The sequence below is a fragment of the Nocardioides humi genome (genome assembly GCF_006494775.1).
Lineage (GTDB): Bacteria > Actinomycetota > Actinomycetes > Propionibacteriales > Nocardioidaceae > Nocardioides > Nocardioides humi.
This window is the reverse complement of sequence record NZ_CP041146.1, coordinates 4,330,759-4,559,574: the sequence shown is the minus strand read 5'-3', so window position 1 is coordinate 4,559,574 and position 228,816 is coordinate 4,330,759. Positions and strand designations below refer to the sequence as shown.

The 228,816-nt window shown below is 71.8% G+C and carries 212 protein-coding genes, 13 pseudogenes and 1 riboswitch (2 of these 226 cut by a window edge); of the genes and pseudogenes, 102 read left to right on the top strand and 123 right to left on the bottom strand.

Going from position 1 to position 228,816, the window contains the following annotated elements; genetic code table 11:
- Positions 1–1,309, top strand: partial view of a fumarate reductase/succinate dehydrogenase flavoprotein subunit gene (locus FIV44_RS22090; RefSeq protein ID WP_141006318.1) — the 3' portion only. The gene continues 725 nt to the left of window position 1, outside the view; the window shows 1,309 of its 2,034 coding nt (coding positions 726–2,034); its start codon lies off the left edge, out of view; the stop codon is at positions 1,307–1,309.
- Between the two features lie 11 nt (positions 1,310–1,320).
- Positions 1,321–2,064 (top strand): succinate dehydrogenase/fumarate reductase iron-sulfur subunit, encoded by a 744-nt coding sequence (locus FIV44_RS22085; RefSeq protein WP_141008011.1) that lies wholly within the window; start codon positions 1,321–1,323, stop codon positions 2,062–2,064.
- Between the two features lie 106 nt (positions 2,065–2,170).
- Here FIV44_RS22085 and FIV44_RS22080 read toward each other — a convergent pair whose 3' ends face one another.
- The 8 genes from FIV44_RS22080 to FIV44_RS22045 all read right to left on the bottom strand — a co-directional run bounded on the left by FIV44_RS22080 (position 2,171) and on the right by FIV44_RS22045 (position 10,684).
- Positions 2,171–2,398: an SCO4848 family membrane protein gene (locus tag FIV44_RS22080; RefSeq protein WP_141006317.1), complete on the bottom strand. Its 228-nt coding sequence runs from the start codon at positions 2,396–2,398 to the stop codon at positions 2,171–2,173.
- A 14-nt stretch (positions 2,399–2,412) separates the two neighbouring features.
- Positions 2,413–2,748 carry a hypothetical protein gene (locus FIV44_RS33335; protein WP_141006316.1) on the bottom strand — a complete coding sequence of 112 codons (336 nt, stop codon included), beginning with the start codon at positions 2,746–2,748 and terminating at the stop codon, positions 2,413–2,415.
- Entirely contained in the window at positions 2,670–3,461 is a 792-nt protein-coding gene (locus FIV44_RS22070) for a YihY/virulence factor BrkB family protein (protein ID WP_141006315.1), read from the bottom strand. The genes FIV44_RS33335 and FIV44_RS22070 overlap by 79 nt, the downstream gene beginning before the upstream one ends.
- Before the next feature lie 22 nt (positions 3,462–3,483).
- Positions 3,484–3,990 (bottom strand): 2'-5' RNA ligase family protein, encoded by a 507-nt coding sequence (locus FIV44_RS22065; protein WP_141006314.1) that lies wholly within the window; start codon positions 3,988–3,990, stop codon positions 3,484–3,486.
- Positions 3,990–5,078, bottom strand: coding sequence for a tryptophan--tRNA ligase (gene trpS / locus FIV44_RS22060; protein WP_141006313.1), 1,089 nt, complete (start codon positions 5,076–5,078; stop codon positions 3,990–3,992). The genes FIV44_RS22065 and trpS overlap by 1 nt, the downstream gene beginning before the upstream one ends.
- Positions 5,079–5,146: 68 nt before the next feature.
- Positions 5,147–6,376 carry an MFS transporter gene (locus FIV44_RS22055; protein ID WP_246086552.1) on the bottom strand — a complete coding sequence of 410 codons (1,230 nt, stop codon included), beginning with the start codon at positions 6,374–6,376 and terminating at the stop codon, positions 5,147–5,149.
- Between the two features lie 55 nt (positions 6,377–6,431).
- Entirely contained in the window at positions 6,432–9,944 is a 3,513-nt protein-coding gene (locus FIV44_RS22050; RefSeq protein ID WP_141006312.1) for an ATP-binding cassette domain-containing protein, read from the bottom strand.
- A gap of 65 nt (positions 9,945–10,009) precedes the next feature.
- Positions 10,010–10,684 (bottom strand): DNA alkylation repair protein, encoded by a 675-nt coding sequence (locus tag FIV44_RS22045; RefSeq protein WP_181410758.1) that lies wholly within the window; start codon positions 10,682–10,684, stop codon positions 10,010–10,012.
- 341 nt (positions 10,685–11,025) lie between these two features.
- Between FIV44_RS22045 and tuf the strand changes: the two genes are divergently transcribed.
- The gene (gene tuf / locus FIV44_RS22040) at positions 11,026–12,213 is read left to right on the top strand and encodes an elongation factor Tu (protein ID WP_141006311.1); all 1,188 of its coding nucleotides are present in this window, start codon (positions 11,026–11,028) and stop codon (positions 12,211–12,213) included.
- A gap of 42 nt (positions 12,214–12,255) precedes the next feature.
- Here tuf and FIV44_RS22035 read toward each other — a convergent pair whose 3' ends face one another.
- On the bottom strand, positions 12,256–14,445 hold the full coding sequence (locus tag FIV44_RS22035; RefSeq protein WP_141006310.1) for an NADP-dependent isocitrate dehydrogenase: 2,190 nt from the start codon (positions 14,443–14,445) through the stop codon (positions 12,256–12,258).
- Between the two features lie 154 nt (positions 14,446–14,599).
- On the opposite strand from FIV44_RS22035, the gene FIV44_RS22030 reads away from it, so the two are divergent.
- From FIV44_RS22030 to FIV44_RS22020, 3 genes are read left to right on the top strand one after another with little or no spacing between them, the layout of a single operon-like run.
- Complete coding sequence (locus FIV44_RS22030; protein WP_141006309.1) at positions 14,600–15,664, top strand: MIP/aquaporin family protein; 1,065 nt, start codon at positions 14,600–14,602, stop codon at positions 15,662–15,664.
- Positions 15,665–15,709: 45 nt separating this feature from the next.
- Entirely contained in the window at positions 15,710–16,534 is an 825-nt protein-coding gene (locus tag FIV44_RS22025) for a patatin-like phospholipase family protein (protein ID WP_141006308.1), read from the top strand.
- Positions 16,531–17,562 carry a 1-acyl-sn-glycerol-3-phosphate acyltransferase gene (locus FIV44_RS22020; protein ID WP_141006307.1) on the top strand — a complete coding sequence of 344 codons (1,032 nt, stop codon included), beginning with the start codon at positions 16,531–16,533 and terminating at the stop codon, positions 17,560–17,562. Before FIV44_RS22025 ends, FIV44_RS22020 begins: the two co-directional genes overlap by 4 nt.
- On the opposite strand, the gene FIV44_RS22015 is transcribed toward FIV44_RS22020, so the two are convergent.
- On the bottom strand, positions 17,559–18,218 hold the full coding sequence (locus FIV44_RS22015) for a hypothetical protein (protein WP_141006306.1): 660 nt from the start codon (positions 18,216–18,218) through the stop codon (positions 17,559–17,561). The two genes, FIV44_RS22020 and FIV44_RS22015, sit on opposite strands and share 4 nt — an antisense overlap.
- A gap of 94 nt (positions 18,219–18,312) precedes the next feature.
- Here FIV44_RS22015 and FIV44_RS22010 point away from each other — a divergent pair, with 94 nt between their 5' ends.
- On the top strand, positions 18,313–19,299 hold the full coding sequence (locus FIV44_RS22010) for a malate dehydrogenase (RefSeq protein WP_141006305.1): 987 nt from the start codon (positions 18,313–18,315) through the stop codon (positions 19,297–19,299).
- Positions 19,300–19,666: 367 nt separating this feature from the next.
- Here the strand turns inward: FIV44_RS22010 and FIV44_RS22005 are convergent, their stop codons facing one another.
- From FIV44_RS22005 to FIV44_RS21985, 5 genes are all read right to left on the bottom strand, one after another.
- Positions 19,667–19,897 carry a DUF3017 domain-containing protein gene (locus tag FIV44_RS22005; protein ID WP_246086551.1) on the bottom strand — a complete coding sequence of 77 codons (231 nt, stop codon included), beginning with the start codon at positions 19,895–19,897 and terminating at the stop codon, positions 19,667–19,669.
- Positions 19,898–19,980: 83 nt separating this feature from the next.
- On the bottom strand, positions 19,981–20,853 hold the full coding sequence (locus tag FIV44_RS22000; RefSeq protein ID WP_141006304.1) for a bifunctional methylenetetrahydrofolate dehydrogenase/methenyltetrahydrofolate cyclohydrolase: 873 nt from the start codon (positions 20,851–20,853) through the stop codon (positions 19,981–19,983).
- Between the two features lie 29 nt (positions 20,854–20,882).
- A complete protein-coding gene (gene purH / locus FIV44_RS21995; RefSeq protein WP_141006303.1) occupies positions 20,883–22,463 on the bottom strand; it encodes a bifunctional phosphoribosylaminoimidazolecarboxamide formyltransferase/IMP cyclohydrolase in 1,581 nt (526 codons plus the stop codon).
- A 37-nt stretch (positions 22,464–22,500) separates the two neighbouring features.
- Positions 22,501–22,577, bottom strand: a riboswitch (ZMP/ZTP riboswitch).
- Between the two features lie 12 nt (positions 22,578–22,589).
- The gene (gene purN, locus FIV44_RS21990; protein ID WP_425465137.1) at positions 22,590–23,204 is read right to left on the bottom strand and encodes a phosphoribosylglycinamide formyltransferase; all 615 of its coding nucleotides are present in this window, start codon (positions 23,202–23,204) and stop codon (positions 22,590–22,592) included.
- 126 nt (positions 23,205–23,330) lie between these two features.
- A complete protein-coding gene (locus FIV44_RS21985; RefSeq protein WP_141006302.1) occupies positions 23,331–24,632 on the bottom strand; it encodes a cell division protein PerM in 1,302 nt (433 codons plus the stop codon).
- A gap of 127 nt (positions 24,633–24,759) precedes the next feature.
- Here FIV44_RS21985 and FIV44_RS21980 point away from each other — a divergent pair, with 127 nt between their 5' ends.
- From FIV44_RS21980 to FIV44_RS21970, 3 genes are all read left to right on the top strand, one after another.
- The gene (locus tag FIV44_RS21980; protein WP_141006301.1) at positions 24,760–26,664 is read left to right on the top strand and encodes a SigE family RNA polymerase sigma factor; all 1,905 of its coding nucleotides are present in this window, start codon (positions 24,760–24,762) and stop codon (positions 26,662–26,664) included.
- Between the two features lie 111 nt (positions 26,665–26,775).
- Complete coding sequence (locus tag FIV44_RS21975) at positions 26,776–27,285, top strand: RNA polymerase sigma factor (protein ID WP_141006300.1); 510 nt, start codon at positions 26,776–26,778, stop codon at positions 27,283–27,285.
- Positions 27,278–28,711 carry a hypothetical protein gene (locus FIV44_RS21970; RefSeq protein WP_141006299.1) on the top strand — a complete coding sequence of 478 codons (1,434 nt, stop codon included), beginning with the start codon at positions 27,278–27,280 and terminating at the stop codon, positions 28,709–28,711. The genes FIV44_RS21975 and FIV44_RS21970 overlap by 8 nt, the downstream gene beginning before the upstream one ends.
- Before the next feature lie 79 nt (positions 28,712–28,790).
- Here the strand turns inward: FIV44_RS21970 and sucD are convergent, their stop codons facing one another.
- Entirely contained in the window at positions 28,791–29,687 is an 897-nt protein-coding gene (sucD, locus tag FIV44_RS21965; RefSeq protein WP_141006298.1) for a succinate--CoA ligase subunit alpha, read from the bottom strand.
- Between the two features lie 19 nt (positions 29,688–29,706).
- Positions 29,707–30,873 (bottom strand): ADP-forming succinate--CoA ligase subunit beta, encoded by a 1,167-nt coding sequence (sucC, locus tag FIV44_RS21960; protein WP_141006297.1) that lies wholly within the window; start codon positions 30,871–30,873, stop codon positions 29,707–29,709.
- Between the two features lie 352 nt (positions 30,874–31,225).
- Between sucC and FIV44_RS21955 the strand changes: the two genes are divergently transcribed.
- Positions 31,226–32,344 (top strand): M23 family metallopeptidase, encoded by a 1,119-nt coding sequence (locus FIV44_RS21955; RefSeq protein WP_141006296.1) that lies wholly within the window; start codon positions 31,226–31,228, stop codon positions 32,342–32,344.
- A 223-nt stretch (positions 32,345–32,567) separates the two neighbouring features.
- Here the strand turns inward: FIV44_RS21955 and pcrA are convergent, their stop codons facing one another.
- Positions 32,568–35,027 (bottom strand): DNA helicase PcrA, encoded by a 2,460-nt coding sequence (gene pcrA / locus FIV44_RS21950; protein WP_141006295.1) that lies wholly within the window; start codon positions 35,025–35,027, stop codon positions 32,568–32,570.
- Positions 35,028–35,168: 141 nt separating this feature from the next.
- Here pcrA and FIV44_RS21945 point away from each other — a divergent pair, with 141 nt between their 5' ends.
- Positions 35,169–36,455 (top strand): type IV toxin-antitoxin system AbiEi family antitoxin domain-containing protein, encoded by a 1,287-nt coding sequence (locus FIV44_RS21945; protein WP_141006294.1) that lies wholly within the window; start codon positions 35,169–35,171, stop codon positions 36,453–36,455.
- A gap of 276 nt (positions 36,456–36,731) precedes the next feature.
- Here the strand turns inward: FIV44_RS21945 and FIV44_RS21940 are convergent, their stop codons facing one another.
- The 4 genes from FIV44_RS21940 to FIV44_RS21925 are packed head-to-tail and all read right to left on the bottom strand — an operon-like array spanning position 36,732 to position 39,962.
- Positions 36,732–37,088: a hypothetical protein gene (locus tag FIV44_RS21940; RefSeq protein WP_141006293.1), complete on the bottom strand. Its 357-nt coding sequence runs from the start codon at positions 37,086–37,088 to the stop codon at positions 36,732–36,734.
- A gap of 31 nt (positions 37,089–37,119) precedes the next feature.
- Positions 37,120–38,001, bottom strand: coding sequence for a M15 family metallopeptidase (locus FIV44_RS21935; protein WP_219996133.1), 882 nt, complete (start codon positions 37,999–38,001; stop codon positions 37,120–37,122).
- A complete protein-coding gene (locus FIV44_RS21930; protein WP_141006292.1) occupies positions 37,974–38,645 on the bottom strand; it encodes a LuxR C-terminal-related transcriptional regulator in 672 nt (223 codons plus the stop codon). The genes FIV44_RS21935 and FIV44_RS21930 overlap by 28 nt, the downstream gene beginning before the upstream one ends.
- Positions 38,646–38,651: 6 nt before the next feature.
- Positions 38,652–39,962 carry an ATP-binding protein gene (locus tag FIV44_RS21925; protein ID WP_141006291.1) on the bottom strand — a complete coding sequence of 437 codons (1,311 nt, stop codon included), beginning with the start codon at positions 39,960–39,962 and terminating at the stop codon, positions 38,652–38,654.
- Positions 39,963–40,173: 211 nt separating this feature from the next.
- Between FIV44_RS21925 and FIV44_RS21920 the strand changes: the two genes are divergently transcribed.
- Genes FIV44_RS21920 through FIV44_RS21900 form a run of 5 tightly spaced genes read left to right on the top strand, consistent with a single transcriptional unit; the run spans position 40,174 to position 43,763 of the window.
- On the top strand, positions 40,174–41,331 hold the full coding sequence (locus tag FIV44_RS21920) for a PspC domain-containing protein (RefSeq protein WP_141006290.1): 1,158 nt from the start codon (positions 40,174–40,176) through the stop codon (positions 41,329–41,331).
- Positions 41,328–41,639 carry a hypothetical protein gene (locus FIV44_RS21915; protein ID WP_141006289.1) on the top strand — a complete coding sequence of 104 codons (312 nt, stop codon included), beginning with the start codon at positions 41,328–41,330 and terminating at the stop codon, positions 41,637–41,639. The genes FIV44_RS21920 and FIV44_RS21915 overlap by 4 nt, the downstream gene beginning before the upstream one ends.
- Before the next feature lie 11 nt (positions 41,640–41,650).
- Entirely contained in the window at positions 41,651–42,178 is a 528-nt protein-coding gene (locus tag FIV44_RS21910; RefSeq protein WP_246086549.1) for a YbaK/EbsC family protein, read from the top strand.
- A gap of 48 nt (positions 42,179–42,226) precedes the next feature.
- Positions 42,227–42,769, top strand: coding sequence for a SigE family RNA polymerase sigma factor (locus FIV44_RS21905; protein ID WP_246086548.1), 543 nt, complete (start codon positions 42,227–42,229; stop codon positions 42,767–42,769).
- On the top strand, positions 42,762–43,763 hold the full coding sequence (locus FIV44_RS21900; protein WP_141006287.1) for a hypothetical protein: 1,002 nt from the start codon (positions 42,762–42,764) through the stop codon (positions 43,761–43,763). The genes FIV44_RS21905 and FIV44_RS21900 overlap by 8 nt, the downstream gene beginning before the upstream one ends.
- A 27-nt stretch (positions 43,764–43,790) precedes the next feature.
- Here FIV44_RS21900 and npdG read toward each other — a convergent pair whose 3' ends face one another.
- Positions 43,791–44,498: an NADPH-dependent F420 reductase gene (gene npdG, locus FIV44_RS21895; RefSeq protein ID WP_141006286.1), complete on the bottom strand. Its 708-nt coding sequence runs from the start codon at positions 44,496–44,498 to the stop codon at positions 43,791–43,793.
- Between the two features lie 96 nt (positions 44,499–44,594).
- Here npdG and FIV44_RS21890 point away from each other — a divergent pair, with 96 nt between their 5' ends.
- The 6 genes and pseudogenes from FIV44_RS21890 to FIV44_RS21870 all read left to right on the top strand — a co-directional run bounded on the left by FIV44_RS21890 (position 44,595) and on the right by FIV44_RS21870 (position 53,171).
- Positions 44,595–45,632, top strand: a complete 1,038-nt coding sequence (locus FIV44_RS21890) for an LLM class F420-dependent oxidoreductase (RefSeq protein WP_141006285.1) — start codon at positions 44,595–44,597, stop codon at positions 45,630–45,632.
- Positions 45,632–46,780 (top strand): acyl-CoA dehydrogenase family protein, encoded by a 1,149-nt coding sequence (locus tag FIV44_RS21885; protein WP_141006284.1) that lies wholly within the window; start codon positions 45,632–45,634, stop codon positions 46,778–46,780. The genes FIV44_RS21890 and FIV44_RS21885 overlap by 1 nt, the downstream gene beginning before the upstream one ends.
- Before the next feature lie 188 nt (positions 46,781–46,968).
- Complete coding sequence (locus FIV44_RS21880) at positions 46,969–48,993, top strand: MMPL family transporter (protein WP_246086547.1); 2,025 nt, start codon at positions 46,969–46,971, stop codon at positions 48,991–48,993.
- Positions 48,990–49,130, top strand: a complete 141-nt coding sequence (locus FIV44_RS32545; RefSeq protein ID WP_246086546.1) for a hypothetical protein — start codon at positions 48,990–48,992, stop codon at positions 49,128–49,130. The genes FIV44_RS21880 and FIV44_RS32545 overlap by 4 nt, the downstream gene beginning before the upstream one ends.
- 85 nt (positions 49,131–49,215) lie before the next feature.
- Positions 49,216–50,532, top strand: a complete 1,317-nt coding sequence (locus FIV44_RS21875; protein ID WP_141006283.1) for a hypothetical protein — start codon at positions 49,216–49,218, stop codon at positions 50,530–50,532.
- Between the two features lie 48 nt (positions 50,533–50,580).
- Positions 50,581–53,171: pseudogene (locus tag FIV44_RS21870) on the top strand (bifunctional FO biosynthesis protein CofGH).
- 21 nt (positions 53,172–53,192) lie between these two features.
- Here the strand turns inward: FIV44_RS21870 and FIV44_RS21865 are convergent.
- The 3 genes and pseudogenes from FIV44_RS21865 to FIV44_RS21855 all read right to left on the bottom strand — a co-directional run bounded on the left by FIV44_RS21865 (position 53,193) and on the right by FIV44_RS21855 (position 56,357).
- A complete protein-coding gene (locus FIV44_RS21865) occupies positions 53,193–54,452 on the bottom strand; it encodes a sugar ABC transporter permease (RefSeq protein WP_141006282.1) in 1,260 nt (419 codons plus the stop codon).
- Between the two features lie 328 nt (positions 54,453–54,780).
- Positions 54,781–55,269, bottom strand: a pseudogene (locus tag FIV44_RS33685) (ATP-binding cassette domain-containing protein); the annotation flags it as partial.
- Positions 55,269–56,357 carry a substrate-binding domain-containing protein gene (locus FIV44_RS21855; RefSeq protein ID WP_141006281.1) on the bottom strand — a complete coding sequence of 363 codons (1,089 nt, stop codon included), beginning with the start codon at positions 56,355–56,357 and terminating at the stop codon, positions 55,269–55,271. The pseudogene FIV44_RS33685 and the gene FIV44_RS21855, both read right to left, overlap by 1 nt.
- 154 nt (positions 56,358–56,511) lie before the next feature.
- Between FIV44_RS21855 and FIV44_RS21850 the strand changes: the two genes are divergently transcribed.
- The 4 genes from FIV44_RS21850 to FIV44_RS30770 all read left to right on the top strand — a co-directional run bounded on the left by FIV44_RS21850 (position 56,512) and on the right by FIV44_RS30770 (position 58,402).
- A complete protein-coding gene (locus FIV44_RS21850; RefSeq protein WP_141006280.1) occupies positions 56,512–56,919 on the top strand; it encodes a helix-turn-helix transcriptional regulator in 408 nt (135 codons plus the stop codon).
- Positions 56,844–57,677, top strand: coding sequence for an ROK family protein (locus FIV44_RS21845; protein ID WP_246086545.1), 834 nt, complete (start codon positions 56,844–56,846; stop codon positions 57,675–57,677). The genes FIV44_RS21850 and FIV44_RS21845 overlap by 76 nt, the downstream gene beginning before the upstream one ends.
- Positions 57,678–57,730: 53 nt before the next feature.
- Positions 57,731–58,183, top strand: a complete 453-nt coding sequence (locus tag FIV44_RS21840; RefSeq protein ID WP_141006278.1) for a DUF5709 domain-containing protein — start codon at positions 57,731–57,733, stop codon at positions 58,181–58,183.
- A 75-nt stretch (positions 58,184–58,258) separates the two neighbouring features.
- The gene (locus tag FIV44_RS30770) at positions 58,259–58,402 is read left to right on the top strand and encodes a GPGG-motif small membrane protein (RefSeq protein WP_181410756.1); all 144 of its coding nucleotides are present in this window, start codon (positions 58,259–58,261) and stop codon (positions 58,400–58,402) included.
- On the opposite strand, the gene FIV44_RS21835 is transcribed toward FIV44_RS30770, so the two are convergent.
- From FIV44_RS21835 to nuoH, 4 genes are read right to left on the bottom strand one after another with little or no spacing between them, the layout of a single operon-like run.
- Positions 58,395–59,501, bottom strand: a complete 1,107-nt coding sequence (locus FIV44_RS21835) for an FAD-dependent oxidoreductase (RefSeq protein WP_141006277.1) — start codon at positions 59,499–59,501, stop codon at positions 58,395–58,397. The two genes, FIV44_RS30770 and FIV44_RS21835, sit on opposite strands and share 8 nt — an antisense overlap.
- Positions 59,498–60,391, bottom strand: coding sequence for a DUF1295 domain-containing protein (locus FIV44_RS21830; RefSeq protein WP_141006276.1), 894 nt, complete (start codon positions 60,389–60,391; stop codon positions 59,498–59,500). Before FIV44_RS21830 ends, FIV44_RS21835 begins: the two co-directional genes overlap by 4 nt.
- Before the next feature lie 56 nt (positions 60,392–60,447).
- Positions 60,448–61,437, bottom strand: coding sequence for an NAD(P)-dependent alcohol dehydrogenase (locus FIV44_RS21825; RefSeq protein WP_141006275.1), 990 nt, complete (start codon positions 61,435–61,437; stop codon positions 60,448–60,450).
- Positions 61,438–61,485: 48 nt separating this feature from the next.
- Positions 61,486–62,793, bottom strand: coding sequence for an NADH-quinone oxidoreductase subunit NuoH (gene nuoH / locus FIV44_RS21820; protein ID WP_246086544.1), 1,308 nt, complete (start codon positions 62,791–62,793; stop codon positions 61,486–61,488).
- 103 nt (positions 62,794–62,896) lie between these two features.
- Here nuoH and FIV44_RS21815 point away from each other — a divergent pair, with 103 nt between their 5' ends.
- Entirely contained in the window at positions 62,897–63,550 is a 654-nt protein-coding gene (locus FIV44_RS21815; RefSeq protein ID WP_246086543.1) for a TetR/AcrR family transcriptional regulator, read from the top strand.
- A gap of 15 nt (positions 63,551–63,565) precedes the next feature.
- On the opposite strand, the pseudogene guaA reads toward FIV44_RS21815, so the two are convergent.
- The 3 genes and pseudogenes from guaA to FIV44_RS21800 all read right to left on the bottom strand — a co-directional run bounded on the left by guaA (position 63,566) and on the right by FIV44_RS21800 (position 69,051).
- Positions 63,566–65,151: pseudogene (gene guaA, locus FIV44_RS21810) on the bottom strand (glutamine-hydrolyzing GMP synthase).
- Positions 65,152–65,641: 490 nt separating this feature from the next.
- On the bottom strand, positions 65,642–67,357 hold the full coding sequence (locus tag FIV44_RS21805; protein WP_141006272.1) for a GMC oxidoreductase: 1,716 nt from the start codon (positions 67,355–67,357) through the stop codon (positions 65,642–65,644).
- Between the two features lie 53 nt (positions 67,358–67,410).
- Positions 67,411–69,051 (bottom strand): succinic semialdehyde dehydrogenase, encoded by a 1,641-nt coding sequence (locus FIV44_RS21800; protein WP_141006271.1) that lies wholly within the window; start codon positions 69,049–69,051, stop codon positions 67,411–67,413.
- A gap of 179 nt (positions 69,052–69,230) precedes the next feature.
- Here FIV44_RS21800 and FIV44_RS21795 point away from each other — a divergent pair, with 179 nt between their 5' ends.
- Together FIV44_RS21795 and FIV44_RS21790 are read left to right on the top strand one after the other, a co-directional pair.
- Positions 69,231–69,596: a cupin domain-containing protein gene (locus FIV44_RS21795; RefSeq protein ID WP_141006270.1), complete on the top strand. Its 366-nt coding sequence runs from the start codon at positions 69,231–69,233 to the stop codon at positions 69,594–69,596.
- A 27-nt stretch (positions 69,597–69,623) separates the two neighbouring features.
- Positions 69,624–72,716 carry an ATP-binding protein gene (locus FIV44_RS21790; RefSeq protein WP_141006269.1) on the top strand — a complete coding sequence of 1,031 codons (3,093 nt, stop codon included), beginning with the start codon at positions 69,624–69,626 and terminating at the stop codon, positions 72,714–72,716.
- Here the strand turns inward: FIV44_RS21790 and FIV44_RS21785 are convergent.
- The 5 genes from FIV44_RS21785 to FIV44_RS21765 all read right to left on the bottom strand — a co-directional run bounded on the left by FIV44_RS21785 (position 72,703) and on the right by FIV44_RS21765 (position 78,353).
- Complete coding sequence (locus FIV44_RS21785) at positions 72,703–73,464, bottom strand: class I SAM-dependent methyltransferase (RefSeq protein WP_281285756.1); 762 nt, start codon at positions 73,462–73,464, stop codon at positions 72,703–72,705. The genes FIV44_RS21790 and FIV44_RS21785 overlap by 14 nt on opposite strands.
- The gene (locus tag FIV44_RS21780) at positions 73,464–74,477 is read right to left on the bottom strand and encodes a phosphotransferase family protein (RefSeq protein WP_141006267.1); all 1,014 of its coding nucleotides are present in this window, start codon (positions 74,475–74,477) and stop codon (positions 73,464–73,466) included. Before FIV44_RS21780 ends, FIV44_RS21785 begins: the two co-directional genes overlap by 1 nt.
- A gap of 89 nt (positions 74,478–74,566) precedes the next feature.
- Complete coding sequence (locus tag FIV44_RS21775) at positions 74,567–76,021, bottom strand: aldehyde dehydrogenase (RefSeq protein ID WP_141006266.1); 1,455 nt, start codon at positions 76,019–76,021, stop codon at positions 74,567–74,569.
- On the bottom strand, positions 76,018–77,196 hold the full coding sequence (locus FIV44_RS21770; RefSeq protein ID WP_141006265.1) for an Rv3169 family protein: 1,179 nt from the start codon (positions 77,194–77,196) through the stop codon (positions 76,018–76,020). Before FIV44_RS21770 ends, FIV44_RS21775 begins: the two co-directional genes overlap by 4 nt.
- Entirely contained in the window at positions 77,193–78,353 is a 1,161-nt protein-coding gene (locus tag FIV44_RS21765) for a phosphotransferase family protein (RefSeq protein ID WP_246086542.1), read from the bottom strand. Before FIV44_RS21765 ends, FIV44_RS21770 begins: the two co-directional genes overlap by 4 nt.
- Before the next feature lie 96 nt (positions 78,354–78,449).
- Between FIV44_RS21765 and FIV44_RS21760 the strand changes: the two genes are divergently transcribed.
- Entirely contained in the window at positions 78,450–79,025 is a 576-nt protein-coding gene (locus FIV44_RS21760; protein WP_141006264.1) for a TetR-like C-terminal domain-containing protein, read from the top strand.
- Here FIV44_RS21760 and FIV44_RS21755 read toward each other — a convergent pair.
- From FIV44_RS21755 to FIV44_RS21735, 5 genes are all read right to left on the bottom strand, one after another.
- Positions 79,022–79,732, bottom strand: a complete 711-nt coding sequence (locus FIV44_RS21755) for a carbon-nitrogen hydrolase family protein (protein WP_246087058.1) — start codon at positions 79,730–79,732, stop codon at positions 79,022–79,024. The two genes, FIV44_RS21760 and FIV44_RS21755, sit on opposite strands and share 4 nt — an antisense overlap.
- A gap of 5 nt (positions 79,733–79,737) precedes the next feature.
- On the bottom strand, positions 79,738–80,844 hold the full coding sequence (locus tag FIV44_RS21750) for a GuaB3 family IMP dehydrogenase-related protein (protein WP_141006263.1): 1,107 nt from the start codon (positions 80,842–80,844) through the stop codon (positions 79,738–79,740).
- Positions 80,845–80,882: 38 nt separating this feature from the next.
- Entirely contained in the window at positions 80,883–81,452 is a 570-nt protein-coding gene (locus FIV44_RS21745; protein ID WP_181410755.1) for a Uma2 family endonuclease, read from the bottom strand.
- Positions 81,453–81,544: 92 nt separating this feature from the next.
- Positions 81,545–83,044 carry an IMP dehydrogenase gene (gene guaB, locus FIV44_RS21740; RefSeq protein WP_141006261.1) on the bottom strand — a complete coding sequence of 500 codons (1,500 nt, stop codon included), beginning with the start codon at positions 83,042–83,044 and terminating at the stop codon, positions 81,545–81,547.
- Between the two features lie 70 nt (positions 83,045–83,114).
- The gene (locus FIV44_RS21735; protein ID WP_141006260.1) at positions 83,115–86,258 is read right to left on the bottom strand and encodes an HtaA domain-containing protein; all 3,144 of its coding nucleotides are present in this window, start codon (positions 86,256–86,258) and stop codon (positions 83,115–83,117) included.
- Between the two features lie 150 nt (positions 86,259–86,408).
- Between FIV44_RS21735 and zwf the strand changes: the two genes are divergently transcribed.
- Positions 86,409–87,914 (top strand): glucose-6-phosphate dehydrogenase, encoded by a 1,506-nt coding sequence (gene zwf, locus FIV44_RS21730; protein WP_141006259.1) that lies wholly within the window; start codon positions 86,409–86,411, stop codon positions 87,912–87,914.
- Here zwf and FIV44_RS21725 read toward each other — a convergent pair.
- From FIV44_RS21725 to groES, 5 genes are all read right to left on the bottom strand, one after another.
- Positions 87,877–88,884, bottom strand: coding sequence for a cytochrome d ubiquinol oxidase subunit II (locus tag FIV44_RS21725; RefSeq protein WP_141006258.1), 1,008 nt, complete (start codon positions 88,882–88,884; stop codon positions 87,877–87,879). The genes zwf and FIV44_RS21725 overlap by 38 nt on opposite strands.
- Positions 88,881–90,287: a cytochrome ubiquinol oxidase subunit I gene (locus FIV44_RS21720; protein ID WP_246086541.1), complete on the bottom strand. Its 1,407-nt coding sequence runs from the start codon at positions 90,285–90,287 to the stop codon at positions 88,881–88,883. The genes FIV44_RS21725 and FIV44_RS21720 overlap by 4 nt, the downstream gene beginning before the upstream one ends.
- An 84-nt stretch (positions 90,288–90,371) precedes the next feature.
- Positions 90,372–91,232 carry a GNAT family N-acetyltransferase gene (locus FIV44_RS21715; RefSeq protein WP_246086540.1) on the bottom strand — a complete coding sequence of 287 codons (861 nt, stop codon included), beginning with the start codon at positions 91,230–91,232 and terminating at the stop codon, positions 90,372–90,374.
- Between the two features lie 169 nt (positions 91,233–91,401).
- Positions 91,402–93,027: a chaperonin GroEL gene (gene groL, locus FIV44_RS21710; RefSeq protein ID WP_141006256.1), complete on the bottom strand. Its 1,626-nt coding sequence runs from the start codon at positions 93,025–93,027 to the stop codon at positions 91,402–91,404.
- 83 nt (positions 93,028–93,110) lie between these two features.
- A complete protein-coding gene (groES, locus tag FIV44_RS21705; protein WP_141008001.1) occupies positions 93,111–93,404 on the bottom strand; it encodes a co-chaperone GroES in 294 nt (97 codons plus the stop codon).
- Between the two features lie 192 nt (positions 93,405–93,596).
- Between groES and FIV44_RS21700 the strand changes: the two genes are divergently transcribed.
- Genes FIV44_RS21700 through FIV44_RS21695 form a run of 3 tightly spaced genes read left to right on the top strand, consistent with a single transcriptional unit; the run spans position 93,597 to position 96,968 of the window.
- Positions 93,597–95,033 (top strand): MMPL family transporter, encoded by a 1,437-nt coding sequence (locus FIV44_RS21700; protein WP_246086539.1) that lies wholly within the window; start codon positions 93,597–93,599, stop codon positions 95,031–95,033.
- A complete protein-coding gene (locus FIV44_RS32540; RefSeq protein WP_246086538.1) occupies positions 94,994–95,752 on the top strand; it encodes an MMPL family transporter in 759 nt (252 codons plus the stop codon). Before FIV44_RS21700 ends, FIV44_RS32540 begins: the two co-directional genes overlap by 40 nt.
- Positions 95,753–95,792: 40 nt before the next feature.
- Complete coding sequence (locus FIV44_RS21695; protein WP_141006255.1) at positions 95,793–96,968, top strand: class I SAM-dependent methyltransferase; 1,176 nt, start codon at positions 95,793–95,795, stop codon at positions 96,966–96,968.
- 9 nt (positions 96,969–96,977) lie between these two features.
- On the opposite strand, the gene tsaD is transcribed toward FIV44_RS21695, so the two are convergent.
- A complete protein-coding gene (gene tsaD, locus FIV44_RS21690) occupies positions 96,978–98,039 on the bottom strand; it encodes a tRNA (adenosine(37)-N6)-threonylcarbamoyltransferase complex transferase subunit TsaD (protein ID WP_141006254.1) in 1,062 nt (353 codons plus the stop codon).
- Positions 98,040–98,208: 169 nt separating this feature from the next.
- Here tsaD and FIV44_RS21685 point away from each other — a divergent pair, with 169 nt between their 5' ends.
- Positions 98,209–98,754, top strand: coding sequence for a Uma2 family endonuclease (locus FIV44_RS21685; protein ID WP_219996132.1), 546 nt, complete (start codon positions 98,209–98,211; stop codon positions 98,752–98,754).
- A 10-nt stretch (positions 98,755–98,764) separates the two neighbouring features.
- On the opposite strand, the gene rimI is transcribed toward FIV44_RS21685, so the two are convergent.
- The 12 genes and pseudogenes from rimI to glmS form a co-directional block, all read right to left on the bottom strand.
- On the bottom strand, positions 98,765–99,211 hold the full coding sequence (gene rimI / locus FIV44_RS21680; RefSeq protein ID WP_141006252.1) for a ribosomal protein S18-alanine N-acetyltransferase: 447 nt from the start codon (positions 99,209–99,211) through the stop codon (positions 98,765–98,767).
- Positions 99,212–99,350: 139 nt separating this feature from the next.
- Positions 99,351–99,839, bottom strand: a pseudogene (gene tsaB / locus FIV44_RS21675) (tRNA (adenosine(37)-N6)-threonylcarbamoyltransferase complex dimerization subunit type 1 TsaB); the annotation flags it as partial.
- Positions 99,840–99,869: 30 nt separating this feature from the next.
- Complete coding sequence (locus FIV44_RS21670) at positions 99,870–101,033, bottom strand: glycoside hydrolase family 16 protein (RefSeq protein WP_181410754.1); 1,164 nt, start codon at positions 101,031–101,033, stop codon at positions 99,870–99,872.
- A 150-nt stretch (positions 101,034–101,183) separates the two neighbouring features.
- On the bottom strand, positions 101,184–102,119 hold the full coding sequence (tsaE, locus tag FIV44_RS21665) for a tRNA (adenosine(37)-N6)-threonylcarbamoyltransferase complex ATPase subunit type 1 TsaE (protein ID WP_141006250.1): 936 nt from the start codon (positions 102,117–102,119) through the stop codon (positions 101,184–101,186).
- The gene (locus tag FIV44_RS21660; protein WP_141006249.1) at positions 102,116–103,189 is read right to left on the bottom strand and encodes an alpha/beta fold hydrolase; all 1,074 of its coding nucleotides are present in this window, start codon (positions 103,187–103,189) and stop codon (positions 102,116–102,118) included. Before FIV44_RS21660 ends, tsaE begins: the two co-directional genes overlap by 4 nt.
- Complete coding sequence (locus FIV44_RS33680; RefSeq protein WP_342778916.1) at positions 103,186–103,581, bottom strand: alanine racemase; 396 nt, start codon at positions 103,579–103,581, stop codon at positions 103,186–103,188. The genes FIV44_RS21660 and FIV44_RS33680 overlap by 4 nt, the downstream gene beginning before the upstream one ends.
- Before the next feature lie 122 nt (positions 103,582–103,703).
- Positions 103,704–104,366: pseudogene (locus FIV44_RS33675) on the bottom strand (alanine racemase); the annotation flags it as partial.
- A gap of 177 nt (positions 104,367–104,543) precedes the next feature.
- On the bottom strand, positions 104,544–105,923 hold the full coding sequence (locus tag FIV44_RS21650) for an NAD(P)H-hydrate dehydratase (RefSeq protein ID WP_181410753.1): 1,380 nt from the start codon (positions 105,921–105,923) through the stop codon (positions 104,544–104,546).
- Positions 105,920–106,294 carry a type II toxin-antitoxin system PemK/MazF family toxin gene (locus FIV44_RS21645; protein ID WP_281285755.1) on the bottom strand — a complete coding sequence of 125 codons (375 nt, stop codon included), beginning with the start codon at positions 106,292–106,294 and terminating at the stop codon, positions 105,920–105,922. Before FIV44_RS21645 ends, FIV44_RS21650 begins: the two co-directional genes overlap by 4 nt.
- Positions 106,254–106,496 carry a ribbon-helix-helix domain-containing protein gene (locus tag FIV44_RS21640; RefSeq protein WP_141006248.1) on the bottom strand — a complete coding sequence of 81 codons (243 nt, stop codon included), beginning with the start codon at positions 106,494–106,496 and terminating at the stop codon, positions 106,254–106,256. The genes FIV44_RS21645 and FIV44_RS21640 overlap by 41 nt, the downstream gene beginning before the upstream one ends.
- 24 nt (positions 106,497–106,520) lie before the next feature.
- A complete protein-coding gene (locus FIV44_RS21635; RefSeq protein ID WP_141006247.1) occupies positions 106,521–106,874 on the bottom strand; it encodes a holo-ACP synthase in 354 nt (117 codons plus the stop codon).
- Positions 106,875–106,881: 7 nt separating this feature from the next.
- A pseudogene (gene glmS / locus FIV44_RS21630) lies at positions 106,882–108,725 on the bottom strand (glutamine--fructose-6-phosphate transaminase (isomerizing)).
- A gap of 82 nt (positions 108,726–108,807) precedes the next feature.
- Here glmS and coaA point away from each other — a divergent pair.
- Positions 108,808–109,803 (top strand): type I pantothenate kinase, encoded by a 996-nt coding sequence (gene coaA / locus FIV44_RS21625; RefSeq protein ID WP_141006246.1) that lies wholly within the window; start codon positions 108,808–108,810, stop codon positions 109,801–109,803.
- 137 nt (positions 109,804–109,940) lie between these two features.
- Positions 109,941–110,570: a hypothetical protein gene (locus FIV44_RS21620; protein ID WP_141006245.1), complete on the top strand. Its 630-nt coding sequence runs from the start codon at positions 109,941–109,943 to the stop codon at positions 110,568–110,570.
- 21 nt (positions 110,571–110,591) lie between these two features.
- Here FIV44_RS21620 and FIV44_RS21615 read toward each other — a convergent pair whose 3' ends face one another.
- From FIV44_RS21615 to FIV44_RS32535, 9 genes are all read right to left on the bottom strand, one after another.
- Entirely contained in the window at positions 110,592–112,091 is a 1,500-nt protein-coding gene (locus FIV44_RS21615) for a serine/threonine-protein kinase (protein WP_141006244.1), read from the bottom strand.
- A 13-nt stretch (positions 112,092–112,104) separates the two neighbouring features.
- A complete protein-coding gene (locus FIV44_RS21610; RefSeq protein ID WP_141006243.1) occupies positions 112,105–114,312 on the bottom strand; it encodes a hypothetical protein in 2,208 nt (735 codons plus the stop codon).
- An 82-nt stretch (positions 114,313–114,394) separates the two neighbouring features.
- Positions 114,395–114,613, bottom strand: a complete 219-nt coding sequence (locus tag FIV44_RS21605) for a KTSC domain-containing protein (RefSeq protein ID WP_141006242.1) — start codon at positions 114,611–114,613, stop codon at positions 114,395–114,397.
- 26 nt (positions 114,614–114,639) lie between these two features.
- Positions 114,640–115,434 carry an ABC transporter permease gene (locus tag FIV44_RS21600; protein ID WP_141006241.1) on the bottom strand — a complete coding sequence of 265 codons (795 nt, stop codon included), beginning with the start codon at positions 115,432–115,434 and terminating at the stop codon, positions 114,640–114,642.
- Entirely contained in the window at positions 115,431–116,339 is a 909-nt protein-coding gene (locus tag FIV44_RS21595; RefSeq protein WP_141006240.1) for an ABC transporter ATP-binding protein, read from the bottom strand. Before FIV44_RS21595 ends, FIV44_RS21600 begins: the two co-directional genes overlap by 4 nt.
- Before the next feature lie 52 nt (positions 116,340–116,391).
- Positions 116,392–117,582, bottom strand: a complete 1,191-nt coding sequence (locus FIV44_RS21590) for an ABC transporter permease (protein WP_141006239.1) — start codon at positions 117,580–117,582, stop codon at positions 116,392–116,394.
- Entirely contained in the window at positions 117,579–118,478 is a 900-nt protein-coding gene (locus tag FIV44_RS21585; RefSeq protein ID WP_141006238.1) for an ABC transporter ATP-binding protein, read from the bottom strand. The genes FIV44_RS21590 and FIV44_RS21585 overlap by 4 nt, the downstream gene beginning before the upstream one ends.
- Positions 118,479–118,562: 84 nt before the next feature.
- Positions 118,563–119,216 (bottom strand): response regulator, encoded by a 654-nt coding sequence (locus FIV44_RS21580; RefSeq protein ID WP_281285883.1) that lies wholly within the window; start codon positions 119,214–119,216, stop codon positions 118,563–118,565.
- Between the two features lie 4 nt (positions 119,217–119,220).
- Entirely contained in the window at positions 119,221–120,576 is a 1,356-nt protein-coding gene (locus FIV44_RS32535) for a sensor histidine kinase (protein WP_141006236.1), read from the bottom strand.
- Positions 120,577–121,169: 593 nt separating this feature from the next.
- On the opposite strand from FIV44_RS32535, the gene FIV44_RS21570 reads away from it, so the two are divergent.
- The 28 genes and pseudogenes from FIV44_RS21570 (at position 121,170) to FIV44_RS30760 (ending at position 142,228) form a co-directional block, all read left to right on the top strand.
- The gene (locus FIV44_RS21570; RefSeq protein WP_181410752.1) at positions 121,170–121,988 is read left to right on the top strand and encodes an HNH endonuclease signature motif containing protein; all 819 of its coding nucleotides are present in this window, start codon (positions 121,170–121,172) and stop codon (positions 121,986–121,988) included.
- Between the two features lie 474 nt (positions 121,989–122,462).
- Positions 122,463–122,825 (top strand): flagellar basal body rod protein FlgB, encoded by a 363-nt coding sequence (gene flgB, locus FIV44_RS21565; RefSeq protein WP_141006234.1) that lies wholly within the window; start codon positions 122,463–122,465, stop codon positions 122,823–122,825.
- Positions 122,825–123,217, top strand: coding sequence for a flagellar basal body rod protein FlgC (locus FIV44_RS21560; protein ID WP_141006233.1), 393 nt, complete (start codon positions 122,825–122,827; stop codon positions 123,215–123,217). The genes flgB and FIV44_RS21560 overlap by 1 nt, the downstream gene beginning before the upstream one ends.
- Entirely contained in the window at positions 123,217–123,543 is a 327-nt protein-coding gene (fliE, locus tag FIV44_RS21555) for a flagellar hook-basal body complex protein FliE (RefSeq protein ID WP_141006232.1), read from the top strand. The genes FIV44_RS21560 and fliE overlap by 1 nt, the downstream gene beginning before the upstream one ends.
- A gap of 6 nt (positions 123,544–123,549) precedes the next feature.
- On the top strand, positions 123,550–125,139 hold the full coding sequence (gene fliF, locus FIV44_RS21550) for a flagellar basal-body MS-ring/collar protein FliF (protein WP_141006231.1): 1,590 nt from the start codon (positions 123,550–123,552) through the stop codon (positions 125,137–125,139).
- A pseudogene (locus FIV44_RS32530) lies at positions 125,136–125,606 on the top strand (flagellar motor switch protein FliG); the annotation flags it as partial. The gene fliF and the pseudogene FIV44_RS32530, both read left to right, overlap by 4 nt.
- Before the next feature lie 65 nt (positions 125,607–125,671).
- Positions 125,672–126,166 carry a FliG C-terminal domain-containing protein gene (locus FIV44_RS32525; RefSeq protein WP_246087056.1) on the top strand — a complete coding sequence of 165 codons (495 nt, stop codon included), beginning with the start codon at positions 125,672–125,674 and terminating at the stop codon, positions 126,164–126,166.
- Complete coding sequence (locus FIV44_RS21540) at positions 126,150–126,803, top strand: FliH/SctL family protein (protein WP_141006230.1); 654 nt, start codon at positions 126,150–126,152, stop codon at positions 126,801–126,803. The genes FIV44_RS32525 and FIV44_RS21540 overlap by 17 nt, the downstream gene beginning before the upstream one ends.
- Positions 126,800–128,116, top strand: a complete 1,317-nt coding sequence (locus FIV44_RS21535; protein ID WP_246086537.1) for a FliI/YscN family ATPase — start codon at positions 126,800–126,802, stop codon at positions 128,114–128,116. Before FIV44_RS21540 ends, FIV44_RS21535 begins: the two co-directional genes overlap by 4 nt.
- Positions 128,113–128,550, top strand: coding sequence for a hypothetical protein (locus FIV44_RS30765; RefSeq protein ID WP_181410751.1), 438 nt, complete (start codon positions 128,113–128,115; stop codon positions 128,548–128,550). Before FIV44_RS21535 ends, FIV44_RS30765 begins: the two co-directional genes overlap by 4 nt.
- Complete coding sequence (locus tag FIV44_RS21530) at positions 128,547–129,491, top strand: transglycosylase SLT domain-containing protein (RefSeq protein WP_141006229.1); 945 nt, start codon at positions 128,547–128,549, stop codon at positions 129,489–129,491. The genes FIV44_RS30765 and FIV44_RS21530 overlap by 4 nt, the downstream gene beginning before the upstream one ends.
- A complete protein-coding gene (locus FIV44_RS33330; protein ID WP_141006228.1) occupies positions 129,491–130,531 on the top strand; it encodes a flagellar hook-length control protein FliK in 1,041 nt (346 codons plus the stop codon). The genes FIV44_RS21530 and FIV44_RS33330 overlap by 1 nt, the downstream gene beginning before the upstream one ends.
- Positions 130,532–130,556: 25 nt before the next feature.
- A complete protein-coding gene (locus tag FIV44_RS21520) occupies positions 130,557–131,051 on the top strand; it encodes a flagellar hook assembly protein FlgD (protein WP_181410750.1) in 495 nt (164 codons plus the stop codon).
- Positions 131,052–131,065: 14 nt separating this feature from the next.
- On the top strand, positions 131,066–131,914 hold the full coding sequence (locus FIV44_RS21515; protein ID WP_141006226.1) for a flagellar hook-basal body complex protein: 849 nt from the start codon (positions 131,066–131,068) through the stop codon (positions 131,912–131,914).
- A gap of 97 nt (positions 131,915–132,011) precedes the next feature.
- A complete protein-coding gene (locus FIV44_RS21510; protein ID WP_141006225.1) occupies positions 132,012–132,314 on the top strand; it encodes a flagellar FlbD family protein in 303 nt (100 codons plus the stop codon).
- Positions 132,311–133,081: a motility protein A gene (locus tag FIV44_RS21505; protein ID WP_141006224.1), complete on the top strand. Its 771-nt coding sequence runs from the start codon at positions 132,311–132,313 to the stop codon at positions 133,079–133,081. The genes FIV44_RS21510 and FIV44_RS21505 overlap by 4 nt, the downstream gene beginning before the upstream one ends.
- Before the next feature lies 1 nt (position 133,082).
- Complete coding sequence (locus FIV44_RS21500) at positions 133,083–134,075, top strand: flagellar motor protein MotB (RefSeq protein ID WP_141006223.1); 993 nt, start codon at positions 133,083–133,085, stop codon at positions 134,073–134,075.
- Positions 134,072–134,509, top strand: a complete 438-nt coding sequence (locus tag FIV44_RS21495) for a flagellar basal body-associated FliL family protein (RefSeq protein ID WP_246086535.1) — start codon at positions 134,072–134,074, stop codon at positions 134,507–134,509. The genes FIV44_RS21500 and FIV44_RS21495 overlap by 4 nt, the downstream gene beginning before the upstream one ends.
- 117 nt (positions 134,510–134,626) lie before the next feature.
- A complete protein-coding gene (locus FIV44_RS21490) occupies positions 134,627–135,550 on the top strand; it encodes a flagellar motor switch protein FliM (RefSeq protein ID WP_246086534.1) in 924 nt (307 codons plus the stop codon).
- Positions 135,547–136,341: a flagellar motor switch protein FliN gene (fliN, locus tag FIV44_RS21485; protein ID WP_141006221.1), complete on the top strand. Its 795-nt coding sequence runs from the start codon at positions 135,547–135,549 to the stop codon at positions 136,339–136,341. Before FIV44_RS21490 ends, fliN begins: the two co-directional genes overlap by 4 nt.
- A gap of 4 nt (positions 136,342–136,345) precedes the next feature.
- A complete protein-coding gene (locus FIV44_RS21480) occupies positions 136,346–136,756 on the top strand; it encodes a flagellar biosynthetic protein FliO (RefSeq protein ID WP_141006220.1) in 411 nt (136 codons plus the stop codon).
- The gene (gene fliP, locus FIV44_RS21475; protein ID WP_246086533.1) at positions 136,753–137,502 is read left to right on the top strand and encodes a flagellar type III secretion system pore protein FliP; all 750 of its coding nucleotides are present in this window, start codon (positions 136,753–136,755) and stop codon (positions 137,500–137,502) included. The genes FIV44_RS21480 and fliP overlap by 4 nt, the downstream gene beginning before the upstream one ends.
- An 8-nt stretch (positions 137,503–137,510) precedes the next feature.
- Entirely contained in the window at positions 137,511–137,780 is a 270-nt protein-coding gene (locus FIV44_RS21470; protein WP_141006219.1) for a flagellar biosynthetic protein FliQ, read from the top strand.
- Positions 137,781–137,788: 8 nt separating this feature from the next.
- A complete protein-coding gene (locus FIV44_RS21465) occupies positions 137,789–138,556 on the top strand; it encodes a flagellar biosynthetic protein FliR (protein ID WP_141006218.1) in 768 nt (255 codons plus the stop codon).
- A 3-nt stretch (positions 138,557–138,559) separates the two neighbouring features.
- The gene (locus FIV44_RS21460; protein ID WP_246086532.1) at positions 138,560–139,585 is read left to right on the top strand and encodes an EscU/YscU/HrcU family type III secretion system export apparatus switch protein; all 1,026 of its coding nucleotides are present in this window, start codon (positions 138,560–138,562) and stop codon (positions 139,583–139,585) included.
- Positions 139,567–139,698 (top strand): hypothetical protein, encoded by a 132-nt coding sequence (locus FIV44_RS33325; RefSeq protein WP_281285753.1) that lies wholly within the window; start codon positions 139,567–139,569, stop codon positions 139,696–139,698. Before FIV44_RS21460 ends, FIV44_RS33325 begins: the two co-directional genes overlap by 19 nt.
- Before the next feature lie 204 nt (positions 139,699–139,902).
- Positions 139,903–141,972, top strand: coding sequence for a flagellar biosynthesis protein FlhA (gene flhA / locus FIV44_RS21455; RefSeq protein ID WP_141006217.1), 2,070 nt, complete (start codon positions 139,903–139,905; stop codon positions 141,970–141,972).
- A gap of 109 nt (positions 141,973–142,081) precedes the next feature.
- Positions 142,082–142,228 carry a hypothetical protein gene (locus FIV44_RS30760; protein ID WP_181410749.1) on the top strand — a complete coding sequence of 49 codons (147 nt, stop codon included), beginning with the start codon at positions 142,082–142,084 and terminating at the stop codon, positions 142,226–142,228.
- On the opposite strand, the gene FIV44_RS21450 is transcribed toward FIV44_RS30760, so the two are convergent.
- Complete coding sequence (locus tag FIV44_RS21450; RefSeq protein ID WP_141006216.1) at positions 142,209–143,351, bottom strand: sensor histidine kinase; 1,143 nt, start codon at positions 143,349–143,351, stop codon at positions 142,209–142,211. The genes FIV44_RS30760 and FIV44_RS21450 overlap by 20 nt on opposite strands.
- Before the next feature lie 127 nt (positions 143,352–143,478).
- Positions 143,479–143,919 (bottom strand): YiiD C-terminal domain-containing protein, encoded by a 441-nt coding sequence (locus FIV44_RS21445; RefSeq protein WP_181410748.1) that lies wholly within the window; start codon positions 143,917–143,919, stop codon positions 143,479–143,481.
- Positions 143,920–143,987: 68 nt separating this feature from the next.
- On the opposite strand from FIV44_RS21445, the gene FIV44_RS21440 reads away from it, so the two are divergent.
- Positions 143,988–144,440: a hypothetical protein gene (locus tag FIV44_RS21440; protein ID WP_141006214.1), complete on the top strand. Its 453-nt coding sequence runs from the start codon at positions 143,988–143,990 to the stop codon at positions 144,438–144,440.
- Between the two features lie 3 nt (positions 144,441–144,443).
- Here FIV44_RS21440 and FIV44_RS21435 read toward each other — a convergent pair whose 3' ends face one another.
- Together FIV44_RS21435 and FIV44_RS21430 are read right to left on the bottom strand one after the other, a co-directional pair.
- Positions 144,444–145,256 carry an alpha/beta fold hydrolase gene (locus tag FIV44_RS21435; RefSeq protein ID WP_141006213.1) on the bottom strand — a complete coding sequence of 271 codons (813 nt, stop codon included), beginning with the start codon at positions 145,254–145,256 and terminating at the stop codon, positions 144,444–144,446.
- 132 nt (positions 145,257–145,388) lie between these two features.
- Complete coding sequence (locus FIV44_RS21430; protein WP_141006212.1) at positions 145,389–145,532, bottom strand: DUF2200 family protein; 144 nt, start codon at positions 145,530–145,532, stop codon at positions 145,389–145,391.
- A 36-nt stretch (positions 145,533–145,568) separates the two neighbouring features.
- On the opposite strand from FIV44_RS21430, the gene FIV44_RS21425 reads away from it, so the two are divergent.
- From FIV44_RS21425 to FIV44_RS21400, 6 genes and pseudogenes are all read left to right on the top strand, one after another.
- On the top strand, positions 145,569–147,569 hold the full coding sequence (locus tag FIV44_RS21425; protein WP_219996130.1) for an MFS transporter: 2,001 nt from the start codon (positions 145,569–145,571) through the stop codon (positions 147,567–147,569).
- 144 nt (positions 147,570–147,713) lie between these two features.
- Positions 147,714–148,001, top strand: a pseudogene (locus FIV44_RS34165) (hypothetical protein); the annotation flags it as partial.
- Positions 147,889–149,508, top strand: a complete 1,620-nt coding sequence (locus FIV44_RS21415; RefSeq protein WP_219996129.1) for a flavin-containing monooxygenase — start codon at positions 147,889–147,891, stop codon at positions 149,506–149,508. The pseudogene FIV44_RS34165 and the gene FIV44_RS21415, both read left to right, overlap by 113 nt.
- The gene (locus tag FIV44_RS21410; RefSeq protein ID WP_141006210.1) at positions 149,505–150,707 is read left to right on the top strand and encodes a CaiB/BaiF CoA transferase family protein; all 1,203 of its coding nucleotides are present in this window, start codon (positions 149,505–149,507) and stop codon (positions 150,705–150,707) included. Before FIV44_RS21415 ends, FIV44_RS21410 begins: the two co-directional genes overlap by 4 nt.
- Positions 150,700–151,680 carry an alpha/beta hydrolase gene (locus FIV44_RS21405; RefSeq protein WP_219996128.1) on the top strand — a complete coding sequence of 327 codons (981 nt, stop codon included), beginning with the start codon at positions 150,700–150,702 and terminating at the stop codon, positions 151,678–151,680. The genes FIV44_RS21410 and FIV44_RS21405 overlap by 8 nt, the downstream gene beginning before the upstream one ends.
- Positions 151,677–152,417 carry a FadR/GntR family transcriptional regulator gene (locus FIV44_RS21400; protein WP_219996127.1) on the top strand — a complete coding sequence of 247 codons (741 nt, stop codon included), beginning with the start codon at positions 151,677–151,679 and terminating at the stop codon, positions 152,415–152,417. The genes FIV44_RS21405 and FIV44_RS21400 overlap by 4 nt, the downstream gene beginning before the upstream one ends.
- Before the next feature lie 12 nt (positions 152,418–152,429).
- On the opposite strand, the gene FIV44_RS21395 is transcribed toward FIV44_RS21400, so the two are convergent.
- The 4 genes from FIV44_RS21395 to FIV44_RS21380 all read right to left on the bottom strand — a co-directional run bounded on the left by FIV44_RS21395 (position 152,430) and on the right by FIV44_RS21380 (position 156,359).
- The gene (locus FIV44_RS21395; protein ID WP_141006209.1) at positions 152,430–153,230 is read right to left on the bottom strand and encodes an amidohydrolase family protein; all 801 of its coding nucleotides are present in this window, start codon (positions 153,228–153,230) and stop codon (positions 152,430–152,432) included.
- 20 nt (positions 153,231–153,250) lie between these two features.
- Positions 153,251–154,000: an SDR family NAD(P)-dependent oxidoreductase gene (locus FIV44_RS21390; protein ID WP_141006208.1), complete on the bottom strand. Its 750-nt coding sequence runs from the start codon at positions 153,998–154,000 to the stop codon at positions 153,251–153,253.
- A complete protein-coding gene (locus FIV44_RS21385) occupies positions 154,000–155,127 on the bottom strand; it encodes an acyl-CoA dehydrogenase family protein (protein ID WP_141006207.1) in 1,128 nt (375 codons plus the stop codon). The genes FIV44_RS21390 and FIV44_RS21385 overlap by 1 nt, the downstream gene beginning before the upstream one ends.
- Positions 155,128–155,207: 80 nt before the next feature.
- Entirely contained in the window at positions 155,208–156,359 is a 1,152-nt protein-coding gene (locus FIV44_RS21380; protein ID WP_219996126.1) for an acyl-CoA dehydrogenase family protein, read from the bottom strand.
- A 103-nt stretch (positions 156,360–156,462) separates the two neighbouring features.
- Between FIV44_RS21380 and FIV44_RS21375 the strand changes: the two genes are divergently transcribed.
- From FIV44_RS21375 to FIV44_RS21365, 3 genes are read left to right on the top strand one after another with little or no spacing between them, the layout of a single operon-like run.
- A complete protein-coding gene (locus FIV44_RS21375; RefSeq protein ID WP_141006205.1) occupies positions 156,463–157,659 on the top strand; it encodes a thiolase family protein in 1,197 nt (398 codons plus the stop codon).
- Positions 157,660–157,682: 23 nt separating this feature from the next.
- Positions 157,683–158,441, top strand: a complete 759-nt coding sequence (locus tag FIV44_RS21370; protein WP_141006204.1) for an SDR family NAD(P)-dependent oxidoreductase — start codon at positions 157,683–157,685, stop codon at positions 158,439–158,441.
- Positions 158,438–159,205: a crotonase/enoyl-CoA hydratase family protein gene (locus tag FIV44_RS21365; RefSeq protein WP_141006203.1), complete on the top strand. Its 768-nt coding sequence runs from the start codon at positions 158,438–158,440 to the stop codon at positions 159,203–159,205. The genes FIV44_RS21370 and FIV44_RS21365 overlap by 4 nt, the downstream gene beginning before the upstream one ends.
- 43 nt (positions 159,206–159,248) lie before the next feature.
- Here FIV44_RS21365 and FIV44_RS21360 read toward each other — a convergent pair whose 3' ends face one another.
- The 5 genes from FIV44_RS21360 to FIV44_RS21340 all read right to left on the bottom strand — a co-directional run bounded on the left by FIV44_RS21360 (position 159,249) and on the right by FIV44_RS21340 (position 164,338).
- On the bottom strand, positions 159,249–159,929 hold the full coding sequence (locus tag FIV44_RS21360) for an SDR family NAD(P)-dependent oxidoreductase (RefSeq protein ID WP_219996125.1): 681 nt from the start codon (positions 159,927–159,929) through the stop codon (positions 159,249–159,251).
- A gap of 155 nt (positions 159,930–160,084) precedes the next feature.
- The gene (locus tag FIV44_RS21355) at positions 160,085–161,203 is read right to left on the bottom strand and encodes a sugar ABC transporter substrate-binding protein (RefSeq protein ID WP_181410747.1); all 1,119 of its coding nucleotides are present in this window, start codon (positions 161,201–161,203) and stop codon (positions 160,085–160,087) included.
- 65 nt (positions 161,204–161,268) lie between these two features.
- Positions 161,269–162,105, bottom strand: coding sequence for an SDR family oxidoreductase (locus FIV44_RS21350; protein WP_141006201.1), 837 nt, complete (start codon positions 162,103–162,105; stop codon positions 161,269–161,271).
- Positions 162,106–162,254: 149 nt separating this feature from the next.
- Positions 162,255–163,457 carry a cytochrome P450 gene (locus FIV44_RS21345; protein ID WP_141006200.1) on the bottom strand — a complete coding sequence of 401 codons (1,203 nt, stop codon included), beginning with the start codon at positions 163,455–163,457 and terminating at the stop codon, positions 162,255–162,257.
- Entirely contained in the window at positions 163,454–164,338 is an 885-nt protein-coding gene (locus FIV44_RS21340) for an acetoacetate decarboxylase family protein (RefSeq protein ID WP_181410746.1), read from the bottom strand. Before FIV44_RS21340 ends, FIV44_RS21345 begins: the two co-directional genes overlap by 4 nt.
- 46 nt (positions 164,339–164,384) lie before the next feature.
- On the opposite strand from FIV44_RS21340, the gene FIV44_RS21335 reads away from it, so the two are divergent.
- From FIV44_RS21335 to FIV44_RS21320, 4 genes are read left to right on the top strand one after another with little or no spacing between them, the layout of a single operon-like run.
- Complete coding sequence (locus FIV44_RS21335) at positions 164,385–164,660, top strand: muconolactone Delta-isomerase (protein ID WP_181410745.1); 276 nt, start codon at positions 164,385–164,387, stop codon at positions 164,658–164,660.
- Positions 164,661–164,663: 3 nt separating this feature from the next.
- Positions 164,664–165,236: a nuclear transport factor 2 family protein gene (locus FIV44_RS21330; protein WP_141006197.1), complete on the top strand. Its 573-nt coding sequence runs from the start codon at positions 164,664–164,666 to the stop codon at positions 165,234–165,236.
- 37 nt (positions 165,237–165,273) lie between these two features.
- Positions 165,274–166,062 carry an SDR family NAD(P)-dependent oxidoreductase gene (locus tag FIV44_RS21325; RefSeq protein ID WP_219996124.1) on the top strand — a complete coding sequence of 263 codons (789 nt, stop codon included), beginning with the start codon at positions 165,274–165,276 and terminating at the stop codon, positions 166,060–166,062.
- Positions 166,062–166,982, top strand: coding sequence for a TIGR03619 family F420-dependent LLM class oxidoreductase (locus FIV44_RS21320; protein ID WP_141006195.1), 921 nt, complete (start codon positions 166,062–166,064; stop codon positions 166,980–166,982). The genes FIV44_RS21325 and FIV44_RS21320 overlap by 1 nt, the downstream gene beginning before the upstream one ends.
- Positions 166,983–166,989: 7 nt before the next feature.
- Here FIV44_RS21320 and FIV44_RS33670 read toward each other — a convergent pair whose 3' ends face one another.
- The 5 genes and pseudogenes from FIV44_RS33670 to FIV44_RS21300 all read right to left on the bottom strand — a co-directional run bounded on the left by FIV44_RS33670 (position 166,990) and on the right by FIV44_RS21300 (position 172,151).
- On the bottom strand, positions 166,990–168,312 hold the full coding sequence (locus tag FIV44_RS33670) for an acyl-CoA dehydrogenase family protein (protein WP_342778915.1): 1,323 nt from the start codon (positions 168,310–168,312) through the stop codon (positions 166,990–166,992).
- Positions 168,313–168,360: 48 nt separating this feature from the next.
- Positions 168,361–168,653, bottom strand: a pseudogene (locus FIV44_RS33665) (acyl-CoA dehydrogenase family protein); the annotation flags it as partial.
- Entirely contained in the window at positions 168,653–169,453 is an 801-nt protein-coding gene (locus tag FIV44_RS21310; protein WP_246086531.1) for an HpcH/HpaI aldolase/citrate lyase family protein, read from the bottom strand. The gene FIV44_RS21310 and the pseudogene FIV44_RS33665, both read right to left, overlap by 1 nt.
- Complete coding sequence (locus tag FIV44_RS21305; RefSeq protein WP_219996122.1) at positions 169,414–171,186, bottom strand: AMP-binding protein; 1,773 nt, start codon at positions 171,184–171,186, stop codon at positions 169,414–169,416. The genes FIV44_RS21310 and FIV44_RS21305 overlap by 40 nt, the downstream gene beginning before the upstream one ends.
- Entirely contained in the window at positions 171,183–172,151 is a 969-nt protein-coding gene (locus tag FIV44_RS21300; RefSeq protein WP_219996121.1) for an enoyl-CoA hydratase/isomerase family protein, read from the bottom strand. The genes FIV44_RS21305 and FIV44_RS21300 overlap by 4 nt, the downstream gene beginning before the upstream one ends.
- Here FIV44_RS21300 and FIV44_RS21295 point away from each other — a divergent pair.
- The gene (locus FIV44_RS21295) at positions 172,131–173,213 is read left to right on the top strand and encodes a Zn-dependent alcohol dehydrogenase (protein ID WP_141006194.1); all 1,083 of its coding nucleotides are present in this window, start codon (positions 172,131–172,133) and stop codon (positions 173,211–173,213) included. The two genes, FIV44_RS21300 and FIV44_RS21295, sit on opposite strands and share 21 nt — an antisense overlap.
- A 118-nt stretch (positions 173,214–173,331) precedes the next feature.
- Here FIV44_RS21295 and FIV44_RS21290 read toward each other — a convergent pair whose 3' ends face one another.
- The 5 genes from FIV44_RS21290 to FIV44_RS21270 form a co-directional block, all read right to left on the bottom strand.
- Positions 173,332–174,159: an acetoacetate decarboxylase family protein gene (locus FIV44_RS21290; protein ID WP_181410744.1), complete on the bottom strand. Its 828-nt coding sequence runs from the start codon at positions 174,157–174,159 to the stop codon at positions 173,332–173,334.
- Positions 174,160–174,290: 131 nt separating this feature from the next.
- The gene (locus tag FIV44_RS21285) at positions 174,291–176,339 is read right to left on the bottom strand and encodes a TRAP transporter large permease (protein WP_141006192.1); all 2,049 of its coding nucleotides are present in this window, start codon (positions 176,337–176,339) and stop codon (positions 174,291–174,293) included.
- On the bottom strand, positions 176,336–177,562 hold the full coding sequence (locus tag FIV44_RS21280; RefSeq protein WP_219996120.1) for a type 2 periplasmic-binding domain-containing protein: 1,227 nt from the start codon (positions 177,560–177,562) through the stop codon (positions 176,336–176,338). The genes FIV44_RS21285 and FIV44_RS21280 overlap by 4 nt, the downstream gene beginning before the upstream one ends.
- Before the next feature lie 187 nt (positions 177,563–177,749).
- Positions 177,750–178,166: a cyclase family protein gene (locus FIV44_RS21275; RefSeq protein WP_141006190.1), complete on the bottom strand. Its 417-nt coding sequence runs from the start codon at positions 178,164–178,166 to the stop codon at positions 177,750–177,752.
- Between the two features lie 501 nt (positions 178,167–178,667).
- Positions 178,668–179,396, bottom strand: coding sequence for an SDR family NAD(P)-dependent oxidoreductase (locus FIV44_RS21270; RefSeq protein WP_219996119.1), 729 nt, complete (start codon positions 179,394–179,396; stop codon positions 178,668–178,670).
- 120 nt (positions 179,397–179,516) lie between these two features.
- Here FIV44_RS21270 and FIV44_RS21265 point away from each other — a divergent pair, with 120 nt between their 5' ends.
- A complete protein-coding gene (locus FIV44_RS21265) occupies positions 179,517–180,086 on the top strand; it encodes a carboxymuconolactone decarboxylase family protein (RefSeq protein ID WP_141006188.1) in 570 nt (189 codons plus the stop codon).
- A 2-nt stretch (positions 180,087–180,088) separates the two neighbouring features.
- Here the strand turns inward: FIV44_RS21265 and FIV44_RS21260 are convergent, their stop codons facing one another.
- The 7 genes from FIV44_RS21260 to FIV44_RS21230 form a co-directional block, all read right to left on the bottom strand.
- Positions 180,089–181,270 (bottom strand): cytochrome P450, encoded by a 1,182-nt coding sequence (locus FIV44_RS21260; RefSeq protein WP_219996118.1) that lies wholly within the window; start codon positions 181,268–181,270, stop codon positions 180,089–180,091.
- A 172-nt stretch (positions 181,271–181,442) separates the two neighbouring features.
- Entirely contained in the window at positions 181,443–182,432 is a 990-nt protein-coding gene (locus tag FIV44_RS21255; RefSeq protein ID WP_181410743.1) for an ABC transporter permease, read from the bottom strand.
- 20 nt (positions 182,433–182,452) lie between these two features.
- Complete coding sequence (locus tag FIV44_RS21250) at positions 182,453–184,063, bottom strand: sugar ABC transporter ATP-binding protein (RefSeq protein ID WP_181410742.1); 1,611 nt, start codon at positions 184,061–184,063, stop codon at positions 182,453–182,455.
- 106 nt (positions 184,064–184,169) lie between these two features.
- On the bottom strand, positions 184,170–184,961 hold the full coding sequence (locus FIV44_RS21245; RefSeq protein ID WP_219996117.1) for an SDR family NAD(P)-dependent oxidoreductase: 792 nt from the start codon (positions 184,959–184,961) through the stop codon (positions 184,170–184,172).
- 50 nt (positions 184,962–185,011) lie between these two features.
- Positions 185,012–186,454 (bottom strand): aldehyde dehydrogenase, encoded by a 1,443-nt coding sequence (locus tag FIV44_RS21240; RefSeq protein WP_219996116.1) that lies wholly within the window; start codon positions 186,452–186,454, stop codon positions 185,012–185,014.
- A complete protein-coding gene (locus FIV44_RS21235; protein WP_141006182.1) occupies positions 186,451–186,906 on the bottom strand; it encodes a nuclear transport factor 2 family protein in 456 nt (151 codons plus the stop codon). Before FIV44_RS21235 ends, FIV44_RS21240 begins: the two co-directional genes overlap by 4 nt.
- A gap of 4 nt (positions 186,907–186,910) precedes the next feature.
- Positions 186,911–187,123, bottom strand: coding sequence for a ferredoxin (locus FIV44_RS21230; protein ID WP_141006181.1), 213 nt, complete (start codon positions 187,121–187,123; stop codon positions 186,911–186,913).
- Positions 187,124–187,246: 123 nt separating this feature from the next.
- Between FIV44_RS21230 and FIV44_RS32505 the strand changes: the two genes are divergently transcribed.
- Positions 187,247–188,017, top strand: coding sequence for an NAD(P)/FAD-dependent oxidoreductase (locus tag FIV44_RS32505; RefSeq protein WP_281285752.1), 771 nt, complete (start codon positions 187,247–187,249; stop codon positions 188,015–188,017).
- Positions 187,909–188,460 (top strand): oxidoreductase C-terminal domain-containing protein, encoded by a 552-nt coding sequence (locus tag FIV44_RS21220; RefSeq protein WP_281285881.1) that lies wholly within the window; start codon positions 187,909–187,911, stop codon positions 188,458–188,460. Before FIV44_RS32505 ends, FIV44_RS21220 begins: the two co-directional genes overlap by 109 nt.
- Here FIV44_RS21220 and FIV44_RS21215 read toward each other — a convergent pair.
- The gene (locus tag FIV44_RS21215) at positions 188,429–189,391 is read right to left on the bottom strand and encodes an LLM class flavin-dependent oxidoreductase (protein WP_425465136.1); all 963 of its coding nucleotides are present in this window, start codon (positions 189,389–189,391) and stop codon (positions 188,429–188,431) included. The genes FIV44_RS21220 and FIV44_RS21215 overlap by 32 nt on opposite strands.
- A gap of 196 nt (positions 189,392–189,587) precedes the next feature.
- Between FIV44_RS21215 and FIV44_RS21210 the strand changes: the two are divergent.
- From FIV44_RS21210 to FIV44_RS21190, 5 genes and pseudogenes are all read left to right on the top strand, one after another.
- Positions 189,588–190,127: pseudogene (locus FIV44_RS21210) on the top strand (2-oxoacid:acceptor oxidoreductase family protein); the annotation flags it as partial.
- A 32-nt stretch (positions 190,128–190,159) separates the two neighbouring features.
- Positions 190,160–191,439 (top strand): IS3 family transposase gene (locus tag FIV44_RS21205; protein WP_141003217.1). Its coding sequence is split into 2 segments (ribosomal slippage): positions 190,160–190,463 and positions 190,463–191,439, totalling 1,281 coding nucleotides; the frame shifts between segments, so codons are not numbered across the junction.
- A 32-nt stretch (positions 191,440–191,471) separates the two neighbouring features.
- Positions 191,472–192,966 (top strand): annotated as a pseudogene (locus tag FIV44_RS21200) (2-oxoacid:acceptor oxidoreductase subunit alpha); the annotation flags it as partial.
- Complete coding sequence (gene fdxA, locus FIV44_RS21195; protein WP_141006178.1) at positions 192,966–193,301, top strand: ferredoxin; 336 nt, start codon at positions 192,966–192,968, stop codon at positions 193,299–193,301. The pseudogene FIV44_RS21200 and the gene fdxA, both read left to right, overlap by 1 nt.
- Positions 193,298–194,353: a 2-oxoacid:ferredoxin oxidoreductase subunit beta gene (locus FIV44_RS21190; protein ID WP_141006177.1), complete on the top strand. Its 1,056-nt coding sequence runs from the start codon at positions 193,298–193,300 to the stop codon at positions 194,351–194,353. Before fdxA ends, FIV44_RS21190 begins: the two co-directional genes overlap by 4 nt.
- 36 nt (positions 194,354–194,389) lie before the next feature.
- Here FIV44_RS21190 and FIV44_RS21185 read toward each other — a convergent pair.
- A pseudogene (locus FIV44_RS21185) lies at positions 194,390–195,501 on the bottom strand (ABC transporter ATP-binding protein).
- Positions 195,502–195,737: 236 nt separating this feature from the next.
- Between FIV44_RS21185 and FIV44_RS21180 the strand changes: the two are divergent.
- From FIV44_RS21180 to FIV44_RS21155, 6 genes are all read left to right on the top strand, one after another.
- Positions 195,738–197,075: an ABC transporter substrate-binding protein gene (locus tag FIV44_RS21180; RefSeq protein WP_141006176.1), complete on the top strand. Its 1,338-nt coding sequence runs from the start codon at positions 195,738–195,740 to the stop codon at positions 197,073–197,075.
- A gap of 3 nt (positions 197,076–197,078) precedes the next feature.
- The gene (locus FIV44_RS21175; RefSeq protein WP_141006175.1) at positions 197,079–198,086 is read left to right on the top strand and encodes a carbohydrate ABC transporter permease; all 1,008 of its coding nucleotides are present in this window, start codon (positions 197,079–197,081) and stop codon (positions 198,084–198,086) included.
- Entirely contained in the window at positions 198,083–198,907 is an 825-nt protein-coding gene (locus FIV44_RS21170; protein ID WP_141006174.1) for a carbohydrate ABC transporter permease, read from the top strand. Before FIV44_RS21175 ends, FIV44_RS21170 begins: the two co-directional genes overlap by 4 nt.
- Positions 198,904–200,409 (top strand): GH1 family beta-glucosidase, encoded by a 1,506-nt coding sequence (locus FIV44_RS21165; protein ID WP_141006173.1) that lies wholly within the window; start codon positions 198,904–198,906, stop codon positions 200,407–200,409. The genes FIV44_RS21170 and FIV44_RS21165 overlap by 4 nt, the downstream gene beginning before the upstream one ends.
- Before the next feature lie 10 nt (positions 200,410–200,419).
- Entirely contained in the window at positions 200,420–201,454 is a 1,035-nt protein-coding gene (locus tag FIV44_RS21160; protein WP_246086530.1) for a LacI family DNA-binding transcriptional regulator, read from the top strand.
- 123 nt (positions 201,455–201,577) lie between these two features.
- A complete protein-coding gene (locus FIV44_RS21155; protein WP_141006172.1) occupies positions 201,578–202,606 on the top strand; it encodes a hypothetical protein in 1,029 nt (342 codons plus the stop codon).
- 73 nt (positions 202,607–202,679) lie between these two features.
- Here the strand turns inward: FIV44_RS21155 and FIV44_RS21150 are convergent, their stop codons facing one another.
- The 8 genes from FIV44_RS21150 to FIV44_RS21115 all read right to left on the bottom strand — a co-directional run bounded on the left by FIV44_RS21150 (position 202,680) and on the right by FIV44_RS21115 (position 208,916).
- Complete coding sequence (locus tag FIV44_RS21150; protein ID WP_246086529.1) at positions 202,680–203,462, bottom strand: enoyl-CoA hydratase-related protein; 783 nt, start codon at positions 203,460–203,462, stop codon at positions 202,680–202,682.
- 20 nt (positions 203,463–203,482) lie between these two features.
- Positions 203,483–204,217, bottom strand: a complete 735-nt coding sequence (locus tag FIV44_RS21145) for a hypothetical protein (protein WP_141006170.1) — start codon at positions 204,215–204,217, stop codon at positions 203,483–203,485.
- Positions 204,214–204,615, bottom strand: a complete 402-nt coding sequence (locus tag FIV44_RS21140; RefSeq protein ID WP_141006169.1) for a VanZ family protein — start codon at positions 204,613–204,615, stop codon at positions 204,214–204,216. The genes FIV44_RS21145 and FIV44_RS21140 overlap by 4 nt, the downstream gene beginning before the upstream one ends.
- A complete protein-coding gene (locus FIV44_RS21135) occupies positions 204,612–205,199 on the bottom strand; it encodes a rhomboid family intramembrane serine protease (RefSeq protein WP_141006168.1) in 588 nt (195 codons plus the stop codon). The genes FIV44_RS21140 and FIV44_RS21135 overlap by 4 nt, the downstream gene beginning before the upstream one ends.
- Before the next feature lie 125 nt (positions 205,200–205,324).
- The gene (locus FIV44_RS21130) at positions 205,325–205,792 is read right to left on the bottom strand and encodes a class III extradiol ring-cleavage dioxygenase family protein (RefSeq protein ID WP_246086528.1); all 468 of its coding nucleotides are present in this window, start codon (positions 205,790–205,792) and stop codon (positions 205,325–205,327) included.
- Positions 205,789–206,646: a dihydropteroate synthase gene (folP, locus tag FIV44_RS21125; RefSeq protein ID WP_219996114.1), complete on the bottom strand. Its 858-nt coding sequence runs from the start codon at positions 206,644–206,646 to the stop codon at positions 205,789–205,791. The genes FIV44_RS21130 and folP overlap by 4 nt, the downstream gene beginning before the upstream one ends.
- Positions 206,646–207,542: a glucosyl-3-phosphoglycerate synthase gene (locus FIV44_RS21120; RefSeq protein ID WP_141006166.1), complete on the bottom strand. Its 897-nt coding sequence runs from the start codon at positions 207,540–207,542 to the stop codon at positions 206,646–206,648. The genes folP and FIV44_RS21120 overlap by 1 nt, the downstream gene beginning before the upstream one ends.
- Positions 207,543–208,025: 483 nt before the next feature.
- Positions 208,026–208,916, bottom strand: a complete 891-nt coding sequence (locus tag FIV44_RS21115; RefSeq protein ID WP_219996113.1) for an N-acetylmuramoyl-L-alanine amidase family protein — start codon at positions 208,914–208,916, stop codon at positions 208,026–208,028.
- A gap of 67 nt (positions 208,917–208,983) precedes the next feature.
- Between FIV44_RS21115 and FIV44_RS21110 the strand changes: the two genes are divergently transcribed.
- A complete protein-coding gene (locus FIV44_RS21110) occupies positions 208,984–209,568 on the top strand; it encodes a TIGR00645 family protein (RefSeq protein WP_219996112.1) in 585 nt (194 codons plus the stop codon).
- A gap of 274 nt (positions 209,569–209,842) precedes the next feature.
- Here the strand turns inward: FIV44_RS21110 and FIV44_RS21105 are convergent, their stop codons facing one another.
- Both FIV44_RS21105 and galE read right to left on the bottom strand, forming a co-directional pair.
- Positions 209,843–210,046, bottom strand: a complete 204-nt coding sequence (locus FIV44_RS21105) for a hypothetical protein (protein ID WP_141006165.1) — start codon at positions 210,044–210,046, stop codon at positions 209,843–209,845.
- Between the two features lie 77 nt (positions 210,047–210,123).
- Positions 210,124–211,128 (bottom strand): UDP-glucose 4-epimerase GalE, encoded by a 1,005-nt coding sequence (gene galE, locus FIV44_RS21100; protein ID WP_141006164.1) that lies wholly within the window; start codon positions 211,126–211,128, stop codon positions 210,124–210,126.
- A 175-nt stretch (positions 211,129–211,303) separates the two neighbouring features.
- Here galE and FIV44_RS21095 point away from each other — a divergent pair, with 175 nt between their 5' ends.
- On the top strand, positions 211,304–212,767 hold the full coding sequence (locus FIV44_RS21095; RefSeq protein WP_141006163.1) for a sugar transferase: 1,464 nt from the start codon (positions 211,304–211,306) through the stop codon (positions 212,765–212,767).
- Positions 212,768–212,825: 58 nt separating this feature from the next.
- On the top strand, positions 212,826–214,004 hold the full coding sequence (gene manA / locus FIV44_RS21090) for a mannose-6-phosphate isomerase, class I (RefSeq protein ID WP_181410741.1): 1,179 nt from the start codon (positions 212,826–212,828) through the stop codon (positions 214,002–214,004).
- A gap of 45 nt (positions 214,005–214,049) precedes the next feature.
- Here the strand turns inward: manA and FIV44_RS21085 are convergent, their stop codons facing one another.
- The 3 genes from FIV44_RS21085 to FIV44_RS21075 all read right to left on the bottom strand — a co-directional run bounded on the left by FIV44_RS21085 (position 214,050) and on the right by FIV44_RS21075 (position 215,531).
- Positions 214,050–214,349, bottom strand: coding sequence for a DUF2516 family protein (locus FIV44_RS21085; RefSeq protein WP_141006161.1), 300 nt, complete (start codon positions 214,347–214,349; stop codon positions 214,050–214,052).
- Between the two features lie 88 nt (positions 214,350–214,437).
- Positions 214,438–215,070 carry a hypothetical protein gene (locus tag FIV44_RS30755; protein WP_181410740.1) on the bottom strand — a complete coding sequence of 211 codons (633 nt, stop codon included), beginning with the start codon at positions 215,068–215,070 and terminating at the stop codon, positions 214,438–214,440.
- Between the two features lie 8 nt (positions 215,071–215,078).
- Positions 215,079–215,531 carry a helix-turn-helix domain-containing protein gene (locus FIV44_RS21075; protein WP_141006160.1) on the bottom strand — a complete coding sequence of 151 codons (453 nt, stop codon included), beginning with the start codon at positions 215,529–215,531 and terminating at the stop codon, positions 215,079–215,081.
- 357 nt (positions 215,532–215,888) lie between these two features.
- Between FIV44_RS21075 and cysC the strand changes: the two genes are divergently transcribed.
- Both cysC and FIV44_RS21065 read left to right on the top strand, forming a co-directional pair.
- The gene (cysC, locus tag FIV44_RS21070; RefSeq protein WP_246086527.1) at positions 215,889–217,550 is read left to right on the top strand and encodes an adenylyl-sulfate kinase; all 1,662 of its coding nucleotides are present in this window, start codon (positions 215,889–215,891) and stop codon (positions 217,548–217,550) included.
- Entirely contained in the window at positions 217,547–218,548 is a 1,002-nt protein-coding gene (locus tag FIV44_RS21065; protein WP_141006158.1) for a sulfite exporter TauE/SafE family protein, read from the top strand. Before cysC ends, FIV44_RS21065 begins: the two co-directional genes overlap by 4 nt.
- 48 nt (positions 218,549–218,596) lie before the next feature.
- Here the strand turns inward: FIV44_RS21065 and FIV44_RS30750 are convergent, their stop codons facing one another.
- The 3 genes and pseudogenes from FIV44_RS30750 to FIV44_RS21055 all read right to left on the bottom strand — a co-directional run bounded on the left by FIV44_RS30750 (position 218,597) and on the right by FIV44_RS21055 (position 220,860).
- The gene (locus tag FIV44_RS30750) at positions 218,597–218,734 is read right to left on the bottom strand and encodes a hypothetical protein (RefSeq protein ID WP_181410739.1); all 138 of its coding nucleotides are present in this window, start codon (positions 218,732–218,734) and stop codon (positions 218,597–218,599) included.
- Positions 218,735–218,827: 93 nt separating this feature from the next.
- Positions 218,828–219,991, bottom strand: a pseudogene (locus FIV44_RS21060) (nucleotide sugar dehydrogenase).
- Positions 219,988–220,860 carry a DUF4143 domain-containing protein gene (locus FIV44_RS21055; protein ID WP_141006157.1) on the bottom strand — a complete coding sequence of 291 codons (873 nt, stop codon included), beginning with the start codon at positions 220,858–220,860 and terminating at the stop codon, positions 219,988–219,990. The pseudogene FIV44_RS21060 and the gene FIV44_RS21055 overlap by 4 nt, the downstream one beginning before the upstream one ends.
- A gap of 141 nt (positions 220,861–221,001) precedes the next feature.
- Between FIV44_RS21055 and cysD the strand changes: the two genes are divergently transcribed.
- The gene (gene cysD, locus FIV44_RS21050) at positions 221,002–221,916 is read left to right on the top strand and encodes a sulfate adenylyltransferase subunit CysD (RefSeq protein WP_141006156.1); all 915 of its coding nucleotides are present in this window, start codon (positions 221,002–221,004) and stop codon (positions 221,914–221,916) included.
- Positions 221,916–223,187 (top strand): sulfate adenylyltransferase subunit 1, encoded by a 1,272-nt coding sequence (locus FIV44_RS21045; protein WP_141006155.1) that lies wholly within the window; start codon positions 221,916–221,918, stop codon positions 223,185–223,187. The genes cysD and FIV44_RS21045 overlap by 1 nt, the downstream gene beginning before the upstream one ends.
- A gap of 129 nt (positions 223,188–223,316) precedes the next feature.
- On the opposite strand, the gene FIV44_RS21040 is transcribed toward FIV44_RS21045, so the two are convergent.
- From FIV44_RS21040 to FIV44_RS21020, 5 genes are all read right to left on the bottom strand, one after another.
- Entirely contained in the window at positions 223,317–223,979 is a 663-nt protein-coding gene (locus FIV44_RS21040) for a class I SAM-dependent methyltransferase (protein ID WP_141006154.1), read from the bottom strand.
- Between the two features lie 268 nt (positions 223,980–224,247).
- Positions 224,248–225,414, bottom strand: a complete 1,167-nt coding sequence (locus tag FIV44_RS21035; RefSeq protein ID WP_281285880.1) for a CDP-glycerol glycerophosphotransferase family protein — start codon at positions 225,412–225,414, stop codon at positions 224,248–224,250.
- A 110-nt stretch (positions 225,415–225,524) separates the two neighbouring features.
- Positions 225,525–226,733: a glycosyltransferase WbsX family protein gene (locus FIV44_RS21030; protein WP_141006152.1), complete on the bottom strand. Its 1,209-nt coding sequence runs from the start codon at positions 226,731–226,733 to the stop codon at positions 225,525–225,527.
- A gap of 265 nt (positions 226,734–226,998) precedes the next feature.
- Positions 226,999–227,943 (bottom strand): MATE family efflux transporter, encoded by a 945-nt coding sequence (locus FIV44_RS21025; protein ID WP_141006151.1) that lies wholly within the window; start codon positions 227,941–227,943, stop codon positions 226,999–227,001.
- An 83-nt stretch (positions 227,944–228,026) separates the two neighbouring features.
- Positions 228,027–228,816 carry the 3' portion of a hypothetical protein gene (locus FIV44_RS21020; protein ID WP_141006150.1) on the bottom strand. The gene runs 347 nt beyond the window's last position, so 790 of the gene's 1,137 nt are visible here — the last part of the coding sequence; its start codon lies beyond the right edge, outside the window — the gene reads right to left on this strand; its stop codon occupies positions 228,027–228,029.

Sequence of the window (228,816 nt, the reverse complement as noted above, 5' to 3'; positions counted from 1 at the left end):
CACCGGCGAGATCGAGACCCACCTCGCCGACGTCGTCGTCCTGGCGACCGGCGGGTACGGCAACGTCTTCTTCCTCTCCACCAACGCGATGGGGTCCAATGTCACCGCCGCGTGGCGCGCGCACCGCAAGGGCGCCTACATGGCGAACCCCTGCTACACGCAGATCCACCCGACCTGCATCCCCGTCTCCGGCGACCACCAGTCGAAGCTGACCCTGATGTCGGAGTCGCTGCGCAACGACGGCCGGATCTGGGTGCCGAAGAAGAAGGAGGACTGCGACAAGGACCCGCGGGACATCCCCGAGGAGGACCGCGACTACTACCTGGAGCGGATCTACCCGTCCTTCGGCAACCTGGTCCCCCGCGACATCGCGTCCCGCCAGGCGAAGAACATGTGCGACGAGGGCCGCGGCGTCGGTCCGATGGTCGGCGACTTCCGCCGCGGCGTCTACCTCGACTTCACCGACGCGATCAAGCGCTACGGCAAGGCCGGCGTCGAGGAGAAGTACGACAACCTCTTCGACATGTACGAGCGGATCACGGGCGAGAACCCGTACGAGGTCCCGATGCGGATCTACCCCGCCGTCCACTACGTGATGGGCGGCCTGTGGGTCGACTACCACCTGCAGTCGAACATCCCCGGCCTGTTCGTGTCCGGCGAGGCGAACTTCTCCGACCACGGCGCCAACCGCCTCGGGGCCTCGGCCCTGATGCAGGGCCTCGCCGACGGCTACTTCGTCCTCCCCAACACCATCCGCGACTACCTCGCCGACGGCCCGTTCGAGAAGATCGACGAGTCCCACGAGGCGGTCGTCGAGGCCAAGCGGTCGGTGCAGGAGCGCATCGACCGGTTCCTCTCCATCGACGGCACCCGCTCGGCCGACAGCTACCACAAGGAACTCGGCAACATCATGTGGGAGTACTGCGGCATGGAGCGGACCGAGGAGGGCCTGCGCAAGGCGATCGACCTCATCCGCGAGCTCAAGGCCGACTTCTGGAGCAACCTGAAGGTCCTCGGCTCCGCCGACACCCTCAACCAGAGCCTGGAGAAGGCCGGCCGCGTCGCCGACTTCATCGAGCTCGGCGAGCTCATGTGCATCGACGCCCTCAACCGCCGCGAGTCCTGCGGCGGCCACTTCCGGGCCGAGTCGCAGACCGACGACGGCGAGGCCCTGCGCCACGACGACGAGTTCGCCTACGTGGCGGCCTGGGAGTGGGGCGGCGACTCGCTCGAGGGCGGCCAGCCGGTGCTGCACAAGGAAGACCTGATCTACACCGCCATCGAGATGAAGCAGCGGAGCTACAAGTGAGCGCGGACAGCATGAACCTGACCCTCAAGATCTGGCGCCAGGACGGGCCGGACGACACGGGCGGCATCCACACCTACGAGGTCTCGGGGATCTCGCAGGACATGAGCTTCCTGGAGATGCTCGACGTCCTCAACGAGCAGCTGAACGAGAAGGGCGAGGAGCCGGTCGCGTTCGACTCCGACTGTCGCGAGGGCATCTGCGGCATGTGCTCGCTGATGATCAACGGCGAGGCCCACGGCCCGGAGGTCACCACGACCTGCCAGCTCCACATGCGCTCGTTCAGCGACGGCGACACGATCACCATCGAGCCGTGGCGCGCCGAGCCCTTCCCGGTCATCAAGGACCTGGTGGTCGACCGCTCCGCCTTCGACCGGATCATCCAGTCCGGCGGCTTCGTCTCCGCCAACACCGGCTCGGCCCCCGAGGCCAACGCCGCCCCGGTCCCGCGCGACAAGGCGATGCGCGCCTTCAACGTGGCCACCTGCATCGGCTGCGGCGCCTGCGTCGCCGCCTGCCCCAACGGCTCGGCCTCGCTGTTCCTCGGCGCCAAGATCACTCACCTCGGCGAGCTCCCCCAGGGCCAGCCGGAGCGCTGGACCCGGGTCGTCGACATGGTCGGCCAGCACGACCACGAGGGCTTCGGCGGCTGCACCAACATCGGCGAGTGCGCCGCCGCCTGCCCCAAGGAGATCCCGCTCGACGTGATCTCCCAGCTCAACAAGGACCTGCGCACCGCGCTCAAGAACGGTCACTGACCCGGCGCGTCCTGACCTGAGATCCACGCCGACCCGGCGCATCCTTACCCCCAGCGACGTAAGGATGCGCCGGGTCAGCGCATTTCAGAGGGCAGGACGAGCCGGGTCAGCGGTGCCGCGACGCGCGGAGGGCCTTCCAGCCCAGCGAGCCGAGCAGGCCGGCGATCACGAAGTTCACGACGATGAGCACGGTGTGGGCGACCCAGTACCCGGTCGCCCGGTCCTCGCCGGCGTCGTAGGCCTGGTAGAGGTTCTTGGCGAAGTTGCCGAAGGAGAGGACGTTCCAGGCCGCGACGGCCAGGAGCAGGAGGGCGTGCTTGCGCTCGAACTTCACGCCCCCAGTCTCTCTCACGAGCGGCGGCGCCGGCCCGCCAGGGTGAGCAGTACGCCGGCGAGGCCGCCGGCCGCGAACGCGACGAGCCGGGGCAGCCGCGGTGGGGGCGCCGCCGCGCCGTTCCCCGCGGGTACGGCGGGCCCCGCGGACGCCGCGATCGCCGCGGCGGCGGGGACCGGGACCGGAGGCTGCTCGGCGGCGGGACTGGTCTGCGCCCAGGCGGCGGCGTACAGGATCACCCGGGAGAAGTAGTTGATCCACACCAGCAGGATCAGCGCGATGCCGAAGGCCTGGAACGCCGGCTGCCCGCGGGTGCCGGTGAGCAGCAGGCCGGAGAGCTGCTTGAGCACCTCGAAGCCGACGGCGCCCAGCCAGGCGCCCGACCACAGGGCGCGCGGGGCAGCGGGGGGCGCACGAGCAGCCGGAACATGAGGAAGAACAGCAGGGCCGACGCGGCCAGGCCCAGCAGCACGGCGACCACGGTCACCAGCCAGCCGAGCTCCGCACCGACGTCGACCATGTCGAGCACCGCGCGGGAGGTGCGGGTGAGCACGGCGGAGGCGACCACGCTGAGCAGCAGGACCACGCCGAGCACCGCGAGGGTGACCAGGTCGCGCAGCTTGCCGATGACGAAGTTGGGGCGCAGTCGCTCCGGCAGCTCGAAGATCACCGTCAGCGCGGCCTGGAGCGAGGAGAGCCAGCCGAGCCCGGCGTACAGCACGCCGGCGAGGCCGATCAGCCCCACCGCGCCGGCGGCGCTCTGGACGTCGTCGAGGTTCACCTGGCCCTCACCGGTGCCGACCAGTCCGGGCAGGACCTCGTCGATGGCCCGCACCAGCGCGTCCTGCGCGTCGGGGAACACCCGGGCGATCCAGCCCACGACGAAGAACGCGAGCGCGAGGATCGGGAACACCGACAGGAAGCCGAAGTAGGTCACCCCGCCGGCCTGCTGGCTGCCCTGGACGGCGCCGTAGTGCTCCTGCATCCGGACGGCGTGATCCACCACGGGGTGGCGATCACGCAGCTCCGTGACCTTCGCCTTGGCTCGATCGACCAGCGTCATGTCAGCCCTCGGGGTGTCGGTGTCAGGTCAGGGGGAACGTCCGGGTCGCCCGCCACCCCTCCTGCTCGTGGTGGACGTAGAGGTGGAAGTCGGTGACGTCGAAGGCGCACTCGAAGCCGGCCAGGTCCTCGAACGCCCGGTCCAGCGTGGGGTCGTCGAGGTGGTGGGCGACGGTCACGTGCGGGTGGTAGGGGAAGCCCAGCTCGACGGCGAGCGGCCCCCGTCGTACGGCGTCGGCGAGCTGCTCGCACTGGGAGATCCCCTCGGCGAGGCTGACGAAGACGACGGGCGACACGGGCCGGAAGGTACCCGTTCCTCGCAGATGCACCCGGAACGACTCGATTCCGGCCGCCGCGGCGGCGAGATGGGCCTCGATCTCCTCGAGCCCGCCGGCCACCTCGGTGGGCGGGATGAGCGTGATGTGGCTGGGGACGCCCTCGGCGGTGGGGTCCCCGATCCGCTGGCGGTAGGCCACCAGCTCGGCGGCCCACGGCTCCGGGATGGCGACGGCGACGCCGATCACCGGCATCAGCCGGCCTCCGTACGACGCTCCACCGGCGCCACGAACCCGATCCGCTGGTAGACGTCGCGCAGCGTGCTCTCCGCGACCGATCCGGCCGTCTCGGCCCCCTGGGCCAGCACCTGCAGGAGGTGGTCCTGGTTGTCGAGGAGCTCGAGGGTGCGGTCCCGGAACGGCGTGACGAAGCCGACCACCACGTCGGCGAGGTCCTTCTTGAGGTCGCCGTACATCCTGCCGGCGTACTGCTCCTCGAGCGCGGGGATGCTCTCCCCCGTCAGCGAGGAGTAGATGGTCAGCAGGTTGCTGACCCCGGGCTTCCCCTCGGGGTCGAAGCGGATGTCGGTGCCGGAGTCGGTGACGGCGGAGCGGATCTTCTTCGCCGAGCGGGCGGGGTCGTCGAGCATCTCGATGATGCCGTTGGGCGCGGAGCCGGACTTCGACATCTTCTTCGTCGGGTCCTGGAGGTCGGCGATCTTGCCGGTCGCCTTGAGGATGTAGGGCTCGGGCAGCCGGAAGGTCTTCTTGTAGCGGGAGTTGAAGCGCTGCGCGAGGTCGCGGGTCAGCTCGAGGTGCTGGCGCTGGTCCTCGCCGACCGGCACGTAGTGGGGCCGGTAGAGCAGGATGTCGGCCGCCTGGAGGATCGGGTAGGTGAAGAGGCCGACGCTCGCCGCGCCCTCGCCCCCCTTGGCCGACTTGTCCTTGAACTGGGTCATCCGGCGCGCCTCGCCGAAGCCGGTCAGGCAGTTGAGCACCCAGGCGAGCTGGGCGTGCTCAGGAACGTGACTCTGCACGAAGATCGCGCTGCGTGCGGGGTCGATGCCCATCGCCAGCAGCTGGGCGGCGGCACGCAGGGTCCGCTCGCGCAGCACCTTCGGGTCGTGCTCGACGGTGATCGCGTGCAGGTCCGCGATGAAGAAGAACGGCTGGTGGTCGCGCTGCAGGTCCACCCACTGCCGCGTCGCGCCGAGATAGTTGCCGAAGTGGAAGGAGTCGGCGGTCGGCTGGATGCCGGAGAGGACGCGCGGCCGCGCGGCTCCCTCGGGCACGGCCGGCTGGGCCGTCTCCGGCACAGGGGGGTGCTCGGTGGTGGCGGACATGGGAGCGATTCTCTCAGGCGCGGGCCGCGACCGGTAACGAGGATCCACAGGCCGCCGGGCCGGCGGGATCAGGCGGCCGCGACCGCGAGACTGCGGCGGTGCACGACGGCGGAGACGAGCAGGATCAGCACGCCGACGGCGGCGAGCCCGGCGCCGACCAGGGCCGGCGCCCGGTAGCCGTAGCCGCCGGCGATGACGAGGCCGCCGAGCCAGGCGCCCAGGGCGTTGGCGATGTTGAGCGCGGCGTGGTTCATGGCGGCGCCGAGGGTGACGGCGTCGCCGGCGACGTCCATCAGCCGCAGCTGGAGGTTGACCACGAGCACCGAGCCGGTGGCGGTGACCAGGAAGGCGACCGGCAGGAGCAGCCAGCCGTGGGGCGCGGCGACGTAGTAGACGAGCATCAGCGCGATGCCGGTGACGCCGGAGAGCAGCAGGCTGCGGTAGACCGACCAGGCGGCGAGCTCGCCGGCCAGCCAGGTGCCGACGACCATGCCGAGGCCGAGCGAGAGCACGAACAGCGGCACGGTGCCACGGTCCAGCCCGCCGACGACGGTGACGGTCTTGGCGATATAGGAGTAGACGGCGAACATGCCGCCGAAGCCGACGGCGCCGACCGCCATGGTCAGCCAGACCTGCAGGCTCCCGAAGAACTCCCGGGCCTCCTTGCGGCCGCTCGCCTCGGCGGCGCCCGGCACCGACGGCACCACGGCCAGCACCATCGCGGCCGTGACGAGGGCGAGCAGGCCGCCGAGGAGGTACGTCGAGCGCCAGCCGACCTGCTGGCCGAGGAAGGTGGCCAGCGGGACCCCGACGACATTGGCGACGGACAGGCCCAGCATCACGCTGGCGACCGCCCGGCCGCGCCGCTCGGGCGTGACCAGGCTGGCCGCGACCAGGCTGGCGACGCCGAAGTAGGCGCCGTGCGGCAGGCCGTCGAGGAACCGGGCCACCGCGAGCACGTGGTAGCTCGACGCGGCCGCGCTGAGCAGGTTGAAGACGGCGTAGGCCCCCATCAGACCGACGAGCATCCCGCGACGCGGGAGCGCGGCGCCGAAGAACGCCAGGATCGGTACGCCGACCACGACCCCGAGCGCGTACGCCGAGATGACGTGCCCGGCGGCCGGCACCGACACGTCCACACCGCGCGCGATCTCCGGCAGCACACCCATCGTCATGAACTCGGTCGTGCCGATGGTGAACCCGCCGACCGCGAGCGCCAGGATCGCCAGGGCGGGTCGGTGGTGGGACACCTCGGGCTCGGTGCGGGCCTCGGTGGAGGTCGTCGGCGCGGAGGTCACGTGGGATCCTAACCGGCCCGGCCGGGGCGCTATTCCTGCGACGTCGGGGCCAGACTCAGCCGGCGAGGTGACCCCAGTCGCCCGCCAGCGCCGACCACGGCCCGACGGCCGCGACCCGCCCGTCCACCAGGACGACGACGCGGTCGGCCTGCGCCAGCGCAGCCCGCTTGGAGGTCGCGCCGATCACGGTGGTGTGGCGCTCGCGCAGGGCGGCCCAGAGCTCGATCTCGGTGGCGGCGTCGAGGGCGCTGGACACGTCGTCGGCGAGCAGCAGCTCGGCGTCGGCGGCGAGCGCCCGGGCGAGGGCCAGCCGCTGGACCTGACCGCCGGAGAGCCGGACGCCGCGGTGGCCGATGACCGCGTCCGGGCCACCCGCCTCGGCGACGTCCTCTGCCAGCCGGGCGGTCGCGACCGGCTGGGCGACCGCCCGGTCGTGGCCGAGCAGGATGTTGTCGGCGAAGGTCCCCGACAGCACCCGCGGCACCTGGGCGACGTGGGCGACCTGGCTCGGGCGCAGGAAGGTCTCGGGGTCGGCGACCTCCTCGCCGTTCCAGCGCAGCGAGCCGCGGTGGTCGATGAGGCCGGCCAGCGAGGACAGCAGGCTGGACTTGCCCGAGCCGACCTGGCCGACCAGCAGGACCAGCTCGCCGCGCTCGACCGCCAGGTCGACGCCGGTGGCGCCGACGGTGCCGTCGTCGTGGACGGCCGTGTAGCCGGCCAGCTCCAGCCGGTCGAGCGGGACCCGGCCGGCCGCGACCGGGTCCGGCGCGGCACCGGTCACCAGGTCGATCCCCGCGGGCAGCGCCATCAGGTCGGTGCCGCCGGCGAACCGGGAGGTCGCCTGCTGCCAGGCGCGGACGCCGGGCGCCTCGGTCACGACCGCGCCGGCCACCCGGCCGAACCAGTCGAAGCCGTTGACGGCCGTGGCGACGAGCAGCGCGGTGGCCAGGCCCCAGACGTCCCACAGGTAGAGCGCCCAGGCGGCGACCACGCCGACCTGCACCATCACGATCGGCACGCCGTCGAGGACCGCCTGCACCCGGTGCTCGAACACCGCGGCCTCCACCCGGCCGTCGTCGACCTTGCGCAGGTGGGCGTGCACCTGCGGGGTGCGGCCGGCCAGCTTGACCGTGCGCGCCGACTCCACGGCCGACACGACCGCGCGACCGAACCGGGCCCGCGCGGCCGAGGACCGGGCGGCGGAGCGGCCCGCGATCGGGCGGCCGATCGAGGAGGCCAGGGCGCTGGTCGTCATCACGACCAGCAGCACGCCGCCGGCCAGCCAGGTGCCGCCGGCGACCATGGTGATCGCGGCGATGAGGAGTCCGTTGACGAAGTCGACCCAGCGGTCGGCGTACCGGGCGTAGCGGTCGGCGTCCATCGACCGCGCGACCACCTCGCCGGGTGGGGTGCGCGGCAGCCGGTGGCTGCGGACCTGGCCCAGCAGCACCGCCATCCGGACGCGCAGCATCACCTCGATCCACCAGCGCGGGTAGCGGCGGAAGGCGTCGGCCAGCAGGAACGGGGCGACGAGCAGGCTCAGCACGAGGACGACCGTCAGCGCGGCCGGGGACTCACCCGCGGCGAGCCGCTCGACGACCTTGCCCCAGACGAAGCCGGTGATCGCGCCCAGCGGGGCGAAGATCGTGCCGCCGAGGAACAGCAGCACCGACCAGGCGCCCCACCACGGCCGCACCCAGAAGGCGTTCCAGGTCCCCCGCGCGAGCGACGAGCCGGGACCGACGGCGGGACGCTGCGGCGGCTCTCCGGTACGGCGCCGCCCGCCCACGCCCGTCTCCAGGTCCACCGTGTCGAGCGGGTCGGCGTCGGCGAAGCCCGCGGTGTCGCTGGCGGCCAGCAGCCGGCGGAACGGACCCTCGACCACGGCCAACTCGTCGCGGGGGCCGTGCTGGATGACGTGGCCGTGATCGAGCACGGCCACGGCCTCGGCCCGCTCGATGGTGCTGAGCCGGTGGGCGACGAGGATGCCGGTGCGGCCGCTGATCAGCCGGTCGGCGGCGGCCACGACCCGGGCCTCGGTGACCGGGTCCATCCGTGCGGTCGCCTCGTCGAGGACGACGACCTGGACATGGCGCACGAGCAGCCGCGCGAAGGCGACGAGCTGCTCCTCGCCCGCCGAGAGCGTCGTACCTCCAGGACCGAGGAGGGTGTCGAGGCCGGACGGGAGCCCCGCGACCCAGTCGGTGAGGCCGAGCTCCTCGACGGCCGCCTCGACCTCCTCGCGCGGCACCGGCGCGAAGAGGGTGATGTTGTCGGCCAGCGTGCCGGCGAGGATCTCGGTGCGCTGGGTCACCACGCCGACGCGGCGACGCAGCTCGTGGAGGTCGAGGGTGGTGATGTCGGCCCCGCCGAGGAAGATCGTGCCCGGCGGCGGCTCGGCGGCCCGCGAGAGCAGCGACGCGAGGGTGGACTTGCCGGAGCCGGTGCGGCCCACGAGCGCGAGGGTGTGCCCCGCCTCGACGTACAGGGTGACGTCCTGCAGGGCGAAGGAGCCCTCGGCGTAGCTGAAGTCGAGGTGGCGGATGCGCAGGTCGAGCGCGCCGGCCGGCACCGCGTCGCCACCCTCCGGCTCGGCCTCGACGGCGAGCAGCTGGCGCAGCCGCAGCACGGCGCCGAGGCCGGCCTGGATGTCGGGCAGCTGGTGGGCCAGGTTGTTGATCTGGCCGACGAAGATCGTGGTGACCAGGAACAGCGTCACCAGGCGCGCGACGCCGAGGTGGTCGCCGCTGACCAACGCGACACCGGAGACCGCGATCGCCGCCAGCAGGCCGTGGAGCAGCAGGCCGACCTTGACCGCCAGCCGGGCCTCGATCATCAGCACCCGGCGGAACTTCTCGTGGACGTCGGCGGAGAGCTGCGCGAGACGTCGTACGGCGAAGGCCCGACCCAGGCTCGTGCGCAGGTCGTCGCGGCCGGCGACCCCCTCCTCGAGGGCCGCGGCGTGGTCGGTCCAGGCCGCCTCCTCGATCACCTTGCGGCGGGCGATCTCGATCAGCGCCGGGCGCATCACCCAGACGGTCACCGTGCCGACCAGCGGGAAGAGCAGGAACGCGGGCCACCAGGTGAAGCCCGCGACCAGCCACATCGGCACCGACGCGAAGCCGGTGCGCATCGCCAGCCAGATCTGCTGGCGCAGCAGCGTCCCGACCTCGTGGGTGTCGTCGTCGACCCGGTCGAGCACCTCGCCGACGGCCTGCTCGGTGAGGTGGGCCAGCGGCTGCTGGAGGGCGGCGCTGAGCAGGTCGCCGCGCAGCCGACCCTCCGCGCGGTCGACGACCGCCGCCCACACGACCCGGCCGGCGGTGTCGATCGCCGCGGCGCCGACCACGAAGCCCGCCAGCCAGCCGACCAGCGTGGCCGTCGGGTGGTCGGCGATCCGGCCCGCCACGACGGTGCCGAGGGCCTGCCCGAGCGCGGCGACCGCGACCGCGCCCACGGCGAAGCCCGCGGCCGGCGTGCGCAGGCGGCGCCAGTCGACGCGGCGCGCCGGGTCGCCGCCGACGGACGGCCGCCCGGGGGCGACGGGAGGGGTCAGCGTCGTGGTCATCGCGACCAGCGTAGGTTCCTGCGCCGACACTTCGCCTCCGAATATCTTGCGGCGAAAGCCGGTGCTCACAGGTGCTTGAGGGCCTCGCGGCGACTGAGCGGACTGAGGTCGTGGGCGTCGGCGTAGCCGCGAACCCAGTCGGGGTGGACCCTGCCGGCGTCGCGCAGGGCCCAGCCGATCACCTTGCGGAGGAAGAACTCCGGGTCGCCGAGACTGGGCTCGATCACCGCGGCGAGCAGGTCGAGGTCGACGCGCTCCCTGCGGCCCAGCTGGCCGAGGATCGCCAGCCGCCGCACCCAGATGTCGTCGTCCACCGACCAGCGCAGCACGATCGCGGCGGTCTCGACAGGGTGTGCGTCGTGCAGGTCGGCGACCCGGTGCGCGGCCTCGTCGACGTGGTCCCACCAGGCGCCGGTCCGCGCGACGTGCTCGTGGAAGGGCACCAGCGCCAGGTCGCCCTCGAGCGGGCGCAGCGCCACCAGGGCCGCGGCGGCGTACCTCTCCTCGCGATGGGTCGCGTCGTCCCACAGCTCGCGGGCGGCGGCCGCGAGCTGCTCGCCGTCGCGTACGCCGAGGTCGCGCACCGTCGCCCGGACCAGGCGGCGCACCTCGGGCACCCGGACGCCGAGGAAGGGCATCGCGGACCTCATGTAGGCCTGCTGCCCGGGCGCCAGGGACGGGTCGGCCGCGGCCCGCAGCGCAGCGCGGACGGCGGCCGTCAGCGCGGGGTCGGGATGCACTCCCCGATCCTGCCGGACGTGGCACGCACGCACCAGCGCCGTCGGCGCGACGCAACGCAACGCGAGCGAGCGAAAAGCAGTTGGCGTCCCCGACGGGGAGACCTACCGTGCTGTCCATGTCCGGCATCGTCCTCGTGGACCCGTCAGGCCGGGGCCTGACGGGCGCTGTGGGCTGCGCGCGGACGGCTCTCGTTCTCGACGGCGCCCGACGCTGACCCTCCTCCTGCTCCCGCAGGACCACGGAGGAGGGTCGCCCGCCGGCCGGCCCTCCGCGTTCGCGGGAGGGATCGGCGACCGGCACGGTCCTGCGCATCCGGACACCACTCGAGAAGGAAAAGACGATGGCCAAGAGCCAGTTCGTGCGGAGCAAGCCGCACCTCAACATCGGGACCATGGGTCATGTCGACCACGGCAAGACCAGCCTCACCGCGGCGATCACCAAGGTGCTCGCCGAGGCCGACCCCGACGCCAACGCGTTCGTCGCGTTCGACGGGATCGACCGTGCCCCGGAGGAGGTCCAGCGCGGGATCACCATCAACATCGCGCACGTGGAGTACGAGACGCCGACCCGTCACTACGCCCACGTCGACATGCCCGGGCACGCCGACTACGTGAAGAACATGATCACCGGCGCGGCCCAGGTGGACGCCGCGATCCTGGTCGTCTCCGCCCAGGACGGCGCGATGCCGCAGACCCGCGAGCACGTGCTGCTCGCGCGGCGGGTGGGCGTTCCCTGGCTGGTCGTGGCCCTGAACAAGGCGGACACGGTCGACGACCCCGAGCTGCTCGACCTCGTCGAGCTCGAGGTGCGTGAGCTCCTCGAGGCCTACGGGTTCCCCGGCGACGAGGTCCCCGTCGTGCCGGTCTCGGCGCTGGGCGCGCTCGAGGGCGACCCGCGCTGGGTCGAGTCGGTGCGGGCACTGGTCGCGGCCGTCGACGACTACGTGCCGGTGCCCGAGCGCGAGCTCGGCGAGCCGTTCCTGATGCCCGTCGAGGGTGTGGTCACCATCAGCGGCCGCGGGACGGTCGTCACCGGCGCGGTCGAGCGCGGCTCGCTCGCGCTCGGCGACCCGGTCGAGCTGGTCGGGCTCGACGAGACGGTCGCCTCGGTCGCCACCGGCCTGGAGACCTTCGGCAAGACGCTGCCCACGGTCGAGGCCGGCGACAACGCGGCGGTGCTGCTGCGCGGCGTCCGCCGGGAGCAGGTACGCCGCGGCCAGGTGCTCGTCGTACCGGGCTCGGTTCGGCCGCACCGCAGGTTCACCGCGAGCCTGCACGCGCTCACCGCGGCCGAGGGCGGCCGGCACACGCCGTTCGCCTCCGACTACCGTCCGCAGTTCTACGTCCGGACGACCGACGTCTCCGGGGCCTTGGACCTCGGCGACGTCGCGATGGTGCTGCCGGGCGACACCGTCGAGGTCACGGTCGAGCTCGGCAAGGCGGTGGCCCTCGAGGTCGGCCTCGGCTTCGCCGTCCGCGAGGGCGGGCGCACGGTGGCCGCCGGCACGGTCACCGGCCTGCTCGACTGAGCGTGTGCTGCCGGAGCCCACGGGGCTCCGGCAGCACCACGGTCAGAACGCGGCGAGCGCCTCGTTGAGCGTCGCGCTCGGGCGCATCACGGCCGAGGTCTTCTCGGCGTCCGGGTAGTAGTAGCCGCCGATGTCGGCGGGGCTGCCCTGGACGGCGATCAGCTCCTCGGCGATCTTCGCCTCGTTGGCCCGCAGCGTCTCGGCGAGCGGCTTGAACGCGGCCGCCAGGTCGGCGTCCTCGGTCTGGCTCGCCAGCTCCTCGGCCCAGTAGAGCGCGAGGTAGAAGTGCGAGCCGCGGTTGTCGGTCGTGCCCAGCCTGCGGCCCGGCGAGCGGTCCTCGTTGAGGAAGGTGCCGGTGGCGCGGTCGAGCGCGTCGGCGAGGACCTGCGCGGCGGGGGCGCCGGCCTGCTCGGCGTACTTCTCCAGCGAGGGGACGAGCGCGAAGAACTCGCCCAGGCTGTCCCAGCGCAGGTAGTTCTCCTCGACCAGCTGTTGCACGTGCTTCGGCGCCGAGCCGCCCGCGCCGGTCTCGAAGAGACCGCCGCCCGCGATCAGCGGAACGACGGAGAGCATCTTGGCCGACGTGCCGAGCTCGAGGATCGGGAACAGGTCGGTGTTGTAGTCGCGCAGCACGTTGCCGGTCACCGAGATGGTGTCCTCACCCTTGCGCATCCGCTCGAGGGAGTACGCCGTCGCGAGGGTCGGCGACAGGATCTGGATCTCCAGGCCGTCGGTGTCGTGCTCGGGCAGGTAGGCGTTGACCTTCTTGATCAGCTCGGCGTCGTGGGCGCGCGACTCGTTGAGCCAGAAGATCGCCGGGGTCTGCGAGGCGCGGGCGCGGGTGACGGCCAGCTTGACCCAGTCCTGGACGGGGATGTCCTTGGTCTGGCAGGCGCGCCAGATGTCGCCGGCCTCGACGTCGTGCTCGATCAGCACGTCGCCGTTCGACGCCAGGACGCGGACCGTGCCGGCGGCCGGGATCTCGAAGGTCTTGTCGTGCGAGCCGTACTCCTCGGCGGCCTGCGCCATCAGGCCGACGTTGGGGACCGTGCCGATGGTGGCCGGGTCGAGCGGCCCGTTCTTCTTCACGTCGTCGATGACGGCCTGGTAGACGCCGGCGTACGACGAGTCCGGGATCACCGCGAGGGTGTCGTCCTCGCCGCCGTCGACGCCCCAGAGGCGGCCGCCGTTGCGGACCAGCGCCGGCATCGACGCGTCGACGATGACGTCGCTGGGAACGTGCAGGTTGGTGATGCCCTTGTCGGAGTTGACGTAGGACAGGCGCGGGCCGGCGGCGAGCGCGGCCTCGAAGGCGGCCTTGATCTCCGCGCCGCTCTCGAGCGCGTCGAGACCGGACAGGATCGCGCCGAGGCCGTCGTTGGCCGAGAGTCCCGCGGCGGCCAGCTGGTCGCCGTACTGGGCGAAGACGTCGGCGAAGTAGGCCTTCACGACGTGGCCGAAGATGATCGGGTCGGAGACCTTCATCATGGTCGCCTTGAGGTGGACGGAGAACAGCACGTCCTGGGCCTTGGCCTCGGCGAGGGCGTTGCGGAGGAAGGCGTCGAGGTGCGCGGCCTCCATCTTGGTGCCGTCGACGATCTCGCCGGCGAGGACCTTCAGTCCGTCCTTGAGGACGACGGTCTCGCCGTTCTCGGTCTCCAGCACGATCGAGAGCGTGTCGTCCTGCGCGAGGGTCACCGACTTCTCGTTGCTCGCGAAGTCGTGGGCACTCATGGTCGCGACGTCGGTCTTCGAGCCGTCGGCGAACGGCTTGTTGGTGTGGGGGTGGGTCTTGGCGTAGTTCTTGACCGAGGCGGGCGCGCGGCGGTCGGAGTTGCCCTCGCGCAGGACCGGGTTGACCGCGGAGCCCTTGACCTTGTCGTACTTGGCCCGGATCTCCCTCTCGGCGTCGGTCGCCGGGCTCTCCGGGTAGTCCGGGATGTCGAAGCCCTGCGCCTGCAGCTCCTTGATCGCGGCCTTGAGCTGCGGGATCGAGGCGGAGATGTTGGGGAGCTTGATGATGTTGGCCTCGGGCGTCTTCGCGAGCTCGCCGAGCTCGGTCAGCGCGTCGTCGGCGAGGCCGAACTGGGCGAGGATGCGCGCTGCGACCGAGATGTCGCGGGTCTCGAAGGCGACGCCGGCCTTGGCGGCGTACGCCTCGACGATCGGCAGGAAGGAGTACGTCGCGAGCAGCGGCGCCTCGTCGGTGTGGGTGTAGATGATGCTCGACATGTTCGGGCGTCGCTCCTGGGCCGTTGATGGGATTCTTGACGTCAAGATACCTGATGGAGGGGTTCGGGTCCGCTTCGGTGGCCACAGTAGTGACTAGGCTGAGCCCTGCAACCCGGCTGGTTTTCGGGAGCCGAACCGAGGAGAGGGTCTTCCCATGACGCAAGAAGCAGTGGCCGAGCAGGCCGACATCCCGCCCACCATCGTCCAGAAGCTCCTGGCCGAGTTCGTCGGCACCTTCGCGCTGGTCCTGTTCGGCTGCGGCGTGGCTGTCGTCAACCAGGGCTCCATCGTGCAGACCGGCCTGGCCTTCGGCCTCACCGTGACGCTGATGGCCTACGCCTTCGGCCGGATCTCCGGCGGGCACTTCAACCCGGCCGTCTCCATCGGCGCCGCCCTCGGCGGACGGATCTCGTGGAAGGACACCGGCCTGTACGCCGCGGCCCAGTTCGTCGGCGCCATCGCCGCCGCCCTGGTCCTGATGATCCTGCTGCTCGGCCTGGACGGCTTCGAGGCGTTCGACGACCGCTACCCGCTCGGGACCAACGGCTTCAGCGCCGGCGACTACGACTACGCCTGGTGGGCGGCGTTCCTGATCGAGCTGCTGATGACCTTCCTCTTCGTGCTGGTCATCCTCGCCGTCACCGACGAGCGCAACCGCGCCGTGGCCGCCCTCGCCCCGCTGGCGATCGGCGTCACCCTGGCCGTCATCCACTTCATGCTGATCCCGCTGACCGGCACCTCCGTCAACCCGGCCCGCTCGCTCGGCCCGGCGCTGTTCAGCGGCGGCGACTGGATCGTCCAGGTCTGGCCGTTCATCACCGCACCGTTCATCGGCGGCGCCGTCGCCGGCGTGCTCTACCCGCTGCTCTTCGGCCGCGGCGCCGACCCGGTGCCCGGCTCCGGCCTCAACTTCGGCGCGGGCGGGTCCTCCGACCCGGCGTTCACGCAGCAGTGGAACCAGCAGTCCTACGGCCAGCCGCAAGGCCAGCACCAGGCGCAGCAGCCCCTGCAGCAGCAGAGCCAGCCGATCATCCAGGACGGCTGGCAGTGGGACCCCGCCACGCAGCAGTGGATCCCGGCCCAGCAGCAGCCGCCCGCTCCGGGGGTTCCCGGCGCCGCCGGTGCCCCGGGTGCTCCCGGCGCGCCTGCCGCGCCCGACCCGCAGACCGGGTGGGCGCCGCCGGCCAGCGACCAGACGCAGGTGCGCCCACCGCAGTGATGCGGTGACCTGGCGCGACCGACCACGGGCGGCGGGAGCGAGCCGATGTCGCGGACCGCATTCGTCCTGGGCGGGGGCGGCCTGCTCGGCGCCGTCGAGGTGGGGATGCTCCGCGCCCTGTTCGAGCGGGGCGTCGTCCCCGACGTGGTGGTCGGCACGTCGGTGGGCGCGCTCAACGGCCTGGTCGTCGCCGCCGAGCCCACCTCCGCGTGCGTCACCCGCCTCGCCGACCTGTGGCGCGAGGTCACCGAGAGCAACGACGTGTACGGCGCCCCGGCCTGGCGGCAGCTGGGGCGAGCGGTCCAGACCGGCACCCATCTGCACTCGGCGCAGCCGCTGCGCGACCGGCTGGACGCGCTCTTCGGCGGCGTCGTGTTCGCCGACCTGCCGGTCACCTTCCAGTGCTGCGCGGCCAGCATCGAGCGCGCGTCCGAGCACTGGTTCACCAACGGGCCGGTGGTGCCGGCGGTCATCGCCTCGGCCGCCGTTCCCGGACTGCTGCCGCCGGCCGAGATCGACGGGGAGCACTTCCTCGACGGCGGCATCGTCAACTCGGTCCCGGTCGGCCGGGCGGTCGAGCTGGGCGCCGACCGGCTCTACGTGCTCCAGGTGGGGCGGCTCGAACGGCCCTTGTCAGCGCCGCGGCGCCCGTGGGACGTTGCCCGCGTGTCCTTCGAGATCGCGCGCCGGCACCGCTTCCATCGCGAGATGAGCCAGCTCCCGCCCGGCGTGGAGGTGCACCTGCTGCCGTCGGCGGTCAGCGAGGCCGACGATCGGCAGACGTCCTACCGTGACGCCTCCGCGGTGACCAGGAGGGTCGAGGCGGCGTACGCCGCGAGCGCCGCCTATCTCGACGAGCAGTCCCGATGAGCCCTGCGCTCACGTGGTCGCTCCAGCGGCTCGTGGTCGCGCCCCTGGCCATCGTGCTGACGGTGTGGCTGTGGGCGACCCTCCCGCTCACCCTGATCGTGGCCGGGGTCATGTCGGCGTTCGTGCCGGGCTGGCTGCGGCCGCTGCGGCTGCTGTGGGTCGCGGTGCTGCACCTGACCCTGGAGACCCTGGTCCTCCTGGCGGCGTTCGGGCTGTGGATCGCCTCGGGCTTCGGGGCCCTCCTGCACCGGCCGTGGTTCGAGCGGGTGCACTACCGGCTGATGCGCTGGTACCTCGTGGTGTTCTTCCGGGAGGCCCGGCGCGTGCTGCGGCTGAAGATCGAGACGGTGGGCCCGACGCCGGACGCCTTCCCGGGCCAGCCGCTGCTCGTCCTCTGCCGGCACGCGGGGGTGGGCGACTCCTTCTCGATCATGTACGCCCTCATGCACTGGTACCACCGCGAGCCGCGGATCGTGCTGAAGGCGATGCTGGCCTGGGACCCGGCGCTCGGCGTGATGCTGTCGCGGCTGCCCAGCACCTTCATCGCCAAGGGCCGGGGCCGGGGCCGCGACCTGGTGGCGGAGATCGGCGTGCTCGCCAGCGGCCTCGACGAGAACGACGCCTTCGTGATCTTCCCCGAGGGCGGCAACTTCACCCCGCGGCGGCGGCGCCGCGCGATCGACCGGCTCCGCGGCTCGGGGCGCGAGGTCATGGCCCAGCAGGCCGAGGCGATGGCCCACGTCCTCGCCCCGCAGCCCGGCGGCGTCCTGGCGGCGCTGGACGCCGCACCGAGCGCCGACGTCCTCCTCGTCGCCCACACCGGCCTGGACCACCTCGACTCCGTCGGCAGCATCTGGCGCGAGCTGCCGATGGACAAGCGGCTGCTCATGGGCTGGTGGCGCGTGCCCCGCGCGGAGATCCCCCTGGACCGCACGGCGCGGATCGAGTGGCTGTTCGACCGCTGGGGCCGCATCGACGCCTGGATCGCCGAGAACCAGCCCCAGGACCTGGCTCCGCGGCGGGGCTAGCCGCCGGCGTCGTACGCGACGAGGCCCGCCTCGCCGGTCCGGACCAGGCCGATGCCGCGGGCGTAGACCTCGGTGCGGGAGCCGGTGGCGTCCTCGACCTCGAGCTCGACGGTGCGGTCGTACGTCGCCAGCGGGACCGTGACCTCCGCGCCGACGGCCGTCACGGTGGCGACCTCGGCCAGCCCCGGCGCCGCGGCGGTGCGGAAGCCGTCGCCGAAGCGGGGGGTCGCGGGCATCGCCAGGCCGGCCTCCGCGCCGTCCTCACCGGCCCGCCACTCCCCCTCGCGGCCGAACCACCAGACGTTGCCGTCCCGGTCCTGGGCGTAGAGGTCCCGCTCGACGGTGCCGTCGGGATGCGTGCGGACCAGGGTGGTCGTCGCGACGCCGGCGACCTGCGGGCCGGCCACGACGGTGAGGACCAGCGCGGGCGTGGCGGAGCCGCTGTCGGCGTACTCCCAGCGGGAGCCGGGGGCGAGCGGGAGCCACGGGTTGTCGACGGCGGCGACGAAGTCGGCCGGGTCGGGGTCGGGGGTCGGGATGACCAGCCCGTCGACGCCCGCGGGCGGGCTCGGGGCGGACGCGGAGCCGCAGCCGGCGAGGAGCACGGCGGAGCCGAGGGCCAGGGCCGCGATCGCGGCGGGGACGCGTCTCCGCATGGCGCCATCGTCGCAGCAGCCGGACCGCCTGCCCGCGTCGGGCCGGGCGCTGCTAGCGTCGCGGGAGTCCACCGAGTTCCTTGAAGGAGTCCTTGTGAGCACCACCCCGCTCAAGGTTGCCGTGACCGGCGCGGCCGGCCAGATCGGCTACAGCCTGCTCTTCCGCATCGCCAGCGGCGCCATCGCCGGTGACCGTCCCGTCGAGCTGCGCCTGCTCGAGATCGAGCCCGCCCTCAAGGCCCTCGAGGGCGTCGTGATGGAGCTCGACGACTGCGCGTTCCCGAACCTCGCCGGCGTCGAGATCGGTGCCGATCCGGAGAAGATCTTCGACGGCGTCAACCTCGCCCTCCTCGTCGGCGCGCGTCCGCGCGGTCCCGGCATGGAGCGCGGCGACCTGCTCTCCGCCAACGGCGCCATCTTCACCGCCCAGGGCAAGGCCCTCAACAAGGTGGCCGCCGACGACGTCCGCATCGGCGTGACCGGCAACCCGGCCAACACCAACGCGCTGATCGCCGCGAGCAACGCCCCCGACATCCCCAAGGAGCGGTTCTCCGCGCTGACCCGCCTCGACCACAACCGGGCGATCTCGCAGCTGGCCGCCAAGACCGGCTCGGCCGTGACCGACATCAAGAAGATCACCATCTGGGGCAACCACTCCGCCACCCAGTACCCCGACATCTTCCACGCCGAGATCGCCGGCAAGAACGCCGCCGAGGTCGTCAACGACCAGGCCTGGATCGCCGACACCTTCATCCCGACCGTCGCCAAGCGCGGCGCCGCGATCATCGACGCCCGGGGCGCCTCCTCGGCCGCCTCCGCCGCGTCCGCGACCTGCGACGCCGCCCGCGACTGGCTGGCCGGCACCCCCGCCGGCGACTGGGTCTCCATGGCGGTCGTCTCCGACGGCTCCTACGGCGTGCCCGAGGGCCTGGTCTCCTCGTTCCCGGTCACCACCGCCGGTGGCGACTGGGAGATCGTCCAGGGCCTCGACATCGACGACTTCTCGCGCGGCAAGATCGACGCGTCCGTCGCCGAGCTGGCCGACGAGAAGGCCGCGGTCACGGAGCTGGGCCTGATCTGACCTGATCTGATCCGTACGACGAGGGGCCGGGGCCGTGGGCGGCGCCGGGGCCGTGGGCGGCGCCGGCCCCTCGTCGTACCCGGGTGTGTTCTGCCTAGGTCTGCTCCCGGGCCGCCCCCGAGCTGTAACACGTGGTTCGCGGCTGTACCGGACACTCCGCTGCTGTAACACGTTGTTCGCTGCTGTGGCAGCCGCAAGACATCGCTCGGCCCCCTCTGTGCGCGGCTGGTACCGCAGGCATCGGGCTGGTAGAGCAGCGGACTACGTGTTACAGCGCGCCAGGAAGCCCGCCCCGCGGTCCGCTCCGGCGGTGTCGCGGGCGCCCCGGGGCGATGGATCGGCAGGAGCGACGGCAGAGCCGGAGAGCTCAGGTCTGCTCGGGGATCGCGGCGGCGAGCAGGAAGAGCCCCACGGCGACGGCGACCAGGATGCCGACGTCGAGGAAGCGGTGGCGCACGGCGAGCATGCCGGCGTCCTTCTCCGGCAGCACGAGGCGCAGGCCCGCGGCCGCGACGAGCGCGCCCGACACGATCCGCAGGCCGACCCGCCAGTCCGAGGCAGACGCGACCACGAGGCCGACGCCCACGACGACCAGCACGGCGATGTAGCAGGCGCCGCCGATCGTCGAGGGGTACCGGCGCGGCTCCTCCTCGGGGAGCTGCTCCTCGGGGGTCTCGTCGTTCAGCGCGTTGCCTTCCCGCTCAGCGCCGCCTGCTGCTCCGCCATCGCGACCACATTGGCCAGCAGCATGGCGCGGGTCATCGGTCCCACCCCGCCGGGGTTCGGCGAGACCCACCCGGCGACGTCCCACACGTCCGCGGCGACATCGCCCGCGATCTTGCCGTCGACCCGGCTCACGCCCACGTCGAGGACCGCGGCGCCCGGCTTGACCATGTCGCCGGTGACGATGTCGGGGACGCCGGCGGCGGCGACCACGATGTCGGCCTTGCGCACGTGGGCGGCGAGGTCGACGGTGGCGGTGTGGCACAGGGTGACGGTGGCGTTCTCGGAGCGCCGGGTCAGCAGCAGGCCGAGCGGACGGCCCACGGTGATCCCGCGGCCGACCACGACCACCTCGGCGCCCGCGATGGGGACGTCGTGGCGCCGTAGCAGCTCGACGATGCCGTACGGCGTGCACGGCAGCGGCGCCTCGTTGCCCAGCACCAGCCAGCCGAGGTTGGTGGGGTGCAGGCCGTCGGCGTCCTTGGCCGGGTCGATCAGGCCGAGCACCCGGTTCTCGTCACGACCGCGCGGCAGGGGCAGCTGGACGATATAGCCGGTGCAGGCGGGATCGGCGTTGAGGGCGGCGACGGCCTCCTCGATCTCCTCCTGCGTCGCGACCTCGGGCAGGTCGACGCGGATCGAGGCGATGCCGACCTCGGCGCAGTCCTTGTGCTTGCCGTTGACGTACCAGCGCGAGCCGGGGTCGTCGCCCACCAGCACCGTCCCGAGCCCGGGGGTGATCCCCTGCTCGCGGAGCTTGTCGATGCGGACGCGCAGCTCGTCCTTGATCGCGGCAGCCGTGGCGTTGCCGTCGAGCTTCTGTGCAGTCATCGGGTCGATCCTCTCAGGCGCGCAGCGGCTCAGTGGAAGAAGTGGCGGGTGCCGGTGAAGTACATGGTGACCCCGGCCGCCTTGCAGGCCGCGATGGTCTCCTCGTCGCGCACCGAGCCGCCGGGCTGCACGATGGCCCGTACTCCAGCATCCAGCAACAGCTGCGGGCCGTCGGCGAACGGGAAGAAGGCGTCGGAGGCGGCCACCGCGCCGCGGGCCCGCTCCTGGCCCTCGACGAGGGTGTTGGCGCGCTCGACGGCGAGCTTGCAGGAGTCGACCCGGTTGACCTGACCCATGCCGATGCCGACCGCGCCGCCGTCCCTGGCCAGCAGGATGGCGTTCGACTTGGCCGCGCGGACCGCGCGCCAGGCGAAGGCGAGGTCGGCGAGCGTCTGCTCGTCGGCCGCGTCGCCGGTCGCCAGCGTCCACGCGGCCGGGTCGTCGCCCTCGGCCTGGAAGCGGTCGGTGTGCTGCATCAGCAGCCCGCCGCTGATCGGCCGGGTCTCGACCCCGCCGGCCGCCAACGGCTCGGCGACCAGGATCCGGAGGTTCTTCTTGCGGGCAAGCACCTCGACCGCGCCGTCGTCGTACCCGGGCGCGACGATGACCTCGGTGAAGATCTCCGCCACCTGCCGGGCCATCTCGACCGAGACCGCGACGTTGGTGGCGATCACGCCGCCGAATGCGGAGACCGGGTCGCACTCGTGCGCCCGGCGGTGCGCCTCGGCCACGTCGGCGCCGACGGCGATGCCGCAGGGGTTGGCGTGCTTGATGATCGCCACGGTCGGAGCGTCGCCGTGGTCGTACGCCGCGCGGCGGGCCGCGTCGGTGTCGACGTAGTTGTTGTAGGACATCTCCTTGCCGTGCAGCTGCTCGGCGGCGGCGAGCCCGCCGGGGCCGTAGCCCGAGCGGTAGAGGGCGGCGGGCTGGTGCGGGTTCTCGCCGTAGCGGAGCACGGCCTGCTTGTCCCAGGTGCCGCCGATCCAGGCCGGGAAGCCGGTGCCCTCGGAGGAATCGGTCAGCACCGAGCCCATCCAGGAGGCGACCTGCACGTCGTACGTCGCCGTGTGGACGAACGCCTTGGCGGCCAGCGCCTCCCGCTCGGCGAGCGTGAAGCCGCCGGCGCGGGCGGCCCCGAGGGCGCGAGCGTAGTCGGCGCCGTCGGTGACGATCGCGACCGAGGCGTGGTTCTTGGCGGCGGCGCGGACCATCGACGGGCCGCCGATGTCGATCTTCTCGATGCAGTCCTGGATGCCGGCGCCGGAGGCGACGGTGGCGGCGAAGGGGTACAGGTTGACGACGACCAGGTCGAAGGGCGCGACCTCGAGCTCCTCGAGCTGGGCGACGTGCTCGGGCAGACGGCGGTCGGCGAGGATGCCTGCGTGCACGCGGGGGTGCAGCGTCTTCACCCGGCCGTCGAGGCACTCGGGGAAGCCGGTGAGCTCCTCGACCCTGGTGACGGGCAGGCCGAGGCCCTCGATCAGCGCGGCCGAGCCGCCGGTCGAGACCAGCTCGACGCCGGCGTCGTGCAGCCCGCGGACCAGGTCGTCGAGGCCGGTCTTGTCGAACACGGACACCAGCGCCCGCTTGATGGCGATCTGGTCGGTCATGGTCGTCTCCTCATGGGATCGGTCGGTCGATCTCGATGAGGGGCACCCAGGCGGTCGATGCCGGCTCGTTCACTCCCCGGTGGTTGCCCACCCGCGCCAGTCGTGTGGGGCCAGTCTACGAGCGGATCAGCCGCCGAGGCGAACTCGCCGGCCGTCGACGCTGAACCCCTCGCGGGCCATCCGGCCGACCGACTCCACGAGCATGCCACGCTCCGCGACCTTGATCCGCTCGTGCAGGGTCTCGACGGTGTCGTCGTCCTCCACGGGTACGACGGTCTGCGCGACGATCGCGCCGGTGTCGACCCCCGCGTCGACGACGAACAGGGTCGCGCCGGTCACCTTCACGCCGTACTCCAGGGCGTCGCGGGGACCGTGCATGCCCGGGAAGGACGGCGACAGCGCGGGGTGGGTGTTGACGGTGACGCCGCCGAAGCGGTCCAGGAACCTCTCCCCGACGAGCTTCATGAACCCGGCGAGCACGACCAGGTCCGGCTCGAAGGCGGCCACCTTGTCCGTCAGCGCCCGGTCCCAGTAGGCCCGGCTGCTGTAGTCGCCGACCTTCGCGACGAAGGTCGGCACGCCGGCACGCTCGGCCCGGGCCAGGCCCTCGATGTCGTCGCGGTCCGCGCCGACGGCCACCACGCGGGCGCCGTACGACGGGTCGGCGCAGGCGTCGAGCAGCGCCTGGAGGTTGGTGCCGGAGCCCGACACGAGGACGACGAGGCGGGGGCGAGCGGGCACGGGCGGGATTCTAGGCTGTGGCCGACCGGAGGCCCGGACTTCTGGACCTTTACTTGCGCTTCTTGACCGTTGCAACGGTCGAGAAGCGCGGGAATCGCCGCTGAGGAGGTGATTCCTGCGCGGCGCTCAGCCCCGCTGCGGCAGCCGGTCGCGGACGGAGCGCAGCGCGCCGCGGACCCGGCCGTCGCCGTCGCGCTGCCACCAGCAGACCACGACCGCGCCGATCACGCCGCCGATGCCGAACGAGGTGATGGCGTGCAGCAGGACGTCGAAGGTGTACGGCCCGACGTCCTGCATCCGGCCGGGGCCGACGGCGCCGCCGGCGACGCCGGACACGAGGGCGAGGACGACGCCGGCGGAGATCCCGCCCGCGCAGCCGCGGATCGCCGCCCGGTCCCAGGCGAGGACCGGCCGGTCGCGCTGGACCTGCCCCGCGACCAGCACCGCGAGGAGCACGGGGGTGAGCATCAGCCAGTCCGTCCACCACGGCTGGCTGCCCTGGTCGGGCAGCGCGGCGAGCAGCGGGAACATCGGCAGCGGCCCGAGCACGACGGCGGTCGTGGAGACGGTGGTGCCGGCCCCGACGGTGAAGCCGGGGCCGAGGAGGTAGGCGCTGGAGAAGAGCAGCGCGTTGGGGAGCAGCAGCAGGGTCAGCACGGTCATCAGCGCCACGCCCCCGGCGTCGGCGTGCAGCTGGGAGACGACATTGGCGGCGGTGGAGAAGTCGAGCACGAAGGCGGCGAGCAGCGCGACCAGGCACACCAGCGCCCAGCGGGTGAGGATCCGTCGGGCGACGAGGCCGACGTCCCGCACCGCGGGAGGTACGACGGGCAGCCAGATCGCCGCGCGCCCCGAGCCGAACGCGATGGCCGGCCCCCCGACCGCGAGGCCGAGCAGAACCGACCAGAGCACGACCCGCGCCGGGACGGGCGAGGAGGCCGCGGTGGCGGCGAGCGAGGCGGTGAGGACGCCGACCACGGCGTACGCGACGGTGAACAGCCCGGCGGCGTACGGGACGGTGAGGTCGCGGGCGCCGTCGGCGATCCGGTCGGCGTCGGGGCCGTGCCCGGAGATCGACTCGCCGACCCGGTGCCCGACCCGCCACACCACCCAGGCGCAGAGCAGGGTGAGGCCGAGCGGGATCGCGGTGATCCGCACGCCCTCGACCACGACCGTCGAGCCGTGCGCCATCAGCCAGCCGTGGGCGCCCACCCGCAGCGCCCCACTCGGGGCGCCCTCCCCGCCGGCGTCGGTGAGGAACCAGCCGACGACCGCGATCGCCATGCAGACCAGCAGCGGCGCCCCGGCCGCGATCACCCCGCCGATGGTCGCGGTCGGCACGAGCGGGCGCGTGGTGGCCAGCTGCCGGCGCAGGTCGGCGTCGGCGTCCGCGGAGCGGCGTACCGGTGGGGACTGCAGCGAGGTCATGGTCCGTCCATCTTCACGCGGACGGACCGGCGCGGCGGCCGCGCCACGCCGGGACCGCCGGAGAGACCAGGACCACGGTGGGTGCGGTTGGGGACCCTGCCGCCACCGGGCGTACGGTGGTGCGGCCATGGACGCGAGCAACGGGGACCTCACGGGGAGCTTCGACGCCTTCTACAAGGACGCCCGCGACCGGCTGCTGCTGCAGACCTTCGCGCTCACCGGCGACCTCGCGGTCGCGCGGAGCGCGGTGCGCGAGGCCTTCGTCGTCTCCTGGCACCACTGGCGCAAGACCGGCCGGCTCGCCGACCCGGAGAGCGCGGTCCGCCCCGACGCGTGGCGCAAGGCCCTGCGCCGCAGCAGCACCCGCCCGTGGCACCGCAAGAAGGACCTCGGCGAGGAGACCCGCCGGACCCTCGACGCGCTCGGCGCGCTGCCCGTCGTCCAGCGCAAGGCACTGCTGCTGACCCAGCTCGCGGCGGTCACCATGGAGGAGATGGCCGGCGAGATCGGGCTGCCGGCCGAGGCGGCCGAGCGCGAGCTGCAGCAGGGCGCCGCGCAGTTCGCCACGGCGCTGGAGATCCCGACCTCGGCGATCCCGCTGGCGCTCAACGCCCTCGGCGACGCGACCCGCTCGGTCACCTGGCCGCGGGTCACGATCATCCGGCGGGCCGGCGCCGCCCGGCGCCGCGCGCACACCGTGATCGGCGGCGCGGCCGCGGTCGTCGCCCTCGTCGCCGGCGGCGCCGTGGCCACCGACAGCACCGGCGTCCGCCCGACCCTCGACCGGGAGGGAACGCCGGTGTCCAGCGGACCCACCCCGGCGGGCCCGGCCATCACCACGCTGCCGGACACCACCCTGCTGCCCGTCGACGCCGTCCAGCAGGCCCTGACCGGCCGCGGCTGGCGGGAGGGCACGACGTCCGACAACTCCTCGGGCAACGGCCTGGTGCTCCCCTGCCAGCCCACGCGGTACGCCGACCCGCAGGGCACCGCCGCCTGGGTCCGCACCTACCGCGACCGCTCCCGCCCCAAGACGCCCCGCAACGTCATCCAGGTCGCCGAGGCGTCCTCCACCGAGCAGCGCGCCGTCCGCACCTACCGCCACACCCGCCGCTGGTTCGCGACCTGCCCCTCGCCTGCCGAGGACGCCTCGACCATGCCGCGGATGCAGCTGGTGAGCACCGCGGACCTGCCGGGCGTCGGGGACCAGTCGACACTGTTCGTGCTGCGCTCGCGCGGCGACGCGACGACGTACGTCGTGGGGGTGGCGCGCAGCGGCCTGTTCACCACGGTCACCTCGCTCTCCACGACCGCACCGCCGGCGCGGGTCAACCGTGCCGGCGTCGCCCGGATGCTGGCGACGGCCGTCGGCCGGATCTGCGCGCTGCCGGCGGCAGGCGGGTGCGCCGACCCGAACCCGACGGTCACCCCGCGGGCGCCGTACCGGGCCAGCCGGACCCCGTGGATGCTCTCGGAGCTCGACCTGCCGCCGATCACCCCCGACCCCGGGCCGTGGGTGGGCACGCCGGCCGCCGCGCTCAACGACGACCGGATCGACGCCGGTGCCATCGGCTGCAACACCGTCCACCTCTACGGCAAGTTCCGCGGCAAGGCGATCCAGGCCAACAGCTACCGCACCTTCGTCCTCAGCAACGCCAAGCTGCCGCCCCAGGTGGGCCTCACCCAGACGGTCGGCAACCTGCCGGCCAAGGCGGCCGGCGGCTTCGTGGCCAGGTTCCGCGAGCAGATGGCGGCCTGCCCCGAGCTCGACGCCACCGCCGGCACCGAGGTCCAGGAGCTGGCACAGACCGGGACCGGCGCCACGGCGCTGTCGGCGTGGCACCTCAGCACCGCGCTGCCCGGCGACCGCACCATCGAGTACGACGTCGCGGTGCTCCGCCAGGGCACGGCGGTCTCGGTGCTGGTCTACGTCGCCGCGCCCAAGGCCCGGATCGAGAACGAGGACTTCGTCGCGCTCGCGCAGCGCGCCCTCGAGCGGCTGGGGCGCAGCGCTCCCTACGATCGAGGCTGACCGGAAGATTTCTCGCACCCCCGTGCAACCGGGCACGGCCCTGCGGCGTATCCCTCCCGAAAGCGCCCGCGAGGGCGGGCACAGGGCGGGTCAGCCCGGGAGGAGGTCGGCGTGGACGCTGCTGAGTTCGACGAGTTCTACGCGGGCTCGTTCCGGCGCGTGACCGGACAGGTCTACGCGATGATCGGCGACCTCGAGGAGGCCACCGACTGCACGCAGGAGGCGTTCGCACGGGCGTGGGCCCACCGCCGCAAGCTGGATCGTGCGGCCTACCCCGAGGCCTGGGTCCGCACCACCGCCCACCGGCTCGCCGTCAGTCGCTGGCGACGGCGCAGGCGCGGGGAGAGGTCGCCCGACCGGGCCCTGCAGGACGTGCGTCCCGCCGCCGCGGTCGACGAGGCGCACGTCGCCCTCGTCGCCGCGCTGCGCCAGCTGCCCGAGGCCCAGCGCCAGGCGCTGGTCCTCCACCACATCGCCGATCTCCCGGTCCAGCAGGTCGCGGCCGAGGTCGGCGTTCCCGAGGGAACGATCAAGGCCCGGCTCAGCCGGGGACGGGCGGCGCTGGCCGCCCTGCTGGCCGATGAGCCCGATCTGGCGGGAGGAGGGGCGACCCATGCCTGAGCAGGACCCCATCGACGAGCTCGCCCGGCTCGGAGCCGACCTCGGCCGCGCAGGAGGAGACATGCCGCTCTCTGCCGCCGCCGTGCGTCGCCGTGGCGACCAGATCCGCCGCCGTCGTACGGCGCTCGTGGCGGGGGGCGCCGCGCTCGCGGTCGCCGCCGTCACCACCCCGATCCTCGCGCTGGCCGGCCACGACAGCAGCGACCGGGACCTGGTCACCAAGGACCCCGCCGCCGCGCTCGGCGAGCACGACCTGCTGACCGACGACGACACCGTCTACAGCGAGGGCTCCGACTGGTTCGCCATCGACACCGTCGAGGGCGACGGCCAGGCGGCCTTCCACCCGTGTGCCCGGTCCAGCCTGACCGGACTCGGCGCGACCGGGGTGTTCCAGCGTCGGTTCGAGATGCGCAACACCGAGGACCCGTCGGTCGAGGTCACGGGCGACCACTTCGCCGAGGCGATCGCGCAGTTCCCCGATGCCGCGACCGCGGCCGCCGCCTACGACACGATCGCGCAATGGGTGCGGGACTGCACCGAGCAGCTCGCCGCGACCGACACCCCGGACTACCGGGCCTACGAGCCCCGGCCGGTCGACGCCGAGGTCCGGGACAGCCAGGCACTGGTCATCGACGCCACCTACGGCCCGGTGCCGAAGAGCATCGACCCGTCCGGCGAGGGCGCCTACATCGCCGAGACCGGCCTGGTCCGGGTCGGCGACCGGATCGCCGTCCTCGCCTCGACCGTCGTCGGCCAGGACTACGACTTCACCGACGGCACGCCGGTGGAGCGGATGATCCCGGTCGCCGCGGACCGGCTCCGGCCGGGCGCGGACGAGCCGTTCGACCCGACCGCCGTCGCCGGCACCCGGCTCCCCGACGACTTCCCCCTCGCCTCCGGCTGGCCGGCGACGGGCAGCGACAGCCCGGACCCGCTCACCGGCCCGATGCGCGGGCTGGACCCGATCACGCTGTCGGCGTGCGGAGCGGTCCCGTCCGAGCCCCGCCGCTCCGACCGGCTCAGCGCGGAATGGGTCGACGTCGAGGACGTCCGCTTCCGCCAGCTGACGACCTACCCCACCGAGGACGCCGCCGCGCGGGCCGTCGCGGGGATCCTCGAGGTCTACCGCGACTGCCCGCAGGACTCCTCCTCCGGCGACGGCTCGGTGCAGCGCTGGGAGGTCCGCGACCGCGACGCCGGCACCGAGGCCCACGTCGTCCTCGGCTGGACCGAGATCGACGGCGCGTCCACGACGTTCGGCGACACGACCCTCGTCGTCCGGGCCGGCAACGCCGTGCTCGTCGAGACCCGCGGCGGCCATGCGGGCAACCCGCAGGGCCGCGAGCAGGAGGTCATCGACGAGATCACCGCCGCCGCGGCCGAGGTCGTCGACCGGATGTGCGCGTTCGCCGCCGCCGGCTGCTGAGGCCCCACAACGAGTCGTGTGCCTGAGACCCCGGATTCCCGGGCTCTCAGGCACACGACCTCTCAGCAGGTAGAGCCGCTCAGAGCGACTGCAGGATCTCCCGGGCGAGAGCCGCGGTCGCGGACGGCGTCTTGCCGACCTTGACGCCGACGGCCTCGAGGGCCTCCTGCTTGGCAGCCGCGGTGCCCGCGGAGCCCGACACGATGGCGCCGGCGTGGCCCATGGTCTTGCCCTCGGGAGCGGTGAAGCCCGCGACGTACCCGACGACGGGCTTGGTGATATTGGCCTTGATGTAGTCCGCGGCCCGCTCCTCGGCGTCGCCGCCGATCTCGCCGATCATCACGATCACCTTGGTCTCCGGGTCGTCCTCGAAGGCCTGGAGCGCGTCGATGTGCGTGGTGCCGACGATCGGGTCGCCGCCGATGCCGATGGCGGTCGAGAAGCCGAAGTCACGCAGCTCGTACATCATCTGGTAGGTCAGCGTGCCCGACTTCGACACCAGGCCGACCGGGCCCTTGCCCGCGATGGTGTGCGGCGTGATGCCGGCCAGCGACTCGCCCGGCGTGATGATGCCGGGGCAGTTCGGGCCGATCATCCGGGTCGACTTGCCCTGCAGGTACGACCACACCTCGGCCGTGTCCTGGACCGGGACGCCCTCGGTGATGACCACGATCAGCGGCATCTCGGCGTCGATGGCCTCGATCGCGGCGTCCTTGGTGAACGCCGGCGGGACGAAGAGGACCGACACGTTCGCGCCGGTCTCCTTCATCGCCTCCGCGACGGTGCCGAACACGGGGAGCTCGACGTCGTTGCCGTCGTGGTCCTGGTGCGTCACCGTGGTGCCGGCCTTGCGCGCGTTCACGCCGCCGACGATCGTCGCGCCCGAGTCGAGCATCAGGGCGGTGTGCTTGGCCCCCATGCCGCCGGTGATGCCCTGGACGATGATCCTGCTGTCCTTGTTGAGGTAGATGCTCATCTGTCTATCGCTCTCTATCTCAGGCGTTCGCCAGCTCGGCGGCCTTGTCGGCCGCGCCGTCCATGGTGTCGACCTGCGTGACGAGCGGGTGGTTCAGCTCGTCGAGGATCGCGCGGCCCTGCTCGACGTTGTTGCCGTCGAGGCGGACGACGAGCGGCTTGGTGGCCTTGTCGCCGAGGAGCTCGAGGGCGCCCTTGATGCCGTTGGCGACCTCGTCGCACGCGGTGATGCCGCCGAAGACGTTGACGAACACCGACGTGACCTGCTCGTCGTTGAGGATGACGTCGAGGCCGTTGGCCATCACCTGCGCGTTGGCGCCGCCGCCGATGTCGAGGAAGTTGGCCGGCTTCACGCCGCCGTGGTTCTCGCCGGCGTACGCGACGACGTCGAGGGTCGACATGACCAGGCCCGCGCCGTTGCCGATGATGCCGACCTGGCCGTCGAGCTTGACGTAGTTGAGGCCGAGGTCCTTGGCCTTCGCCTCGAGCGGGTCGGCCTCCTCGCGGATCTCGAACTCCTCGTGGTCGGGGTGACGCACCTCGGAGGCGTTGTCGTCGAGCGACACCTTGCCGTCGAGGGCCTCGAGCTTGTCACCGGCGAGCCGCGCGAGCGGGTTCACCTCGACGAGGGTGGCGTCCTCCTCGACGAAGACCTTGTAGAGGTCCTCGATCATCTTCACGGCCTGCTCGAAGACGGGCTCGGGGAACTTCGCCTCGGTGGCGATCTCGCGGGCCTTGGCCGCGTCGACGCCCTTGCCGGGGTCGATGCCGATCTGCTTGACCGCGTCGGGGTTGGTCTTGGCGACCTCCTCGATCTCCACACCGCCCTCGACCGACGCGATGCACAGGTACTGCCGGTTGGACCGGTCCAGGAGGAAGGAGAAGTAGTACTCCTCCTCCGGCGGGGTGGCCGGGGTGACCAGGACGCGGTTGACCGTCAGGCCCTTGATCTCCATGCCGAGGATGTTGGACGCGTGCTCGAAGGCCTCGTCGGGCGTCTTCGCGAGCTTGACGCCGCCGGCCTTGCCGCGGCCGCCGGCCTTGACCTGCGCCTTGATGACGGTCACGCCGCCGATCTGCTCCGCCGCGGCCCTGGCCTCCTCGGCGGTCTCGACGACCGTCCCGAGGGTGGTGGCCACGCCGTGCTTGGCGAAGAGCTCCTTCGCCTGGTACTCCATCAGGTCCACTGATACGTCCTCACGTCTTGGTCAGAGGTTCGGTGCGCAACAGCGGCACACCCCCGGGCACGATAGTCCCGACCCACGAGTAGGACGAGTCCGGGAGCCGCCCACTGGACCCGACGTGACAGGGGTCACGCGGTCCGGGCGGTTCCGGGCCGTTCCCGGCGTTCTGCTGCGTGTCCACAGGATCCGGACATACGATTTCGGGGCCGTCCCGGCATCGGCTATGGTCGGCACGCACGTTTCACCCGGCTGTCACCTGACAGCCACCCCGGCCGGGGCCGCCACTCGGGGCCGCCCGACGCTGGGAGCGGGGGGAGCGAGCCTGCACGATCGTCCCCCAAGGAGTCAGCAGTCGATGGGTAACCACCGAGCGGACCACAACGCGCCGCGCCCGGAATCGACCCTCGGCTCCTCCACCACCGGGTCGACGTACGTCGGGAAGCGCGTCGCCCGCCGCTCGGAGACCGAGACCCCTGCGACCCCCTCGACGTACGTCGGCAAGCGGGTCGCGCGGCCGGTCGAGCCCGTCGTCCCGGCCGTCGTGGAGCCGGTGGCGGTGATCGCGGAGCCGGCGCTGGCTGCCGAGGCCGTGGCGCCGCTGCGCACCCTCGAGCGCGCGCCCACGGTCGAGCTGCCCGCCCTGCGCGACATCCCGCTGGCCGACCCCGTCTCCGACTCCTCGACCACGCTGCGCGCCGTCCAGCCGGCCGGCAAGCGCCGTGCCGTCAAGCACGCCGGCGCCCGCGGGCCGCTGTTCCGCGGCCTGCCCACACTGCCCGTCGCCGTCGGCGTCGCCACCATCGCGGTCGCGGTCGGCGGCGTCGTCACCTCGGCCGACCCGCAGCTGGCCGCCGCCGGCGACCGCCTCAGCTCCCCCAACGCGCTGACCGGCTCGTTCGGCAGCGCCGTCGTCGGCACCCGCGCCGAGACCGTGAGCCGCGACTCCGACCGCGACGCCCTCGCCCAGGCCGCCGGCAGCGACCTCGTCGCCGAGGCCGAGCGCTCCGCCGCCGAGCGCACCAGCGCCCTCGGCAACCTGGCCCGCGACGCCGAGCGGGAAGCCGCCGAGATCGCCCTCAACAAGTGGGTGCTCCCCCTCGCCAGCTACCGGCTGACCGCGAAGTTCGGCCAGTACGGCCTCTGGTCCAGCTACCACACCGGCCTCGACTTCGCCGCCCCTCCGGGCACCCCCATCCGCGCCGTCGCCAACGGCAAGGTCACCTCCGCCGGCTTCGACGGCGCCTACGGCAACAAGACCGTCATCACCCTCGACGACGGCACCGAGCTCTGGTTCTGCCACCAGAGCTCGTTCAACGTCTCCCCCGGCGACACCGTCCGCGCCGGCGAGACCATCGGGTACGTCGGCAGCACCGGCCACGTCACCGGCCCCCACCTGCACCTCGAGGTCCGCCCCGGCGGCGGCGACCCGGTCGACCCGGACGCGGCGCTGCGGCAGCACGGCGTCACGCCGTAGCACGGAATCGCCCGAGCTTGCGAGGGCGAACCGCGATCCGGCGTGACATTGGTCGTCGAGTAGCACGGCGCGACTGAGGAACGAAGCCGCGGCGGGCGTATCGAGACGCATGCCGGTTGCGCAGCACAGGCACGGCATCGGCTCACCGTGTCTCGATACGCTCTTCGCGGGTTCGTCCCTCACCCGCGATCGCTACTCGATGACCGATGTCGCTTCGCTCCGGTCAGAGCTTCTCCACCGGCGCGTACCGCAGCAGCAGCCGCTTGACGCCGTCGGAGCCGAAGTCGATCGACGCGACGGACTTGTCCCCCGCACCCTCGACCGACACCACGGTGCCCAGCCCGAAGGTGTCGTGGGTGACCTTGTCGCCGGGGGCGAGGACCGGGATGGGGCGCGAGGTCTTGGACTTGGCGGCGGCGTCGGCACGGGCGGCGGCGGAGCTGAAGTTGCGGCGGCCGGCGGCGGTGGGCTGGCCGAAGCGGTTGCCGGCGTAGTCGTCGGAGCCGCCGGGGCCGCCCGGTCCGCCGTACGACGGTCGCGACCAGCGGGTCTGGTCGGCCTCGGTGCGGCGCCAGTCGACGAGGTCGATGGGGAGCTCGCCGAGGAAGCGGGAGCCCGGGTTCATCGAGGGGGCACCCCAGGCGGAGCGGACCATGGCGCGGGAGACGTACAGGCGCTGGCGGGCGCGGGTGATGCCGACGTACGCCAGGCGCCGCTCCTCCTCCAGCTCGGGCCGGTCGCCGAGGGCGCGGGAGTGGGGGAAGACGCCGTCCTCCATGCCGGTGAGGAAGACGACCGGGAACTCCAGGCCCTTGGCGGTGTGCAGGGTCATCAGGGTGACGACGCCCTGGTCCTCGGGGGCATCCGGGTCGTCCTCGGGCGCGTCGGGGATCTGGTCGGCGTCGGCCACCAGCGCGACCCGCTCGAGGAAGTCGGCCAGGCCGGGCTCGAGGATGCCGGCGTCGACGTCGGCGGGATCGGCCGAGGGGCCGGCGACGGGGTCCTCGGCGAACTCCCGGGCCACGGCGACGAGCTCGGCGAGGTACTCCAGCCGGGTCTCGTCCTGCAGGTCGTCGGAGTTCTCCAGGCTGACGAGGTAGCCCGACCGGTCGAGCACGGTCTCGAGGATCACGTCGGGCCGCTCGCGCGCCTCGACCATCTGCTGCAGCTCCTGGACCAGCGCGACGAAGCCCTCGATCGCGGTCTGGCTGCGGGTGGCCAGGCCGGGGGCCTCGCCGGCGCGCTGCAGCGCCTCCCAGTACGTGATCCGCTCCCGCTCGGCGAAGGCGCCGATCGCCGCCTCCGCGCGCTGCCCGATGCCGCGGCGGGGGGTGTTGACGATCCGGCGCAGCGACACCTGGTCGTCGGGGTTCACCAGCACCCGCAGGTACGCCAGCGCGTCCCGGATCTCCCTGCGGTCGTAGAACCGTGTGCCGCCGACGACCTTGTAGGGCATGCCGGTGCGGACGAAGATCTCCTCGAACACGCGGGACTGCGCGTTGGTCCGGTAGAACACCGCCACGTCCGCCGCGCGCATGCCCGCGTCGACCAGCTTGTCGATCTCCCCCGAGACGAACCGCGCCTCGTCGTGCTCGTCGTCGGCGACGTACCCGACGATCTTCTCGCCGTCTCCGGCGTCGGACCACAGCCGCTTCGGCTTACGGCTCTCGTTGCGCTCGATGACGGCGTTGGCGGCGCTCAGCACGGTCTGGGTGGAGCGGTAGTTCTGCTCGAGCAGGATGGTCCGCGCGTCCGGGAAGTCCTTCTCGAAGTCGAGGATGTTGCGGATGTCGGCGCCGCGGAAGGCGTAGATCGACTGGTCGGCGTCGCCGACGACCATCAGCTCCGCCGGCGGCACCCGGTCGGCCGGCAGCCCGTCGAGCGTGGTCGGGTCGTGCTCCTCGAGGTCCTGCCCGCAGAGCTGGTGGATGAGGGCGTACTGGGCGTGGTTGGTGTCCTGGTACTCGTCGACCAGGATGTGCCGGAACCGCCGCCGGTAGGTCTCGCGCACGTCCGGCTTGAGCTGGAACAGCCGGACCGTCTCCATGATCAGGTCGTCGAAGTCCATCGCGTTCGCCTCGCGCAACCGCCGCTGATAGGCGGAGTACGCCGCGGCGTACGTCTCGTCGCTCGTGTTGCGGGCCTCCGCCGCGACCTCGTCGGGCTCGCGCAGCTCGTTCTTCTGGTTGCTGATCCAGTGCAGCACCGGCCCCGGCTGGTAGCGCCGCGGGTCGAGCTCGAGGTCGCTGCAGACCAGCTGGATCAGGCGCTTCTGGTCCTGGGTGTCGTAGATCGAGAAGTTCGACCGCAGCCGCTCGTAGCCGAGGTGCTCGACCTCCTTGCGCAGGATCCGCACGCACGCCGAGTGGAAGGTGCTCACCCACATGATCCGGGCGCGGTTGCCGACCAGCTCGGCCACCCGCTCCTTCATCTCCGCGGCGGCCTTGTTGGTGAAGGTGATCGCGAGGATCGAGCCCGGATGGGCCTTGCGGACGGCGATCGTCCACGCGATCCGGCGCGTCAGCACCCGGGTCTTGCCCGAGCCGGCACCGGCCACGACGAGCAGCGGCGCGCCCTCGTGTCGTACGGCCTCGCGTTGGGGGTCGTTGAGCCCCTCGAGGAGGGACTGTGCCGTGAGGGGCGAAGGGGCGGTGAGGGCCGGAGGCGTCGCGGAGTCGATCATGCTCCCGCCAGCCTACGGCGCCGCGCCGACGCCCGTGACTGCTGGTCGCGCGGGGGGCTCGGCACGCGCTGTAACACGTGGTTCGCCTGCCTGAGCGCCGCGCAGCACCTGTAACACGTTGTTCGCTGCTCAAGCAGCCGCATGACTTCGCCAAACCCGGTCTGTACGCGGCTGCTACCACCGGGACGGGGCTGGAAGAGTTGCGAACCACGTGTTACATGCGACCGACCCGACCGATCCCACCCGTCGCATCCGTTCCATCGCGGCCCGCGACTCATCCACAGGGCCCGCAGCTCGGCGTGTTGTCCACAGCCATCGACCGGAGCCGCGTCCGGCGTCCGCCTCATCGCGCAAGGTCTGCTCATGAACAGTCGAGTCATCGCCGTGATGAGTACGCAATGGGGCCTGATCACCCGACCACAGGCCATTGCGGCCGGCATGTCCGCCCAACAGATCGACCGTCTCGTCAACTCCGGGCGCTGGACCGCCGTACGGCGCGGTGTCTACGCCGAGACGCGGTACGTCGACACGCTCACCAGCCACGCCGAGCAGCGGATGCTGGCGGATCGCGCGGCGAGTCTGCGTATGCGTCATCCCCACGTGATGAGTCACCACTCGGCGGCCTACGCGCTCCGGCTACCCGTCCTGCGGGAACCGGATCCGACCTCTCATCTGACCCGACCCGGTATCGTCGGCACGCACCGGCGCGACGGAATCGCACAGCATCTCGCGCCGTACCCGCCGGAGCAGGTCTGCATCGTCGGCGGCATGTCGATGCTCGGACTGGCGCGGACCGCGCTCGACATCGTCCGCGAGCATGGCTACCTGGCGGGTCTGGTCGCGGTCGATTCCGCGATGAGGCTGGGCGTCACTCGCAGGGACCTGCTGGAGGTGGCGCGGCAGATGTACTGCTGGCCGCACTCCACCGTGATCCGCGACGTGATCGCCTCAGCCACCCCGCATACGGACTCGATCGGCGAGACGCTCCTGCGCGACTCGGTGGAGAGCCTGGGGTTCGGGACGCCCGAGGTCCAGTTCGGCCTCACCGCCGACGGACGTACGGTCTGGTGCGATGTCCGCCTCGGCCGACAGATCTACGAGTTCGACGGCAAGGTGAAGATCCTCGCCCCCGTCGACGGCGGGTACGCCGACCGGCCGGCCACGGACGTCCTCTGGGCCGAGAAGGGGCGTCAGGACTTCATCGCGGGATTCAAGCTCGGCGTGTGCCGGGTGACGTGGGGCGACGTCTGGGGCCCGGGCGCGAACCTGGGCAGGAGCCGGATGCTGCGCGAGTACCTCGCCACCTGCGAGCGCTACGGCACGGACATCGCCGACCTCGCGGCGTACCGACCCCGTGGTCCCCGACCACGGCCGCAGCTGCGCCCGCCCACCTACCGGATCATGGGCTGGGAGCGCTGGGCAGCCTGACCGTCGGACCTTCCGCCAGGCTCTCCATCGGGCTCGTTCTGGTCTCGTGCGCCGTCGCACGAACCGGGACGCGCCGCCCTGATGTCGTGCTGTAACACGTTGTTCGCTGCTCTACCCGCCCGAACACTTCGTTTTTCGGGCCCTGTGGCGGGCTGCAACCACAGGCATGCGGCTGCTAGGTCTGAGGACTACGTGTTACAGCAGAGACCTGGCTGCCAGAGGGGCGAACTGCGTGTTACAGCGGTGCACGGCTCCGCGACAGGGAGCCCGGCCGGATCAGCTGTGGACGGGCGACCAGAGCACGGCGATGCAGACCTCGGCGACGGAGAGGACGAGCAGGCCGGCCCAGAGGCCGTCGGGGATCTTGGCCTTGCGCAGGTTGGCCATCACGAGCACCAGGAGGACCAGGCCGATGGCGAGCTTGACGCCCACCTTGGCGTGGTTGACCGGGTCGTCGCCGCCCTCGAGGACGCCGACGAGGAGCAGGCCGGCGAGGAACGCCGTGCCGACGCCGTCGCGCATCACGCCGGTCACCTTCTTGTCGGCCGATCCGGCCTGCGCCAGCAGCCCGCCGATCAGGGCCGAGAAGCCCAGGATGTGGAGGATGAGCAGGATCAGGCGCACGGTCTCCATGCCCGAACTGTATGCGGTGGCGGACCCCGGATCAGCGACCGGTCGCGGAGAAGTGCTGGTAGTCCTTCAGCGAGCTCCACGAGCCGCCCCAGGTCCAGCCGATCCGGGCGAACTCGCGCACGACCAGGTCGCCGGCGTGGATGATGCCGGGCTGGGTGCGACTCCGGTCGAGGTACGCCGACGCCCGCTCCGGCAGCACCACGTCGCCCTTGTGGTACGGGTTGAGGAACGGGTTGACGTCGATCGCGAGACCGTACGCGTGGGCCGACCACGAGGTCTGGCCGCGGGCCGCGCGGCAGACCAGCGCGGCGGTGTCGTTGCCGTCGCCGGTGGGCGGTGCGTCGAGGTCGGCGGTGGTCGGCAGCCGCATCTCCTCGATCGGGTACCCGGCCGCGAAGAGCGCGCGGAACACCGACACCACGTCGTCGGCCACCTTGGCGGCGAGCACCAGCTCGCCGGTGTGCGCCTTGCCGTCGAAGCCCCGGAAGGAGACGTTCACGTACGCCAGGTCCGCCAGCGCCACCGGGCAGGCGGGCGACCAGGTCTCCCCCATCCGCTGGCGGATCGCGTCGGTGACCGGCCCGACGCTCGCATGGAACTCCCCGTCCGCGGGCGGTGGCAGCAGGTCCTTCGTCGGGAACCGGCGCACCCGCAGCGGCTTCGGCGTCGGCCGGATCTCGCCGTACCCGTCCGGCGTGCGCGGCAGGACGTGGACGCCGAGCTCCCAGTCGGAGTACGCCGGGCCGGGGTCGCTCGGCGGGGCGGTCGGCGACGGAGCCGGCGAGATCGGCGACGGCGTGGGCGACGCGGCCGGCGGCTCGCTCGTCGTACCACCGGAGCATCCGGCGAGCAGCGCGGCGACGAGGAGCAGCCCCGCGCCGCGGATCACAGCAGCCGCCGGTCCGAGGCCCACCGGGTCAGCTCGTGCCGCGAGGACAGCTGCAGCTTGCGCAGCACCGACGACATGTGGGTCTCGACCGTCTTGATCGAGATGAACAGCTCCTTGGCGACCTCCTTGTAGGAGTACCCGCGCGCGATCAGCCGCATCACCTCCCGCTCCCGCTCGGTGAGCCGGTCGAGGTCCTCGTCCACGCTCGCGAGGTCGGCGGAGAGCCCGGCGCCGGCGAAGGCATCGAGCACGAAGCCGGCCAGCCGCGGCGAGAAGACGGCGTCCCCGTCGGCGACCCGGGCGATCGCGTCGACCAGCTCGGGCCCGGTGATCGTCTTGGTGACGTACCCGCGGGCGCCGCCGCGGACGGTGCCGATGACGTCCTCCGCCGCGTCGGACACCGACAGCGCGAGGAAGCGCACGTCGCCGTCCTTGACCCGCCGGATCACCTCGACGCCGCCTCCGCCGGGCAGGTGCACGTCCAGCAGTACGACGTCCGGCCGGTGCTGCTGGACGGCCGCGACGGCCTCGTCGACATCGGCGGCCTCGGCCACGACCTCGACCCGGCCGGCGCCCGTGGCACCCAGCTCGGCGCTGACGCCGCGACGGAACATGGCGTGGTCGTCGACGACCACCACGCGCACCGGCCCCTCAAGGTTCTTCGACAACGTCTCTCACTCCCCTGACCCATTCTGAACCTCGAGCCGCAGCCGGATCTCGGTGCCCTCGCCGGGCGCGGACCGGATCTCGGCCCGGCCGCCGTGCCGCTCCATGCGGTCGATGATGCTGCGTCGGACGCCGAGCCGGTCCTCCGGGGTGGCGTCCGGGTCGAAGCCGGCGCCACGGTCGCGGACGAACACGTCGATGCCGGCCTCGGTGATCTCGGCATACACGTCGACGCGCGGCACGCCGGCGTGCTTGGCCGCGTTGGTCGTGGCCTCGCGGGCGGCCTGGACGATCGGGCGGGCGGACTCGTCGTAGTCGCGGTCGCCGACGGCGACCACGTCGACGGTCACGCCGTACGCGTCCTCGATCTCGGCCGCGGCGGCCCGCAGGGCGCTGGCGACGGTGGCCTCGTCCATCGACTCGCCGGCGTAGAGCCAGGCGCGCAGGTCCCGCTCCTGGGCGCGGGCCAGGCGGGCGGCGTCGGCGGGGTTCTTCTGGATCAGCGCGAGGGTCTGCAGGACGGAGTCGTGCAGGTGGGCGGCGACGTCGGCGCGCTCCTGCGTGCGGACCCGCTCGGCCCGCTCGTCGCTGAGCTCGGCGAGCAGCCGGTAGACCAGCGGTCCGAGCACGATCACCAGGCCGCCGATCGCCAGCAGCACGGCGATCACCGCGTCGCGGGCCACCGACAGCGAGCCGTCGCGGAGGGTGAAGAGGACGAGCGCGACGACGACGAGGCCGACGCCGGCGGCGATCCGGGCCCAGGCGGCCCAGCCGCCGCCACCGAGGAACATCCGCACCGGGTCGATCCGATCGGTCGCGTCGAGCCAGCGCTCGCGCTGCGCCTCGTCGGCCTGGCGCCACAGCAGGGCGACGCCGACGACGGCGATGCCGAGCGGCCAGATCCACCAGCCGGTGCCGAGCAGCGCCTCGGTCGCGAACACCGCGCCCACGCCGAGGACGGCGAGGGTGACGACCGGCCCGATGTCGGAGAGGCGGCGCCCGCGGCCGGGGCGGCGCCCGTCCCGCGCGGCACTCGCCAGGCCCGGGGCGACCAGCTCGGGCGGGGGCCCGGCGGGCAGCAGCGCCCACAGGGCGGCGTACGTCAGCACGCCGAAGCCGCCGATGACCGTGGTGATGACGAACGCCACCCGCACCATGCGGACCGAGACGCCGAGGTGCGCGGCGAGCCCGGCGGCGACCCCGCCGATCATCGGGTCGCGCAGATCGCGCCAGGCGCGCCGGACGTCGCGGACGTCCTGGCCGGCCGGTGCGCCGGGTGCGGCGGCCGGCGGCGCAGGGGTGGTCGCAGCGGTGCTCATGATGCCTCCATCGTCACACAGCGGGCCCCGCGCCAGCAGCGGGAAGCACCCTGAGCCGACCCTGATGCCCACCCCGGGGGATGCGGCAGGATCAGGGCTGTCCCCGATGGTCCGCAGGCCGTCGACCCCGCAGGCTGGATGACATGAAACCACCCCACGAAGTTCTTCTCCCCCGCTTCGCTCCTCCGAACAACTTCGCAGGGACCCCGGAATGAACGCACCGACCGACACCGAGAACGAGCCCCCGGGCTCGGGCCCGCGCGTGACCCGCGACGAGGTCCGCGACCTGGCCCGGATCCGGCGCAGCCGCGACGACCGCAAGGTCGCCGGCGTCGCGGCGGGGATCGCCCGCCACCTCGACATCGACCCGCTGCTCGTCCGGGTGGCGTTCGTGGTGCTCACGTTCTTCGGTGGCGGCGGCCTGATCCTGTACGCCGTGTGCTGGCTCCTGGTCCCCGAGGAGGGCACCGAGGAGTCGGTGATCCGCGTCGACGAGGGCATCCGTACGGCGGCCCTCATCATCGCCGGCGTCGTCACCGTCGCCTCCGTCATCGGGGACACCGTGGGCGGCCCGGACTTCCCGTGGCCGCTGCTCGTGGCGGGGCTGGTGCTGATCCTGGTCCTCGGCGGCAAGCAGGCGATCAAGCCGGGCGGCCCGACCCACCCGTGGCTGCGCGGCGGTCCCCCGCCGGGCTCGCCCGTGGGCGAGCCCGGAGCCGCCTACCCGGGCTACCGGCCCGGCCCGCCGCCGTCCCCGCGGCGTCCCCGCGACCCGCGCCGCCGCGGCCCGCTGCTCTTCCCCTTCACCGTCGGGCTCGCCGCCCTCGGCGTCGGCGTCCTCGGCACGCTCCAGCTGGCGGGCGTCGACATCACGCCCTCGGCGTACCCCGCGACGGTGCTGGGCGCCTGCGGCCTGATGCTGCTCGTCGGCGCGTTCTACGGCCGGGCCGGCGGCCTGATCTTCGTCGGCCTGGTGGCCGCGGCGGCCACCGCCGTCACCTCGCTCGCCGGCAACCTCGAGCTCGGCCAGGTCAAGCCCGCGCTGCACCAGGCGGCCGACCTGGACCCCTCCTACGAGCTCGGCATCGGCGAGATCCTCATCGACCTGCGCGACATCGACGACCTGGAGGCGCTGGACGGCCAGACCCTCGACCTCGAGCTCGCGGTCGGCCACATCGTGGTGATCGTCCCCGGGGAGGGCCTCAACGTGGAGGCGTCCGGCACCATCGACGCGGGCGAGGTGGTCATGTTCGGCAAGAAGACCAGCGACGACGGCAAGGGCAGCTACGGCACCGACGCCGACGACCCCACGCTGACGGTCGAGGCCGACCTCGACCTCGGCCAGATCGAGTTCAGGAGCGCGTCATGAGCGACCCCACCACCGAGCTGCCCCGCGAGGAGCGACCCGCGGACGGCGCCGGCCGCGACCGCCGTACCGGACGGCACCCGGTCAACACCGGCCACCTGGTCATGGGCGTCGCGTTCGCCGGGCTGGTGATCGTGTGGGCGCTGCTCACCAGCGACACCGTGAAGCTGGAGAACGCCGGCTGGATCCTCGGGCTGCCCTGGCTGGTCGCCGGCGCCGCGGGACTGCTGGCGTCGGTGTTCCGCAGCCGCCGCCACGACGACCAGGCCGGGGACCAGTGGGACGACCACCGGATGCGGGGCTGGCAGTGACCCTCCCCCAGTTGACCGGCCTGACCTCGCTCGTCGCGCTCGAGCACCCCGAGCTGGTCGCCCCGTCCGTCGCGACCGCCCTCGGCGCCTGGCCCGGCGCCGAGCGGATCGCCGTCGTCGAGATCGACCCCGAGCTGGCCGACACGGCCGCCATGAGCGCGGCCTACGACGTCCCGATGGAGGCCGGTGCCAACTGCGTCCTCGTCGCCGGCAGGCGGGAGGGCGAGGAGCGGGTGGCCGCGTGCCTGGTGCGCGCCGACACCCGCGCCGACGTCAACCACACGGTGAAGCGGCTGCTCGACGTCCGCAAGCCGTCGTTCCTGCCGCTGGAGCGGGCGGTCGCCGAGTCGGGCATGGAGTACGGCGGCATCACGCCGGTCGGCCTGCCCGCGAACTGGCGGCTGCTGGTCGACGCCCGCGTCCCCGAGATGGAGCTCGCCGTGATCGGCTCCGGCCTGCGCCGTTCGAAGCTGCTCGTGCCCGGCGAGCTGTTCGCGCGGGCGCCGGGGGCCGAGGTGGTCGAGGGGCTCGCCGGCTGACAACCTTTCGGCACCTCCACCCGCTTCCTGCAGGTGAGAGGGGTGCCGATGGAGCGAACGGTGGTGGACGGGACGATGCCGCACGACGCCGTCGAGGACGACGGGCTCGACGGCTTCGACGGCTTCGTCGCGGCGCGCGGCGACGCGCTGTGGCGCTCCGCATGGCTGCTGACCGGCGACCACCAGCTCGCCGAGGACCTCGTGCAGACGGCGCTGGCGAAGTCGTGGCGGGCCTGGGAGCGGGTCGGCGCCGACGGCTTCGAGGCCTACGTCCGGCGGGTCGTGTACACGACGTACGTCTCCTGGTGGCGCCGCAGGTGGCGGGGCGAGCGCCCGACCGAGCACCTGCCGGAGCGGGCCGCGGCCGCCGAGGACCGCGACGCCCGCAGCGACCTGGTCGCCGCGTTGGCCCGGCTGCCCCGCGGGCAGCGGGCGGTCGTCGTGCTGCGCTACTTCGAGGACCTCACCGAGCAGCAGACGGCCGCCGTCCTCGGGATCGGCGTCGGCACCGTGAAGAGTCAGTGCTCGCGCGCCATCGGGGCGCTGCGCTCCTCTCCCCACCTGCGACGAGAGGAGCCCGGCGATGACTGACGAGGAGTGGCTGCGTGCGGGGCTGGCCGACGCGGTGCCGGAGGCGCCGGCGGTCCCGGACCGGGCGGCGGGCGCCCGCACGCTGGCCCGGCGCGCTCGTCGTACGACGCTGCTGGCGGCGGGTGGCGTCGCCGCGTCGGTGCTGGTCGTCGTCGCGATCATCGCCACCCCGGGCGACGGCGGTCGGGTCCCAGACCACGCGGCGGACCGGAGCCCGACCGCGCCGGTCGACGCAGGGGCGTGCCCGCCCGACCCGGTGGACGCCCGGACGCGGACCGGGCCCGACCACGTCCCGGACGGCGCCGCCTCGGTGCGGCTGTGCGAGGGCGACGGCGGGCCGATCGAGGTGCCGGCCGATGCGTTGGTGACGGACGTCGACGAGGTCGCGGCGGCGGTGAACGGGCTGGACCTCAAGTCGCCCGACACCAACTGCACCGCGGAGCTCGGCCCCGGCTACCAGCTGGTCTTCGCCTACGCCGACGGGTCCACCGTCGTCGCGTCCGGCGCCCTCTACGGCTGCCGGGAGGTGGTCGTCGACGGTGTGGAGCGGTTGGGTGCGGACCTGCCGTGGCAGCGCTTCATCGACCTGCTGCGGGACCAGCGGGAGCGGCTCGCTCCCCCGGCGGCGCCGGACGCCGCCGCGATCGACTGCGCGAGGGACCCGGCCTCGCCGACGCTCGGCCGGCCGCAGGACCTCGCCGTGGCGGTGCTCTGCGTCGCGGACGGGCCGCCGGCACCGATCTCGGCCGCCGAGCTCGACCTGCTGCTCGACGACCTGGACGCCAACACCCGCCGGAACGCCGGGTACGTCGACTGCGGCGCGCCGCCGCCGTTCCCCCGGTTCGTCGGCCTGACGGCCTGGGCGGACCGGGTCGAGGTGCGCTCGGACTGCGGCAACGGGTGGTTCTCGGTCGACGACGCCACCAACAGCGTGTGGCGGCCGGGCCCCGAGGCGCGCGCCCTCATCGAGCGGCTGGTCGGGGAGGCGGGCTGACGCCTCCCCGACCGACGCGCGGCGGGCTCAGTGCTCGCCGAGGCCGGTGACCCGGATGCCCGAGTGGGTCTTGTACTTGCGGTTGATCGAGATCAGCACCGCGGTGAAGGGCTCGAGCACCCGGGCGAGACGGAGCTTGCCGCCGTCCACGCCGGGGCGGCCGGTGACGGAGGCGGCGAGGTCGATGGCGACCTGCTTGCCGTCGGCGGAGTCGCCGACGACGATGACGTCCTCGTCCAGGAACTCGTCCTCGCCCCACAGCGCGGGGGCGGCGACATTGTGGAAGGCGCCGACGACGGTCGCCTCGGGGGCGATCTCGGCGGCGGACTCGGCGGCCGAGCCCTCGCCGCCGTTGATCACCCGGCCGTGGGCGCCGCGCTTGTCGAACGCGAGGGGGTTCACGCAGGAGATCACGGTCTTGCCGTCCAGGGCCCCGCCCGAGGCCAGCGCGGCGACGAGCTCGTCGTGGCCGTCGTACGGGACGGCGAGGAGGACGACGTCGGCGGCCGCGATCGCGTCGGCGTTGGCGGCGCCGCGCGCCGTGCCGGCGCCGTCGACGCCGGCGAGGCGCTCGGTCACCTCGGCGGCGACGGTCTCGGCCTTCTCGGCGGCGCGGGAGCCGAGGACGATGTCGTGGCCGTGGCGCGCGAAGCGGTAGCCCAGGCCCTTGCCCTGCGGTCCGGTGCCGCCGATGACGGCGACGGTGTAGCGGGGGGAGGAGGTCTCAGAAGTCACGCTTCCTCCTATCACGGCGGCACCCGCCCGCGGAGACCGGTCTCACGCCCGGCACCCCATGGACATTGTGACAGTATTACTGTCACAGTTGTGCCCATGAGACTCTCGATGCCCCTCGTCTACGCCGGCAACCCGCGCGAATCGGCCGACCAGGTCGTCGCGCTGGAGAAGGCCGGACTCGACACCATCTGGGTCGCCGAGCCGTACGGCTTCGACGCGCCGACCCTGATGGGCTACCTCGCCGCCAAGACCGACACGGTCGAGATCGGCGCCGGCATCCTCAACGTCTTCTCGCGTACGCCGGGCGCGCTGCTGCAGACCGCCGCCGGCCTCGACAACGTCTCCGGCGGCCGCGGCGTCCTCGGCCTCGGCGCGTCCGGCCCCCAGGTCATCGAGGGCTTCCACGGCCTGCCGTACGACCGCCCGCTGACCCGCACCCGCGAGGTGATCGAGGTGCTCCGGATGGGCCTGCGCGGCGAGCGCCTCGACTACCAGGGCAAGACCGTCCAGGTCCCCCTCCCCGAGGGCCAGGGTCTCGGACTCGGCAAGCCGCTCAAGCTCCTCAACCGCCCCGAGCGGGCCGACCTGCCGATCTGGGTCGCGGCGCTGGGCGACAAGAACGTCGCGATGACCGCCGAGGTCGCCGACGGCTGGCTGCCCTTCCTCTACTACCCCGAGAAGGCGAAGGAGGTCTGGGGCGAGCCCCTCGCCCGGGGCGCCGCCCGGCGCTCCGCCGACCTGCGCCCGCTCGAGATCTCCGCCGGCGGCATGGTCGCGATCGGCGAGGGCCCCGAGACCAAGGCGCTGCTCGACTTCATGCGCCCCCTCTACGCCCTGTACGTCGGCGGGATGGGCGCGCGCGACAAGAACTTCTACAACCAGCTGGCCTGCGAGTACGGCTTCGAGAAGGAGGCCAAGGAGATCCAGGACCTCTACCTGTCGGGCAAGAAGAAGGAGGCCGAGGCGCTGGTCCCGCTCGAGTGGCTGGAGGCCGGCAACCTGGTCGGCCCGGCGTCGTACGTCCGGGAGCGGATCGCCGCCTTCCGGGAGTCCGGCGTGACCAACCTCTCCGTCTCACCGGCCAGCGACGACCCGGCCGGCACCATCGCACAGATCAAGGAGTGGGTGAGCTGATGCCCGAGCGTCCCAGCATCTACGAGACCGAGCACGAGGACTTCCGCAGGACCGCGCGCACCTTCCTCGAGCGCGAGGTCGTCCCGCACCACGAGCAGTGGGAGAAGGACGGGCTCATCGACCGCGACGTCTGGCGCAAGGCCGGCCGGGCGGGCCTGCTCGGCTTCGAGGTCCCCGAGGAGTACGACGGCCCGGGGATCCGGGACTTCCGCTACCACATGGTGCTGACCGAGGAGATCGCCCGGGTCGCCGCGACCGGCCTCGGCTTCGCGCTCCACAACGACATCACCGTCCCCTACCTGGTGGCGCTGGCCGACGACGAGCAGAAGGCGCGCTGGCTGCCCGGCACCGTGTCGGGCGACATCGTCACCGCCATCGCGATGACCGAGCCGGGCGCGGGCTCCGACCTGCAGGGCATCCGCACCACGGCCGTCGACAAGGGCGATCACTACGTCCTCAACGGCTCGAAGACCTTCATCACCAACGGCATCCACTCCGACCTGGTGATCGTCGTCGCCCGGACCGATCCCGACGCCGGCGCCCACGGCATCAGCCTGCTCGTCGTCGAGGAGGGCATGGCCGGCTTCACCCGCGGCCGCAACCTCGACAAGCTCGGGCTCAAGGCGCAGGACACCGCCGAGCTCAGCTTCGACGACGTCGAGGTGCCGAAGGCGAACCTGCTCGGCGAGGAGGGCCAGGGCTTCGTCTACCTGATGCAGAACCTCCCCCAGGAGCGGGTCTCGATCGCCACCATCGCGATCGCGGCGATCGAGCACGTCCTCGACCTCACCCTCGACTACGTCAAGAGCCGCGAGGCGTTCGGCAAGCCGATCGGCACGTTCCAGAACACCCGCTTCGTGCTGGCCGAGATGGCGACCGAGGCGTATGTCGCCCGCACCTTCGTGAACCACTGCGTCGAGCTGCTCAACGAGGGCAAGGTCGACACGGCGCTGGCGTCCATGGCCAAGTGGTGGACCACCGAGCTGCAGAAGAAGATCGTCGACCAGGGCCTGCAGATGCACGGCGGCTACGGCTACATGCTGGAGTACCCCATCGCCAAGGCGTACGCCGACACCCGGATCCAGACGATCTACGGCGGCACGACCGAGATCCAGAAGGAGATCATCGGCCGGTTCCTCGGCCTCTGACCCCCGCTGCACGGCGTACGACGACCCCGGAATGTCACATTTCGGGGTCGTCGTGTGTCTGGTGGACGGCGCAGACTTCCGGTGTCGGCGACGAGCTCCCGCCCCGCGATGAATCCGGGACGATCTCAGGGTCGGCCCCGGAGACATCCCTGATGCCCTTGTCGGAACCCAGTGGAAGGGTGAGCCCCATGCACCGTCAGATCGCCGGCAGGCTGACCGGCCCCGTGACCAAGTGGCTGGTGGCCGCGGGCGTCATCGTGGCCGCCCTCGCCCTGGCGCCGCTGAGCGCCAAGCTGATCGACGTCCAGAACAACGAGGCCTCCTCCTGGCTGCCCGGCTCCGCCGAGTCGACCAAGGTCCTCGAGGAGCTCTCCGAGTCGGTCGACCCCAACGACATCCCGACCCTCGTGGTCTACCACCGCTCCGGCGGGCTCACCGACGCCGACTTCGCCGCCATGGACCAGCAGGCGGCCGAGATCGCCGCGGAGGTCGACGGCGTCGCCGACTCCGACGGCGACGGCACGCCCGACGTGCTCTCGCCCCGGGTCGCCGAGCAGCTGCAGCTCCCCCAGCAGCTGGTCTCCGACGACGGGGAGGCCGCCTACCTCTACCTGGTGCTCAACTTCGGCGACGAGGGCTGGAACGCCGTCCCGGACGCCGCCGACGCGATCCGCGACATCGCCGAGCTCGACGGCGTGAGCGTGCACCTGGCCGGGTACGGCGGCCAGGCCGCCGACGCCGCCGAGGCGTTCGAGGGGCTCGACACCACGCTCATCCTGGCCGCGCTCGGCGTGGTGATCGTGATCCTGCTGTTCACCTACCGGAGCCCGGTGCTGTGGCTCCTCCCCGTGCTGTGCGCGGTCGTCGCGAACCTCATCGCCACCGGCATCGTCTACCTGCTGGCGAGGTACGCCGACCTGACCGTCAACGGTCAGAGCCAGGCCATCTTGAGCATCCTGGTCATCGGCGCCGGCACCGACTACGCACTGCTGCTGGTGGCCCGCTACCGGGAGGAGCTGCGTCGGCACGAGGACCGCCACGAGGCGATGGCCTTCGCGCTGCACCGCGCGGCGCCGGCCATCCTCGCCAGCTCGGCCACGGTCTGCGTCGGCATGCTCTGCCTGGTCGTCGCCGAGCTCAACTCCACCGCCGGGCTGGGCCCGGTGCTCGCCATCGGCATCGCCGTCACCTTCCTGGTGATGGTGACCCTGCTCCCCGCCCTGCTGGTGATCTGCGGCCGCTGGGTGTTCTGGCCGAAGCGGCCCGCGTTCGGCTCGCCGGAGCCCACCAGCTCCGGCCTGTGGGCACGGGTCGGCAACGCGATCAAGCCGCGCCCCCGGGCGGTGTGGGTGGTCACCACCGGCCTGCTGCTGGTGGCCTGCCTCGGGCTGTTCAAGCTGGACACCGGCGGCCTGTCGACCGAGGAGACCTACACGAAGGAGTTCGACTCCGTCAAAGGCCAGAGGATCCTCGAGGAGCACGGCCTGCAGGACGCCTCCAACACCATCCAGGTGGTGGCCGACACCGATCAGATCGATGCCGTGGTCGACGCCCTCGCCGGCATCGACGGGCTCGGCGCGGCCGACGACCCGGTGCCGATCGCCGACGGCCGGTCCTACTTCGAGGCCACGATCGGGGCCGACATCTCCTCGCAGCGGGCGGCCGACATCGTCGAGGCGAGCCGCACCGCCGTCCACGACGTCGACGGCGCCGACGCCCTGGTCGGCGGCGGGTCGGCGTTCTACCTGGACACCAAGATCGCGTCCAACCGCGACAACGTCGTGATCATCCCGCTGGTGCTGCTCGTGGTCTTCCTGATCCTGCTGGCGCTGCTGCGGGCCGTGCTCGCGCCGGTGCTGCTGATCGCGACCGTCGTCCTCTCGTTCGGCGCCGCGCTGGGCATCTCGGCGCTGCTGTTCGAGTACGTCTTCGGCTTCGCCGGCACCGATCCGAGCTTCCCGCTCTTCGCGTTCGTGTTCCTCGTCGCCCTGGGCATCGACTACAACATCTTCCTGATGACCCGGGTGCGGGAGGAGACGGCTACCCGGGGCACCCGGGCCGGGTCGCTGGTCGCGCTGTCCTCGACCGGCGGGGTGATCACCTCCGCCGGACTGGTGCTGGCCGCCACCTTCCTGGTGCTGGGCTCGCTGCCCCTGGTCTTCCTGGCCGAGATCGGCGTCGCCGTCGCGCTGGGGTCCTGCTCGACACCATGATCGTCCGGTCGGTCCTGGTCACCGCGCTGAACCTCGACCTCGGCAGCAGGATCTGGTGGCCGAGCAGGCTCGATCGCGGTGCGTCCGCCGTGCAGCCGCCGGCGGGCGAGCCGGACCGGCTGACCACGAGCGTCTGAGAGGTTCCGAGCGCCGGCGGAGCCGATTCCCTACGATGCTCCCACCGGGCCGAACGGGCGGTCCGCGCGACGGAGGGTCTTCCCCATGGGTGACGAGACGAGACCGGGCTGGCCGCCGGAGGAGCCGACCAACCCGCGCGCCGAGCGTCCGGTCGGGCCACCCACGTCGGTCCCGCCGGCCCAGGCGCCCACCGCGCTGCCGCCCCAGTGGACCCCGCCGCCCGGCGGACCGCCGCAGTGGGCGGCCGCGCCGCCTCCCCAGCCGCCGCAGGGCCCGCCGCAGGCGCCGCCGCCGTACGGGCCCTACCCCGGGTACGGCGGCTTCGGCCCGACGCCGCCCCGCCGGAGCCGCATCGGCCTGGTGATCGCGGGAGTGCTCGCGCTCGTCCTGGTGATCGGGCTCGGGGTCACCGGCTGGCTCTACGCCACCGGCCGGTTCGGGATCGGCCCGCTCAGCGCGGCCGACAAGGACGCGGCCCGGGCGATCGTCGACGGCGTCGAGAGGCCGGCGTGGGCCGGCAAGGCCGACGTCGAGTGCGCGGTCGACGAGCTGGTGCACGAGCACCGCTCCGGCGGGCTGGAGGAGCGGGGGCTCGTCGAGCGCAGCGGCGACGACTGGACCTACTCGGGCGAATGGCGCTCCGACGACGCCACGGCCTACTACACGAGCCTGCTCGACTGCACCGGCGACTGGGCCGAGCAGGTCGGCGCCGAGTGGGACCTCGACGACACCGGCTGCCTCGACGACATCGGCGTCTCCACCATGAGCGCCTGGTTCGCCCAGGACACGCTCACCCTCGGCGACGGCGAGGAGGCGGCCGAGGAGGACCGGAAGCGGGCCGTCGAGGCCCTCGACGACTGCTACCTGCAGGCCCCGCCCGCTCCGCAGGCGACGGCACGGCCGGCGTACCGCGCGGTGAAGTTCGCCTTCGCGGCCCCCGATGGCGGCGACGTGGTCATCAGCACCGGCGGGCCGGGGAACTGGACGCCGCTCAGCGGGACGTCGACCAAGGTCGAGACCGAGGAGGGCGGCGCCGAGGCCTGCGTGCAGGCGCAGGCCGTGACGACGTACCCGTGGGGCTCGACGGCGGAGTCCGAGCAGCAGTTCTGCGGCAAGGCCAAGCCCAAGCGGATCTGGTGGAAGCGCCAGTCCAGCTGCACCGTCGAGCCGGGCTGCTACGCCTTCCGGCTGCACTACGCCGGGTTCCGCGACTTCGCCTCGGTGACCGCGACCTTCACCAGCAACGGCGGCAACTGCCTGTCCGTCAGCGGCAGCTGCACCAACACCGTCGCGGCTGTGCCGGGCGGGCGCGGCAGCGTGGTGACCTGGAGCTTCCCCGGCTCCTACCGCGGCAACTTCGTCGCGCGGGTCGGGAACCTGTCCGCGAAGATCCCGAACTGAGACCTGCACCACGGAGCCAGCGGGCCCGCCCGGTAGCCTGAGTGCGTCATGACGGATGGTCCCACGCCTCAGCAGGTTCGCCGGGCGCTTGCGCGCGCCGAGCGGGGTGCGGTGTTGGACGTGGCCGAGGCGACGGCGTTGCTGGCCGCGTCGGGTGAGTCGTTGGACCGGTTGTGTGCGGCCGCGGCGCGGGTGCGTGACGCGGGCCTGGTCGCGGCCGGGCGGGTGGTGGATGGCCGGGGTGTGGTGACCTATTCGCCGAAGGTGTTCATCCCCATCACCCGGTTGTGTCGGGACCGGTGTCATTACTGCACGTTCGTGGAAACCCCTACCCAGGCCGCACGCGAGGGGCGGGCGCCGTACCTGTCGCCGGACGAGATCCTCGACATCGCCCGCCAGGGCGCCGAGCTGGGCTGTCTGGAGGCCTTGTTCACGTTGGGCGACCGGCCCGAGGACCGCTGGCCGCAGGCGCGGGCGTGGCTGGACGAGCAGGGCTACGACTCCACCCTGGCCTATGTCCGCGCGATGGCGATCCGGGTGCTGGAGGAGACCGGGCTGCTGCCCCACCTCAACCCCGGGGTGATGTCGTGGGAGGAGCTGAACCGGCTCAAACCGGTCTCGGCCTCGATGGGGATGATGCTGGAGACCACCTCCACCCGGCTCTGGGAGACGAAGGGCCTGGCGCACTACGGGTCCCCGGACAAGGACCCCGCGGTGCGGCTGCGGACCCTGGAGGACGCCGGCCGGCACTCCATCCCGTTCACCACCGGGCTGCTGGTCGGGATCGGCGAGAGCCTCACCGAGCGCGCGGAGACCATCTTCGCGCTCCGGAAGGTCTCGCGGGCCTACGGGTCGGTCCAAGAGGTGATCGTGCAGAACTTCCGCGCCAAGCCCGACACCGCCATGCGCCACGTCGACGACCTGGACCTCGCGCAGTATCGGGCCGCGATCGCGGTCACCCGCCTCGTCCTCGGCCCCAAGGCCCGGATCCAGGCACCCCCAACCTCGTGGACCACTCCGAGGGCGCAGCCGAATGCCGGGCCCTGCTCGACGCCGGCGTCGACGACTGGGGCGGCGTCTCCCCGCTGACCCCGGACCACGTCAACCCCGAACGCCCCTGGCCCTCACTCGACCGGCTCCGCTCCATCAGCGAACAATGCGGGTTCGAGCTGCGCGCCCGGCTGACCGTGCACCCCGAGTACGTCCTCGGATCGCTCCAACGCGGCGAGGCCTGGATCGACCCCCGCCTGCACGCCCACGTCCGTGCACTGGCCGGGCTGGACGGACCGATGGCCGGGCTCGCCATCCCCGAGGTCCGGCCCACCGGGCTGCCCTGGCAGGAACCGGACGGCGGCTTCGAGTCCGGTCACAGCTGGGGTCGGACCGACCTGCACACCGCGGTCGACGACGAGGGACCAGGCGGGGGACGCACCGAGGACCGCCGCAGCGACTTCGGCTCCGTGTACGGCGACTGGGCGGCCGTCGGCGAGGCGGCTGCCGTCACGGGCGCTCCGGCGGTGCTGCACGCCGAGGGCCGCGACGCGCTCCGGGCGGCCGAGCACGACCCCGGGAACCTCTCCGACGAGCACGCGCTGAGGTTGATGACCGCCGACGGCGACCTACTCCGCCAAGTGGTCCGCCTGGCCGACGACCTGCGCCGCGAGACCGTCGGCGACCAGGTCACCTACGTCGTCAACCGCAACATCAACTTCACCAACGTCTGCTACGTCGGCTGCCGCTTCTGCGCGTTCGCGCAACGCAAGACCGATGCGGATGCCTACACCCTGTCCTACACCGAGGTCGCCGACCGCGCCCACGAGGCCTGGGAGCTGGGCGCCACCGAGGTCTGCATGCAAGGCGGCATCGACCCCGAACTCCCCGCGACCGCGTACTTCGACATCACCGCCGCCGTCAAACAACGCGTCCCCGACATCCACGTCCACGCCTTCTCCCCCATGGAGATCGTCAACGGCACCGCCCGCACCGGCCTGTCGATCGAGGACTTCCTCATCAAAGCCCGCGAAGCCGGGCTCGGATCCCTGCCCGGCACCGCCGCGGAGATCCTCGACGACGAAGTCCGCTGGGTCCTCACCAAAGGCAAGCTCCCCGCCCGCACCTGGATCGAGATCATCACCACCGCCCACCGCCTCGGCATCCCCACCACGTCCACGATGATGTACGGCCACGTCGACAACCCCCGCCACTGGGTCGCACACCTGGGCGTCCTCAAACACGTCCAGGACACCGCACGCGAGAACGGCTCCGGCGGGTTCACCGAGTTCGTGCCGCTGCCGTTCGTGCACACCTCCGCACCCATCTACCTCGCCGGCGTCGCCCGCCCCGGCCCCACCCACCGCGACAACCTCGCCGTCCACGCCCTCGCCCGGATCCTGCTCCACGGCCGCATCGACAACATCCAGACCAGCTGGGTCAAACTCGGCGTCGACGGCACCCGCGCCATGCTGCAGGCCGGCGCCAACGACCTCGGCGGCACCCTCATGGAGGAGACCATCTCCCGCATGGCCGGCTCCGAACACGGCTCCGCCAAGACCGTCGCCGAGCTCACCGACATCGGCAACGCCATCAACCGACCCGTCCGCGAGCGCACCACCCTCTACGGCGAGCCGCCCGTCCGGTAGCCCGGCTAGCCTCTGCCCGAGCTAGCCTCTGCCCGAGCTCGACCGTGCCCGCCGGGCGACCGAGTCGATGGCGACCGCGAGCAGCAGGACGGCGCCGGTCACGATCAGCCGGACATCGGAGTCGACGTTCATCAGGTTCAGGCCGGTGCGGATCGCCTGGAGCACGAGGATGCCCAGCAGTGCGGAGTACGCCGACCCCCGGCCGCCGAACAGGCTGGTGCCGCCGATGACGGCCGCCGCGATGGCGGTGAGGTTGGTGTCCGTCGTGCCACTGGACTGCGAGACGGTGGTGAGCTGACCGGCGACCAGCACGCCGCCGAGCGCCGCGAAGGTCGAGCAGAGCACGAACACCGAGCCGTAGATCAGTCCCACCCGGATGCCGGCCCGGCGGGCGGCCTCCTCGTTGCCGCCGACGGCGTAGACGTACCGTCCCCAGCGGGTACGGCGCAGCAGCAGGTCCATCAGCACCACCAGGCCCGCGAAGAGCACCGGGAGGTAGCCCCAGCCGCGGTCGATGCCGAGGTAGTAGGTCAGCCAGCCCAGGCCGACGGCCAGCGCACCGCCCTTGATGGCGATGCCGAGCACGTTGGGCGGCGTCAGGCCGGCGGCGCGGCGCTGGCGCACCGTCCACAGCCGGGAGCCGACGTACACGAGCACGACGACGGCGACCAGCGCGTAGCCCTGCCCGTCGGTGAGGAACTTCTGCCGGGTGAAGACCGGCAGGCCGGAGCCGCGGGGCAGGTTGATCGTGCCCTGGTCGCCGAGCACCCAGTAGAGGGCGCCCTCGAAGGCGAGCAGCCCGGCCAGGGTGAACACGAAGCTCGGGACCCCGATCCAGACGTAGAGGACGGCGTACCCGCCGCCGATGGCGGCGCCGAGGGCGATCGCGACGAGGATCGACAGCGCCAGGGACTGGCCGTGGCTGACGAACATCACGGCCGTCGTGGCCGAGGTGAAGCCGGAGACGGTGCCGACACTGAGGTCGATCTCGCCGAGCAGCAGCACGAGCACGATGCCGAGCGCGATGATGCCGAGCGGGGCGGCGTACAGCGTCATCGTGACCAGGCTGCGCGAGGACAGGAAGGTCGGCTCGCGGCTGTAGAAGAACGCGCAGATGGCGATCAGGCCGAAGATGACCGGCAGCATGCCGAGGTCGCCGCCGCGCAGGCGGCCGCCGAGCTGGCGCAGGTAGTCGGCGGGCGAGACGACCCGGACCAGACGCTCGTCGGCGGCGTCGACCGCGGCGATGGGCTGCTGGGGCTGCTGGGTCTCCTGGGTCACTGCTCCCCTCCGGGTGTCCGGCGCGCCGGGCGGCACGCTGGGCGACGACGTTGTCGGACGCGCCGGTGATGGCGGCGACCAGCTGGTCGGTGCTCGCCTCCTCGGTGCGGAACTCCGCGGCGTTGCGCCCGAGACGGAGGACGACGATCCGGTCGGACACGGCCTGCACGTCGGCCATGTTGTGGCTGACCATGATCACGGCCAGGCCCTGCTCGCGCAGCCGCTCGACGAGGTTGAGCACCTCCGCGGTCTGGGCGACGCCGAGCGCGGCGGTGGGCTCGTCGAGCATGACCACCTTCGGGTCGCCCACCAGCGAGCGGGCGATGGCGACGGTCTGCCGCTGGCCGCCGGAGAGGCCGGCGACGGGGATCCGGACGGACGGGATCTTCGCCGACAGGCTGCGCAGCAGCCGCCAGGCCTCCCGCTCCATGGAGACCTCGTTCATCACCGGGCCGAGGTGGTGCTCCTTGCCGAGGAACAGGTTGGCGACGACGTCGAGGTTGTCGCACAGGGCCAGGTCCTGGAAGACGGTGGCGATGCCGAGGTGCTGGGCGCCGGCGGGACCGGCGACGGTCACCGGCACGCCGTCGAACTCGATCAGGCCGGCGTCCGGCTGGTAGACGCCGGCGATGGTCTTGACCAGCGTCGACTTCCCCGCGCCGTTGTCGCCCACCAGCGCCACCACCTCGCCCGCACGGACGGTGAGGTCGACGTCGGTGAGCGCCTGGACGGCGCCGAACCGCTTGTTGATCCCGGTCAGGGACAGGACGACCTCGCCCGTGCCCCTGACCGGGACCTCGTTCTCGATGACCGACATCAGGAGACGCCGGCCTCCGTGCACGCCTGCGCGTACTCGCCGGTGCAGATCTCGGAGGCGTCGTAGAAGCCGTCCGCGATCACCGTGTCCGCGACCTTGTCCTTGGTGACGACGATCGGGTCGAAGATGTACGACGGCACGCCCTCGAAGTCGGACTTGTCGACGCCGGTGTCGGTGGTGTCGGGACCGTCCTCGCCCTGCGCGAGCAGGACGGCGAGCTCGGCGGCGGTCTCCGCCTCGATCTTGATCGGCTTGTAGATCGTCATCGTCTGCTCGCCGGCGAGGATCCGCTGGATGGCGGCGACCTCGGCGTCCTGGCCGGTGATCGGCGGCAGCTGGTCGGCGGAGATGTGGTCGGTCAGTGCGGCGACCACGCCGCCGGCCTGGCCGTCGTTGGCGGCGTACACGCCCCCGATCGACGCGGGGTCGTACTTGTTGAGCTGGTCGGAGGTCCACTGCTGGGCGTTCTCCGGGCTCCAGTCGGGGTTGTCGTACTCCTCGAGGATCTTCACGCCGCTGCTGTCGAGGACGCTGTGGGCGCCGGCCTTGAACTGGGCCGCGTTGGGGTCGCTCGGGGCGCCGTTGAGCATCAGGATGTCGCCCTTGTCGCCCATCGCCTCGACGAGCGCCTCGGCCTGCATCTTGCCGACGGTCTCGTTGTCGAAGGACATGTAGTAGTCGGCGTTCTCGATGAAGCGGTCGTAGGCGATGACCGGGACGTCCTGACCCTGCGCCTCGTCGACCATGCCGGTGGCGCCCTCGCCGTTGACCGGGTCGAGCACGACGACGTCGGCGCCCTGGTCGAGCGCGGTCGTCATCTGCTGGGCCTGCTTGGCCTCGTCCTGGTCGGCGTTGTAGTAGAGGACCTTGCAGTCGCCGCAGAGGTCCTTGACCTTCGCCTCGAAGATCGGGCGGTCGTGCGCCTCGTAGCGGGTGGTCTTCGACTCCGGCAGGAGCAGCGCGATGGTGCCCCCGTCGCCACCGTCGCCGCCCTTCTCGGCGTCATTGGCGCCGCACGCGCTGAGCGCGGCGGCGCCGAGGAACAGGGCCGCACCGGCGGCGGCGACTCGACGTGCTGATGTGGACATGGCTCTCCTCGGTCGGGCGTTGAGCGGTGGTTCGAGTGTTGTGGGTCACACCGTAGACGTCAAGACTTGAACACAAAGTTGCCGATTTCGTTATTCGATCGCGCTTTATGAACACTTCTTGACCATTAGCGTCCGCGGCGGGCACAGTGTCGCCATGACGTCGGAGCGCAGCGAGCTGGCCCCCGGGTCGACCGCCTCCCTGCGCGCGGCCAACCAGCGGCGGGTGCTCGACGCGCTGCGCGCCAGCACCGACGGCGATGCGGCGACGGTCTTCACCCAGGCCGAGCTCGCCCGGGTGACCGGGCTGGCCCGGGCCACCGTCTCCAACATCGTGCGCGACCTCGGGCAGGCCGGGCTGGTGGAGACCGAGGCGGGCAGCGGGCGCCGCGGCTCCGCCGTACGCCTGTCCCCGGGGCGGGCGTCGTCGCCGGCGTCGACTTCGGCCACAGCCACCTCGCCGTCGCGATCGGCGACCTCACCGGCCGGGTGCTCGCGGAGGAGCGCCGCGCCATCCCGCCCGAGCTCGCCCACGAGGAGGCGCTCGCCCTCGCCGTCGCCATGACCACCCGGCTCCGGCCCGCCGGCTCCACCCTGCGCCATGTCGGCCTCGGCCTGCCCGCGCCCGTCACCGACGGCGTCGTCCAGAGCGCGGCGATCTTCCCCGGCTGGCGCAGCGTCGACGCCCGCAGCGTCGGCGCCGAGGCGTTCGGCTCCCCCGTCGACGTCGAGAACGACGCCAACCTCGGCGCGCTCGCCGAGCACCGCATCGGCGTCGGCCGCGGCGCCGACAGCTCGGTGTTCGTGAAGATCTCCTCCGGTGTCGGCGCCGGCATCATCCTGCGCAACGAGCTGTTCCAGGGCACCGCCGGGAGCGCCGGCGAGATCGGCCACCTGACCTTCGACGAGCAGGGCCCGCTGTGCCGGTGCGGCAGCCGCGGCTGCCTGGAGACCTACACCTCGGTCCAGGCGGTGCAGGGCCTCCTCGCCAGCCAGCTCCCCGGCGCCAGCCTCGACGAGATCATCGCGACCGCCGAGACCGGCGACGTCTCCGCCCGCCGCGCGCTCGAGGACGCCGGCCTCCATCTCGGCTGGGGGCTGGCCGCCGTCGTCAACCTGATGAACCCCTCCGTCGTCGTCATCGGCGGCGACATGGCCCGGGCCGGCGAGCTGCTGCTCGAGTCGGTCCGGATCGGGCTGCGCCGCCACGCCCTCGACACGCTCGCCCTCACCCCGGTCGTGTCGAGCCGGCTGGGCGAGCGCGCCTCCCTGCTCGGGGCCGTCCTCCTCGCCGCGGAGCGCACCGAGCTGCTGGTGGACTGAGCTGCTGGTGGACTGAGCCGTTGGCGCCGCGGCCGGCGGGGTACCGCAGGCGCATGAGCACCAACGACCCGGAACAGTACGAGGGCTACAGCGTCGACGACGAGACCCAGCTCCAGCCCGAGGACACCCTGTCCGACGGCGACGTGGCGGACGAGCTGGACCGCGGGTACTCGCCGCCGGAGAAGTACTCCGCCGCCCAGCGCTACGGCAACACCCCTTGGGAGCAGGCGCACGACCGGCCGCTCGACGACCGCCTCGCCGAGGAGGAGCCGGAGTCGGACCCCGTCGGCGACGGGGACGACGAGGACGACGGCGTCGCCCACGAGGCCGACGAGCCGGGCACCGAGGTCGGCGACCGGCGCGCGGGCCGGCTGGTCGACCCGGACGAGGGCTTCGGGGACGACCTCGAGAAGGACCTGGTCGCCGAGGACGTCGGCATCGACGGCGCGGCGGCGAGCGCGGAGGAGGCCGCGATGCACGTCGTACCGGACGACGAGGTCGAGTGAGACGAGGTCTGTCCCACCGGCCGCGGGGTACCAGAGGTCCGGGCCCGCCGGGCCCGTCATGACAGGAGGGAAACCGTGGCACTCATCTTGTGGATCCTGGCCGTGATCCTGGTCGTCTCCGGCATCTTCAGCCTCTTCCGGGGCGAGCTGCTCTGGGGGATCGTGCTGATCGTCGTCGGCCTGCTGGTGGGCCCCGGCGGGGTCAGCATCTTCACCTGATCCCGGGCCGGACGCCGCCGTAGATGCCGCGTCGGACGATCCACGGCTGCAGCACGCGGTCGAGCGTCCACGCGGGGAAGCGGAACGGACGGCCTGCGGGGCTGAAAACCCGCAGGCCGTCCCGCTCGGGACCGAGGACCGAGCCCCACCGCCGTCGCGGGGCGGCGAACTCCCGCAGCGGCCGATCGACGAGGTGGGCCATGATGTTGCGGGCCAGCAGCCGGTCCGCCCGGTTGCGTGCCGACGAGCGCAGGACGTCGGTCGCGGCGACGTCGCCGATCGCGAAGACACCCGGCGCGCCCGGCACCCGCAGTGTCGGCTCGACCCGGACGAAGCCGTGCTCGTCGAGCAGGCCGGCCGGCAGCCACCCGGTGTTGGGCCGCACCCGGCCGATCGCCCACACCACGGCGTCCGCCGCGGTCGCCGGACCGCCGGTCGTCCACGCGACGGGGCCGGCGGTGATCTCGTCGGCCGCGAAGTCGTCCGGTACGTCGGCGCGGCGCTCCGGCAGCAGCACGACCCCCGCGTCCGCCAGGCGCCGGCGGGCGACGTCCCAGACCCGCGGATGGTGCTGCGGCAGCGCGCGTCTCCCGGGGAAGGCCAGGGTGACCCGCTTCTCCGGCCAGCGGCAGGCGACCTGGAGCGCCGTGGTCACCGCCGCCGCCCCGCCGCCGACGACGAGCACGGAGGCCGAGCCCGCGAGCCGGTCATGGGCGGAGCCGAGCGCGGCGGTGACGTCGGCGTCGGTCTGGAAGCCGGGACGCCGCCAGAAGCCGTTGCTCACGCCCGTGGCGACCACCAGGACGTCGTACCGGATCTCCCGGTCGCGCACCGCGACGGTGCGGGCCGCGGGATCGAGGCCGGTGAGCTCGCCGTGCACGATCTCGGCGCGGTCGAGCCGGCGGAACCGGTCGAAGCCGATCCGGTAGTCGCGCGCCCAGTCGGCGGGGCGGGCCAGCCGCAGGCCGAGCTCCTGCCCGCTCACCAGGCCGGGCTTGCTGGACACGCCCACGACGTCGACGTCCGCGCGGGCCAGGTGGATCGCGGTCAGCAGGCCGCTGTCGCCCAGCCCGGCGACGACGACGCGCGGCCGGGTCACGCGGACCGTGCCTCTCGCCTCTTCCGGGGCGGGCGCGGCACGAGCACCGGCACCCGGTCCACCACCTCCTGGTACGACGGCCGCCGCTCCAGGCTGCGCTGCTCCATCATCGGGATGCTGGCGCCCAGGAACATCGCCACCATCGCGACGCCGCCGACCGGCAGCCACCACCAGTCCCCGGGCGACGCGGCGATGCCGAACAGCGCCAGGCTCCACCAGAAGCTGATCTCGCCGAAGTAGTTCGGGTGCCGCGACCAGCCCCACAGGCCGCGGTCCATCACCTGCCCGGGCGCCCGCTCCCGCACGAACCGGTGCATCTGCGCGTCGGCGACCAGCTCGAGGAGGACCGCGCCGACCCCGACGACGAGCGCGATCCCGTCGAGCCAGCCGAGCCCCGGGCCGGGCCGGGTGAGGACGACGTACGCCGGGACCATCCCGAGGAAGACCTGGAGCGTCGGCACCAGGTGGATCCCGACGAGGTCGGCGAGAAGCTCGAACCGCCCGGCCCGCTCGCGGACCATCGGGTAGCGCCAGTCCTCGTGGTGCAGCCCGGGGAAGGTGCGCACCCAGTTGGCCGTCAGCCGCACCGCCCACAGCGCGATCACGCCGAGCACCAGCCAGGCGCGGGCGTCGTCGAGCGCGACGTCCGCCGCGAGCCACCAGTAGAGGGCGAGGTACGGCGGCAGCACGCTCCAGTACGCGTCGTAGAAGCTGGAGTTGCGGTGGATCCGGCTGGCCGCGAACACCACGCCGGTGGCGAGGAGGTCCGCGACGAGGCCGTCCAGCCACAGCCAGCGGGTGTCCGGCCCCCACAGCAGCCAGGCCGTGGCGACCCCGAACGCGACGACATAGGCGATGCCGACCCGGGCCAGCGAGGCAGCCTTGCTCACGGGGCGACGATACAGGAACGTGTTCTACTTCTCCGGCGGACGCAGGAAGGCCGGGGTCAGGATCCGACCGTGACGACGATCTTGCCGCGCGCGTGGTCCACCTCGAGGTGACGCATCGCCGCTGTCGCGTCGGCGAGCGGGTAGGTCCGCTCGATCACCGCGCGCAGCTCCCGGCGCTCGGCCATCGCGGCGAGCTCGGTGAGCCGCTCCGCGTCCGGCTCGGCGCGCGGGATCCGCACCCGCAGGCCGAGCAGCCGCCCGAAGAGTCCGCCCTTGGCCATCAGCCCGATCGGGCCGAGGTACCTGCCCTCGCCCGGGTTGCCGCCGCCGGACAGCACCAGGGTCCCGCCCGGCGCGACGACGCGGCGCAGGTCGCGCAGCGTCCGGTTGCCGACCAGGTCGAGGACGGCGTCGTACGACGCGCCGGCGCGGGCGACGTCGTCGCGGGTGTAGTCGACGACCTCCGCGGCGCCGAGCGAGGTGACGAGGTCGAGGTTGCGGGTGCTGCACACGCCGGTGACGGCGGCGCCGCGCGCGACGGCGAGCTGGACGGCGAAGGTGCCCACGCCGCCCGAGGCGCCCACGACCAGGACCCGGCTCCCGGCGCGGACCTCGCCCGCGGTCAGCCAGAGGTCGGCGGTGATCGCGGCCAGCGGCAGGGCGGCGGCCTGCTCGACGGACAGGCCCGCGGGCCTGCGGACCAGACAGGCCGCGGGCACGACGGCGTACTCCGCCAGCGTCGCCTCGTCCTCCCCCAGCACCTCGTCGCCGACCTGCCAGCCGGTGACCTCCGCCCCGACCGCCTCGACGGTGCCGGCGAGGTCGCGGCCCCGGATCCGCTCGCGCGGCCCCCTGCGGCCGAAGACGCCGCGGTCCATCAGCCGCGCGATCCGGGGCTCGCCCCGCATGATGTGCCAGTCGGCCGCGTTGACCGAGGCGGCCGCGATCCGCACGAGCACCTGGTCCGCCGCCGGCTCCGGACGGTCGACGTCCTCGAGCCGGAGCACGTCGGACGTGCCGTAGACATCCTGCACCAGCGCGAGCATGTGCGCTCCTCGGTGGGAGGGCCGGCGGTCCCGGCCGTTGCTCGGACGCTAGCCAGCCGCGGGCGGCTCGGTATATCGGGATCGTCCCTGACCCGACCCCGAGCCGGGCGCGGCGGGGAGCGGGCGGGCGGCGCCGCGGACCGCGCCCCCGGCCGGCATCGGCGGGACCGGGAAGCCCCCGGCACGCGGCGTGGCGATGTCGAGGTCGGCCTCGTCGTCCTCGGCCTCGGGCACGAGGAAGGTCAGCAGCAGCACGACCAGGACGACACCGACCACGATCATCCAGAACTGCGGATTGCTGCCGAACCCCTCATCGAACACCCCCTCGTTGCGCGCGGCCCGCATCGTCGCGACCGCGACGATCCACACCAACGAGATCGGGATCAACCGCTTCCACCCGAACGCCATGAACTGGTCATAGCGCAGCCGCGGCAACGACCCACGCAGCCAGATGAACACGAAGATGAAGAAGAACACCTTCCCGAAGAACCACAGCACCGGCCAATAGCCGGAGTTGGCGCCCGCCCACACCTCGTCGATCCACAACGGCGCATGCCAGCCGCCCAGGAACAGGGTCGTCGCGAGCGCCGAGACCGTGGCCATGTTGATGTACTCGGCGAGGAAGAACATCATGAACTTGGCCGACGAGTACTCCGTGTGGAAGCCGCCCACCAGCTCACCCTCGGCCTCGGGAAGGTCGAACGGCGCCCGGTTGGTCTCCCCCACCATGGCGATCGCATAGATCACGAACGACGGCAACAGGATCAACCCGAACCACAGATCGTCCTGCGCCGCCACGATCTCACTGGTCGACATCGACCCGGCGTACATGAACACCGCGACCAGGGCCAGGCCCATCGCGACCTCGTAGGAGATCATCTGCGCGCTCGAGCGCAGCCCGCCCAGCAGGGAGTACGTCGACCCGCTGGACCAGCCGCCCAACACGATGCCGTAGATCCCGATCGAGGCGATCGCCATCACGAACAGCACCGCCACCGGCATGTCCGTCAGCTGCAGCGGCGTCTGGTGGCCGAAGAAGCTCACCTCCGGCCCGAACGGGATCACCGAGAACGTCACGAACGCCGGCACCGCCGCGATCACCGGAGCGAGCATGAAGACGACCCGATCGGCGGCCTTCGGGGTCAGGTCCTCCTTCAGCAGCAGCTTGGCGCCGTCGGCCAGCGACTGCAGCAGCCCGAACGGGCCGTTGACGTTGGGCCCGATCCGGTGCTGCATCCGGGCCACCACCCGGCGCTCGGCCCAGATGTTGAACAGCGTCAGCAGCAGGAGCAGGACGAAGATCAACAGCGCCTTGAGGCCGACGATCCACCACGGGTCGTGTCCGAACGCGTCCACAGCGCGCTCCTCTCGTACATCGTTCGAGTTTCTCGAACAGTGTACGAGTCCGGTGCTGCGGCGCGACCGCGGCACGAACTGTCGCCGCTCTAGGATGGGGCCGGTGACCTCCGACGGACCGCGGCAGCCGCGACTGAGCCGCGCGAGCGTGCTGGCGGCCGCGATCGGGATGCTCGACGAGCACGGGCTCGACAGCTTCACCATGCGCGGCCTGGCCCGGGAGCTCGGCGTACCGGTGACGAACCTCTACTGGCACGTCGGCGGCCGCGAGCAGCTGGTGCAGGCCTGCCGCGACGCGGTCAGCGCGGAGGTCGAGGTCGCGGATCCGGTCGACGACTGGCGCGAGGTCATCCGCGGCTACCTGCACAGCCTGCGGGCGATGGTGCTCGCCCATCCCTGGGTCGTCAGCGTGGGCGGATCGCCCGCCCTGATGGGCGCCCACGCACTCGAGGTCAGCCGGCGCGCCTTCGCGGCGATGGAGGCGGCCGGGCTGCGCGGCGACGCCCTCTCCCACGCCAGCTCGCTGCTCACGTCGTTCGCCGTCGGGTCGGCCGTGCTCGAGGCGTCGACCGCCGAGGACGCCCACCGCGACGTCGACCGGCTGGTGGACCCGGAGGTGCCCGTCGATCCGGACTCCGCGTTCGGGAGGTGGCTCGCCTCCTCGGCCGGCCAGGACGTCGCGGCCCTCCAGCGCCGGGACTTCGAGGTCGGCGTCGGCTGGGTGCTCGACACGCTCGCTGCGGCCGCCCGGCGGTAGCTCAGCCCGCTCGGCTCACTCCCACTCGATGGTGCCCGGCGGCTTGGAGGTGATGTCGACGGTGACCCGGTTGACCTCGGCCACCTCATTGGTGATCCGGGTCGAGATCCGCTCGAGCACGTCGTACGGCAGCCGGGCCCAGTCGGCGGTCATGGCGTCCTCGGAGGTGACCGGGCGGAGCACGACGGGGTGACCGTAGGTGCGGCCGTCGCCCTGGACGCCGACCGAGCGGACGTCGGCGAGGAGGACGACGGGGAACTGCCAGATGTCGCGGTCGAGGCCGGCGGCGGTGAGCTCCTCGCGGGCGATGGCGTCGGCCTCGCGGAGGAGGTCGAGGCGCTCGCGGGTGACCTCGCCGATGATCCGGATGCCGAGGCCGGGGCCGGGGAAGGGGTGGCGCCAGACGATCTCCGGGGGAGGCCGAGCTGCTCGCCGACCAGGCGGACCTCGTCCTTGAACAGGGTGCGTAGCGGCTCGACCAGCTCGAACTCGAGGTCCTCGGGGAGGCCGCCGACGTTGTGGTGGGACTTGATGTTGGAGGTGCCTGCTCCCCCGCCGGACTCGACGACGTCCGGGTAGAGGGTGCCCTGGACCAGGAAGCCGACCTTGGTGCCCTCGGGGGCGTCCTTGATGACGTCGATCTCGGCGGCCTCGAAGGTGCGGATGAACTCGCGGCCGATGATCTTGCGCTTGGTCTCCGGGTCGGTGACGCCGGCGAGGGCGTCGAGGAACTGCTTCTCGGCGTCGACGACGACCAGCTTGGCGCCGGTGGAGGCGACGAAGTCGCGCTCGATCTGCTCGGTCTCGCCCTTGCGCATGAGCCCGTGGTCGACGTACACGCAGGTCAGTCGGTCGCCGATCGCCTTCTGCACGATCGCGGCCGCGACCGCGGAGTCGACGCCACCGGACAGGCCGCAGATGGCCCGGCCGTCGGGACCGACCTGCTCGCGGATCCGCTCGATCTGCTCCTCGGCGATATTGCCGATCGTCCAGGTCTGGCGGCAGCCGGCGATGTCCCACAGGAAGTGCTCGAGCACCTTCTGGCCGTGCTCGGAGTGCAGCACCTCGGGGTGCCACTGGACGCCGGCGAGGCCGCGGTCGACGTCCTCGAAGGCCGCGACCGGGGTGACCTCCGTCGCGGCGAGGACATCGAAGCCCGCGGGCGCCGCGGTCACGGAGTCGCCGTGGGACATCCACACGTTGTGCTCGGTGGGGATGCCGCCGAGGAGGGTGCCGGCGTGGCCCACGTGGACCCGGGTCCGGCCGTACTCGCGGGCGCCCGTCGCGGACACCTCGCCGCCGAGTCCGCGGGCCATCAGCTGGAAGCCGTAGCACATGCCGAACACCGCCGTACCGGTGCCGAAGAGGGCGTCGGTGTCGATCGTCGGCGCGCCCGGCTCGTACACCGAGGACGGGCCGCCGGACAGGATGATCGCCTTGGGGTTGCGGGCGACCATCTCGGCCACCGGCATGGTGTGCGGGACGATCTCGGAGTAGACCCGCGCCTCGCGCACCCGGCGGGCGATCAGCTGGGCGTACTGCGCCCCGAAGTCCACCACCAGGACCAGGTCGTGCTCGGGCTGGGTCTCCTCGGCCGTCATGACGGAATCGTATCGGCGGGGCGTCAGTGGTCCCGCACCCGCGTCGCTCCGCTCGCCGAGTGGCCCGAGCCCCTGGGACGCCGAGCTCGTCAAGTGGCCCGAGCCCCTGGGCGAGGGCCGTATCGAGACGCCCGCCCGATGATCTCGATACGCGCGTCGCGACCTCGTCCCTCGGTCGCGGCGCTAGTCGATCTCCCCGGCTGGTCCGCGAGTCTCCTCGTTCCTCGGAGCCTCGCGGGCCGGTGAAAACGCACCAGGGCCCGGCCGGGGAGGGAGGGTGGCCGGGCCCTGATTGTCCACGCAGCTGATGGACAGTGCCTGGACCGAGCCCGGGCTTCGGGAGGGAGCGTGAATTCCCGGGCTCGCTTCGTTCAACGACCCCACCAGGGGCGGGTTACGCCGACTCCCGACAAGTTCGGCCAAAACTTCTGGAGCGGTCCCGAAGCCCCGGAACCGCCCCAGCAGTCACATCAGCCCCTCTGATCTCGCGTCAGCTCACACCCACGATCGGGAGCCGCAGCGCGGCGGGGGCGTCCGCGGGGACGACGGGCGCCTTCGGCGCCACGGGATCGATCTGCCGGTACGCCGAGCCCAGCGCCGGGCGGGAGTCGGGCTCCCCCTTGTTGGGCCAGTACGCCATCGCCCGCTCCGCCTGCGCGGTGATGGTCAGCGACGGGTTCACGCCCAGGTTGGCCGAGATCGTCGAGCCGTCGACGATGTGGAGGCCCGGGTGGCCGTAGGCCCGCTGGTAGCCGTCGACGACGCCGGTCGCGGGGCTGTCGCCGATGGTGCAGCCGCCGATGAAGTGGGCGGTGAGCGGCCGGTTGAACGGCTCGCCGATGGTGCCGCCGGCGGTGCCGCCGCCCATGACGTCCGCCATCCGGCGTACGGCGTCGTTGGCCGCGGGGATCCAGGTCGGGTTCGGCTCGCCGTGGCCCTGCTTCGACGACAGGATCCACTTGCCCGCGACCCGGCGCGGGAAGGTGGTGATGGAGTTGTCGACCGACTGCATCACCAGGGCGATCACGACGCGCTCGGACCAGTGCCTGACGTCGTAGAGGTCGCGGACCCGCCGGCGCTCCTTCCACAGCTCCTTGAGCCACACCCGCCAGCGCGGCTCCGGGCCGTCGCCGTCGGTGAGCACGGTCTGCATCAGCGACATCGCGTTGCTGCCCTTGCCGTAGCGCACCGGCTCGATGTGGGTGTGCGCGTCGGGGTGCCACGACGAGGTGATCGCGACGCCCTCGGTGTAGTCGACGTCGGCGCCCTGCGGCGCGATCGCGCCCAGGATCGACTCGGAGTTGGTGCGGGTCAGGTGCCCGAGCCGGTCGGAGATCCCGGGCAGGTCGCCCTCGGCCTTGAGCCGGTGCAGCAGCTTCTGCGTGCCGAGCGCCGCGGCCGAGAAGACGACCTGCTCGGCCGTGAACGTCTTGGTGGCGGTACGACGCGACAGCTTCGCCTTCGTCCAGCGGGTGTCGACGCGGTACCCGCCCCCGGCCAGCGGCCGGACCCGGGTCACGGTGGTGAGGGGGTGGACCTCGGCGCCGTTCTGCTCGGCGAGGTAGAGGTAGTTCTTGACCAGGGTGTTCTTGGCGTTGTGGCGGCAGCCGGTCATGCACTCACCGCAGTTGCGGCAGGTGGTGCGGCGCGGGCCGACGCCGCCGAAGTAGGGGTCGGCGACGGTCGTACCGGCGTCCTGGTCGGGGCCGCCGAAGAAGACGCCGACCGGCGTGGGATGGAAGGAGTCGCCGACGCCCATCTGCTCGGCGACCTTCCTCATCACCTCGTCGGACGGGGTCATCCGCGGGTACTCGACCACGCCCAGCATCCGCTTGGCCTGGTCGTAGTAGGGCGCGAGCTCGGCCTTCCAGTCGGTGATGTGCGCCCAGGAGGGGTCGGTGTAGAACGGCTCGAGCGGCTCGTAGAGCGTGTTGGCGTAGACCAGCGAGCCGCCGCCCACGCCGGCCCCGGCGAGGATCAGGCAGTCCTTGACCATGTCGATGCGCTGGATGCCGTAGCAACCGGCCGACGGGGCGTAGAGGTACTTCTTGAGGTCCCAGGAGTTGTCCGCGAAGTCGGCGTCGGTGAACCGGGCACCGGCCTCCAGGACGCCGACGCGATAGCCCTTCTCGGTCAGCCGCAGCGCGGTGACCGAGCCGCCGAAGCCGGAGCCGATGACGAGGACGTCGTAGTCGAACCCGCTCATGCGCTTGCCTCGCGGTGCTCCTGATGCTGGAATGACTCGCTCGCTTCGCTCGCTCATGCGCGCCCCAGCTTGTCCATCAGCCGCAGCGAGGCGGTCATGAACCTCGCATAGCCCTCGTCGGACATGCCGAGCATCGGGCCGAACCGGATCAGCCGCTGCGTGGCGACCGACTGGGTCTCGGTGTAGCGGTGGATCCCCTCGGCCCCCTGGCGCCGGCCCATGCCGGACTCGCGCATGCCGCCCATGGGGGCGTCGATGCTGGCGAAGGTGGCGCCGAAGGCCTCGTTGACGTTGACCGTGCCGCACTTGACCTGCCGGGCGATGGCGCGGCCGCGGGCGGTGTCGCGGGTGTAGACCGACCCGTTGAGGCCGTACTCGCCGTCGTTGGCGCGGGCGATGGCGTCGGCCTCGTCGTGGAAGCGGTAGATCGAGACGACCGGGCCGAAGGTCTCGTTGCCGAAGCAGGTCATCTCCGGGGTGACGCCCTCGAGGATGGTCGGCTCGTAGTAGTACGGCGCCAGGTCGGGCCGCGCCCGGCCGCCGGCCAGCACCCGCGCCCCCTTGGCGACGGCGTCGTCGACGTGGGCGGTGACGGTCTCGAGCTGGTCGGCGGAGATGAGCGTGCCCATGTCGGCGTCCCAGTCGAGCGTGGCGCCGAGGCTCATCGCCTTGGTGCGCGCCACGAAGCGCTCGACGAAGCGGTCGTAGACCTGGTCGGCGACGAACATCCGCTCGGTCGAGACGCACAGCTGGCCGGCGTTGGAGAAGCTGGCCCGCACCGCGCCCTCGGCCGCGCGCTCGATGTCGGCGTCGCGGAGGACGAGGATCGGGTTCTTGCCGCCGAGCTCCAGCGAGCAGCCGATCAGCCGCTCGGCCGCCTGCCTGGCGATCAGCCGGCCGGTCGCGGTCGAGCCGGTGAAGCAGATGTAGTCGGCGCGCTCGATGATCGGCGTACCGAGCTCACGGCCCGGGCCGGCGACGACCTGCCACAGGTCGCGCGGGAACCCCGCCTCCTCCAGCAGCTGCGCCCCGAGCAGTGCCGAGAGCATGGTCTGCGCGTCCGGCTTGGCGACCACGGCGTTGCCGGCGAGCAGGGCGGGGAGGCCGTCGCACAGCGCCATCGTGAACGGGTAGTTCCACGGCGAGATGATGCCGACGACGCCCTTGGGGACCCGGTTGAGCTCGACCTTCGTGAGACCGGGTACGACGCCGGGGACGCGCTTCGTGTCGAGGTGCTTGTGGGCGGTGCGGGCGTAGTAGCGCGCGGTGAGCGCGATGTGGAGCGGCTCGTCGAAGGCGTGCTTGCGCGCCTTGCCGGACTCGAGCTGGATCAGGTCCATGATCTCGGCCTGCCGGTCGAGCACGATGTCGTGCAGCCGGTGCAGGATCCGGGCCCGCTCGTCGATCGACACCCGCGCCCACGCCGCCTGCGCGACCCGCGCCCGGCGGAACGCCTCGGCGACGTCCTCGGTGCTCGACTGCGGGATGTTGGCCACCGGCGCGCCGTTGATCGGCGAGTGCACCTGAGTGGTCGCGCCCGTGGTCGCCAGGATCCGGTCGGTCAGCCGGGCGACATGCTCCGGCTCCAGGGCGTACGACGCCCGCGGGTCGTGCTCGGGGTCGTGCGGCCCCTCGATCGAGGGGCCGCCCCGACCCTCGGAGGACGCGCCGGAACCGGAGATCGCTTCGCTCATGTGACGAGGGTAGGTGAGCGAGGTCACCGACGCTACCGATCAGTAGGAGATGTGCGGCTTTACACATGTCTTTCTCGTGTCAAGCGCCGGGAACGGGCTGCAAGCCGGCTGCAACCGACGCGGCGCAGGCTCCTCGGGAGCGCGGCGAACGGCGCCGCGACCCCACCCGGGAGATCACCATGACCCTGACCCAGAGCACCGAGCAGAAGACCTTCAGCGCTCCCGACGAGACCCGCTCCTTCGAGCGCGGCGTCGCCGAGATCGTCACCGTCGCCGGCACCCCGATCGGCCGGCTCACCCTCCAGCCCGGCTGGCGCTGGTCCGAGCACGTGAAGCCGATCGCCGGCACCCACCTGTGCGAGGCGCCGCACTTCCAGTACCACGTCAGCGGCGAGCTCGGGATCCTGATGGCCGACGGCACCGAGCTGGTCGCCCGGCCCGGCGACGTGACCTCGCTGCCCGAGGGGCACGACGCGTGGGTGATCGGCGACGAGCCGGTCGTGGTCGTCGACTGGTGGGGCGCGTCGGAGTACGCCCGGCCGTGAGTCGCTCCCCGGCGTAGCATCGTGCGGGTGAGCGCACTCGCCGTGCGTGTGCTCGGGGAACTCACGGTCGACGGCTTCGACATCGCAGCGCTGGACAGGAAGGCCCGCGGCCTGCTCCTGCTCCTCGCGCTGGCCGGCGGCCGGCCGGTGCCGGTCGACGCGGCCGTGGATGCGCTGTGGGGGGACTCCCCGCCGAGCCGGCCGGGCGACCAGGTGGCCGTCCTCGCGAGCCGGGTACGACGCCTGCTCGGCCGCGACCGCGTGGAGCGCACCGACGGCGGCTACCGGCTGCGCGCCGACTGGACGGACCTGACCGAGCTGGACGCGGTGGTCCACGAGGCCGAGCGCCGCCACGGCGACGGGGAGACGGGCGGCGCGGCCGCGGCGGCCCGGGCGGCGCTCGCGCTGCTGCGCGGCCCGGTGCCGGCGGTGCGGGCCGAGGCGGCGTGGGCGAGCGCGGAGCACGCGGCCGCGACCCGCTTGGTGCAGCGCGCCCGGCGGGTGGCGGCGGCCGGCCTGCTCGCGGCCGGCGAGTGGCGCGACGCGCTGGAGCTCGCGAGCGCGGACCTGGTCGCCGACCCGCTCGACGAGGCGGCCGCGCGGACGGCGATGCGGGCCCACGCCGCGGCGGGCCGCCCGGCCCAGGCCCTCACCGTGTACGCCGACCTGCGGGCCACGCTCGCCGACGAGCTCGGCACCGACCCCGCCGCCGAGACGGCCGAGCTGCACACCGCGATCCTGCGCGGCGACCTGCCCGTGGTCCGGCCCGCGCCGCGGGTGCCGGCGCTGGTCGGGCGCGACAGCCAGGTCGCGCACCTGGACTCGCTGGTCGGCCGGGCCGGGGCCGAGGGCACGCCCCGGGTGGCCCTGGTCGCCGGCGAGGCCGGGATCGGGAAGACGACGCTGCTGACCAGCTGGGCGGCGGCGCGTCGTACCGCCGGCGACCGGGTGCTGCTCGGGACCTGCGGGCCGCTGGACCGCGCGGCCCCGCTCGACGTCGTCCTGTCGGCGCTGGCCGCGCACCTGCGGGACGCGGACCGCGAGCCGCTGCTCGGCATCACCGACCACGCGACCCGCTCGGTCGATCCCGCCCTCGGCCCGTCGGTGCTCTACGCCGCCGTCACCCGGGCGCTGGCGCGGATCGCCGAGGACGCGGGCCGTCCGGTCGTGCTGGTGGTCGACGACGCGCACCTGGCCGGGCCGACCCTCGCCGACTGGCTCGCCTACCTCGCGCGGCGGCCGCTGCCGGTGGTCGTGGTGCTCGGTGCACGGCCGGACGAGGGCACTCCCCTGCCGGCGACCGACCACGTCGGCCTCGGCCCGCTCGACCGCGCCCACGTCGCCGCGCTCGTCGGCGAGCGGCGGGCCGACGAGCTGCACGCCCGCTCCGGCGGCCACCCGCTCTTCCTCGCGGAGCTGGCGACCGTGCCCTCCGGCGAGCTGCCGGAGACCCTGGTCGCCGCGGTGACCGCGCGCTGCGACCAGCTCGGCTCGGCCGGCGAGCTGGTCCGCACCGCCGCCGTGCTCGGCGGCGACCTCGACATCGACCTGCTGGCCGGCGTGCTCGGCCGGAGCACCCTCGACGTGCTCACCGACGCCGAGCGCGCGGTGCGCGGCGGGCTGCTGGTCGAGGCGTCGGGCCGGCTGCGGTTCCGGCACGACCTGGTCCGCACCGCCCTCGTCTCCGGTACGACGGCGGGCCGCACCGCGCTGCTGCACCGCGAGGCCGGGCGGGCGCTCGCCCGGCGCCCGGACGCGGACCCGGCGGCGGTCGCCGAGCACGCCCGGCTGGGCGGCGACCGGGACCTCGCGGCCCGCTGGCTGCGGACCGCGGCCGAGCGGGCCGCGGAGCGCTTCGACCACGCGACGGCCGAGGAGCTGCTCGACCAGTCGCTGGCGCTCGCACCCGACGACGCCAGCCTGCTCGCCCGCGCCCGGGTGCGGATCCGGCGGCGCCGCTACCGCGACGCGGAGGCGGACGCGCTGGCCGCCGCCGACGCCGGCCCGATGCGCTGGGAGACGGCCGCCTGGGCGGCGTACTTCGACCGGCGCTTCGACGACGCCGCGTCGTACGCCGACGACGGGGCGCTCGCCGCCGAGGACGCCGCGTCCCGCACCCGCTGCCTCGTCGCGTCGGGACGGATCCTGCACGCCCGCGGCGAGCTCGGCGTCGCCGGGGAGCGGTTGGACGCGGCGCTGGCCGACGCGACCGGCGCGGACCGGCTCGAGGCCGCGGCCTGGCGGGGCGTGCTGCACGCGCACCGCAGCGAGGTGGACGCGGCGCTGGCGCTGCTGCGGCCGGCGACCCGGCCCGGCGTCGGCGTGGTGCACACCCCGGCGTCCTTGCACGCGCAGCTGTTCACCGGGCACACCCTCGCCGTCGCAGGCCGGGCGGCCGAGGCGCTGGCCTGCTTCGACGGCTACACCGCGGAGGTCGCGCGCCGCGACGTACCGCGCTTCGCCGGCCGCGGCGTGAACTTCGGCGGCTGGGTGCTGCGCAACCTCGGCGCGGTGCCCGCCGGGGTCGACGCGCACGAGGAGGCGGTCGCGGCCGCGGTCGACGGAGTGGTGATCCCGGAGGTGCTGGTCGCCGGGCTCGAGGACCTCGCGGAGGCGCGGATCCGGGCGGGCGACGCCGACGAGGCGGCCGCTCTCCTCGAGAAGGCGTCCGGCGCGCTGGTCGGCGACCTGGTGTTCGGCTGGCGGCTGGCGATGAAGCGGCAGCTGCTGCTCGCGCAGGTCCACCTGCTGCGCGAGGAGCCCGAGGCCGCGCTGTCGGTCGCGCTGGCGCTGGCGGCCGCCGCGGCGCGCGGGGGCGTCCCCCGGTACGACGCCTGCGCGAGCCTGCTCGCCCACCGCGCCCGGCACGCGCTCGGCGAGCCCGTCGACCCCGCAGCGGCGTGGCGCGACCTCGGCCGGGTGGAGCGTGCGGTGGGCATCGAGGCGTGGTGGTGGGCCGGCAGCACCGGCGCCGCCCTCGGGGACGAGCGGTGGCTGGGCCGGTCGGCGGAGCTGGTGGCCGGGCTCGCCGACGCGGCCGGCCGGCATGCCGATGTGTTGAGGGACGCGGCCGGGCGGCAGCTGGACCGGTGGCAGGCGACGGTCGTCAGCGCGCGGTGAGCACCAGCATCGGCACCACGACCTCGGGGGCACCGGCCAGCAGGCGCTCCGCCTCCTGCCGCACGGCGTCCTGCTCCTCGGTGGGCAGTCCCGCGACGAAGGGCGCATGGTGGGCCATGCCGAGCCGCCACGCGACGAGGTCGCCCGGGCGGTGGACACCGGTCGCGACCACGACCCGACGGACGGCGACCGTCGCGAAGCCGGCCGCGCGACCGAGCGCGGCCAGCCGGCCAGGGTCGCCGACCCGGCGCTCGGTGCCGTCCTTGAAACGGCCGTACCAGGCGGGCGCCGTGTAGCCACACCCGGCGAGCACCTCCTCGACGACCGTCTTCGCCGGATGGGTCCAGCCCTCCGCGAACGCCGACGCCAGCAGGACCGGCACGACCCGGCGCACCTCAGCCAGCGCGGGCCCGGGATCGGGCAGGTGGCCGAGGCTGAGCCCGGCCACCGCGAGGTCGAAGGCGTGGTCCCGGAAGGGCAGCCGGGCCAGGTCCGCGGCGACCGCCTCGACCGCCCCGCCGAGCATGGCCGGCGCGAGGTCGACGCCCACCGCCCGGACCGCTCCCCTGCGCCGGGCCGCCGCTCCCACGACCCCCGTCCCGGCCCCCGCGTCCAGCACCACCGCGCCGGCCAGTGGGACCGGCGCGTGCCCGAGCAGGGCCTCGGCCAGCCGCGCGTAGACCGCCACCGGCCCGGCCCGCCACGCGGCGGCCGACCGGTCGTAGGCGTCCCGGATCGCGTCGGTCACTACAGGAGGGCCGCCGCAGCGACGGCCCGCTCCTCCCACCACGCCAGCTCGTCGTCGTACCCGCCGAGGGCCTTCTCCCAGCCGAACTGCACCAGCGCGCCGAGCAGCCCCAGCGCCAGCTGACGGTCCCACCACGGCCCGGTGTCGACGCCGCGGCGCTCCAGGGCCGCGCGGTAGAGCTCGATCGCCTGCTCCTTGCCGACGGGCAGGCGGCGACAGTTGATGGCGAGGTACCACGCCAGGTCCGCCGTGCCCGCGCCCCGGCCCGGCGTCTCCCAGTCGAGCAGGATGGTGCGGTCGGCTCCGTCGGTGGGGTCGGTGGGGTCGGTGCCGAGGTTGTCGAGCTTCCAGTTGCCGTGCACGAAGGTCTGCGGGGTGCTGTCGAGGGCGGCCAGCAGGGGCGCCGGATCCTGGACGAGAGGTACGACGACCGCGGCCGCCCGCGGCGCCACCGACTCCAGCAGCGGCCAGCCCTGGGCCACCAGCCGCGGCACCAGGTGGTCCTGCCCGAGCGCCGCCTCCGCCGCGGCCATCCGCGGCGAGAGCTCCAGGTAGCGGTCGGCCGGCGCGACCACGTCGATGTCCCGCTCGGTGCCGAGGAAGGCGGCGTGGAGGGCGGCGAGGTGGTCGAGGAAGCGGGCGTTCTGCTCCTCGGTGATCGGGTCGTCGACGGCCGGCACCAGCCACTCGCCGACGTCGCGCATCAGCAGCGCCGACAGCGCGGGGCGGTCCCCGTCGTGGGCGACCGCGACGATCGGCTGGGCGATCTCGTCGGGGAGGTCGCGCAGGATCCCGCGCCGCCACAGCTCGACGGTCGGGCTGCCGGGTACTCCGGCCGCGCGCAGCGACCAGTCGCGGTCGTGGTCGAGGTACTTCACGACGTACCGGGTGCCGTCGATCGTCACCCGCTCGAGCACCGCGCCGGACTTGCCGGGCGCCTCCATCACCTCGCGGTCGGTCGCGCCGGCGAGCAGCGCGTCGACGGAGTCGAGGACCTCCGGCTGCTCGGACATCGCGGTCTCCTGGGCTCGGGACTGGTCGGTCAGGCCCGAGCCTGGGCGCCCAGCCTTGCAGCCGGATTGCAGCGCGGTCCACCCCCGCGCTACATCGGCGGCGCCGAGAGGTACACCGACTTCAGCTCGGTGTACTGCCCCAGCCCCTCGGGCCCGAACTCCCGCCCCAGCCCGGAGGCCTTGAAGCCGCCGAAGGGCGCCGCGAAGTCCATCGTGTAGGTGTTGACGCCGTAGGTGCCGGTCCGCACGCCGCGCGCGACCTCCAGGCCGGCCTCCTGGTCGGCGGTCCAGACGGTGCCGGCGAGGCCGTACTCCGACGCGTTCGCGATCCGCACGGCATCGGCCACGTCGTCGTACGGGATGACGGAGAGGACCGGGCCGAAGATCTCCTCCTGCGCGATCCGCATCCCGTTGTCGACGCCGGCGAAGACGGTCGGCCGGACGTACCAGCCGTGGTCCAGGCCCTCGGGCCTGCCCTCGCCCCCGGTGAGCAGCCGGGCGCCCTCGTCCTGCCCGATCCGGATGTACGACGCCACCCGCTCCTGCTGGCGCTGCGCGACCATCGGCCCGATCTCGGTCGCCGGGTCGAGCGGGTCGCCGACCTTCATCGCGCCGATGGCCGAGGCCAGGGACGCGGCGAAGGCGTCGTGCCGCTCCCGCGAGACCAGGACCCGGGTCTGCGCGACGCAGGCCTGGCCGGAGTTCATCACGCCGAGGAACTTCAGGCCCTCGATCGCGGTGGTCTCGTCGGCGTCGTCGAGGATGATCGCCGCCGACTTGCCGCCGAGCTCGAGCGAGACCCGCTTGAGCTGCTCGCCGCAGATCGCGCCGATCCTGCGGCCCGCCGCAGTGGAGCCGGTGAAGGCGACCTTGTCGACGCCGGGGTGGCGGACCAGGTGCTCGCCGACCTCGCGGCCGCCGGCCACGATCGAGACGACGCCCTCGGGGACGCCGGCCTCGACGAGCAGCTCGGCGAGGAGGTACGCGTCGAGCGGGGTCTCCGGCGCCGGCTTCACCACGACGGTGCAGCCGGTGAGCAGCGCCGGGATCACCTTCGAGAGGATCGTGAACTGCGGGACGTTCCACGGCGGGATGGCCGCGACGACCCCCACCGGCTCGTGGCGGACGACGACGTCCGCGCCCAGCGCGCCCGGCCGGGTCGCCTCCCAGGGGAACTCCCGGGCGATGGCGAGGAAGGCCTCGATCTGCATCCACGGCGCGGGCGCCTGGGCCAGGTTGCTGAACGAGATCGGCGAGCCCATCTCGGTGGAGATCACGGTCGCCATCTCCTCGAGCCGGGCGGCGTACAGGCCGGAGAGGGCCTGCACGACGTCGATCCGCTCGGCCGGGCTCATCCGTGGCCACGGGCCCTCGTCGAAGGCCGTGCGGGCGGCCGCGACGGCGGCGTCGATGTCGGCCGCCGAGCCCTCGGGGACGCGGGCGACCACCTCCTCGGAGTGCGGCGAGACCACCTCCAGCACGGCGTCGGTGGCGGGCTTCGCCCAGCTGCCGCCGATGAAGAGGGCGTCGCGGTCGAGGGTCATGGAGTCTCCTTCGCCAGGTCGAACCAGTCGCTGAATCCCGAGGGGTCGTGCCGGCCGAGGGCGCCGTGCTCGAACAGGCCCCACCCCTCGGAGCCGTCGGGTACGCCGGCGCCGGGACCATGCACGGTGGCCTGCCCGACGTGGTCGATCACGCCGAACATCACGCGGCCCGCGACGGCGGGGTCGAACATGTCGTACGTCAGCCGCTCGGTGAACGCAGGGCCCTTCCACATGCCGTGGGTCCAGTCCGAGTCGCCGCCGTACCCGCCGCCGACGTGGATCGGGACCGGCAGCTTCGAGGCGACCTCGAGCACCAGCTCCTCGCCGCGCGGGGTGGTGCAGACGATGGTGGCGCCGGCGGGGACCCGGGTGCCGGGTGCGTAGCGGACCGACACCCGGGGCCAGCCGAGCTGCTCGACCCGGCCGTCGCGCCAGACCCGGGTGCAGTCGTTGAGCGTGCGGAAGCCGTCCGGCGTCTCCTGGATGATGATGACGACGCAGAACTCGTCGAAGCGCAGCGGCACGTAGAGCCACCACATGCCCTCGAACGCCGGGTCGGCCGGCTTGCCCGCGGGCGCCGCCTCGCCGACCGGGCGGATGCCCCAGGACCGGTCGCGGGAGCCGAGCCAGCGGTCCGGCGTCACCGCGATGTCGGTGCCGTCGACGCTGATCACGCCCTCCCAGGTGCCGAGCTGGGCGAAGCGCTGGGCGTCGAGCGTCGTACCGCTGCCCTGGCGCATGACGTGGGGCAGCTCCTGGACGACCGGGAAGGAGCCCTCCCAGGTCAGGTCCATGGCGATGCCCTCGGTCTCCTCCAGCACGAGGCGCAGCCGGTGCAGCGGCTCGATGACCTCGACCCGGTAGCCGCCGACCTGCTGGGCCATCCGGTCCGCGCCGCGGGGGTCGGCGGCGTCGCCGAGGTGGACGGCGGTCTGCTCGTCGCCGCGGCGCAGCAGGACGAAGGCGTCCTTGGTGCCGAGGTTCGGGTAGAAGCCGAGGCCGGTGATGAGGAACAGGTCGCCGGTGCGGTCGTGGGCGTTGAGATAGCAGCGGTCGTAGAAGTTGCGGTCGCTGCTGCCGGCCCACGCGACCGGGCGCGGGAGCTGGTGGATGGGGTACTCGTCGAGCGGGCCGAGGCCGACGTACTCGTCGTGCAGGCCGTGGTCGTGGTTCATGCGCCGACCTCCTCGAGGAGCCGCTCGAAGAGGGGACGGTGATGGAAGACCGACTCGGGGTCCTCGGGACGCTCGATCTCGCCGAAGTGGATCTGCCGGGCACTGGTGCGCAGGAAGACGCAGCCCCAGTTGACCGCCGCGTGGACGAGGTACCAGGTGAGGTCGCCCGGCTCGACGCCGCTGAGCTCCCGGTACGTCGCCACGACGTCGTCCGCGGCGAGGAAGTCCGGCATCCCGGGGAGCCCCAGCATGGTCGCGATCTCCTGGAAGACCTGGTGGGCGAACACCAGCCAGGCGAGATCCATCTCGCGGGGGCCGAGCGTGGCCATCTCCCAGTCGAGGACGGCGACCGGCTCGAAGTCGCGGTACATCATGTTGCCGATCCGGGAGTCGCCCCAGACCAGCACGGGGTCGCCCTCCTCGGCGGGCAGGTTGGCCTCGAGCCAGGCCAGGCCGCGCTCGATCAGCGGAGAGCGCGGGCTCGCCTCGTCGGTCGTGATGGCGTACTCGTACCAGGCGCGCGTCTTCGCGAGATTGCGGGCCAGTGGGGTCGCGCCCTCATGGCCGGTGACCGCGGGATCGAGGAAGCCGAAGGTGGTGGCGGCGTCGGGGACGGCGTGCAGCCGGGCGAGCACGGCGATCGAGGTGCGCTGCAGGCGCTCCTGCTGCTCGGGCGAGGCGTCGAAGAGCCAGTTGTCGCCGAACGGGTAGGGCAGCACGTCGGGCGGCACCGCGCCGTCGAGCCGCTCCATCAGGAAGAACGGGGTGCCGAGCACGTCGCCGGTCGGCTCGTTGAGGCCCACGGGCGGGACCGGGACGCCGGCGAGCTCGCCCGCGAGACGCATCGCGTCGTACTGGTCGGTGAGCCGATACTCCGCGAAGACGGGCAGGTCACCGGCGGCCGGGGCCACGCGGGCGACGTACTCGCGGGTGATCCGGGCGCCGTCCTCGGTGCTGGTGACCCCGAGCAGCACCGTCTCGCTCGACATGCCGTTGGTCTGGATCCCGTCGTGCACCGTGACCGTGGGCGCGCTGCCCTCCGGCAGCACCCCGGCGAGCCACCCGGTGAGCCGCGCACGAAGGTCGTCGGCATCGCGACTCGACCGCTGCAGGGTCATGTCGGCGGGTGGGGGCGACGGCGTCACGGGGTCGGTCACGGGCTCCTCCTGGGGTGGCACCAGCCTGTTAGAACGTGTTCTACTTGTCAACGGGCGATTACGGTACCCTCGGTATCGAAAGAGGGGAAGAGGTCCATGGGGGCGAGATCCGCCGGCCGTCCGCGGGACCCGCGGATCGAGCGGGCCGCGCTGGAGGCGGTGCGCTCGTTGCTGACCGAGGGCGGGTACGCCGCCGTCACGGTCGCCGCCGTCGCCGCCCGGGCGGGGACGACCAAGGCCGCCCTCTACCGCCGCTGGCCCGCGCTCCCCCACCTCGTCCACGAGGCCGCGTTCCCCGGCGAGCTGGCCCTCGACCTGCACCTCGGCGCCGATCTCGTCACCGACCTCGCCGGCGTCGTCCGCGGCACCCGCGACGCCCTCTGCGCCCCCGTCGCCGCGGCCGCCCTCCCCGGTCTCCTCGCCGAGGTCACCACGTGGCCGGACCTGCACGCCGCCATGCTGGAGCGCTTCACCGGCGTCTTCCGCGCGCTCGACGAGCGCATCCGGGTCGCCGTCCACGCCGGCGAGGCGCACCCCGACACCCGCGCGGACGACCTGCTCCGCCTCGTGATCGGCGCCGTGCTCTCCGGCGTGCTGCTGACCCCCGGCCGGCTGGACGACGCGTGGGTCGAGCGGCTCACCGTCACGCTCGCGCGCAGCCTGCGGCCCTAGCCGATCTCCGCGACGGCCAGCCCCTCCTCGTCGCCGAGCCGGGCGAGCGGCTCGGCATCCGGGCCGTAGATCGCGGAGCAGCCGATGAAGGTGTGCGCTCCGCAGCGGCCGGTCAGGCCCGCGACGACGACGTGCAGGCCGTGGTCGAGGGCGCGGGCGGCGTAGGTGACGTCGAGGCGGCGGGCACCGCCGGGGAAGTACGCGACCGAGGCGAGGTACGCCGACGCGCCGGCCGCCGCGGCGAGCGCGGCGTGCTCGGGGACGCTGCCGTCGCGACAGATCGAGAGGGCCAGCACGACGCCGTCGACGGTGATCGTCGCGGGGTGGTCGCCCGGGACGAACCAGGTGGGCTCGTCGCCGTCGAGGTGCTGCTTGTCGTACGGCGCCGCGAGGGTGCCGTCGCGGTCGACGACGACGGTGCTCAGGGTGCGGGCGTGGTCGCGCTGGAGGGCGGCCGAGGCGACGACCGTCGCCCCGGCGGCCCCGGCGGCGTCCCGCAGCGGGTCGAGCGCCGCGCCGGCCAGCACGTCGAGGGTCGGCAGCGGCGCGGCGAACACGCCGGCGTCGTACCCCGTGAGGAAGGCCTCCGGCAGCACGACCAGCCGGGCGCCGCGCGCACCGGCCTCGCGGACCAGCCGGGCCGCGGTCGCGACGTTGTGCGCGAGGTCGCCGGCGCGGGCCTCGGCCTGCGCGGCGGCGACGACCAGGCCGCTCAGTGCGCGACGACCTCGACGCGCTGGAACTCCTTGAGCTCGGTGTAGCCGGTGGTGGCCATCGAGCGCTTGAGGGCGCCGACGAGGTTCATGGTGCCGTCGGCGACACGGGAGGGGCCGAACAGGATCTCCTCGATCGTGCCGACCTGGTCGAACCGCACCCGCTGACCGCGCGGCAGGTCGGCGTGGTGGGCCTCGGCGCCCCAGTGGAAGCCGCGGCCGGGGGCGTCGGTGGCGCGGGCGAACGGCGAGCCCACCATGACGGCGTCGGCGCCGCAGGCGATCGCCTTGGCCAGGTCGCCCGACGTACCGATCGAGCCGTCGGCGATGACGTGGACGTAGCGGCCGCCGGACTCGTCGAGGTAGTCGCGGCGGGCGGCGGCGACGTCGGCCACGGCGCTCGCCATGGGGACGGCGACGCCGAGCACCGTGCGCGTCGTGTGGGCCGCGCCGCCGCCGAACCCGACGAGGACGCCGGCCGCGCCGGTGCGCATGAGGTGCAGCGCGGCCTGGTGGGTCGCGCAGCCGCCGACGATGACGGGGACGTCGAGCTCGTAGATGAACTCCTTGAGGTTGAGCGGCTCCGCCTGGCTCGAGACATGCTCGGCCGAGACCGTGGTGCCGCGGATGACGAACAGGTCGACGCCCGCGTCGGTCACCGTCTTGGCGAACTCCTTGGTGCGCTGCGGCGACAGCGAGCCCGCGACGGTCACCCCGGCCTCGCGCACCTCGCGCAGCCGCTCGGTGATCAGGTCGGCCTTGATCGGCTCGGTGTAGATCTCCTGCAGGCGGCGGGTCGCCTCCTCGCCCTGCAGCCCGGCCACCTCCTCGAGCAGCGGCTCGGGGTCGTCGTACCGGGTCCACAGGCCCTCGAGGTTGAGCACCCCCAGGCCGCCGTACCGGCCGAAGTCGATGGCCGTCCGCGGCGACATCACCGAGTCCATCGGGGCCGCGAGGATCGGCAGCGAGAACCGGTAGGCGTCGATCTGCCAGTCGACGCTGACCTCCTCGGGGTCGCGCGTGCGCCGGGACGGCACGATCGCGATGTCGTCGAAGGAGTACGCCGTCCGGGCCCGCTTGGCGCGGCCGATCTCGATGTCGCTCACGCCGAGGAGGATATCGGGCGCCGCCGCGGAACCCGCGCTCAGCGCAGGACGGCGGCCAGGTCGACGGTCACGGTGCCGTGCTCACCGACCTGCACGTCGGCGGTCGGATTCCCGTCATCGATCGTCGCCAGGAGCTCCCAGCGGCCGTCGACGTTCTCCTGGACCTCGATGGTGCGAGCATCGAGGTCGACCACCCAGTACTGGGCGATCCCGGCCTCGGCGTACTCCGGTCCCTTGCGGATCAGGTCCTCGCGTCGCGTCGAGGGCGAGAGCACCTCGGCCACGAGGATCGGCGTCTCGACGACGGGCAGCTCGGTGCGCACCGGCGCGCCGAACGCCGCCACGTCCGGCAGTCGCTCACGGTTTCGCGGCAGCGCGATCCCCACGGACTCGATGACCTCGAGACCAGCCAGTGCGTCCTCGATCAGGTTCGCGAGCCGCCGGGCGGCCTGTTGGTGTTCCGGCCGGGCACCGAGCGGGCTCATGAAGACCACGATCCCGTCGACCCATTCCGCCCGAGGGTGCTCGGGCAGAGCCTGGTACTCCTCGTACGACATCGGGATGCGTTGCAGGGTCTCCACGTGGTCTCCAGCGAGTGCGACGGACACATCGGTTCTCCTTCCATGATGGACCCGAGAGCAGGTCATCAGGAAGTGAACCGGGTTTCGTCAGCGCGCGTGCGCGTCCTCCACAGGCGTCGTCACCGGTGGTAGTTGGGCGCCTCGACGGTCATCTCGATGTCGTGCGGGTGGCTCTCCTTGAGCGAGGCGGAGGTGATCCGGATGAACCGGCCCTTCTCCTGCAGCTCGGGGATGGTCTGCGCGCCGACGTAGAACATCGACTGGGACAGCCCGCCGAGGAGCTGGTGGGCGACGCCGGCGAGCGGGCCCTTGTAGGCGACCCGGCCCTCGATGCCCTCGGGGACGATCTTGTCGTCGCTGGTGACCTCCGCCTGGAAGTAGCGGTCCTTGGAGTAGGACTTCTTGCCGCGGCTCGACATGGCGCCGAGGGAGCCCATGCCGCGGTAGGCCTTGTACTGCTTGCCCTGGTGGAAGACGACCTCGCCGGGCGACTCCTCGCAGCCCGCGAGCATCGAGCCGATCATCACCGACTCGGCGCCGGCGACGATGGCCTTGGCGATGTCGCCGGACTGCTGGAGGCCGCCGTCGGCGATGACGGGTACGCCGGCGGGGCGGGCCGCGAGCGAAGCCTCGTGGACCGCGGTGACCTGGGGGACGCCGCAGCCGGTGACGACGCGCGTCGTACAGATGGAGCCGGGGCCGAAGCCGACCTTGACCGCGTCGGCACCGGCGTCGACGAACGCCTGCGCGCCCTCACGGGTGGCGACATTGCCGCCGATGACCTGGACGTGCTTGGTCGCGGGGTCGGTCTTGAGCCGGCGGACCATGTCGAGCAGGAGGGTGACGTGGCCGTGGGCGGTGTCGGCGACGAGGACGTCGACGCCGGCCTCGATCAGGGCGGTGGCCCGCTCCCAGGCGTCGCCGAAGTAGCCGATGGCGGCGCCGACCATGAGCCGGCCGTCGGCGTCCTTGGAGGCGAGCGGGAACTGCTCGGACTTCACGAAGTCCTTGACGGTGATCAGGCCGCCGAGGCGGCCGTCGGCGTCGACGAGCGGGAGCCGCTCGCGCTTGTGCTTGCGCAGGAGGGCGGTCGCCTCGTCGCGCGAGATGCCGACCGAGCCGGTAACCAGCGGCATCGGGGTCATCACCTCGTCGACCTTGGTGGTGGCCCACTCCGCGACGGGGGTGAACCGCAGGTCGCGGTTGGTGCAGATGCCGAGCAGGTGGTTGTCGGCGTCGACGACGGGCAGCCCGGAGACGCGGTACTCGCCGCAGATCCGGTCCAGCTCCTCGAGCGTCGCGTCGGGGCCGATGGTGACCGGGTTGGAGATGATCCCGGTCTGGGTCCGCTTCACGAGGTCGACCTGGTAGGCCTGCTCCTCGGCGGACAGGTTGCGGTGCAGGATGCCGATGCCGCCCTGGCGGGCCATCGCGATCGCCATCCGCGACTCGGTGACCGTGTCCATCGCGGCGCTGATCAGCGGCGACCTCAGCGAGATCTCGCGGGTCAGCCGCGAGGTGGTGTCGATGTCGTCCGGCACCAGGTCGGAATGACCGGGCAGCAGGAGGACGTCGTCGTAGGTGAGACCGAGTGCGGCGAACTTGTCCGGGACCTCCACCACGCCAGTCTAGGCCGTGACGGCGCTCACGGCCTGCCCGGTCCCAGGCAGGCCGTGAGCGCGGCTCGCGCTAGCGGCGCTTGCGCACGACCAGCTTCTGGTACGCCGTCTGGGCGGGCTCCTGCGTGGCGTTCCCCGCCAGCTCCAGACGCAGGAAGTGCCGGCCCTTGGCCAGGCGGGGCAGCTTGATCTTCAGCCTGCCGTTCTCGGCCCGGGCCAGGTGAGCAGTGGCGACCACCTTCCCGCCCTCGCGTACCACGACCTGGCCGGTCGGGTGTCCCGCGGCGCCGACGAGCCGGGCGTCCAGCCGGATCACGGCCCGCTTGCCCGCGCGTACCTTGGCCTTCTTGAACCGCCAGTCGAGCTCGACCGCGGCCGCGGTCACGGTGGGTGGCGGCGTGACGACCGGGTCGGTGATCTCGGCGCCGAGAACGCCGTCGAGGTAGATCGGGTCGAGCGCCGCGCCCGCCTCGTAGAAGCCAGCGAACGCCGCCGCACCGGATCCGGTCAGCGCGGCCGGCAGCTGCCGGGCCGTGATCCGGTCGCCGGCGACGCGCCAGGCACCGGCGGCGTCCACGTCGGCCAGCTCGACCGCGGGGTACGCGACCACTTCGTGGGTCGTCTCGTCCTTGGACGTCACGTCGGCGACGAGGACGCCGGTCCCGCCGTCCAGCCGCAGCACCGGGTTGGCGATGGTCAGCTCCAGGCAGGGCGAGTCCTCGGCGGCGCAGGTCGGCGGGCCGTCGTGGCCGGCGAACCGGACGCTGCCGCCCAGCCGCACCTCGGCCGTGCCGTTCGCCGGGTCGCTCCACCCGCCGGTGACCGGGAAGGCGAAGGTGCCGTCCGGGTTCTGGGTCACCTCGTCGGAGACGGTGGTGGTGCCGTGGGCGATCGGTCCGGCGAGGTAGTCGCGGAAGGACTTCTTGACACCCCAGGTCACCGTGCCGCCGCTGATCTCGCGGCGCACCCTCGACGGCTCGGCGACAGTCAGCTCGACAGGGCGGGTGTAGGTGGTCCCGACCGCATTGGACAGGCGGGCACGGAACCGTGTGCCGGTCTGCTCGACATCGGTGTCGAGCACCGTGAGGAACCCGCCGTCGATCTCCACGTTCTCGTCGTCGCCGCTGATGCTCTCCCAGAAGCCGGCCACCCGGCGCTGCCAGGTGATCGTGGGGTAGGGGAAGCCGGAGGGCATCACCTTGAACAGCGCGTCCTCGCCCTCGGCGACCGTGACGCTGTCGGGCTGCGCCGCCACTCGGGGGAAGAACTCGACGGTGAGGTCGGCCACGGCCGAGGCGCTGGTCGCCTGGCCGTTGGTGGCGAGCACCCGGAACTGCCGACCGTTGTCCTCGCTCGTCGCGGACCAGGTCAGCGTCTCGCCGGTCGCGTCAGGGACGTCGGCCCACTTCGCCGAGGCGCTGCCGCGGGTCTGCCAGCGGATCGCGTCGGCACCGGTGAACGCCGTCGTGAACGTGACGTCCTGCGTGACGTCGTCCTCGCCGAGGCGGATCACCTGACCGGTCGGCGACGTCGACGCCACCGGCGCCAGGCCGGTCATCCGGTACTTCAGCACGCGATCGTCGCCGGTGGTGCTGGCGACGAAGACGGTCTGGTCGGTGCCGATGTCGGCACCCAGATAGTTGGAGAAGGAGTTCGAGCCCAGCCCCGGGACGCTGACGTCGGTCCAGCCGTCACCGTTCCAGACGCGGAACTTGCGGGCGGAGTAGTCGAGCATGAGCACCGAGTCGCTCGACGTCTCGGTGCGCTCGGCGAGGAACGCCCCACCTGGTGCCCCGAACCAACCCCCGCCCGTCCACTGACCGTCGACCGACACGAGCCTCACCTTGTCGCCGTTGTACGCCGAGAGCCACACGCCACGGCTGTCCCGGAAGGCCATGGTGGGCTGGTCGAACACTCCCGGCTGCATCGACCTCGGGTCGGCGAGACCGTCCAGGGCGACGGCGGTCATGGTCAGGGTGGCGGTGGCGAGGGTGATCAGTCGTGCGCCGTTGCCGAAGGTCGGCGGAGCCCCCGCGGAGGTCGTCACCAGGCTGGTCCGGGTGCGCGCGGCCACCGACTCGCGGCCCTCGAACCGGAGACCGGTGTAGGTCTGCGCGACGTACCCGGGCTGACCGGCGGACGCGGTCAGGAGCGCGAGCCCGTCGGAGCCGAGGACGATCACCCGGTCGTAGCGGCTGTCGAAGGAGATCTCATGAACCGTCCCGATGCCCGGGGCGACCACGGAGCTCGTGTAGCCGGCGTCGGGGTCGTAGGCGTAGACGACGACGTCCTGGCTCGCGGCCATCAGCACGGCACCGGTCTCCGAGTCGAGGACCATGCCGGGATAGCCGCCGTTCGCGGCCTCGATCGTGGCGGTCTCGAGCGGGGCGAGCGTCTCGTGGTCGTAGGCCTGCAGCACGGGCACGGAGCCTCCTGCGGGCAGGTGCTGCACGTGCAGCACGCCGCGCTGCGCGTCGGCGACGACGTTCGTCACCTGCGCGAGGCCGTCGATCTCGCCGGCGCGCTCGTACTGGGGCGCGCCCGACGACACGACCTGCTCGGCGGTGACGACCGGCTTCCCGCCTGGTCCGTCGTAGTCGATGGTCACGGGGTCGAGGGCGGCGCCCGTCGCGTAGAAGCCTGCGAAGGCCGGCGCCGCGTCCTCCGTCAGCGTCGCCGCCAGGTCGGTCCAGGTGGTGCGCTCGGCACCGACCGTCGGCGTGGTCGGGGCGATGTCCAGATCGGCGAGCGGAACGCGGCCGTAGTCCACGACCTCGCCGGCCAGGGTCTTCGACACGACCTCGGCGGTGATCGCCTGGACGTCGCCGTCGATGTCCACCTCAAGGTTGCTGAACGTCATGTCCAGCGCACCCCCGTGGGCGTTGAAGCCGACCGTGCCGGAGAGGTCGAGGTGCAGCGCGTGGCTGTCGGGGTCGTAGCTGCCCTCGGCGACGTCGAAGACGAACTCGCCGTCGTCGTTCTGGGTGAGGCCGTCGGAGACGGTCACCCCGTCCGCGCCGATGTAGTTGCGGAAGGAGGCGCGCACGCCCCACACCACCGTGCCGTCGGTGATGGCGACGGCCGTGTCGTCACCCTCGGCAGCCCGGGCCGGCGGCGCGGTGAGCAGCAGGGGCGGGATCAGCAGGGAGAGCATGGTCAGCAGCACGAGGGGTGGGCGCGCCAGAGCACCCCACCCGGACGACGACGAGGTCACCGGAGGTCCTTTCGGGACGGGCGGAGGAGCGAGCAGGACCCGAGACCGCTCGCGAATTAGGCAAGGCTCACCTTAACCCTTTTCCAGACATCTTGTCGACAAGATCCGCCTCACCTCGGCGCCCCTTGACGCATCCGGGAGGCTGACAGGGTGAGCTCGGACCTTGCCCCGCACGTCCTCGTCCTGTTCGGCGCGACCGGCGACCTCGCCGCCCGCAAGCTGTTCCCGGGGCTCTACCGCCTCGCGGCCGCGGGGCGCCTCCCCGAGCACTTCGAGGTGATCGGCAGCGGCCGCCACTCCCCCGGCAGCGACGACGACTTCCGACAGCAGGTGCGCGAGGCGCTGGCCGAGTTCGTCGGCGACGTCGACGAGGCGGTGGCCGGCCCGCTGCTGGAGCGGACCCGGTTCGTCACGTCGTCCGCGGACGACGGCAGCGAGCTGGCCGCGGCGGTGGCGGAGGCCGAGGACCGGGTCCTCGCGACGTGCGGCTGCCTGCTGGGCGACGTACGCCGCCTCCTGTACCTCTCGGTCCCGCCCGGCGCGGTCAAGGGCATGGTGGGGATGCTCGACCGCGAGGACCTCGTCGCGCGCTCGCGGCTGGTGACCGAGAAGCCGTTCGGCACCGACCTGGCCACCGCCCGCGAGCTGCACGACGTGCTGGCGACGGCGTTCACCGAGGACCAGGTGTTCCGGATCGACCACTTCCTCGGCAAGGAGGCGGTGCAGAACATCCTCGCGCTGCGCTTCGCCAACGGCCTGTTCGAGCCGGCCTGGAACCGCCACACCATCGAGTCGGTGCAGATCGACGTACCCGAGAAGCTGACGGTCGAGGGCCGCGGCAGCTTCTACGAGGGCACCGGCTGCCTGCGCGACATGGTGACCACCCACCTGGCCCAGCTGCTGGGCTTCGTGGCCCTGGAGGACCCGCACGCCTTCCGCGCCTCGGCGATCCGCGCCGCGAAGGCCGCCACCTTCTCGGCGGTCCGCCCGATCGACCCCGAGCGCGTCGTGTTCGGCCAGTACGACGGCTACCGCGACGAGCCGGACGTCGCGCCCGACTCGCAGGTCGAGACGTTCGTGGCCGCGGAGGTCTGGATCGACAACGACCGGTGGCGCGACGTCCCGTTCTACCTGCGCACCGGCAAGGCCCTGGCCGACGGGCGCCGCACCATCACGGTCCGGTTCCGCGACCCCCGGCACCGCTGGCTCAAGCCCGAGGGCGGCGGGACCCCGGAGCCCAACGAGCTCGTCATCGAGCTGGCCGACCAGCCGCGGATCGCGATCGACGTCCGCGCGAAGCGACCCGGACCGGACATGGCGCTCGTCGAGGGCGTGTTCCGGCTCGACCTCGTCGGCGACGTGCCCGGCGCCGACCCGCTGGAGGCCTACGAGCGGCTGCTGCTCGACGTGATGCGCGGCGACCGGACGCTGTTCATCAGCTCCGAGGAGGTCGACCGGCTGTGGGAGATCTTCCAGCCGGTGCTCGACCGCCGGCCTCCCGTCGAGACCTACGCGGTCGGCTCCTGGGGGCCTGCGCCGGCGCTCGAGCTGCCGCTCGGCGGGTGGCGGCTGGGCAACCACCCGCCGGACCGGGAGCTGCGCCAGACCCACGCAGGATCTAGTGGTCCGAGCGGGACCACGCCTCGGACTGGGTGAGCCGGAACAGGTACGCCAGCGGGGGCACGACGACCACGACCGCCAGGCCCACCGCGACCAGCAGCCCCTGCAGGGTCGCGGTGGCGCCGGCCGCGTCGGCGATGGTCACCTCGTCGACCAGCAGCCAGGGGTACTGCCCCACGCCCCACCCGGACACCACCGCGGCGACGGCCAGGACGGCGGTGATCCGGGCGACGGCGTACCTCCTCCGCCAGAGCAGGACCATCGTCGCGAGGCCGGCGAGGCCGGCGAGCACGACCAACGGCGCCGCGCGGCCTTCCAGGCCGGCAGCCAGGGTGGGGGCGTCGTGGTCGATCGGCACCAGGGCCGCGAACACGAGGACGCCGGTCGCGGCGCCGACGGCGAGGGCGCGGACGCGGAGCTCCTCGGCCAGCCGCTCCTGCCCGCTGCGCCGGGCGTCGGCGACCAGGAAGACGCCGGCGAGGAAGGCGCAGGTGCCGACGGCGATCACCCCGCCGAACAGCGAGGTGGGGTTGAGCCAGGACGACCAGCGGTCGCCGGTGCCGTCGATCGGGACGCGGCCGGAGGCGATGCCGCCGGCGACGGTGCCGAGGAAGAACGGCGTGATGATGGAGGACGTGGCGAAGACGACGCCGAACAGGCGCGCCTGGGCCAGTGTGGCGGCGTACTTGCGGAAGGCGAAGCTGGCGCCGCGCAGCACGATGCCGAGCAGGGCCAGGAGCAGCGGCAGGACCAGGGTCGACATGGCGGCGGCGAAGGACTCCGGGAAGCCGGTCCACCAGATGACGAGGACGTAGATCAGCCAGACGTGGTTGGCCTCCCAGACCGGGCCGATGCTGTGGTCGACGAGGGTGCGCAGCTCGGCTCCGCGGCGGCTGCTGCCGGCGGTGAGGTCGAAGAAGCCGGAGCCGAAGTCGGCGCCGCCGAGGACGGCGTACGCGATGACGCCGACGAAGAGCGCGGCGGCCACCGCGAGCTCGAGGCTCATGAGGAGGCCTCCGGGGCGTGGACCTCGGGCGCGTACGGGCTGGGGAGGTCGGCGTCGCCGGCGCGCCAGCGACGGGCCATGGAGCGGAGTACGACGACCGCGCCGACCGTCATCGCCGTGTAGACGACGGTGCTGATGCCGAGCAGCCACCAGAGGCTGGCGGTGTAGTCACCCACGGCGTCGGTGGTGCGCATGACGTCGTACACGATCCAGGGCTGGCGGCCCACCTCCGTGGCGACCCAGCCGGCCTCCAGCGCGATCACGGCGAGCGGGCCGGCGGCCGCGGCGAAGCGGAGGAACCACCGCCTGTCCAGCAGGTCGCGCCCGCGGCGGCGCTGGTACCAGAAGAGGACGACGGCGGCCGCCAGCAGCGTCCCGATGCCGACCATGGTCTGGAAGGCCAGGTGGGTCAGGTTGACCGGCGGGTGGTCCTCCTCGGGGATCGTGTCGAGGCCGGGGACCGGCCTGTCCGGCGAGTTCATGGCGATCAGCGAGCCCAGCCGCGGGATGTCGATCGACCACCTCACCTCGCCGTCGACCAGCACTCCCCCGAGCCGCAGCGGCGAGGGGCTCTCCGTGGTCTCGGCGAGCTCGAAGGCGGCGAGCTTGGCGGGCTGGCGCTCGTCGAGGCCGAGGCCGAGCACGTGCCCGACGAAGGGCTGGGTGACCGCGGCGACCGAGGCGAAGACGAACGGGACCATGAAGCCCAGCCGGTGGTGGGCGTCGCGGCGGCCGCGGAGCATGCCGACGGCGTACACGCCGGCGATGGAGAAGCCGACGAGCATGTAGGCGCCGACCCACATGTGGGCGAACTGGAGGAAGGCGTGCTGGTTGAAGAGCACCGCCCACGGCTGGACGTCGGTCACCTCGCCGTCGACGACCCGGAAGCCGGTCGGCACGTTCATCCACGCGTTGACGGCGAGCACGCAGTAGGCGCCGACGATCCCGGTGATCGCCATCGGCAGCACCATCAGCACGTGCCGCTTCGGGGGCATCCGGCCCCAGCCGTAGAGGTAGATGCCGAGGAAGATCGCCTCCAGGAAGAAGGCGAGGCCCTCGAAGGCGAACGGCAGGCCGAGCACGTCGCCGTACGTCCCCATCAGGCCGGGCCAGAGCAGGCCCATCTCGAAGCTGAGGACGGTCCCGGAGACCGCGCCGATGGCGAAGAGCACCGCCGACACCTTGGCCCAGCGCTTGGCGAGGCCGAGGGCGACCGGGTCGTCGCGGCGGATGCCGCGCAGGTGCATCACGAAGATCATCGCGGGGAACGCCACCCCGAAGCAGGCGAGCACGATGTGCCAGCCGAGGGACAGGGCCATCTGCTCCCGGGCCGGCAGCAGCCCGGCGGGCTCGGCCTCGGTCGCGAGACGGGTGAGGGCGGTGACGACGTCGGCGGTCAGCACCCCTCGACCGTAACGCTTGTGAATGCGTTCACAAAGTCGTGGCGGGTGTCGGCTCCGCCACACCGCCGTACGACGGCCGGGGGCTCAGCGACGGAGGTCGGAGAGCGCGATCCGCACGGTCAGCGACTCCCCCGCCATCCGGATCCGGCCGCGCATCCCGGCGGCGAGCACCATCGGGAGCACCGCCTGGGTGTCCGACGGCGCGGTCAGCACGATCTCCTCCGCGCCCGCCGAGCGCGCGGCACGGGCGACGTCGGCGAGCAGCCGGGTCCCGACGCCGCGGCGGTGCCAGGCCGGGTCGACCCACAGGTCGACCGGCCAGGGCTCCTCGCCCTCGGCCGGGGTGAACTCGGCCCGGCCGGCCACCTTGCCGCCCGCCAGCGCCGAGACGACCGCGCCCGAGGTCACGAACTCCGGGTCGCCGGCGCCCGGCTGGTGCGGGGCCGGCGGCGCCTGCGCGTCCAGCACCTGGCCGACGAGCTCGGCGAGGGCCGAGGCGCGGGCGCGCTCGATCGAGGTGAAGGGCGTGTCGCGTCGTACCTGGATGGTGGCGGAGCCGCCGACCGTCATCTCCAGCACGTCCTCCGCCCCGTCGCTCGGCGTCACGTCGGCGTCGAAGAGATGGGCGACGACGTCCGGGAAGCTCGCCGGCTGGGCGACGATCGCCCGCACCGCCTGGACGTACCGCGTGGGCTGGTCCTCGAGCGCGGCCGTCGTGACCGGCGTCGCCGCGACCGCCTGGCCGCCCGCCTGGGCGAGCAGGTCGTGCACCCGGTCGCGGGTCCAGTCCTGCGGGACCTGGAGCACCAGCTCGTCGGTCACCGACGTCCCCTCGGGGAAGACCTGCACGGTCTGGATGTTGACCCCCGCCCGGCCGCAGGCCGCGGCCAGCTCGGCCAGCGCCCCGGGGCGGTCGGGCAGTCCGGCTCGCACGCGCCACAGCATGGGCCCCACTATGCCGGACGCAGGTCACGCCGCGCGATCACCGATGTTTCGGCTGGACACCCACCCGGCGCATCCTCACCCCGAAATGACGCCGACCCGGCGCATCCTTACCTCTCGCAAGGTAAGGATGCGCCGGGTCGACGCGTTTTCGGGGTCAGCTTACGCCGGGTCAGTGGCCGTGACCGTGCCCGTGGCCGTGACCGGCCGCCTCGGGCTCCTCGTCCTCGGGCTTGTCGACGACCAGGGTCTCGGTCGTCAGCAGCATGCCGGCGACGGAGACCGCGTTGGCCAGGGCCGAGCGGGTGACCTTGACCGGGTCGATGACGCCCTGGGCGACCAGGTCGCCGTACTCGCCGGTGGCGGCGTTGTAGCCGTTGCCGACGCCGAGCTCGCGCACCTTGTTGGTGATGACGTAGCCGTTCTGGCCGCCGTTCTCGGCGATCCAGCGCAGCGGCTCCTCGGCGGACTTGCGGACGATGCGGACACCCACCGCCTCGTCACCGGTCAGGCCGAGGTCGCCCTTGAGCGCGGCGACGGCGTGGATGAGCGCGGAGCCACCGCCGGGGACGATGCCCTCCTCGATCGCGGCGCGCGTCGCGGAGACGGCGTCCTCGATCCGGTGCTTCTTCTCCTTCAGCTCCACCTCGGTGTGGGCGCCGACCTTGATCACCACGACGCCGCCGGAGAGCTTGGCCAGCCGCTCCTGGAGCTTCTCGGTGTCCCAGTCGGAGTCGGAGGCCTCGATCTCCTTCTTGATCTGCTCGACGCGAGCGGTGACCTCGGCCTGGTCGCCGGCACCGTCGACGATCGTGGTGTTGTCCTTGGTGATCACCACGCGACGGGCCTGGCCGAGGACGTCGAGCCCGACCTGGTCGAGCTTGAGGCCGACCTCGGGCGCGATGACCTGGGCGCCGGTGAGCACCGCGATGTCCTGCAGGATCGCCTTGCGGCGGTCGCCGAACGCCGGGGCCTTGACCGCGACGGCGTTGAACGCGCCGCGGATCTTGTTGACGACCAGGGTCGAGAGCGCCTCGCCCTCGACGTCCTCGGCGAGGATGAAGAGCGGCTTGCCGCTCTGCACGACCTTCTCCAGCAGCGGCAGCAGGTCGGCGATCGCGCCGATCTTGCCCTGGTGGATGAGGATGTACGGGTCGTCGAGGACGGCCTCCTGGCGCTCCGCGTCGGTGACGAAGTACGCCGAGATGTAGCCCTTGTCGAACTGCATGCCCTCGGTGAACTCGAGCTCGGTCGAGGGGGTGTTGGACTCCTCGACCGTGATGACGCCGTCCTTGCCGACCTTGTCGAAGGCCTCGGCGAGCAGCTCGCCGATGTGGCTGTCGCGCGAGGAGACGGTCGCCACGGAGGCGATGTCCTGGGTGTCGTCGACGTCGCGGGCGGCGTCCTTCAGGGCGTTGCCGACCGCCTCGGCGGCGGCGTCCATGCCGCGCTTGAGGCCCATCGGGTTCACGCCGGCGGCGACCGCGCGCAGGCCCTCGTGGACCAGCGCCTGGGCGAGCACGGTCGCGGTCGTCGTACCGTCGCCGGCGACGTCGTTGGTCTTGGTCGCGACCTCCTTGGTGAGCTGGGCGCCGAGGTTCTCGAACGGGTCGTCCAGCTCGACCTCACGCGCGACGGTCACGCCGTCGTTGGTGATGGTCGGCGCGCCCCACTTCTTGTCGAGCACGACATAGCGACCCTTGGGGCCGAGGGTCACCTTGACGGTGTTGGCGAGGGCGTCGACGCCGCGCTCGAGCGCACGCCGGGCGTTCTCGTCGAACTCCAGGATCTTGGGCACTGCTTCTCCTTGGGTGGTGGAAAGCCTGCCGCCCGGGGCGTCAGGGACGCCCCGGGCGGATCAGTGGGCTGTCAGCCGGATGGTCAGCCGACGATCGCCAGCACGTCGCGGGCGGACAGGATGAGGTACTCCTCGCCCGAGTACTTGACCTCGGTCCCGCCGTACTTGCTGTAGATGACCTTGTCACCCACGGCGACGTCGAGCGGGACCCGGTTGCCGTTGTCGTCGATGCGGCCGGGACCGATGGCGAGGACCTCGCCCTCCTGCGGCTTCTCCTTGGCCGTGTCGGGGATGACCAGACCAGAGGCGGTGGTCTGCTCGGCCTCGAGAGGCTTGACGACGATCCGGTCCTCGAGCGGCTTGATGTTGACCGACACGATGTCGACCTCCACTTTCTAAGACTGTCAGTGTGTCCTGCATTGGCACACTCGCGGTGAGAGTGCCAATGACGAAACTAGCACTCTCCGCACGGGAGTGCCAGAGCGGTCCGGTTCCGATCTGCCGAGGACGCCGCTCCCTACCAAAGTCGGTTGACTCCCTGTCGGTCCCGGCGACTAGCGTTCTGTTCCATGTTCGGTGCCCTCGGCCGCCTCGTGTCCCGTCATCCCTGGTACGTCATCGGCGTGTGGGTGGTGCTCGCCGTCGTCGTCATCACGACCGCTCCGGCGCTGCAATCCACCAGCGACCAGTCGGAGTTCCTGCCCGACCACTACGAGTCCATCAAGGCCGCGACCCTGCAGGCCGACGAGTTCCCCGGCGCCGTGACCCCGGCGGCGATCCTCGTGTTCGAGCGCAAGGACGGCAAGGAGCTCACCGCCGACGACCAGGCCGCGGTCGGCGAGATCACGACCGAGCTCGGGCCGAAGCTCGGCACCGAGACCTTCGTGCCGACGATCTTCACCACCGACGCCACGGGCCAGCCCAATGTCTCGGGCGACGGCCTGGTCCAGATCGCGATCGTCGGCCTCGCCGAGGGCGCGACCGGCTTCGACACCCAGGCCATCGACGACGGCAAGGACCTCCGCGAGGACCTGAAGCCGCTCGTCGACGGGACCGACCTGAAGGTCCAGTCGACGGGCTCGGTGCTCCAGGGCCTGGACTCCCAGGAGTCCACCGAGCAGACGATGGCCATCGTCGGCGGCGCCACGATCGTGCTCATCATCGTGCTGCTCGCGATCATCTTCCGCAGCGTCATCATCTGCCTGATGCCGATCGTCGTGGTCACCATCGTGTCGATGGTCGCCACCGGCCTGATCGCCTGGGCCAACGACATGTTCGACCTCAAGGCCGACTCCTCGATCCAGGTGATCCTGATCGTCGTCCTCTACGGCATCGGCACCGACTACATCCTGTTCTTCCTGTTCCGCTACCGCGAGCGGATGCGGCAGGGCGCGGAGACCCGAGCCGCCGTCACACACGCCCTCGAGCGGGCCGGCGAGGCGATCGCCTCCGCCGGAGGCGCCGTGATCGTGGCCTTCATGGCCCTCGTGCTGAGCTCGCTGAGCATCTTCCGCGCGATCGGCCCGGCGCTCGCGATCGCGGTCGCCGTGACCCTCCTCGCCGCGCTCACCCTCGTGCCGGCCGTGGTCACCCTGCTCGGCAAGGCGCTGTTCTGGCCGTCGCGCAAGTGGCGCGAGGAGCCCACCGGCTCCCGGTTCGGCCGGATCGGCGACGCCGTCGGCCGCCGTCCGGTCGCCTTCGTCGGCGCGTCCGGCGCGGTGCTCGCGGCGCTCGCCGTCTTCGCGCTCGGCTTCAACGCGTCCTTCGACTTCAACTCCAGCCTGCCCAAGGACGTCGAGTCCACGGAGGGCCTGACCACCTTCCAGGAGCACTTCGCCGCCGGCGCGAGCGAGCCGGTCCCGGTCCTGCTCTCGGTCGAGGAGGGTACGACGCTCGACGACGCGCAGCTGGAGTCCTTCCGGTCGGCACTGGCCGACGCCCACGGCGTGGACGAGGCCTACCCGGGGTGGCGTCCGAGGACGGGAGCGCCTACCAGTTCTCCCTGATCCTCGACAGCGACCCGGTCTCCGACCAGGCGCTGGAGGACGTCAAGGGACCGATCCGCGACGCTGCCCACCAGAACGCCCCCGACGGCACCGAGGCCTATGTCGGCGGCACCCCGTCGGTCTTCGCCGACCTGCAGAAGGCGATGGCCCGCGACTACTCCGTGGTCTTCCCGGTGGCGGCCCTGATCATCATGCTGATCCTGGCGCTGCTGCTGCGCAGCCTGGTGGCCCCGTGGTATCTCATGGCCGCGGTGGGCCTGGGCTTCGGCGCCACCCTCGGCGCGACGGTGATCGTGTTCCAGCACATCCAGGGCGAGCCCGGCCTGATCTTCATGCTGCCGATCTACATCTACCTGTTCGTGACGGCGCTCGGCACCGACTACAACATCCTGATGATCGCGCGGCTGCGCGAGGAGGCCCGCGAGGGACGCGAGCCGCGGGCGGCCGCCGCCGAGGCGATCAAGCACGCCGGCCCGACGATCGCCGCGGCGGGCGTGATCCTCGCCGGCACCTTCGCCTCCCTCATGCTGGGCGGCAACACGCTGATCGTCTCGATGGGCTTCGCGCTCTCGTTCGGCATCTTCGTCGCCGCCTTCGTGATGTCGATGTTCTTCACCCCCGCGCTGACCGCCCTCATCGGCCACGCGGCCTGGTGGCCCGGGCACGGCGACGAGAAGCGCGACGACGAGCCGGAGCAGGAGCTCGTCTCCACGAGCTAGGGCGCGTCTCCCTAGCCGCGCCCTCTGACAGGATCGGGGCGTGGACCTCGACGACTTCCGGTGGCTGCTGACCGACGAGGGGCAGGCACTGCTCGCCGACGCCACGGCCCTGGTCGCCGAGGGCGGCGGGCCGCTCGCGGCGGCCTCCGCCCTGCGTCGTACGACGACACCGGAGCGGGCGGCGGCGGCGCTCACCCAGGTGGAGCTGCGGGAGCGGGCGGCGGCGAAGTTCGCGGACCTGGCGCCGCGGATGTACTTCACGCCGGACGCGCTCGAGCAGGCGACCCGGCTGCGGGTCGCGCAGCACCGGGCCGGCCGGGCGGCGGCGTTCGGGGCGCGGACGCTGATCGATCTCGGCTGCGGGATCGGCGGCGACCTGGTGGCGGCGGCCACGGCCGGGATCGTGTGCGCGGGCGTCGACCTGGACCCGGTGCGGGTGGCGGTGGCGGAGGCGAACCTCGCCGCGCTGGGCCTGCCGGGCGCCGTCCAGGTGGCCGACGCGACCGAGGTCGACCACCGCGGCTTCGACCTGGCCTTCGCCGACCCCGCCCGGCGCTCGGGCGCGGGGCGCAGCTTCCGGGTCGAGGACTGGACCCCGTCGTGGACCTGGGTGCAGGGGCTGCTCGCCCGCGACGCGTGCGTCAAGGTCGCGCCCGGCATCCCCCACGCCCTGGTGCCCGACGGCGTCGAGGCCGAGTGGGTCAGCGACGAGGGCGAGGTCAAGGAGGCCGCGCTCTGGGCCGGGCGTACGGCGACCGTGGCCCGGCGCGCGACCGTGATCGGCCCCGGCGGCCTGGCGACGCTCACCGACGAGGACGACCCGGGTGCCGACGCGGTCGGGGTCCGCGCGGTCGGGGCGTACCTCTACGAGCCCGACGGCGCCGTGATCCGCGCCGGCCTGGTCACCGCCGTCGCCGCGGGCGTCGCGGGCGGCCTGGTCGACCCGAGGATCGCCTATGTCACCGGCGACGACGCCTTCCGTACGCCGTTCGCGCGCGGCTACCGGGTCCTCGAGGAGCTCCCCTACCGCGAGAAGCAGCTCAAGGCGGCGCTGCGCGAGCGCGGGGTCGGCCGGCTGACGATCAAGAAGCGCGGCGTGGACGTCACCCCCGAGGCGCTGCGCCGGCGGCTGGCGCTGTCCGGCGACGCCGAGGCGACCGTCGTGCTGACCCGGGTGGCGGGCGAGGGCACGGCACTGCTCGTCGAGCCGTTCTGAGCGGCGGCGTCAGCCCGCGAGCACCTCGGTGACGGGGAGGCTGGAGTCGGCGGGCAGGTCGAGCGGGGACGGCCTCCGGCCGCGCTCGACCATGGTGGCGCCGAGGGCGGCGACCATGGCCCCGTTGTCGGTGCACAGGCCCGGGCGCGGGACGCGGACCCGGATGCCCAGCCGGCCGGCCCGCTCCTCGGCGAGGGCGCGCAGCCGCGAGTTGGCGGCCACGCCGCCGCCGATCATCAGGTCCTCGATGCCCTCGGAGGAGGCGGCGTCGAGCGCCTTGCGGACCAGCACGTCGCAGACGGCCTCCTGGAAGGACGCGGCGACGTCGGCGACGGGCACCGGCTCGCCGGAGCGCTCGCGGGCCTCGACCCAGCGGGCGACGGCGGTCTTGAGCCCGGAGAAGGAGAAGTCGAACCGGTGCCGCTCCAGGTCGCGCCGGCCGGTGAGGCCGCGCGGGAAGTCGATGGCGACCTGGTCGCCCTCGCGGGCCGCCCGGTCGATGTGGGGACCGCCGGGGAAGGGCAGGCCGAGCAGCCGTGCGACCTTGTCGAAGGCCTCGCCCGCGGCGTCGTCGATGGTGGCGCCCATCGGGTCCACGCCGCCGTCGTCCCCGGTGATGTCGGTGACCCGCAGCAGGCTGGAGTGGCCCCCGGAGACCAGCAGCGCCAGGCACGGCTCGGGCAGCGGGCCGTGCTCGAGCTGGTCGACCGCGACATGGGCGGCGAGGTGGTTGACGCCGTAGATCGGCTTGTCGAGCGAGAGCGCGAGCGCCTTGGCGGACGCGACTCCCACGAGCAGCGCACCGGCGAGGCCGGGGCCGTGGGTGACCGCGATCGCGTCCACGTCGGTCAGTGCCACCCCGGCGGTGTCGCAGGCGCGCTGGATGGTCGGCACCATCGCCTCGAGGTGCGCCCGGCTCGCCACCTCCGGTACGACGCCCCCGAACCGCGCGTGCTCCTCGACGCTGCTGGCCACGGCATCGGCGAGCAGCGTCCGGCCCCGGACGATGCCGACGCCGGTCTCGTCGCACGACGTCTCGATGCCCAGCACCAGCGGCTCGTCCTGACTCACAGCCTCATCCTGCCCGATGGGCCGGCAGTGGCCACTTCTCGTCCACAGGGCGCGCCCGAAGCCGGTTGTCCACAGGGCCTGTCCACGCGGGCACCGAAGGTCGGCCCCGGAATGCAGGATGCCGGCATGACGGATGCGAACCCGACAGGAGTGATGCACCATGGTGATCATGACGACACCGGCGCTCGGCAGACCCGCGACGCGGGCGGATCTCGATGCGATGCCGGACGACGGCAGGCGCTACGAGCTGGTCGAGGGTGAGATCGTCGTGTCCGCCGCGCCGGCTCCCCGGCACCAGTACATCTCGGTCAGCCTGGTCGTGCTGCTGAAGACCCACTGTCCGCGCGACCTGCACCTCTACCACGCGCCGTTCGACGTGGAGCTGGAGAAGGACTTCTCGGTGCTGGAGCCCGACCTGGTCGTGGTCGATCCCGCCCTGCTCGACCACCGGGGCCTGGTCGGTGCCCCGCTGCTCGCGATCGAGATCCTCTCCCCCACCACCCGCCGCCGCGACCTGCGGCAGAAGAAGGCGATCTACGAGCGGACCGGTGTGCCGTCGTACTGGGTGGTCGATCCCGACGGTGACGTGAGCCTCACTGTCTGGGAGCTCCGGGAGGGCCGCTACCAGGCGGTCGCCGCGATCAGCGGTGACGAGGAGTGGACGGCCTCGGCGCCCTTCGAGGTCACCGTGATCCCGTCCCGCCTCGTGCCCTGATCGAGGTCCGTCACAGCGCCACGGCGAGGACCAGCGCCGTGGTCCCGTCGCGGTAGTAGCGCGGCCGCTGCCCGAGCTCGGCGAACCCGTGCCGCTCGTAGAACAGGCGGGCCGACAGATTGTCCTCGCGCACCTCCAGCAGCAGCCGCTGCGCGCCGCCCTCCGCCGCCACCGCGTGGACGGCCGCCAGCAGCGCCGTCGCCACGCCCGCGCGGCGCAGCGGCACCGGCACGGCGATCCGCTGCAGCTCGGCGTCGACGTCGACCACGCTCACCACGGCGTACCCGGCGAACCCGCCGTCCCGCTCCGCGACGACGAAGCGGACCGTCGGCAAGGTGCCGGAGACGCCCTCGCCCACGAGGCGATCCGACCACGGGTCGAGCGGGAACGCCTCGGCCTCCAGCGCGACGATCGCCGCGACGTCGGCGGCGGTCGCGGCGCGGACGGTCGTGCTCAACGGAGCGACGGGACCGCGTCGGGGCGCCGGAGGTAGAGCGGCTCGGGCCCCAGGATCGCGAACCGGCCCTCGGCCACCCCCGGGCCAGCCACGCGGCGCTCGGCCGCTCCGGCCCGCGCCCGTCGGGGAAGGCGTCCGGGTAGAGCCGGGCCCCCTCGCCGACCACCGGGAGCCCGGCGGCGCGCGCGGCGAGCACGGCCGGCTTGTCGACGACCGGCTCGTCGAGGCGCCTCCCCCCGGCGTCGTACGACGCGAGGTAGACCTCCTTGCGCCGGGCGTCCGTGGCGACCAGGAAGTCCCCGGTGACCTCGCCGCTCGCGGCCGCCTCCAGGGCGAGCGCGTCGAGCGAGCACACGCCGTGGACGGGTACGCCGAGCACGTGGGCCATAGTGCGGGCGGTGACCAGCCCGACCCGGAGCCCGGTGAACGGCCCCGGCCCGACGCCCACCGCGATGCCGGTCAGGTCGGCCGGGCGGGCGCCCGCCTCGGCCAGCACCCGCTCGATCAGCGGCGCGAGCTGCTCGCCGTGGCGCATGGCCTGCGGCGAGGTCGCCGCGGCGACGACGTCGCTCCCGTCGTGGAGCGCGACGGTGACCGTCGGCGAGGCGGTGTCGAAGGCGAGCAGCACGGTGCCGAGGCTACCGCCCGCGCGGATCGCTCACTGCCAGGCCTTCACCCAGTCCACGACGAGCGTGGAGGTGTCCGGCATGGCGTCGGTGCGGGTGTTCCAGCCGAGGCCCCAGACCTGGGTGAGGACGATGTAGAACGGCTGGTCGAAGGGCTGGGGCGCCCTGAGCCCGGTCGGCGTCCAGGAGTGGCTGTAGCAGAGCTGGCCGTCGTAGTAGAACCGCATGATGCTCGGCGTCCACTCCACGGCGTAGGTGTGGAACTCCGTGCTGGACGTGGGCATCCGGCAGTTGTAGCCGGAGCTCAGCGCGGTGTTCTCGCCCGCGTAGTGCACCGACGGGTAGACGTTGCCCGGCAGGCCGCTGAACCACTCGGCGATGTCGACCTCGCCCGACCCGGGCCAGCGGCCGTAGGCCTGGTCCTGCGGATAGAGCCAGAACGCCGAGTGGGAGCCGGGGATGCCCGCCTCGGCGGGCATCTTGATCCGGGCCTCGAACCGGCCGTAGGTCTGGACGAACTGCGAGCGGGTGGCGACGGTCGACACCTCGGCGTTGGTCGTGAACGAGCCGTACGGGCTGCGGCAGAGGAACTCCTCGTCGAGGATGGTCGACGTCAGCAGCAGCAGTCCGGAGTCGACCCGGACGGTGCGGTCGTTGTCGACGTAGCAGCCCTTGCTGCCGCCGTACATGCCGCTGAAGGAGGTCTCCTGGACCATCCACCTGCTGCGGTCGAGCGTGGTGCCGTCGAAGTCGTCGCGGAAGGTGCACGAGTAGTAGCCGCCCTCGGCACGCTCGGGCTGCACGCCGCAGGCGTCGCTCGGCGCGGGCGGCTTCGGCGTCGCCGGCTGGACCGGCGGCACCACCTTGCGGGTCTGGCTGACCTTGCCCCGGGACACGACGCGGTAGGTGCTCGGCGTCTCCGGGTACGGGACGCGGATCTTGAAGGCGCCCTTCTTCGAGGCGCGGGTCTTCCCGACCGTCTTCCAGTACGACGGGCCGCGGGCCTGCAGCCGGACCACCGACCGCGGCTTGGCCCGGCCCTTGAACACCACCGCGCGGGCCTTCGCCGCGTGCTTCAGCGCCGGGCGCTCCAGCCCCGGCCGCGCGTTCCCCTCGCCGGCGACGGCCGGGCCGTCCACCAGGCACAGCCCGCCGACCACCAGCGCCGCGAGCAACAGCATCCGCATCGAACGCATCGTTTTTCCTCCCCATGATTCGTCGTCATGAACGTACGAATCGGAGGAGGTGCTGCGGCACGGGTGTACGGACAGATTCGACCACCCCGTCCGGGCCATCGCCCCAAGGACGGAATCCCGCACCCCGCCGGGACGAAAGTCCCGTCGGGGTCAGCCGATCGGGCGGAGGTCCACCCCGAGCCAGCGGGCGCCGATCGCGTCGATCTCGACCACGCGCGGGTCGGCCTCGGGGTCGACGTCGGTGCGTGCCGTCGCGCGGGCGATCCGGACCTCGAGCCGGGCGTCGGAGAGGCCCTCGGCGAGGCCGGTGCCCCACTCGACGACGGTCACGGCCTCGTCGAGGTCGGTGTCGAGGTCGAGGTCGTCGAGCTCGGCGCGGCCGCCGATCCGGTAGGCGTCGACGTGGACCAGGGCGGGCCCGTCGCCGAGCGGGGGGTGCACGCGGGAGATGACGAAGGTCGGCGAGGTGACGCCGCCGCGGACGCCGAGACCCTCGCCGAGCCCCTGCGTGAAGGTGGTCTTGCCGGCGCCCAGCTCGCCGCTGAGGACGAGCACGTCGCCGCCGGCCAGGTGGCCGGCGAGGCGGCGGCCGAGGTCGCGCATGGCGTCGGCGCTGGGCACGTCGACGGTGACGGGGGCGGGGCGCGCCATCTCGACGTACGGCGCGTGCCTAGCGGTCTCGGTGAAGCCCATGTCGCGCCAGAACCCGGCGGTGCGGGGCAGCTCCTCGCGGGCCAGGATGACCACCCGGCGGGCGCCCGCGCGGTCGGCCTCCGCCAGTCCGGCCCGCACCAGGTCGTGCGCCAGGCCGCGGCCCTGGGCGGCGGGGGCGATGCCGAACCGGCGCAGGTAGACGGCCTCGACCGGGTCGCCGACCGGATCGAGGACCACGGCGCCCACGGCGACGCCGTCGTCGAGCACCAGCAGGCCGCCGCCGGGCACGAGCATCGCGGCGATGGACTCCTCGGTCTCCCCCAGGGCGTCGGCGGGCGGGTCGAGGGCCGGCCGGTCGGCGAACGCGGCCCGGACCACGGCCAGCACCTCCGCGGCGGCCTCGGGACCGACGCGCCTGATCTCGGTCGTCATCGGGCCGCTGCCCTCGCCGAGGCCGCGGTGATGAGCTGGTCGAGCTCGGCGTTGACCAGCTCGTGGCGCTCCATGATCACCATGTGCCCGGCGCCCTCGCACTCCAGCAGCCGCGACCCGGGGATCCGGGACTGCAGCTTGCGGGAGTGCCCGATCGAGGTCAGCCGGTCGGCGGTGCCGCAGACGACCGAGGTGGGGACCCGGCCGAGGACCTCGACGAAGTCGAACTTGTCGAGCCCGGAGAAGTGCGGGAAGAAGTCGGCGAGCACCTCGAACGGCGTGGCGGCGAGCATCTGGTCGACGAACTCGACGTACCCGCGCGGGACGTCGCCGCCGAAGGCGAACCGGTCGGTGGCGACGGTCGCGACCGACTTCCCCGCGCGGCGCACCGAGTCGACCGCGCGGGAGCCGCGGTGCAGCGTGCGGACGACGCCCTTGGCGACCGGGCCGGCGAGCCGGGCGGGGACCATCGGGAGCAGGATCCGGGTCGGGTCGAAGCCGCCGGCGGTCGTGGAGATCAGGCCGACCCCGACGACGCGCTCGCCGATCAGCTCCGGGTACTGCTCGGCGAACGCGACGATGGACATGCCGCCCATCGAGTGCCCGACCAGCACGACCGGACCGTCGGGGACGACCGCGTCGAGGACGGTGCGCAGGTCGCGGCCCAGCTGGTCGATATTGGAGTGGGCGCGGTCGGAGTCGCCGGAGCGGCCGTGGGAGCGCTGGTCGTAGTAGACGGCGCGGACCAGGCCGCGGTAGGCCGCGCGCTGGAAGTGCCAGCAGTCGAGGTTGAGGCAGAAGCCGTGGACGAAGACGACGGTGACGGGCGGTGGGTGGCCCTTGGTGCGCCGCGACGGCCGCTCGATCTCGTCGACCTCGACGTGGAGCGGCAGGCCGTCGTCGGCGACGACCGTCACCGCCGGGGAGCGGAGCGTCCCGAACGGGATCTCCTCGCCGGCGCGGCGGCTGATCGCCCGCTGCTGGCGCAGGATCCCGACGGCCGCCGTACCGGCGGCGGCGACGCCGAGCGCCCCCGCCAGCGATCCGACGACCCGGCTCCGGCGGCTCATCGCTCGGCCTCGCTGTCGACGTGGCGGCGGGTCATCCGGCCCCCGATCCTGGTGACGATCTCGTAGTTGATGGTCCCGCACGCCTCGGCCCAGTCCTGGGCGGTCGGGCCGCCCGCACCCGGCGGGCCGAACACGACGACCTCGCTGCCGAGCGGCGGGCGGTCGCCGCCGAGGTCGACGACGACCTGGTCCATGCACACGGTGCCGCGGATCGGGCGGCGCTTGCCGTCGATGGCGACGGTCGCGGCGGCGTCGGGCGCGCCGGGCCGGGTGGCGTGGCGCGGGATGCCGTCGCCGTACCCCACGGGGACCAGGCCGACCGTGGTCGGCTGCTCGGCGACCCAGCGGTGACCGTACGAGACGGCGTCGCCGGGTGCGAGCTCCTTGACCATGAGCAGGGGGCGCGGACGGTCATCGCGGGCACCAGGCCGATGTCGGTGGCCTGGCCGGGCGCGGGGTCGAGGCCGTAGAGCGCGATGCCGCAGCGGACCGCGTCGAAGCGGGACGACGGCCGCAGGAGCGCGGCTGCCGAGTTGGCCAGGTGGCGCAGCTCGGGCCGGAGGCCGTGCTCGCCGGCGAGGGCGAGGGCGTCGCGGAAGGCCTGCTCCTGGCGGTGGTTGGCGGGGTGGTCCGGCTCGTCGGCGCACGCGAAGTGGGACCAGATCCCGGTCACCCGCCACAGGCCGGCCTTCTCCCCCTGCCGGGCCCACGCGAACAGGTCGTCCCAGGCGGCGCGGGGCGCCCCGCCCCGGGACAGCCCGGTGTCGACCTTGATCTGGATCCGGGCGGGCTCGCTCGCCTCGCTGCGGCCGTGGACGGCGGCGGCGACCGCGTCGAGGTCCTCGTCGGAGTAGACGCTCACGTCGACGCCGGCCTCGACCGCCGCGGCGAGGTCGCTGTCCGGCCCGTCGCCGTTGCCTCTGATCCAACACAGCAAGGGCCCTGACACGCCGGCCGCGCGCAGCGCGAGGGCCTCCCCCACCGTCGCCGTGGCGAGCCACGCGGCGCCTCCCGCCTGCGCGGCCCGAGCACTCTCGACCATGCCGTGGCCGTACCCGTCGGCCTTGACCACCGCGATCAGCGGCACGCCCGCCGTCGCGCGCAGCAGCCGCGCGTTGGCCCGGATCGCCGCCAGGTCGACGACGATCTCGGCGGGGCCGAGGGGCGGGCGGTCCATGGGCGGGACTCCTTACTCAGCGCCGTCGCGAGCGGCGTCTCGCGCCGATCTGGCAAGACGGCGGAGCGACGGCATGCTGGATCGCACGTCGAGCGACGCCGCCGCCGCCAGATCGGATGCGAGACGTCGCGCAGCAGGCGGTGGGTAAGGAGTCGCGCCCATGGCTCTATCGTCCCATCAGGGGGTGGGCAGGGTGGCGACCAGGGCCGGTACGGCGGCCGCGACGTCGCTCGCGACGATGGGTCCGTGCCGGGAGGCCAGGGTGGCGGCGGCGCCGTGCAGCCACGAGCCGACGGAGGCGGCGGCGAAGGGGTCCAGCCCGGCGGCGAGCAGGGAGCCGATCAGCCCGCCGAGGACGTCGCCGGCGCCCGCGGTGGCCAGCCACGGGGTGCCGGTCGTCGTGACCCGGACCCGCCCGTCCGGTCGCGCGACGACGGTGTGGCGGCCCTTGAGGAGCACCACGGCGTCGTACCTGCGGGCGGCGAGGCGGGCGTGCTCCAGCCACCGCGCCTCGACCTCGGCGCGGTCGACGTCGAGCATCCGGGCCAGCTCGCCGGCGTGCGGGGTGAGCACGGCGGGGCGGCCGCGGGCGAGGGCGGCGAAGGCGAGCGCGTCGGCGTCGACGACGAGCGGGACGCCGTCGGCCACCGAGCGGTGGACGGCGTCCTCGGCCCCCGTGTCGCTGCCGGAGCCGACGACCCACGCCTGCACCCGGCCGGGGCCGACCACCTCCGGGTGCGCGGCGCGGACCAGGTCGAGCGCGGCCGGGTCGCCGTCGTACCGGACCATCCCGGCGAGTCCGCACGCGGCGCCGGCGACGCTGAGCAGCGCCGCGCCGGGGTAGGCGGCCGAGCCGGCCCGGACGCCGACGACGCCGCGGGTGTACTTGTGGTCGTCGAGGTGGGGCCGCGGGACGAGCGCCGCGACGTCGGCGGCCTGGAGCGCCTCGACCGGCGCCTCCGGCAGGTCGAGGCCGATGTCGACGAGGTGGACGGCGCCGCAGGCCTGGGCGGCCGGGTCGACGAGATGGCAGGTCTTGTGGGTGCCGAAGGTGACGGTGACGTCGGCGGTGACGTGGGGGCCGTCGACCTCGCCGGTGTCGACGTCGACGCCGGAGGGGGTGTCGACCGCGACGACCGGGACACCCGCGACGGCCTCGAGCGCGGCCACCGCCCCGGGACGCAGCCGCCCGCGACCGCCGATGCCGACGATCCCGTCGACCACGACGTCGAACTCGGCCGGCCGCACGGCACCGATCCGGCCCCCGGCGGCGCGGAGCGCCGCGACACCGCCCTCGTGCGCCGAGGAGGACAGCAGCCACGCCTCCACCTGCGCGCCGCGGCGGGCGAGCAGCGCGCCGGCGTAGAGCGCGTCGCCGCCGTTGTCGCCCGAGCCCACGAGCAGCAGCACCCGGCGCCCGTAGGCGGCGCCGAGGAGGTCGAGCACGGCGTACCCCAGGCCGGTGGCGGCGCGCTGCATCAGCGCCCCCTCGGGCAGCCGGGCCAGCAGGTCCGCCTCGGCGGCGCGGACCTGCGGAGTCGTGTGGGCGCGGATCACAGCTGGAGGTGCAATCGGAGCGCCTCGTCGAGCTCGTCGACGAGGCGTGACGGGAGTCGGCCGAGTACAGGTCCGAGCCGTTCGACGGCGACGGACCGGACCTGCTCGGCCTGCGCCTTCGAGTCGAGCCGCAAGCCGGTCTCGTCGGCGGGGAGCAGCGTCTGGAAGGGAAGGACCCGGCTCACGTTGCTCGTCACCGGTACGACGGTGACGACGCCGCGCCCGAGCCGAGCCGCGGTCGTGTTCGCCCGGTCGTTGCTGACGATCACCGCCGGACGACGCTTGCTCGCCTCGCTGCCGCGCGTCGGATCCAGGTCGACCAGTCGGACCTCACCCCGCAGCACGCGGCGCCGTCCCGTCGAGACCGTCACCGGCCAACGCGTCCCAGTCGGCGGCGTCCCCGGACTCCTCCCACTCCTGCCACGCCTGCGCGTAGTCGTCCTCGAGGGCGACGATGCGCAGCTGACGAAGCGCGCGTTGGACCACGGCGGATCGCGAGGGGAGCCCATCTCGACGCGCGATCTCGTCGATGAGCGCCACATCGTCGGCGGCAAGACTCACACTGAGTTTCATACCGAAATCCTACTCTGGTAGGAATCAGCTTTCCAGGACGACGACAGCGGACGCGATGCCGCCGTCGTGGGTCAGCGAGAGATGGACCGATCCGACGCCCTGGCGGTCCGCCTCGGCGAGCACGGTGCCGCGCAGCACGAACCGCGGGCGGCCGGAGTTCTCGGAGACGACCTCGGCGTCGTGCCACGACATGCCCCGGGGCGCGCCGAGCGCCTTGGCGAGGGCCTCCTTGGCCGCGAACCGCGCGGCCAGGGAGCGGATGTGCAGGCCGCGCTCGGCCTCGGTGAACAGCTTGGTCACCAGCGCGGGAGTACGGCGGCACGACTCCTCGAACCGGTCGATCTCGCAGACGTCGATGCCGACGCCGATGACGGGCATGACGGGCCTACTCGACGGTGACGGACTTGGCGAGGTTGCGGGGCTGGTCGACGTCGTGGCCGAGCACCGTGGCCAGCTCGCAGGCGAACAGCTGGAGCGGCACGATCGCGACCAGCGGCTGGAGCAGCACGGGCACCTGCGGCAGCCGCACCAGCGCGTCGGCGTACGGCTCGATCGAGGCGTCGCCCTCCTCGGCCAGGCAGATCGTCCGGGCGCCGCGGGCGCGGACCTCCTGGATGCCGCTGAGCATCTTGCCGTGCAGGTGGTCGCGGCCCCGGGGCGGGACGACGCAGAGCACCGGCAGGCCGTCCTCGACCAGCGCGATCGGGCCGTGCTTGAGCTCGCCGGCGGCGAATCCCTCGGCGTGGAGGTAGGCCAGCTCCTTGAGCTTGAGCGCGCCCTCGAGCGCGACCGGGTAGCCCGCGTGGCGGCCGAGGAAGAGCACCGAGCGGGTCCCGGCGTGGTCGGCCGCCAGCGCGTAGACCGCGTCCGCGCCGGCGAGCACGGTCTCGATGTGGTCGGGCATCGCCTCGAGGTGGCGCATGATCTCGTCGATCTCGTCGCCGAACCGGGTGCCCTTCACCTGCGCGATGTAGAGGGCGAGGAGGTAGCAGGCGACCAGCTGGGTGAGGAAGCCCTTGGTGGAGGCGACCCCGATCTCCGGGCCGGCGTGGGTGTAGATCACCGCGTCGGACTCGCGCGGGATCGAGGAGCCGTTGGTGTTGCAGATGGCGAGGACCTTCGCCCGCTGGGAGCGGGCGTGCCGGATCGCCTGCAGGGTGTCGGCGGTCTCGCCGGACTGGCTGATCGCGACGATCAGGGTGGTCGCGTCGATGATCGGGTCGCGGTAGCGGAACTCGGAGGCGAGCTCGACCTCGACCGGCGTGCGGGTCCAGTGCTCGATGGCGTACTTCGCGACCATGCCGGCGTAGAACGACGTTCCGCACGCGATGATGATGATCTTGTCGACGTCGCGGAGCTCCTCGTCGGCGAGGCGCATCTCGTCGAGCTGCAGCTGCCCCGCCGGCGTACGGCGCCCGATCAGCGAGTCGGCCACCGCACGGGGCTGCTCGAAGATCTCCTTGCGCATGAACCAGTCGTGGCCGTCCTTCTCCGCCGAGGACAGGTCCCAGTCGACGTGGAAGCGCCGCGCCTCGACGGGCGCGCCCCAGAAGTCGGTGACCTCGACCGCGTCGCGGGTCATCACCACGATCTGGTCCTGCCCGAGCTCCAGCGCCTCGCGGGTGTGCTCGATGAAGGCGGCGACGTCGGAGCCGAGGAAGTTCTCGCCCTCCCCGAGGCCGACGACGAGCGGGGAGTTGCGGCGGGCGGCGACCACCTTGCCGGGCTCCTCGGCGTCGATCGCGACCAGGGTGAACGCGCCGTCGAGCTTCTGGCAGACCCGCTGCATCGCGGTGGTCAGGTCCTCGCCGGACTGGACCTGCAGCTCGAGCAGCTTGGCGACGATCTCGGTGTCGGTGTCCGAGAGCAGCTCGTGGTCGTCGGCCTCGAGCCGCGCGCGCAGGTCGAGGAAGTTCTCGATGATGCCGTTGTGCACCAGCGCCACCCGGCGCGCGGCGCCGGTGTGGGGGTGGGCGTTGACGTCGTTCGGCGGGCCGTGGGTCGCCCAGCGGGTGTGCCCGATCCCGACCTCGGCGGCGGGCATCGGCGCGTCGCCGAGCACCTTCTCCAGGTTGGCGAGCTTGCCCGCCCGCTTCTCCACCGCCAGCACTCCGTCGCAGACGACGGCCACCCCGCGGAGTCGTAGCCGCGGTACTCGAGCCTGCGGAGACCGTCGACGACGATGTCCTGGGCCGACCGTGACCCGACGTATCCGACGATCCCGCACATGAGTGCCGAGTCTACGGCGTGCCCCGTCCGGATCGGGGACGCGCCTGAGCCCCCGCCGACCGCGACTGGAACAATCGGCGCCATGACGACGGGCAGCCCGGCGGCGACCCACCACGGCGAGGACTCGCCGCGGGAGGCGTCGCCGTACGTCGAGCTGGACCGCGCGACCTGGGCGAACCTGGCCGCCGAGTGGCACCAGCAGGGCAGTCCGCTGACCAGCGACGAGGTGGTCCGGCTGCGCGGCATCGGCGACTCGCTCGACCTCGACGAGATCCGCGACGTCTACCTCCCGCTCTCGCGGCTGCTGTCGCTGCGGGTCAACGCCGCGACCCGGCTGCACCACGAGCAGGAGCAGTTCCTGCACCGGGCCACGCCCCCGCGCACGCCGTTCGTGATCGGCCTGGCCGGCTCGGTCGCGGTCGGCAAGTCGACCGCCGCGCGCGTGCTGCAGCAGATGCTGGCCCGCTGGCCCGAGCACCCCAACGTCGCCCTCGTGACGACCGACGGCTTCCTCTACCCCAACGCCGAGCTCGAGGCGCGCGGCCTGCTCCAGCGCAAGGGCTTCCCCGAGTCGTACGACCGGCGCAGGCTGCTGAAGTTCGTCATCGACATCAAGTCGGGCATCGACGAGGTCGAGGCGCCGGTCTACTCCCACCTCGTCTACGACGTCGTCCCCGACGAGAAGGTCGTCGTCAAGCGGCCCGACATCGTCATCGTCGAGGGCCTCAACGTCCTCCAGCCGGCCCGGGTCCGCGAGGACGGCCGCACGGGCCTGGGCCTCTCGGACTTCTTCGACTTCTCCATCTTCGTCGACGCCAACACCAACCACATCCGGGAGTGGTACGTCGACCGGTTCCTCCGGCTGCGCGAGACGGCCTTCCGCGACCCCAACTCCTACTTCGCCAAGTACGCCGCCCTGAGCCACGACTCCGCCGTCGACGAGGCGCGCCGGATCTGGGACTCCATCAACGGCCCCAACCTCGCGCAGAACGTGCTCCCCACCCGGTCCCGCGCGACCCTGGTGCTGCGCAAGGCGGCCGACCACGCGGTGCAGTACGTCCGGCTCAGGAAGATCTGAGCCGCACCGACCAGCGCAGGACCAAGGTCACCAAGCGCCGGTCGTTCGTCCCATGGTGCGGACGGTTCGCGGGCGCCTAGCGTCGTTGTTGCCCGGCGGACCGGACGGTCCGGTCGCCGCGAGGAGGAACGAACGACATGCGCGCCACACTCGACAAGCTGATCTCATGGACCGGTCTGCTCCTGACGGTCATCCTGCTGGTGGCCGGTGGCCTGCTCACCTGGGCCAGCGTCTTCATCGGTGACCAGGTCGAGCAGCAGTTCTCCGCCCAGGACATCACGATGCCCGAGGGCCCCGCGTTGGAGTCGCTGCCGGACGCGGACCGGAAGGCGCTGGAGGAGTACGCCGGAGAGCCGCTCGACAACGGCCCGGCCGCCCGCGCCTACGCCGATCACTACATCCTCGCGCACATGAACGCCTCGGGGGCCGCGCTGCTCGAGAAGTACCCGCAGGAGCGTGAGGGCGACGGCCCGGTCACCTACGAGGAGGCCAGCGGCATCGGACGGCAGCTCAGTGCCGCGGTGCAGGAGGCGGGCGACAGCGCCACGCCCGAGCAGATCGCCGAGGCGGACGCCTGGATGGACCAGCGCGAGTCGCTCTTCATGGGCAACACGCTGCGCGGCCTGCTGCTCTACGGCTACGCCTTCGCCACGGTCGGCACGATCGCCGGCATCGCCGCGATCGGCGCCTTCGTCGGGGCCGTCCTGATGCTCGTGCTCAGCGCGCTGGGGCTGCGTCACGCGAGGCGGGCGGCCGAGACCGCCTGATCGCGAGCGATCCCGTCGGCGTCACCCGCCGGCGGGATCTCGGAGCTTGGCGAGCCGATACTCCTCCTCGAGGATCCGCTCGCCCTCCTCGTCGCGGACGGTCACCCTCGCCTCGGTCGCCCGGTCGGCCACCGGGAAGCCGCCGGCGCAGGTGCCGCTGGGGCAGAGGCCGTCGTACTCGCTGGTGGCCTCGTGCTGCCCGATCTCGACGGTGCCGTCGCCGGCCACCTTCCTGCGGGTCCGGGCGACGTCGGCCGCGTACTCGCCGTCCACGGCCAGGCGGAGCTCCACGGTGACCGACGCGCCGGCCTCGAGGCCGTCCAGGTGCACGTCGAACCACCCGCACGGCACCTCGACGTCACGGCCCTCGACCGTCCGCACGAAGCGGCACGGGCCGTCCACGGCGACGAGGTCGACCACCGGCACCGCGGGGCTCGTGGGGGGCGTGGTCGGCGGCGTGGTCGGCGGCGTGGTCGGCGGGGTCGTGGACGGTGTCGTCCCCGACCGGGCCGGTCCCGCCGAGGACGGCTCGTCGCGACCCAGCAGCCACCAGCCGCCTCCGCCGAGGACCAGGACCGCGGCGACGACGGCGGCCAGGACCGGCAGCGCCCGGCGTCGCCCGGACGGAGCCGACGGCGGCGGTGGAGGAGGAGGAGGCGGTCCCGTGACCGTCGTCGGTGCGCTCGGCGCGGGAGCCGGCGTGCCGGCGTCCACCCAGGCCCGCAGCGCCTCGGCGACGTCGGTGGCGCGCGGGTACCGGTCCTCGGGCGCCTTGGCCATGCACCGCCCGATGATCGCGTCGAGCCCGTCGGCGCGCTCGACGCCGGCCGGCAGGGTGGGCACCGGGTCGTTGATGTGGGCGTTCGCGGCCTGGAAGCTGGTGCCGTCGTACGGCGGCCGGCCGGCGAGCAGGTTGTAGAGCAGGCAGCCGAGGGCGTAGATGTCGGTGGCCTCGGTGGCCGCCCGGCCGAGGTGCCGCTCGGGCGCCATGAACGGCGGGCTGCCGGGCACGCCGCCGGTGACGGTGAGGGCGGTGTCGTCGGAGGTCGCGATGCCGAAGTCGGCGAGCACCGGCCGCAGCTCCTCGCCGCGCCGCCAGAGCAGCACGTTGCCGGGCTTGACGTCGCGGTGGATCACGCCGTGGGCGTGCGCGTCGGCCAGGGCCTCGGCGACCGCGGCGGCGACGGGCACCGCGAGCGCGGGCGGCATCGGCCCGTTCCGCTCCAGCCAGCCGGCGAGGTCGCCGTCGGCGTGGAAGTCGGTGACCAGGTAGAACCGCCCGTCGCTGCTGCCGTAGTCGAAGACGACGACGATGTACGGCGACCGGACCCGCGCCAGGATCGCGGCCTCGCGCTCGAACCGGCGGACGAACTGCTCGTCGACCAGCTCCTGGCGGATCACCTTCACCGCGACGATCCGGTCCAGGACGCGGTCGCGCGCCCGGTGCACGACGCCCATGCCGCCGCTGCCGACGATCTCCAGCAGCTCGTAGCGGTCGTCGATCACGCCGAACGGTGCCATGCCCGCTCCCGTCTCACCGGGCGACCTGGAACCGGCAGGCGGGCGCGCTCGCCGTCCGGCGGCCGGGGTAGAACGGCCCGATCAGGTCCAGCGGGTCGACCGGCGACGCGGTCTGGCCGGTCGTCGTGGTCTCGGCGGCGCGGACGTTGCGGACCACGGTGGGCGGAGCCGGCCGCGGCGCCGGCCTGCGCACCGTGACCCGGACGGCCTGGCGCGACATGGCGGCGCTGAGGCCGCCCTTGCCGCGCACGCGCACGGCGTACACCCAGCGGCCCGCCTTCTTCGGCCGGTGGACGACCCGGAACCGACCCTTCTTGTCGGTGCGCGCCTTCACGGCGGTGCGGGCGAGGACGCCGGAGCGGCCGGTCAGCCGGACGGCGTACAGCTCGACCGTGCGCCGGCCCTTGGGCCGCACGCGTCCCTCGATCACGAACGGCCGGCCCGCGACCGCCGCCCGGCTGCGCTTGCGGAAGGCGACGGCGGGGGTGGCGACGACCCGGAACGAGCCGGTCGACTCCGGCAGGCCGTTGGCGCCCGTGGCGACGACGGCGACCCAGCCGCTGCTGGTGACGGGGATCGGGACCGTGGTCACCCCGGGACCGCCGAGCCCGGTGAAGACGGGCGGGCCGGCCGTCGGGGCGTTCTCGACCGGGGACAGGTGGACGGAGTACACCCCGCTCCGGGCGAGGCGGATCTGCTCGTGGGCGACGAAGGGGTACGCCGGCTGGCTGACCGCGCAGCCCTCGCGGGCGCCGACGAGGGGGTCCACGAGCCGGACGAAGTCGACCGCCGACGGGCGCAGGCTCCACAGGCCCGCCGGGTCGGTCGTGACGACCTGGAGCTGGGAGACGCCACCGCCGCCGCGGCGTCCGACGATGCACGCCGTGACCCCCGGCGGCAGCGCGCCGCCCGCACCGCAGAGCGGGATCCGCTCCTGGAGGCCGGGCCGGCTGCGGAAGACGACCAGCTCCGCGGCCGGCCGGGCGTCGCGGACCTCGAGGTGGAGCGTCGCCACGACGGGCGGGCTCACGATGCTGACCGCCGGCTGGAGGTCGCCGGTCTGGGTGATCGTCGTCCCCTCCTGGAGCACGACGCCGGCGGCGGCCTGCTGCGGCGCGAGGACGGCGATCTGGGGATCGGTCGCGGAGGTTCCCGGCACGCAGGGACGGGCGAGATCGGTGGCGGGCCCGGTGCCGCCGCAGGACGCGGTGCCGAGCCGGGCGCCGGCGCTCAGGTCGGCGGTGACCGGCGTGGCGCCGGCGATGCTGAGGCCGCCGGCGCGGACCTCGACCCGGCCCTGGCCCGCGTGCGCGTCGTAGGCCACGTTGAGCGCGCTCGCCCCGGCACCTGCGGACTTGAGCACGGTGCCGCGGTTGTCGAAGGCGGCCAGGTCGGTCGCGGGTCGTCCGTTGGGCTTGCCCTCGAAGACGCTGGCGTCGCCGGCGAGCTCGACGACACCGCCGGTCTCGACGGCGATCGTCGTGTCGCGGTCGGCGGCGACGTACCCCGGACCGGCGATGCGCAGCCGGCCGCCGGAGGCGACCCGGACGGTGTAGCCGTCCGACAGGTTCACGCCGCGGCCGAGGACCTCCACCAGCCCGCCGGCGTCGACGCGCAGCGTGCCGGTCGTCGCGGCCGGGCAGGCGGCGACCGCCTCGCCCGCCGGGAAGTCGGCGCAGTGGTCGTTGTCGAGGGTGCCGACGCCGAAGCCGGTCTCACCCCACACCACCCGGCCCCGCACGTCGATCCGCCCCGGGCCGCCCAGGGTGCTGCCGCGCAGCCGGAGGGTCGCCGACGGGTGGATCGTGGAGCCGTGGCTCGCCGCCGCGCCGTACACCATCACCCGGGCGCCGGTCGCCACCAGCGTCGCGTTCGCGACGTCCAGCGCCAGCACGTGCACGTGGGCGTTCCCGTCGAGGGTGATGGTCACCGGCGAGGCGGGCTGGATGCAGACGAAGCCGCGTGTGCTGTCGTCCGTCTCGGGTCTGTTCCCGTAGTACGTCGGAACGTCGTGGTCGATCGCGGCGCCGGCCACCTGCCAGTGGGCCGGGTCCGTCCACGCCCCGTCGCCGCCGACCCAGGTGAACCGCACCTGGCCGGGGCCGAGCGCACCGGTGCACCCGGTCGCGGCGACCGCCGGCGCGGCGGTCCCCAGCACGGCCAGCAGCGTGCCGGCCAGCACCCCGCACGTCAGCAGCGCGAGCGCCTGCAGCCTCGTCATGCCCACCCCCACAGGTCAGCCCGAGACCACCTGCCAGCGTAGTGTCCGCGGCGGCTCCGGTCAGCCGGACGCGAAGACCGGCTCAGTCCACGCGGCGGACCTCGTGGGCGAGCACCTCCTCGTGCCACTCCGTCCACGGGTGCGGCGAGTCGAGCAGCCCGAGGAAGACCTCGGGCGCGACGTCGAGGTAGTCGTAGAGGCCGCCGTGGCGGAACCGGACGCGCAGGACGCGCGCCCCGGCGTCGTACCCGATCTCCTGGAGCGCCTTCGAGCGGCGCAGCTGCTGCATCTCGACGTCCACGGGTCCGACTCCTCTCGAGGTCGGCCTCAGCCGATGTCGCGGCGCAGGGTGGTCAGGCGGCCGATCACCGCGAACACGAGGGCGTACCCGATCAGCACCAGGGCGGCCGCCCAGCGCGGCAGCAGGTCGGTGTCGCCGCCGGTGCCGCCGAGGAAGGAGGCGCCGATGAGGGAGTCGGCCGCCCCGCCGGGGAGGTACGACGCCACCCGGGCCAGCGCGTCGACCTGCGCGAGCACGATCCGGGCGATCGGCTCGACGAACTGGGTGAACGCGAGGATCACCACGATCGCCGCGACCTGGTTGGACAGGATCGTGCCGAAGGCGACGCCGATCACCGCCCACAGCGCGACGACCACGACGCCGAGGACCAGCCCGGCGAGCACGTCGCCGTCGCCCAGGTAGGCGCCGTCGCCCTGGATCGCCAGCAGCGGCGCGCCGCCGGCCACGGTCGCGGCGACGCCGACGACGCCCGCCGCGAGCCCGATCGGCACGACGGACAGCAGCTTCGCGACCAGGAACCGGGTGCGGTCCGGCTCGACCAGCAGGCTCTGGGTGATCGTCTTGTGGCGGAACTCGGTGGTCATCGCGAGACTGCCGATGACCAGCGGGAAGACGTAGCCGACGCCGTTGATCAGGGAGTACGTCGCCCGGGCGGCGTCCTCGCCGACGAGCGGCGGCTCGGACCCCTCCGGCACGAACACGAAGGATGCCGACACCGCGGCGGCGACGAACGCGAGGTAGGCGATCATCACGATCAGCAGCAGCCACCAGATCCGGGTGCTGACCAGCTTGCGGTACTCCGCCAGGAGCGCGGCCCTCATCGGTCCTCCTCCCCGGTCTCCGGTCGGGTGAGCTCGAAGAACAGCGCCTCGATGTCGACATCGCGCCGGACCAGCTCGTGCAGCTCGATCCCGGCCGCGTAGGCCGCGGCGCCGAGCTCTGCGGCGCTCGCGCCGTCGACGACCAGGCCGTCGCCGTCCGGGCCGGCGGTCCAGCCGCGGTCGGCCGCGAGCGCGGCGACGGCGTCGGGACGCGGCGCGACGACGTACGCCGCCGGCGTGGTGCGGGTGCGCAGCTCGGCCAGCGAGGAGGCGTGCCGGAGCCGGCCCTGCGCGATGATCACCACGTCGTCGACGCTGGCCTCCACCTCGCGCAGGAGGTGGCTGGACACCAGCACGGTGCGGCCCTCGTCGGCGAACTGCCGCAGCAGCCGGCGGATCCAGACGATGCCCTCGGGGTCCAGGCCGTTGGTCGGCTCGTCGAGCACGATCACCGGCGGGTCGGCGAGCAGGGCGGTGGCCAGGCCGAGCCGCTGGCGCATCCCCATGGAGTACTTGCCCACCCGCTGCTTCGCGGCGTGGTCGAGGCCGACCGCCTCGAGCACCTGCCGGCAGCGGGTCCGCGGGACGCCGACCTGCGGCGCGAACACCTCCAGGTGCGCCAGCCCGGTCCGGCCCGGGTGGAAGCTGGACGCCTCCAGCGCGGCTCCGACGATCCGGCCGGGCTGGGCGTGGAGGGGGTACGGGCGGTCGCCCACCAGCGCCCGGCCCGCGCTCGGGCGGGTGAGCCCGAGCAGCATCCGCAGGGTCGTGGTCTTCCCGGCGCCGTTGGGCCCGAGGAAGCCCGTGACCGCGCCGGGGCGGACGGTGAACGTCAGGTCGTCGACGGCACGGACCCCACCGAACTGCTTGGTGAGCCCGTCGACCGTCAGGGAGGGGGCAGTCATGTCTCTCACCCTTTCATCAGAACGTCGGATCGCACGTCATGCCGGAGCCGGCTCACTCGGCGGCCGTCCAGGCCTGCTTGAGCGTCACCCGTCCCTGGGTCTGCAGCAGGGCCCGGCGATAGATCCGCTCGGCGAGGATCACGGTCGCCGCCATGGCCGCGAGCAGGATCGCGATAGCGGCGGCCGGCTCCCAGACGGCGGCCTCGCCGTTGAGCACCCGGATCGGCATCAGCACGACGGAGAACGGGGGGACGTAGGACGCGATGGTCTGGACGACCCCTTCGAAGAGGAACGCCCCGAAGAAGACGCCCATCATCACGAAGCTGAGCGGGGCCGCGGTGGTCTGCAGGTCCTCGGCGCGGCTCGCGAGCGCCCCGGCCACCGCCCACCAGCAGGCGATGAAGAGGAAGCCGACGAGGAAGAACACGGCGAACCACCCGATGCCCGCGGAGATCCCGGACAGGAACGAGGAGTACTCCGTGAACGAGATGCCCACCAGGCCCACCGCGACGATGAGCGCGGTCTGTCCCAGCGCCAGCAGGGTGTTGCCCGCGATCTTGCCGATCAGCAGCTGCCGCACCGGGATCTTGGTCGTGATGATCTCGACGATCCGGTTCGCCTTCTCCTCCACGACACTGCCCGACAGGGTGTAGCCGAAGCTGAGCGCGGCGAAGTAGAAGAGGAAGGCCAGCAGGAACCCCATCGCCCGCGCGAAGTCCTGTCGCTCGGCGTCGCCCTCGAGCAGGACGGTGCCGACGGCGCTGCCCTGCCGGAGCTCCTCCAGCGACGTGCCCGCCCGCTCGGCGTTGGTGGTCAGCGCGGCATCGCGGATCACGGTCTCCGCGGCGGCTGCCAGGTCGCCCGACACGTCCTTGCGGCCGACCAGGGTCCAGCCGTCGTCGGCGGGCCGCAGCAGGACGTCGGCGTCGTCGTCCTCGAGCGCGAGGACGCCGACGTCGTCGGACGCGACCTCCACCACCTCGACCTCCAGGCCGTCGTCGACCTCGGGGACCTCGCGCTCGAGCAGCTCGGCGGTGGCGGCGCCCTCCGCGGTCGCCGCGACGGTGACGGTCTCGGTGCGGTCCTCGGACCAGATCGTCCAGCCGATGAAGCCGACCAGGAGCACCAGCGTGATCAGGATGCCGATGAGGAAGGACTTGTCGGTGAGCCGGGTGAGGACCTCGCGGCGGGCGACGAGCAGCCAGGGCCGCTCGGCCGGCCGGCTCTCGATGGTGTCCGTCATGCGGTGACCTCCCGGTAGATCTCGGACAGCGGCGTGCGGACGGTGGCGAGCTCGCGGACCTCCCCGCGGTCGAGGCCGGCGGTCAGGATCGCGCGGCGTACGGCGTCGGCGGCCGGCAGGTCGTGATCGGCCAGCTCCACCAGGGCCTCGGGCCCGTCGACGTCGAGGACGTGGACGCCCGGGACGTCGCGGATCCACCCGGCGTCCCGGTCGGTGACCACCCGGAGCCGCTCGGGACCGCGGGCGCGCAGCTCCTCGACGCTGCCCTGCGCGACGACCTCGCCGGCGCGGAGCACGACGAGCCGGTCGCAGAGGCGCTCGACGAGGTCGAGCTGGTGGCTGGAGAAGAGCACGGGGACGCCGCGGGCGGTCTCCTCGCGGAGCAGGTCGACCATCGAGTCGACCGCGGCCGGGTCGAGGCCGGAGAAGGGCTCGTCGAGGATCAGCGCCTGGGGCCGGTTGAGCAGCGCGGCGATGATCTGCACCCGCTGCTGGTTGCCCAGGCTGAGCTTCTCGACCCGGTCGCCGCCGCGGTCGGCGAGGCCGAACCGCTCGAGGCTCTCCGACGCCGACGCCCGGGCCTGCGCGGCGGGCAGCCCCGAGAGCTCCCCGAGGTAGACGAGCTGGTCGAGGACCTTCTGCTTGGGGTAGAGGCCCCGCTCCTCCGGCATGTAGCCGAAGCGGCGCCGGTCGGCTGCCGTGATCGGACGGCCCTGCCAGAGCACCTCGCCCGCGGAGATCCCGAGCAGGCCCATGATCATCCGCATCGTGGTGGTCTTGCCGGCGCCGTTGCCCCCGACGAAGCCCGTCAGCATGCCGTCCGGGACATCGAACGACACGTCGTCCACCACGGTCCGCTCGCCGAACCGGCGGGTCAGCCCCCTCGTCTCGATCATGGCGTCCACGCTAGGGATCCCGGCGCGCGATGTGATCCGTCGCGAGGAGGGGATCCGCCTCCGTCGTACGACGGAGGCGAGGGTCTAACCGGCGAGGCCGACCCGGTGCGCGAACACCACCGCCTGCACACGGTCGCGCAGGTGGAGCTTGGCCAGGCAGTTCGAGACGTGGGTCTTGACCGTCGCCTCGCCCAGGACGAGCCGCTCGGCGATCTCGGCGTTGGACAGGCCCTCGCCGAGCAGCCGCAGCACCTCGCTCTCGCGCTCGGTGAGCCGGTCGAGGAGCCGCGCCTCCTCCGGAGCGGGCTCGGCGGCGGGAGCCTGCGCGGCGGCCATCTCGGCGATGACGCGGCGGGTGACCTCCGGGGAGAGCAGCGCGTGCCCGCGGCCGACCGCGCGCACCGCCTCGATCAGCTGCTCCGCCTCGGCGTTCTTGAGGAGGAAGCCGCTGGCTCCGGCCCGGAGGGCGTCGAAGAGGTAGTCGTCGCGGTCGAAGGTGGTGAGGATGACGACCCGACCGAGGTCCTCGGCCACCAGGTCGGCGGTGGCGGCGATGCCGTCGACGCGCGGCATCTGCACGTCCATGAGCACGACGTCCGGGCGGAGCCGACGCGCCAGCTCGACGGCCTCGGCGCCGTCCGCCGCCTCGCCGACCACCTCGATGTCGGACTCGGCCGAGAGGATCATCCGGAAGCCGGAGCGGACCAGCGCCTGGTCGTCCGCGAGGAGGACCCGCAGGTGCTCAGTCACGGGGACCTCCCAGCGGGAGCCGGACCCGCACCCGGTAGCCGCGGGTCGTCCGGGGCCCGATCTCGACCTCGCCGCGATGGGAGGCGACACGCTCGCGGATGCCGAGATGGCCCATGCCCGAGCTCGACGTCGCCGGGCGCGGGCGGCCGTCGTCCAGCACCTCGACCTCCGCGAACGGCCGGTCGCCGGCCTCGGTGACCCGCACCCGCACCGACGCGCTCGACGCCGTCGAGTGCCGCACGACATTGGCGAGCGCCTCCTGCGCGGTCCGGTACAGGGTGAGGCCGACCGTCTCCGGGAGCCGCGCCATCGCTCCGGGGCGGTCCTCGACGATCGCGTACGACGTGCGCAGCCCGTCGTACGCACGGCTGGTGACGAGCTCCTCGATGTCGGTGGCGCCGGGGCTGCTGGTGCGCGACAGGCGCCCCGGGTCGTCGTCCGAGCGCGCCTCGATGTCGCGCAGCGTGCCGAGCAGCGAGCGCATCTGCGCGACCGCCTCGCGCGAGCTCTCCTCGATCACGCCGAGGGCGCCGGCGGCCGCCGGAGGATCCTGGTCGAGCACCCGGCGGGCGCCGGCGGCCTGGACGCCGATGACCGACACGTGGTGGCCGACGACGTCGTGCAGCTCGCGGGCGATCCGCAGCCGCTCGGCGACGACGGCCCGCTGCTGGAGGGTCGCGGTCTGCCGCGCGATGGTGCGCGCCTGCTCGGTGAGCGCCTCGCGCTGCCGGGCCCCGCGCCAGGCGACCTGGCCGCCGATGATGGCGCCGACGAAGTAGACGACGTTGACGATGAAGGTGAGCAGGATGATGGCCGGGACGGGCGGCAGGAAGCCGAAGCGCTCGTCCTCCCCCGTGGTGTCCAGCCAGGTCTGCGCGCTCTGGCCGACGGCGAACTGCCAGGCCACCCAGCAGAGCATGAAGACCAGGATGGTGCTGGTCACCAGCAGCGCCGAGCGCCGGCTGCGACCCCACGCCATCGCCGAGAACAGCCCCATGAAGTAGCAGATCTGGAGGGCCACCTGGCCCATCACCTGGGGCATGGCGACGCCGGTGACGAACATGTGGGCGGAGAGGTAGACAGCCACGGCGAGCGGGTACCGTCGCCGCAGCACCAGCGCGAGCGCCGCCGCGGACATGACGAGGTAGATCACCCACCACGGCGCGTCGACGCTGTCGAAGGCCCCCGCGCTCCGCGCCAGCTCGAGCGTGACGACGCCGGCGACCTCGAACGCCGCACCGGTGACGACGTCGCGCCGGGTGACGGCGGGGTTCCCCCGCTCCCACTCGTCGTCGACCGCGAAGTACGCGCCGAGGCGGGCGCGCAGGGCGGGACCGAGGGGAGGCACGGGCCGACTCTAGCCAGAGGATCGCCCCCGCCCGGCTGCTGCGCGCTCTGGCGGGCCGCTGGGCGGGGCTTTCGCCTGTCCACAGGCGGGGTCTGCTCGTTTCGTGGTGTCGGGGGTCGGTGGGAGAATCTGTGTCATGGATCTCGGAACCACGCCCCGTACGACGGCAGCACTGCTGTCGCGGGTCGGTGCGCGGATCCAGGCCCGTGACACCCTGCTGATCGAGGAATGGCAGGACATCGTCACCTGGGCCAGCGAGCACGTCGTCGTCGGGCCGGAGGGTGCGGCGACGATCACCGACGGGTACCTGGACACCGGGGTTCCGATCGCGGGGGACGGTGCGCCGTTGGTGTCGGAGTTCGGGTTGATGGAGCTGGTCGCGGTGCTCGGGCGTTCGCCGGACGGTGGACGGGCCTATGTGGGGCGGGTCATCGAGTGCGCCTGGCGGCTGCCTCAGGTCTATGCCGCCGTGATGACGGGTCGGCTCACCCCGTGGCGGGCCGAGCGGATCGCGGACCTCACCCACGCGCTGAGTGCTGAGGCGGCTGGGTTCGTGGACCGGCAGCTGTTCCACGCCTCCGGGGTGGGCGCAGTTGGACCGGTTGATCGCCGAGGCGATCCTCCGGTTCGACCCCGAACGCGCCGAAGCCGAACGCGCGACCGCTGCCGATCAACGCTATGTGGAGGTCGGGGACCCCGACCCCCACGGCAACACCCACGGGATCGTGCACCTCTCCGGAGTCCTCGACGCCGTTGATGGACACGACCTCGATGAGGCGATCGCCCGCCGCGCCCGTCTGCTCGGGGACCTCGGCAACGACGCTCCGCTCGATGTGCGCCGCTCGATCGCGCTCGGCGAGCTCGCCCGGGCCGACCTGATGCTCGACCTCGACGGACCCGGCCCCGGCTCACCAGGGTCCTTGGGTTCCCCGGGCCGCAAAGCGATCGTGAACGTCCACATCACCGACACCACCCTGACCGGCCACAACCCCGTCGGCCGCTGGGACGAAGGCCGGTGCCCGATCTCGAGCGAGCAGATCCGCGAGTGGCTCGGCACCGCCTCGACCGTGATCGTGCGACCGGTGATCGATCTGGCCGACCACATCCCGATCGACTCCTACGAGATCCCCGAGCGCCACCGCGTCCACATCGCCCTGCGCGACCACACGTGCCGGTTCCCCCACTGCACCAGACCAGCCACCCGCTGCGACCTCGACCACGCCCGACCCTACGGCGAGGGCGGGCCTACCTGTCCGTGCAACGAGGTGGCCCTGTGCAGACGCCATCACCGGGCGAAGACCCACTCCGCGTGGTCCTACGACATCGTGATGCCCGGCTCGTACGAGTGGACCAGCCCGAGCGGCTTCCGATTCCGGGTCGACCACCACGGCACCCACCCACCGGACGAGTGACTCCAACGCCCCGCACCCCGCACACCCGACGGTTGCGGGGATGCAGGCGTGTCCAGACCCACTCTCAGCGCTGCGATCCCGCGAATCCCGCAACCAAAGGCCGACGACCATCGGCGACCCCACGGCCAGCAGCGAACCCAGCCAACCACCGTGACCCCAGCGGACCGCAACCACGTCATCGGTAATCAAAGACCCGGCACCGAGCAAACCCGCAGGCCGAGCAGATCACCCAGCAGCCGCCGCAGCAGCGACCGCGCCGGGCATCCCCAGACGACCGAGCTCTCCTCGTCCTGGACGACGATCCGGGCGATCGGTCGGGATAGTCGGGACCAAGTCCCAGGAGGCAGGCCTCAGGTCACAGGCGGGGGGACCGATCAGGCACCTGAGCGACGGATTGCTCACCCCCTGCCGATGGACCGGCGCCGATCGTCGCACCGCGAGGTGCCTCGCCGGATCCTCCCCAGGAGATCGACCGTGTCCTTCGCAGCGTCCGACGCCGTCGGCTTCGTGTTGCACTCCGCGATCAACGGGCTGTCCCAGCGGCAGCAGGTGATCGCCGACAACATCGCCAACGTCGACACCCCCGGCTTCCGCGCACGCAGCGTCGAGTTCGAGACCGCGCTGTCCCGGGCGATCGAGCGCGGCCGCGCCACCGTCGGCGAGCTCACCGCGACGACCTCGCCGACGAGCACCCCGGTCGGCGCCAACGACAACAACGTCGACCTCCGCAAGGAGTCGATCGCGGCCATCCAGACGCAGTACCAGTACCAGATCATGGGCCGCGCGATCAGCGACCGCGACTCGCGGCTCAGCGTGATGGCGGGCGGTGCGGCCTGATGGGCGCGTTCGAGACGCTGCGCATCGCGAACACCTCGCTCGGCGCGCACCAGGTCTGGCTCGACGCCCTGGCCGGCAATATCGCCAACGCCAACACGGTCAAGCGGACCGACGAGGCCGCGTTCCGCGCGACGTACGTCGTCTTCGACCCCCGCGCGGACGGCGGGGTCGACGTGGAGGGGTTCGCCCAGGGTGACGCCGAGGGCCGGCTGGTCCACTCGCCCGACCACCCGCTCGCGGACGAGGACGGCTACGTCCGCCTCCCCGACCTCGACATGTCGGCGCAGATGAGCCAGCTGGTGATGGCGCAGCGCGGCTACCAGGCGTCGGTGCAGGTCACCAAGACCGCGCAGGACACCTACACCGCCGCGCTCCAGATCGGGGCCCGCTGATGGAGATCACGCCCCTGCAGTTCCCGTCCGTGTCCGGAACCGGCAGCATCGGCTCGATCGCGGCGCCCACCCCCGCCGAGCGGGCGACGCCGGCGACCGGCCCGGACACCGAGTTCGGCTCGCTCGTGCTCGACGGCCTCGACCGGCTCGAGGGGCTCACCGACAAGGCCGACGGGCTCGCGGTGCAGGCGGCCACCGGCAAGCTCGAGAACATCCACGACTACACGATCGCCGCCAGCGAGGCGTCGGTCGCCAGCCAGCTCACCGTGGCACTGCGCAACCGCGCGGTCGAGGCGTTCAACGAGATCATGCGGATGCAGGTCTGATCCGCGATGCAACATCGCCTCACGCAGTACCTCACCCGCGTCCGCGACACCTTCGCCGGCTTCACCGCGGGCCAGAAGGCCGTCGCCGTCATCGGTACGGCGGCCCTGCTGATCGCCGTGCTCATGGTGTTCCGCTGGGTGTCGACCCCGAGCTACGCGCCGCTGTACTCCAACCTGTCCGGCGCCGACGCCAGCGCGGTCATCGAGGAGCTCGACGCGCAGGGCGTCTCGTACAAGATCACCGGGGGCGGCGGGACGATCATGGTGCCGCGCTCCAATGTCTACAGCACCCGGATCACGCTCTCCGGCAAGGGCCTGCCGGCCAGCGGCGACGGCGGCTACAGCCTGCTCGACAAGCAGAGCCTGTCGACCTCGGAGTCGCAGGAGCAGACCAACTTCAAGCGCGCGATGGAGGGCGAGCTCAGCAAGACCGTCGAGGCCATCCACGGCGTCGACAAGGCGGTCGTGCACCTCGCCATCCCCAAGAAGCAGGTCTTCACCGACGAGCAGTACCCACCGACGGCGTCCGTCCTCATCGCCACCGAGCGCGGCAGCTCCCTCGACGAGGAGCAGGTCCAGGCGATCGTCCACCTGGTCGCGTCCAGCATCGACGGCCTGGACCCGAAGCGGGTCACCGTCACCGACGCCAGCGGCAAGCTGCTCACCGGCGACAGCACCGACGGCGGCAGCGGCGCCGCGTCGGCCCGCACCAAGCAGGTCAAGGCGTTCCAGGACTCCATGCAGGCCGAGATCCAGTCCGTGCTCGACCGGGTCCTCGGACCCGGCAACTCGACGACCACGGTCACCGCGGACCTGGACTTCGACAAGTCCGTGACCGACAGCCGGAGGTACGAGGCCGAGGAGGGTACGCCGCCGCTGTCGGAGTCGACGTCCAACGAGACCTACACGGGTCCGGCCGGGGCGGGCACCGACGGCGCCGGCGGCACGGTCGGCCCCGACGGGCAGATGGACCCGGCGACCACGGGCACCGGCGACTCGTCGTACAAGAACACCTCGAAGACCCGCGACAACGCCGTCGGCGAGACCGTCGAGCACCGGGAGAAGGCGCCGGGCTCGGTCAACAGCCTGCACATCGGCGTCGTGCTCGACGCGACCGCCGCGGCCGCGGTGCAGCCGCAGGTCGTCAAGGACCTGATCAGCAGCGCCGTCGGCATCAAGGCCGACCGGGGCGACACGATCGACGTGTCCACGATGGCCTTCGACCGCAGCGCGGAGGAGGCCGCGGCCGCCGAGCTGCAGGCCGCACGCGACGCCGACGCGGCCGCGCGCCGCAACAGCCTGCTGCGCAATATCGGCATCGCCGGCGGCATCGCGCTGATGGTGCTGCTCGCGTGGCTGCAGGCCCGGCGCCGGGCGGCCGCCCGCGACGAGGCCCGGGCGTACCTGGTCGAGCAGCTGCGCGGCGACGCCGCGAGCCGCACCGCCCAGCTGGAGGCCCCGGCCCTGGCCGCCCTCGAGTCCTCGGAGCAGGACGAGGAGGAGTCGATGCGCGACGAGCTCATCGCGCTCGTCGACCGGCAGCCCGACGACGTCGCCGCCCTGCTGCGCGGCTGGCTGGTGGAGCCGCGCCCATGACCCTCATGGCGACCTCCGGGCCGACCCTCGTCTCGATGGGGGTCCGCAAGGCGGCGGTCCTGCTCATCCAGCTGGGCAAGGAGCGGGCCGCCCAGGTGATGGCGCACCTCAGCGACGCCGAGGTCGAGGCGATCTCCGCCGAGATCGCCCGGCTCGACGCGGTGTCGGCGACGGAGACGTCGCAGGTGCTGACCGAGTTCCACGACCTCGCCACCGCGCACGCGCACGTCACGCAGGGCGGCTTCGGCTTCGCCCAGCAGCTGCTCGAGCAGTCGCTCGGCCCGGAGCGCGCGAAGGAGATCATGGAGCGGCTGCACGCGGCCGCCGCCCAGATGCCCTTCCAGTTCCTGCACCGGGCGGATCCCGCGCAGCTGCGCAGCTTCATCGCCGACGAGCACCCGCAGGTGATCGCCCTGGTGCTCGCGCACATGGCCGCCGACAAGGCGTCCCTGCTGCTGAGCGGGCTCCCGGCCCACCAGCAGGCGGTCGTCGCGCACCGGATCGCCGTGATGGACCGGACCTCCCCGAGATCGTGCGTACCGTCGAGGCCGTCCTCGAGCGGAAGCTGTCGTCGATGCTCCAGCCCGCCGAGGTCTCGCGGGTCGGCGGCGTGGACCCGCTCGTCGACATCATCAACCGGTCCGACCGCCCGACCGAGCGGCAGATCGTCGAGGGCCTCGAGGGCCTCGACCCCGCCCTGGCCGACGAGGTCCGGAGCCGGATGTTCATGTTCGAGGACATCGTCGGGCTGGACGACCGCTCGGTGCAGCAGGTGCTGCGCCAGGTCGACACCGCCGAGCTGGCCCTCGCGCTCAAGGGCGTCAGCGAGTCGGTCCGCACCAAGATCACCGCGAACCTGTCCGAGCGCGCCGCCGAGAACCTGCTCGAGGAGGTCGAGCTGCTCGGCGCCGTCCGCCTGGCCCAGGTGGAGGAGGCGCAGCAGGCCGTCATCCGCACCATCCGCCAGCTGGAGGAGCAGGGCCAGATCATGGTCCGTCGAGGGAACGACGATGAGTTCGTCCTCTGAGCTGCGTCTGCCCGAGCTGCGGGTCGGCACCTGGACCCGGCTCGGCAGCGGCAGCGTCCTCGGCGACGAGGTCACCGAGAGCCTGCTCGACGGGATCGCGACGCAGACGCGGGATGCCGCCCGCGCCCAGGGGTACGCCGTCGGCTGGGCCGAGGGGCGTCGTACCGCCGCCGAGCGGGCGGCCGTCGAGGAGACCGAGCGGGCAGCCGTCCATGCCGAGGCGGAGGCCCGGCGCGAAGCCGAGCACCGCGCCGCGCTCGACGCCCTGGGCCGGGCCGCCGAGGAGGTCAGGGGGCTGCTCGACGAGCTGGCCCGCGCGGTCGAGGACCAGGCCGTCGACCTCGCCTGGTCGCTGACCACCACCCTGATCGGCGCCCAGGTCGCCCGCCTCGGCCCGAAGGACGTCGTCGCCCGGGTGCTGCAGGTGCTGCCCCCAGGGGCGGTCGGCCGGGTCCGGCTGCATCCGTCGGCCGCCTCCTCGGCCGCCGCGCAGGATCTCGTCGACCGTGGGCTCGAGGTCGTCGCCGATCCCGCGCTCGGTTCCGTCGACGCGCTGGTCGAGGGCGTCGACGGCTCGGTGGTCGACCTCCGGGTCCGCGAGGCGATGGCCCGGGTGCGGGAGGTGCTGTCCCCGTGACCACCGCCCTGTTCCCCACCGGCCTGCGCGAGGCGGCCGCCGCGGCCGCCGCTCCCCTGCACCTCGGCACCGTCTCCGAGCTGGTCGGCCTGCACCTGGAGGTCCGCGGCCTGCCCGGCGCGGCGCTCGGCGACCTGCTGGAGGTGCGGACGGCGACCGGCCCGCTGCTCGCGGAGGTCGCGGCCCTGCGACCGGGCAGCGCCGTCTGCCTGCCGCTCGGCGCGACCGCCGGCGTCCGCGCCGGCGACCTGGTCCGCGCCACCGGCGGCCCACTGCGGATCCGGGCCGGCGAGGCCCTGCTCGGGCGGGTGCTCGACGGGCTCGGGCGGCCGGTGGACGGGGGTCCGGAGCTCGGGTCCCTCGAGACGGTGTCCACCGAGCACGCGACGCCCGACGCGCTCAGCCGGCCCCGGATCACCGAGCCGCTCGGCTCGGGCGTGCGCGCCCTCGACGCGCTGGTGCCCGTCGGCCGCGGCCAGCGGATCGGGATCATGGCCGGCTCCGGCGTCGGCAAGTCCTCGCTGCTGTCGATGATCGCCCGCGGCACCGACGCCGCCGTCAACGTGATCGCCCTGGTCGGCGAGCGCGGCCGCGAGGTCCGCGAGTTCATCGACGGCGACCTCGGCCCCGAGGGCCTGGCCCGCTCGGTGGTCGTCGTCGCCACGTCCGACGCCCCGGCCGTCGAGCGGCTGCGCGCGGCGTTCACGGCCACCCGGATCGCGGAGTGGTTCCGCGACGGCGGACGCGACGTCGTCCTCATGATGGACTCGCTCACCCGGGTCGCCATGGCCCAGCGCGAGATCGGCCTGTCGGCGGGCGAGCCGCCGGCCACGCGCGGGTACCCGCCCAGCGTCTTCGGCCTGCTGCCGCGGCTCCTGGAGCGCGCCGGCACGTCGGCGGCCGGCTCGATCACCGGCATCTACACCGTCCTCGTGGAGGGCGACGACCTGCAGGACCCGGTGGGCGACACCGCCCGCTCGATCCTCGACGGTCACGTCGTGCTGTCGCGCGAGCTCGCCACGGCCGGCCACTTCCCCGCGATCGACGTCCTCGAGTCGATCTCGCGCGTGCACCGGGCGGTGACGACGCCCGAGCAGCAGCAGGCCGCGGCCCGGCTGCGCCGGATGCTCGCCGCCCACCGGTCCGTGCGCGAGCTGGTCGAGATCGGTGCGTACGTCGCCGGGGCGGACGCCGACGCCGACGCCGCCCTCGCGCGGCTGCCGCGGATCGAGGCGTTCCTGCGCCAGTCCATGGACGACATCACCCCGCGGCTCGACGCGTGGGACCGCCTCGCCGAGGTGGTCGCACCATGAGCCGGGTCCACCGTGAGGACCGCGGACTGGCCGCCGTGGCCCGGGTCCGCGAGGTCCGCGAGACCGACAGCCGGATCGGGCTGCAGCAGGTGCTGGCCGAGGAGGCCGCCCTGCACGCCCGGCTCGCCGGGCTGGAGTCGGCCATCGCCGGCTCCGCCCTCCCGGACGTCGCCACGCCGGCCGCGCTGCTCGCCGCCCGGACCGGGCTCGCCCACACCGGCATCCTCGTCGGCGAGACCCGCGCGCGGGCCGCGACCGCGGAGATCGTCACGACCGACGCGCGCGCCCGCTGGGGCACCGACCGCGCCCGGCTGGCCGCGGTCGAGCACCTCCTCGCGCGGCGGGCCGCCCGCCGTCGTACCGAGGACGAGCGGCGGGCCGCCCGCGACGCCGACGACCTCGCCGCGCAGCGCTGGCTGAGGGGACGGCCATGAGCATCGACAACGTGACCGCGCGGATCGCCGACATCCAGGCGCGGCTGGCGCCGTTCGCGACGGTGCGGACGTCGAGCGCCGGTGGGAGCTTCGCGACCGAGCTGACCAGCGCGCGGGTGGCCGGGACGGCGACCGGCACGGTGACCGGCGAGGACGTGGTCGCCGAGGCGCGCAAGTACCTCGGCCTGCCGTACGTCTGGGGCGGCACCGACCCCACCAAGGGCATGGACTGCTCCGGGCTGGTGCAGGTGGTCTACCGCAACCTCGGGTACGAGCTGCCGCGGGTGTCCAACCAGCAGGCCGCGGCCGGGCGACCGGTCGCCAGCATGGCCGAGGCGCAGCCGGGCGACCTGATCGCGTGGGACAACTCCAGCCGCAACCGGGGCGTCGACCACATCGCGATCTACATCGGCGACGGCAAGATGATCGAGGCGCCGCGTACCGGGCTCGACATCCGGGTCGTCGACGTCCCCTCCACGCCGGACGTGATCCGGCGGATCATCGACCAGCCCGCTGCCGGCTCGGTGACCGCTCCGGCTGCCGCTCCTGTCGCCGGGCGGGTGACCACCGGGACGCCGTACGCCGACCTGATCGACGCCGCGTCCGCGCGGACCGGCGTGCCCGCGAACCTGATCGCCGCCGTCGCGCGACAGGAGTCGGGCTTCGACCCGCGCGCGGTCAGCTCCGCCGGCGCGCAGGGCCTGATGCAGCTGATGCCCGGCACCGCCCGCGGCCTCGGCGTCGCCGACCCCTTCGACCCCGCCCAGGCCATCGACGGCGGCGCGCGACTGCTGCGCTCGCTGCTCGACCGGTTCGGGCGCACCGACCTCGCGCTGGCGGCGTACAACGCCGGGGCCGGGGCGGTCTCGCGCTACGGCGGCATCCCGCCGTACCGGGAGACGCAGAGCTACGTCCGCAACGTGATGGCGATGGTGAGCTGATGAGCATCACTCCGTTCCTGCCGGCCGTCGTGGCCGCGGTCCCCGCCGACGCCGGTACGACGGCCGACGGGTCCGCCGACCGGCCCGGCGACCAGCCCGGCGACCTGGGCGCGGCCTTCGGCGACGCCCTCGCGGCGGCACTGCTCGCCGGCGTGCCGATGGCGGTCACGCTGCCTGCTCCGCCTGCTCCGCCTGCTCCGCCTGCTCCGCCTGCCCCGGCTGTGACCTCTCCGAGCGCCCCGGCGCCGGTGGTCGCACCCACCGCCTCGGCCGCGGGTCCTGTCGCGGACCTCCCGACGCCCTCCCCCGAGGCTCCCGCGGTCGTCACCGCTCCTCTCCCGGCGTCCGCCGAGCCGCCCGCGCGGCCGGTCGCCGACGCCTCCCGTCCGGCGACCGCCGACCCCGACCCGAGCCCGCCGGCCGCGTCGCCGGAGCTGCCCGGGATCGCCGCCGCTGCCGCGCCGCGTACCTCACCCGCCCCGGCGCCCACCGTCGAGCGGGCGGTCGTGCAGCAGGTGTTCCCGGAGGTCACCCGGCTCGTCACCAGCACCCCCACCGACCGCCCGGGCACGCACCGGCTCACCCTCACCCTGCAGCCCGCCCAGCTCGGGGAGGTGCGGGTGACCCTGGTCGTCAAGGACGGGGCGGTGCAGGTCCGGCTGGCGGGCAGCGCCGCGGACGCAGCCGGGGACGCGGCGGTGCACCGGGCGCTCAGCTCCGGCGTACCCGAGCTGCAGCGGCTGCTCGAGCGGTCCGGGGCGAGCGAGGCGCGGGTGTGGGTCCGCGACCCGCTGGCGCCGATCAGCGCGCCACCGGTCGCACCCGCAGCGCCACCGAGCGACCTCGGTGCCGGCCAGGCCGGCGGGGACGCCTCGGCCGACTCAGGGCGATCCGGCGGTCGGGATCGCGGGGACCGACCACCGCCCGACGACCGCCACCCCTCCGCGCCCCATGCGAATTCGTCGTACCAGCGCCGAAATCCGGACGAAAACGCATGGGGCGCGGCAGCCAGCACCGGTCTCGTCGACCGGACCATCTAGGAGGAGGAGGAGGAGGAGGAGCAGCATGTCGATCACCCCGACCGAGGGCGTGCGGTACGGCGTCAGCACCAACACCGGCAGCACGGCCAGCACCAACGGCTTCGGCGACCAGCAGGTGTTCCTGGAGCTGATGGTGGCCCAGATGCGCTACCAGGACCCGCTCAACCCGACCGACTCCTCGCAGTTCATGGCGCAGACCGCCCAGTTCACCGCGCTGGAGAAGATGCAGGCCGTCGCGGACCAGACCGCGATGCTGCTGAGCACCCAGCTGGCGTTCGGCGCGAGCTCGCTGATCGGCCAGACCGTGCGCTGGTACGACGAGACCGGCGCCGAGCAGAGCGGCACCGTCCAGGGCACCACCTACCTCTCGACCGGGCCGGTGCTCAGCGTCGACGGCACGGAGGTCCCCATCACCGACGTGATCAGCGTCGGCACCGCTCCCACGATCAAGGCGCCCACCCCCAGCGGTGGCACCACCTACGTGCCGCCGAGCGGCACCCCGTCCACCACCACCGCCTGAGAAGGAGAAACAGAATGCTTCGCTCGCTCTTCGCCGGGATCTCCGGCCTCCGCGTCAACCAGACCATGCTCGACGTCACCGGCAACAACATCGCCAACGCCAACACCACCGGCTTCAAGGCCTCGACCACGGTCTTCTCCGACACGCTCAGCCAGATGCTCACCGCGGCCTCGGGCGGCAACGCCGGGCGCGGCGGCACCAACCCGATCCAGGTCGGCCTCGGCGTGCAGCTCGCGGCGACCATGACCAACTTCGGCCAGGGGTCCGCGCAGCTGACCGGCCGGCCCACTGACGTGATGCTGCAGGGCGACGGCTTCTTCGTGCTGCGCGACGGCCAGGAGAACGTCTACACCCGCGCGGGCGCCTTCACCTTCGACCAGACCGGCACCCTGGTCGCCCCCAACGGCATGCGGGTCCAGGGCTACGAGCTCGACGCCGCGGGTCTGCCCACCGGCGCGCCGACCGACGTCGACCTGCACATGATCGACAGCACCCTGCCGCCCGGCGTCGAGCTGACGTCGTACTCCATCTCGGCGGACGGCAAGGTCCGCGGCGTCTTCTCCGACGGCGTGCAGCGCGACATCTGCCAGCTCGCCGTCGCGGACTTCACCAACCCGATGGGCCTGGAGAAGATCGGCGACACCGCCTACCGCGCCTCCGCCAACTCCGGCGCCGTCCAGCTCGGCGTCGCCGGCGAGGGCCAGCGCGGCCAGATCATGGCCGGCGCCCTGGAGATGTCGAACGTCGACCTGTCCGCCGAGTTCACGAACCTGATCCTCGCCCAGCGCGGGTTCCAGGCCAGCTCGCGGGTGATCACCACCAGCGACCAGGTGCTCGAGGAGCTGGTCAACATCAAGCGCTGAGGTACGACGCCTCAGCCTCCCGGCCGCCCGGCCGATGGGAGCAGCGGAACGCCACGGACGGCGTCCCGTACCGATCCACGCACACGGAGGTGCCGCGGTGATCTCGCTGACCCGACTCTCGGGGACCACGTTCCTGCTGAACGCGGACCTCGTCGAGCGCGTCGACTGCACCCCGGACACCGTGGTGACGCTGGTCGACGGCACCAAGTACATCGTGGCCGAGTCGCTCGACGAGGTGCGCGCCGCCGTCGTCGACTACCGCTCGGCCATCGTGGCGCGCGCCGCCCTGCCGGACGCGGCCTCGCTGACACCGGCCGGCCCGAGCCCGCGGGCGCGCCTCAGCGCGGTCCCGCCGCCCAGCCGCACCCCCGGCGACCGACACCGCGGAGGAACGTCATGAAGGACCTCGCCAACGCGGTCGGCATCGGCGCCGCCCTGGGCGTCATCATGCTCGCCAACATCCTCGAGGGCGGCAGCCCGGCGAGCCTGTTCCTGCTGCCGCCGATGCTGCTCGTGTTCGGCGGCACCCTCTGCGTCGCCGTCGCGGGCGGGACCATGAGCGACGCCAGGAACGCCGTGACCTCGGTCAGGACCGCGCTGTTCGGCAAGGTGGCCTCCTCGGCCGACGTCGTCCCGGTCATCGTCAGCCTCTCCGACGCCGCGCGGCGCGAGGGGATGCTCGCGCTGGAGGGCCGGGTCGCCGACATCGACGACCCGTTCCTCGTCAAGGGCGTGACCCTGGCCGTCGACGGCGTCGACCCCGACGAGCTGCGCGACATCCTCGAGGCCGAGCTGCACGCGAAGAAGGCGGTCGACAAGCACTCGGCGAAGTTCTTCACCGACGCCGGCGGGTACGCCCCGACGATCGGCATCGTCGGCACGGTGATGAGCCTGGTCCACGTGCTCGAGAACCTCGCCGACCCCGGCGCGCTCGGGCACAGCATCGCCGCGGCCTTCCTCGCCACGCTCTGGGGCGTGCTGAGCGCCAACGTGCTCTGGCTGCCGATCGCCGCCCGGCTCAAGCGCCTCAGCGAGCTGGAGTGCACCCGGATGGAGATCGTCATCGAGGGCGTCGCCGCCGTCCAGGCCGGCGCGAACCCGCGCGTCGTCGCCCAGAAGCTGAAGTCCCTCCTGCCGGTGCAGGAGCAGGTCGGCGAGGCCGCGTGACATGTCGCACGCGAAGCGCGGACGGCGCCAGGTCGAGGAGGAGCACGAGAACCACGAGCGGTGGCTGGTCTCGTACGCCGACATGATCACGGTGCTGATGGCCCTGTTCATCGTGATGTTCGCGATGAGCCAGGTCGACGAGCAGAAGTACCAGCAGCTCAAGGACGGGCTCGCGGTCGGCTTCGGTCGCGAGAAGTCGATCCTCAACGGCGCCAGCCCGATCAGCAACAGCAAGGGCACGAGCGACCCCGGCGAGGCGTCGTACCAGATGCTGCTCGCGCAGGTCCCCGAGGCGCAGCGCGAGACCGTCACCAAGGTCCTCGAGGAGTCCGACCGGCTGCGCAACGAGCGCGCGCACGGCGAGGCCCGGGCCGAGGTCGACCGGCTGCTGGAGGTCTGGAAGCGGATCGACCGGGCGCTGCGCGAGCAGGGCCTGCGCGACGACGTCCGGGCCACCATCGACGAGCGCGGCCTGGTGGTCAGCCTGGTCTCCCAGCACGTCGTCTTCGAGCCCGACATCGCCGAGCTCACCGACCGCGGCCGCCGCGTCGTCGACACCATCGCACCGGTGCTCACCGAGCTGTCGGAGCCGATCGAGCTCGACGGTCACACCAACCAGGAGCCGGTCAGGCCGAAGTACTACCCCTCCGACTGGGAGCTCTCGCTCGCCCGCGCGGCGCACGTGCTGCACCGACTGGAGGACGATCACGCCATCCCGGCCCGCCGGCTGCGGGCCACCGGCTTCGGCCACACCAAGCCCCTCGTCGACCCCGCGCGCGCCGGGTCGCAGCGGGTCAACAAGCGCGTGGACATCCTCGTGCTCAGCCAGCAGCCCGCCGAGACCCGCGCCCTCATGGGCCAGGCGTACGACGAGCTGCGGCGCGAGGCCGGTCTCGACGGCCTCCCGGCCGACCCCGCCGGCGACGGCACGGGCAGCGACCCCGCCGCCGGCGCCGCCGGTCCCACGCACCCCCGAGGAGAGGATCGATCGTGACCACGACCGTCGCCGCACCCGCGGCCAGCGCAGAGACCGCGCCCGCCAAGGGCGGCCGGGGCCGCATGATGGGCATCGCCGTCCTCCTCCTGGCGCTGCTCGGAGGAGGAGCGTGGTTCTTCGTCCTCAAGCCGTCCGGCGAGTCAGGCCCCAAGCCCGGCGAGGTCGTCTCGCTCGAGGCGATCCAGGTCAACCTGGCCGGCGGGCACTACCTGCGCCTGGGCATGGCGCTCCAGCTCACCGACTCCGCCCACAAGGTCGAGGGAAGCAAGGCGCTGGACAGCGCGATCACGGTCTTCAGCGGGCTGCCGGTCGGCGAGGTCAACAAGCCCGAGGTCCGCGAGACCCTGCGCAAGCAGCTGGTCGACCGGCTGCACGAGCGGTACCACGGCGACGTGATGGAGGTGTACTTCACCGAGTACGTCACCCAGTAGCGGAGGATCCGGGACCCCACCCGGGACCCTGCGTAGCCCGAAGTGACCACGGGACCCTGACCGCCCGGCGTCCCGGTGACCCCTCAGGTCCGTGCACGCGGCGACGATGGGCTCGTCGTGACCCTCCAGCGGCCGCGCCGCCGACCTCGCACGGCCGACCCCACGCCGTACGACTTCCGGCGACCCATCCAGCTCTCGCGCGAGCACCAGCGCACCCTGCAGCTCGGCTTCGACAGCTTCGCCCGCCAGGCGACGACGGTGTTCACCAGCTCGCTGCGCACCGTCTGCACGGTCACCCTCGCGGGCATCGAGCAGCGCACCTACGCGGAGTACGTCGACAGCCTCGGCCCGTCGACGTACATGACCCTGTTCAGCGCGGACCCGATCCCCGGCACCGGCGTGCTGGAGATCCCGCTGTTCGCGACGATGTCCTGCCTGGACCACATGCTCGGCGGGCCGGGCTCGGAGGAGCAGCCGGACCGGCCGCTGACCGAGATCGAGGACACCGTGATCCGGGGGCTGGTCGAGCGGCTGCTCGGCGAGATGAGGTACTCGCTCGACGGGATCGTGACCCTCGAGCCGAACGTCACCGGCGTCGAGTACAGCCCCCAGTTCGCCCAGGTCGCCAGCGCCGCCGACGTCATGGTCGTGCTCACCCTGGAGCTCAGGATCGGCGAGCAGGCGCACCGGATGTCGGTGTGCCTGCCGTTCAGCGGCCTGCTGCCGCACCTGGCGATCGCGGCCGGCAACGGCGCCGTCTCCGACCGCGAGCGGGCCCAGCGCGCGCACTCGGCCCACCTGCTGCAGGAGCAGTTCCACCGGGTGCCGGTCGCGGTCGCGGTGCGCTTCCGGCCGCTGCCCGTGGACCCGGGCACGCTGGCCGACCTGCGCCCCGGATCGGTGCTGCGGCTCACCCACCCGGCGTCCGCGCCGCTGGACGTGACCGTCGCCGGCAACACCTTCGCCCACGCCACCCCCGGCGCCCGCGGCCAGCGCCTGGCCGCCCTCATCGTCACCACGCCCGAGGAGTCCTCGTCATGACCAGCACCCTGGAGCCCACCCAGCTCGCCGAGGCGGTCGCGGTCGCCGCGGCGGCCGCGCTGCCGGCCGTCACGCCGCTGACGCCCGGCCCGGCGCAGCCCGGCTCGCCGCACGTCACCGCCGCGTTCGCCGGCGGCGCGATCGCCGAGCTCGACGGCGGCGTGCCCGGTGCGGTCGTCGTCCTGGTCGGCACCGAGCTGGTCGAGGCACTCGCCGGCAGCCCGCTGGGCGCGCTAGACCTCGCCGCCGCCGTCCAGCCGGCCCTCGACGCCGCCGCCCGGCGGCTCGGCGCCCACGCCCGCGGCGCCCGCTCGGTCGACCTCGACGCCGAGGGATTCGACGTCACCGCCGAGCTGGGCGGCCCGTTCAGCACCGTTCCGCTCATCGGCGCGGGCATCGCCGCCGCCGTCCTCGTGCCCGAGGCCACCCTCGCCGGTGCCCGGGAGCCGATCGCGGACGACGCCGTCCCTGCCGACCCGGCAGCCGTGACTGCCGAGGAGCCCGCGCCGTTCGTCCCCGCCTTCGGCGCCACGACGGCGCCCCCGCGCGGCCTCGAGCTGCTCCACGGCGTCGACATGGAGGTGACCGTCGAGCTCGGCCGGACCCGGATGACGGTGCGCGACCTGCTCGCGCTCACCCCGGGCGCCGTGCTGGAGCTGGACCGCGCCGCCGGCAGCCCCGCCGACCTGCTCGTCAACGGCCGCCTCGTCGCCCGCGGCGAGGTCGTCGTGGTCGACGAGGACTTCGGGCTGCGGGTCACCGAGATCCTCGACGCGAACGCCGCGGTCTGACGCGATGACGGACAGCGCGGGCGGCGTGGGCCTCGGCGAGCTGGCCATCCGCCTGGTCGGCTCGCTGGCGCTCGTCGTCGGGCTGCTGCTGCTCATCGCCCGGACCGTCAACCGCCGGCTCAAGGCGCCCGCCGGTGCCGCCGTCCAGGTCGTGCACCGCCAACCGCTGGGCCGCGGCCAGGCCGTCGCCGTGGTCTCCGTCGGGACCCGGGTGCTCGTGCTCGGCACCACCGAGCAGCAGGTGACCCTGCTCGCCGAGGTCGAGCCCGACGAGATCGGGCTGGACCTGACCGCGCCCGAGCCGGGCAGCGACCCGCCCGTCGTACCCGACTCCGCTCCCCTGGCCGGCTCGGTCCTCTCCCCGCAGACCTGGAAGGACGCCATGGCGGCCGTGACCGGGAAGCGGGCGTCGTGACGACCCTCGCCCGGATCGCGCTCGTGCTGGCCGAGCCGGTGGGCCCCCACGGGCCGAACGGCCCCGGCACGGGCGGCGGCACCGTCCAGATCGACCTGTCGGGGATGACCGACAAGCCCAGCCACAGCCTGCTGGTGTTCCTCGCGCTGACGCTGCTCAGCCTGCTGCCGGCGATCGTGCTGACCTGCACCAGCTTCACCAAGATCCTGGTGGTGCTCGGCCTGACCCGCAACGCGCTCGGCCTGCAGCAGACCCCGAACAACCAGGTGCTCGCGGGGCTCGCCCTGTTCCTGAGCCTGTTCATCATGGCGCCGGTGCTCTCGCAGATCAACGACGAAGGGGTGCAGCCCTATCTCGACGGCGACAAGACGACCGCGGTCGCCTTCCACGACGGCATGGAGCCGCTGCGGGCGTTCATGCTCGACAACACCGACGACGGCGAGCTGCAGCTGCTCACCAGCGTCGCCGACCGCACGCTGCCCGAGAACCGCGACGACGTGTCGACCGCCACCCTGATCCCCGCGTTCGTGCTGTCGGAGCTCAAGGACGCGTTCATCATCGGGTTCATCATCTTCATCCCGTTCCTGGTCATCGACATCGTCGTGAGCGGGGCGCTGATGAGCCTCGGCATGATGATGATGCCGCCGGTGATGGTGTCGCTGCCGTTCAAGCTGCTGCTGTTCGTGATGGTCGACGGCTGGGCGCTGGTGATCAAGTCGCTGGTCGCGTCGTACGGGACCGGGTGAGGCCGGCCATGACCGACACCGCGATCATCGAGATCGCCCTCAAGACGATGCTGGTGGCGCTGAAGCTGGCGGCGCCGATCCTGGCGACGTCCCTCGTCATCGGCTTCACCATCTCGCTGTTCCAGTCGATGACGCAGATCCAGGAGTTCACACTCGCGTTCGTGCCGAAGCTCGTCGGCGTCGGGGTCGCGCTGCTGGTCTGCGGGAACTGGATGCTGCACACCCTGATGGCCTTCACCCGCGAGCTGTTCGACATCCTCCCCGGCCTGCTGGCCTAGGAACCGCCGTGGTCCTCTCCGTCGACGGTGCCGCCCTCAGCGCGCTGCTGCTCGCCTCGGTGCGGGTCGTGGCGTGGCTGGTCGTCGTACCTCCCTTCGCGTCGCGGGGCATCCCCACGACCGCGAAGGTGATCCTCGCCCTCGGCCTCTCCCTGGCGATGGCGCCGACGCTGGCCGCCCAGGAGCTGCCCGGTACGACGCCGGGGCTGGTGCTCGCGACCGCGTCCCAGGCGCTGATCGGGCTCGGGATGGGCTACGTGACGATGCTGCTGTTCTCCGCGATCGGCGCGGCCGGCTCGCTCGTCGACGTGTTCGGCGGGTTCGCGCTCGCGTCGGGGTGGGACCCGCTCGCGATGAACTCCAACACCGTCTTCGGGCGCTTCCACCAGCTGCTCGCGACCGCACTGCTCGTGGTCTCGGGCGGGCACCTGATCGTCGTCGGCGGGCTGCTCAGCACCTTCCGGTACCTGCCGCTGACGGGCATGCCCGACATCTCCAGCTGGGACGGCGTTCTGCTGACGGCGTTCTCGATGTTCTTCACCGTGGCCGTGCAGATGGCGCTGCCGATGATCGCGGTCCTCTTCGTCGCCGACCTCGCGCTGGCGCTGCTCACCAAGGTCGCGCCGCAGCTGAACGCGCTCAACGTGATGTTCCCGGCCAAGGTCGGCCTCACCCTGCTGCTGCTCGGCCTGTCCTTCCCGATGCTGCCCGGCGCGCTCGACCGGCTCGTGGAGTACGCCAACCAGGCGATGGCCACCATGGCGGGAACGGGCTGACCCATGGCCGGTGCGAGCGAGGAGAAGACCGAGAAGCCCACGCCGAAGAAGCGGAAGCAGGCCCGCAAGGACGGCCAGGTCCCGCGCACCCCCGAGCTGGGCGGCTGGCTCGGCCTGCTGATCGTGTCGCTCGCGATGGGACCGCTGCTCGACCACGAGCTGAACGCGCTGCGGACCATGATGGCGACGTCGCTGCGCTCCGCGGAGCGCCCCTCGGTGTCGCTGGCGACGACGCTGCTCGGCGACGCCGGGAGGCACATGTTCGTCAGCCTGCTGGTGCTCGGCTCGATGGTGCTCGTGATCGGCGTGGTCTCCGCGCTGGCGCAGGGCGGCTTCTTCCTCTCCCCCAAGCTCGCGAAGCCCGACCCCAAGAAGCTCGACCCGTTCAAGGGCGCGAAGCGCCTGCTCGGCCCGCACGCCCTGTGGGAGGGCGTGAAGGTCCTCGGCAAGAGCTCCGTCGTCGCCTTCCTCGCCTGGGGCGCGGTGACGTCGATGATGCCGCTCGTCGGCGGCCTGCTGCCGATCCACGTCGTCCTCCACGAGGTCAGCGCCGAGGTCTCCCGCCTCATCCTCACCGTCGCCCTCGCCGGCCTCGTCATGGCCGCCGCCGACTACGCGATGATGCGGCGCCGGATCGGCAAGCAGCTGCGGATGAGCCACAGCGAGATCAAGCAGGAGCACAAGCAGGCCGAGGGCGACCCCCTCGTCAAGGGCGCCATCCGCGCGCGCCAGCTGGCCGCCGCCCGGAACCGGATGATCGCCGACGTCGCCACCGCCGACGTACTGCTGGTCAACCCCACCCACGTCGCCGTCGCGCTCCGCTACGACCCCGACCGCGGCGCCCCGCGCGTCGTCGCCCGCGGCGCCGGCGCCATCGCCGCCCGGATCCGATCGGTCGCGGCGGAGGAGCGGGTGCCGCTCGTCCAGGACGTGCCGCTGGCCCGCGCGCTGTACCGGCACTGCCAGGTCGGCCACGAGATCCCCGCGAGCTGTGGGCCGCGGTCGCGCAGGTGCTCGCGTTCGTGCTGAGCCGCCGCAACGCCGGCCAGTACGGCGGCGAGCACCGCACCCCTCGTCGTACCGACGACCTGCCGGACGTGCTCGCGCTCTCCCGCCGGCGCCGGGTGGCGGGAGGTGCATGAATCCCCGGACATCCGGGGATCCATACGGTTGTCAGGGGTTGCAACGCCTGACAAGTGCATGAATCCCCGGACATCCGGGGATTCATACGGCGCGTCAACCCCTCATCCACAGCCCCACTCTGCCGATGGAGCGTACGACGCCAGGACGGCGCCAACCCGCAGTGCCACGGACGGCGCGCCCGGTCGAGAGGCTGTATCCGCCGCATGTCCGTGAAGTCGCTGACCCGGCTCGGTGTCCCGCTGGGCATCGTGCTGATCGTCGTGATGCTCGTCGTGCCGCTGCCCGCGGTGGTGCTGGACCTCATGATCGCGCTCAACATCACCGGCGCGCTGCTGGTGCTGATGGTGGCCATGTTCATCCACAAGCCGCTGGAGTTCGCGGCGTTCCCGTCGGTCATCCTGGTGATGACGCTGTTCCGGCTGGCCCTCAACGTCAGCGCGACCCGGCTGGTGCTGCTGGACGGGTACGCCGGCAAGGTGATCGACACCTTCGGCCACTTCGTCGTCGGCGGCTCGCTGGTGGTCGGGCTGATCGTGTTCGCGATCCTGCTCGTCATCCAGTTCGTCGTCATCACGAACGGTGCCGGACGGGTCGCGGAGGTGGGCGCGCGGTTCACGCTCGACGCGATGCCGGGCAAGCAGATGGCGATCGACGCGGACCTCAACTCCGGGCTCATCGACGAGGAGGAGGCGCGGCGGCGGCGGGCGGAGGTGCACGCGGAGGCGGACTTCCACGGTGCGATGGACGGTGCGTCGAAGTTCGTCAAGGGCGACGCGATCGCGGCGATCGTGATCACCCTGGTCAACCTGCTCGGCGGGTTCGCGATCGGCGTGGCGCAGTACGGCATGCCGTTCGGCGAGGCGATCAACACCTACTCACTGCTGTCCATCGGCGACGGCCTGGTCTCGCAGATCCCCGCCCTGCTGCTGTCCGTGGCGACCGGCCTGATCGTGACCCGCGCGGTCGCCGACTCCGACATGGGCTCCGACATCGTCAGCCAGGTGTTCCAGCGCAAGATGCCGCTGCGGGTGGCGGGCTTCGGCGCGCTGGCGCTGTGCGCGATCCCGGGCCTGCCGAAGCTGCCGTTCCTCGTCGCGGGCGGCCTGATGCTGCTGGGCGCGAGCCGGATCGACGAGTCCACCGGCGACCGTACGGCGGGCGCCGACGCGGACGCCACCGCCGGCGAGCTGGCCCAGGTGCCCGACACCCCCGAGGCCCTCATCGACGAGATCCGGGTCGACCCGCTCGGCCTGGAGCTGTCGGCCGACCTCATCGACCTCGTCGACAGCCGCTCCGGCGGCGACCTGCTCGACCGGGTCAAGGCCCTGCGGCGGAAGGTGGCCGGCGAGCTCGGCATCGTGATCCCGCCGGTGCGCACCCGCGACAACCTCGAGCTGCCGGCCAACACCTACGCGATCACGCTGTACGGCGCCGAGGTGGCCCGTGGCGAGGCCCCGCGCGGCACGGTGCTGGCCATCGGCGAGTTCCTCGGCTCGCTGCCGGGGACGCCGACCCGCGAGCCGGTCTTCGGGCTCGACGCGAAGTGGATCCCCGCGGAGATGCGGCACCAGGCCGAGATCGGCGGCGCGACCGTCGTCGACCGGGCGTCGGTGGTGACCACGCACCTCGCCGAGGTCGTCCACCAGCACGCGAGCCGCCTGCTCGGCCGTGAGGACGTCCGCCTGCTCACCGACGTCGTCAAGCGCACCCACCCGGTCGTCATCGAGGAGCTCACCCCGACCCAGCTGCCGCTCGGCGAGGTGCAGCGCGTGCTGCGCGCCCTGCTGGAGGAGCGGATCCCGATCCGCGACCTGGTCCGGATCTTCGAGGCGCTCTCGGTCCGCGCCGCGGTCGGCAAGGACCTCGACGGCCTGGTCGAGGCGGCCCGCGCCGCGCTCGAGCCGGCGCTGGCGGCGCCGTACGTCAAGGACGGCGTGCTGCACGCGATCAGCCTCGAGCCGCTGCTGGAGCAGCAGATGCTCGAGGGCCTCCGCCCGACCGAGCAGGGCGCGGTCGTCGTCCTCGACCCCGACGTCGCGCAGCAGCTGCTGCTCGGCCTCGCCCAGGTCGCACAGGCCGCGGAGAACAGCGACGTGCGGCCGGTCCTGGTCTGCGCGCCCGCGCTCCGGGCCGCCGTACGCCGCCTGGTGGCGCCCACCGTCGAGCGCCTCCCCGTCTTCTCGTACGCCGAGCTGGGCGCGGCCCACGAGGTCCGGTCGGTGGCCGTGGTGTCGGCGACGGGCGCCCGGCCGGCGCTGGGGGCGGGCGTCTGATGTTCGACCTGCGCGTGTTCCTGCTCGCCGCGGTGGTGGCCTCCCCGCGGCGGTCCGCGCCCTGCAGGGCGAGCTGACCCTGGACGAGGCGCTGACCCGGCTGCTCGTCGTGATGGTCGCCGCCACGGCGGCGGCGCTCCTGGTGCGGGCCCTGTGGCCGCTGCTGGCCGGACCGGCGCCGGAGGCGCTGGAGAGCGCGCCCGACCTGCCCGACGAGGCGCGGGACCTCGAGGGGCTCAGCCCACAGCCGGAATGACCCACTCCAGGGTGGTGCCCTGACCGGGCGCGGAGGTGACCTGCAGGTGACCGCCGAGGTCCTCGGCCCGTCCGCGGAGGTTGCCGGTCCCGTGGCCGGTGCCCGCGACGGCCGGGTCGAAGCCGAGCCCGTCGTCGACGACCCGCAGCCGGAACCACGCCGACGACGCGGTCAGCTCGACCGTCGCGGAGCCCGCCCCGGCGTGCCGGGCGACATTGGAGAGCGCCTCGCGCAGGGTGCCGAGGACGTGGCTGCGGGCCTCGGGGACGAGCGCGCGGTCGACCGGTCCCTGGATCCGCAGCAGCGGCTGGAAGCCCAGCACGCCGGCGTACTCCGCCAGCAGGGCGCGGACGTCCTCCAGCAGCGGGCGGCCGGAGCCGGAGCCGAGCTCGAAGATCACCGAGCGCAGCTCCTTGATCGCGCCGTCGAGCTCGGCGACGGTGCCGTCGACGCGGGTGCGCAGCTCGGACGCGTCGAGGTCGCGCGCCCCCTGGAGCTGCATCCCGGTCGCGAACAGCCGCTGGATGACCAGGTCGTGGAGGTCGCGCGCGATCCGTTGGCGGTCGCGCGCGACGAGAAGGCGGGCCTGCTCGCGCAGCGCCTCCTGGCGGTCCAGGATCAGGCCCACCTGAGAGGCCGCCACGGCGGCCAGGTCGAGCATGATGCCGCGCAGGACCGGCCTGTCCTCCACCCGATCGATCACGAGGACGCCGGGATCGGCCAGCCGCGTGGGGACGGGGACGACGAGCGTCGTCGGGTCGCCGACGCTGCCGACCTCCTGGGCCGCGCGCGTGCGCGCGACCTCGCCGACGACCTCCGAGAGCGACTCGACGAGTCGGGGCGCCGCCTCGGTGTCGCCGAGAACCTGGCGCAGCTCCAGAATGCCGTCCGCGAGCCGCACATAGGCGACCAGCCGCGCGTCACACACCTCGCGCAGCGCCCGGCCGAGCTCGCCGACGGCATCCTCGGCCCGCCCGGTCCCGGAGAGATCGGCGTCGGTGAGCCGCCGCGACACCTCGAGGATGCGGCCGAGCACGGCGTGGAGATCCACGTCGGCGCCGATCGCAAGGACCGCGTCGAGCAGCGTGCGGGCATCCCCCGGCAACTCCAGGCCCGGATCCATCGAGCGTCGATTCCTCCCAGCGATCGCGGATCTCCCACGCTATCCCTTTACCTTGTCCGCGGCCACGCGCGCGTACGACGCCCATCGGCACCGGGAGCGGGATCCTGAGCGATACCGGCCCGAAGGCTCAGAACCGGCGCAGCTGGTACTGCCCGCGGGTCCGGGCGACGACCGTGCCCTCCTCGTCGGTGACCTCGGCGACCAGCTCGAAGTCGGACTTCCCGCGCTCGGCGTACTCCGCCAGGATCCGGTCGATCTCCGCGTCCTCGAGCCGCGCGCGGGAGGTGACCGCGGTGGTGGCGGGGCGCAGGAAGTCGATGGTCATCGACTTCACCAGGGGCACGCCGCCCTCGGCGACCAGCGAGGTGCGCGGCAGCAGCCCGCCGAGCACCTCGGCCACGGTGAACAGCGAGCCGGCGTACGCCGTGCCGAAGTGGTTGACGTTGGGCCCGGCCGGGATCCGCGCGGCGACCACGTTGCGGCCCGCCTCCACGACCTCGACCTGCATGGCGTCGAGGACCGGGATGATCCGGCGTACGTCGGCGGTGAGCTCCTGGAGGTCGGTCACGGTCACAACCTAGTCATCACGGTCGTGCCCGGTGCACAACAGGGGCGGACAAGGCGGGACATCCGCCCATGTCCGGGCCACGCCCGGCGCGAGGACAGTCGACGGATCGGTCCCTCGGCAGGACGGCGGGCCTGCTCGACCAGGGCATCCGGTTCGTGGTCCGCGACCACGACTCCGGCGGCGACCGCACCGACGAGGTCCTGGCCCAGGTGCTCGGCCGCCGGGTCCGCGGCGGATCGGCCCCCACCGACCTGATCAGCGGGCTGCTCCGCGCGCCCGGCCAGATCGCCCAGCAGCTCGTGGGCGAGGCGGCGCCCGCGCCGGAGCCGACGAAGGCGAAGGCGAAGAAGGGCAAGAAGAAGGGACAGAAGGGGCCGAAGAAGGCCAAGGACCAGCCGTCGGCGAGGGACGCCGAGCTCGCCGAGCTGCGCGCCCAGGTCGCCGAGCTGACCCAGGCGGTGTCGATCCTGGTCCAGGACCGGCTCGACGAGCGCGCCGCCGCGCAGGACGACGACGCGTAGGGCTCAGGCGACGTCGTACGTCGCCCCGCCCAGGCGCGGGTGCGCGGACCCCTCCAGCAGCACGCCGGCGACCAGGTCGACGTCGTCGATCATCGGGACGTGGCCGCACCTCGGCAGCGTGATGTGCTCGGCGTCCGGGAGGGCACGGCGGGCGCGGCGGGCCTGGTAGGGCAGCAGCACGAGGTCGCGGGTGCCCCAGGCGACGGTGACCGGGATGGCCGGGTCGATCGGCCGGTCGAACGGGAAGCCGCCGTCGATGATCGTCTCGAGCGCCGGTCGCGCGTGGACCAGCCCGCGGAGGTCGCCGAGGGCCGCGTCGGGGCTGAGCCTGTGGCCCTTGGTCATCAGCAGGCCGAAGGCGGCGGCGCGCCCGGGTGCGGTGCCGAGGATCGCGGGCGCCACCGGCTGCGCGAGCGTGGCGGCGCCGGTCAGCAGGGTGAAGACCGCGCGGATGTAGGCGAAGTCGACCTTGTTGCGCCAGAACCCGGCCGGCGCGAGGGTCGTGGCGCTGCTGACCAGGTCGTCGGCCGCCGCCTCGAGGGCGATCCGGCCGCCGAGGGAGTTGCCCGCGATGTGCGGCCGGTCGAGACCCTGCTCGGCGAAGAAGTCCTCGAGGATGTCGCGCAGGATGTCGCGCACCGGGCGCCCGTCGGGCACCAGCGCCGCGGACTCGCCGTGGCCGGGCAGGTCGATCAGGACGACCTCGCGCTCCTCGGCAAGCCGGTCGACGACCGGGTACCACGCCTGCCGGCGATGCCCGATCCCGTGGACGAGGACGAGCGGCTCCCCGGAGCCGATCCGTTCGTGGGCAAGCATGGCGACCTCGCTTCCACGCACCGACGCTGGCGCGATAGATAGGTGCAACTGAGAGTTGCGGATACCGAGAGTATGGGAGGTGCTTGCTGGGCGCAAGCACCTGTTCGCGCTCCCGGACGGGACCCGCGCGCGTCAGCCCCGCAGCGCCTTCTCGTCGAAGCCGGTCAGCCGGCCGACGACCTGGTCGAGCTCCACCCTCGAGCGGCCCCTCCTCTCCACCCTCGTCGCGTAGTGGGGGTAGACCGACGCGAAGGAGGTCGAGAAGGTACGGTGCACGCATCGCAGCGTAGTTGAAGAAGAGGTGCCTCCAGCGTGGTCGTCGAACCGGTCCGGCCACGCACCAGCCCCGCCGTCGTCGTCGCGATGCTGTCGTGCTGCGGCATCGTGGTCTCGCTCCAGCAGACCCTCCTGCTGCCGCTGCTGCCGGACCTGCCGCGACTGCTCGGTACCTCGGCCGACAGCGCCTCGTGGCTGGTGACGGCGACCCTGCTCGCCGGCGCGGTGGCGACACCGACGATCTCGCGGCTGGCCGACATGTACGGCAAGCGCCGGATGATGGTCGTCGCGCTGGTGGTCTCGGTCGCCGGCTCCCTGCTCGGGGCGGTGAGCCAGGCGCTGCCGCTGCTCATCGGCGCCCGGGCGCTGCAGGGCGTGGGCGTCGCGCTGATCCCGGTCGCCATCGCGATCATGCGCGACGAGCTGCCCCGGGACCGGGTGCCGCTCGGCGTCGCGCTGATGAGCGCGACCCTGGCGATCGGCGCCGGCGTCGGGATGCCGCTGTCCGGCCTGATCGTCGAGCACATGGACTGGCACGCGTCGTTCTGGCTGACCGGCCTGGTCGGGGTGGTGCTGATCGCCGGCACGCTGACCCTGCTGCCGGAGTCGCCGGTGCGCACCAGCGGCACGTTCGACCTGCGCGGAGCGATCCTCCTCTCCGTCGCGCTCACCGCCGTCCTGCTCGCGCTGTCCAAGGGCGGCCAGTGGGGCTGGACCGGGCCGCGCACCCTCGGCTGTCTCGCCCTCGGCGTCGTCGTGCTCGCGGGGTGGATCCCACTCGAGCTGCGGACGCCGCGCCCGCTGGTCGACGTACGCGTGGCCGCTCGCCGCTCGGTCGCCCTGGTCAACCTGGCCTCGGTGTTCGCCGGCTTCTCCATGTTCGTGAACATGCTGGTCACCACCCAGCTGCTCCAGATGCCGAGGGAGACCGGGTACGGTCGCGGCCTCGACGTCCTCCACACCGGCCTCTGGATGGTCCCCAACGCCGCGGCGTTCGGCGTGATGGCCCCGGTCTCGGCCTGGCTGACCCGCCGCTTCGGGCCGCAGGTGACGCTGGTCGGCGGCTCGCTGCTGATGGGGGCGACGTACGTCGGGCGGGTCTTCTACAACGCCGACCTCGCGCAGATCGTGATCGGCTCGGTGGTCGTCGGCACCGGCACCGCCATGGTGTACGGCGCGCTGCCGACGCTGATCATGCGCGCGGTGCCCGTCACCGAGACCGCGTCCGCCAACGGCCTCAACGTGCTGCTCCGCTCGCTGGGCACGTCGACCGCGAGCGCCGCGACCGCGGCGATCACCACCGCGTCCGTGCTGACCGTCGGTGGGCGGGACCTGCCGACGCTCGGCTCCCTCGAGCTCCTCTTCTGGCTCGCCGCGGGCGCGGCGCTGGCGGCCGCGCTGATCGGCGTGCCCATGCTGCGGATGCGGGAGTACGCCGAGGCGGCCGACCGCTCCGGCGCCGAGAACACCGGCCGCGCGCAGATCGTCAAGGGCCAGGTGCTCAGCCTCAAGGGCAACCCGATCCGCCACGCCGTGGTGACCGTGCTGACCCCCGACGGCCGGGCCGTCGACTGGGGCCAGGCCGACGGCGAGGGGCGGTTCACCGCCGCGGTCCCCGAGCCGTCCGACTACCTCGTGGTGACGTCCGCGGACGGCTGGCGCCCCCGCTCCCGGATGATGACGCTCGACAGCGCGGCGCCGATCCCGCCGATCGTGCTGCGTGAGCGGCTCACCCTGCGCGGCACGATCCGCGACAGCGCCGCCCGGCCGGTCGCCGACGCCCTGGTCGTCCTCACCCGCAGCACCGGCGAGCTGGTCGCGACGGTGCGGACCGACCACGAGGGCCAGTACGAGGTCCCCCGGCCGCAGAACGGGCGCTACGTCCTCACCGTCGTCGGCCCCGGCGAGGCCCTCGGTGCCCGCACCCTCACGGTGTGGGAGGAGGCCCGGGACTTCGACCTGGTGCTCGGCACGCCACTCGGCGCCGACGTCTCCGACCGCACCGTCGACCCGGGATCATCTAGCCTGCCCACATGAGCGACAGCGACGTCTCGTCAGCCCGCCAGCACACCCTCGGCGACCTGCCCCGTCGCACCGCCCAGCGAGAACGTCGCGAGCCGCGAGGTCGAGGAGGCGACCTACACCCACCCCGACGTCGCCGAGGTCGCCGTCTTCGGCGTCAGACACCCGCGCTGGGTCGAGGCGGTGGCCGCGGTGGTCGTGCCGCGCGGGCGCGTCGCTGACGTCCGACGACGTGCTCGCCCACGCCGACCTGACTGTCGACGCCTTGTGACCCTCTCCGCAACAATGCTAATATTCATGAGCATTATTTGTGGAGAGGACTCAAGCGTTGCGCGTGACAACCCCGGCCGAGCTCGACGTCCTGGTCGTCGGCGCCGGCTTCTCCGGCCTCTACGCCCTGCATCGGCTGCGCATCCTGGGACGCAGGGTGCACGTCATCGAGGCTGACGACGACCTCGGTGGCGTCTGGTACCGCAACCGCTACCCCGGTGCCCGCTGCGACATCGAGAGCGTGGACTACTGCTACTCCTTCGACGACAGCATCGTCCAGGAGTGGACCTGGACCGAGCGCTACCCGGCCCAGCCGGAGATCCTGCGCTATATCGAGTTCGTCGTCGACCGGCTCGACCTGCGCTCCGGCATCACCTTCGACACCCGGGTGACCGAGCTGCACTGGGACGACGGGGACGCGCTGTGGCGGGTCGCGACCGACCGCGGCGACCGTCTGACCGCCCGACACGTGATCATGGCCAGCGGCCAGCTCTCCACGCCGCGGCTGCCGGACATCGAGGGGATCGCCGACTTCGCCGGCGTCCTCGCCCACACGGGCGACTGGCCCCGTGAGGGTGTCGAGCTCAGCAGCAAGCGGGTCGGCGTGATCGGGACCGGCTCCTCGGGCGTCCAGGCCGTTCCCCAGGTCGCCCGGCAGGCCGGCCACCTCTCGGTCTTCCAGCGCACCGCGCACTACGCCATCCCGGCGCGCAACCACGACCTCGACCCGTCGTACGTCGCCGAGCTCAAGGCCCGCTTCCAGGAGTACCGCGAGATCGCGCGGCACCACCCCGGCGGCACCCACCGGCACATCGGCACGGAGTCCGCCCTCGACGTCGACCCGGCCGCGCTGGAGGAGACCTTCCACCGGCACTGGGAGCACGGCGGACCCGACATCCTCGCGGCCTACCGCGACTTCCGCACCGACGAGCGCGCCGCCGAGAAGGCGGGCGAGTTCGTCAAGGAACGCATCCGCGAGATCGTCGCCGATCCCGAGACCGCCGAGAGGCTGTGCCCGAAGGGCTACCCGTTCGGCTCCAAGCGGCTGGTCCTGGAGATCGACTACTACACGACCTTCAACCGCGACAACGTCTCCCTCGTCGACGTCGCCACGGACCCGATCGTCCGGGTCGACGGCAATGCGGTCGTGCTCGAGAGCGGCGCCCGGCACGAGCTCGACGTGCTCATCGCCGCCACCGGCTTCGACGCCCTCACCGGACCGCTCTTCGCCATCGACATCCGCGGTGTCGGCGGCCGGACGCTGCCCGAGGCCTGGGCCGACGGACCACGCACGTTCCTCGGCATCAGCACCCATGGCTTCCCCAACCTCTACATCGTCGCGGGCGCCGGCAGCCCCTCGGTGCTGAGCAACATGCTCATCTCCATCGAGCAGCACGTCGAGTGGATCACTGACTTCGTCCAGTACCAGTACAAGTCCGGGATCGTCCGCGCCGAGGCGCGGTCCGAGGCCCAGGACCGCTGGACCCAGGAGGTGTACGACGTCGCCGAACCGACCCTCTTCATGAAGGGCAGCTCGTGGTACGTCGGCGCGAACGTCCCCGGCAAGCCCCGGGTCTTCATGCTCTACCTCGGCGGGGTCGGCCACTACCGGGACGTGTGCGACCAGGTCGCGGCCGACGACTACGCCGGCTTCACCCTCGACCGAGCGAAGGACCCAGCATGACCGCGACGCAGGGACCCCTCGCCGGGGTCCGGGTGATCGAGGCCGGATCGATGTACGCCGCACCCACCGCAGGCCGGATGCTCCGCGACTTCGGCGCCGAGGTGATCAAGGTCGAGGACCCGACCCACGGCGACTTCGCCCGGCAGTGGCAGCCGGCCCACGAGGGGATGGCGATCGGCTTCGCCCGGCTCAACGCCGGCAAGCGCTCGGTCGGCTTGGACATGCGCCGCCCCGAGGGCCGCGACGTGCTCAGGCGTCTGATCGCGGACGCCGACGTCCTGATCGAGAACTTCCGTCCGGGCCGGATGGAGGCCTGGGGCATGTCGTACGACGAGCTGAGGAGCGTGAACCCCGGCCTGGTGATGACCAGGGTCAGCGGCTTCGGCCAGACCGGGCCGTACCGCGAGCGCCCGGGCTTCGGCACCGTCGCGGAGACGGCCAGCGGCTACGCGTTCCTCAACGGCTGGCCGGACACGCCGCCGACCGCGCCGCCGTTCGGCTTCGCCGACTCGATCGCCGGCATCTCCGCGGCGTACGGCACGGCCATGGCGCTCTTCGAGCGGAGCCGCACCGGCGTGGGCAGCGAGGTCGACGTGGCGCTCTACGAGCCGCTCATGTTCATCCTCGGCGACGCGGTGCTCAACTACACCGCCAGCGGGGAGGTCATGCAGCGCCACGGCAACAGCTCCGGGGCCGCGTCGCCGCGGGGCATCTACCAGGCGGCCGACGGCGGCTGGCTCTCGATCGCCGGCTCCAACCAGGCGATCGCGATGCGGCTCTTCGAGGCGATGGGCCGCATCGACCTGCAGACCGACGAGCGCTACTCCACCAATGTCGCCCGGATGGCCAACAACGAGTCGCTGCAGGAGATCGTGATCGACTGGGTGGGGCAGCGCCCGCGCGCCGAGGTGCTCGCGATCCTCGACGAGTTCGAGGTCGTCGCGGCCCCGGTGAACGACTCCAGCGACATCGTCGCCGACCCGCACTTCACCGAGCGCACCCTCACCGCCCTCACCGGCAGCCCTCTCGGCGCGCAGGCCCTCGTGCCCGGCGCGATCCTTCACCTGCGCGGCTTCGACGGCCCGTCGTACGACAGCGTCCCGACGGTCGGCGAGCACACCGCCGAGGTGCTGACCGCCGCCGGCCTGACCGCCGACGACGTCGCCCGCCTGGCCGCCGACGGGGTGGTCAGTGGCTGACCTGGAGGCCGGGCTGGCAGCACTCCGCGATGCCGCCACAGGGCCGCCCATGGTCAGCCTCTCCCCTGCCGAGGCGCGAGAGCGCGTGGTCGCCGGGAACCGCCTGTGCGCCGCGGGACCCGACGTCGCCGTCAGCGACCACGCGCCCGGGGACGGGCCGCCGGTCGCCGTGCGGGTCTACGAGGGCGCCGAGACGACCGCGACGCTCGTCTACGCCCACGGCGGCGGCTGGGTCACCGGCGACCTCGACTACTCCGACGAGCTGTGCCGGTTCCTCGCCCGGGACGCGGGCCTGCGGGTGGTCAGCGTCGACTACCGGCTGGCGCCGGAGCATCCCTTCCCCGCGCCGCTGGAGGACCTGGCGGGCGCCTGGCGCTGGGCCAACACGGAGTACGACGGGCCGCTCGGGCTCGGCGGGGACAGCGCCGGCGGCAACCTGGCCGCCGCGGTGGCGCTGCGCGGCGAGTCGGCGGCGTTCCTGCTGCTGCTCTATCCCGTGCTCGGGCTCCCGGACGGCACACCGTCGTACCGCTCCCGGGCGAGCGCCTTCCCCATCGGCGCCGCCGACATGCGGTGGTTCTTCACCCACTACCTCGCCGGCGCCGTCCCCGCCGAGCCGACCGCCGACCTGGCGCCGCTGCACGCGACCGACCTGGGCATGATGCCGCCCACGCACATGGTGCTCGCCGGTCACGACCCCCTTCACGACGAGGGCGCGGCCTTCGCGGCCGGCCTGCGCGCCGCGCGCGTGGCGGTCACGCTCGTCGAGCATCCCGAGCTGTGCCATGGCTTCCTCCGGTTCACCTCGGCCTCCGCCGCGGCCCGGGCGGCACGCTCACGCATCGTGGAGAAGATGCGGAGGATCGCCGGTCCGTCGCCCTTGCGGGCGAAGAGCACAATTGCTGCATATGATTCAACCGCGAGGCCGGGAGGTCCCCACCCCGACGCGGCGATAACCGAGGAGTGCCGATGAGTTCGACAGCGATGCGGCCGCAGAAGACGGCGATGCTGCTCGCCCAGCGCATCGTCGCCGACATCAATCGACGCGGCAACACCGTCGGCGACCGCCTCCCGCCCGAGCGGGTGATGCTCGAGGAGTACGAGGTCGGTCGTGGCACCCTCCGTGAGTCCCTTCGGTTCCTCGAGCTCCAGGGAGTCATCGCGCTCAAGCCCGGCCCCGGCGGTGGGCCGGTGGTCCAGCAGCCCGACGCGACCAGCCTGGCCACGTCGCTGACGCTCCTCCTGCAGTTCGCCAACGCACCCTTCCGCACGATCGCGGAGGCGCGCGGCGGCCTGGAGCCGATGATGGCGCAGCTCGCCGCGCAGCGGATGAGCGACGAGCAGCTGCTCGACCTCAGGGCGAGCGTGGAGAACATGCACGAGCACCTCGACGACCAGACCGTCTTCCTCGAGGAGAACAAGCGGTTCCACGACGTCATCGCCCACGGGTCCGGGAACGCCATGTTCGGCTACCTCGTGGACGCCCTGCTGGGCATCCTGGACGGATCGGCGATCGGCATCGACTATCCGGAGGTTCGCCGCGTGGCGGTCCACAAGGCCCACCTCAGCATCTACGAGGCCATCGCGGAGCGGGATCCCGCGGCCTCGGCCGAGGCGATGTCGGACCACATCCAGCAGTACCTCAAGTACGCCGAGAAGAAGTTCCCGGACGTGCTGGCCGCGCCCATCGTGTGGGGCACCGGTTCCTGAGCGGAGCTCCCCTCAGGCCCAGGGCGAGTCGATCCCGAGCAACCGCGCGATCGTGCCGCCGAGGACCAGCTTGGTCTCGTCGTCGGAGAGACCGAGGGAGTCGATCGCCCTGATCTCCTCGGCGGGGCTGGTCATCGGCCAGTCCGAGCCGAACACGATCCGCTCGGCGCCGTGCTTGCGGATCAGGTCGCGCACCCGCTCGGGGCGCAGCGTGCTGAGGCTGGGCGGCCAGCTGGTCTCGAGGACGACGTCCGCACCGGCGAGCATCTCCTCCGCGTCGTCGAGGATCTTGTAGCCGCCGAAGTGGCAGGCCATCAGCCTGAGCTGGGGGAACTGGGCGGCGATGTCGCGGATCATCCGCGGACTGGAGAGCCGGTTGGCCTCCGGTGAGCCGCCCTCGCCGACGTGGGTGATGACGGCGAACTCGTCGCCCATCGCCTCGAAGATCTCCCACAGCCGAGGATGGTCCAGGGCGAAGCCCTGGAAGAGCGGATGGATCTTGACGGCACGGACGCCGTGGCGGCGCAGGCTGGCGAGATTCTCCTCGACCGGCAGGCCGACGTGGACGGTGCCGAAGCCGAAGCGGGTCTCGGAGGTGAGGCCGGCGACGAACCGGTTGACCGAGTCGACGTGCCGCGCCTCGTTGGCGATGCCCAGGCAGCAGCTGATCGCCACGCCGCTGGCCGCCATGTCGGCGGTGAGACCGCCGACGGTGCCGTCGCCGCGGGCGTCGAGGTCGGGCAGTCGGTTGGCCGACAGGGCGATCTCGGCGATCCGGTCGGGCCAGACGTGGGCGTGAGCGTCGATGATCATGGCGTCTCCAGGGATCGAGATCAGAGCTTGCCGGACTCGCCGCCGTCGACCACGAAGGTGGCTCCGGTGGTGAAGGCCGACACGGGCGAGACCAGGAGGCAGGCCAGCGGCACCAGCTCGGCGGGGTCGGCCATCCGGCCGGCGGGGATCTTGGCGATCCGCTTGGCGTGCAGCTCGGGGGACTCCGTGACCGCCTTCTGCGCCTCGGTGACGAAGGCCCCGGGCGCGATGCAGTTGACCTGGACGTTCTTCGCGGCCCACTCGGCGGCGAGCGCCTCGGTGAACCGCACGACCGCGCCCTTGGAGGTGGAGTAGGGCACCAGGAACGGCTTGCCGCGCAGACCGGTGGTCGAGGCGACGTTCACGATCCGGCCGCCCCCCTGGTCGATCATCCGTACGCCGGCGGCCTGGGCCAGCAGCATCGGCGCGACCACGTTGACCGCGAGCGCGTCCTTCCAGATGCTCGGGTCCTGGGTGGCGAACTTCCCGGCGGGGGCGATCCCGGCGTTGTTGATCAGGCCGTCGATCCGGCCGTGACGGGCGATCACCTCGGGGACCAGCGACAGCACGGACTCCTCGTCGCGCATGTCCGCCTCGACGGTGGAGATCCGTCCCTCGCCGCGGGCCGCCACCTCGGCCAGACTGTCCTTGGAGCGGGCGGCCGCCACGACGTACGCCCCTTCGGCGGCCAGAGCGAGCGCCATCGCCGCACCGAGGCCCCGGCTGGCGCCGGTGACCAGGACGACGCTGTCGGTCAGCCGGAGGTCCATCAACGCGCTCCCTTGGCCAGCCGACGGGCCAGCGAGTCGAGGAGCACCTCGGTGGCTCCCTCGTAGACCCGCAGCGGGCGGGCGTTGCGGTAGAGCCGCTCGATCTTGGAGCCGCGGACCAGCCCGAACCGGCCCATGGTCTGCACGGAGCGGTCGACCACCGCCGCCGCCGCCTCGGTCGCGTGGACCTTGGCCATCGACGAGTAGTCCAGGTGTCCCAGCGGGTCGTCCTTGGCCAGGGCCGCCGCGCGGTAGACGAAGGCCCGGGCGGCCTCGACGTCGGTCCAGGACTGGGCGAGCTTCTGGGAGACGGCGCCGAGCTCGATGAGCGGCCGGCCGAACTGCTGGCGGGTCAGGGCGTGCTCCTTCGCCTCGTCGAGAGCGGCCTGGGCCAGGCCGACACCGGACGCGGCCACCGTCACCCGGAACACGGCCAGCGTCTGGAGCATGAGCGAGAAGGCCTTGCCCGGCACGCCGAGTCGGTTGCCCGCCGGCACCCGGACGTCGGTGAAGGTCAGCTCGCCGAGGATGTGGGGCGCGATCAGGTCGGCGCCGCGCTCGATCGTGAGGCCGGGACGGTCGGCCGGGATCAGGACCATCGACCAGCCCTCGCCCTCGCGGACCAGGGTGCAGTAGAAGTCGGCGGCGCCGCCGTTGGTGATGAACGACTTGCGGCCGTTGACCACCAGCTCGTCGCCGTCGGCGACCATCGTCGTCGTGATCGCGCGCAGGTCCGAGCCGACGTCGGGCTCGGTGAGCGCGAGGCCGGCGATCGCCTCCAGCGCGGCCACCTTCGGCAGCCACTGCTCCTTGAGCTCCCCGGCGCCGCCGACGGAGAGCGAGTAGCTGCCGACCCCCTGCATGCCGAACATCGAGTCCAAGTGGGCCGATGAGTACATCAGCGCCTCGCGGACGACGGCGATCGTGAGCGGGTCGAGAGTCTCGGAGACGCCGCCGTACGCCGCCGGGACGACGTGGCGCGCCAGGCCGCTGCCGGCGAGCAGCTCGCGGACCTTGGGGTGGACGTCGACAAACTCGTCGGCCTCGTCGGCGAACGGCTCGACGGCGGCGGCGAGCGCGCGGGCCGTGTCCTGGATCTCCCGGTGTTCCGGGCTCAGGTCGAACATGGGTCCATCCTCCCTGCCGCGGTCACGGCAGTCAGTAGCGGCAGTCAGTAGCGGCGGTCGGCAGCCACAGTCGACAGCGGTCAGCGACGCTGGTCGAACCTGCGGCCGAGCACCTCGGAGACGATCCGGATCCGCTGCATCGTCGGCGTGCCCCCGGCGACGGCCCATCCGTGAGCGTCGCGGTGCAGCCGCTCGAGGCCGTACTCCTCGGTGTAGCCGTTCCCACCGTGGATCTGCATCGCCATGTCCGTGACCCGCTTCGCCATCTCGTTGGCGGTGCACTTGGCCAGCGAGACCTTGAGCGAGTCGGGCATGCCCCGGGAGTCGACCGAGGCCGCCGCCTGGTCGCGCAGCAGACGGGCGGCCTCCACCTGCAGGACCATGTCGGCGACCATCACCTGGACGCTTTGGAACTCGATGAGCGGCTTGCCGAACTGCTCACGCTCCTCGACGTACTTCAGCGTCTTGTCGAGGGCGGCCTGACCGATGGCCAGGCTCATCGTGGTGTTCCCCATCCGCTCGATGGAGAAGACGCCGAACAGCTGGCCGAAGCCACCGGCCGGCACCACGATGTTCTCCTCGGGCACCTCGACGTTGTCGAAATAGAGGTCGGCAGAGGGGATGCCACGAAAACCCATCAGCCGCTCGCTGGCGCCGAAGGTGAATCCCGGCGTTCCCTTGTCGACCACCACGGCGCCGATGCCCTTGGCTGCGGGCGCATCCGAGAGCCTGCAGTAGACGACGTACTGATCGGCCTCGCCGCCGTTGGAGATCCATCGCTTGCTGCCGTTGACCACCACGGTGCCATGGGTGAGCTTCGCCGTCGTCCGCATGTCGGTCGCAGCAGAGCCGGCGTCCGGCTCGGAGATGCCGACCGCCATCGTCTTCTCTCCGGAGATGATCGCGGGCAGCCACCGCTGCTTCTGCTCGGGTGTGCCGAGATGATTGATGACCTGGGCCGGGCCCGTGTTGGCCTCGAAGACCTGGAAGGCGGCGGGACGGCAGACTTTCCCGAACTCCTCCACGACCGCCAGTGCGTGCGCCAACGGCGCGCCCGATCCGCCGTACTCCTCGGGGTGGGCGATGCCGAGAAAGCCGAGCCCGCCGAGCTGTATCCGCTGCTCGCGCGACACGGGCGTGCGGTTGACGTCCATCTCCTCAGCCACCGGCCCGTAGACCTCACGGGCCACCTTGGCAGCGAGCTGCCGGATCTCCGCATACCCGTCGTCCACCACAACATCCTCCTCCACAGTTGTAATCATTATCCTAGATTCTCAGCAGGGGTGCGTGTCAAGCCCACGTGACACACCATGCGAATCATGATAAGCATTAACGGTGACGAAGTACCCGGAGACCGATGTCGTGATCGTCGATGCCGTGCGCACACCCAGCGGGCGAGGGAAGGCGGGGGGCGCGCTGGCGGACGTCCACCCGGTCGACCTGCTCGCCCAGACGCTGCAGACGCTGCTCGAGCGCTCACCGGCCCTGGACCCGGGCACGGTCGACGACGTCATCGTCGGCTGCGTCTCGCAGGTCGGCGAGCAGTCCGCCACGCCCGGCCGGATGGCCTGGCTCGGTGCAGGCCTTCCCGCGCACGTGCCCGCGACGACGATCGACCGCAAGTGCGGATCCAGCCAGCAGGCAGTGCATTTCGCGGCCCAGGCGATCGCCGCGGGCCAGGCGGACGTCGTCGTCGCCGGCGGGGTCGAGTCGATGAGCCGGGTGCCGATGGGCTCGGCGCGCATGGGGGCCGAGCCGTACGGCGACCGGGTCGCCCGGCGCTACGCCCCGGGCCTGGTCTCCCAAGGCGTGGCGGCCGAGCTGGTGGCAGCCCGCTGGAGGCTCTCCCGCGGGGAGTTGGACGAGTACTCCGCGCGCAGCCACGAGCTGGCGGCGCGCGCCCAGGACACCGGAGCGTTCGACCGCGAGGCCATCGCGATCGACACACCCGCAGGCACGGTGGACCGCGACGAGACCATCCGCCGGGGCACCACCGCCGAGAGGCTCGCCGGCCTCGAGGCCGTCTTCAGGACGCCCGAGCTGAGCGAGCGGTTCCCCGAGATCGACTGGTCGATCACCGCGGGCAACTCCTCCCAGATCACCGACGGGGCCAGCGCCCTGCTCGTCATGTCGCGCCGACGCGCCGGGGAGCTCGGTCTGACCGCACGCGCACGGATCCACGCCATGGCCGTGGTCGGCGACGACCCGCTGCTCATGCTGACGGGGCCCATTCCCGCTACGCACAAGGTCCTCGCCCGGTCGGGTCTCGACCTCGGCGACATCGAACACGTCGAGCTCAACGAGGCGTTCGCGCCGGTGCCGCTGGCCTGGCTCGCCGAGTTCGACGTCGACCCGGCCCGGGTCAACCCGCGCGGCGGCGCGATCGCCCTCGGCCACGCGCTCGGCGCATCCGGGGCGCGGCTGATGACGACCATGCTCCACGCGCTCGAGGACAACGACCAGCGCTACGGCCTGCAGCTCATGTGCGAGGCCGGCGGCATGGCGAACGCCACCATCATCGAGCGGCTCTGACCGCTCTCGACCCTGGAGGAATCGTGAACCTCACCGGAGCCTCGGCTCTCGTCACCGGCGGCGCGTCCGGCCTGGGGGCCGCCACCGCCCGGCGCCTGGCCGACGCGGGAGCCCATGTCGTCGTACTGGACCTCAACGAGGAGCTCGGCAAGGAGCTCGCCGACGAGATCGGCGGCTCGTCCGCCGTCGGCGACGTCACCGATCCCGCGGGCGTCGAGGCGGCGCTCGACGTCGCCGGGGAGCACGGTCCGCTGCGCGCCCTCGTGCACTGCGCCGGCAAGGGCGGCACCGTCCGGCTCGTGAACCGGGACGGGTCCGCGGGCGACCTCGACCTCTACCGCCAGCTGATCGACATCAACCTGGTCGGCACCTTCAACGTGCTCCGCCTGGCCGCCACCCGGATGGCCGCGAACGAGCCGGCCGACGGCGAGCGCGGCGTATGCGTGCTGACGGCCTCGGTCGCCGCCTGGGAGGGCCAGATCGGCCAGATCCCCTACGCCTCGGCGAAGGCGGGGGTCGTCGGCATGACCCTGGTCGCCGCCCGCGACCTGGCCTCCAAGGGCATCAGGGTCAACACCATCGCGCCCGGCGTCTTCGACACCCCCATCCTGGCTCGCTTCTCGCAGGAGATCCGCGACGGCCTCGGCGCGCAGGTGCCCCATCCGGCACGCCTCGGCCAGCCCGACGAGTTCGCGATGCTCGCCCAGCAGATCGTCGAGAACCCCTACCTCAACGGCGAGACGATCCGCCTCGACGGTGCGATCCGGATGAGCCCCCGATGACCGGCGCCGAGCTGCTCGTCGAGGAACGCGGTCGGGTGCTCGTGCTGACGATGAACCGTCCCGAGGCCAAGAACGCCATGTCGCTGGCGATGGCCCAGCAGATCGCGGACGGCCTGCAGCTGCTCGATGACCGGGCCGACCTCAGCGTGGCGGTGATCACCGGGTCCGGCGGCACCTTCTGTGCCGGCATGGACCTCAAGGGCTTCGCCCGCGGCGAGCGTCCGGTCGTGGAGGGCCGGGGCTTCGCCGGCCTGGTCAAGCAGCCGCCGACCAAGCCGCTGATCGCGGCGGTCGAGGGCTACGCGCTGGCCGGGGGCTTCGAGATCGTGCTGTCGTGCGACCTGGTCGTCGCGTCCTCCGCGGCGAAGTTCGGACTGCCCGAGGTCAAGCGTGGCCTGACCGCGGCCGCGGGCGGCCTGCTCCGGCTGCAGCACCGGATCCCCTACCACCTGGCGATGGAGCTGGTGCTGACCGGACGGATGTGGCCGGCGACCGAGGCCGCCGAGAGCCATCTGGTCAATCGGCTGGCCGAGCCGGGCAGCGCCCTCGAAGTCGCGCTCGAGCTGGCCGACGAGGTCGCCGCCAACGCGCCGCTGGCGCTGGCCGCCTCCAAGCAGGTGCTGGTGCAGTCGGCGGACTGGTCGCTCGCCGAGCAGTTCGACCGGCAGGAGCGCTTCGTCGATCCGGTCCGCCAGTCCGCGGATGCCAAGGAGGGGGCTCTCGCCTTCGTGGAGAAGCGCACACCCCGGTGGAGCGGCAGCTGAGCGGATCCGGCTCGGCGCCGGACGGGCGCCCCGCCCATCCGCATCAGTGGATGTGCGAGCCGCCGTTGACGTCGTAGGTGGCGCCGGTGACGAAGGCGGCCTCGGACGAGCACAGGAACGCGATCACCGCGGCGACCTCGGCGGCCTCGCCGATACGACGTACCGGGGTCGCCGCGATGATGGCCTCCCGTCGTTCGTCGGTGAGCGCGCCCGCCGTGATGTCCGTCGCGATCGAGCCGGGCGCGACGGCGTTGAAGGTGACCCCGGTGCCGGCGTACTCGCGGGCCAGGGCCTTGATCATCCCCAGCACCGCCGCCTTGCTCGCGCTGTAATGCACGCCCCCGAAGTATCCCCCGCCGCGCTGACCGGCCGCGGACGACACCGTCACGACACGTCCGCACCCCTGCGCGACCATGCCAGGGAGGAACGCCTGCGTCGTGTGGAACTGGCTCTCCACGTTGACGGCGAAGACCCGACGCCAGCGTTCGACGCTGGTGTCGGCGAACGGCGTCGGGTCGGTGATGCCAGCATTGTTGACCAGGGCCTGGACCGGGGGAAGCCTGTCTCCGACGACATCCACCGCGGCGCGAACGGCCTCCGGATCGGTCAGGTCGGCGACGACGGGGAGCACCGCGGCTCCGCGCGCCGCCAGCGCAGCGACGACCGCGTCGACCCCTTCGGCGTCTCGGTCCACGACGGCGACCGCCCAGCCCTGCTCGGCCATCCGATCAGCCGTGGCGCGGCCGATCCCCCGGGGGACCCTGCGCCTGTGATGACGACAGTTCGCTCAGCGGCCATCGCCGACTCCTCTCCGGTCCTCCCGGTCCTCGTGCCCGGCCTGTCGGGGCCGGGCACGAGGACGGAAAGCGGGTCCGTGGATCAGTTGACGCCCCAGAGCTTGAAGTACTGCTCTTTGACATCCTCCACGACGGGGAAGATCTCCGAGGCCGTCGGCAGGGTCTCCTTGGTGACGACCCAGTTCGGGATGACCGAGGTGTCCTCGAGCGGCACGCCCGCGAACAGCCGCGCCAGTGCGTCGACCTGGGCGAACATGGCCTCGTAGTAGGGGAAGGTGACGGTAGCCGACTGCTGGCCGCTGTCGATGTACTGCAGCGTGTTCTCGTCGGGGCCGTCGCCGATCACCCGGATGTCGTTGAGACCGGCGGCCTTGAGCGCCGCGGGCAGACCGGCACCGAGAGCACCGTCGATGGACAGGCCCACGTTCTTCACGTTCGGGTTCGCACGAAGGTATCCGACGATCCGGTCCGGGACGTCCTTGCCGAGGGCGGTCACCGGGATGTCGATGACGTCGACCTTGCAGTCGGGACAGTACTTCTCATAGGTCTGCTCGAAGCCCTCCCTGAGCGGCTGGAGGATCTTGAACGCGGAGACGTCCACCCACACGGCGTCGCCCTTGCCGTCGCTCTGGTCGATGAGGTAGCCGGCCATCAGCTGGCCAGGCTCGAAGTTCTGCTCGGAGCCGACGATGACGTACTTGAGAGCGTCGTCGGGCTCGTCCGTGGTGCAGCACGCGACGACCTGGATGCCCGCCTCGGCCGCCTGTCGCAGCTCCTGGTCGAACACGGCACGGTCGGTCGCGGAGTAGATCACACCGTCCGGCTTGGTCCGCAGGATCTGGGCCCAGGCCGCCTTCACCTTCTCGGGTGTGCCGTCATTCGCGATATTCGAGAAGCCCCAGCCCAGCGCGTCCGTGGCCTGCTCGATGATGTCCGCCTCGAGGTTGCAGGTCGAGGTGCCGCAGCCGATGAAGACGATGTTCTTGCCCGTCGGGATGGGCTTGTCGATCGGCGTCTTGTTGGGGATCTCGGTGGGCTGCTCGTAGAAGGGCTCCATGAAGGCGCGCACGGCATCGAGATCAGCGGCCGAGACCTCGGAGCCCTCGTCATCGCCCGACGACCCACAGGCGGTGGCGACCGAGAGAGTCACCGCCATGACCAGAGCCACGCCCATTCTGCGGGCGTGCTTCGTGAACTGCATTGTTGTTCTCCTTCTCGGGTTTCTGCGTCGGACGACGCGGGTGGAGCAGTGGTCTTGCACGGACCTCAGGAGTGACGACCGCCCTCGTACATCCCCATGGGCTCCGCCCATTCACCGCGGGCGAACGGGGAGTCGCCGGGCGCATGGGTGTAGCCCGCGTCGACGTTGAAGGTGCTGCCGGTGACGAACTGGGCGTCGTCGCTGGCCAGGAAGGCCGCCGCGGCGGCGATGTCCTCGGGCAGACCGTTGCGGTCGAGCAGATCGCTGTCCTTCAGCGCCACCGAGGCCGCGTCGAGGTCCTTCACCTGGCCGGTCGAGATGTCGGCCGTCATCTGGCTGAGGATCGACCCGGGAACGATGGCATTGGCGCGCAGCCCGTAGGGCCGGATCTCCGCGGCCACCGACTGGCAGAGTCCGATGATGCCGGCCTTCGTTGCGCTGTAGACATGGGGTCCGACACCGCCCACCAGCCCGGCCGGGCTGGCGGTGGCCAGGATGACGCCGGAGCCTCGGGGCTGCATCACGCGGACGGCGTGCTTCATCGAGTAGATGGCACCGCGCAGGTTGATCGCGATGGTCGACTCGATGTCCTCGGCGCGCAGCTTGGAGATCGGGCCGAGTGCGCCCATCACGCCGGCGTTGGCATAGAGGACGTCGAGACGACCGAACGTGGCGACGGCGGCATCGACGGCCGCGGCGACCGACGACTCGTCGCTGACGTCGGTGCGGACGAAGACGGCCCGATCGCCCAGCTCGTCGACGACGGCCGCGCCGGCGTCCTCCTGGACGTCCGCGATCACGACGGAGGCGCCCTCGGCGTGGAACCGCCGAGCGCTTGCCCGGCCGATGCCGCTCGCGGCACCGGTCACGAGAGCCGTACGTCCTTCGAAGCGCTGGCTCATGCTGCATACTCCCTGTGGTCTAGGTCACTTGCGGTAATCATGCTCACCATATTCATCGTTGTCAATCATTCATGCGCATCAATCCCGGTTTTCTCACACGAAGGGGGACCGCGCATCACGCGATCCCCCTTCGTGTGGACAGCCACAGGTCAGCGCCGGTCCCACTCCAGCTCCATGGACTGCAGGCTCAGCTGGACCCCGCGCTCCATCAGGCCGTCGGGATCGACCACCCGGTAGTCGGGAATCCGCTTGTGCCATTCGCGCAGCGCCACGACGATCTCGTGGCGGGCCAGGTGCATGCCGATGCAGCGGTGGCCCCCCGCACCCCATCCAAGATGCTTGCCGAGGTTGTCCCGGTCCGGGTCGAACGTGGTCGGGTCGGCGAACTCCCGCGGGTCGCGGCAGGCCTGGGCGATGCCGATCCACACGACATCGCCCTTCTTCATGTGGACACCGTGGAAGTCGACGTCCTCGGTGACCTCACGCCCCGGCTGCATGATGAGGTTGTGCAGCCGCACGAACTCCTCGACGACGTCGGGGAGCCGGTCGGTGTTCTCGATCACGTAGGTGCGGTGGTCGTCGTTGAGCGCCAGATCGCGGAAGATGTAGCCGAGCGCGCTCCGGGTCGTGTCGAGACCGGCCGTCATCATCGTCATGCAGACCGTGAGCAGGTCCTCGTCCGAGAGGAGCGAGTCACCCATCGGCGTCTGCAGCAGGTAGGTGAGGAAGTCCGTCTCCGGGTCGCCCGGGTTCTTCCGCCGCTCCTCGAAGGCGGGCGCGAAGTAGGCCTTGATCTTGTCGACCGCGGCGTGCCCACCCTCGCCCCCGAACGCGCCGCCGAAGATGGCCTCGACCCACTGCACCATCTGAGGACCGTCCTCGACCGGCATCCCGAGGATCTGCAGCAGCAGGTCGGTCGGATAGCGCATCGCGAAGCCGGTCATCATCTCGTGACGGCCCTCGCCGATGAGCTCGTCGATGAGCGAGTTCGCCCGCTCCACCATCAGCGGCTCGGCCTTGCGGACCGCAGCGGGCGAGAACCAGCGGTTGAGCAGCCTGCGCATGTCGTTGTGCTCAGGTGCGTTGAGCATGTTCGGCAGGAAGTAGATGGCGTCCTCACGCGGATTGATCGCCTGGATCACGTCGTTGCTGAACAGCTTGGGCTGCTGCATGACCTCCAGCACCTGGTCATGACGCTGGACCATCCAGAAGCCGACGCCGTGAGCGTCGTTCCACATGATCGGCGCCTCCTCGCGAAGGTCATCGAGCAGCTTCCAGTACGACAACGCCGGCTTGGCCGGGGTGAAGTCGGTGTGGTTCACCGGGCAGCCGGTGGGTGGGGAGATGGTCATCGCAGGATCCTTTGGTCGGCGAGATCGTTGAAGGCGAGGAGCACTCGGGACATCCGAGCCTCCCCCTGTCGGAGAACTGGCAGCTCGGCCAGCGGATTGACGATGTGGGAGAGCGTCGGCATCTGCTCCCAGGTCGCCGGGGTGAAGTCGACCGAACCGGCTCCCTGCCAGGAGTCGATCAGCTTCACGTCGTAGTTGGCCGGCGGCGAGCAGGTGCAGTAGGCAGCATCGGCCTGGCCCCACTCCCCCGTCCGTGGGATGTACTTGTAGTACAGCCGACTGCCTCCGGCCACCGTCAGACCACCCTTGGCCGGGACCGCGTCCGCCTCCGCGGCGAGATCCCACGGAGCCAACTCGAGACCGTTCAGCGTCATCCGACAGAACTCCCGGTCCTCCCAGGACGCCTGCACCGTCGTGCTGCCGCCGGCCACCTGCCACGGCGGCACCTCGGCGAACATCTTGGGCAGGCCGAGCTCCTCGCGGCCGGGAAGCACGGGATCGGGGATGCTCTCCCACATGACCACGACGAAGTCGCCCTCGGCGACGTCCTCGGCACCCCGGTAGGTGGCGCCGAACAGGACCTCGACCCAGTTGTAGCCACGACCGGCGAGCCACGCGAAGTCGGTGTTGAAGAGCGCCTGCACCGTGACCCGACCGTCCGGGGAGGGCTCGAAGCCCGGGGGCAGCAGCCGACCGACCTTCTCGGGGTCGGAGTAGTAGGTCACCGACAGGGTGGTGTTCTTGGACCAGGTGCCGTTGAAGTCCCTGCCACCAGGCCCCTGGCGAGGCCCGACCGTCGGTCCGAATCCGAACGGCATCCGGCGGATCCCACGCCCGGTCGCCGTCGCCACCGGGGGCGAGTTGCTGATAACGGTGTTCATAAATAGTATGGTAGGCGTCACGCTTCCCAGAGTGCAAGGAGTGCCGGTGGAGTTTCTCGTCGAGCTGGTCTTCGATGCCGAGTCCGTCCCCGTCCAGGAGCGTGACGAGCTCCTGGCCCGTGAACGGGAGACCGCCCTCGAGCTCAAGCGCACAGGCGTCATCCAGCGCATGTGGCGGGTCGAGGGTCGCCCCGCGACCGTCAGTGTCTGGCGTGCCCAGGACGCCGAGGACCTGGACCGCCGGCTCGGGACGCTGCCGCTGCGCCCTCACCTGACGGCGAGCGTCACCGCCCTGGGCACGCACTATCTCGAGGAGGACTGAGCCGTGGACTACCTGGCCGCCACCAGCGTTGCCGAGCTCACCAGCGCCGACGATCTCGCGGCGACGGTCGCCGAGCTGTGCGACAAGGAGGCGATCCGGAACCTGGTCGCCCTGTACTCGATCGCGCGGGACGACGACGACATCGACCGGCTGACGCCGTTCTTCGCCGAGGACGGCATCTTCGAGATCGGCGGCTCCCCAGTGCAGGGCCACGCCGATCTCCGCGCCTTCTACCTGGCGAACATGCACAAGTACCGCACCAGCAACCACGTCACCCACACCCACGTGATCGAGCTCGCCGGCGACAGCGCCACGGGCGTGGTCACCGGTCACGCGGAGCTCGCCTACGCCGGGACGCTGATGGTGGCCGGCTACCGCTACTACGACGACTACGTCCGTCAAGACCGCCGTTGGATGTTCGCCCACCGGCGACTGCGGTTCATGTACGCCGTCCCGGCGGACCAGCTGGCCACGAGCTTCGTCGACCACCTCCGCATGCGCTGGCCCGACGAGGAGCCGGCCTCCGCCGACATCCCGGAGAGCCTCGACACCTTCCCGATCGCGGTCGACTCCTGACGACCGCCGACCATCCGAACCCAGGAACGAGGAAATCGTGCAGAACAAGACCAGCCTGATCACCGGCGCCGGCCAGGGCATCGGCCGTGCCATCGCCCAGGAGTTCGTCCGTCGCGGAGGCGGCCACGTGGTGGTGGCCGACCTCGACGCGGACAACGGGGCGGAGACGGTGCGCCTGCTCGAGGGCCTGGGCGGCACGGCCACCTTCGTGCAGGTCGATCTCCGGAACGGCGACCAGGTGGTGCAGATGGTGCACGACGCCGCGGACGCGGCGGGCGGGCTCGACGTGCTGGTCAACAACGCCGGCATCACCGACACCCTGCTGCAGGGCCAGACCACCATCGAGTCGCTGACGCTGGACACCTGGACGGCGGTGATGGACGTGAACCTCAAGGCCATGTGGATGGCCACCAAGGCGGCGGCCCCCCTGCTGCGCGCCTCCACGCGGAACCCCGCGGTGGTCAACGCCGGCTCCGTCGCCGGCATGACCGGCTATCCCGAGCACCCGGCCTACTGCGTCTCCAAGGCGGCCGTTCTGCAGCTGACCCGCGTCGCGGCGATCGACCTGGCTCCCGACATCCGGGTGAACGCGTTCTGTCCGGCCACGACCGACACCCCCATGCGCCGCCAGTTCATCGAGGCCGCCGACGACAAGGAGGCGCTGGACCGGTTCCTCACCGCCTCGCACCTGATCCCTCGCGCCGGCAGCGTCGAGGAGGTCGCGAACGTGGCAGCGTTCCTGGCCGGCGACGAGTCCACCTTCCTCACCGGCACCACGGTCGCGGTCGACGGTGGATCACTCGCCTGGCGCGGCTCGCACGCCTGATGCGGGTCGTCCTGCTGCACCCGCTCGCCGAGCCCGCGTGCGCACCCGGGCTCAGCGACGCTGCGGGCACGCTCGCCGTCGCCCGCGCGGCGCAGACAGCGGGATTCGACGCGATCGGCTTCGCCGACCACCCCGCACCGAGCCGGCAGTGGGTCGACCACGGCGGGCACGGGGCGTTCGACCCCCTCACCGCCCTGGCATTCGTGGCCGGCGTCACCGATCGGATCCACCTGCTCACCTACCTCGCGGTACTCCCCTACCGGAGCCCGTGGCTCACGCTGAAGCAGGCCACCACCGTGGACCGCCTCAGCGACGGTCGGCTCTCGATGACCGTCGGCGCCGGCTACCTGCGCTCGGAGTTCAGCGTCCTGGGCAAGGACTTCGCCCGCCGCAACGAGGATGTCGACGCCTGCCTGTCCCTGCTGCGCAGCGCGTGGGGAGCCCATGATCACCCGGTCGTCAACGACGGCTACCACGGCACGGTGGTGCTCGATCCCGACCCGGTGCAGGACCGGTTGCCGTTGCTGATCGGCGGCAACAGCGCGGCCTCGCGTCGACGAGCGGCCACCGTCGGCGACGGATGGTCGCCGATGATCTACGACGCGAGCTGGAGCGCCGGGAACCGGACCGCGCCGCTGTCCGACCTGGCCGGGCTCGCTGCCGGCGTGGCGGACCTTCACGCCCGGTCCGAGGAGGCCGGGCGCGAGCCGAGCTCGCTCACCGTCCAGGTCGACGTACCGGGCGACGCCCGGCTGGCGCTCGACGCGCCGCTCGAGCAGCACGTCGATGCTCTTGCCGCGCTGAGCGAGGCCGGCGCCACCACGGCGGTGCTGCGCCCTCCGGCGTCGTCACTGACAGCCTGCCTGGAGGCGGTGCAGCGGTGGGGCGAGGAGGTTCGGGGCCTCGCCGCCGAGGTCTGATCACCGCTCAGTCCTCGGGGATGCCACCGTCCGGGATCACCGACATCAGCCCCGCGCGCCTGCAGGTCATCACCAGCTCGTCCCGCTGGTTGTAGCCGCGGTGCTCGAACCAGACGATGCCCGAGTCGGTGCGGCTGCTCGACAGCCGCTTGTCGAGGATCGTGGTCTCGCCCCGCAGGGTGTCCCCGTGGAACACCGGCGCCGGGAACCGGACTTCCTCGTAGCCGAGGTTGCCCAGGGTGGTGCCCATGGTCAGCTCGGGCACGTGGAAGGCGCCGATCAGGGCGACGGTGAACAGGCTGTTGACCAGCGGCCGGCCGTGGATCGTCGACCTGGCGTACTCGGCATCGAGGTGGATCGGCGCGACGTTCATCGTCAACGAGGTGAAGAGGACGTTGTCCATCTCCGTGACGGTGCGGCGGAACGCGTGCTTGTAGACCCTGCCGACCTCGAACTCCTCGAAGTAGAGACCGCGCACGCTTGCTCCTCGGGTGGGTGTTGTCGCGTCAGTAGCTGCGGGCAGGCCGAGCACGTGCTCGGACACGTAGTTGAGGACCATCTCCTGGCTGATCGGTGCGATCCGCATCAGGCGCGCCTCGCGGAAGTACCGCTCCACGTGGTACTCGCGGCTGTAGCCCATGCCGCCGTGTACCTGCAGCGCGACGTCGGCCGCCTGATAGCCGGCCTCGGCACAGAGCCACTTCGCATAGTTCGCCTCCGCGCCGCAGGGCAGACCCCGATCGACCATCCAGGTCGCCTTGCGGAGAACCGCGTCGGCGGCCTCGAGCCGGATCTTCGCCTCCGCGAGCTGGAAGGCCAGGCCCTGGTTCTGTCCGATCGGACGACCGAAGACGACCCGCTCCCGGCCGTACCGGACGCCGCGGCGCAGCGCGGCCTCGCCGATGCCGAGCATCGCGTTGGCGGCGACCACACGCTCGGCGTTGAGGCCGGTGAGGATCACCTCGAACCCCCGGCCGACCTCGCCGACGACGTCCTCGTCTGCGACGAACAGCTCGTCGATGAAGAGCTCGTTGCTGTCCACCGCGTTGCGGCCCATCTTCGGGATCGGCCGAACGGTCACCCGCTCGCGATCCATCGGCGCGAAGAACACGGTGAGGCCGTCGGTCCTCCGCTCGCACCGGTCCTTCGGCGTGGTCCGGGCCAGCAGCAGCATCCGCTCCGCCTGGCGGGCATTCGAGATCCACACCTTCTTGCCACTGACCGACCACCCGCCGTCGACCTTCGTGGCGAAGGTGGAGATCGCGGTCGTGTCGGTTCCGGCGTCGGGCTCGGTGACGGCGAAGGAGATCTGGAGGTCCCCCTTCGGCACCCGCGGCAGGAACCGCTGTTTCAAGTCCTCGCTCGCATGCTGCAGGATCGGCTCGAAGCCGAAGATGCCGATATGGACCGAGCTGCAGCCGCCCATGCCGGCACCGGACGCGGCGATCTCGCGCTCCACGATCGCGGCCTCGGTCACGCCCATCCCCCGCCGCCGTACTCCTCGGGCACGGTCAGGCCGAGCCAGCCACCCTCGGTCATGGCCGCGTAGAACTCCCAGGGGAACTCGTGCCTCTCGTCGCGCTCCAGCCAGTACTCGTCGGGGAACGCCTGGCACAGCGCCCGTACCGCCCGGCGGATGTCCTCGTGGACGGGATCAGGGGTGTAGTCCATCACGCCTCGCCGCGGACCTGGCGCGCGTGGGCCAGCCAGTCACGGGCCTTGTCGGCGTGCGCCAGGTCGACGTGCTGGCCCCGGAAGCGCACGGCACCGTGTCCCTCGGCCGTCGCCTTCTCGACAGTCGCGACCAGGTCCTCGTAGTAGGCGATGTCGGCATCGGAGGGGGTGTAGACCTCGTTGACCACCGCGACGTGCGAGGGGTGGATGATCACCTGGCCGCGGAAGCCGAGCTGCAGTCCGTAGTCGGCGAAGGCTCGCAACCCGTCGAGATCGGCCAGGTCCTCCCAGAGTCCGGTGAGCGGGTGCAGTCCGTTCTGCCGGCAGGCCAGCAGGATCCTGCTGCGCAGGTAGAGCGTCTCGGAGCCCTCCGGGGACTGCCGGTATCCGACCGCGCGGGCGATGTCGGCGTGCTCGGAGGTCGGCCCGATCATCGCGCCGACCCGGGGCGAGGCGGCGGCGATCTCGAAGCAGTTGGTGATCGCGCCGACCATCTCGACCGGGACGATCATCTCCAGCCCTTCGGCGCCGTTGCGGGCCTCGAACCAGTCGATCAGCGTCCCCCAGCGCAGCACGTCGGTGCCGTCCTCGATCTTCGGCGTGAACAGTCCGTCGAGCTCCGGACAGACCACCGCCTCCAGGTCGGCCCCGGCCAGCCGCGTGGCCAGCGCGTTCGGTCGGACGAACAGGCCGAGCCGCGCGTGCTGCGCGCGCAGCTCCGCGAGCGTCGTCCGCGCCATCTCCCGGGCCGAGGCCTTCAGATCGCCCGGGACCGAGTCCTCCAGGTCGAGGACCACGCAGTCGGCGCCGGACGCGGCCGCCTTCGCCGCCCACTCCGGCTTGTGCGCGGGACGAACAGGACGGTGCGGTAGGGGTGCACGTCAGCGGGCCGCCGCACGGTCGTGGGTGTCCTCCGTGACACCGAGCTCACGAAGCTTGGCCTTCTGCACCCGCTGGGAGGGGTCTTCGGGAGATCGTCGACGAAGCGCAGGAACCGCGGCACCGCGAACGACGGTATCCGGCCGTCGCAGTGCTCCCACAGCTCCTCGGGGGTCAGGTCGGCTCCCTCGGCCAGGATCACGTAGGCCATCACCTCGTCCTCGCCGGCCTCCGTCGAGGCCGGGACGGCGATCACAGCGGTCTCCACGACGCCGGGGTGGGCCAGCACCGAGGTCTCGATCTCGTAGGAGGAGATGTTCTCGCCACGACGACGCAGCGCGTCCTTGAACCGGTCGACGAAGTAGAACCAGCCGTCTTCGTCCCGCCTCAGCGCGTCACCGGTGTGGAACCACAGGTTGCGCCAGACCTCGACGGTCTTGTCGGGCATGTTGAAGTAGCCCATCGAGGAGATGAACGGCACCTTCGGCCGGATCACCAGCTCGCCGACCTCACCGACCGCCACCGGCTCGTCGTTCTCCGGGTTCACCAGCTCGACGTCGAACCAGTCGACGGCAGCCAGGCCGGCGGCGCCGGCGGGGCGGTCCTCGCCGTACGGACTGATGATCGGGGCGGACGTCTCGGTGAGACCGAAGACCTCGACGAACGCCTCGATGCCGTAGCGCTCCTTCATGGGGCCAACGATCGAGGACGCCGTCGGCGCCGCGAACACGCAGCGCAGCGGGTTGTCCGCGTCGTTCTCGCGGCGATCCTGCTTCCAGACGAAGTCCATCATCACGCCGATGAAGTTGGTGACCGTCACCCGGCTCTCGCGGATCTGGTCGATCCATCGGCTGGCCGAGAATCGGCTCCGGACGACGAAGCGGGCGCCCGCGACGAGGGTCGGATAGGCGGCCATGAACTGGGCGTTGCCGTGGAACAGGGGGGTGAGCGCCATCCAGGTGTCGTCCGCGGTGAGGCGGACCAGCGAGACGCACTCGTCGGCGAAGAAGTACATCTGCGCATGGGGCATGGCGACGCCCTTGGACGGTCCGGTGGTCCCCGAGGTGAACAGCACCGAGGCCAGGTCCTGCGGCCGGACGACGGGCAGATCGACGCCCTCGACGGGCTTCTCGAGCTCATCCCACGCAGCCGCCTGCCAACCGTGCTCCCTGAGGACGGCGATCGCCTTGTCCTGGCTGCCGGTGTCGATCACCCAGAACTTCGTGATGTCCTTGGCCGCGCCGGCGATGGCGACGAACCGCTCGGCGAAGACGTCGTCGATGACGGCCAGCCTCGCCTCGACCGTGCCGACCTGGTGGGCCAGGAAGTCGTGCTCGTAGGCGGTGTTGATCGGCACCTCGACCAGGCCGGCCATCGCCGTACCGATCCAGGTGCGCACGAACCGCGAGGAGTTCGCGGCCACCAGCACCACGCGGTCGCCCTGGCGGGCACCGGCGGCCAGGAAGGAGCGGCCGACCGCCTCACCGGCGGCGAGCATCTGGGCGTAGGTCCAGGTCGCGCCCTCCTCGGGCGCGTCCAGCCAGATCGCGTCGCCGCGCTCGGCGGCGTGGTGGCGCAGCACCGTGGGCAGTGCCCACTGCGAGCGGTCGGCGAAGGTGGGGTCGAGGTCGCGGTAGTGGCGGAAGGTCATCGTGGCTCCGTGTCGTTCGGGTCGCGGCGCGGGCCGCGGAAGTCGGGTCGGCGCTTCTCCAGGAAGGCATTCGCACCCTCGCGCATGTCCTCACTGCCGATCGCCTGGATCAGGCTGGTGACGCCGGCGTGCATGTCGGCGCGCGCGGCGTTCCACCACAGGTTCGAGGACACCTTGGCGATCTCCAGATAGCGCGGACTGAGCTGATGGATCTCGCCGAGCCAACGGTCGACGGCCTCGGCCAGCTCGCCGTCCGCGACGACCTCGTTGACGAGGCCCATCGTCAGCGCCTGCTCGGCCGAGTAGCGCCGACACAGCATCGCCATCTCCTTGGCGCGCTTCTCGCCGATCTGCACCGACATCACCTGCGTGGCACCGAGCACCGGCGCGGAGCCGACCCTCGGCCCGGTCTGACCGAAGGTCGAGCGCTGTGTCGCGATGGCGAAGTCGCAGGCGACGACGAGCTCGTTGCCGCCACCCGCCGCGGCGCCGTCCACGGCGGCGATCACCGGACGCGGGCAGGAGCGGATCGCGTCCACCAGCCGCCACGAGGCGGTGAACAGCTCACGCAGCTGAGCCGGATCGGGCTCACCGAGCTGGTCGAGGGCGCCGCCTGCGCAGAAGGCACCGCCCGCGCCGGTGAGAACCACCGCGTCGACGTCGACGGCGCTCTCGAACGCCGTGATCATTCGCTGCGCCATCGTCAGGTCATAGGCGTTGCGTCGCTCCGGCCGGTCGATGGTTACCCACAGGGCGTCACCGCGACGTTCGACGTGTACGCCTTCGGGGGCACCGCTCACAACGCTCCTCCCGTTGTTCCTGCACTCATCATGGACCACGCCCGAGTCCTCGGAGGGACGCACGATTCCGAAGAATCTATGGTGTTCATGATCAGAAATATAGGGTAGCGTCGGAGCACTGGCAAGAGCGTCGAGGAGCAACCCATGAAAGCCGCTGTCCTGCACGAGTTCGGGTCCGAGCTGTCCATCGAGGAGGTCGAGCTCGCCGACCCCGCGCCCGACGAGGTCGTCCTCCGTACCGTCGCCTCGGGCGTGTGTCACACCGACCGCACCATGCAGAACGGCGCCAATCCCCTCCCTCTCCCGCTGGTCCTGGGCCACGAGGTCTCCGGCATCGTCGAGGCAGTCGGCCGCAACGTCACCTACGTGAGGCCGGGGGATCCCGTGGCCACCTGCGCCTCCTCCTTCTGCGGGCACTGCCGCTGGTGCCAGGTCGGCCAGCTGCACCACTGCGAGAACAAGGGCCGCGCACGTCCCGCCGGCCAGCCGCCGCGGCTCAGCCAGGGCGACACTCCCGTCGAGCCCTTCGTCGGCCTGGGCGGCTTCGCCGAGCAGCTGCTCGTGCACGAGCGCACCCTGGTGAGGCTCCCCGAGGAGATGCCGCTGGACAAGGCCGCCCTGTTGGGCTGTGCCGGCATCACGGGCCTCGGCGCCGTCCGGCACGCCGCGCGGGTCCAGGCCGGCCAGACCGTTGCCGTCATCGGCTGCGGCGGGGTGGGCCTCAACGCGGTCCAGGGTGCTCGCCTCGTGGGCGCATCCCGGATCATCGCCGTCGACCGGATACCGGAGAAGCTGGAGATGGCGCGCCGCATGGGCGCCACCGAGACGGTGAACGCCGCCGAGGACGACCCGGTGGCGGCCGTCCGAGAGCTGACCGGCGGCGTCGGCGTGGACCACGCACTGGAGGTGGTCGGCCTCGAGGCGACCATCGAGCAGGCCTTCGCGATGCTCGACACGATGGGCACCTGCACCATGGTCGGCGTGCCGCGACCGGAGATGAAGGTGAGCATTCCCGCCGTCGAGCTTCTCCTGGAGAAGCGACTGCAGGGCACGAAGTTGGGCTCCACCCGCTTCCGCCTGGACATCCCTCTCTACTGCCGGATGTACCTCGACGGTCGGCTCGACCTGGACACGCTGCTCAGCGAGACCGTCGCGATGAGCGAGGTCAACCGCGCGCTCGAGCAGCTGGACAACCCGGTGGGTGCGCGTACTCTGCTGACCTTCTGAGCCCGCAGCGGCGGGCCGCCAGCCGCCATGCGGCGCGGAGGCGGGCCCGCCGCTGCGGGCCTCGCCCGAGGACACCCTCGAGCGAGGCCCGCGGCGCGGGCACGTCGTCCGCGGTCCGCTACGGAAGGATGTGCTGGCTGTCGGCGAGGTCGTTGAACGCGACCAGCGCTCGCGAGAAGCCGGCGCCCGTGAACTCCAGGACCGGCAGATCCGCGATCGCGTTCACGATGTTGCAGAAGGTCGGCAGATCCTCCCATCGCGCCCGGTTGAACGCGACCACACCGTCGCCGGTCCACGACTCGAGGACCTTGACCTCGTAGTTGCTGGCGGGAGCGACGGTGACATAGGCGACGTCCGGGTTCGCCCAGTCGCCGGTGCGGGGCATGTACTTGTAGTAGAGACGCGGACGTCCCTCGGAGCCGCCCAGGCCGAGGCTGGTGGTGACGGCGTCGGCTTCCTTCTCGGTCGGCCACGGACCGACCACCAGGTCCTCCAGGGTCATCTCCATGAACTGGAAACCGTCCCAGCTGGCCGTGGAGAACGAGCGACCGTTGACGGACCGGACGTCGGGAACGTCGGCGAAGAGCTTCGGCAGGCCGAGCTCCTCACGTCCCGGGATGATCGGATCCGCCTTGCTCTCCCACATCACGGCGACGAAGTCACCGGAGACGGGGCCCTTCTCGCTGTGGTAAGTCGCGGAGAACAGCACCTCCGTCCAGTTGTAGCCGCGGCCCGCCAGCCAGGCGAAGTCGGTGTTCTGCAGGGTCTGGACGCGGACGATGGGGTCCGCGGCGGGAGCGAATCCCGGCGGGAGGACGCTCGCGAGGGCGTCTGCCTCGGTGCGATAGGACACGTGCGCCGTCGCGGTGCGTGCCCACTCACCGTTGAACCTCGTGCCGTCCGGGCCCTGACGCGGGCCGACCGAGGGCCCGAATCCCACCGGCATGCGATACATCCGGCCATCCCGGAGCTTGTCGGCTGCCACAGGGGGATGCCCTGCCTGCACATCTGTAGTCATGACTCTCTCGACACCTTTCCTATTGAGGACCATCTCGGATGCAGTGGCTGGCGCAGGCCTCACTTGCCCATGAGCTCAGGAAGGAAGGTCACCAGGTCGGGGACGAAGATGAGGATGAAGCAGTAGAGGACGCAGGCGGGCAGGAACCAGGCCGACGCCCAGTACACGTCGCCCAGCGTGATCTGCTGCCCTCGATTGACCTCGGGATCCTGGACCAGGCCGTGGATGATGAACGCCACGATCCCCACCGGCGGGGACACGACGGCCAGCTCGCCCATGAACACGGTGAACACGCCGAACCACAGCAGCGAGATGTCCAGCGCCTGCAGGGTCGGCATCAGGATCGGCACCGTGAGCAGCAGCAGCGCCAGCGGCTCGAGGAAGGTGCCGAGGATGAGGTAGACCACCAGCATCAGGAGGAGGAAGCCGATCCGGCCCAGGCCGAGGTCGAGCACCCAGTTCGTGAACAGCTGGGCCAGTCCGGTGATCGACATGAGTCGCGTCAGCGCCTCCGCGCCGAGCAGCAGCAGGAAGATCGCCCCCGTGGCGCTGACGGTTCCCACAGCGGCCTGTGCCACGGCACTCAGCGGCCGATCGCCGCGACGCAGCCAGAGCGTCACCAGCAGCGCGCCGAGCGCACCTGCCGCTCCCGCCTCGGTCGAGGTGAAGATGCCACCGAACATGCCACCGAGCACGATCAGGATCAGCGCCGGAACGGGCCACGCCCGCCCGAGCGACCTGAAGCGGCCCGACCACGAGATCGGCTCGGCGTCGGAGACCTCCCCGGTTCCCGCGAACGACGGCCGCGTGACGAAGAGGCCCATCAGCATGAGCCCACACACCACGGCGATCAGGATCCCGGGAACGACTCCGGCCATGAGCTGCTCCCCGACCGGGACCTCGGCGATGCCCGCGTAGATGACGAGCATGACGCTGGGAGGGATCAGCTGGCCGGGCAGGCCGGCGACGACGACGGAGCCGATGGCGACCCGCTTGTCGTAGCCCGCCTTGAGCATCTCCGAGATGCCGATCCGGGAGAGCGCGTACGTCGACGCAGCCGTCGAGCCGCTGATCGACGCCAATCCCACTCCGGCGGCGTTGGTCCCGATGGCCAGCCCTCCGGGAAGCCAGCTCAGCCACTGCCTGGCGGCGCCGAAGAGCTCGGTCGTGAGCCCGCTGCGCCAGAGCAGCAGGCCCATGAAGACGAACATGGGAATGACGCTCAGCGACCACGACGCGGACGAGTCCCAGGCGAGCTTGCCGAGCAGGTTCTCCACGGCCAGGGGGCTCGCCAGGACGCGCAGTCCGAGGACGGCGGGAAGGACGAGTGCGTAGCCGACAGGGAGCCGGAGGAAGATCAGCAGCAGCATCAGCACGACGGCCGCCGTGCCGATGGCCTCCGGAATCAACGGCAGGAAGATGGCCACTGTGCACGCGATCGCGAGCACGACGCTCGTGACCGCGACCGACTCGCGCGCGGTCGTGCGCCAGCGGCGCGCCGGCGTGGAGGCTTCGTCGTGCACGCTCAGCGAGTCGACCGAGACCAGGTCGGTGTCCTGCTCCCCGATCTCCACCATCTCCGCTCGTGGCGCTCGGAGGGCGTCGGCGAGGAACTGGAGGGCCAGGAGCGCGAACATCAGCGGGACGATGAAGGTGACCGGCCAGATCACGACCGTCGAGACGCCTCCGGTCAGGCCCTTCTCACGGTTGTCCAGCGCCTCGAGGAGGCTGTAATAGGCGAACCCGCCGGACAATGTCGCCGACACGACCGAGACGAGGGCCCACACCGGTCGCTGGAGCCGCGAAGGGAGGTTGTCGAAGATCAGGGACGCCCGGATGTGCTCGCCACGTCGCGCTGCCGTCAGGAAGCCGGCGAAGACGATCGCCGGGAGATACCAGAACTGCGTGTACTCCAGCGTGTTGTCGAGCGGATGGCCGGCCAACGCACGGAGCAGTGCGTTGGCCGAGACGTGCAGCACCATCGCGATGAGGATCAGCGAGACCGGAACCTCGATCAGTCGGTCGTAGAGATTCGCGGAGAGGCGTCTCCGGCCCGCCGCCGCCTCGGCCTCGGTCGGGTGGTCGAGCTGGGCGACCTTCTCCGTCAACGCGGCCTCTTCTTGTCCATGGTGGTGGTCCAGAGGCGTTCGAGGTAGGAGGTGAGGTCCACGGAGCCGCTCTCGTACCAGTCGGCGAACTCGGCGTAGTCCGTCGGTGCGTCGCCCTCCAGGTCGCTCCAGGTCTGGAGGGACTCCTCGATCGTGTCGACGAACCCCTCCGCGTCGGCAATGGCGGCATTGCTCCGGGCAGCGTCGATCAGGCTCTTGTTGAAGGCTTCCAGCTCGGCCTTGGTGTCCGGCTCCATCGGCGAGACCTCGCCGTCAGCCTCGTCGAACTGGCCGACGGCATCCTTGATGTTGTCCCAGGCGCCCTCGAAGTTCGCGGTCAGGAAGACGTCCGCGCGGTCGAAGAGGAGCTGGCGTGCCGCCAGCGGCAGGGAGTCCCACTTGTCAGCGTTGACCACGAACGAGCCGCCGGAGTTCCCGAACCCGGTCTCCTGGTCGATGACGAAGTGAGGGGCCGCTGGAATGAAGCCCGAGAGCGCGGCCACCGTCAGGCTGGTGAGAGTGCAGTCGACGACTCCACGCTCCAGACTCTCGAACATCTCGGTGTAGTTCGCCGACACGTGGGTCATCCCCAGAGCTCGCGCCTGGGCCTCGGTAGTCCGGCTCTGGCTGGCCACGATGTTCCCGCCGAGGGTGTCCAGCCCGTTGCGCTCGCTCGAGCAGGCCAGCCCGACCGATCCGGCCGTGAAGGCGGGAACGACCGGGAAGAGGCCCAGGTCGGCGAACTCGTCGTAGATCTCCGGCGTGGACACCGACGCATCGAGCAGCATCGCCTCGGACTGCAGAAGCCCTCCGACCGGCGACTGCCGACCGAGGAAGCTGAGATCCCACAGGGCGCCGTTCACCGGGAAGTCCGTCGGCACGAGGGTGGTGACGACCGATCCCATGTCGAGGCGACCATCGTTGATCGCATCGGCGACCTCGGCGGGCGGTACGACCGCGTTGGCATAGGCGATGTCGAACGTGATCTTGCCGCCCGACCAGTCCTCGACCGCCTTGGCATAGTCCTCGAACCTCCGCCCGGTCGCCGCCCCCTGGGGTGCCGTGCTCTGGAGCCGCAGCGTCACCGGCGACATGTCGGCCAACGCGGCCACGAAGTCCTCCTTCGTGGCCCCGATCGCAAGCCCCACGCCGCCGCCCTTCTGCTCGCCCTCCTGCTCGGCACACCCGCTGAGCACGAGCGCCGCCATGATCGCGACGAGCATCAGGGGCCGCCCCGCACGAAGTCGTCGCAGCCTGCTAGCAACCCGGCTCATGTCTGACGTTCCTCTCAACACTCTGTCGTAGCGAATGAACGGACCGGCCTCATCTCCGCCGCGCCGGCCGTCTGTGACTGCTCTCACAATCATCGATAATGGTATGTATGAATCGAATCATCGTCAAGCATCCGGATCAGAAGATCGCGAGGGGATTGACCGGGCTGCCCGTGCCGCCGACGAGGGGAAGGGGCGCGACGATCAGCGCGAATTCGTAGCGGCGTGTCCGCCGGCAGTGCCGGACCGCTCGATCGAGGTCGAGGGTGTCGAGGATCCACAGCCCGAGCTGCGAGATGCCGAAGGTGTGGAACGGGATCCGGAAGGCGTATCCCGACGGCATGTACTCGCACACGACGTCGCAACCGACGACCGACGCCTGTCCATCGCGCAGCCAGGGCAGACAGCCGACATGCCATCCGGGCTGGCTGTCGATCGCGCGTCCGCCCGCCTCGGCGAGTCGCCGGGTTCGCCCCGTGTACAGCAGATAGGCGTCGCCGGGACGAGGCGTGACCTTCTGTCGCCGCAGGATCTCCTCGATCTCCGCGGGCAGCACGGGCGTCCCGTGATCGATCCACTCCAGCCCCTGGCGTCGGGAACGTCCAGCAGCACGGCACGGGCGACCAGCCCGTCGGCTGCCATCCTCACGTCGAGCGTCTTCCGGGCCTCGGCCACCGATCGCCCTCCGAAGAAGCGGCCCTGGTAGCTCGTGTGCGACAGGGCGTCGACGTGCGTGAGATCGAATCCGTGCACAGCCAGCCCGAGGTAGTCGTATCTGCCGCCCTCTCCGGCCTGCTCGGCGAACGGCGGCTCGAGGTCGAGGTGCAGCGGCGGGCCGAAGATCTGGTCGGGGCCTGGCACCGCCGAGATGGGCTGGGCCAGCGAGTAGGTCACACCCTCGCGGACCTCGGCCAACGCCTGCCGGCGGGTCTCCGCCGTCAGGTACGCGATCGCTCCCCTGCCGGACGTCGCCTCCTGCATCTGCCGGTCGGCCAGCGTGTGTGCGTACGCTCGCACGTCGTCGTCACCGGGAGGACGGCCCACCCAGGACATCGGCTCACACCCCTCCGGAGACCCGCAGGTTGGCTGCGGTGACGAAGGACGCCCGCTCGGACAGCAGCCACATGACCGCCTCGGCGATCTCCATGGGCTCGCCCGTCCTGCCCATCGGGATGAACTCCGCCAGACGCGAGGCCCGGTCCGGATCGCCGACGGTCGCGTGCACGCCCGTGTCGACCGTGCCAGGACTCACCGCGTTGACACGGATGCCATGGCGTGCGTACTCACGACCGAGCCCGATCGTCAGGCTGTCGACAGCCCCCTTCGACGCGGCGTAGGTGACGAACTCCCCCGCTGCGCCGACCGCGGCGCCGGTCGAGGAGATGTTGACGACCGAGCCACGCACTCCGTCTGCCAGCCACCGCCGAATCACCTCCCGACAGGCGTACATCACGCCGAGGACGTTGACCTCGACGAGACGGCGCATCTCTTCCGGCGATCTCTCGACGAAGAGGCCGATCCGGTTCAGCATCGCCGCGTTGTTGACCAGACCCACCACATCACCGAGCGATGCCGCGCGATCGATGAGCAGTGCCGCCGAGTCCGGATCCGCCACGTCCGCCTTGACCGCCAGCACCGGCACCTGGGGCGTCGACAGCTTCGCCTGAACGCTCGCCGCCCGCTGGTCGTCGCTGACATAGCTGAAGCAGACCGCGCAGCCCTGATCCACGGCCGCCTCGACGATCGCGGCGCCGATCCCGCGCGCGCCACCCGTCACCACCAGCACCGGGCGAGCACCGTCGTCGGAGAGGGCGTCATCTTGACGGAAGGTGTATATGCGATTCATGATAATGAAATATGTCAGGCGTGACAGCCAGCGTCAACGCCGCCACCCTCGAGGAGAGCCATGGCCAGAGTCGCCGACGTGCGGAGCCCGGACGATCCCCGGTCGGCCGCCTGGAACGGGCTCCAGCCCGCGATGGCCGATGCGTTCATCGCCCTGTCGCGCACGGTCTACGAGAGCTCGCGGCTGAGCCTCCGGGTCGCGGAGGCAGCGCGGATCAGGATCGCCGACATCAACGGCTGCCTCGCCTGCCGAGGCTTCCGCCTCGCCGCCGACGCCGGCGAGCTCGCAGCCCGGGTCGGCACCGGACCGAACGGCGGGCCGCCCGCGATCGACAGGGGCCCCGCACCCGATGAGTCCTTCTACGACGCAGTGACCTCGTGGCGCACCTCGGAGCTGTTCTCCGAAAGGGAGCGCCTGGCGATCGAGTACGCCGAGCGGATGGCCGAGACCCCCCGCGAGACCCCGCACGACGACCAGTGGTGGGTCCGGATGCACAACGCGTTCGACGAGGCGGAGATCGTCGACCTGACCTACAGCATCGCGACGTGGATCGCCGTCGGCCGCTTCACCCATACGCTGGGCTTCGACGGCGCCTGCGAGCTGCCCCTTCCCGTCCCGGCCAGCAGCTGAGGTCAGTCCCACTCCAAGGGCAGCGTCATCAGCTTCAGCTGGCCGCCGCGCTCGCGCAGCTCGACACCCTCGGCGATCCGATAGTCCGGGATCTGCGCGTGCCACTCCTCGAGGGCGATGACGAGCTCGGAGCGCGCCAGGTGCATCCCGATGCAGCGGTGCTGACCTGCGCCGAAGCCGAGATGGTGGCTCAGGTTCGCGCGGTCCATGTCGAACTCGTCCGGATTCTCGAACTTCCTCGGGTCACGGTTCGCGGCCGCCAGTCCCAGCCACAGCATGTCGCCCTTCTCGATGGGCAGCCCGTGATGGTCGAGGTCGGACTTCGCCAGGCGCCCGTCCTCGATGATCAGCGAGTACAGCCGAACCGACTCCTCGATGAACCGCGGCCACAACGAAGGATCGGCCGTCACCTTGTGGCGCAAGGCGGTGTCGTTGGACAGGTGATAGAAGATGTAGCCCAGTGCGCTGCGGGTGGTGTCCAGTCCGGCGAGCATCAGGGTCGACATGACGGTGAGCACCTCGTGGCGCTCGAGCATCTTCTCCCCCACCGGATGGGTCAGGATCCGCGTGATCAGGTCGGTCTCTGGATCTCCCGGGTCGGCGAGCCGCTCCTCGACCTTCTCGTTGAAGTACGCCGTGATCCAGGCACTCGCAGCCGCCGCCTCCTCCTCGGAGCCCTCCCCCGCCTTGAGCAGTCCGCCGAAGATCGCCTCGATCCGCCACAGGAACTCCGGTCCGTCTTCGACCGGCAGCCCCAGCAGCGCCAGGAACAGCTCCGTCGGGTACAGCAGCGCAAAGCCGGTCGTCAGATCGTCGGCTCCGCGCTCCCTGATCTCCGTCACCATCGCCCGGGCCCGCTCGCGTGCCAACGGCTCCAGCCGCTTGACGGCCGCGGGCGAGAAGAACGGGTTGAGCATCCGACGCAGCCGCGTGTGCTCCGGCGGGTTCAGCTGCTGGGGCAACAGCACGTTCGCCGGCATGTCGTTGACGAAAGCGTTGACCTGCTCGTTGCCGAACTCCTCGAACATCCGCAGCGCCTCGACGACGTCGTCGTAGCGGTTGATCATCCAGAAGCCGTGGTCGGTGGCGTCGTTCCAGAGGAATCGCGCCTCCTCACGCTCGGCGTTGAGATGGGCGTAGGTCTCGAGGATCGGCCGCTCGATCTGGTAGTCGGTGTGACTCACCGGGCATCCCCCGGTGGCCTTCGACTCGGACGGACGGGTCGGCATCGACGGTTCCCTTCTTCGACGGGCGGATCTTCGACGGGCGGAGCTCAGGCGGCGGAGCGCCTCAGCGAGAACCGGCGCTTGCCGGTCCGGGGCTTGCGCTGCACCGTGGTCACGGCGAGTGCGGCGATCAGGACGACGCCGGTGAACATGTTCGATGCCCACGCCGGGGCGGTGGCCAGGGAGAGGCCGGTGGTGCCGGCCCCAGCGTGATCACGCCGAGGACGGTGCCCCAGGCGTTGAACCGGCCGGGCGTCAGCTGGGTGGCGCCCAGGAACGCCGCTGCGAACGCAGGCAGCAGATACGGCGTTCCCGCGGTCGGCGAGCCGGAGCCGAGGACGCCCGCCAGGGCGATGCCCGCCCATCCGGCGATCACCGCGGAGACGAGCAGCGAGCAGAACTGGATCCGCTTCGTCTTGATGCCGGTCAGGCGGGCGGCCTCGGTGTTGAAGCCGGTGGCGTAGATGCGCCGACCGGTGGCGGTGTGCGAGAGCAGGAACCAGAGCAGCGCCGCAGCGACGAACATGTACCAGACCGGCAGGATCAGCCCGAGGAACTGCTTCTGCCCGATGTCGGAGAAGCCGCCGTACAGCTTGGAGTCGGTGATGGGGATCTCGTTGGTGACGAAGGTGATGAACGCCTGGATGATCGATCCGGTGGCCAGCGTGCCGATCATCGAGTCGACGCGCAGGACCACCACCACGACTGCGTTGATCAGGCCGACCACCAGCGCGATGCCCAGCGCCGCGGCGATGGATGCGGACAGCGACCAGTCCTTGTTGGCGAGCAGGTGCGCGGCGGTGACCCCGGACAACGACATCGTGTAGGCGAAGGACAGGTCGAAGACCCGGGCGGACAGCGGGATCGCGATCGACAGCGCCGCCAGACCGATCACCGCGTTGCCGTTGAGGATCTGCTGGACGGTGGCCATCCGCGGGAAGGTCTCCGGCGCCCAGAACGAGAAGATCACGATGATCACGGCGAGCACGTAGAGCGCGCTGACCCGCTTGGGACTGAGCAGCCCGAGGAGCGAACGGCTCGTCGAGGCTCGGGACGAGGCGCTTCCCGTCGTCGTGATCGGAGCGTCGACGTCGGAGGCGGTGTCGGGTGCAGCAGTCACGGGGTGCTCCTGGGCGGTGGTCATCGGTCTCCTGCTTCCATGGCGGCGAGCAGTGCCTGGTCGGTGATCTGCTCGCCGGCGAGCTCGGCGACGACGTGGCCGCCGTTGAGCACGACGACGCGGGAGCAGAGAGCAAGCAGATCGGTGGTGTCGGTCGAGGTGACGATCACGGCGAGACCGTCGTCGGCGAGCTGCCCGATCAGCTCGTAGATGGCCTGCCGGGTGCCGACGTCGACCCCGGCGGTCGGCTCGGCAAGGATCACCAGCGAGGGGTCCGAGGCCAGACAGCGGCCCATGATCACCTTCTGCTGGTTGCCACCGGACAGGCTCATGATCGAGGCGTCCGGCGCGGAGACCTTGATCTCCAACCGCTTGATCCACTCCTCGACGAACGCGTTCTCACGCCGCGCGGACAGACCGAGGAGAGTGCGGAACCTGTCGAGGACCCGGACGGTCAGGTTGTCGGCGACGCTGAAGTCGGCCACGACGGCCTCGCCGGCGCGGTCAGCGGGGACGAGCGGCAGCCGCTGCCTGGTGAGCGCCGCGCCGGCCGGCTCCCAGGAGCCGTCGCCACGACGGATCTCACCCTGGATCTCACCGGCCGGCCGAGCGCCGGCCAGCAGGTAGGCGGCCTCGTCGGCGCCCGAGCCGGCGAACCCCGCGATGCCGAGGATCTCGCCGCGGGCCACGGAGAGGCCCAGGTCCTTCACCTGGACGCCGGAGAGGTTGCGCACGCTGAGCACCGGCGAGGCGTCGGCGGCGACGACGGGGCGGCCGAGCCGGAATGCGGCGTCCACCTGGTCTCCGACCATGAGCTCGGCCAGCGACTGGGTGTTCAGCTCGGCGGCGTCCCGGGTCGCGGTGACCCGCCCGTCGCGGAGCACGGTCACCTTGTCGGCGATCGCGAAGATCTCGTCGAGGCGGTGGCTGACGTAGAGGACGCTGGCGCCCATCCGCTGAACACCACGGACGATGTCGAGCAGCCGGCCCACCTCGGTGTGCGGCAGCACCGCCGTGGGCTCGTCCAGGACGAGAAGGCCGCGACCGCTCTCCCAGCCGGTCAGCGCGGCCGCGATGGCGACCACGGTGCGCTCGACCGGAGTCGCCTCTGCCAGCGGCTTGCGCACGTCCAGATCGACGCCGAGACGCGCGATGGTCTCCTCGGCTCGACGGCGCTGCTCGCCCCAGTCCACCCGGCCACCGAGGCCGGTGGCGAAGCCCGCCGTCAGGGCGAGGTTCTCGACCGCGTTCATCTCCAGCACGAGGCCGAGGTCCTGGTGGACGAAGCGGAGATGGCTGGAGCCGAGACCGTCGCGGCTGCCCAGGTGGAACTCCTCGCCGTTGAACCAGCTCTCCGACCCCGGGTCGGGCGCGTGGTAGCCGGCCAGCACCTTGATCAGCGTCGACTTGCCGGAGCCGTTCTGGCCGACCAGTGCCCGCACCTCGCCCGGCGCGATGTCCAGGTCGATGCCCTTGAGGGCGTGCGTGCCGGGGAACGTCTTGGAGACGTTGCGGAGCCTGAGGACCGGGGTGTCCGGGTCGAGCTGCGGCGCGTCGGCCGCCGTGTTCCCGGCAGCCAGGGCACCCTCGAGGAGGTCGGTCGTGGCCTGCGCGGAAGAATCAGTCTTCACGAGAATAATTGTTATCATAGATTCGGGTGATGTCAATCACCGTCAGCGCAGTCGCGAGACGTCCTCTCGGAGCCGGCCGCCGACCCGCCGGCGGCACGCGGAGCCGTCAGTTGGTCCCTCGCCACGCCAACGAGCCGCCGTCGACGTTGTAGATCCCGCCAGTGATGAAGGACGCGTCGTCGGAGACCAAGAAGGACACCAGGTGGGCGACCTCCTCGGGCCGGCCGGCCCGACGGACCAGGTGTGAAGCGCTCATGAACCTCTCCACCGCGTCCTTGTCATCGGCGGCGTCGATGAAGCCCTGTCGCATCGGGGTCTCGACCGATCCGGGGCAGTAGCAGTTGACCCGGATGTCCGGGGACAGGTCCACGGCCGAGGCCCGGGTCAGCTGGACGACACCACCCTTGCTGGAGCAGTAGGCGGGGCCGAGCGGATAGCCCGTCAGGCCGGAGACCGAGCCGCAGTTCACGATCGCCGGTCCGTCCCCTTGCCGCAGGTGCGGCGTGGCGTGCTTCGTCATCAGCCACATCGCCTTGAGGTTGACGTCGAAGACCATGTCCCAGATCTCCTCGTCCAACTGATCCACGGTGGTGGGTCGGTCGGTGAGCACCGACTCGATCACGCCCGCATTGTTGACCAGCACGTCGAGCCCGCCCAGGAACGCCACCGACGAGTCGAGGGCCGACCTCACCTGATCGCCACTACGGAGGTCGGTCTCCACGACCTGGACCCTCGTCGCACTCCCCACCAGCGCGGCGGTGTCCTGGGCACCGGTGACGTTGCGGTCGACGATGACGACCCCCGCCGCGCCTTCTGCGGCCAGGTCCAGGACGATGGCGCGGCCGATTCCCTGCGCTCCGCCGGTGACGATGCAACGCTTGCCGTCGAGCTTGCCCACGGGTGTGCTCCGTTCGAGTCGTGGATCGATCTGGGATGAACGAGGTGAGGTCAGCCCACGGCGGGGCCGAGCGCGACGGACTTCTTCTCGAAGTAGGCGCGAAGCCCCTCCATGCCCATCTCGCGCCCGATGCCGGACTGCTTGTAGCCGCCGAAGGGCGTCCCCCATGCCTGGGGCGCCCCGTTGATCGACACCATTCCGGTGCGGATCCGGCGGGCAACGGCGAGGGCCGCGTCCGGATCCGCACTCCAGACCGAACCCGAGAGGCCGTACGGCGAGTCGTTGGCGATCGCGATGGCCTCCTCGACGCTGTCGTAGGCCACGACGGCGATGACCGGGCCGAAGATCTCCTCCTGCGCCACCCGCATGGCGTTGGTGACGCCAGTGAGGAGGGTGGGTTCGACGAAGTAGCCCGGCGGGACGTCGTCCGGGCGACGCCCGCCCGTGGCGACCGTCGCCCCCTCGGTGCGAGCGAGGTCGACATAGCCCTCGACCCGGTCGCGCTGGGCGCTGCTGACCAGCGGCCCCAGGAACGTGGCCGGGTCCAGCGGGTCGCCGACGCGAAGAGCGGCCATCGCGGCAGCGAGCGCCTCGGTGACCTCTGCTTCGAGCGACCGCGGCACCAGCACGCGGGACTGGCTGATGCACAGCTGTCCGGTGACGACCAGTGACATCGGCATGATCGCGGCGACCATCTTCTCGACGTCGGCGTCCGGGAGCACCACCGCTGCGGACTTCCCGCCGAGCTCGAGGGTGATCCGGGCGATGCGGTCGGCGCAGGTCCGCATGATCTGTCTGCCGGTGGCCGTGCTGCCCGTGAAGGCGATCTTGTCGACGTCCGGGTGCTCGACCAGTCGCACTCCCGCCTCGGTGCCGCCCGGCAGGATCGAGAGCACGCCCTCGGGCAGGCCGGCCTCGGCCAGCGCGTCACCGAGCGCCATCACCGTCAGCGGCGCCTCGACCGAGGGCTTGAGGACGACCGAGCAGCCGGCCGCCAGGGCCGGGCCGACCTTGATGGCCGGCGAGCTGAGCGGCCCGTTCCACGGCGTGATGGCCCCGACGACGCCGACGGGCTCGTCGATCACGAGGCTGCGGTTCGCGCCGTCGCTGACCTCCTCGTCGAAGGTGTGCGCCTGCGCGAGGTCGGCGAAGGTGCGCAGGTGCCGGATCGGGTTCGGGACGTGCGCACGCTCGGAGAACCACAGCGGGCAGCCGAGCTCGCCGGTGAGGGTCCGCGCCAGCTCGTCCTGCCGCTTCTCCAGCAGATCGGCGGCGGCTCGGAGCACCTGTGCGCGCTCGGCCGGCGCCGCACCGCTCCAGACCCCGGCGTCGAAGGAGGCGCGCGCCTGCGCGACCGCGTGATCGACATCCACGGTGGTCGCCAGCCGAGCAGTCGCGATCGGCTCCAGGCCGGCCGGGTTGACCACCGTCGTGGTCACCCCCGCCCCGGTCGCCCAGCGCCCGCCGATCCAGAGCTCCTGCTGCTCGGTCACAGCGCTCCCTTCGCCCATCCGGTCGACAGGTCCGTGCCGACGTGCACGTCGATCGTCTTCTCCCGGAACAGGGGCTGGGTGCCGCTCACGTCGATCCGGTCGTCATAGGTGCCCCAGCCGACGATGGAGGCGTCGTCACCACGGCCGACGTAGAGGAAGTAGCTGACGAGGTGCACCTCACCCGGCCGGTGCGCGACCACCCGCGAGTTGGTGATGAAGTGCCGCTTCACCGAGGTGTCGTCGGCGAACGCCTTCGTGTAGAAGTCGAGGATCGCCTCTCGGCCCACGAAGTCGCCGACCGGCGTGTGCAGCACCGCATCCTCGGTGAACAGCGGCGCCACCGTGTCGGGGTCCGGATCGTCCAGGGTCTCGGCATAGACGTTGTAGAGGCCGCGGGCGGTCTCGATCTCCTCCAGCCGGAGCAGTCGCTCCGCCAGGCTCTGGTCGGTCATCTCTTCAGTCCTCCTCGATGATGCGGAGTGCCGCCTCGGGACAGGCCGCCACGGCAGCCTCGGCATCCTCGATGTCGGCGTCGGTGATCTCCAGGGGAGCATGACGCACGGACACGAAACCCTCGTCGTCGTAGTCGAGCAGGTCGGGCGCCTCGCTGTAGCACCGACCGTGCCCGGTACAGCGGATGAAATCCTCGACGACGAGCTTCGCGGTCATCAACACTCTCCCTCGAACGGACGCCCGGAACCGGGCCCGGGCGAAGACGCCGCGCTCGTCGACTGGACGGACGCAGACAGATCACAGATAATCATTGTCATAGATGAGTGTCAAGGAGGGCCCATGCTCGAGCAGGTCGTGATCGTCGGAGCCGGGATCGGGGGCCTGCGGGTGGCGGAGCGGCTGCGCCGCGCGAAGTACGACGGCTCCCTGGTGCTCGTGGGCTCCGAGCCGCACCGTCCCTATGACCGGCCGCCTCTGTCCAAGGGATTCCTCGCAGGCGCCGAGCCGGTCTGGCTGCGCGCCGAGGACCGCTGGGACGCACTCGACCTGGACCTTCGCGTGGGCAGCCGTGCCGACCGCCTCGACCTCGCGGCCGGCATCGTCGAGGTGGGCCACGATCGAGTGCCCTTCGATCGACTCGTGGTCGCCACGGGGGTGCGTCCTCGAACGATCCCCGACTGGTCGGGTCCCGGCGTGCACGTGCTGCGCTCCCTCGACGACGCGATCGAGTTGCGGCGGGCGATGAACGGCTCTCGGCGACTGGTCGTGATCGGCGCCGGAGTACTCGGCACCGAGGTCGCCGCGGCCGCGCGCGCACGCGGCCTGGAGGTGCACCTGGTCGATCCGCAACCGACACCCCTCGCAGTCGCCGTTCCGCCGATTCTCGGTCGAGCGGTCGCGCGATGGCACGCCGACCGCGGCGTCCACCTCCACTTGGGCCGGGGCGTCACCGCGGTCGGCGGCGACGCCGGCCCCGCGTCACCCTCGACGACGGCACCGAGCTGGACGCCGATCTCGTCCTGGTCGCCATCGGCTCCGTCCCGAACGCCGAGTGGCTCGTCGGCAGCGGCGTCGCCGTCGACGACGGCGTCCTCACCGACGAGACGATGACCGCCTCCGACCCGCGGGTGCTCGCGATCGGCGACGTCGCCCGGGTGCGGAGCGCAGCCGGCCACCGCCGGCTGGAGCACTGGGACAACGCCGTCGCGCTGGCCGGCCCGGTGGCTCGCAACCTGCTGCGGGAGCCTGCGGACCGAGAGCCCATCGCCGCGGTGCCCTACTTCTGGACGGACCAGTACGACGTCAAGGTCCAGGTGCTCGGAAGCGTCGGAGCCGCCGATACCGTCCTGGTCGTCGACGGCGACCCCGAGAGCGGCTCCTGGCTGGCACTGCACACCGACGCCGACGACCGACTCGTCGGCGTCTCCGGCGCCGGCAGTCCGGCCGCCATCAACCGTTGTCGCGCAGCACTGATCGACGGCCGACCGGTCGCCGAGCTCCTCGCGGCGGCACCGTGGACGCTCACCGGAAGTGCGGGAGCACCTCGTTCTTGAACAGCTCGAGAGTACGAAGCACCCTGTCCTGTTCCAGGTCGTACCACTGCGCACGGAGCACGACATAGGTCAGGCCCCGGGCCTCGAGCTCGCTGAGTGCCGCGACGGCCCCGGCCGGGTCGGTGAACAGGTACGAGGCGTCCGCCACCTCTTCGGCGGCCTTGTCGGTGGAGAGGTGCTTGTAGGCCTCGCCCTGCTGCGGCGCGTTGTACTCGGCGTACTTGCGCGTGAGGGCGCCTCGAGCCTCGATCCCGAGCGCGCGAGCACGGTCGGGATCCGGGTCGAGCAGCAGCTCACGACGGACCACCAGCTCGGAGGGGCCGCGGCCGAGCCGCGACCGCTCGTCACGGTAGTGACCGAGGACCACGGCGAGGCGCTCGGGATCGACGTGCGGTGGGACGATCCAGGCGTCGCCGAGCCGGGCGGCCCGGTGCGCACCGGTCTTGTGCGGCCCGGCTCCGACCCAGATGGGCGGTCCCGCATCCTGGACCGGCCGCAAGCTGATGCGCTGATCGTCCAAGGAGAAGTGTCTGCCGGAGAACGAGGTCGTCTCGCCGGACCAGAGCGAGCGGATGATGGCGATGCTCTCCTCGTAGCGGCTGACCCGCTCGTCCATCGGCACACCGAACGAGGCGAACTCGTTCTCGCGGTATCCCATGCCGAAGCCGGCAACGGCCCGGCCTCCGGTGAGATGGTCGAGCGTGGCGAAGTCCTCCGCGACGTCGACCGGGTGGCGCAGCGGCAGGATGAACATGTTGGTGCCGAGCCTCATCTCCCCCGCATCCTGTGCGAGCGCTGCGAGCAGCGGAATCGGCTGGAGCGTGGGCATGCTGCCCAGGTAGTGCTGCAGCACCCAGACCGAGGAGATGCCGGCCTCCTCGGCGGCGCGCACCTGCTCCCGCAGCATCGATACGCGTGCGGCAGGTACCACCCCCGGGGGAAGTCGTTCATGAGTGCGAGGCCGAACTTCAGCGTCATCTCCGCTCCTCGGTCGTCGGGGACGTCAACCACAAAACCTATCCATGAATATCATAAGAAGGATCTTGGGAGCGGGGGCGAACGCCTCCGATTGACGCGTACCCTCACGGTGATTAGATTGGTATCATTATCAGAGATAGGGAGCGGGCGTGAGCCAGGTCAAGCAGGTCAAGCAGTTGGATCGGGTGATCATCCGGTTCGCGGGTGACTCCGGTGATGGCATGCAGCTGACCGGTGACCGGTTCACGCAGGAGTCGGCGGTGTTCGGCAATGACTTGGTCACGTTGCCGAACTTCCCTGCAGAGATCCGCGCCCCCCAGGGCACGATCCCCGGGGTGTCGTCGTTTCAGATCCATTTCGCCGACCACGACATCCTCACCGCCGGGGACCGCCCGGACGTGCTGGTCGCGATGAACCCCGCCGCACTCAAGGCCAACATCGGTGATCTCCCGCGGGGAGCGACGATCATCGTGGACACCCACGACTTCACCCAACGCAACCTCGACAAGGCCGGCTACACCACCAACCCGCTCGACAAGCTCGGCGAGGTCGACGATCCGTTGGCCGGGTTCGCGGTGCAGCCCGTCGACCTGACCGGCATCACCATCGCGGCCGTGGCGGAGTTCGGGCTCTCCCGCAAGGACGCCGCACGGGCGAAGAACATGTTTGAACCGCACTGGGTTTCTTGGAGGCTCGTGACCTTGGAAACGAGGATGAGCACATGCCCAAGGAGCAGGTGCCCGGGAAGCCGCAGACGCGGCGCTACTCCCCGGAGGAGAAGGCAGCGGCGGTCCGGATGGTCCGCACGCTGCGAGCAGAGTTGGGAACCGAGCACGGGACGGTCCAGCGGGTCGCGACCCAGTTGGGTTACGGCGTGGAATCGGTGCGTCAGTGGGTCAAGCAGGCCGACATCGACGACGGCCACGTGCCGGGCGTGACCACAGCGGAGGCCAAGCGAATCCGCGAGCTGGAGCAGGAGAACCGCGAGCTCAAGCGAGCCAACGAGATTCTCAAGCGAGCGGCCTCTTTCTTCGGGGCGGAGCTCGACCGCCAACACAAGTAGTAGTCGCTTTCATCGACGCCAACCGCGACGAGGTCGTCGAGGGCAAGAAGCTCGGAGTCGAGTCCATCTGCACCACGCTGTCCAAGGCGGGGCTGCAGGTGGCTCCGAGCACCTACTACGCCGCCCGGTCCCGCGAGCCATCCGCACGCGCGCAACGTGATGCTGAGCTCAGACCGGCGCTGCGCGAGCTGTGGGAGGCGAACTACCGGGTCTACGGCGCGAGGAAACTGTGGAAGGCCGCCAGGCGTGCCGGACACGACGTCGGCCGTGACCAGGTCGCCCGGCTGATGCGCGCCGAAGGCATCGAAGGCGTCGTCCGCACGAAACGGGTGCGGACGACCAGGCCGGATGACAAGGCTGCACGGCACCCGGACCTGGTGAAGCGGAACTTCACCGCGACAAGGCCGAATGAACTGTGGGTCACCGACCTGACGTTCGTGCCGACGTTCGCCGGGATCGCCTACGTGTGCTTCATCGTCGACGCCTTCAGTCGGATGATCGTGGGGTGGCGAGTCGCCAGCCACATGCGCACCGAGATGGTGCTCGACGCGATCGAGATGGCCCGCTGGTCCCGCGGCACGCAGCTCGAGGGCCTGCGGTGTCACAGCGACGCCGGCAGTCAATTCACGAGTCTGCGCTACGGCGAGCGGCTCGCCGAGATCGGCGCCGTCCCATCGATCGGGACCGTCGGGGACAGCTACGACAACGCCTTGGCCGAGACCGTGAACGGCTACTACAAGGCCGAGCTCATCCGCGGTCCGGCGCGTCCGGGGCCGTGGCGCGCCATCGACGACGTCGAGCTCGCCACCCTCGGCTGGGTGCACTGGCACAACCACCAGCGGCTACACGGCTACCTCAGCGACCTCCCGCCGACCGAGTTCGAAGAAAGGTTCTACGCTACCCAGCAGGGAACCCAGGCCCTGGTTGAAATCAAATGACCAGAGCCTCCATCAGACCCAGTGCGGTTCAGTTCGCGTTGGGGTTGTTGTCGTGGATGTACGGGCGCCCCACCGAACCCACGGTGGCGTTCTTGGAGCGCAAGTTCTCCAAGGTCCCCGCGATCTTGGGCGCGAACATCGCCGCATTCCGCGCGGGGTGGAACTACGGCGAGACCACCGAGACCTTCGTGGTCCAGTACGAGATCAAACCCGCCCGGATGAACTCCGGCACCTATAGGAACATCACCGGCAACCTCGCCCTGTCGTATGGGTTGGTTGCGGCCAGTGTTCGTGCCGGTGTACCGCTCTTCTTAGGCTCGTATCCGATCACCCCGGCCTCCGACATCCTCCACGAGCTCTCCAAGCACAAGGGGTTCGGGGTGACCACCTTGCAGGCCGAGGACGAGATCGCCGGGATCGGCGCCGCGATCGGCGCCTCCTTCGCCGGCCAGCTCGGCGTCACCACCACCTCGGGGCCCGGGATCGCGCTCAAGTCCGAGGCCATCGGACTCGCGGTCATGACCGAACTCCCGTTGGTGGTGGTCAACGTGCAGCGCGGCGGCCCCTCCACGGGGTTGCCGACCAAGACCGAGCAGGCCGACCTCCTCCAAGCCATGTACGGCCGCAACGGCGAAGCCCCCGTCCCCATCATCGCCCCGCAGTCACCCGGGGACTGCTTCGCCGCCGCCCTCGAAGCCGCCCGGATCGCGATCACCTACCGCACCCCGTCTTCCTGCTCTCCGACGGGTATCTGGCCAACGGCTCCGAACCCTGGGCCATCCCCGACGTCACCACAGAATCAGACCAGCTGCCGGTGATCGAACCGAACTTCGCCACCGGGCCCAACCACGCCGGGCCGAAGTCGGTCGATGGCAGCCCGGACGAGTTCTGGCCCTACGCCCGCGACCAGGCCACCCTGGCCCGGCCGTGGGCCATCCCCGGCACCCCCGGACTCGAGCACCGCATCGGCGGACTCGAGAAAGCCGGCACCCCCACCACCGGACACGGCAACATCTCCTACGACCCGGCCAACCACGACCACATGGTCCGCCTGCGCGCCGCCAAGGTCCAGCGCATCGCCGACGCCCTCCCCCACTCGTGGTCGACGACCCCTCCGGCCCCCCAGGACAAGGCAAGGCCAAGGTGCTGGTCATCGGGTGGGGCTCCACCTACGGCCCCATCGGCGCCGCCTGCCGCCGCGTGCGCCGCGCCGGCAACCACGTCGCACAGGTCCACCTACGCCACCTCAACCCCTTCCCCCACGACCTCGGCGAGATCCTCCAGGGCTACGACAAGATCCTCGTACCCGAGATGAACCTCGGCCAACTCAGCAGACTCCTGCGAGCCGAGTACCTCATCGACGCCCAGGGCTACAACCACGTCAACGGCCTCCCCCTCAAAGCCGCCGAACTCGCCGAAACCATCGGCACCCTCATCGGCCACACCGAAGGACGCGAGGTCGACCTCGGCGAACACGGCCTCAATCTTCCCGCCGACCATGAGACCAGCCCAGAGGAGCCGGCCTGATGACCTACGTGATCGCCCAGCCCTGTGTCGACGTCAAGGACAAGGCCTGCATCGACGAATGCCCCGTCGACTGCATCTACGAAGGCACCCGGATGCTCTACATCCAACCCGACGAGTGCGTCGACTGCGGCGCCTGCGAACCCGTATGCCCCGTCGAGGCAATCTTCTACGAGGACGACGTCCCCGACGACCAGGCCGCCTTCATAAGATTCAACGCCGAGTTCTTCGATCTCACCGGCATCGGCTCCCCAGGCGGTGCAGCGTCGACCGACGTGAGCGACCGGGACCACCCCGACCTCACCAGCCTGACCGCCGCCGAAGGAGCCGACGCGTGAGCGCCCCCACCCACACCCGCATCGATCTGGGCACGCCGGAGCTGCGCTCCGGCACCGACCTGATCCCGACGCTGGACGAGGGCCAGACCCAGACCGCCAAGGACTTCTCCAGCGACCAAGAAGTCCGCTGGTGCCCCGGCTGCGGCGACTACGCGGTATTGAAGGCCGTGCAGTCCTTCCTCCCAGGCCTCGGACTAGCTCGGGAGAACATCGTCTTCGTCTCCGGGATCGGCTGCTCCTCGAGGTTTCCCTACTACCTCGACACCTACGGCATGCACTCCATCCACGGCCGCGCCCCCTCCATCGCCACCGGCATCGCAGTAGCCCGCGAAGACCTCTCCGTATGGGTCGTCACCGGCGACGGCGACGCCCTGTCCATCGGCGGCAACCACCTCATCCACGCCCTACGCCGCAACGTCAACATCACCATCCTGCTGTTCAACAACCGCATCTACGGCCTCACCAAAGGCCAATACTCACCCACCTCCGAGGTCGGGAAGATCACCAAATCCACCCCCACCGGATCCCTCGACCACCCCTTCAACCCCATCTCCCTGGCGCTGGGAGCCGAAGCCACCTTCGTGGCCCGCACCATCGATTCCGACCGCAAACACCTCACCACCATCCTCGCCGCGGCCGCCGCCCACCGCGGCACCAGCCTGGTCGAGATCTACCAAAACTGCCCCATCTTCAACGACGGCGCCTTCGACACCCTCAAGGGACCCCAAGCCGCCGACCACCTGCTCCGCCTCGAACCCGGCCTCCAGGTCACCCTCGACATCAACGGCCACACCCAGACCTGGCACCACGACCCCACCGAGACCAACCCCACCCGCCAATTCGCCCTCTCCCGCCTCAGCGACCACAACGCCCCACCCGGCACAACCGGACAGGTCCCCATCGGCATCTTCCGCCAGATCCACCGCCCCACCTACGACGACCAGACCCGCGCCCAGATCACCACCGCCCACCAGACCGCCACCACCCACGGCACCCCCGAAGAACGCCTCACCACCCTCATCAACACCGGCGACACCTGGACCATCGACTGATCCGGACAGCTCGGTGCGCCTGGGGCAGCGACAACGTCAGCCGGCCAGCCTGCGCCCGCTCTCGGCGTCGAACACATGCACCCGCTCGGGTACGACGGCCAGGCGCACCTGCTGTCCCGGGGTGAGCCCGGCGCGGCCGTCGACGCGGGCCACGACCTGCGGGACGAGCTCGCCGGCGGGGCGGTCGGCGACGTCGGGGGCCGCGGCGGGGGTGGCGTAGAGGTAGGCGTCGGCGCCCAGCTCCTCGACGACCTGGACGGTGACCGGGTAGCCGCTCTCGCCGGCGCCGGCGACCCGCCAGTCCTCGGGCCGGATGCCGAGGATGACGCTCCCGGAGGGGGCCGAGGCCGCGGGGCGGGGCAGCGCGAAGGCATGCCCGTCCACCACGGCCGCGCCGCCGCCGTCGAGGACCCCGAGAGCAGGTTCATCGAGGGTGAGCCGATGAAGCCGGCGACGAAGGCGTTGGCGGGCCGGTCGTAGAGGGCGAGCGGGGTGTCGACCTGCTGGAGGACGCCGTCCTTCATCACCGCGACCCGGTCGCCCATCGTCATCGCCTCGACCTGGTCGTGGGTGACGTAGACGGTGGTGGTGCCGAGCCGGCGCTGGAGCGCGGCGATCTGGGTGCGGGTGGAGACGCGCAGCTTGGCGTCGAGGTTGGAGAGCGGCTCGTCCATGCAGAAGACCTGCGGCTGGCGCACGATGGCGCGCCCCATCGCGACGCGCTGGCGCTGGCCGCCGGAGAGGGCGCGGGGCTTGCGGTCGAGTACGTCGACGAGGTCGAGCATCCGGGCCGCCTCCTGGACGCGGGCACGACGCTCCGCCTTCGCGACCCCGGCGATCTTGAGGGCGAACGCCATGTTGTCGGCGACGCTCAGGTGCGGGTAGAGGGCGTAGTTCTGGAAGACCATCGCGATGTCGCGGTCCTTGGGGGCGACGTCGGTGATGTCGACGTCGCCGATCCTGATGCTGCCGGTGGTGACCTCCTCGAGGCCGGCGAGCATGCGCAGCGAGGTGGACTTGCCGCAGCCGGAGGGGCCGACGAGCACCATGAACTCACCGTCCTCGACGGTCAGCGACAGCTCGTCGACCGCCGCCCGGCCCGCTCCCGGGTAGACGTGCGACGCCTTCACGAACTCGACCTGGGCCATGGCCCGCCCTTCTCCGACTTCCGGTGACGCCGCTCACAGTAGGCGGTCTCTGCGGCCGCGTCTAGTGGAATCGCTCTCACCATGTCCACTGGCGTCAGATCCGCACTTTCCAGCGGTCGTTGACGAACCGATGTGACCTATGTCATGGTGCAGGCGTCGCCAGAAGTGGAAGCGCTTTCACACCCTTCCGGCGCCGCACCCGAACGCCGTACTCGCCAGGCAGGAGTGTCACCACCGTGCGCAACACCTTCTCCGGACCGCCGCACCGGTCCGCCTCGCCGGTCCGCCGGTCCCGTCTCACCAAGGCCCTCGCCACCGCGGCGACCGCCACCCTCGTGCTCGGTGCCACTGCGGCCTGCGGCGGCAACAGCGACCCCACGAAGAGCGCCGAGCAGAAGAAGCTGGGCGGCAGCGACAAGCTCACCCTCACCACGTTCGGCGAGTTCGGCTACGACTCGCTGATCGAGGAGTGGAACGCCGCCCATCCCGACATCCAGGTCGAGCAGACCAAGGTCTCCAAGTGGGACGACTGGAAGAACGAGCTCAACACCAACCTCCAGGCCGGCTCGGGCCTGCCCGACGTCGTCGCGCTCGAGGGCGACTTCATGCCCGCCGTCGTCGCCAACCCGGACGCCTGGGTCGATCTCTCCTCGCCCGACCTCGACGGCCGCTGGCTGGAGTTCAAGTCCGACGCGGCCACCACCTCCGACGGGCGGCTGTTCGGCTACGCCACGGACGCCGGCCCGGAGGCGATCTGCTATCGCGCCGACCTGTTCGCCCGGGCCGGACTGCCCACCGACCGCGCCGAGGTCGCCGCCCTGATCGGCACCTGGGACGACTACTTCGCCACCGGCAAGCAGTTCAAGGCCGAGGTCGCCGACGCCGCGTGGTACGACGCCTCCGGCTCGATCGCCCAGGCGATGCTGAACCAGGTGGAGTTCCCCTTCGAGAAGGCCGACAACACCGTCGCGGTGGACAACGACGAGCTGCGCGCCATCTACGACACCGTCGCCGCCCATGTCGACCTCGGCACCAAGGCCCCGCAGTGGAGCGACGACTGGACCGCGGCGTTCTCCAAGGACGGCATCGCCACCGTCCCGTGCCCGGGCTGGATGCGCGCCAACATCAGGTCGAACACCGGTGAGCCGGCTCCCGACGGCGTGATCTGGGACATCGCCGACGTCTTCCCGGGCGGCGGCGGCAACTGGGGCGGCTCCTACCTGTCGGTGCCGAAGTCCTCGGCCCACCAGGCCGAGGCCAAGGAGTTCGCCGCCTGGATCACCGCGCCCGAGCAGCAGCTGAAGGTGTTCGCCGAGACCGGCAACTTCCCCTCGCAGGTCGCCGCCCTCGAGGACCCGGAGCTGCTGGCCGCCACGGACGCCTACTTCAACGACGCTCCCGCCGGCGAGATCTTCTCCAACCGGGCGGCCGCGATCACCGTGCAGCCCCACCACGGGCCGCTCTACTCCGACATCCTGGGCAAGTTCCAGGACGCCATCAACCGCGTCGACCAGGGCAAGGACCCCGACGACTCCTGGAAGACGTTCCTCTCCGACGTCGACGCCCTGCAGTAGTCGATGAGCACCGCCCAGGACCTGCCCGCCGGGGACGCCGTCACCACGGCGCCCCCGGCGGGCGGGCCACCCGACCGTGACCGCGCGCGACTGCTACGCCGGCAGCGCCGGTCGCGGTGGGACCTCAAGCTGAGCCCGTACCTCTACATCTCGCCCTTCTTCATCCTCTTCGCGATCGTCGGGCTCTACCCGCTGCTCTACACGGGCTACCTGTCGTTCTTCCAGTGGAACCGCAACCAGTACTCCCGCGGCGAGTTCATCGGCCTCGACAACTTCACCTTCGTCCTCACCGACCCGGTGTTCCAGAAATCGCTGGTCAACACCTTCTCGATCTTCCTGCTCAGCTCGGTGCCGCAGATCGTGATCGCGGTGGCGGTCGCCGCGCTGCTCGACACCCGGCTGCGCGGGCGCACCTTCTGGCGGATGAGCGTGCTGCTGCCGTTCGTGGTCGCCCCGGCCGCCGCCGTCCTCATCTTCGGCAGCTTCTTCGCCGACCAGTCCGGCCTCATCAACCAGGTCCTCACCCATCTCGGCCTCGACCCGATCCGCTGGCACGTCGACCGGTTCTGGAGCCACTTCGCCATCGCCGGCATGGTCAACTGGCGGTGGACGGGCTACAACGCGCTCATCGTGCTGGCCGCGATGCAGGCCGTGCCGCGCGACCTCTACGAGGCCGCCGCGCTCGACGGCGCCGGCCGGATCCGCCAGTTCTTCGCGGTCACCCTGCCGATGATCCGGCCCACGATCGTCTTCGTCGTCATCACCAGCACCATCGGCGGGCTGCAGATCTTCACCGAGCCCCGTCTCTTCGACAACACGCCCAACCGCGAGGGCGGGCCCGACCACCAGTACATGACCTCGACGCTCTACATCTACGTCAAGGGGATCGAGGACCAGTTCTACGGACGGGCCTCCGCGGCGGCGTTCCTGCTCTTCCTCATCATCATCGCGATCGTGCTGCTCAACTTCGGCCTGACCCGGCTGGCGACCCGGAAGGCGGGCCGCGCATGAACCGGCGTCCCGGCTTCCTCGTCTACGGCCTGCTCACCGCCTTCGTGGTCGGCTCGGCGCTGCCGCTCTACTGGTCGTTCGCGCTGGGCTCGCACACCAAGCAGGAGGCGGGCAGCTATCCGCCGCCGCTGCTGCCGGGCGGGCACTTCCTCGAGAACGCGCGCCGGGTGCTGGACACCATCGAGTTCTGGCAGGCGCTGCTCAACAGCCTGCTCGTCTCGACGTTCTGCGCCGTCTCGGTGGTGTTCTTCTCCACCCTCGCCGGCTACGCCTTCGCCAAGCTCCGCTTCCGCGGCCGGGGCGGCCTGATGGCGTTCGTCGTGATGACCATGGCGGTGCCCACGCAGCTCGCGCTGGTGCCGCTGTTCATCCTGATGCGCGAGTACCGGCTGCTCGACACGCTCGCCGCCGTCGCGCTGCCCACCCTGGTCACCGCCTTCGGCGTGTTCTTCATGCGGCAGTACCTCGTCGACGCCGTCCCCGACGAGCTGCTCGAGTCGGCCCGGATGGACGGCTGCAGCATGATCCGCACCTTCTGGACCGTCGCGGTGCCCGCCGCCCGGCCCGCGATGGCGATCCTGTTCCTGTTCACCTTCATGCAGGTCTGGACCGACTACATGTGGCCCCTCGTCGCGCTGCAGCGGACCCAGACGCTGCAGATCGCGCTCGACCGCCTGGCGCTGACCGGTCAGGGCCAGACCACCGACTACGCGCTCGTGCTCGCCGGCACCGGGATGGCCACCATCCCGCTGCTGATCCTGTTCGTCCTCGCCGGCCGCCAGCTGGTCACCGGCATCATGCAAGGAGCGGTCAAGGGATGACCTCCAATCCGTCCAGTGCCGTCCGGCTTCCCGAGGGATTCCTGTGGGGAGCGGCCACGGCGTCGTACCAGATCGAGGGCGCGGTCGCCGAGGACGGCCGTACGCCGTCGGTGTGGGACACCTTCGCGACGGTGCCCGGCGCGATCCTCGACGGCGACACCGGCGTCGAGGCCTGCGACCACTACCACCGCATGCCGCAGGACGTCGCGCTGATGGCCGAGCTCGGGCTCGACTGCTACCGCTTCTCGATCGCCTGGCCGCGGGTCCGCCCCGACGGCGGCGCGCCGAACCCCGCGGGCCTGGACTTCTACTCCCGGCTCGTCGACGAGCTGCTCGGGCGCGGCATCCTGCCGTGGGTCACGCTCTACCACTGGGATCTCCCCCAGGCGCTCGAGGACGCCGGCGGCTGGCTGAGCCGCGACACCGCCGAGCGGTTCCGCGACTACGCCCTCACCGTGTACGACGCCCTCGGGGACCGGGTGCGGCACTGGACCACCCTCAACGAGCCGTGGTGCTCGGCCTTCCTCGGCTACACCGGCGGGCAGCACGCACCCGGCCGGCAGGAGGGCGTCGCCGGGGTCGTCGCCGCCCACCACCTGATGCTCGGGCACGGCCTGGTCGTCGACGAGCTGCGGCGCACCGGCTCGCCCGACGACGTCCTCGGCATCACCCTCAACCTCACGGTCGCCGAGCCGTTCGACCCGGCCGAGCCCGCCGACGTCGACGCCGCGGAGCGGGTCGACCTGCTCTGGAACCGGATGTTCCTCGACCCGATCCTGCGCGGCTCCCACGCCCCCGAGCTCGCCGCGCGCACCGAGGGGATGACCTGGCAGGGCCGGGCCTGGCAGGAGTTCGTCCACGACGGCGACCTGGCCCTGATCGGCGCGCCACTGGACGTGCTCGGCGTGAACTACTACCACGGCGATGGCGCCTCGGGACGTACTCACCCGGCCGCCGACCTGCTCGGCTCGCGGATCAGCCACCCGACCCGGCCGACGCTGTCGCCCTTCCCCGGCGGGCAGGACATCGTGTTCCCGCGGCGGGGGCTGCCGGTGACCGGGCTGGACTGGGAGGTGCAGCCGGAGGGGCTGACCCGGCTGCTGCGGCGCCTGCACGAGGACTACGCCGCACCGGCGCTGTACATCACCGAGAACGGTGCGGCCTACGAGGACGTCGTCGCGCCCGACGGCTCCGTGCACGACCCGGAGCGGCTCGCCTACATCGAGCAGCACCTGCTGGCGATCGCCGACGCGATCGACGCCGGGGTGGACGTGCGCGGCTACTTCGCCTGGTCGTTCCTCGACAACTTCGAGTGGGCCTACGGCTACGCGCAGCGGTTCGGGATCGTCCACGTCGACTACGCGACCCAGCGGCGCACGCCCAAGTCGAGCGCGCTCTGGTACGCCGACGTCGCGCGCACCGGCCGGGTTCCGGTCCGGCCGGCGTCACCGGCCTCGCCGACCTCGCCGACCTCGCCGTCGGCCGCCGAGGCGGTCGGATAGCGTGCCGACCGTGAGCCAGCCGCCCGAGGACCAGCGTCCCGGGCAGGCGCCGACCCTCGACGAGGTCGCCCGCATGGCGGGGGTCTCCCGGGCGACGGCGTCGCGGGCGATCAACGGCGGCAACCGGGTCTCGCGCCCGGCCCGGGAGGCCGTCGAGGCGGCGGTGCGGGCGCTGGGCTACACGCCGAACCCGGCGGCCCGCAGCCTGGTGACCCGGCGGACCGACTCGGTCGCGCTCGTCGTACCCGAGCCGGACGAGCGGGTCTTCTCCGATCCCTTCTTCGTGCACACGCTGCGCAGCGTCAACCGCGTCCTCGCGCCGCGCGACCTGCAGCTGGTGCTGCTGCTGGCCCGGCCCGACGACGAGGAGCGGCTGCTGCGCTACCTGCGCAAGCGGCACGTCGACGGCGCCATCGTCGTCTCCCACCACCGCAGCGACCGGCTCGCCGACCACCTGGCCGACCTGGAGCTGCCGTGCGCGTTCGTCGGCCGGCCGTGGACCGGCGACGACCGGGTCGCGTACGTCGACACCGACAACGAGGCCGGCAGCCGGATCGCGACCGAGCTGCTGGTGTCGCGCGGCTGCCGCACGATCGGGCACGTGGCCGGACCGGCGGACATGACGGCGGCGGTCGACCGTCGTACCGGATGGCACGGCGCGATCGCGGCCGCGGGCCTGCGGGACGACCTGAGCGCCGACGGCGACTTCACCGAGGCCGGCGGCGAGGAGGCGGCCGCCGCCCTCCTGGAGCGCTGCCCGGAGCTGGACGGCCTCGTCGTCGCCTCCGACCTGATGGCCGTCGGCGCGCTCCGCGCCCTGGAGGCCGCCGGGCGCCGGGTGCCGCGCGACGTCGCCGTCGTCGGGTACGACGACCTCGGGATGGCCGAGCGGACCACCCCCGCGCTGACCACGATCCGGCAGCCGATCGGCGACATGGCCGAGCAGGCCACCCGGCTGCTGCTGGAGCAGATCGACGACCGCCGCCCCTCGGTCGCGATCCGCGTCGTGTTCCCGCCCCGCCTGGTGACCCGCGACAGCGCCTGATCCATGGCCCGCGCCCCATGCGGATTCGTCGGGGACCGGTCCTTTCTGCGACGAATTCGCACGGGGGTGGGAGGCCTGTGGAGAGCGGCGGCAGGTCGGCGCGAATCGGTCGATGCTGCAGCGATGGACTTCCACATCACCCGTCCCGGGATCGTCGTACCGGTCTGCGTGGACCCGGCCGGTCTGACCGGCCCGACGCCGGGTCAGGCTCGCGGACGGCGCTGGCGTACGACGTCCACCAACCGCTTCGTGCCCGCCCACGTCACCGACGAGTCCGTCGACCAGCGCATCGTCGAAGCCCTGGCCGGTGCTCCCGACGGCTCGGCCGTGACCGGGTGGGCGGCGTTCTGCTGGCAGCGGGCCCGCTGGTTCGAGGGTCTCACGGCGTCCGGCGAGCGGCGTCCCGTCCCCGTCGCGCTCGGCGACCAGAGCACGATCCGCCGACGGCAAGGGGTCGAGCTGCGCCACGGCTGGCTCCTCGACGGCGACGTGATCCACGTCGACGGCCTGCCGCTGACCCGCCCCGAGCGGGCGACGTACGACGCGGTCCTGCGCAGCCGCAACCTTGAGGAGGCAGCGCAGATCGTCGCCATGGCATGCGCCTGCGACCTGGTGAGCCTGCACGAGCTGGCCACCTATCGCGCGCGCATCCGGGGCCGGCAGCACACTCGCCGGCTGGCGGACGCCATCGAGCTGGCCGACGAGAACCTGTGGTCGCCGATGGAGGCGACGATGCTCTTCAGCTGGCTCGAGACCGGCTGCCGGCGCCCGCTCTGCAACGTCCCCATCTTCGACCGCGCGGGACGCCACCTGCTCACTCCCGACCTGCTCGACCCGGTGGCCGGGGTCGTTGGCCAGTACGACGGCCGGGTACACGATCTCACCACGGTCCGCCGGCGTGACCTCGCGAAAGAGGAGCGCTGCCGCGAACTCGGTCTGGAAGTGGTGACGATGCTCTCCACCGATTTGAGGGATCGCCGTGCATTCGAGCGGCGGCTTGCCGCGGCGTACGTCCGCGCGGGCCGCCGCTCCCTCGGCGACTTCTGGACCATCGACCAGCCTGCCTGGTGGGTCGACACATCCACGGTGGCACGCCGCCGTGCGCTCGATGACGAGGACCGTCAGCGCTGGCTGCGTCGAGGGGCAGCCTGATCCCGCGCCCCATGCGAATTTGTCGGATTCTCGGTGAATTCCCGACAAATTCGCACGGGGCGCGGCAACACAGTCAGCCGCGGAAGGCCGGCTTCTCCTTGGCCAGGAACGCCCGCACGCCCTCGGCGAAGTCGGGGCCGCCGTAGACCTCGCGCAGCAGCGCCTCCTCGCCCTCGATCGAGGCCTCGGCCGCGCGGGCGCGGGTCAGCAGCTGGTGCTTCGTGGTCTCGATGGTGACCCGCGAGGCCTGCGCGATCCCGGCGGCGAGGTCGGTGACCTCGGCGTCGAGCGCCGCCGCGTCCGGTACGACGGCGGCGAGCGCGCCGACGGCGTACCCGCGCTCGGCGGAGACCAGCCGGGACGCCAGCAGCATCTCGCGGGTCAGGGACTCCCCGAAGATCGACTGGCAGCGGTACAGGACCGTGCCGGACAGGGCGTTGCCGAGGGTGCGGGCGATCGGGTAGCCGAACCGTGAGGCCGCCGTCGCCACGCGCAGGTCGCAGTGGGTGGCGACCGCGAGGCCGCCGCCGACGCAGACGCCGTCGATGGCGGCGATGGTCACCTGCGGCAGCGCCCAGAGCCGGTCGAACATCTCCCGGATCCAGTTCTCGTAGTCGACCGCGTCGGCCTCGAGGAAGTCGCTGATCTCGTTGCCGGCGGCGAACGCCTTGCCGCCCGCGCCGCGCAGCACGACGACCCGGACCGTGCGGTCCTCGGCGGTCCGCTCCCACAGCGCACGGAGGGCGCCGTACATCTCCTTGGTGAAGGCGTTGCGGCGCTCGGGGCGGTTGAAGGTCACCTCGAGCACGCCCGGGCCGAGGCGGTCGCGGTCGATGAGCAGGTCGTCGTCGGTCACGGCACCCGAGGGTACGGGGGTCATGCCACGTAGATCAGCGCGACCCCGGCGAGGCCGATCAGCCAGCTGGTGAGGCTGCCGACGACGAAGGCCGCCGTGACGTCGCCCGGGCCGTCCTTCGTCCGCGCCTGCAGCTCGGGGAGGCGGAGCAGGCCCTTGGCGACGACGAGGATCGCGGCGGCCGTGACCTCGCCGAGGTGGCCGAGGCCGACGATCAGGATCCGCTCGACCGGACCGAGGATGCGCTCGCCCTTGAGGGCCGTCTCGGCCGCGGAGAGGCCGGCCGCGTCGAGGATCAGGTGCACGAGCCGGTTGCCGGTGGCGAGCTGGAGCAGCACCGCGCCGGCGGACACGGTGACGTCGGCGGGCGGCCAGGTGACGAGCACCGTGTCGGCCAACCAGCCCGGCCAGGTCGCCCAGGGCACGAGGACGCCGACGCCGAGGAGGCTGAGGACCGCCCCGCCGCCGAGTCCGGCGAAGGCGACGGCCCGCCAGCGGGCAGCGGCCCGGCCGTCGGCGGACAGCGCGGCGGAGGAGCCGATCACCCAGGCGGCGAGCGCGGCGAGGAGCCCGATCCCGACGGCGACCGCGCCGGCGGGCGCGTCCTGGACCCAGCACAGGAACCCGGCGACGAGCACTCCGCCGATCGCGATCAGCAGCGCCTGCCGGAGCGGGGTGATCCGGTCGCGGTCGATCCGCAGCAGGTCGCAGAGCCCGACCACCACGAGGAAGCCGCCCAGCAGCATCAGGCTCATCGCGGTCCTCCGGCACTCGCGCGATCGACGGCGTCCCAACGCAGCAGGACGTCACGCACCGGCAGCAGCACGGACGCCGTGCCCAGGGCCACGCCGGCTGTGTTGGCGAGGGCGTCGCGCCAGTCCATCATCCGGTCGGTCGTGAGCGTGCCCTGGGCGACCTCCAGCCCGATCCCGAGCAGCACCGTCGCCGCCGCGGCGAGCGCCAGCGCCCGCCCGGGCCGGAAGATCTGCACGGCGACGAGCGCCAGTCCGGCGTACGTCAGCAGGTGCTGCCACTTGTCGCCCTGGGGTACGTCGGGGGTGGGCGGCGGTGGGGCCAGCGACAGCACGACGACGGCGAGGAGCAGCGCGAGCCAGACACCGAGCCACAGCCCGGGATGCCGGAAGGACTTCACCCGACCCTCGCCCCTCGCCGCTCGCTGACGACGACGGCCGCCACCACGCCCGCGACCGCGCCGAACAGGTGCCCCTGCCAGGAGATCCCGGGCTGGCCGGGGAGCACGCCCCACAGCACGCCGCCGTACACGAGGAGCACGGCCACGCCCACCAGGATCTCGACCGGCTTGCGGTCCACGAACCCCTGCACGACCAGGTAGGTCAGCCAGCCGAAGATCAGCCCGGACGCCCCGAGGTGCACCGAGTCGCTCCCGGCGACCAGCCACACGGCGAACCCGCCGAGCAGCCACACGATCGCGGTCGCCACCAGCCCGCGGCCGATCCCGGTCACCAGGGTCAGGAACCCCAGCACCAGCGCCGGCACGGTGTTGGCGCTGAGGTGCCCCCACCCGCCGTGCAGCAGCGGCGCGGCGAGGATCCCGAGCAGACCCTCGCCCGACCGCGGCCGGATGCCCCAGCCGTCGAGCCGGTGCGACGCCACCACGTCGACGACCTCGATCGCCCAGAGGAGTACGACGAAGGCGACCGCGCCGATCGCGGCCACCTGCCAGCTCGGGCGGGTCCGCAGGTCTGTGAGAGCCATGGGGACAGTGTGGCGGGTCGCAGGTCGGATCGCGCCGGCATCTCGTACCGGGGGTTGCCTCGCCCGCCTCGTGCAGCGCGTGCCGACCACCTTCGCGCTCGCAACCGCCTGCTCCTGAGCACGACTCAGCACCAGAGCGCGACCCAGTACTGCACACCGAACGGCGCGTCGTCGTACCCCACCTCGGCGTCGGCCAGCGGCGGCAGCCCATCGAGCCGGGCGGTGTCGGCCCAGAGCTCGGCGGCGAGGACCGGGTCGATGTCGGCGAAGGAGCGGCGGAGGGCGGCGTCGAACTCCTCGGCGCGCGGGTCGAGGTGGCCGGGGGCCTTCTCGGTGCGCCTGGCGGAGCCGTTGCCGACGACGAGGACGCCGGTCTCGCCGGCGTCGACGACGCTCCCGCCGGCCGCCTCGACCAGCGCTGCGGCGACCCGCGATCCCGACGGGCCGGAGGCGCGCACCCGGACCCGCGGCCCGAGGGCTGCGACGGCCTCCCGGCACGCGGCGCGCAGGGCGGCGACCGGGTCCTCGATCGAGGAGTACGACGGCAGCAGGGCCGGGACGCCCGGCACGAGAGCGATCGGGCGGCCGCTCACTGCAGCCCCCGGATCGCGCGCAGCGGCGGCCGGCGGCCGGCGATCGACCACACCATGTCGACGGTCTGCCGGGTCTCGACGACCTGGTGCACGCGGTAGATCCGGGCCCCGGCGAGGGCGCACACGGAGGTCGCGGCGAGGGTGCCGAGCAGCCGCTCGCCGACGTCGAGGCCGAGGGTCTCGCCGACGAAGTCCTTGTTGGACAGCGACACCAGCACCGGCCAGCCGGTCGCCACCATCTCCCCCAGCCGCCGGGTGATCTCGAGCGAGTGGAAGGTGTTCTTGCCGAAGTCGTGGGCGGGATCGATCACGATCGACTCGCGCGCGACGCCGGCGTCCAGGGCGCGCGCGGCGTAGGCGACGGTGTCGGCGATCGCGGCGGCGACCACGTCGTCGTACTCGATGCGGTAGGGGCGGGTCCGGGGCGTCACGCCGCCGGTGTGGGTGCAGACGATCGCGGCGTCGTACTCCGCGGCGACGTCGACCAGCTCGGGGTCCGCGCCGCCCCACGCGTCGTTGAGGACGTCGGCGCCGGCCGCGCACACCGCGGCGGCGACCTCCGCGCGCCAGGTGTCGACCGAGATCACGACGTCGGGGAAGGCGGCGCGCACCCCCGCCACGAAGTCCACGACCCGCGCCTTCTCCTCCGCCGGCGAGATCTCGACGCCCGGCGCGGCCTTGATGCCGCCGATGTCGACGATCTCGGCGCCCTGCGCCACCACCTCGGCGACCCGCGCGAACGCGGCGTCCTCGGCCCAGGTCGCGCCCTTGTCGAAGAACGAGTCCGGCGTCCGGTTGACGATCGCCATCATCAGCGCCTCGTCGTCACCGAACGCGTGCCGCCCCAGCTTCATCACAGGTACGCCTCCGCCGCCGGCCGCTCGAGGGTGGGTACGACGCGCTCCACCGGCTCGAGCCCGCGCAGGTACTGTCGCAGCACCGCCTCCCCCACGGCATCGGCCCCCTCGACCCCGACCCGCGCGAGCGCCGCCGCGAGGATCTGGGTCGCCATGCCGCCGAGGTCGCGCAGGGCCTGGTGCCGGTGGGCGCGCACGCCGAGGTCGACCTGGGCGATCGCGGACGGACCCGCCGCCCGCACCGTGTCGACGAGCGCGGCCAGCTCGACGGCGTACCCGGTCGGGACCGACAGCCCGGCGAACCACGACCGCCGCACCGCCCACTCCCCCGCCAGCGGCTGCACCAGGTCCCCCAGAGCAGGGAACAGCAGCGCGATCAGCGGGCGCGCGACGAGCTCGGTGACCCGGCCGCCCTCGAGCGGCCCGTCGGCGCCGGGGCGGTCGTAGAAGCCCTTGACCAGCTGGACCTCCGGGTCGTGCAGCAGCGGGCCGAGCAGGCCGGGCACGAAGTGGGTGTCCCAGTCGTGCAGGTCGGCGTCCATGAACACGAGCAGGTCGCCGGAGGTCACGAACAGCGACTTCCACATCGCCTCGCCCTTGCCGGGGTGGGTGCCGAGGTCGGGCCGGATCTCGGCGGAGCGGTGCACGCGCGCGCCGGCCGACGCCGCGACGGCGTACGTGTCGTCGACCGAGTCGCTGTCGATCACCACGACCTCGTCGACGAGGGACACGGTCTCCATCAGCGCCTCGCGGACCCGGGAGACGACCGCGCCGACGGTCGCGGCCTCGTTGCGAGCGGGTACGACGAGGCTGACTCGCTGCCCGGTCGCCGCCTTGCGACCCAGCAGCCCCTGGAGGGCCCAGTCGTCCCAGTGGCCGGCCCGGATCCCCATGGCGGTCAACCTACCCCCCGCTTTCACCCCCGCGATCCGCTCCCCAACCGCGCCGCGCGGTGTTACCGTCGAAGGGTCTCGGGAATTGTGGGTGCTCCCTCCCTCCTGGAGTTCGACATGTCGTTCCGCCGGTTCCGACGCAAGGTGCGATGCGTGCTCAAGCACGGCCCCCGTGGGTGTCCGCACATCGAACGCCACACCCGCCGGCCGAAGCGACCATCGGCGAAGCAGCCATCCGACCCGTCCCGGATGCCCGCGCCACCGCTGGCGTCGCCGCCCCTGGGCAGGCACGCCCGGAACTGAGGGCCGCGCGGCCCGGGCTCAGCTTGGATTCACCGATTCGCCGCGTCGCGAGCGTCACCAGGCGGGTGTGATGGCAAGGCAGCGGCGCGACGGCGGTCTGGTTGCACCATCGAGCGTCGCTAACGCCGCCAGCGCGCCCGGATGGTGGCGCGCAGCAGCGGGAAATCGGTGAATCCAAGCTCAGCCGGTGAGGAACGCCCGGATCGCCGCGGTGAGCGCCCGGGCGTAGCGCTTGCGCCCGGCCTCGCTCTCCATCACGGCGGCGTCGCCGGCGTCGCGCATGTTGCCGAGCTCGGCCATCACCACGGGGACGTCGGAGTGGTTGAGGGTGCCGAGGTCGGTCCGGACGTCGATCCCGTCGTCCCCGAGGTACGTCGACGGCGCGAAGCCCGCGTCGACCAGCGCGTCGCGCAGCGCGACCGCGAGCCGCTCGGAGGGCTCGACGACGTCGTCGGTCCAGCCGGCCAGCTCGCCGGGCCGGATCACGTGGAACCCGTGCGCCGTGGACGACGTGTTGCCGTCCCCGTGGATGCTCACCCGGACGTCGGCGGTCGGCCCCGGCTCGTCGGGGTTGCCGATCCGGCCGCGCTCGTCGATGCACGGGCCCCACGCGTCGGCGCTGTTGTCGTCGCGGGTCAGCACGACCTTCGCGCCGAGCCGCCGCAGCTGCTTGCGGGCCTGGACCGCGACCTCCCACGTGAAGGTGGCCTCCGGGTAGCCGTCGTCGCTCGACGTACCGGTGGTGTTGCACTCCTTGTCGAAGCCGCCGGCGTCCACCCGCCGGTTGATCTGCGAGCGGAAGCGCGCGTTGCCGAGCTGGTGCCCCGGGTCCAGGACGACGACGCGACCCGCGAGCGGCCGCGGACGCGCCGTGGCGCTCGGCGTGGCGGTCGGCGTGGCGCTCGGCTCGGCGGTGGAGGTGCTCGGGGCGGCGCCGCCCGGTGTCTCCGACGTCCTCTCCGCCGGCCCGCCGGCACCGTTCGTCCCGCCGTCGCCGCACCCGCCCAGGACCAGCCCCGCGGCCAGGCCCGACGCCAGCAGCGCGGTCACGACGGCGGGAAGGCGAGGCACCGGCCCACCCTACGGGGAGGCCGGGACGAGGAGCACGGCCGCTCGGCGGGCCTTGTAGCATCGCCGCGTGTCATCGACCAGGCAGGCCGAGAGTTCCTCGCTGAGCAGCCCCGCCAACCGTGCCCTGACCGGTCTCGTGGGATCCACCATCTTCTTCAGCCGGTGGCTGCAGGCGCCGCTCTACCTCGGGCTGATCGTGGCCCAGGGCGTCTACGTCGTGAAATTCTGGCGTGAGCTGATCCACCTGCTCAAGGACTTCATGCACCTCGACGAGACCGAGATCATGCTGATCGTCCTCGGCCTGGTCGACGTCGTGATGATCGCCAACCTGCTGATCATGGTGATCATCGGCGGCTACGAGACGTTCGTGTCCCGGATCAACATGCGCGGGCACCCGGACGAGCCGGAGTGGCTGTCCCACGTCAATCCCAACGTGCTCAAGGTGAAGCTGGCGATGTCGATCATCGGCATCTCCTCGATCCACCTGCTCAAGACCTTCATCGAGGCGCAGAGCATCCTCGGGCACGACAACGGCGAGCAGGTGCTGCTGTGGCAGACGGTGATCCACCTGGCGTTCATCGCGTCCGCGATCGGCCTGGCCTACATCGACCGGCTGATGCCGGCCGCCCCGCACGCGCCGAGCGACCACTGACATCACCACACCCCAGGTGTCGACGCGAACCAGCTGAATGCTGACGATCTCGATCCCATCCTGCTCGGCCACGACGTACCAGACAGTGACGCCGTCCGCGGGCAAGTGCAGCCGGTAGGCGCCGGCCAGTGGCTCATCGGCAGGAAAGGGCTCCGCGAACGACGGCACCGGCTCGTCGAGCAACGAGAAGATCGCGCGCTGCACCGTCCAACGCAGAGCCTGAGGAAGTGCCTCGATCTCGGCCCACGCCGATCCGGGGAATCGGACGAGCCGATCAGTCACGGATGCCCCACGCCTCCGCGAGCTCGGTCCGCGTGAACACTCCTTCGGTCTCGTCAGCCCGTGGCCCCGGATCGGCCCTCATCCGAGCGATCGCGAGCCGATCGCCCTCCCGCTGGCGAAGGCGTCGCAACTCGGCCTGCAGCGCTTCCAGATCGGCGCGCGGGATGCTCACCATGTCGGGGGCGTCAGCGCTCACCCGACCAGAATACGCGGTCCCAGGCCCTCGTTCCTCGATCACGCTGTCGCCTCGGTGGAGACCCCCGGGTCGCGGCGCTACGCGTAGCCGAGGACCGACCGCCGCTTCTCCCCCCACGCGAGCGCGGACGCGATCGCGTCGTTGAGGGACAGCTCGGTGCGCCAGCCCAGCAGCTCGGCGGCCTTGTCGGCGTTGGCGTAGGCGCCGGCGGCGTCGCCGGGCCGGGCGGGCGCCTCGACGACCGGCACCGGCCTGCCGACGGCCCGCTCGACGGCGGCGAGCAGCTCGCGGACGGTGACGCCGGAGCCGGCGCCGAGGTTGATGTAGGTGTACGGCGCGCCGACCTTCGCCAGCACGCCGTCGAACTCCTCGACGGCACGCACGTGCGCACGGGCCAGGTCCCACACGTGGATGTAGTCGCGGATGCCCGTGCCGTCGCGGGTCGGGTGGTCGGTGCCGGTGAGCGTGAAGCTCTCGCGGTACCCCAGCGCCGTCTGCGCCATCAGCGGCACCACATGGGTGGCGTCGCGCAGGTGGTAGCCGGTGGTCAGGTCCGGGTCGGCGCCGATCGGGTTGAAGTAGCGCAGGATGATCGCCCGCAGGTCGCTCGCCTCGGCGAGGTCCTCGAGGACCTGCTCCATCATCCGCTTGGTCCGGGCGTACGGCGAGGTCGGGTCGACCGGGTCGTCCTCGGTGACCTCGAAGTCCGGCGTGAGGGCGTACAGCGAGGCCGTCGAGGAGAACAGGATCCGCGGCTTGCCGAGCGCGGTGAGCTCGTCGAACATCTCCAGCGACTTGGCGACGTTGTCGCGGTAGTACTCGTACGGCCTCTCCACCGACTCCGGTACGACGATCCGCGCGGCCATGTGCACGGTGGCGTCGAGGTCGGGGTGCTCGGCGACGATCCGCCGCAGCAGGGAGCGGTCGGCCACGTCGCCCTCGTAGAAGACCCGGTCGCCGACGTACGCCCGCGGCCCGCTCAGCAGCGAGTCCAGCACGACCGGCGTGTGGCCGGCCTGCTCGAGCGCCGTGGCCGTGATCGATCCGAGATAGCCGGCGCCGCCGGTGACGAGAACCTTCATGCCCCGACCCTACTGAGCCTCACCGGAGAGGCTTTACCAGGACTTTTCCGGATTGGTCGCCATGGCGGGCGGAAACTGCCTAAGGTCTGTGTGGTGCTGCTGTGGCCGACCGGCCGCTCCTTGTGGGAGGGGTAGGGAGCACCCCGTCACACAACTGGGTTGGGAAACCTGATAGATGACCGTCACCGATCGCACTCGGCGAGCCGTCGGTACTCCACCACGCGCCCGGCACACCCTCGCGGTGTTCACCTGGTGCGTGTTCGCCCTCGACGTCGCGATCATCGCCTTGGTCGGCACGCTCGCCCTGCTCGGGCGTGAGCGGCTGTCGATCTTCACCCGGCACTCCAGCGTCCACGAGCAGCTCGGCGTGGTCGGCCCGCTCAGCATCGCCGCGTGGCTCCTGGTCACCGCCTTGATGGGCGGCTATCGCCGCGATCTTCTCGGCTCCGGTGCCGAGGAGTTCAAGCGCGTCTTCCAGGCCTGCATCGTCACGGCCGGCCTCGTCGGCGTCGGCTGCTACCTCGCCAAGTACCAACTGGCCCGAGGCTTCTTCGTCCTCGCCTTCACACTCGGACCGATCCTGCTGCTCGCGGGCCGCTGGTACGCGCGCCGGCTGCTGCACGCCCTGCGCCAGCGCGGTCGACTCCAGGTCCGCGTGCTCGTCGCGGGATCACCTGAGGGCGTCGACGAGATGACCGCTGCCCTCCGTCGCGAGAGCTGGCTCGGCTACTCCGTCATCGGCAGCGTGCTGCCCTCCGACCGGGACGTCGCCGAGGAGACCCGCGGCGGCATACCCGTCCTGGGGACGATCGACCACCTCACCTCCGTCGCCGACGAGCAGCGTGCCGATCTGGTGGTGTTCGCCTCTGGCAGCATCCCCGATCCCACCCACATGAAGGAGTCGATCTGGGCGCTGGAGGACCAGAACGTGGATGTCGCTCTCGCGCCGCACCTCGACGACATCTCCCACGAGCGGATCAGGATCCGTCCGGTCGGCGGGGTGCCCCTGATCCAGGTCGACTCGCCGACCTGGGCGGACGCGGGAACCCTCGGGAAACGATCCTTCGACGTCATCGGAGCCCTGCTGCTCCTCGTGCTGCTCGTCCCCATCCTCCTCGTCGCCACCGCGGCGATCTGGCTCCATGATCGGGGTCCGATCCTGTTCCGGCACGGCCGCGTCGGTCGCAACGGCGAGCCCTTCGAGTGCCTCAAGCTCCGCACCATGCGGGTGGACGCCGAGCGCATGATCGGGCGACTGCAGGAGCAGACCGGTCGAAACGCCCTCCTGTTCAAGATGAAGGACGATCCGCGCGTCACCCGGCCCGGCCGCTGGCTGCGACGCTTCTCGATCGACGAGCTCCCCCAGCTCGTCAACGTCCTCCGCGGCGAGATGAGCCTGGTGGGCCCCCGCCCGCAGGTCGATCGGGAGGTGGCCCTCTACGACGGCCCGATGTCTCGGCGCCTCCTGGTCCGTCCGGGAATGACCGGACTGTGGCAGGTGTCGGGACGCAACAATCTCGACGCCGGGGAGGCCATGCGCCTGGATCTCTACTACGTCGACAACTGGTCCATGCTCCAAGACCTCAACATCCTGGTGCGTACGCTGCGCGCGGTGGTCTCCTCGGACGGTGCGTACTGACCCCGGGCCGAGTTGGGCACTAGTGTGTCTGAGCCCTGTCTTCCCAGGAGGTGTCTCCTTGCTCCCGCTCGAGTGCCCCACCCAGTCCTACGACTGGGGCTCCACGGACGCCATCCCGGGCTTCCAGCGACGCGGCGGCGACGGCAGGCCCGTGGCCGAGGTGTGGCTCGGCACGCACCCGCTCGGCACCGCCCGGTACGTCGACGGCTCGGCCGAGCCGCGCCCGCTGACCGAGGTCGCGGGGCACCTCGACTTCATGCTCAAGGTCCTCGCCGCGGAGCGTCCGCTGTCGATCCAGGTGCACCCCAACGCGACCCGCGCCCGGGCGGGGTACGCCGCCGAGGAGGCCGCGGGCGTCCCCATGGACGCGCCCCACCGGGTGTTCAAGGACCCGTACCCGAAGCCGGAGATGGTCTACGCGCTCTCCACCTTCGACAGCCTCGTCGGCTTCCGCCCGACGGCGGAGATCCTCCGGGTGCTGATGCCGCTGCAGCACCCCACGACCACGGCGCTGGTCAAGCAGCTGCGCAGCAATCCCGGCTTCGCCGGCATCGTGCGGCTCGTCGAGGGCCTGCTGGCCGATCCGCCGGGGCCGGAGGAGGTCGGCGAGATCGTCGAGGGGTGCCGGCGCGCGCTCGCCGAGGGCATCGACATCAAGCGCGCCTACGCCACCGCCGTGGAGATCGAGAAGCACCACCCGGGCGACGTGGGGGTGGTGATCTCACTGCTGCTCAACCGGCTGACCCTGCAGCCCGGCGAGGCGGCGTACCTCGGCGCGGGCATCATCCACGCCCATCTCAGCGGCATGTGCCTGGAGGTGATGGTGTCCTCCGACAACGTCCTGCGGGCCGGGCTCACGTCCAAGCACGTCGACCCCGTCGGGCTCGTGCTCTGCCTGGAGGAGGGGATGTCCCGGGTCGCGCGGGTGACGCCCCAGCTCCACGGCACGTCGACCGACGTCTTCAGCCCCACCCGCGAGTTCGCGCTGTCGGTCACGCAGAGCTCGCAGGCCGACCCGGCGGGCGCCGTGCTGCCCGCCACCGGCCCGCGGCTGCTGGTGTGCACCGGCGGCGAGGTCGCCCTGTTCAACGAGCGCGACGAGATGCTCCACCTGCGCCGCGGCGACGCGGCGTACGCCGACGCGGGCGACGGCGAGCTGCGGATCATCGGCACCGGCGAGGTCGCCCAGGCCTACGCGCCCGAGGGTGCGGCCGGCCGCCTCGACGACCTGATCTGACCCCGGGCACCGGCAGCCGGGGATAAGTCAGGGGTCAGCCGGGAGTCAGCGGCGGCGCAGGCCCGCGAGCGCCGGCCGGACGTCGGCCAGGTAGACCAGCGCCGCGACGGTCATCGCGAGGTTGATGATCGACAGGTTGATCGGCACCAGCTGGAGCAGCACGCCCACACCGAGGATCGCGGTCCAGGTCGGCTTGGTGAGCTTGTCGGCGGCGACGTACGCCTGGCCGGAGTAGAGCAGGGAGCTGACGAACGCGAAGATCTTGATCACGAGCAGGGCGAAGGCGATGCCGACGTTGATCCACAACTCGACATCGCTGATCGCACCCACGAAGCCACCGCTCATGTGCCGATCGTAGTTGGAAGGCGGTCGGCCGCCAGACGCAGTTCGGCCCCGGGACGGACGCCCCGGGGCCGAACGGAGGAGAAGCGCGTCAGCTGGTGGCCGCGGTCTTCTTGGCCGGGGCCTTCTTCGCGGTGGCCTTCTTGGCCGGAGCCTTCTTGGCGGGCGCCTTCTTGGCCGGGGCCTTCTTCGCGGCGGGCGCCTTCGTGGCGGGCGCCTTCTTCGCGGCCGGCGCCGGCGGGGTCTCACCGGTGCGGAGCTTCACGACGACGCCCTCGCCGCGCTTGGCGAGGTCGGCGTACAGCGCGGTGGCGGTGGCGACGTTCTCGTCGTACGCGCCCTTGACCGAGGTCTGCACCTTGGCGGGCAGCGCCTTGGCGTCGGCCTGGAGGCCGGCGATCCGGGCCTCGGCCTGGGTGCGGCGCTCGGCGAAGGTGGCGACGGCCTTGCCCTGCAGGCTCTTCGGCTCGGGGAGCTCGAAGCCCTTGACACTGCTCTGGACGTCGGCGACGCGGGCGGTGACGTCCTTCTGCACGTCGGCGACGCGGGCGGTCACCTTGGCCTGCACGTCGGCCACGTAGGTCCGCACCTTCTCGACGGCGAGGTCGGTCGCACCGACACCGGCGTAGATCGGCTTCGCGGCGGCCGCGGGGATCTCGGGGAGGTCGACCTTCTTGAGGTCGATGGTCGGGATCTCGATCTTGGGAAGCTCGAGCTTCGGCATTGTCAGGTTCACCCTTCGTTGGCGACGGGGTTGGATTCCGTCTCGGTGTTGGTTGGCGCGTCCTCCTGCGCCGCTTCTGCGACCTCCGTGGAGCCGTCCGATTCGGCCGCGTTCAGCGCGAGGAACGATGCGTAGACATCGAGGAGCGACTGCTTCTGCCGCTCGGTGAGGCCGGTATCGCTCACGATGGCGAGCTCGACCGATCCCCCCACGCCGTCATCAGGGCTGAGGATCCCGGCCCTGATGTAGAGCTGCTCCGCAGAGATCCGGAGGGCCTTGGCGATCTGCTGCAACACCTCGGCCGACGGCTTGCGGAGCCCACGCTCGATCTGGCTGAGGTAGGGGTTCGAGACGCCCGCCTGGTCGGCGAGCTGCCGCAGGGACAGACGGGCGGACACCCGCTGCTCCTTGAGGTAGTCACCGAGTGACCCGACGGTCTTCACGACCTTGCCCTTAGCCATGGACACCATGGTGCTAGCAATAGTTAGCAGAGGGCAAGCACCCCGGAGCGTGAACTCGTTCACAAGGTCACCTGCTGCCAGGCGTCCGCTTCCACTGTTCAAATCGGATCAACTCACTCGACTCTGTACGATCGCCCGTGTGCCACCCCGCCCCTGCCCCAGCACTGCCCGACGCAGCGGGAGCTCGACGACCTCGAGCTGCTGACGTCCGGAGCGGCCGCCCCGATCCGCGGGTTCAACGAGCCGGGCAGCCCCCTCACGCTCTCCCTGCCCGACGACCTCGTCACCCATCTCGACGGGGGCGACGAGATCGAGCTGGTCGACCCCGAGGGACTCCCGCTCGCCCGCGTCTCCAGCGTGCTGCGCGGCCTCGCCGTCACGCCGCTGACCCACGCGCAGTTCGGCCCGTTCCGGCGTCTCCACCTGACGCCGGCCGCCGTCCGCGAGCAGTACGCCGGACGCACGTTCGTCCCCGTCACCGACCTGATGACCGACGTCCAGGTCGAGCAGCTGCGCGGGCTCGGCCCGGTCGTGCTCGTGGCGCTGGTCGGCACCGGGACCCCGGCGGTCAGCCCGGTCGGGCTGCTCCGGGCGACCCTGCGCGTCGCCGAGACGATCGGCGCCGCGGTGGTCGCCGTCCCGCTCGCCGACCACGCCTCGCTGGCGGACCCGGCGCTGCGCATCTCCGTGCTGGCGTCGTACGCCGACACCGACCCGGTCGTCGAGCTGGCCTACGGCGGCCACCTGCTGCCGGAGCTCGCCGACATCGCCGCGGCCGAGCGCCCACGGCCCGACCAGCAGGGCCTGGTCCTGTTCTTCACCGGGCTCTCCGGCAGCGGCAAGTCCACCCTCGCGCAGGCCCTGATGGACCGCCTCCTCGAGCAGGGCGGGCGCAGCCTCACCAGCCTCGACGGCGACGTCGTACGCCGCAACCTCTCCGCCGGCCTCACCTTCTCCCGCGAGGACCGCGAGACCAACATCCGCCGGATCGGCTGGGTGGCCGCCGAGATCGCCCGCCACGGCGGGCTCGCGGTGTGCAGCCCGATCGCGCCCTTCGACGAGACCCGGCGGCAGGTGCGGGCGATGGTCGAGCGGGCCGGCGGCGCGTTCTTCCTCGTCCACGTCGCGACCCCGCTGGAGGAGTGCGAGCGGCGCGACCGCAAGGGCCTGTACGCCAAGGCGCGGCGCGGCGAGATCCCGGAGTTCACCGGCATCTCCTCCCCCTACGAGGAGCCGCTCGACGCCGACGTCCGGGTCGACACCACCGGCCGCTCCATCGAGGACGCCCTCGAGGACGTCGTGGTCGCGCTCCGCGAGGCGGGGTACGTCGACCTGACCGCCCCCGACGCTCCCCCGGCCCCCGAGCCGGTTCCCGAGCCGGCCCCGGTGCCGGTGCCGGACATCTCCGAGGAGGTCGCCGAGGAGGTCGCCGGCGCCCGTACGTCGACCGCCGGGAGCCGTCCGCTGCGGGTGCTCTTCGTCTGCACCGCCAACATCTGCCGCTCGCCGTACATGGAGCTCCGCTCGCGCTCCCTGGCCGGCAGCGGCAGCGGGATCGAGTTCGCGAGCGCCGGCACCCACGGCTTCGACGCCCACCCGGTCGACCGCACCATGGCGGCCGTGCTCGCCGAGCGGGGGGTGAGCAGCGACCTGATCAGCGGGTTCGCCAGCCGACCGCTCACCGACGACCTGATCGACGCGGCCGACCTCGTACTCACCGCCGAGGCGACCCACCGGCAGTTCGTGCTCGAGGAGGTGCCGGGCGCGTTCCGCAAGGCGTTCACACTCGGGCAGTTCGCCGAGTCCGTCGCGCGGGTCGCCCCGGACCTGCGCGGCGCCGAGCTGGTCACCGCGGTCGGGCACCGCCGCGCCGGGACGGCCGACCACCACGACATCCGCGACCCGTACCGGCGGGGCAAGGCGGCGGCCGAGGTCTCCGCCGACCAGATCGACGCCCTCCTCCAGGCGGTGCTGCGCCGCCTCGCGGTGCCCTCGACCGCGGAGGCAGGCGAGCGATGAACGACCTGATCACGCTGACCGCGCTCTCGATCGCGGCCGCCGGCTTCTTCGTCGGCATCGTCGTCGGCCTGACCGGCATGGGCGGCGGCGCGCTGATGACCCCGGCCCTGATCTTCCTGGGCGTCGGGCACACCTCGGCGATCGTCACCGCCGACCTGACCGCCGCGGCGGTCTACAAGACCGGGGGCGCGCTCACCCACGCCAGGGAGGGCTCACCCAACCTGCGGCTCGCGGGCTGGCTGATCCTCGGCTCGGTGCCGATGGCCTTCGTGGGGCCCTATCTCGTCAAGGCGCTGACCGACGACCCCGCGCAGCTGGAGAAGACCCTCAAGCTGTGCATCGGCGTCGCGCTGCTGTTCGCCGCGTCGACGTACGCGCTGCGCCTCTACATCAACCTCAAGCGGGTACGCCGCGGCGGCGCGCTGCCGGACGACAACCCCCGGATCCGGCCGGTCCCCACGCTGCTGGTCGGCATGCTCGGCGGCCTGCTCGTCGGCGTCACCAGCGTCGGCTCCGGCTCGGTCATCATGATCGCACTGCTCATGCTCTACCCCGGCCTGTCGGCCGTGCGCCTGGTCGGCACCGACCTGGTCCAGGCCGTGCCGCTCGTGCTGAGCGCGGCCCTGGCCAATATCGCCATCCACGGCCTCGAGTGGGACCTGGTCATCCCGCTGATCGTCGGCTCCGTGCCCGGCACCCTGCTCGGCGCCCGGCTCGCCCCGCGGGTGCCGCAGTCGTTCATCCGGCGCGGCATCGTGATCGTGCTGACCATGTCGGGCGTGGCGCTGCTGTTCAAGGCCGGCCTGCACCCGTTCGGCGAGGGCCACGAGACGCTGGAGGCGATGGTCGTCGCCGCGATCGGCGTCGCGATGCTCGTGCTGGTGCCCTTCGTGTGGGGGATGCTCCGCAAGCGGCTCGGGCTGCCGATGTTCGGGGCGCCCACCGTCGCCGAGATCGAGTCCTTCGGCAGCCGCGAGCGCAGGCGCGCCCGGACCTGAGCGGCCCCGGCGCTGCGGTCCGCGATCAGGTGGCCAGCGATCAGGTGATCAGCGGACGAGGCCGAGCTCGCGCTGTCCCTCCACCTGGAACGGCGGCTGGGTGGCCGCGGCGCGTGCCAGCCCGAACGTGACGACGGCGGCGGCCGCGACCCATATCGCGCCCGCGGCTCCGATCAGCATCTCCATGGCAGTCCCCCTCGAACTGCCTTCCACGGTACCCCCGCGCCCCGGCCCGAACCGTCCCCTGATCGACGGACTTCCCGTAGTCACTTCGGATGGTCAGTCGCGGCCGTAGATGTCGCGCGTGTAGACCTTCTCCGCCACGTCGTCGAGGACGTCGGTGCGCCGGTTGGCGATGATCACGTCGGCCTTCTCCTTGAAGGTCCCCAGGTCCGTGATCACCTTGGAGTTGAAGAACCGCTTCTGGTCCAGCTCCGGCTCGAACACGACGACCTTCACCCCTTGGCCTTGATCCGCTTCATCACGCCCTGGACGGCCGACTCGCGGAAGTTGTCCGAGCCGGCCTTCATGGTGAGGCGGTAGATGCCGACCACCTTCGGGTTGCGCCGCAGCACGTCGTCGGCGATGAAGTCCTTGCGGGTCGTGTTGGCGTCGACGATCGCACTGATGAGGTTCTGCGGGACGTCGCGGTAGTTGGCCTGGAGCTGCCGGGTGTCCTTGGGGAGGCAGTAGCCGCCGTACCCGAAGGACGGGTTGTTGTAGTGCCCGCCGATGCGCGGGTCGAGGCCGACCCCCTCGATGATCTGGCTCGTCTGCAGGCCGTGGGTGGCGGCGTAGGTGTCCAGCTCGTTGAAGTACGCCACGCGCAGGGCGAGATAGGTGTTGGCGAAGAGCTTGATCGCCTCGGCCTCGGTCGAGCCGGTGAACAGCACCGGCACGTCGTCGTCGACGGCCCCTGGAGGAGGAGCTTGGCGAACAGCCGGCCCGGCTCGGTGTCCGAGCCCACCACGATCCGCGAGGGGTGGAGGTTGTCGTGGAGCGCCCGTCCCTCGCGGAGGAACTCGGGGCTGAACAGGATCGAGGCGCCGGCGTGGGCGTCGCGCAGCGTGTTGGTGTACCCCACGGGCACCGTCGACTTGATCACCACGGTGGCGGCGGGGTTCGCGGCCAGGGCGGCCTTGGTGACCCGCTCGACGGTGGAGGTGTCGAAGCGGTCGGTGTCGGGGTCGTAGTTGGTCGGCGTCGCGACGACGACGAACGAGGCGTCGGCGTACGCCGCCTTCGCGTCGCGGGTGGCTCGCAGGGAGAGATCCGGGCGGCGCAGGTGCTCCTCGAGCTCCGGGTCCACGATCGGCGAGCGGCGCTCGTCGACGGCCTCGACCCGTGCCGCGTCGACGTCCAAGACCCAGACGTCGTTGTGCTGCGCGAGCAGCACGGCGTTCGACAGGCCGACGTAGCCGGCCCCACCACGGTGATCTTCATGCTCCCGAGGCTGCGACCGGTCGCTGAACGGCGCCGGACGCCGACATGACGCGCGGTTGTCGGTCCGGCGCACGGTGGGCGACCCCTGGAGACCGCTCACTCCCACACGGCGGCGATCGGCAGGCTCCACATCCGCGGCCCGTACCGGTGCCCGCGGGCCGCGGTGTTGAGCACCACCCGCCCCGGAACCGGCCGCCGGCCCGGCGGGCCAGCGCGTGGAGCGCGGTGAACTGGTGTGGGCGCAGGGCGGCCGCGGTGCGGACCTCGATCCCGAACAGGCTGTCGTCGGGCAGCTCGACGACGAGGTCGACCTCCAGGCCGTTGCGCTCGCGCAGGTAGCTCACCCGGTGCTCCACCGCGCTGGTGTCCCGCTGGCGGAGCAGCTCGACCGCCACCATCCCCCGCAGGAGGGGCTGCAGCCTGCGCCGGCCGGCGAGCTCGCCCAGCAGGCTCACCGGGTCGCCGGCGAGGTGCCGGGCCACGGCCGGGTCGGCGAACACCGCCTGCGGGCGGCCGATGGCGCGCTTGGCCACCGCCGCCCGGCAGCCGGGCAGCAGGTCCAGCACGCCCAGCCGGACCAGCAGGTCGACGTACGGCGAGAGCGAGGTGACCGGGAGGCCGGCGGCCGCCGCGATCCGGGCCTTGTTGAGCTCGGCCGCGGGCGGGTCGGCCAGCGCCGAGAGCACTGCACGCATTCGGTCCGGGTCGAGCCGGCGCAGCGCCCGGGCCCGGCGTACGACGTCGTCGAGCTCGGCGGCGACACCGTCGCGGGCCAGGAGGCCGAGGTAGTCGGGGACCTCCCAGTCGGTGCGGACCTCGCCCGGCACCAGCGCACGCGAGCCCAGGCGGGCGACGAGGTCAGCGGGCACGAGCACAGCCTAGGCGCCGAACTCGTCGATTTGTCTGACCAGACCTCACCGATGTCGGCGTGGCAGGCGCGGCATGGCACGATGGGCGAGCCCTCGCCGCAGGGCACCACCAGCACCACCGAAAGGACGGGTCGCCCGCGCATGGCACAGACGCACAGCGACTACCGCCTCAGCCAGCTGGACCAGCTGGAGGCGGAGTCGATCCACATCTTCCGCGAGGTCGCGGCCGAGTTCGAGAAGCCGGTCCTGATGTTCTCCGGCGGCAAGGACTCCATCGTGATGATGCGCCTCGCGGAGAAGGCGTTCTACCCGGCGAAGATCCCCTTCCCGGTGCTCCAGGTCGACACCGGCTTCGACTTCCCCGAGGTCCTCGCCACGCGGGACAACTGGGTCGACCGGCTGGGCGTGAGGCTGATCGTGGCGAGCGTCGAGCAGGCCATCAAGGACGGCATCGTCGTCGACGACGGCAAGACCTCCCGCAACCGGCTCCAGATCGGCACCCTGCTCAACGCGATCGAGGAGAACGGCTTCACCGCGGCCTTCGGCGGCGGTCGGCGCGACGAGGAGAAGGCCCGCGCCAAGGAGCGCGTCTACTCCCACCGCGACGAGTTCGGCCAGTGGGACCCGAAGAACCAGCGTCCCGAGCTGTGGAGCCTCTACAACGGCCGGCTCCACGAGGGCGAGCACATGCGGATCTTCCCGATCTCCAACTGGACCGAGCTGGACATCTGGGACTACATCGGCCGCGAGGGCATCGAGATCCCCAGCATCTACTTCTCCCACCAGCGCCGGGTGTTCCAGCGCGACGGCATGCTGCTGACCGAGAGCGAGCACAACCCGCTCCGCGACGGCGAGGTCGCCGAGGAGCGCACCGTGCGGTTCCGCACCGTCGGCGACCTGACCCTGACCGGCTGCGTGGAGTCCACCGCCGGCACCATCCCCGAGATCATCGAGGAGGTCGCGGTCGCCCGGGTCACCGAGCGCGGCGCGACCCGCGGTGACGACCGGTTCTCCGAGGCTGCCATGGAGGACCGCAAGAAGGAGGGCTACTTCTGATGGCCGGCACCAACACGGGATATGGCATGGACCTTCTCCGCTTCGCCACGGCCGGCTCGGTCGACGACGGCAAGTCCACCCTCATCGGCCGCCTGCTGCTCGACTCGAAGTCGATCTTCGAGGACCAGCTCGAGGCGGTCGAGGCCACCAGCGAGGCGAAGGGGTACGACTACACCGACCTCGCGCTGCTGACCGACGGCCTGCGCTCCGAGCGCGAGCAGGGCATCACCATCGACGTGGCCTACCGCTACTTCGCGACGCCCAACCGCAAGTTCATCATCGCCGACACCCCCGGGCACGTGCAGTACACCCGGAACATGGTCACCGGCGCCTCCACCGCCGACCTCGGCCTGGTGCTCGTCGACGCCCGCCAGGGCCTCACCGAGCAGTCCCGCCGGCACGCGGTGATCCTCTCCCTGCTCCGTGTCCCGCACCTCGTGCTGGCCGTGAACAAGATGGACCTCGTCGACTACGACGAGGTCGTCTACGAGAAGATCTACGCCGAGTTCACGCAGTTCGCGACCAAGCTGAACGTCCCCGACCTCGAGGTCATCCCGATCTCGGCGCTCCAGGGCGACAACGTCGTGACCCGCTCCGAGAACATGGCGTGGTACTCCGGTCCCACGCTCATGCACCACCTCGAGCACGTCCACGTCGCCTCCGACCGGGACCTCATCGACGCCCGGTTCCCCGTCCAGTACGTCATCCGGCCGAAGTCGGACGAGTTCCACGACTACCGCGGGTACGCCGGCCAGATCGCCGGCGGCGTCCTCAAGCCGGGCGACGAGGTCGTCGTACTCCCCTCCGGCATGACGTCGAAGATCGCCAAGATCGACCACTTCGACACCGAGATCCCCGAGGCCTTCCCGCCGATGAGCGTGACGATCCACCTCGAGGACGACGTCGACGTCTCGCGCGGCGACATGATCGCCCGGGTCAAGAACGCCCCCTCGCCCAGCCAGGACATCGACGCGATGATCTGCTGGATGACCACCAAGCCGCTCCAGCCCCGGCAGAAGCTCGCGATCAAGCACACCACCCGCACCGGCCGCGCGCTGGTCAAGGACATCCAGTACCGCCTCGACGTCAACACCCTGCACCGCGACCAGGCCACCAACGAGCTCGGCGTCAACGAGATCGGCCGCGTCACGCTGCGCACCACGGTGCCGCTGCTGTGCGACCCGTACTCCAAGAACCGCACCACCGGCTCGTTCATCCTCATCGACGAGGCCACCGGCGTGACCGTCGGCGCGGGCATGATCAACGGCTGACGTATATACCACGCGCAGCAGCGCCCGCTTACGGGCAGGCGCTGCTGCGTTCTCCGCGAGATGTGTGTGTTGCGAATCTGCGACCACGTAGTTGCATTCAACGCAGTAGCGATCGAGGCGTGACCGCGTCTAGTTTCGGCGCCGAACCATCAGGAAGTTGCGGTCCTGAACCGGCTTAGCGTACCGATTCGGATGCGCCGCCAAGTGCTCGTGGATCGCCTCGACCACTCCACCGAACATTGGCCCATAATCATCGAAGGAGATCAGCCCGCCAGGCACAACCATGTCCGCGTACTGCGCCAACTCACGAGAGACCGCTTCATAGGTGTGGTCCGCGTCGATGTACATCAAACGCAGTCTCTCTACCTGGGCCGCGATCTCCGGCGCGGCCTCATCCGTTCCCTTTGCGTGCAACACCACCCGATGCTCCAGGCCCGCCTTGTCGATGTTCTCGCGGAACCCCTGCTCCAACCCCTTTGCCCCGGCCTTGTCGAGCCCATAGTTGCCCTCAAAGCCAGGATTGCCCTCGAACCAATCGACTGCGTGTACGACTCCGTTGTCGGCATCTTCACAAGCCTGGGCGAAAGCGATAGTTGAGCGGCCCTGCCAGGACCCGAGCTCAACGACGTCACCCTCGATGCCTTGGCCGTAGGTCAGCATGTAGAGGTACATCGCTCTACGCAGCGAAATCATCCCTGGGGTGGAAACAATCTTGCGTTGCAGATCGGTTGTGAAGACGGACGGGTCCCGGGGCACCCACTGGGCGTCGTCTTCGAGATTCTCGACCCTCATGCCGACCCGCCTGCCGAAGCCGACAACCGCCTTACGGACAAGGGCTTTCGCACGAGAGTCAAACGGCACGGCATTGTCCACTGGCGCACGAGTCACGGCTGGCGACACTAGCAGCACGCCCACCGCCGCGGACGAAGACCACGAACATCGGGTTGTCCGCCCGACACGCTTAGTACCGTCGCGGCCCGCCGGTCGCCCAGAGGCGGCCCCGCGAGCGAGCAGGGTGGCCAGTTCACCGATCGATCTCTGCCCTGAATCATCGGTCTAGTCACGTCGGGCCTTCTAGCCCGGCGGGAGCTTGGGGGTCTCGCCGACTGACCAATGTTCGCAGACTTGGGATCCGAGCATCCAACTCATCCAGGAGCCGCTCTGCGCTGCTTTCGGCCGAGACTAGCCCGAACCAATCACGAGCTGCCGCACGTTTCTCACGTGACGCCTCCCCAGCGGACAAGACATCGTCGATGAACGCCCTGACCGACGGCTCATCATGCAACTGGGGGCCGGCAAGGTGCTCTAAGGCGTCGTGGGGATACACGCCACGACCTCCAAGGTAGCTCTCCAGATCGGGGAAGAAGTAGGCCACGGGTCGGTCAAGGTGAAGGAAGTCGGTCGCGACGCTAGAGAAGTCGGTAATCAGGCCGTCGGCACGACCGAGCACCGAATACAGTTGTACGCCCGCCGCCGTGAGAAGGTGGTCGTCAAGTAGGACAGCCCCCTGCGCGTCACGCGCGCTGCTGTCGAGGGGATGAGGTTTGACGACCACTTGGATTCCCGAACCTACGAGCAGGCTCACCCAGTTCGAGAACAGCCTGGCAAGTTCCAGATCCACGGACGGGTTCAGCGTGTCCTGGAACCCAGGCGACGAACTCACAGATTTCGTCTGTCGAAAAGTTGGCATCCAGATGACGAAAGGCCGAGACACATCGATGCCCAATGCTTCGAGTTGGCCGTCCGTACAGTCACGCCGGAGGGCGGCGATCCGCGGATATCCAGTCAGCAGCAACTGAGGCGGTGGCGTTCCGGCCACCTGAACCGATCGTTGTCCAAGGAGTCGAGTAGCGCCTACGTGATAGTCGTAGGGGCGCCCGCGTGCGTGACGGTCAGGAAGTAGCGGGTCGAAGTTCTTAATCGCTTCACCGTGCCATAAATTGACCGTCGGCTTGCGCCCCACGGCGGGTGGCGTGCCGTACAGACCGTGAGTAAAGAAGGTAACCTCTGCGACCACGTACGACAAGATTCCGCGGATCGTGTTCCGGCCGACGACCTCTATCCTCTCAACTGGGATATCTATAGCACTGAGATAGGCTCTTTCGGGTCCATCGAGCCAGACGATCCGACCGGTGTATCGGTGAGCCAGCGCACGTGCCATCTCTACTGCGTTAGCCTCCGTTGCGGGATATCCGTGGATCACAATCACCCGTCGCCTCGGAACCATCCAACGCAGCACCCACAGTACATAGGGCAGCAGAATTCGCGACAGCCAGCGCTTGAACGACCGGACTTGAGGTCGTCGGTCAGGGAGTATCCCACCCCGGGGACCTACGCTCAACGGCTCGCGCTTCCGCGGGTCCGGGACCGGGCAACCTTCGCGAGCCTGACCCCGCTCGCGGCAGCCGCCTTCGCAGAACCCGCGATATTGCGAGACCCGTCAAATAAAACGCTCCCGTCAAGCGCGTTCCTATCTCTGACCTCGTAGTTCCATCGAGTCGCTTCGAGGTAGGCGTAGCCGTAATGAGCGTCCGGCTCAAGATAGGCGCCCTCGGCCCACTCATTCCATGCATTGATGAGTACCATGCCCGCCGCGCTTCCGCTCCTGAGCTCTCGCTGGCGAGCCGCGCTCAGCCAGGTCGCGTAGCCATCGGGCGTGCTTCCAGCAAAAGACGTCGACTGCACACCACGGCGAGCCGTGTTGTCCCACCTCGGGACGACAGCAGGGTGGCGCCGGAACCTCGGCTGCTGTCGGCCCAGATAGTGGGCTGCCAGCGCACCATAGTCGTTTAGGCGCCCCTTGAATCCAGGAACGATGGACTTCGGAAGGCGACGCGCGGATGTCGACAAGAGGCTGTCACCTACTGGAGGAAACTCGCCTATCGCGTCGAAACCGAGGACCTCCGGCACGAGTCCGTGGGACGTCTCTGATGCGACCAGCCACAACTCGCCGACTCCGCGGGCCCGAGCAAGCACGCGCCATGTCCGTGCGTACTCTGCGGCCGACGGCAGGTGATCGGCCCGATGCACGAAAACCACGGCTTTGCCGTCCAAGCGGAGATAACGAGGGTCTCGCATGTACGGTAGGAAAGACTCAAAGACGGCGGCGGCGACATCAGGGCCATAGGACTGACCCATCAGAACCTCGTGCTCCTTCCCGTCCCACCGTCTGGTCCAGTTCTCGTTGGCCCAGCAGATCGCGAACGGAAACGGGTTGTTGCCCGCGAGAACCGAGTCCAAGGGCTTCTCGAGCAGACGGTGTCCGTCAAACCAGTAGTGATAAAAGATGAAGGCGTCGACGTCATATCGACTCGCTAGGTCCGTCTGCCATTCGTAGACACCCGGCTGGGTCAGGTCGTAGTAGCCATAGGGTCCTTCTGGCACGACGGGATGGTGGTGACCTTCGTACAGTGGGACAGCCCGACGAACGTTTGTCCACTCAGTGAATCCGTCGCCCCACCACTCGTCGTTCTCCGCAATGCGGTGGAACTGAGGGAGATAGAACGCCGCGGTAATCGGCGCGCCATCCGGTCGTTCGTTCATCATGAGATGCCCTTCCTTCCGACCACGGAGCTATCGCAAGCACCGATGAGTTTCCTATCACTGAACGTCCGAGGGGAGGAGGTCAGCGGTCTGCGCCTTGTACTCGTGCAGTGCAAGCACCAGCGATGCAGTGGTCGCTTGGACGACTGCCGTCGCAGCGATTCCCCATGCCGCCCCGACAGCGCCCCCAGCCAGAAGCCGACAAAGAACGCGACCGGCATCAGCGCTGCGGGCACGACGCGCAACCTCAGAGTCGACCTCGGCCGGGTCATCCGAAGACCAAGAAACGCCATCGTCGAGACCGCCGTGGCGGCTGTCTGGGCGGCGACGGGCGGCAGAAACTCCCGACCCCGGACCACGACGCTCCAAGGAGCGAGACCGCGAAGGACGTAGGAACCGTGAGGAGCAGGGCCAAGAGCATCGCCGTAACAGCACTCATCCCAAACGCACCAAGGCAGAGCACACCAGACCGCTGGCGACTGGAAGCACCGCGCAGTATGGGTGCGCCGAACGTGAAGCTCGCCAAGATGACAACGGTGAGGGGGCCAAAGACCGTGATCGCCAGCCGGTACGCACCAGTCTGATCAACGCTAGCCATTGCTCCCAGAAGTATCACCAGCAGTTGGCTGGAGGCCCGTAGGGCGGCAAACTCAAGCAAGAACCTGAATCCGAGGTAGTTGCGCGCCCGATAGCGCTGAGGCAGCGTCGGTCTCGGCAATCCGCCGCCGAGCGCCAGCCAAGCGACGAGACCCGCGAGCGCCCCCGCTCCGCACCACCCGACGATCAAAGCCTCCGCCGAGCGCCAATCCAACGGCCCCAGAACGACCGCCAGCAGGCCGACCATGGCCAACATCCACGTGAGGTCGAGAGCGAGGGCGGCGCCCGCCTGGCCACGCACGGCAGCGACCGAGCGGGCAGTCTCTTGTACGAATAGGAGCGGAACGCTGGCCGATGCCAAAGCAAGCGGCAGTGCGACTCTGCCTACCCAAGGCGATGCGGCCAGGACGACTACCGCAGCGAGAGCACCGAAGGAGAGTGCTACAGACAGGGCTTCCCTGCCGCGCCTGGCCAAGACATCAGAATCACCCCGTACCAAGACCAGCTCTTGGCCCAGCAGTGCTTGAGCGCCGCCAATCAGCAGTGATATGGCCAGACTTACCACCGCGAAGACACCAAACTCGCTGGCGTCAAGGAAACGGGCGGCCGTCACCACCGAAACAAGACTTATGAGACTCGAAACGGCCTGATCCGCTACTCCCAATGTTGCCTGTCCTCGAACCCGCCCTGACCGCAATTTCATCGCGGATCTAACTTCACGCCGCCTGGAGCATCGCGAGGGTCTTGAACGATCGACGCAAGTTGCTTCGGCGAAGAATAAAGCAACACGATGTACCAGGCGTAAATGACAAAGACATTTTCGATTCGGAGAAGAATGCTCTCGGAGTTGAAATATATCGAGGTCGCAAGAAGAAAAGAGATATCTACGAATCGATTCGCAGCGAACATCGACCGGATCGCTCGATAGAAGGCAACGAAATAGACCGCAGCTATTACAATTCCACATCCCACGATCAAATGGAGATAGGAGTTGTCAACAGTCCGGACGATCGCCACCGTTTCTTGGATCTGTTTTACCGACCTGCTCAGCAGTATATCTGATATTCCAATGTTCATGAGGAATTCATGCAGCAAGAAGGGGCGGAAGGAGAGGATCTCATTGAGCCGTTGATCGTCGGACCAGCTAGCAATCACGAATGCGAAAGCAGTAAAGAGCACCGGCGAGAGCGATGCGACTGTCCGAAATGCAAGTGATTTGGCAAACAATCGCACCAGGGGTATGAGCGCCAGGAAAATGAGAAAGGAAAGGTAGCCGCCACGGGCATCAGTTTGCGTAAAAAACCAGTGGGCAATGGCGAGGATTAGGGCGAGGGTGAGGAACCGGGTTCTGAGTCTATATTTGAAGGCGTACAGCACAACCAACGACGCAGCGCCATAAACCAAGTTGAAGAAGAAAGGCACTCCTTGCGTTCCGAAAGTGTGGCGCCCTCGGAATTCGAGCACGGAGTCGTGCGTAACTCCCGCCAGC

Bases quoted from the DNA above. Each gene is read 5' to 3' on its own strand.
- FIV44_RS22085 (WP_141008011.1), top strand. From the start codon at position 1,321: ATGAACCTGACCCTCAAGATCTGGCGCCAGGACGGGCCGGACGACACG.
- FIV44_RS22070 (WP_141006315.1), bottom strand. From the start codon at position 3,461: ATGACGCTGGTCGATCGAGCCAAGGCGAAGGTCACGGAGCTGCGTGAT.
- FIV44_RS22065 (WP_141006314.1), bottom strand. From the start codon at position 3,990: ATGCCGGTGATCGGCGTCGCCGTCGCCATCCCGGAGCCGTGGGCCGCC.
- trpS (WP_141006313.1), bottom strand. From the start codon at position 5,078: ATGTCCGCCACCACCGAGCACCCCCCTGTGCCGGAGACGGCCCAGCCG.
- FIV44_RS22050 (WP_141006312.1), bottom strand. From the start codon at position 9,944: ATGACCACGACGCTGACCCCTCCCGTCGCCCCCGGGCGGCCGTCCGTC.
- tuf (WP_141006311.1), top strand. From the start codon at position 11,026: ATGGCCAAGAGCCAGTTCGTGCGGAGCAAGCCGCACCTCAACATCGGG.
- FIV44_RS22035 (WP_141006310.1), bottom strand. From the start codon at position 14,445: ATGTCGAGCATCATCTACACCCACACCGACGAGGCGCCGCTGCTCGCG.
- FIV44_RS22030 (WP_141006309.1), top strand. From the start codon at position 14,600: ATGACGCAAGAAGCAGTGGCCGAGCAGGCCGACATCCCGCCCACCATC.
- FIV44_RS22025 (WP_141006308.1), top strand. From the start codon at position 15,710: ATGTCGCGGACCGCATTCGTCCTGGGCGGGGGCGGCCTGCTCGGCGCC.
- FIV44_RS22020 (WP_141006307.1), top strand. From the start codon at position 16,531: ATGAGCCCTGCGCTCACGTGGTCGCTCCAGCGGCTCGTGGTCGCGCCC.
- FIV44_RS22015 (WP_141006306.1), bottom strand. From the start codon at position 18,218: ATGCGGAGACGCGTCCCCGCCGCGATCGCGGCCCTGGCCCTCGGCTCC.
- FIV44_RS22000 (WP_141006304.1), bottom strand. From the start codon at position 20,853: ATGACTGCACAGAAGCTCGACGGCAACGCCACGGCTGCCGCGATCAAG.
- purH (WP_141006303.1), bottom strand. From the start codon at position 22,463: ATGACCGACCAGATCGCCATCAAGCGGGCGCTGGTGTCCGTGTTCGAC.
- FIV44_RS21985 (WP_141006302.1), bottom strand. From the start codon at position 24,632: ATGACCTCGCTGCAGTCCCCACCGGTACGCCGCTCCGCGGACGCCGAC.
- FIV44_RS21980 (WP_141006301.1), top strand. From the start codon at position 24,760: ATGGACGCGAGCAACGGGGACCTCACGGGGAGCTTCGACGCCTTCTAC.
- FIV44_RS21970 (WP_141006299.1), top strand. From the start codon at position 27,278: ATGCCTGAGCAGGACCCCATCGACGAGCTCGCCCGGCTCGGAGCCGAC.
- sucD (WP_141006298.1), bottom strand. From the start codon at position 29,687: ATGAGCATCTACCTCAACAAGGACAGCAGGATCATCGTCCAGGGCATC.
- FIV44_RS21955 (WP_141006296.1), top strand. From the start codon at position 31,226: ATGGGTAACCACCGAGCGGACCACAACGCGCCGCGCCCGGAATCGACC.
- pcrA (WP_141006295.1), bottom strand. From the start codon at position 35,027: ATGATCGACTCCGCGACGCCTCCGGCCCTCACCGCCCCTTCGCCCCTC.
- FIV44_RS21945 (WP_141006294.1), top strand. From the start codon at position 35,169: ATGACTTCGCCAAACCCGGTCTGTACGCGGCTGCTACCACCGGGACGG.
- FIV44_RS21940 (WP_141006293.1), bottom strand. From the start codon at position 37,088: ATGGAGACCGTGCGCCTGATCCTGCTCATCCTCCACATCCTGGGCTTC.
- FIV44_RS21925 (WP_141006291.1), bottom strand. From the start codon at position 39,962: ATGAGCACCGCTGCGACCACCCCTGCGCCGCCGGCCGCCGCACCCGGC.
- FIV44_RS21920 (WP_141006290.1), top strand. From the start codon at position 40,174: ATGAACGCACCGACCGACACCGAGAACGAGCCCCCGGGCTCGGGCCCG.
- FIV44_RS21915 (WP_141006289.1), top strand. From the start codon at position 41,328: ATGAGCGACCCCACCACCGAGCTGCCCCGCGAGGAGCGACCCGCGGAC.
- FIV44_RS21905 (WP_246086548.1), top strand. From the start codon at position 42,227: ATGGAGCGAACGGTGGTGGACGGGACGATGCCGCACGACGCCGTCGAG.
- FIV44_RS21900 (WP_141006287.1), top strand. From the start codon at position 42,762: ATGACTGACGAGGAGTGGCTGCGTGCGGGGCTGGCCGACGCGGTGCCG.
- FIV44_RS21890 (WP_141006285.1), top strand. From the start codon at position 44,595: ATGAGACTCTCGATGCCCCTCGTCTACGCCGGCAACCCGCGCGAATCG.
- FIV44_RS21885 (WP_141006284.1), top strand. From the start codon at position 45,632: ATGCCCGAGCGTCCCAGCATCTACGAGACCGAGCACGAGGACTTCCGC.
- FIV44_RS21880 (WP_246086547.1), top strand. From the start codon at position 46,969: ATGCACCGTCAGATCGCCGGCAGGCTGACCGGCCCCGTGACCAAGTGG.
- FIV44_RS32545 (WP_246086546.1), top strand. From the start codon at position 48,990: ATGATCGTCCGGTCGGTCCTGGTCACCGCGCTGAACCTCGACCTCGGC.
- FIV44_RS21875 (WP_141006283.1), top strand. From the start codon at position 49,216: ATGGGTGACGAGACGAGACCGGGCTGGCCGCCGGAGGAGCCGACCAAC.
- FIV44_RS21855 (WP_141006281.1), bottom strand. From the start codon at position 56,357: ATGTCCACATCAGCACGTCGAGTCGCCGCCGCCGGTGCGGCCCTGTTC.
- FIV44_RS21850 (WP_141006280.1), top strand. From the start codon at position 56,512: ATGACGTCGGAGCGCAGCGAGCTGGCCCCCGGGTCGACCGCCTCCCTG.
- FIV44_RS21840 (WP_141006278.1), top strand. From the start codon at position 57,731: ATGAGCACCAACGACCCGGAACAGTACGAGGGCTACAGCGTCGACGAC.
- FIV44_RS21825 (WP_141006275.1), bottom strand. From the start codon at position 61,437: ATGCTCGCGCTGGTGCAGGATGTCTACGGCACGTCCGACGTGCTCCGG.
- FIV44_RS21805 (WP_141006272.1), bottom strand. From the start codon at position 67,357: ATGAGCGGGTTCGACTACGACGTCCTCGTCATCGGCTCCGGCTTCGGC.
- FIV44_RS21800 (WP_141006271.1), bottom strand. From the start codon at position 69,051: ATGAGCGAAGCGATCTCCGGTTCCGGCGCGTCCTCCGAGGGTCGGGGC.
- FIV44_RS21795 (WP_141006270.1), top strand. From the start codon at position 69,231: ATGACCCTGACCCAGAGCACCGAGCAGAAGACCTTCAGCGCTCCCGAC.
- FIV44_RS21780 (WP_141006267.1), bottom strand. From the start codon at position 74,477: ATGTCCGAGCAGCCGGAGGTCCTCGACTCCGTCGACGCGCTGCTCGCC.
- FIV44_RS21775 (WP_141006266.1), bottom strand. From the start codon at position 76,021: ATGACCCTCGACCGCGACGCCCTCTTCATCGGCGGCAGCTGGGCGAAG.
- FIV44_RS21770 (WP_141006265.1), bottom strand. From the start codon at position 77,196: ATGAACCACGACCACGGCCTGCACGACGAGTACGTCGGCCTCGGCCCG.
- FIV44_RS21760 (WP_141006264.1), top strand. From the start codon at position 78,450: ATGGGGGCGAGATCCGCCGGCCGTCCGCGGGACCCGCGGATCGAGCGG.
- FIV44_RS21725 (WP_141006258.1), bottom strand. From the start codon at position 88,884: ATGAGCCTCGAGCTCGCGGTGGCCGCCGCGCTCTTCGTCGGCGTCATC.
- FIV44_RS21715 (WP_246086540.1), bottom strand. From the start codon at position 91,232: ATGCTGTGGCGCGTGCGAGCCGGACTGCCCGACCGCCCCGGGGCGCTG.
- FIV44_RS21700 (WP_246086539.1), top strand. From the start codon at position 93,597: ATGTTCGGTGCCCTCGGCCGCCTCGTGTCCCGTCATCCCTGGTACGTC.
- FIV44_RS21685 (WP_219996132.1), top strand. From the start codon at position 98,209: ATGACGACACCGGCGCTCGGCAGACCCGCGACGCGGGCGGATCTCGAT.
- FIV44_RS21670 (WP_181410754.1), bottom strand. From the start codon at position 101,033: ATGCGTTCGATGCGGATGCTGTTGCTCGCGGCGCTGGTGGTCGGCGGG.
- tsaE (WP_141006250.1), bottom strand. From the start codon at position 102,119: ATGACGACCGAGATCAGGCGCGTCGGTCCCGAGGCCGCCGCGGAGGTG.
- FIV44_RS21660 (WP_141006249.1), bottom strand. From the start codon at position 103,189: ATGAGCCGCCGGAGCCGGGTCGTCGGATCGCTGGCGGGGGCGCTCGGC.
- FIV44_RS33680 (WP_342778916.1), bottom strand. From the start codon at position 103,581: ATGGTCAAGGAGCTCGCACCCGGCGACGCCGTCTCGTACGGTCACCGC.
- FIV44_RS21640 (WP_141006248.1), bottom strand. From the start codon at position 106,496: ATGAAACTCAGTGTGAGTCTTGCCGCCGACGATGTGGCGCTCATCGAC.
- FIV44_RS21635 (WP_141006247.1), bottom strand. From the start codon at position 106,874: ATGCCCGTCATCGGCGTCGGCATCGACGTCTGCGAGATCGACCGGTTC.
- coaA (WP_141006246.1), top strand. From the start codon at position 108,808: ATGACGACGGGCAGCCCGGCGGCGACCCACCACGGCGAGGACTCGCCG.
- FIV44_RS21620 (WP_141006245.1), top strand. From the start codon at position 109,941: ATGCGCGCCACACTCGACAAGCTGATCTCATGGACCGGTCTGCTCCTG.
- FIV44_RS21615 (WP_141006244.1), bottom strand. From the start codon at position 112,091: ATGGCACCGTTCGGCGTGATCGACGACCGCTACGAGCTGCTGGAGATC.
- FIV44_RS21610 (WP_141006243.1), bottom strand. From the start codon at position 114,312: ATGACGAGGCTGCAGGCGCTCGCGCTGCTGACGTGCGGGGTGCTGGCC.
- FIV44_RS21600 (WP_141006241.1), bottom strand. From the start codon at position 115,434: ATGAGGGCCGCGCTCCTGGCGGAGTACCGCAAGCTGGTCAGCACCCGG.
- FIV44_RS21595 (WP_141006240.1), bottom strand. From the start codon at position 116,339: ATGACTGCCCCCTCCCTGACGGTCGACGGGCTCACCAAGCAGTTCGGT.
- FIV44_RS21590 (WP_141006239.1), bottom strand. From the start codon at position 117,582: ATGACGGACACCATCGAGAGCCGGCCGGCCGAGCGGCCCTGGCTGCTC.
- FIV44_RS21585 (WP_141006238.1), bottom strand. From the start codon at position 118,478: ATGATCGAGACGAGGGGGCTGACCCGCCGGTTCGGCGAGCGGACCGTG.
- FIV44_RS21560 (WP_141006233.1), top strand. From the start codon at position 122,825: ATGGGCGCGTTCGAGACGCTGCGCATCGCGAACACCTCGCTCGGCGCG.
- fliE (WP_141006232.1), top strand. From the start codon at position 123,217: ATGGAGATCACGCCCCTGCAGTTCCCGTCCGTGTCCGGAACCGGCAGC.
- fliF (WP_141006231.1), top strand. From the start codon at position 123,550: ATGCAACATCGCCTCACGCAGTACCTCACCCGCGTCCGCGACACCTTC.
- FIV44_RS21540 (WP_141006230.1), top strand. From the start codon at position 126,150: ATGAGTTCGTCCTCTGAGCTGCGTCTGCCCGAGCTGCGGGTCGGCACC.
- FIV44_RS30765 (WP_181410751.1), top strand. From the start codon at position 128,113: ATGAGCCGGGTCCACCGTGAGGACCGCGGACTGGCCGCCGTGGCCCGG.
- FIV44_RS21530 (WP_141006229.1), top strand. From the start codon at position 128,547: ATGAGCATCGACAACGTGACCGCGCGGATCGCCGACATCCAGGCGCGG.
- FIV44_RS33330 (WP_141006228.1), top strand. From the start codon at position 129,491: ATGAGCATCACTCCGTTCCTGCCGGCCGTCGTGGCCGCGGTCCCCGCC.
- FIV44_RS21520 (WP_181410750.1), top strand. From the start codon at position 130,557: ATGTCGATCACCCCGACCGAGGGCGTGCGGTACGGCGTCAGCACCAAC.
- FIV44_RS21515 (WP_141006226.1), top strand. From the start codon at position 131,066: ATGCTTCGCTCGCTCTTCGCCGGGATCTCCGGCCTCCGCGTCAACCAG.
- FIV44_RS21505 (WP_141006224.1), top strand. From the start codon at position 132,311: ATGAAGGACCTCGCCAACGCGGTCGGCATCGGCGCCGCCCTGGGCGTC.
- FIV44_RS21500 (WP_141006223.1), top strand. From the start codon at position 133,083: ATGTCGCACGCGAAGCGCGGACGGCGCCAGGTCGAGGAGGAGCACGAG.
- fliN (WP_141006221.1), top strand. From the start codon at position 135,547: ATGACCAGCACCCTGGAGCCCACCCAGCTCGCCGAGGCGGTCGCGGTC.
- FIV44_RS21480 (WP_141006220.1), top strand. From the start codon at position 136,346: ATGACGGACAGCGCGGGCGGCGTGGGCCTCGGCGAGCTGGCCATCCGC.
- FIV44_RS21470 (WP_141006219.1), top strand. From the start codon at position 137,511: ATGACCGACACCGCGATCATCGAGATCGCCCTCAAGACGATGCTGGTG.
- FIV44_RS21460 (WP_246086532.1), top strand. From the start codon at position 138,560: ATGGCCGGTGCGAGCGAGGAGAAGACCGAGAAGCCCACGCCGAAGAAG.
- flhA (WP_141006217.1), top strand. From the start codon at position 139,903: ATGTCCGTGAAGTCGCTGACCCGGCTCGGTGTCCCGCTGGGCATCGTG.
- FIV44_RS21450 (WP_141006216.1), bottom strand. From the start codon at position 143,351: ATGGATCCGGGCCTGGAGTTGCCGGGGGATGCCCGCACGCTGCTCGAC.
- FIV44_RS21440 (WP_141006214.1), top strand. From the start codon at position 143,988: ATGTCCGGGCCACGCCCGGCGCGAGGACAGTCGACGGATCGGTCCCTC.
- FIV44_RS21435 (WP_141006213.1), bottom strand. From the start codon at position 145,256: ATGCTTGCCCACGAACGGATCGGCTCCGGGGAGCCGCTCGTCCTCGTC.
- FIV44_RS21410 (WP_141006210.1), top strand. From the start codon at position 149,505: ATGACCGCGACGCAGGGACCCCTCGCCGGGGTCCGGGTGATCGAGGCC.
- FIV44_RS21400 (WP_219996127.1), top strand. From the start codon at position 151,677: ATGAGTTCGACAGCGATGCGGCCGCAGAAGACGGCGATGCTGCTCGCC.
- FIV44_RS21395 (WP_141006209.1), bottom strand. From the start codon at position 153,230: ATGATCATCGACGCTCACGCCCACGTCTGGCCCGACCGGATCGCCGAG.
- FIV44_RS21390 (WP_141006208.1), bottom strand. From the start codon at position 154,000: ATGGACCTCCGGCTGACCGACAGCGTCGTCCTGGTCACCGGCGCCAGC.
- FIV44_RS21385 (WP_141006207.1), bottom strand. From the start codon at position 155,127: ATGTTCGACCTGAGCCCGGAACACCGGGAGATCCAGGACACGGCCCGC.
- FIV44_RS21365 (WP_141006203.1), top strand. From the start codon at position 158,438: ATGACCGGCGCCGAGCTGCTCGTCGAGGAACGCGGTCGGGTGCTCGTG.
- FIV44_RS21360 (WP_219996125.1), bottom strand. From the start codon at position 159,929: ATGGCCGAGCAGGGCTGGGCGGTCGCCGTCGTGGACCGAGACGCCGAA.
- FIV44_RS21355 (WP_181410747.1), bottom strand. From the start codon at position 161,203: ATGCAGTTCACGAAGCACGCCCGCAGAATGGGCGTGGCTCTGGTCATG.
- FIV44_RS21350 (WP_141006201.1), bottom strand. From the start codon at position 162,105: ATGAGCCAGCGCTTCGAAGGACGTACGGCTCTCGTGACCGGTGCCGCG.
- FIV44_RS21345 (WP_141006200.1), bottom strand. From the start codon at position 163,457: ATGACCATCTCCCCACCCACCGGCTGCCCGGTGAACCACACCGACTTC.
- FIV44_RS21340 (WP_181410746.1), bottom strand. From the start codon at position 164,338: ATGAACACCGTTATCAGCAACTCGCCCCCGGTGGCGACGGCGACCGGG.
- FIV44_RS21320 (WP_141006195.1), top strand. From the start codon at position 166,062: ATGCGGGTCGTCCTGCTGCACCCGCTCGCCGAGCCCGCGTGCGCACCC.
- FIV44_RS21305 (WP_219996122.1), bottom strand. From the start codon at position 171,186: ATGACCTTCCGCCACTACCGCGACCTCGACCCCACCTTCGCCGACCGC.
- FIV44_RS21295 (WP_141006194.1), top strand. From the start codon at position 172,131: ATGAAAGCCGCTGTCCTGCACGAGTTCGGGTCCGAGCTGTCCATCGAG.
- FIV44_RS21290 (WP_181410744.1), bottom strand. From the start codon at position 174,159: ATGCCGGTGGGATTCGGGCCCTCGGTCGGCCCGCGTCAGGGCCCGGAC.
- FIV44_RS21280 (WP_219996120.1), bottom strand. From the start codon at position 177,562: ATGCTCGTCGCGATCATGGCGGCGCTCGTGCTCAGCGGGTGTGCCGAG.
- FIV44_RS21265 (WP_141006188.1), top strand. From the start codon at position 179,517: ATGGCCAGAGTCGCCGACGTGCGGAGCCCGGACGATCCCCGGTCGGCC.
- FIV44_RS21235 (WP_141006182.1), bottom strand. From the start codon at position 186,906: ATGACCGACCAGAGCCTGGCGGAGCGACTGCTCCGGCTGGAGGAGATC.
- FIV44_RS21230 (WP_141006181.1), bottom strand. From the start codon at position 187,123: ATGACCGCGAAGCTCGTCGTCGAGGATTTCATCCGCTGTACCGGGCAC.
- FIV44_RS32505 (WP_281285752.1), top strand. From the start codon at position 187,247: ATGCTCGAGCAGGTCGTGATCGTCGGAGCCGGGATCGGGGGCCTGCGG.
- fdxA (WP_141006178.1), top strand. From the start codon at position 192,966: ATGACCTACGTGATCGCCCAGCCCTGTGTCGACGTCAAGGACAAGGCC.
- FIV44_RS21175 (WP_141006175.1), top strand. From the start codon at position 197,079: ATGAGCACCGCCCAGGACCTGCCCGCCGGGGACGCCGTCACCACGGCG.
- FIV44_RS21170 (WP_141006174.1), top strand. From the start codon at position 198,083: ATGAACCGGCGTCCCGGCTTCCTCGTCTACGGCCTGCTCACCGCCTTC.
- FIV44_RS21165 (WP_141006173.1), top strand. From the start codon at position 198,904: ATGACCTCCAATCCGTCCAGTGCCGTCCGGCTTCCCGAGGGATTCCTG.
- FIV44_RS21155 (WP_141006172.1), top strand. From the start codon at position 201,578: ATGGACTTCCACATCACCCGTCCCGGGATCGTCGTACCGGTCTGCGTG.
- FIV44_RS21145 (WP_141006170.1), bottom strand. From the start codon at position 204,217: ATGAGCCTGATGCTGCTGGGCGGCTTCCTCGTGGTGGTCGGGCTCTGC.
- FIV44_RS21135 (WP_141006168.1), bottom strand. From the start codon at position 205,199: ATGGCTCTCACAGACCTGCGGACCCGCCCGAGCTGGCAGGTGGCCGCG.
- folP (WP_219996114.1), bottom strand. From the start codon at position 206,646: ATGAAGCTGGGGCGGCACGCGTTCGGTGACGACGAGGCGCTGATGATG.
- FIV44_RS21120 (WP_141006166.1), bottom strand. From the start codon at position 207,542: ATGGGGATCCGGGCCGGCCACTGGGACGACTGGGCCCTCCAGGGGCTG.
- galE (WP_141006164.1), bottom strand. From the start codon at position 211,128: ATGAAGGTTCTCGTCACCGGCGGCGCCGGCTATCTCGGATCGATCACG.
- FIV44_RS21095 (WP_141006163.1), top strand. From the start codon at position 211,304: ATGACCGTCACCGATCGCACTCGGCGAGCCGTCGGTACTCCACCACGC.
- FIV44_RS21085 (WP_141006161.1), bottom strand. From the start codon at position 214,349: ATGAGCGGTGGCTTCGTGGGTGCGATCAGCGATGTCGAGTTGTGGATC.
- FIV44_RS30755 (WP_181410740.1), bottom strand. From the start codon at position 215,070: ATGCCGAAGCTCGAGCTTCCCAAGATCGAGATCCCGACCATCGACCTC.
- FIV44_RS21075 (WP_141006160.1), bottom strand. From the start codon at position 215,531: ATGGCTAAGGGCAAGGTCGTGAAGACCGTCGGGTCACTCGGTGACTAC.
- FIV44_RS21065 (WP_141006158.1), top strand. From the start codon at position 217,547: ATGAACGACCTGATCACGCTGACCGCGCTCTCGATCGCGGCCGCCGGC.
- FIV44_RS30750 (WP_181410739.1), bottom strand. From the start codon at position 218,734: ATGGAGATGCTGATCGGAGCCGCGGGCGCGATATGGGTCGCGGCCGCC.
- cysD (WP_141006156.1), top strand. From the start codon at position 221,002: ATGGCACAGACGCACAGCGACTACCGCCTCAGCCAGCTGGACCAGCTG.
- FIV44_RS21045 (WP_141006155.1), top strand. From the start codon at position 221,916: ATGGCCGGCACCAACACGGGATATGGCATGGACCTTCTCCGCTTCGCC.
- FIV44_RS21040 (WP_141006154.1), bottom strand. From the start codon at position 223,979: ATGAGGGTCGAGAATCTCGAAGACGACGCCCAGTGGGTGCCCCGGGAC.
- FIV44_RS21035 (WP_281285880.1), bottom strand. From the start codon at position 225,414: ATGGTTCCGAGGCGACGGGTGATTGTGATCCACGGATATCCCGCAACG.
- FIV44_RS21030 (WP_141006152.1), bottom strand. From the start codon at position 226,733: ATGATGAACGAACGACCGGATGGCGCGCCGATTACCGCGGCGTTCTAT.